Origin of the sequence: Wenjunlia vitaminophila DSM 41686, from assembly GCF_000380165.1 — a bacterium.
Lineage (GTDB): Bacteria > Actinomycetota > Actinomycetes > Streptomycetales > Streptomycetaceae > Wenjunlia > Wenjunlia vitaminophila.
The window spans coordinates 57114-220030 of record NZ_KB904713.1; the positions used below are offsets into that span (position 1 = coordinate 57114).

Below are 162917 nucleotides of genomic sequence, written 5' to 3' on the forward strand. Positions count from 1 at the left end.
CGGGCCGCCCTCGGTGCGTCCGGGGCCGGCAGCCGGCTGCCCCGCGGTACCGCGGGAGTGCTGAAGGACCTCCAGGACCGGCAGAAGCGACGGGCCACCCGCACCCAGCGGGACACCCTGGACCGGGCCCTGATCGACCTGGCCGGCTTCTACCGGGACGTGCTCGCGGTCCAGGTCGGCGCGGCCACCGAGCTGTGCAACGCGGAGCTGCGGCCGACGATCGACCGCTTCGCCGCCTCCTCCACACCGGAGCACACGTTGCGCCGGATCGAGGCGGTGCTCGACTGCCGCCGCGCCCTGGACCGCAACGTCGCCCCGTTGTTGGCCCTGGAGGCGATGACCGTGTCCCTGCGCGCCGCCTGATTCCGGCCCCCGTGCCCCCCGTCCCCCCGTCCCCGTCCCCGCCTTCGTCCCCCGTCCCGTCCCCAGGTGGCAGACCCGAACACCGGCGCTGCCGCGGCCCCGCCCGGCGGACCCGGACGGCGCGGCGAACGCGAGGTCCCCGGCGAGCGCCCCGGCTGCGACTACCCTCCGTCATGACGCCGAACGTGAGGAGCACGATCCCATGCCCACCGTCCACGCGCTCCGCTCCCTCGCGACCTGGACCTCGGCAGCGATCGTGGTGCTGTCCGCCTGCTCGCTCACCTCCGCGGAAGAGGCGGCCAGCCCCGCCCGGGACGCCGGCTCCCCGAGCGCCAGCGGCCTGCCCGACTCCGCCAAGTCCCCCCGGTCACCGAAGCCCGGGACGTCCGCCACGCTGGCCCCGTTGCCCTCCACGACCGACCCGGAGCTACGCCCCTACTACCAGCAGGAGCTGAACTGGCGGGCCTGCGGGGCCTCCGGGTTCGAGTGCACCACCATGCGGGTGCCGCTGGACTACGACAACCCCCGCCGCGGGGACGACGTCAAGCTCGCCGTCGCCCGCAAACGCGCCGAGAGCACCGCCGACCGCATCGGTTCCCTGCTGGTCAACCCGGGCGGCCCCGGAGGGTCGGCCATCGACTACCTCCAGCAGCAGGCCGCGTTGGGCTACCCGGCGCCGGTCAGGGCCCGCTACGACATGGTGGCGTTCGACCCCCGGGGGGTGAAACGCAGCCAACCGGTGACCTGCCTGTCCGACCTCCGGATGGACGCGTTCACCAGGGTGGACATCACACCCGACGACCAGGGCGAGATCGACAAGCTGGTGGACGCCAACAAGGCGTTCGCCCGGGGCTGCGCCCAGAACTCCGGCAAGCTCCTGCCGCACATGGGGACCATCGAGGCGGCCCGGGACATGGACGTGCTCAGGGCCCTCGTCGGCGACGACAAGCTGCACTACGACGGCCTGTCCTACGGCACGATGCTCGGCGCCACCTACGCGGGGCTGTTCCCCGACCGCGTGGGCCGGCTGGTCCTGGACGGGGCCATGGACCCGTCGATCAGCGCACTGGAGTCCTCCCGCGCCCAGGCCGGCGGCTTCGAGACCGCGTTCACCGCCTTCGCCAGCGACTGCGTCAAGCGCGAGGACTGCCCGCTGGGCACCTCGTCGGTCAACGCCGCGGGCCGGAACCTCGACGAGTTCTTCAAGGACCTGGACCGCAAGCCGCTGCCCACCCAGGACGGCTCCCGCACCCTCGACGAGCCCCTGGCCACCACCGGCGTGCTGCTCGCCATGTACGACGAGGGCTACTGGCCCGTGCTGCGCCAGGCCCTGGCCGCCGCCAAGAAGGGCGACGGCACCCGGCTGCTGCGGATGTCGGACGTCTACTACGAGCGCGAGGGCGGCGTCTACAGCAACATCATGTACGCCAACGCCGCCGTCAACTGCCTGGACCTGCCCCCGGCGGCCCGAACCCCCGACGACGTCAAGCGCGCCCTGCCCTCGTTCACCGACACCTCGCCCCGCTTCGGCACCAGCATGGCCTGGGCCTCCCTGATTTGCGGAAGCTGGCCGGTCAAGCCCCAGGGCACCCCGCACCGCATCGAGGCCAAGGGCGCCGACCCCATCCTCGTCGTCGGCACCACCCGGGACCCGGCCACCCCCTACACCTGGGCCCAGTCCCTCGCCGGCCAACTCGACTCCGCGACCCTGCTGACCTACGAGGGCGACGGCCACACCGCCTACGGCCGCGGGAGCGCCTGCGTGGACTCCGTCGTCAACGACTACCTCCTCAACGGCCGCGTCCCCGCCACCGACAAGCGCTGCACCTGACGGCGACGGCGCCCCGCCACGGAGCCCGCACCCATGCCCGGCAAGGGGACGCCGGCCCGTTCGGGGCACCCCCCGAAACTGTGTAGACTCTCCCCGGTGTCGCTGGCACCCTCGTGGTACGCGCACGGGAGTCCAGCACCCCGCCGCCTTAGCTCAGTCGGCCAGAGCGACGCACTCGTAATGCGTAGGTCAAGGGTTCGATTCCCTTAGGCGGCTCAGAGAAACCCCAGGTCAGGGATCCGCTGACCTGGGGTTTTGTGTTGCTCGGGGCATGAGGCGCCACACTGCCACGACGCTGTGGAAGGGCTTGCGTGGGCGATGCGTGAGCGACACCGTCACCAAGGCATCCCGGCGCCCGCCGGCCCGATTCCTTGCTAGTTTCGCTCCGTTGCCAAGGAGGTCCAGTGTCGTCTTCCCTGTCCACCAGAGCCCCAGTGGATCTGCGGATTGAACCCGTTGACCGTGTGCTGGACGAGGTCGAGCGTGCCCTTCAAACGCAGTTGGACAGAGGGACGCTGGTGCGGAAGCGGCGGTCGCTGGGGGCGCGTACAGACCGTGGTACGTGGGTACGGGTTGAGCGGCGCCGCTTCGACAAGATCGGTGGCCAGGGCTGGAACGGCACCGAATGCGCTGCCCTCCTAGAGGGAGTGGCCAGGCCGCAGTGGCACCGAGGCGCCGCTTGGAGACAGCCTGGGGACACTGTGATGTGGCGGGCCGACGAGACGGATCTCCTGCCCGGAGCGCCGATCGGCAGCAGTGTCCTGGCTACCGAACCCGTGCTGTCGGACCAGTGGTGGCAGGCGTTCAATGCGTCGCTGGATGCCCTGGCCGAGCAGCATACGAGCCGCGTCGCCACCCCGGACACTGTGATGATCACGCAGAGCGGTGTCGCCGAGGCGATCCACCGCTTTCTCCGCAACGGTGTCGACACGACGGTGGAACAGTGGCTGCCGGCACACGCGGATCTCAATTGGGCGAACATGACCGGGCCGGAGTTCTGCCTGTTCGACTGGGAGGACTGGGGCGTGGCCCCTCAAGGGCTGGATGCCGCGTCGCTGTGGGGCAGTTCCCTCGCCGTCCCGGCCCTGGCAGAGCGAGTCCGCCACGAGCGGCGCCGCGATCTGGAGAGCCGGGACGGCAAGCTGATGACCTTGTTCGTCTGCGCGAAGATCCTGGCCCCGGACGCCCATCCCGAGGACCCTCGCCTTGAACCCGCACGCGTCATGGCCGAGGAAGTCGCGGAGGATCTTCAGAGCGACTGACGATCTCGCTGTTCACGGAGAAGGCGACGGTAGGTACTGAGATTGTCTGCATCGGCTTCGTATCGCAGGGCGTCGACGAGTTCCCCGAGGTGCGAGGGGGTGTCCGTACCGACGGCGATCCTTCCCACCCTCGGCAGCCAGTAGGCCACACGGAATGTGGCCTGCACGGCCGATAGGCCGTCGTGTGGTTCCTGGATGAACACCCGTGGGTCCAACTCGTCCCACAGCGACTGCGCAGTACTGCCCCCGAAAGGGCTCATGCCCCAGAGCTGGTCCGGGACGAGGTCCCAGCGGGCCGCCAACGCTTCGGAGGCTTTCAGGACATCGATTCCGGCGAGGAGTCCCGCACGGACCATGACAGCATCGGGTCTGGGCAGGGTGGCATCCACGAGACCGGGCAATGGGCGGGGGTCCCATGAGGAAATGCCCCAGCCTCCGCACAGTCCCTTGGCCGCCGCCTTCTCCACGGCAGCGCATGCCGTACCGAGCCTGTCCCGGGCGGCTTCCGAGGAGCCGGTCAGCGACCGCTCCGGATTGTGGAGGAACACCAGATCCGGGGCGCGCCCCAAGTCGCGATTGCTCTGCTCCACGGCTTCCCGGAGACGATCGGGATCGAGAGAGTGCTCGACCCGGCCAACGGCCGGGAAGAAGCCGACCTTGGTGGAGAGCTTGAAGCGGGGGAGGATGTCGCGTCCAGCGCCCGCCAAGGCGGTGTGAGCGGAGAAGCTGTGGTAGTTGAAGCTGGTGTCGATCGCGTCGACACCGAGTTCCAGGGCGCTGGTCAGGATCCGGCGCTCGTAGCGAGACCGGTGTAACCCGAGAACAATTCGGGGGTCAGACCCGCGCACAGCTCCTCCTCCACCAGGATCTTCGCCAGTGCCTCCACCTCGGCGCCCACCAGTCGAGCAGCCTCATCCAGCCGCACGGGGTGGCCGCTCAGGAGCAAGCGGAGCCCCGGCAGAGCCTTGGCCACGAAGGTGAGCTTCTTGCCCGCAGCCACCACGACGACTGCCTCTCCGTCCTGCGTGATCAAGGGCGGGAACTCGCTGACGCACGCCACGGCTTCAAGCGGGCCGAAGATGTCGAGGAACGGGACGTGGCGTCCAGGAGGAGCTTCCTGCTCACGGAGCCGAAGGAACTGTGCCGGGTCGCGGGCGTCGATGAGCTGGGAGGCCGCGGCGGTCAGCGATAGCCGCTGGGCCTGCTGTTCCTCGGGGCTGCCCCAGCGATCGAGGTCGTGGCGGAACACCTCGTCCTGCCGGGACCAGTCGGCGAGCCAGGTGAGCCAGCTCACGGCGGTGCGCTTCGCGAAGCCGAACGTCACGTGGGTGCTGTGACCGCGGCCGTGGCCCACGCGGGTGGCCGCATGCCAGTAGCCACGGGGGATATGCATCACGTCTCCGGCCCTCATGGTGCCGATCCACACGATCTCTTCGCTGGGGGTGTTGTTCCGCTCAGCGTCTCGGAACATCGGTACGGGACGGGAGGCACCGCGTACCTCCCATTGTTTCTCGCCGGCGAGCTGCACGATGAGGACGTCGTGGTCGTCCCAGTGCAAGTCGAAGCCGGACGCGTCATTCGTGGTCAGGTAGACGTTCGCCTGCACGTGCTCCCGGGACCACCACTGCATGGCCCGGCACGCCACTTCCATCGTGGGATCGAAGACGTTCGACTGGTCCAGGACCAGCGTCGCTCCCTCGCGCAGCAGGCTGCCCACACGGCGCATGTCCGCTATCGGTATCGCCTGCCCCCGCGGCGTGACTTGCCGGTTCAGATAGGCGTCGGGGTGCAGCTCCTTACCACCCTTGAAGAGCCGGAACTGCGGGTTGGCCAAGCTCCGGCGCATGACCATGTCCAGCATCCGCGAAGGCGTGAGCAGCCTCTCCAGGACTTCGCGGTCGCTGACGCTTCCGCGGGCGAACTCCCTCCCGAGCAGGGCGGCGCCGTCCCACCCAAGTGCCTCTTCGACAGCGCGGACCAAACGGTGCTCCACGATTCGCTTCTCCCTCCTTGCGTCAGACACGGGACCTGGGAGGCGGAGGGGCCGGTACGCTGCCCCTCCGCCAGAGAACTGGCGGCTACGCCGCGTGGTTCAGCCCGTCTCCGCCAGGCCAGGGGCCGTCACCGGACGAGCCCTGCCCAGGGTCGGAGGCGTTGCTGTCGTGCCGGTCATGGACGCTCGTGAGGACTTCCACGGCGACCAGGAGGCCTGCCTCGACGGAGGGCTTCTTGTCTTCCACTTCGTGCTCCTTCCCCTACCGGTCTCCCGCCGGTTCCGGCGGGACGTTTGCGGCGTGCGGAGGTGCTCGTGATGCGGGTGGGGACGTGCCCGTGGGCGCGAGGGGGCGTGGCAGGGAACGATGTCGAGGGCCGGGTGCCGTAGCGCAGCCAGCGCTCAGTGCCGGCGCAGGAATCCGCCGCGCGCTCGGTGCCCACCTCCGCGGTGGCCGCCCGACGGCTCTGCTTCAGGTGCAACTTCGACTTGCGCGGACCTGGCCGACCCATCGCTGAGAAGGATGCACTGCCAGACCTGGTCCTGAAGTATCCGGATGCACGGCCCGCAGGCGTACATCGGCGCCCGGGTGCCACCCACGCTCATGTTCCAGAACACGAGGCGACCCCCGAGATCATTTGGAAAGGGCAGCCACGGCGCTCTGGTCCACAGCATGCCGGAGCCGTGTGCCGTGGGATCAGTTCCAGTACCCGACTTTGCAGCAGTGTGGCAGCTCTACGCACAACATCCGGATCTTGCGTACAGAGGTGTCTTGCCCGATCACGAATGAGCCCCCTTGGCCATTTCTCTGGTTGGAAACCTGATGGTGGCTGAGTAGACGGGGACCGCATCACCCCGCACACGGACGCCTTCAAAGACGTCCTGGGACCTTTCAGCGTGCCGCGAAGCGCTCCAGAATCCGCAGTAGCTGCGCCGTATCCGACAGATCTGGTAGGACTACATCGGCGCCGGCAGCAGCCAGTTCTTCTGGGCTGTGAACCCCTGAGGCAACTGCCACGATTCCGGAGTCCGTGGCAAGAGCGGCCTCGACGTCCCGGGGTGTGTCTCCCACCAGCACCACGTGTACGTCAACCCGCACTCCGCGGAGGCGTTGAGCCCGCTTCCGGGCGACACTGACCAGATCAGGGCGCTGCTCCGCATCAGCCCCGTAGGCCCCGACAGGCAAGTCCAGCAAGGGAGCAAGGTGAAAGGCCGACAGCTTCAAGCGTGCGTTGGCCGCGATGTTGCCCGTCAGAACCGAGGATATCCAGCCGTCATGCTCCGACGCCGCCTTGAGCGCCTCGCTCACTCTCGGCAGCACGGTTCCGCGCTCACCGGGAATCTTAAGGCGCTCTTCACCGGCAAGGGCAAGGGCGGCCTCAACGACGGCCCAGTCCGGCTCGGACAGGCCATGGCGCACGAATAATTCCCGCATGATCAGGCGATCCGTTCGCCCCTCTGTCCGCGCAGGCCCGGTGGGTGGGTCTCCCGCCAAGGCTGAGAACGCTGCGGCGTAGATCTCCTTGCTCACCCCCGAGTTCTCGATGAGCGTGTGATCGATGTCCCACAGGACGATGAGCTCCATGCCGCCAGAGTAGGGATCGGTCAAAGCCTCGGCTCCTGAAGACGTCCCAAATCGTCCTTGCCGGATCACGGCCGCCTCAACTTCCATGACATCCGTGAACGAGCGACTGCACTCCGTACTCGCCCAGCGTGGCGTCTCACCAGAGTCGCTCGCCGAGGCCTGCGAGGTGGACCCCAAGACCGTCAGCCGCTGGCTCGGCGGGCGCGTGCCGCACCGGCGCCACCGCTTCCGTGCCGCCCAACACCTGTGCGTAGAGGAGACGTTCCTCTGGCCCATCCCACGCCCCCAGGGCAGCCGACCTGACGCAGGCTTGGGCACCGAACTCGTAGGCACCTACCAGAACCGGGCCAGTGTCCCCCGAGACATATGGCTCCAACTCCTGGCAGAGGCGCGGGAGGAGATCGGCGTACTCGTCTTCTCCGGGACCTTCTTCGTCCAGTCCAATCCCCGCGTCGCCAAGATGCTTTCCGAGCGCGCGACTGCCGGCGTGCGGGTGCGGCTGTGCTTCGGCGACCCGAGTGGTCAGGCGGTCGTCGTCCGGGGCCGCGAGGAGGGCATCGGCGACACCCTCGCCGCCAAGATCCGCGCCTCCCTCACCTACTACCGCCCCCTACTTCCCGAGCCGGGCTGCGACGTGCGACTGCACGACACCACGCTGTATGCCTCGTTGTTCCGCTACGACGATGACCTGCTGGTCAATCCGCACGTGTGGGGACAGCCAGCCAGCGCCAACCCGGTTCTTCATCTCAAGAGGGCTGACGCCACAGGGTGGTTTGACAGCTACGCTCAGAGCTTCGAAACAATCTGGGCCGGCGCACGGCCCTGGACCCCCGACGAGGAGGGCACCGCCGCACATGGGCAGGACTGAGTACTACAACGATCCCACCGCCCCGAAGGCGAACACCCTCATCCCCGCCAGCAATCTGCTCGTTGTCGACGACGAGGGCGCGATCCTGCTTCAGCGCCGTCGCGACACCGGTCAGTGGGCCCTGCCTGGCGGTGCCCAGGACATCGGAGAGACAGCGGCACAGTGCGCGGTGCGCGAATGCCTGGAGGAGACCGGCATTGTCGCCGAGATCACCGGCTTCCTCGGGGTCTACACCAACCCCCACCACATCGTCGCCTACACCGACGGCGAGATCCGCCAGCAGTACGAGAACACCTACATCGGCCGCCCGATCGGCGGCGAGCCCACCGTCAACGATGAGGCCAACGGTGTCCGCTTCGTCCAGCCCGCCGACCTCGACCAGTACGACATCCACCCCAGCATGCGCCAGCAGATCGGCGACTACCTCGCCGGCACCTACCCCTACCTCGGCTGAGCCGCCAGCGCCGCCTCCACCCTCCCCACCGCGGCGAAGATCTCCGGCGCCGCCCGACGGATGAACCGCCCGACGATGCTGTCGGCCCCGTAGCGGCCCACGATCTCCGCCACTCGCTCCTGGGCCGTCGTTGGTTCCCCGAAGGGCGTTGTCGTCATGTCGCAGTAGACCAGCGCGTCCACCAGGAGCGGCTCCTCCAACAACGGGAACTCCGCCTCCAACTCCTCGCGCAGCCTGCGCTCCTCGGCCTCCAACGACGCGAACGAGTGGTTCGCCACCAACCGCACCAGCCGCTCGTCGGCACCATGCTCGTCACGGAGGAACCGGGCACCGTCGAGCGGATGAAATCCCGTCGCCGCTAGGCGCGGCGCGTAGCCCACATCGTGAAGCGTTGCGGCAGCTAGCAGCAGACCAGTGTCCTCCCTGAGGATTTGTCCAAGATTGGCCGCTCGACGCGCGACCCCTCGTGAGTGCGCCCACCGCCGAGGAAGCACAGCACTCAGCTCCGCTTCTGCTACTTGCATCGCCCAGTCCACTAACGATCCATCCACGGTTTGGTTCATGCCCAAGTACTGCTGTGGGCAGTCGACAGAACTGCCCACAGGGCAGGGCCGTTCCCCCCGTCCCGGTCTTGCACCCCCTCGTAACGCGTAGGTCAAGTGTTCGATTCCCATGGGTAGCTCGGTAGAAGGCCAGGCCAGGTAGTCCCTGACCTGGCCTTTTCGACGTCAACTGGTCCGGCGGGGGAAGGTCACGAGGCAGGCGGGAACGCCCTCGCGCGTGTGCGGGGCCGTAGCCGGTTCCCGTGTCCCGGAGCGGCTCGCCCGCCCCTTCGGGATGGGGCATCCTGGGCACATGAGCAGGTACGCGGAGTCGCGGCCGTATGTGCTGCCGGAGTCCCTGGCCGAGCTGAACGGGCCGACGGAGGGCGTGGTGTGGTTGCCCAGGCACCTGGACTGGGGACCGGCGTACGGCTACGACCTGGGGGACGCCGCGGACCTCGCCGTGATGTACGAACGGGTGATCCGAGAGGCCCGGTCGCGGGAGGACCTCCGGGCGTACCTCGAGGGTGGCACGGTGCGGCGACTGTGGAGCCGGCTCGTCCTCCCGTCTCCGGTGCGGGCGCTGTGGGAACGGCGGTTCCCTGAGCTCGTGGTCCCGCCCTCGGCAGCCGCGTAGTGGACGACCTGCACCTGCGGTTGATCCGTCTCGGCCTGGAGACGCTGAGCGACGACTTCGGGTTCGCCCTGGCCGGGGGGTATGCGGTCCGGGCACACGGCGTCCTCGAGCGGTCGAGTGACGACGTGGACCTGTTCATGCCCATCGAGCGCCGCGACGAGATGCCGGCGGCCACCGAGCGGCTCGTGACGGTCCTGCGCGATCACGGATACGGGGTCGAGGTCGTCCAGCGGGTCGAGGCGTACGTGCGGCTGGTGGTGACCGACCCGGTCAGTGGGCGGGACACCAAGGTGGAGCTGGTGGCCGAGTTCCTCCAGCACCCTCCGGTGCCATCGCGGTGGGGGCCGGTGCTGCACCGGGACGACGTGGCAGCGGGCAAGGTCCAGGCGTTGTTCTCCCGCGCGGAGGCCCGGGACTTCCTCGACGTCCACGCGCTCCTGCGGGCCGGCTACACCCGGCAGCGGCTGGTCGAGCTCGCGGCCGCGCGCGACGCCGGATTCGACCGCTCGGTGCTGGCTGACATGCTCGCCGGGGTGGGTCGGTTCAGCGACAGGCAGTTCCTCGTCTACGGGGTGGATCAGCCCAGGATCGATGCCGTACGCGCGGAGTTCGCCGACTGGCGGGCCGAACTCCTGAGCCGGGCGTAGCCATCGGCGGTTTGCCCGTGGCTCCCGCCCCGCCGTGGCACGGAGGCGCTCGGCGACGCTGTGTTGGGAGTTCCCCGCTGTTGGTCACACCGTGGTGACTTCGATCGTGTCTCCGCAGAGCAAGCCGATGTCCTCGGGGTCGGAGGTGAGGACGGTGACGGGGCCGTGTGCGGTTCGTGCGACGGCGGCGAGGACAGCGTCGATCGCGTACTTGTGGCCGCGGAGGTGGTGGTTGCGCAGCAGGGCTGCTGCCTCGTCTGCCACGCTCTTCGTGACGTCATGGATATCGATCCGGGAGAGGACCCACCGGATGCGGGCGGGGTGGACACGCTCGTAGTCCGCCTCAAGGGTGGTCATCGCGGTCGTGGCCACCCGGGTGCCCTCTTCCAGGGCCGCTTGCACGAGGATCATCACGGCACGGTCCTTGAGGTACAGCTTGGAGAGGCCCTCGCTGTCCAGCAGAAGCGTCCCCGGCATCAGGCTGCGGCACCGCCCGTGCTGCGGTGGTCATGCCGCAGCAGTGCGCGGGCCGCTTCGACCTCGTCCCGGGAGAGCGGGTTGTTGTCGGTCTCGAAGTCGGCGACGATTTCGCGCAGCTTGTCCATGGCCACCCGCTGCTCCAGGGCTTCGGCCACATAAGCCGAGAAGCCACCGGGGCCGACATGAGCTCGCACGCTTTCTGCGAGGTCCTCGGGGAGGCTGATCGAGTACTTCCTGCTACCGGCCATGTCGCCAATCCTACCACTGGTAGTAAGAATCTGTTCGGTGCCTGGGAAGTCACCCGCCGGCGCGGAGTTCGAGCAGTTCGGGGGCGAGGACGTGGACGGTGCCGCGCTGGACGGTGATCAGGCCGTCCTGGCTCAGCCGGGCGAGGGCCCGGTTGACCGTGACTCGGGTGACGCCGAGGAGGTCGGCCAGGTGCTGCTGGCCGCCCGGCAGCGGGATGCGGCTGGTGCCGGTCGCCGCCCGGCGCAACAGCCAGGCCGCGAGGCGGGCCTCGGTGGGGAGCGTGGTGGTGGCCGCCCACCGTTCCTGCTGGGTGCGGGCGTGGTCGGCGAGGACGCGCAGGACGTGCCGCCGCACCGGGGCCACGTCCTCGACCAGCGCCAGGAAGCGCTGCCGCGGCAGGCTCAGGACCTGGGCGGGCGCCTCGACGGTGAGCGTGGCGGTGTGGCCACCGCCGTCGATCACGGCGACCTTGTCCAGCGCGCAGGGAGCGGACCACTCCCCGAAGCGGACGACACGACCTGCGGGCGTCGTCGCGCTGGCCGACACCCGGCCGTCCAGCAGGAGCAACAGGTGCGTCGCCGGGTCACCGACGGCGCGCAGTACGTGCCCCGCCTCGTGACGGCGGCCCACGGAACCGTCCCGGACGGCACGCAGCGCCTCCTCCGCCAGCCCCGCGAGCAGTGGCACAGCCCTCAGGGCGCGTGTATCGGCCGATACAGATCCCGTCACGGCCCCGACCGTACGGTCGCCACATGCTGATCGTCGAACTCGCCTTCACCGGCGCCCCCGAACGCCTCGCCGCCCGCCCCGCACACCGCGCGCATCTGAACCGTCTCCACCAGGAGGGCCACCTCCTGGCCGCCGGCCCCTGGGCTGACGAGTCCGGCGCCCTCCTGGTCTTCACCGTTGATCGCCCGGAGCTGGACGCCATCCTCGAGGCCGACCCCTACTACCGCACGCCCGGGGTGGAGGTTGCCAGCGTCCGGGAGTGGAAGCCGGTCGTCACGCCCTGACCCACGCACGGGAGTTCCGTCGCCGCGGGCGGGGCCTACTCTCCCACTCCGAGGTCGTTGCGCATGGCGACGCGTAGTTCGTCGAGGAGCGCGATGAACGCCTCGTGGGTGTGGACCCAGGTGCCGTCGGTGTGCACGTCTCCGGCTTCGAGCCGGTCAACCAGGTCCCGCAGCGTGTGCAGGGTGCGGACGGACAGGGCGCTGACGGGCTCCGGCGCGATGAGGACCATCTGGTGGCGGAGTTCGTAGGCGCCGCCGGAACGGAAGGCCCTCCCGGCCTCACGGCCTCGTTCGTCAGCCGGGGTCGTATGGGAGCGGGCCAGCGCGCGCAGCTCGTTGCGGGTGCGGGACAGGGCGGCGAGGTACTCGCCGTAGAGCTGGCGCTTCTCGGCTCGTTCGCGAGCCGAGGTCTCCCGCTTCCAGCGGGAGCGTTCCGCCAGCATGGTCGCGCTGATGCCGACGGAGGCACCGAGCGCGGTTCCTATGAGGGTGCCCCAGTCCACATGATGATCGTAGGAGATCGGGGGAAGCCGTCACCGGGCCTCCAGGGGGCGGTGCGCTCGGGCGGGTGGAGTCGCACGGGGGCGGCAGGTGCCGTCAGGGGCGGAGTTCACCGGCCCTGACGGCCGCGACGAAGGATGACCAGGCCGCGACGGAGAAGACGAGCGCGGGGCCGTGTGGGTCCTTGGAGTCGCGTACGGGGACGCCGGCGGGGTGGTCGTCGAGGACTTCGAGGCAGCTACCGCCCTCGTCGTTGCTCCGCGACGACTTGCGCCAGCCGTTGAGCGCGGAAGCGTCCGGAACTACGAGGTCACTCATGGCGTCCGTACTCCCTTGCGGTCGCCCGCAGTAGTGCCAGTGATTCCTTCGTGGGCAGGGCCTCGCTCAGCCCGAGAGCGTACCGGCCCTGGAGGCGGCGGACCACGGCCGGGGAGTCGTGGACCTTGCCGATGGTTAGGCCCTCGCTGTAGGCGACCGGCGGTTGGTCCTCGAACCACATGAGGGTCAACGCGCCAGCCATCAGTTGGTGGTAGCCGACGCTGAAGGGCAGGACATGGGCTCTGATGCGCCCGCTCTCCGCCAGGCGGACGATGTGTGAGATCTGTTCGGCCATGACATCAGGGCCACCGACCGCGCGCCGGAGCGACGCCTCGTCCAGTAGCACCCACATGTCCGGTGTCATGGGGTCGGCGAGGATCTTCCCGCGCCCCAGTCGTGTGGCGACGTGCCGGTCACGCTCCTCCTCGCCCAGTGCGGGATAGGCCGCCCCGATGACGAACCGTGCGTACGCCTCCGTCTGGAGGATGCCCGGCACGAACGTCAACGCGAACTCGCGGATCTCCGTGGCCTGCTGTTCCAGGTGCCGTGCCGGCTCGAAGTAGTCGGCGACGGTGTCGTCCCGCTGGGGGAGGAAGTTGCTCAGCACGTCGCCCGTACCCAGCGCCTGGTCCAGACGCCGGGCGTCCTCCTTGGAGGGGATGCGGCGGCCGGCCTCGAGGTGGGCGATGTGGGTGCGCGTCATGATCGCGGCTTCGGCCAGTTGTTCCTGGGTGAGACCGGCCGCCTGGCGCTGGGTCTTCAGCCAGTCGCCGTAGGCATTGGGCTCGCCGTAGGCATTGGGCATCGTCAAGACTCCCGTGTCGGACGTCGTCCCCCGAGTCTGCGACGAGGCTAGCGCCGTTCGTGTCGTTGTGTGCGTGGATTGCTACACCGCGTGCGGGGCGGCGGCCGGGAAGGCCACGGTGATGTCCAGGCCGCCCTCCGGGCCCGGCAGGGCGGTGACGTCGGCGTCGTGTGCGGTGGCGACGGCGGCCACGATGGACAGGCCGAGGCCGTGGCCGTCGGGGCTGCCGGTACGGGAATCGCTGCGCTGGAAGGGCTGGAAGAGTGCGTCGATGCGGTCGTGGGGGATGTGGGGGCCGCTGTTGGCCACGCGCAGGAGGGCCCCGCCGTCCGCGACGCGGGTGGTGACACGGACCCAGCCGTCAGGCGCGTTGTGCCGCAGGGCGTTGTCGAGGAGGTTGCTGACCAGTCGCTCGACGAGGCGGGGGTCTCCGACGGTCCAGGCGGGCGCCAGGTCGTGTTCGACGCGGACGGGGCCGGTGTGCCGGTCGTGCAGGGTTGCGCGGACGACGGGGGCGAGGTCGGTCGGCTCGCGGCGCTCGAGACCGCGGTGGCTGCGGGTGAGCGTGAGCAGTCCGTCGATGAGGTGTTCCTGGTGTTCCCCGGCGGCCAGGACCCGTTCGCAGACGGCGCGCAGGGACTCCGTGCTGGCGGTCGGGTTGGCCAGGGCCACCTCGATCATCGCGCGTTGCAGGGTGAGCGGGGTCCGCAGCTCGTGGGAGGCGTTGGCGGCGAAGCGGCGTTGGGCGTCGAAGGCGGCGTCGAGGCGGCCGAGGAGCTCGTCGAAGGTGTCACCGAGTTCTTTGAACTCGTCGTTGGGCCCGGTGACGTCGAGGCGTTCGTGGAGGTTGCGGTCGGAGATGCTGCGGGCCCGGTCCGCCATGGTGCGCACCGGCCGCAGGACGCGTCCGGCGACCAGCCAGCCCGTGGCCACGGAGGTGGCGGACATCAGGGCGAGAGCGGTGGCCGACTGGGTGAGGAGCTGGCGCATGGACTCGTCGTACTGGTCCTGCGCGTTCTTGGCTTGTTGCAGCAGGTCGGGTTCGGCTGCTCGCAGTTCGTTGCCCGGCACGATCGCCTTGACGACGATCTTCGGCTCGCCGCGGGTGGCGACCAGCAGGTAGGTGATGGTCAGCAGCGCCGCGCCGGAGAGCAGGAAGAGGCCGCCGTACAGGATGGTCAGGCGAAGCCGGGCGGACCAGCGCAGGCGGCGTGGCCCGCGGGCCACGGCGGGGCGGTCAGATGCGGTAGCCGGCATGGGGCACCGTTTCGATGACGGGCGGTTCGCCCAGCTTGCGGCGGAGGCGGCTGACGGTGACCTTCACGGTGTTGGTGAAGGGGTCGGCCGCCTGGTCCCAGGCGCGTTCCAGGAGTTGCTCGGCGGAGACGACCCCACCGCGGGCGGCCAGCAGCAGTTCCAGGACGGCGAGTTCCTTGGGGGTGAGGTTGAGGCGGCGACCGGCACGGGTGGCGACCCGCTGGGTGGAGTCCAGGGTGAGGTCACGATGGGTCAGCACCGGCGGCACCGCGGGCTGGGACCGTCGGGCGAGGGCCCTGACCCGGGCGATCAGCTCGGCGAAGGCGAACGGTTTGGCGAGGTAGTCGTCGGCGCCCAGGCCGAGGCCCTCCACGCGGTCCTCCAGGGTGGTGGAGGCGGTGAGCATCAGCAGCCGGGCGCGGCCACCGTCGTTGACCAGGGCCCGGCACACCTCGTCGCCGTGGACGACGGGCAGGTCGCGGTCGAGCACGATGACGTCGTAGTCATGGACCGTCGCCATGTCGAGGGCCTCCCGGCCGTCGAGGGCGAGATCGACGGCCATGCCGTCCTGCCGCAGCCCGGTGGCCACGGTCTCCGCGAGTTCCCGGTGGTCTTCGACGATCAGTACGCGCATGGGGCCAGCATGCAGCAGCCGGGGTTACACGGGGATCACAGGATCTGTTCCCGCGGTGTAACCCGCGGGTCGGTACTCCTTGACGCATGACACGTACCCGCAAACACGTACGAACCTGGGTGATCGTCCCACTGCTCCTGAGCGGGGCGCTGCTCGCCGGCTGCTCCGACGACGCCTCCTCGTCCGGCAAGGACTCCGGTAGCGCCTCGTCCGGCGAGGACGCCGGCGGCGGGACCACACCCACTGACCCGCGGGACCGTGCGCTGGCCTACGCCCAGTGCATGAGGGAGAACGGGGTGCCCAAGTTCCCGGACCCGAGCGACGGCGGCGCACTCAAGATCACTCCGGAGACGGGCGTCGATCCCGGGTCTCCCGAGTTCGCCGAGGCCCAGGAGGCGTGCCAGGACCTGTCGCCCCAGGCACAGTCCCAGAACAGCGGCCCGCTGGACTCGGCGAAGGTGGCCGAGTGGGCCCAGTGCATCCGTGACCACGGGGTGCCGGCGTTCCCGGACCCGCAGATCAACGGCGGAGCGATGGAGATCGATCTCGGCAAGGCGGGCATCGGCCGGGACGACTCCGCGTTCCAGGAGGCCATGCAGGCATGTCAGTCCGCGTGGCCCGGCGGCGGCGTCATGATCCGGGGCGGCGGGCCGAAGTGACGCAGTCGCAGGAGAACAGTGGTGTGCGGACGCCGGCGGACCCCCCTCCGGCCCAAGGGGTCGGCCGGCCAGCGGACCCCGCGGTCGCCGGCCACGAGGGCGGCGACGGGTCCGCGCCGCGTCGCCGCCGCCCGGTGCGCACCTCCCTGGTGGCGCTGGCCGTGGTCGTGGTCGCGGCGGCCAGCGGCCTCGCGGCGACCGGCGCGCTGGGCAGCGACGGCGGGGGTTCCGCCGCTGCCGCCCCGTCCGGGCCGGCGAGGACGGCCAAGGTGGAGAAGGCCACACTGACCCGCACCGAGACGGTGGACGGCACCCTCGGCTACGGGGAGGCCACCGCGGTGCGGGCCCCCGGTTCTGGCACCCCGGCGGAGGACGGCGGGCAGGGCGGCGCGCCCGCGGGACGGGCCACGGCCGGGGACGGCAGTGGCGTCCTCACCCAACTGCCCGGGGAGGGCCAGGTGATCAGGCGCGGGGACCCCGTGTACAGCGTGGACGAGCGGAGGGTTCCCCTGCTGTACGGCTCCACGCCGCTGTACCGCACGCTCGACGTCGGCGCCGAGGGCGGGGACGTCCAGGTGCTGGAGCGGAATCTCGCCGCGCTCGGCCACACCGGGTTCACCGTGGACCGGGAGTACACCTCCGGCACCGCCGAGGCGGTGCGGGCCTGGCAGGAGGACCTGGGCCGGGAGGAGACCGGAACGGTGGCGCCCGGGGACGCGGTGGTGGCCCCCGGTGCCAGGCGGGTCGCCGAGGTCAAGGCGTCGATCGCCACCGTGCCCAGCGGGGACGTCCTCACCTGGACCGGTACCACGCGCCTGGTCAGCGTGGACCTCGATGTCCGGTACGAGGACCTGGTGGACGAGGGCACCGAGGCCACCGTGGCGCTGCCCGACGGCACCAGGGTCAACGCGGTGGTGGCCGACGTCGGCAACGCCGCCACGGCCAGGCCGGCACAGGAGGACGGCGGCTCCGACGGCGCCACCCTGCCGGTCGAACTCACCGTGCGGGACCAGGAGCAGCTCGGCCGCTACCAGGCCGCCCCGGTGGACGTGACCCTCGCCGCCGAGACCCGGCGGGACGTGCTCGCGGTGCCGGTCAACGCGCTGGTCGCCCGGCAGGGCGGCGGCTACGCCGTGCAGGTCGTCACCGACGGCGGCGTGGAGTACCGACCGGTGCGGCTCGGCATGTTCGCCGACGGCAGGGTCGAGGTTTCCGGCGCCGGTGTCACCGAGGGCCTGGACGTGGGAGTGCCCGGATGACCCCGCCCGTCGTCGAGCTCTCCGGTGTCTCCAAGACCTACGGCGGCGTGACCGCGCTCGCGGGCGTCGATCTGGTCGTCCGGCGCGGTGAACTCCTCGCCGTGGTGGGTCCTTCGGGTTCGGGCAAGTCCACCCTGCTCAACCTCATGGGCACCCTCTCCCGGCCGTCCTGCGGGACCGTGCGCATCGACGGCCACGCCGTGCAGGAGCTGTCGGACCGTGAGTTGTCCGCGCTGCGCGCGTCCACCATCGGTTTCGTCTTCCAGTCGTTCCACCTGGCCCCCGGGGTGCCGGCGATCGACGCGGTGGCGGACGGCCTGCTGTACGGCGGACGGCCCCGGGGCGAACGCCGCCGGCTCGCCGAGCGCGCGTTGCGCCGGATGGGGCTGGGCCACCGTCTCCACAACGCGCCGCACCAGCTCTCCGGGGGTGAGAAGCAGCGTGTGGCCATCGCCCGGGCGGTGTTGGGCGACCCGCCGCTGCTGCTGGCCGACGAGCCGACCGGGGCGTTGGACTCGCGCTCCGGCGCGGCGGTGATGGACCTGCTCCACGAACTGCACCGCGCCGGCACCACCGTCGTGGTGATCACCCACGACCGGGACATCGCCGCGTCGCTGCCCCGGGAAGTGCGGATCAGGGACGGTCGCGTCGAACGCGACTCCGGTGTCCCCGTGGGTGGGGCGGTGGGCGGGTGAGCACCGCGGCACCGTCCCGGCAGCGGGTGGCCCGCCCCAGGCCGGCACGGCTGAGCGCCGTGGACGTCATCCGCGTCGGTGGCTCCGGGTTGCGTTCCCGGCCCGTGCGGGTGTTCCTCTCCGCCTTGGGCATCGCGATCGGCATCGCCGCGATGATCGGCGTGGTCGGCATCTCCACCTCCAGCCAGGAGGAACTGGATCGGAAGTTGGACGCGCTGGGCACCAACCTGCTCACCGCAGGACCCGGACAGTCCTTCGGCGGGGACCAGGCCCACCTGCCCGACGAGGCCGTCGGCATGGTCGCCGCCGCCGACGCGGTGGAGTCCGTCTCGGCGGTCGGCAGGGTGAGCGCCGAGGTCTACCGCAACGACCACGTCCCCGAGGAGCAGACCGGTGGCATCGGCGTCTACGCCGCCCGCACCGACCTGCCCCGGACGGTGGGGGCGCAGGTCGTGGACGGTCGGTGGCTCGACGCCGCCAACGCGAGGTACCCCTGCGTGGTCCTGGGCGCCAGGGCCGCCGCGCACCTCGGCGTCCACCGGGCGGACCCCGGGACCCGGGTGTGGCTGGGCGACCGCTGGTTCACCGTGGTCGGCGTCCTCGCCCCCAACGAACTGGTCCCCGAGCTGGATTCGGCCGCTCTGGTCGGCTGGCCGGTGGCGCGGCAGGAGCTCGGCTTCGACGGGTACGCGACCACCGTCTACACCCGCGCCGAGGAGTCCGCCGTGGGCGACCTGCAGGGGGTCCTGGGGGCCACCGTCAACCCGGAGCACCCCAACGAGGTGCAGGTCTCCCGCCCCTCCGACGCGCTGGCCGCCAAGCAGGCCACCGACGACGCGCTCTCCGGCCTGCTGCTCGGCCTGGGCGCGGTGGCGCTGCTGGTCGGCGGCGTGGGGGTGGCCAACACCATGGTCATCTCGGTGCTGGAGCGCCGTGCGGAGATCGGTCTGCGCCGCTCGCTGGGCGCCACCCACGGGCAGATCCGGACCCAGTTCCTGTGCGAGTCGTTGCTGCTGTCCGCCCTCGGCGGCCTCGGCGGCGTCGTCCTGGGCATCGCGGTGACCGCGGGCTACGCCGGCTACCAGGGCTGGCCGACGCTGGTACCGCTGTGGGCGACGGTGGGCGGCGTGGCAGCCACCCTGGTCATCGGTGGCCTGGCCGGTTTCTACCCGGCCGTCCGTGCCTCCCGCCTGCCCCCGACCGAGGCCCTCGCCGCCGGATAGTCTCCCGCCGGCCCGGTGCCCCCGCCGTGGACCTCCCCGGAGGGCGGCGGGGGCACCGCCACGTCCAACGGACCTTCCCGGGAACCCCGACCGGGTTGCGGACAGGGAGGAGGGAGCGGTCACCGCGACCGAGCGGTGCCCCTTCACACGGGAGGTGTCCGAGTTGCGCACGTGGGGAAGAGCCCGGGCCACGGCGGTGGCCCTGACGAGCGTGCTGGCGGTGGCGGTGGCGGGCGGTGCCCACGGGGCGCCGTCGGCGCGGAACGGGCCGGGGGCCGAGCCCGGTCAGGGGGTGTCCTGGCGGGCGGGTGGGGCAGCGGAGGGTCCGGGGGCCCGCACCGTGACCCTGCTCACCGGTGACCGGGTGACGGTTGACGCCCGGGGACAGGTGATCGAGGTGACGGCGCGTCCCGGCCGGGAGAAAGCGCTGGTGGACATCCAGGAGCTGGACGGCCACACCTACGCGGTGCCGTCCGACGCCCGGCGCCTACTGGCGCGGGGCGTGCTCGACCGGCGGCTCTTCGACGTGACCGGGCTGCTGGAGGCGGGGTACGGCGACGACGCCCGCAAGACGCTGCCGTTGATCGTGACCTACCGCGGGCAGCGCGCCGACCAGGTGAGGTCCACGCTCCGCGACGCCGGGGTGGAGGTACGGCGTGCGCTGCCGGTGGTCCACGGCGACGCGGTCACCGTGCCCAAGGCCACGCCCGCGGCGTGGGACGCCCTCACCCGGCGCTCGGGGGCCCATGCGGAGGAACTCACCAGCGGTGTCGCGGCGGTGTGGCTGGACGGGGTCCGCCGGGCGAGCCTCGACCGCAGCGTGCCGCAGATCGGGGCGCCCACGGCCTGGGACGCCGGGTTCACCGGGGAGGGGGTCAAGGTCGCGGTGTTGGACACCGGAGTGGACCAGGGCCACCCGGACCTCGCCGGGGTGGAGGTCGCCGAGAAGAACTTCTCCGAGTCCCCGGACACCGTGGACCGGAACGGACACGGCACCCATGTGGCGTCCACGGTGGCGGGTTCCGGTGCGCGGTCGTCCGGCCAGTACCGGGGCGTGGCACCAGGTGCCCGCATCCTGGATGCCAAGGTACTGGCCGACGACGGCTGGGGTGCCGACTCCGCGGTCATCGCCGGGATGGGGTGGGCCGTCGAGCAGGGCGCGAAGGTCGTGAACCTCAGCCTCGGCTCGCCGGACCGCCCGGGCACCGATCCGCTGGAGGAGGCGGTCGATCGTCTCTCCCGCGACCACGGGGTGCTGTTCGTCATCGCCGCGGGCAACGACGGCACGCGGGGGGTGGACTCGCCGGGCAGTGCCGAACAGGCACTGACCGTGGGGGCGGTGGACCGCGAGGACCGGCTGGCCCCGTTCTCCGGCGTCGGGCCCACCGCCGCCGCGACGCTCAAGCCGGACCTCACCGCGCCCGGGGTGGGCATCGTCGCGGCCAGGTCCACCCAGGTGCCGCAGGGGCAGGAAGACTCCGCCCCGGAGGGCTACCAGGCGGCGTCCGGCACCTCCATGGCCACACCACACGTCGCGGGTGCCGCGGCACTGCTGGCCCAGCAGCACCCCGACTGGACCGGGCAGCAGCTCAAGCGGGCACTGACGAGCTCGGCCGAGCCGACCGCTGGCCTGACCGCGGACCAGCAGGGCACCGGGCGGACCGCGGTGGGCCGTGCGGTGAACGCGACAGTGGTCAGTGAGTCCCCCGCGTTGGACTTCGGCGTCCAGCGGTGGCCGCACCAGGACGACGAGCCGGTGGCCCGGACCGTCACCTACCGCAACCACGGCAGCGCCTCCGTCACCCTGTCGCTGTCGGTGGGGGTCGCGGGGCCCGACGGCCAGCCGAGTGCGGACGGCATGATCACCCTGTCCACGCAGCGGCTCACCGTTCCGGCCGGAGGCACCGCCGGCGTTGAGGTGACCGCGGACACCAGGGTCGCCGCGGCGGACGGCCGCCACAGCGGTGCGCTGGTGGCCACGGCCGACGACCAGGCGGTCCGCACCGCGCTCGCGGTGACCCGCGAGGCCGAGTCGTACGACGTGACGCTGGACGTGACCGGTGACGACGGGAAGCCCACCAGTGACTTCTTCGCCGAGCTGTGGAACCTCGACGAGGAGGAGTACACCGAGGTGAGGGCGGACCTCGGGGAGTCCCGCACCGTCCGGCTGCCCAGGGGCACGTACACCGTCAGTGTGTCCACCCTGGTGGACCCGGTCATGATGATCTGGCCGAAGCTGACCGTGGACCGGGACACCACGACGACCTTCGACATCCGCCGGGCGAAGCACATCCGGGTCACGGCGCCCGATCCACAGGTGGCGATCGCTCCCCGGTACGTCAGCTTCCGAGTCACCGGGGAGCGCGCGACCTTGCAGAGGGGCATGTTCGGCATCCCCGACCTGTCCTGGCTGCGGATCGGTCACGCGGGCCCCGAGGTCCCGGACGGTGAGTTCAAGGCGTACGTCGCCGCGTCGAACGAGGGTGGTGGCACCGGCTACAGCTTCGTCCACAGCCGCGAGGGACGTTTCTTCGACGGCTTCGAGCACCAGGTCACCATGGACGAACTGGCCCGGATCGACGTGACCTCCGCGGTGGCTGCCCCCGGCAAGTCCGGGAGGGTCAGTGCCTGGTGGTCGGACGGCCACCAGCAGGGTACTGGCGGGCCGGCACTGGTGGACCGGCTCCCCGGCTCCGGGCGGCACTACGTCACCACCCCGCCGGGTGTGGAGTGGGGCTTCCACGTCCGACAGCTCGACGCCAACGGAGACACGGAGGTGGCCCAGTACGACGGGCCGCTGCACAGCTACCAGGCCGGGCAGGGCTACCGGGCCCGGGCCAACCCAGGGGTCTACGGGCCGGCCGTCGGCCTGCACGCCGACTCCCCCGTGGCCTACCGCGAGAAGAACTCGATCGACCTCTGCCCGTCGATGTTCGGTGACGGTCAGGGCCGCCTCGGGGAGTCCGTGGTGACGTCGGCCAGGGCCGAGCTCACCATCGACGACCGCACCGTGCTCGAGCTCGACGAGGTGCCCTGCGGCACGCTCAGCGGCGCACCCGAGGAGTTGGCGGGGTACCGACTGGACGTCAGCGCATCCCGCGACACCGCCGTGTCGGAGCTGACCACCCGCTCCGAGGCCACCTGGACGTTCTCCTCCGAGCACACCGACACCAGGACGTCGCTGCCGCTGTCCAGCGTGCGGTTCTCGCCGGAGCTGTCGCTGACGGGCACGGCCGAGGCCGGGGAGACGCTACGGGTGCCGGTGACCGTTGACGGCGCGGCGCGGAGCGTGGGGACGCGGTCGCTGAGCGTCGAGGTCTCCTACGACGGCGGTGGCACCTGGCGGGCCGTTCCGGTCGGCGAGGACGACGGCAAGCTCCACGTCGAACTGGAGCACCCGAACGACGGCGGGAGCGTCTCGCTGCGTGCGGACCTCACGGACCAGCAGGGCAACTCCGTCTCCCAGTCCATCATCGACGCCTATCGCCTCGTCAGGTGAGGCGCGGGGCCACGGGCCGGTGGCCGTGACGTGACCTCGGGCCCGCCGGCGCGTCCGGCGGGCCCGAGGTCGCTGAGCCGGGTGGGGAAGAGCTGGTTCTCGCAGCTCGGGGCAACCCCTTGGCGGGGCACCGCCCGCCCCGCCCGTCCGGCAGCCGTGGGACTCAACATCGTTGGTAGTGGGCGAGGACAGGGGTCCGGTGCGGGGACCACGGTCCGTCGGCGGGGGCCAGTTTGTCCGCCAGCCGCTGGGACCACTGCTGCCCCGGGGACGTTCCGAGGGCGAACTCGGCGAGGCGGTGGAGTTGGACGTCGCCGGTTCCCGCCGGGGCCCAGATGTGCTGGACGTCGCGGTTGAGGCGCTCGACGGGGAGGTTCGTGCGCAGGCCCGCCGCGGCGTGGATCTCCATGGCCGCGCCGGCCGACGTCCGGGCCGACTCGTAGTTCAGGTACTTGGCGTTCAACAGGTGGGGGTCGCAGGGCTGGCCGGCGTCCAACAGTTGGGATGCGTGGTAGGTGGTCAGGCGGGCGGTCATCAATCGGGCGTGCATCTCACCGATCTTGTGGCCCACGGGGGACAGGAGGGAGAGCGGTTTGCCGTAGCGACGGCGGGTGGAGGCGAAGCCGACCGTCTGCTCGAGGACGGCCTGGTGCAGTCCGAGTGCGACGGCGGCCAGGTTGAGCCGGCCGTACAGCACGCTGGAGGAGTAGGCGACGCTGAGGCCGTCGCCTATGTCGCCGATCATGTTGGAGGCCGGGACACGGCAGTTGGTGAAGGTGATGTCGCCGAAGGAGAACCCGCGCAGTCCCATGGTGGGCTGGTAGGGCTCGAGTTGGACCCCCGGCCGGTCGGACTCGACGAGGAAGGCGGTGAGACCTCGTGAACCGGGGCCGGTGCGGACGACGACGCCGTGCAGGTGGCCGATGTGGGAGTTGCCGACGAAGGCCTTCCGGCCGTTGAGTATGTAGTCGTTCCCGGAGCGGTGAGCGGTTGACTGCATGCCCAGGACGTGACTTCCGCTTTCGGGCTCGGTCACCGCGATGGTGGGGAGGCACGTGCCGTCAGCGACCTGCGGAAGCCAGGTGCGTTTCTGTTCCTCGGTGCCGTAGTGGACGATTTTCGCAACGCCGAGTTGGGAGGCCTGCACCATGGCCCCCATGGCCCCGCTCACCCGCGAGAGTTCCTCGATGATGATGGTCTTCGCGAGGTGCCCGGCGCTCATGCCGCCGTACGCGGAGTCGACGGTGGCGGCGATCCAGCCCTGTCGGGCGATGAGCGCGGCGAGCTCGTGGTCGAAGGAGGTGGGGGAATCCTCCATCGCCGCCACGCGGGGAGCGATCTCTGTTTCAGCGAAGGCGCGCACCTGGTCGCGCAAGGCCTTGTGGGCCTCCGTCAGTAACGCGTCGGACATCCTGATCCTCTCCCTGAGACGCCTGTCAGGGCGTCGGGTAAGTGGTGCGCTGGTTGATGATCTCCATGAGGGTGTCGCGGTATTTCTTGATCAGGGCCAGTGTGGGCTGCCCGGTGGACCACGGGCGCTGGGTCGGCCCTATCACGCACACGGTGCCGAGGAGGGTGTCCGTGGGACCGTGGATGAGCGGGGCGCCGGCGTAGGTGCGGACCCCGAGTTGGTCCACGACGGGGTTGCCGGCGAACCGGGGGTTCATCATCACGTCCGGCAGCACCAGGGGCTTGCGCCGGTCTAAGACGTCGGGGCAGAAGCCGTGCGTGCGGGGCATGGTGCGCCCGACGTCGGCGCCGGGAGGCGCGTGCAGGCCAGCGAAGTGCTGCTCCTCCACGATGAAGTTGACCATCGCGTAGGGGGTGCCGGCGGCGCGGGCGAGTTCGGCCGCGAACTGGTCGAACTCCTCGTCGGGATCGCCGAGGCCGAGTTCCTCGAGCAGCTTCTTGCGCTGTTCGAGGGCGGTGTCCTCCGCTTGGACGTACAAACCGGAGTTGCTGTCGTACTTCATGGGCGGACTCCAGGAGAGGCGAGTGAGGACCGGGCACGGGTGAGGGCGTGCTGGACCAGCGTGATCAGGACGTTGATCGCGGACGGTGTTCTACGGGCGTCACACAGCCGGACGGGAACCTGCTCCGGCAGGTCGAGGGCCTGCCGGATCTCGTCGGGGCTGTAGCGGTGGGGGGCGTCGTCGAACTCGTTGACCGCGACCACGAAGGGCAGGCCGAGCTGCTCGAAGTAGCCCACCGCGGGGAAGCAGTCCTGTAGGCGACGGGTGTCGGCGAGGACGATCGCGCCGATGGCGCCGCTGGACAGGTCGTCCCACGTGAACCAGAACCGCTCCTGTCCCGGCGTGCCGAAGAGGAGCAACCGCATGGGTTGTGGCTCGGTGAAGGTGCAGCGGCCGAAGTCGATCGCGACCGTGGTGGTCGTCTTGGCCTCGACCCCGTTGAGGGAGTCCACGCTGGCGCTGGCGGAGGTCAGGTACTCCTCCGTGGTCAGTGGCTCGATCTCGCTGACCGCACTGACCAGTGTGGTCTTCCCCGCTCCGAACCCCCCCGCTACGACGATCTTGAGCAGGAGAGGAGCCGGTTCCACCGGCCCGCCGTCAGGCCGCATCGGGGAACTTCTTGCGTAGCCCGACAAGGAGCGCCTCCAGAGCATTCACGTCGCGGCTTGGTGAGGTTTCGGAGATCTGGATCGAGAGCACATCGGCGTCGAGAAGGTCCGATAAAATCACCTTTGTGACCTGTACCGGCAGTCCGAGGTGCCCGGCGAGCTCGGCCACGGACCGTGGTTCGTCACGGCACAGGGCCACGGCCTGCTCGGCTTCGGGAGGGAGCGGGTCAGCGGGGGGAGAGGAACCGGGCGCGAGCAGGGAGACGAGCCGCATCGTGTGACGTGGTCGGGTCCGCCCCCCCGTGACCATGTACGGACGCACGTCCTGCTGATCCACCTGACTCCACGCCCGGTTGCCATCGGTCTCCATGTCACCGACTCTCGTCGGCGATGTGGCGCGCGTCGGTCACCAGGTGCTCGGCCACACTCCTGATCATCGTGGTCATCTGGTGACCGATGGCGCGAACGTCCGCGTCGGGGGCGGCGAGCACGCCCAGGATGCTGCTGACCTTGCTGGCGTCGGCCCCGACCTGCACGCGCACCCCGTGCGGCAGTCCGTCGCCGGCCACCATCAGGAACAGCGTCGTGGTGTTCAGCTCCGTGACCACCTGGAGCACCTGTGCGTGTCCGTGCGGCTGGGGCGTGAGCTGGTTGACGCCGCGGGCCAGTGAGTACATGGACGCGACGAGCGCGGCGGCTGCCTCCGCCTGGTTGTGGGGCAGGTTGGCCTGAGCGAGCAGGATGCCGTCACTGGAGGCCAGGAACGCGCTCTGGGTTCCTGGCTCGCGTTCAACGAAGCGTTCCAACAGCCAACTCAGGTGGGACATCGTCTGGCTCTGGAACGTGTGGGCGTCGATCGTCATGGACATCTCCCGATGTGAAGGGGGCGCGGAAGTCAGTCGGTGGCGTTGTCGTCCAGTGCGCCGGCCACGGGCTCACGTGTTCTTGCCTCCTGCTGCCCCCCGGTGAACGCGGCCCACAGGCCCGCGCTGGGCTCGACGTCGGCCGGTGGTGGGGCGGAGGGGGAAGGGTCGGCGGGAAGGGGCTGCCGACGCGTGCGCTGAGGGAGCTTCGGACGGTCGGTTTTCTCCGCGGCGTTTTCCGCACGGGGCGTCTGCGGGAGGGGCTGGGCCTGCGTTCCCCCGCGGTTCGCCGCCCCGGGGCCCGACGACGCGCTGGGCTGGACGGGATCGGCGGGCGGGCACGGCGTCGGGGCCGGCTTCGGGTCGGCCGGGGGTGCCGTGGAAGCGGGGGGTGCCGGAGGCGCCGGGGACGCCGGGGACGCCACCGCGGTGGCCTGTGCCTCTTCCGGGGTGAGGAGCAGGGCGTGCGGGAGGACCACGATCGCCTGCGTACCGCCGAGGAGGTTGCGGCGCAGCTCGATGCCGATGCCGTGCTGGATCGCGAGTCGAGCGGCGACCAGCAGGCCGATCTGCCCGGCGGCGAGCTGTTCGCGCACATCGACGCTCTCCGGGGCCGCCAGCAACTGGTTCATCCGGCTGAGCTTCCCGTCCGGCATGGACAGGCCGCGGTCCTCGACCTCGACGACGAGGCCGGCGGGCACCTCCTGGACCCGCACGATCACCTGCGTCTCCGGCGGGGAGAACTCCGCGGCGTTCTCGATCAGCTCGGCGAGCAGGTGGATCACGTCAGGGCCCGCGTGGCCCGGCAGCCGCAACTCCGTGGTGGGCGTGACCACCCTCACGCGCCGGTACTGCTCGATCTCGGCGACCGCCTGCCGCAGCACCGTGGACAGCATCAGCGGATCGCGCACCTGGCGGGCCTGCTCCCCGCCGAGCACCGCGAGGCTCTCCGCCGCACGGCGGATCAGCGTGACCTGGTGGTCCAGGGTGAACAGGTCAAGGAGGAGGTCCGGGTCCTCCACCTCACGTTCGAGGTCGGACAGCTTCTGGAGTGCCCGGCGGACCAGCGCGTGCAGGCGCCGCGCCACGTTGAGGTAGACCTCCATCTGGTCGCGGTGCGCACGGTGCGAGGCGGCCTCGCTCGCCACATCGGCGATCGCTGCCAGCGTTTGGTGGCGGATCGTCTCGAGCGCCGCGGCCAGGTCCCCGAACGGATCGCCCGTCCGCTCGGACGGCTCTCCGGGCTCCGTGGTCGGGGCCTCGCCACGGCCGACCTGCTCCGCCGCCAGGGTGACGTCCTTGTCGATCTGCTCGATCAGCGCGTCGTAGTGCCTCAGCCAGCCGCTGATCCGCTCGTTGAGGTCAACGCGCTCGCGCAGGAGTCCCTTCGCCACGGCGGCGGTGTGCCGCACGCCCACCATCACCGTCACCGCGCTGCCGACCCCGGCGCCGGCCACGGCCCACACCGCCGGCACGCCGGCCAGGGCGTGCGTCGCCCAGGCGGAACCCACGACGGCCGCGGACAGGAACGTGGGCACCGCGCCCTGTCTCCGCAGTCGCGCCCGCAGCGCCCGCTCGGCGCGGCGGGTGGAGCCACCGGCTTCGCCCAGTGTGGCGCCCTGAGGCGGACGGGACTGTGGGCGTGAGAAGAGGCGGTGTGTCGGCATCGGCATCCTCGGGGATTGGCTCGGTCGGCCATGAACGCGTATGGGCCAGCTCCACTTTCAGTACCGGGCGGTGCTGGCATGACCGCAGCACACAGCACCGTCGCGGCGCACCGGGCCGAAGCCGGTGCGCCGGTGACGGGCGGCGGTGGGCAGCCCCGACGTCCCCGCGACCGGGTACCAGCGACCGTTCCGGCGGAACAGCGGGCGGCACTGAGCCGCACCAAGCTCGAACTGCCTTTCGGCCTTCTGGTGGCTGCGGGAACTAAGAGGGGCATGTGGCCCTGAGCGTAGTGGAAACCGCGGGCGTGAGGAGGCCACTGCCGGGGAGTCGGCACCCCCCGAGCCGGACGACTGCAGGATGTGCACCATGGCGTCCTGGATGGTCACTGAACGGATCTCCATTGCCTGCTGGCGGTGGTTCCACGGCCGGCGGCCCGAACTGTCGGGACCGTGGGCGCGGACTGTCTGCCGGGCACGGGCCGAAGCCGGATCGACCACCCCGTCGCGCCACCGTTCCCGTGTCGCGAGGGGCAGTTCCCGGGCACCCGAGGGTCGTGCGGTCACCCGCACGCGTCTCCCCGCGAGGCCGGCCCGGACGAGGCCGCAGTGCGAGTGCACTGCGGTCGGGCGCCACGTGAGGTGGTTGTCTCCCAGGACTCGTCCAAGATCAGACCCATGGTTGGGGGTATATCAGGAACCGACTGCTCCATGTGAGTGGCTTCACAAACCCCGCCGGAGATTTCTGGATAACCGTTTCCAGTTGACCGGCCGGACCGGACCGGACCGGATCGAGGCGGCGGCGCCGCGGCGCGGTCAGCGGGTGTCGGACGGGTGGAGCAGTTCGGTGATGCCCCGTGCCGCGAGGTGGTCGGGGTCGTGGGCGCGGCCGGCGAGGACCACGGCGGGGCGCAGCCCCCGGGAGGCGAGGCGCATCCAGGCGTCGAAGTACTCCCCGCCTGGGGCGCAGACCGAGCGCCGGGGCGCGGTGTCCTCGTCACCCGCGTCCAACACCAGCGCGGTGGAGCGGTGGACCGGCCGGGGCGGCTCCTGCCGCAGCCGGGCGACGACGTCGGCGACGGCCCGCCCGGCCGGCTTGACCTCGCGATCGGCGGTGAGCAGGCCGAGCCCGTACTCCAGCTCCGGGAAGTCGGCGAGGGAACGGGACACGTCGTGCGAGCACCACCAGGTGATGCCGTACAGGTCGGCACAGGTCAGGGCGTTGGCGATGGTGGCCTCGGTGAACGCGGCGGCGTGCTCGGCCGGGACCAGCGGGGCCGGGGCGCCGACCTCCTGCAACCACACCGGCCGGCGCGGGTCCAGCGCCCACGCCTTGGACAGTTCCAGCAGGTACTCGGCGAGGTGGACCGTCCCGGTGCCGTCGTGGCCGTGGCGTTGGGCGGCACCGTTGAACACCCACGAGTGCACGGTGGTCATCCGGCCGACCCTGGAGGCGTGTGCGGGGGTGAAGGGGTGCCCGTCCTGGAACCAGACGGCGTCGTACTCGGAGTGGGTGTGGTTCCGTCCGGGGGCGGCGCGCTCGCAAGCGGCCAGCAGTTGGTCGAGCCACGCCCCGGCCTCGGTGTGGGTGCACGGGTCGGGGTCGGGGTGCGGCCGGTCGGAGAACTGGTTCACCTCGTTGCCGAGGGTGAGCCCGAGGAAGTTCGGCCGGTCCGCGAGGGACACGGCCAGCGTCTCCAGGTAGTGGACCTCGCCCTGGACCGCCTCCGGATCGGTGAACATGTTGCGGCGGTGCCAGGTGCGCAGCCAGGACGGCACGAAGTCGAAGCTGGACAGGTGGCCCTGGAGCGCGTCGACGGCCACGTCGAGGCCGCACTCGGCAGCCGCGTCCACCATCTGCCCCAGTTGTTCGACGGCGCGGGGCCGAACGAGGGCGCGGTTGGGCTGGAAGACCGGCCAGAGGGCGAACACCCGGACGTGGTCGAGGCCGAGCGCGGCCAGGGAGTCCAGGTCCCGGCGGACCTCGTCGAGGTCGAAGTCGAGCCAGTGGTGGAACCACCCCCTGGTCGGGGTGTAGTTGGCGCCGAGGCGGACGGGCTGGGCGGGGGTGTGGGGCACGGTGTGGCTGCTTTCCTGCGGGGGCGGGTGGGAACGGGCGCTGACTGCCCCGGCCATCGTCGTCCCGATGGTCGTCCCGGTCGAGAAGTAGGAGTGCGGCGAGGGGAATTGACGGCCCCTAATGGTAAGTTGATACTTACGGTTCGTGGGGACTTACCAAGAGGGGTTGGGTGCGCTGGGTGACCCGACCCGCCGAGCGATCTTCGAACGTCTGGGTCGAGGGCCGTGTGCGGTGGGCGAGTTGGCGGCGGAGCTGCCGGTGAGCAGGCCGGCGGTGTCACAGCACCTCAAGGTTCTCGTCCGGGTGGGGCTGGTCACCTGTGAGGCGGTCGGGACGCGGCGCGTGTACCGGCTCGATCCTCAGGGCGTGGACGCCCTACGGACGTACTTCGAACATTTCTGGACACAGGCGCTCACCGGCTTCTCTCAGGCTGTCGAAGCGCCGCCACGGGAGGACAACGACACGTGAACGAGTACGTGCAGGGGAAGGACGTCCGGGTCCAGGTCACCGTCGGCGCCCCGGTGGAACGCGCGTTCCAGGTGTTCACCGAGCAGGCCCACCGTTGGTGGCCCGCCCCCTACAGGATCGGTGCGGGTGGGGAGCGGACCGACCTGGTGATCGAGCCGAAGCCCGGTGGACGCTGGTACGAGGTCACCGACGACGGCGCGGAATGCGCCTGGGGCACCGTCCTGGAATGGGACGCCCCGCACCACCTGGCACTGTCGTGGGCGATCACCCCCGCCTTCCGTCCCGAGACGGACGGGGCGAAGGCCAGCCGGGTGGACGTCGCCTTCACCGCCGACGGGCCCAACCGCACGGTGGTCACGCTGGTCCACTCCGGGCTGGAGCGGCACGGGTCGGGCTGGGAGCAGGCCCGCGACGCCCTGGCGGCCGACGGAGCCTGGCCCGGTGTGTTGGGCTCCTACGCCGCGGTCACCGATGCCGTCTGAGAGCGAATCGCGCCGTCGAGCCGCGTCGGGGTGAACCGGCGCGGCTCGACGGCGCTCGGCGCCTTCCTCCGGGAGCGGGAGGCCCCCGTGGTCGGCAACGGGGAGCCGCCGCCGTTACTCGGTGCGCAGGCCGTCCGGGCGGGTCATCCGCAACAGGGGCGGGATGCTGAGGGCGGTCACCGCCAGGACCACGCCCGCGCCCACGGCCGTCATGGTCAGCACGCCGGACCAGTCCACGGTGACCGGCACGGCCACCATCCGCAGCAGGACCCCGCCCAGGACCAGGCCCACCGCGGACGCCAGGAGGAGACCGAGAGCGACGGGGACGGCGGTCTGCCACAGCACCGAGAGCCCCAGGGTGCGCCGTCGGGTGCCGAACGCCACCAGCGTGGACAGCAGTTTCCTGCGTTCGCGGAGCTGCTCGAGCTGAGTGACCAGCAGGCTGGCGCCGATGAGCGCCAGGACGCAGGCCGCGCCGACGAAGAGGCCGGTCCTGATGGACGCGAACTCCTCCACCTCGGTGGATTCGGTGAGGGTGATGGTGGTGGTCAGGGGGTCGAGCCTTGCCGCCGAGTTGCGCACCAGGTCCACCGCGTCGGGCACCGAGGTGTCGAGCTGCACCCAGGCCTGGGCCCGGGCGTCGGCGACGACCTCACGTGGGAGCGCGCTCGGGGTGGCCAGGATCCCACCGTTCTCCCAACCGGTCGGGTCGGGACGTGGCCCGGCCTTCTTCGCGGTGAGCGGCAGCCGCCAGGGAACCGCAGCGCTGTCGTCCTCGCCGTACCCGGGGTCGGCGTAGAACATCCGGCCGGGGCGGGCGATGCGGGGGGTGTCCGCATAGTTCTCGGCCCCGTGGACGACGAACACGTCGCCGTCCGAACAGGAGGGCAGCCGGGCCACCTCCCGCAGCGCGGAGCAGCCCCCGATGGTCAGGTCCACCACGTCCTCGGAGTTACCACGCCGGCCCCCGAGGGAGGAGACGGACACCACCGTGGCCCGGCGCACGCCTTCGCTCCGGGCCACCTGACGGTCCACCTGGTCGACAGAGACTCCCTGCCGCACGTAGATCTGTACCTGGGCGCGCGTCAGGTCGCTGTCCGACTCGACGGTGTAGTCGCCCTCGACGCCGGTGAACAGCATCTGGAGGGCGATGGCGCTGGCCACCGCGACCGCGACGCCGTTGACCATGCGGGCCGCCGTACCGCTGTTCAACTGGAGCCTGCGGACGGCGAGCTGCCAGGACACGCCGCCCGAGCCGAGACGGGTCACCACCGCCTCGACGATCCAGGGCAACAGCGCCGTGACGCCGACCAGCAGCAGCACGGTGCCGCCGATCACCAACTCCTCGTTGAACTCGCCGTTGTCGTGGCCCTGTCCGACCATCGGGTACAGCAGGGCGAGGCCACCGAGCGGGAGGAGCAGCCGCCACCACAACCGGCGCCGCGTCGGTCTGGTGGAGCGGACGACCCCGAGCGGTTCGACCACCACGCCCCGCAGGGCCATCAGGGTCACCGCGACCGAGGCTGCGGGCACGGCGAGCGCCACCAGGGCGGCCAGGGTCCAACTGGGGTCGAGGTCGTGAGGGAAGATGCTCTGCCCGTACACCTCGACGCGGCCCGCGAGCGTGCGGCCCCAGGCGAAGAACAGGGCGCCGGCGAACAGGCCGAGCACGGCGCCGACCAGGGCCTCGCCGGCGGCGATCCGCCGCGTCATGGACCGGTCCGCGCCGACCAGGCGCAGCGCGGCGAGCCGGCGGTCCCGGCGCTCCCCGCCGAACCGCACGGCCGTGGCGACGAAGACCCCCACCGGTGTCAGCAGCGCCACGACGACGACCACCACCAGCAGGAGCAGCACCGGGTCGAGCCCGTCGCCGTGGTACGGGCCGTACGGGTGGAAGGCGGTGATGCGCTGCACCCCGTTCTGGCCCGCCTCGATCTCGTCGCTTCCCGCGTAGTAGGCGAGCTCGTTGGGGCTGGTCAGGCCGGCGTCGCCGACGGTCCCAGAGATCCGGTACGGCAACCGGTCCCGCAGCAGTTCGCCCTCGTCGGACTCCAGCAGCCCCTTCAGGGACGGGGAGACGACCATCTCGCCCGGCGCGGGGAAGTCGCTGACGCCGGGCGGCAGCGGGGGGCGGGGCCCGTCGGACCGCAGCAACCTGCCACGGATGTCGTGGTCGCGGTAGGTGGTGCTGATCTCGGCGATGAGCAGGGCGCGCGTCGCCGCGTCCCCGTGTGTCTCGGTGGCCTGGGTGTAACCCAGATCGCCGCGTGCCCGTTCCCGGTCGTCCCGCGCCGACAGGGCGTTCGGTATCGCGGTGGTGAGTAGCAACAGCGCCACCCCGAGGCCCACGCCGACTCCGGTCAGCAGCAGGCGCACCCAGCTCTCACGTCCGCCGGTGACGGCCAGCCGGGCGCCGAGTGTCAGGTCCCGCGCCCAGCTCCTCGCGTTGGTCCTCGCCGGTGTCATGCCACCCGCTCCAGGTCACGGGACCTGCCGTCGCGCACCACGACCTCGCGGTCGGAGTAGGCCGCGACCCGGGCCTCGTGGGTGACCAGGACCACCGCGGCGCCGGTCGAGCGGGAAGCCTCGGTCAGCAGGTGCATGACGCGTTCGCCGTTGAGGGAGTCCAGGGCGCCGGTGGGCTCGTCGGCGAAGACCACACGCGGCTCGGTCGCCAGGGCACGGGCCACGGCGACGCGTTGGCCCTGGCCGCCCGAGATCTCGCCGGGGCGCTTGTTCCGCACGTCATCGACCTCGAGCTGTTCCAGCCGGGCCAGGGCGGCGCGCTCGGCCGCCCTGCGGCCGGTGCCGTTGAGGCGCAGCGGCAGTGCGACGTTCTCCAGGCAGGTCAGTTCGGGCACGAGCTGGCCGAACTGGAAGACGAACCCGAACTCGCCGCGCCGCAGGGCGCTGCGCCGCGAGTCGCTCATGGCCGACAGTTCGCGACCGTCGTAGACGATGGTTCCCGCGTCGGGCGTCACGATGCCGGCGAGGCAGTGCAGCAGCGTGGACTTGCCCGAACCGGACGGGCCCATGACGGCGACCACCTCGCCGGGCCGGATGGAGAAGTCGGCGCCGTCGAGCGCCGGCGTCGGCCCGTACGTCTTGCGTAGGCCCGTGGCGACGAGCAGGGGGCCGGTGGGCTTCATCGGCGCACCTCCGTGGCGAGCCTGTCGAGCCGCGCGGCGGTCAGCTCCAGCCAACGCAGGTCGGCTTCGAGGTGGAACAGGGCGTGGTCGCAGATGAGTTGGTCGGCGAGGTCGCCCTGTTGCTTGCGCCTGGTGAGGACGCGCATCGCGCTCAGGTGCTCGGCCCGCTGGGTGTCGAGGACGTCGCTGGCGTCCCGACCGGTGAGCAGGGCGAGGACGACCTTGGTGTAGAGCGTGGAGTGCAGGTACTGGTCCGGCTTCTCCGGGGTGGCGAGCCACTGTTGGACGTCTGAGACACCGGCGTCGGTGATCGCGTACCGCTTGCGTTCCGGGCCGCCTCCGGGCTCGATGGCCTCCACCTCGACGAGGCCGTTCTTCAGCAGGCGGGACATGGTCGAGTAGACCTGCCCGTAGTGCAGTGGGCGGTCGTGCCCGAACCTCTGGTCGAAGGAGCGCTTGAGGTCGTACCCGTGCCGGGGGCCGGACTCCAGGAGCCCGAGGAGCGTGTGACTGATGGACATGCGAGACGACTATACATGCGGTGTATACGTGGCGTGTATACATGCCGCGCATACCCGCTCCGGGACCTGTCGGGGGCGTCTGGCCCCGGCTGCTGGAACCCTTGTCCCTCGGTGGCGCGGACCGGCGCCACCGAGGGAACCGTCGATCGTCGCCGGAGGAACCGTGGACATCCGTTCCGCGCAGCAGCTCGCCTGGGAGAACAAGCTCGACAAGGGGTTCAACGTCACCGACGTCGCCGTCGAGTTCGGCCTGCTCACCGCGGAGGTGGGGGAGGCGTTCACGGCCTGGCGCAAGGGACTGCCCGACTTCGGCGAGGAGTTGGCGGACGTCTTCCTCTACCTCGTCGCGGTGGCGCAGATGAACGGCATCGACCTCCAGGGCGAGGTCGAACGCAAGATCGCCAAGAACCGGGACCGGGTGTACGTGCGGGACGCGCGGGGGGTGCTGCACCGGGTGGAGGGTCCGCCCGCGGGGGCCGGCCCGGGGGAAGGGGCCCCGGGCGGCGACGGCCCCCAGCCCGCCGGCCGCGGTGGGCGGCGGGGCGAGGGGTGACCCCCGGCGTCAGGCCGCGCCGTCCCTCGGGCCGTCCGCCGGTGCCGACGTCCCGGGACGGCCCCCCGAGCGCCGCCGCCTCCTTCGCGGGCCCGAGCGGTTGACCGCTGGCGCCCCCCGGGCGGCCAGCGGCCCGAGCGCGTCGTTGAGGCGCACGCCGTCCTCGGTCAGCGGGTGCTCGACGCGGGGCGGCACCTCATCGTGGGAGACGCGGCGCACGGCCGGCCGGTGACGGTGTAGGCGTGCACGGACCTAGGGGGAGGTTCAGTCAGCCAGCGAGCCGGTGAAGATCTGCCACGCCAGGAGTGACTTCGCCGCGAGGCTGAGGACCAGGTAGGACTTCTCGCCGTATGCGTAGTCGGACCACCGGCCGACTCCGCGGTACTGGAGCCACTGGTTGACACCGAAGCTGAAGAAGAGAACGGCCTGGACGAGAACGATTCCGTACACGAAGCCGGGGACGGTCCTGGCCGCGACGATGTTGTACGCGATGGAGACCCACGGCGTGACGCCGACCAGCGTCCCGAACCAGAACGGCAGCATCCTGGTCCTCGCCCGCCCCGGCGGGTTCATCACCTCCTCGACCCAGCCGAAGAGAATCATCCCGACGTTGGCGCCGACGACGGCGATGACGGCATTGAGGCTGGTGACGCCCGCGTAGAAGCCGATGAGGAGCACCATCAGGGTCGCGCTCAGCGCGTACTCCAGCCACCGGAAACGGTTGATGCCACGTCTGAGGTCGCGCTCGTAGACGCGGCGGCACACCGTCGCCGTCAGCAGGTGGTCCACTGCGGCGAGGACGAGGAACACGGCGACGGCCCAGCCGATCGGCACGTCGAACAACGCCTCCGGGGCGGGCGCTGTCGTTCCCGGTGGCCCCTCGGGGACGGATGAGGTGATGGTGATCGAGAAGCTTCCGGCGAGCAGGACGACGGCCACGGCCTGGAGCAGGTGCAGCAGCGTGAGCCCCAGGTTCCACCTGCGGAGCCCAGCGAGGCGCTCGGCGGTGACACCGGTGGCCACCGATGTGCCGCCCTCTCGCTTCACAGTTCCTCCCCGGTGGCCGGCGCCGCGGTACGTCAGCATGGTGGTACCCGTCCGGCCGGGAGCCACGGCAGTCACGCCACCGCCCCGCCGGAAAGTCGCCCGAGTGGCGCCCGGGAATCCGCCGGGCCGGTCGCGTTCGTAGCGGCGTGTGACCAGGCCGGTGGCCCGGTCCAGGTGGGTGGGGCGGGCCAGGCGACCCGCCGGGCGCCGGGCCGCACGCCCCTGGCCGGGGGCGCCCGAACGGCGTAGTCCGATGACCCGGACGCCACACGGAGTCGTTTCCTTTCGGGGGGTTCTCCCGTGGTGCGCCGTCGCGGTCACGGAGCGGACGGCGGGGGGGTTGCAGCATGGGCTGCCGTCTACACCCCCCCCGTGACGCCTTCGTGAAAGGAACCCCCCATGGCTTCTCCCCTGCGGCGCGCGGTGACGTCCGCCGGACTGGCCCTCGCCACGGTCCTCGTGACCGCGCCGCTCGCCCAAGCCGGCGCCCAGCAGCCCTGGGCGCCGTTGGCCCTGAGCACGGTCCAGGACACGCGGGCCGCGATGCGCGGCGAGGCGTTCGCCCACGCGTCGTACACGCTCTTCGCGGTCCAGGCCCGCCACGAGGACCAGGACGCCGCGGCCACGCTGTTCCGCTCCACGGCCGCGACGGAGCTGAACGAGCACTTCACCGAGGAGGGCGAACTCATCGACTTCGTCGGCAGCGACGAGTCCAACATCCGGCAGGCCATCGAGGGGGAGCGCCACGAGGCCGCCACCATGTACCCGAGCTTCGCCGAGGAGGCACGGGAGGACGGTGACACCAAGGCCGCCGAACTGTTCACCGAGCTCGCCGCGGACGAGGACCAGCACCGCAAGCTGCTGACGACGGCGTTGAAGGCGTTGACCACGGGAACGGTGGACGTCCCGGCGCCGCCGACGGTGGACCCGGTAAAGGTCCGCGCGGGGCTCCCGAAGGTCTCGTCCGCGCGCACCCGGCACAACCTGGACGAGGCCATGCACGGGGAGGCGCTGGCGAACGCCGCCTACACCCTGTACGCCCGGCACGCCGAGCTGAAGGGCCAGCACAAGCTGGCCGAGCTGTTCCGCGGGCTGGCCAAGGTGGAGCTGCGCGAACACTTCGCGGGTGAGGCCAAGCTGGCCGGACTCGTCTCGCGCACGGCGAACAACCTGCGCGCCAGCATCGCCGGGGAACGCTACGAGGCGAAGGTGATGTACCCGGCCTTCGCCGCCCGGGCCCGTGCCGCCGGTGACGTCAAGGCGGCCGACCTGTTCGCCGAGATCGCCGGTGACGAGGCCAGGCACGCCGCGGCCTTCAAGGAGGCCCTGGAGGACCTCTGACGCCACGGGGCGCCGGTTCCGGTCCGGTCGGTTGGCCGGGCCGGTTCCCCGGCCCCCGGTCAGGGGGCGAGGGAGAAGTAGCTCTCCTCCTCCTGGGTGAAGTGCAGGCGCAGCACGGCGTGCAGGCCGTACAGGCAGGCCCGCAGGTCGTCGAGCTGTTCGGGGCGGGGCGCGGCTTCCTGGCCGGGCCCCGCCCGTTCGTCGGCCAGGGCGAGGTGGGTGCTGATCCGCTGGGCGAGCCGTTCGATCTCGCTGTGCGTCCGGCTCATGGTGGCGGTGGCCTCGGTCCCGCCGAGTGCCGCGGCGAGCGCCGGGTACAGTTCCCTCTCCTCCGCGCGCTCGTGCGGCAGCAGGCGTTCCGTGAGCAACGTCTGGGCGTCGTGCACCGCGGCCAGGGCCGCCGGCCCGGGGTCGGCGGAGAGCAGGTCGGCGGCCTTCCGCACCGCCTCGAGGACTTCCCGCAGCTCGGCGTGTTCGGCGGCGAAGCGGCGCAGCAGATCCTCGGTGTCGGGGGCCACCACGGTCCGGGTCCCCCGGTCCGGGCGCAGGGCCCGCAGGGCGTTGAGGATGACGGTGACGTCGATGCCCTCCTGGAGCAGGGCGCCGGGCGCGGGGGGCAGCAGGCCCAGTGCGGCGGCGGCCATCGCGGCGGTGGACATCAGCATGCCGCCCAGGGCGCTCTGCACGGCGATGCGCCGGGCCCGGGCGGCGATGGTCACCGCCTCGGCGAGCCGATCGACCCGGTCGGTGGTCAGCACCACGTCGGCGGCCTCGGACGAGGCGCTGGAGCCGTGTGCGCCCATGGCCACGCCGATGTCGGCGACGGCCAGCGCCGGGGCGTCGTTCACGCCGTCACCCGTCATGATCGTCACCGCGCGTTCCCGTTCGGCCCGCACCGCCGCCACCTTCTGGGCGGGGGTCTGCTCGGCGTACACGCCGTCGAGGCCGAGGACCGCGGCCACCTCGCGGGCCGGCTCGGCCCGGTCCCCGGTGAGCATCAGCAGTCGCTCGATGCCGGCGGCGCGCAGCCGGCGCAGGGTCCGTGGCGCGTCGGCGCGCAACGGGTCGCGCAGCAGCACGGCGCCGGTGAGGGTTCCGTCGAGAGTCAGCCAGACCACGGCGGCGTTGTCCAGCCTCGCCCGGTTCTCCGCGGCGCGCGCCCAGGTGGGCAGGGCCTCCTCGGCGTCCCGCTTGCCGACCGTGACCCGGTGCCCGTCCACCGTGCCGGTGGCCCCGCGGCCCGGCTCCTCGGTCACGTCCACCGGCCGCGTCAGCTCCATCCCCCTGTGGTGCGCCTCGTCCACCAGGGCGCGGGCCAGGACGTGCGGGGAGTACTGGTCCAGGGAGGCGGCGAACCGCAGGACGTCGGGTACCGGGCGCCCAGGCGCGGCGACGACGTCGGTCACCCGCGGCCGGCCCGTGGTGAGCGTGCCCGTCTTGTCCAGCACGACGGTGCGGGCGTGCCCGAGGCGTTCCAGGGCGCCTCCGTCCCGCACCACGACGCCCTGCCGGGAGGCCCTGGCCAGCCCCGAGACGATGGCCACCGGTGCGGCCAGGAGCAGCGGGCAGGGCGTCGCGACCACCAGCACGGCGACCCCGCGGACCGGGGAGCTGCTGGCGAGCCAGGCCGCCGCCGCCACGGCGAGGGTGAGCGGGACGAACCAGGCCGCGTACCGGTCGGCGAGGCGGACGACGGGGGCGCTGGTGGCGCTGGCCTGCTGCGCCAGGCGCACGATCTCGGCGTAGGTGCTGTCCCGTTCCGTGGCGGTGGCCAGGAGCTCGAACGCGCCGCCCGCGTTGAGCACCCCGCTGCGCACCCGTTCGTCCCGCGGCAGCTCGGTCTGCCGCGGCTCGCCGGTGAGCGCCGACTCGTCCAGCACGGCGGTGGCGCTGGCCACCCGTCCGTCCACGGGCACCACCTCCCCGGGGCCGATCACCAGCAGGTCCCCGGGGGCCACCTGGTCCAGGGGAACGACCCGCACCTGCTCGCCTTCCCGGCGGCGGGCCGAGCGCGGCACCCGTTCCAGCAGGGCGCGCAGGTCACGTGACGCCCGGCGTTCGGCAGCCGACTCCAGCCACCTCCCGGTGGCCAGCATCAACCCCACCAGCGCCCCGGCCAGGTACTCCCGCACGGCCAGGGTGCCGGCGAGCGCCAGCACCGCGATCAGGTCCACCCCGGTGTGGCCGTGGACCAGTTCCCTGACCACCCACCACAGGGCGGGCCCGAGGGCGGCCACGGTGCCGACGGCCCAGAACACGTCGGCGAGCAGGGTGGCCCCGGTCAGCCAGGCGATCCCACCGGCGACCAGGGCACCGCCGGTCACCAGGGTCAGGGCCGGTGCCGCGCCGTGTCGAAGCAGGGCGGTGAGCGCGTGACGGTACCGCATCCGTGACGCGTCGGGCTCCTGGGGCCGGACCATGTCGTTCCCTCCGGTCGGTGGTCGGCGGCCGGGAACTCCCGGTCCGGCCGGTCCACTCCCGGTACCCGGTGACGGGCCGTGGCCGACGCCCGACTCACCCGGACGGGTGTCGGTGGGGCGGGACAACGAGCGGGGGCGGTGTTCCCGGTGGCAGTGACAGAACCATAGTTGAGTGAGTTAGACTCAACTAGACTGCGCGTGAGGACAGGAGGTTCCGAGTCACGTGGACGCCGAGCTGACCAACAAGAGCCGTGAGGCCATCAACCTCGCCACGTCGCGGGCTGTCTCCGCCGGGCACCCGGACCTCAGCCCCGCCCATCTGCTGCTCGCCCTGCTCGAACAGGGCGACAACGAGAACATCCAGGACCTGCTGGTGGACGTCGGTGCCGACCCCGCGGAGGTGCGCGCCGGCACCGAGCACGTCCTCGCCGGGCTCCCCAGGGCCCAGGGGGCGACCGTCGGACCGCCGCAGCCCTCCCGGGACCTGCTCGCCGTGCTCACCGAGGCCGGCAGGCGCGCCAAGGACCTGGGCGACCAGTACCTGTCCACCGAGCACCTGCTGATCGCGCTCGCCGCCAAGGGCGGCCCGGTGGCCGACCTGCTCGCCCGGCACGGCGCCCGGCCCAAGCGGTTGGACTCCTCGTTCCGGGCGCGGCGCGGGGAGTCCCGGATCACCAGCCCGGACCCGGAGACCACCTACAAGGCGCTGGAGAAGTACGGCACCGACTTCACCGCCGCCGCCCGCACTGGCAGGCTCGACCCGGTGATCGGCCGCGACCAGGAGATCCGCCGGGTGGTGCAGGTGCTCTCCCGGCGCACCAAGAACAACCCCGTGCTCATCGGGGAGCCGGGCGTCGGCAAGACCGCCGTGGTGGAGGGGCTCGCCCAGCGCATCGTCAAGGGCGACGTCCCCGAGTCCCTGCGGAACAAGCGCCTGGTCGCCCTCGACCTCGGGGCGATGGTGGCCGGCGCCAAGTACCGCGGCGAGTTCGAGGAGCGGCTCAAGGCGGTGCTCAACGAGATCAAGGCCAGCGAGGGCCGGATCATCACCTTCATCGACGAGCTGCACACCGTGGTGGGCGCGGGCGCCGGCGGTGACTCGGCGATGGACGCCGGCAACATGCTCAAGCCCATGCTCGCCCGCGGCGAGCTGCGCATGGTCGGCGCCACCACCCTCGACGAGTACCGCGAACGCATCGAGAAGGACCCGGCGCTCGAGCGGCGGTTCCAGCAGGTGCTGGTCGCCGAGCCCAATGTGCCGGACACCATCGCGATCCTGCGCGGCCTCAAGGGCCGTTACGAGGCGCACCACAAGGTGCAGATCGCCGACTCGGCGCTGGTGGCCGCCGCCACCATGTCCCACCGTTACATCACCTCCAGGTTCCTCCCGGACAAGGCCATCGACCTGGTGGACGAGGCCGCCTCACGGCTCCGGATGGAGATCGACTCCTCCCCGGTGGAGATCGACGAGCTGCAGCGCGCCGTGGACCGGCTGCGGATGGAGGAGATGGCGATCGCCAACGACTCCGACCCGTTCGCCAAGGAGCGCCTGGAGCGGCTGCGCAAGGACCTCGCCAACCGGGAGGAGGAGCTGCGCAGCCTCACCGCCCGCTGGGAGCAGGAGAAGAGCAACCTCAACCGGGTGGGCGCGGTCAAGGAGCGCCTCGACGAACTCACCGTGCAGCTCGAGCTCGCCGAGGACGCCGGGAACCTGGAGGAGGCGTCGAGGCTGCGTTACGCGGAGATCCCCGCGGCCGAACGCGAGCTGGCGGAGGCGGCCAGGGTCGAGGCCGACGCCGAGGGGCGGCCCACCATGGTCAAGGAGGAGGTCGGCCCCGACGACATCGCCGACGTGGTGGCCTCGTGGACCGGCATCCCGGCAGGCCGGCTCCTCCAGGGGGAGACGGCGAAGCTGCTGCGGATGGAGGACGAGCTCGGTCGCCGGCTGATCGGACAGCGCGAGGCGGTCCGGGCGGTCTCCGACGCGGTGCGCCGCTCCCGCGCGGGGATCGCCGACCCGGACCGGCCCACCGGCTCGTTCCTGTTCCTCGGCCCCACCGGGGTGGGCAAGACGGAGCTGGCCAAGGCGCTCGCCGACTTCCTCTTCGACGACGAGCGGGCCATGGTCAGGATCGACATGAGCGAGTACGGGGAGAAGCACAGCGTCGCCCGTCTCGTCGGTGCCCCGCCCGGGTACGTCGGTTACGAGGAGGGCGGGCAGCTCACCGAGGCGGTGCGCCGCCGGCCCTACAGCGTGGTCCTCCTCGACGAGGTGGAGAAGGCGCACCCGGAGGTCTTCGACGTCCTCCTGCAGGTCCTCGACGACGGCCGGCTGACCGACGGGCAGGGCCGCACCGTGGACTTCCGCAACACGCTGCTCATCCTCACCTCCAACCTCGGTTCCCAGCACCTGATCGACCTGACCCTGAGCGAGGAGGAGAAGCGGGAAGAGGTCCTCGAGGTGGTCCGCAGCTCGTTCAAACCCGAGTTCCTGAACCGGCTGGACGAGGTCGTGGTGTTCTCCGCGCTGAACAAGGAGCAGCTCGCCCGGATCGCCGAGTTGCAACTGGCCCGGCTCACCCGGCGCCTCGCCGACCGCAGGTTGGAGCTGGAGGTAACCCCGGCCGCGCTGGAGTGGCTGGCGGACGAGGGCAACGACCCGGCGTACGGCGCCCGGCCGCTGCGCCGCCTGGTGCAGACCGCGATCGGGGACCGGTTGGCCAGGTCGCTGTTGTCCGGGGAGATCAGGGACGGCGACACGGTGCTGGTGGACCGGTCGGGCGACGGGCTCACGGTCTCCTCGACGGGCGAACGGCCGGGGCTTGCACGTTCCGGGCAGTGATGAGGGAGGATGGCCGGGTCCACAGAAGGGAAAACCCACAGTGAGCATCGACCCGTCCGCGATTCCCAACTTCGGTGGCCAGCAGCGGCCGACCCCGCAATCGGCGCCCGGCGGCTCGCCGGTGGTCAATCCCGACCAGGACCTGGTCAAACAGTTGCTTGACCAGATGGAGCTGAAGTACCTCGTCGATGACGAGGGTGACCTGGCGGCGCCCTGGGAGAACTTCCGCGTCTACTTCATGTTCCGTGGGGAGAACAAGGAGCTGTACGCGGTGCGGACCTTCTACGACCGCGCCTACCCGCTGGACGACAAGCCCCGTCTGCTCGAGGTCATCGACGAGTGGAACAGGGACACCCTGTGGCCGAAGGTCTACACCCACACCCATGACGACGGGGTGGTGCGGCTGATCGGCGAGGCGCAGATGGTCCTGGCCGGCGGGGTGAACCTGGAGCACTTCGTCTCCAGCACCGCGAGCTGGGTCCAGGCCGCGATCGGCTTCGACCAGTGGCTGACCGAGCGCCTCGGCCCCGCCGAGGGCAAGGCCGCGGAGGCGGCCGAGGAGGCCCAGGCCGAGGCCGGGGACCAGGAGGGCGAGCAGGCCGGCGGCGAGCGGACCGACGAGGGCTGAGGCCCGGGGCACCGAACGCACGAGCACCGGCGGGGCCGGTCCTGGAGGGAACTCCCGGACCGGCCCCGCCGGCGTGTGGGGGGCCGGTCGGCCACCAGCCGCCGGGCCCCCGCCGGACGAGCGGCGTTTGTCCGTCACGCCCCGGGTTACCCAACTGCCCGACGGCCCGCGACCGGCCCACACCGGGGCCGGTGGCGCGCGACCGCACAGGGAGTAGGAGCGATGACGCAGCTAGAACCGACGTTCGTGGTCGTGGGAGCGAGCCTGGCCGGGGCCAAGGCGGCGGAGGAGCTGCGGGAACGCGGTTTCGACGGTCCCGTGGTGCTCATCGGGGACGAGGACGAGCCCCCGTACGAGCGACCACCGCTGTCCAAGGGCTACCTGCGGGACAGGCAGCGGCGCGACGAGGCGTTCGTCCACGACCTGCAGTGGTACGCCGACCACGGGATCGAGCTGCGCCTGGGAGCCGCGGTCACGGCCATCGACCGGGACCGGCGCGAGGTCGTCGTCCAGGACGGGGAACGGATCGGCTACACCAGGCTGCTGCTGACCACCGGGGCCTCCCCGCGACGGCTGCCGGTCCCCGGAGCCGACCTCGACGGCGTGCTGTACCTGCGGCGCCTCGGCGACTGCGAGGCCATCAAGGAGGTCTTCCGGACCTGCTCCCGCGTCGCCCTGGTCGGCGGGGGCTGGATCGGCCTGGAGGTGGCCGCCGCCGCCCGCGAGGCGGGCCTGGAGGTGGCGGTGCTCGAGGCCGGGGAACTCCCGCTGCTGAACGTCCTGGGCCCCCGGGTGGCCCGGGTCTTCGCCGACCTGCACCGCGAGCACGGCGTGGACCTGAGGCCGGGGGTGCGGGTCACCGGGATCGCGGCGGAGGGCGGGCGGGCCGTCGGGGTGGAGCTGGCCGACGGCTCCCGTGTCGCCGCGGACGCCGTGGTGGTCGGCGTCGGCGCCGTTCCCAACACGGCCCTGGCCCTCGACGCGGGACTCCAGGTGGACAACGGCATCGTGGTGGACGCCGCGCTGCGCACCTCCGACCCCGACATCCACGCGGCGGGGGACGTGGCCAACGCCTTCCACCCCGCGCTGGGCAGGGCCGTCCGGGTGGAGCACTGGGCCAACGCCGTCCACCAGCCCGTGGTCGCCGCCCGGTCGATGCTCGGCGAGTCCGCGTCCTACGAACGGGTGCCGTACTTCTTCACCGACCAGTACGACCTGGGCATGGAGTACGCCGGCCACGTCGAGCCCGGGCACCTGGACGACCTGGTGGTCCGCGGGGACCTCGCCGCCCGGGAGTTCGTCGCCTTCTGGATGGCGCAGGACCGGGTACTCGCCGGCATGAACGTGAACGTGTGGGACGTCAACGACTCGATCCAGCGGCTCGTGCGTTCGGGGGCGCGGGTGGACCGTGACCGGCTCGCCGACCCGCACACCCCCCTGGAGCAGGTCACCGCCCGGTGACGTCGCCCCCGTCCGTCCCTCCCGGCAGCCCGGCGACGGCGGCACCGCGCCGCAGGACCTCGCGCAGCATGGCGGGGGTGAGCCGGCCGGTGAAGGTGTTGCGCTGGCTCGGGTGGTAGCAGCCGAGCAGGTGGACCTGCCGGTTGCCGGTGTCGGAAAGCAGCGCGTGCGCGCCGTGCCCGAAGGCCGGGCGCGGACGCGGGAGCTGCCACCCGGCGTCGTGCAGCACGGGCAGCAGCGCCTGCCAGGCGAACCCGCCGAGCACGACGATCGCCCGCAGGGTGGGGCGCAGCAGCTCCAGCTCCCGGGCGAGCCACGGCCGGCAGGTGTCCCGCTCCCCGGTGGTGGGCCGGTTGGCCGGGGGAGCGCAGTGCACCGGGACGGTGATCCGCACACCGCGCAGCGCCATCCCGTCGTCGCGTCGGGTGGCGGTGGGCTGGGAGGCCAGCCCCACGGCGTGCAGGGCGGGGTAGAGGACGTCACCGGAGGGGTCCCCGGTGAAGATGCGCCCCGTGCGGTTGCCGCCGTGCGCGGCCGGGGCCAGCCCCACGACCGCGAGGGCGGCGTCCGACGGCCCGAAACCGGACACCGGCCTGGCCCAGTAGGTCCAGTCCTGGTAGGCCTTGCGCTTGCTGTGGCCGACCTCCTCCCGCCAGGCCACGAGGCGCGGACAGGCACGGCAGGTGGTGACCGCCTCGTCCAGCGCGGGCACCGTCCTCGTCCGGGACGCGGTCACCGCGGGGAAGCGCTGCTCCCCCGGCGTGGCGGACGTCGGAGGGCGGCGCCGGCCGTCACCGGATGGGTCGCCGCGCATCCCGGTCCTCCTCCACCAGTGGCCGCGGGAGTGTGAGTGTGGTACCCGCCCGACCGTCAAAAAAGGACATGAGCGTCCAGTCTTCCTAAAATGGCGGTACCGAAACAGTCATTCCAACATGGACACAACGGTCGGTGGTCGACAGACCCCGACCAGCCATGGGGAAGGGGTGTCATGGCCAAGCAGGTCACCTGCCACCGAGTCTATGAGGAGACCTCCCCCAGGGACGGCAAGCGCGTGCTCGTCGATCGGGTCTGGCCCCGCGGCATGCGCAAGGAGGACGCCCACCTCGACGAATGGCTGCGGGACGTCGCCCCCTCCACGGAGCTGCGTCGTTGGTACGCCCACGAACCCTCCCGCTTCGCCGAGTTCCGCCGCCGTTACCTCGCCGAGCTGCGCGACCCCGCGCACCGGGAGGCGGCCGGGCACCTGCGCGACCTCGCCGCCCACACCAGGCTCACCCTCCTGACCGCCACCAGGGACGTCCAGCACAGCCAGGCCGCCGTCCTGGCGGAGTGGCTCAACGGCGACGGGGCCGGCCGGGCCCGGCGCTGACTGTCCGCTCGGGCGATTTCCGGGGGTGCCCCTCCCGGGCCGGGCGTGTCCGGTCCCCTCCTCGTCGGGCCCGGGCGATGCTGGTGGGGTGACCACCGCCAACCCCACCAGGAGCGGCCCCCGCGCGCGGGCCGCCCGCTCCACGGTGGCGTTGAAGGCGGTCATGGCCGTGACCGGCCTGATCATGGTGCTGTTCCTGCTGGCACACATGTACGGCAACCTCAAGCTCTTCGAGGGCTGGACCGCCTTCGACGACTACGCGCACCACCTGCGCACCATGGGCGAGCCCTACCTGCCCTACGGCGGTGGGCTGTGGATCATCCGGGTGGTGCTCCTGGCCAGCGTCGGCGCCCACATCTGGGCGGCGGCGGTCCTGTGGGCGCGGTCCCGCCGGGCCACCGGGGGCCGGGGCGGGGGGCGCTACGAGAGCCCCCGGGCGCGTCGCGGCGTCCAGCGCAGCTACGCGTCGTTCACCATGCGCTGGGGCGGGGTGACGGTGGCGCTCTTCGTCGCGTACCACCTGCTCCACCTGACCAGCAACACGATCCACCCGGGCGGTGCCTCGTCGAGCCCCTACGAGCGGACCGTGAACGGCTTCGAGATCTGGTGGGTCGTGGTGAGCTACACGGCGGCCATGCTCGCGATCGGCCTCCACCTGCGGCACGGGTTCTGGAGTTCGTTCGCGACGCTGGGAGCTAACACCTCCCTGCGTCGGCGGCAGCAGCTCAACGCCTGGGCGGTGGTGGTGGCGCTCGTGATCACCATCGGGTTCCTGGTGCCGCCGTACGCGGTGCTCCTCGGATGGGTGGGCTGACGTGCACCCGCCCGCAGCCGCCCGGTTCCCGGACCTGTTCTCCGTGGGGGAGCCCATCGCCGACACCAGGGCGCCGTCCGGCCCGATCAGCGAACGGTGGGACGACCGCAGGTTCGGCGCGAGGCTGGTGAACCCGGCCAACCGCCGCAGGCTGTCCGTGATCGTCGTCGGCACGGGTCTCGCCGGGAGCTCCGCGGCGGCCACGCTGGGGGAGGCCGGGTACCGGGTCGAGGTCTTCTGCTACCAGGACAGCCCCCGCCGCGCGCACAGCATCGCGGCTCAGGGCGGGATCAACGCGGCGAAGAACTACCGCAACGACGGGGACAGCGTGCACCGGCTGTTCTACGACACGGTCAAGGGCGGCGACTTCCGCGCCCGGGAGTCGAACGTCCACCGGCTCGCACAGGTGAGCGTGGACATCATCGACCAGTGCGTGGCCCAGGGGGTGCCGTTCGCCCGCGAGTACGGCGGGCTGCTGGACAACCGCTCGTTCGGTGGCGTGCAGGTCTCGCGCACCTTCTACGCCCGGGGGCAGACCGGCCAGCAGCTCCTGCTCGGCGCCTACCAGGCGCTGGAACGTCAGGTCGCCGCGGGCACCGTGCTGGTGCACCCGCGGCACGAGATGCTCGACCTCGTCGTCGCCGAGGGCCGCGCCCGCGGTGTGGTCGTCCGCGACCTGGTCAGCGGGGCCGTCACGGCGCGCTTCGCCGACGCCGTCGTGCTCGCCTCGGGCGGCTACGGCAACGCCTACTTCCTGTCCACCAACGCGGTGGGCTGCAACGCCACCGCGATCTGGCGGGCCCACCGCAGGGGTGCGCTGTTCGCCAACCCGTCGTTCACGCAGATCCACCCGACGTGCATCCCGGTCAGCGGTGAGCACCAGTCCAAGCTGACCCTGATGAGCGAGTCGCTGCGCAACGACGGCCGGATCTGGGTACCCACGCACGCCGGCGACCACCGCGCCCCCCGCCAGGTCCCCGAGGCCGAGCGCGACTACTACCTGGAGCGCCGGTACCCGGCGTTCGGGAACCTGGTCCCCCGCGACGTCGCCTCGCGCGCCGCGAAGAACGTCTGCGACCAGGGGCGCGGCGTCGGCCCGGGCGGCCTCGGCGTCTACCTGGACTTCGCCGACGCGATCGAACGGTGGGGCCGCCCCGTCATCGAGGAGCGGTACGGCAACTTGTTCGACATGTACCGCCAGATCACCGACGAGGACCCGTACGCGGTACCGATGCGCATCTACCCGGCCGTCCACTACACGATGGGCGGCCTGTGGGTGGACTACGACCTGCAGAGCACGGTCCCGGGCCTCTTCGTCATCGGCGAGGCCAACTTCTCCGACCACGGCGCCAACCGGCTCGGCGCGAGCGCGCTGATGCAGGGCCTGGCAGACGGCTACTTCGTCCTGCCGAACACCCTCGCCGACTACCTCGCCGTGGGACCGTTCGAGGAGGTGGACCAGACCCACCCGGCGGCCAGGGAGGCGTTGGGGGACGTCCACGACCGGCTGCGCAGGTTGCTGTCGGCCCGGGGGCGGCGCACCGTGGACTCCTTCCACAAGGAGCTCGGCAGCCTCCTGTGGGACCACTGCGGTATGGAACGCTCCGGGCAGAACCTGATCGGCACGCTGGGGGCGGTCCGGGAGCTGCGGGCCGCCTACTGGAACGACGTCAGGGTCCCCGGCGCCGACCAGGAGCTGAACCTCTCGCTGGAGCGGGCCGGCCGGGTCGCCGACTTCTTCGAACTCGCCGAGCTGATGTGCGTCGACGCGCTGCACCGGGAGGAGTCCTGCGGCTGCCACTTCCGGGTCGAGCACCAGACCGAGGACGGTGAGGCGCTGCGGGACGACGAACGGTTCGCCTACGTCGCCGCCTGGGAGCACCGGGGCGAGGGCCAGCCCCCCGTGCTCCACCGGGAGGAGCTCGTCTTCGAGTACGTCCGGCCGGTGCGAAGGAGCTACCGGTGAACGTCACGCTCCGCGTCTGGCGGCAGGAGAACGGGGACCACGCGGGGAGGATGGTCACCTACCCGGTGGACGGTGTCTCCCCCGACATGTCGTTCCTCGAGGTGCTCGACGTGCTCAACGAGCGGCTCACCCTGGCGGGCGAGGACCCGGTCGCGTTCGACAGCGACTGCCGCGAGGGCATCTGCGGCAGCTGCGGGCTGGTGATCAACGGCGTCGCGCACGGACCGAAGGAGCTCGTCACCGCCTGCCAACTCCCCATGCGCACCTTCGCCGACGGCGAGGTGATCGAGGTCGAGCCGTGGCGGGCGGGCCCCTTCCCGGTGATCAAGGACCTCGTCGTTGACCGCGGTGCCCTCGACCGGATCATCCAGGCCGGCGGCTACATCAGCAGCCCCACCGGGACGGCCCCCGAGGCCCACAGCGTGCTGGTGCCCAAACGGGACGCCGACGCCGCGTTCGACGCCGCCACCTGCATCGGCTGCGGCGCCTGCGTCGCGGCGTGCCCGAACGGCTCGGCAGCGCTCTTCCTCGGCGCCAAGATCACCCATCTGGGTCTGCTCCCGCAGGGCCAGCCGGAGCGACGCAGCCGCGCCCTGGGCATGATCGGGCAGCACGACGCCGAGGGGTTCGGCGGCTGCACCCAGATCGGTGAGTGCACCGCGGTGTGTCCCAAGGGCATCCAGATGCATGTGATCTCCCGCTACCACCGGGACGTCCTCGGCGCGCTCCGGCACCGCGACACCTAGGCACGGGGTCCGCCCAGCCACGGGGTCCGCCCAGGCACGTGATCCGCGGGCTTCGGGTCGCCTCACCCGACTGCTTCCCAGAGACATAGCGCGGACGCAATAGCCAGCGCTTGCAATAATAAGTACCTGCAATTATTTTTGTACGTGGCAAAGCGCACCTGCAAGCAACTCGTCCGTGTCGCCAGTCCCGCCCAGCGCCAGACGACGCTGGCCCTCCCACCAGGAGTCCGACGTGAGCACCACCCTCTTCACCCCGTACGCCGTCAGGTCACTGACCATCCCCAACCGCATCTGGATGGCGGCGATGTGCCAGTACAGCGCCGCGCCGGACGGCGACGCGGCCGGCGTGGCAACGGACTGGCACTTCGCCCACCTCGCGGCACGCGCCACCGGCGGCGCGGGGTTGATCATCACGGAGGCCACAGCCGTCAGCCCCGAGGGCCGCATCAGCCCCTATGACCTCGGCATCTGGAACGACACCCAGGTGGCGGCCCTCCAGCGCATCACCTCATTCCTGGAGGCGCAGGGCGTCGTTCCCGGCATCCAGCTCGCCCACGCCGGCCGCAAGGCGTCCACCGAGCGCACCTGGATCGACCGCGGACGCCGGATCGCCCCGGAGGAACCCCACGGCTGGAGGCCGGTCGCCCCCAGCGCCATCCCCTTCGACCCGGCGTCGACCACACCGGACGAACTCACCGGGGAGCAGATAGGCGAGATCGTCCAGCAGTTCGCCGACGCCGCCCGACGCGCGATCGAAGCCGGCTTCCGGGTCGTCGAGATCCACGGCGCCCACGGCTACCTGATCCACGAGTTCCTCTCCCCCCACAGCAACCACCGCACCGACGCCTACGGCGGCTCCTTCGAGGGCCGCACCCGCTTCGCCCTGGAGGTCGTGGACGCCGTCCGCGCGGTGTGGCCCGAGGGACTGCCCGTCTTCTTCCGCGTCTCCGCGACCGACTGGCTCACGGAGAACCCGGAGGACGACCGCGAGGGCTGGACGTCACGGGACACCGTTCGGCTGGCCAAGGAACTCCACGCCCACGGCGTGGACCTGTTGGACGTCTCCACCGGTGGCGTCGCCCCCGACGCCAAGATCCAGACCGGTCCCGGCTACCAGGTGCCCTTCGCCGAGTCCGTGCGCAACGAGACCGACATGCCCGTGGCGACCGTCGGCCTGATCACCGACGCCGTCCAGGCCCAGGACATCCTGGCCTCCGGCAAGGCGGACGCCGTCCTCCTGGGCCGCGAACTGCTGCGCAACCCGTACTGGCCGCGCCACGCAGCCGCCGTGCTCGGCGGCCAGGTCCCCACCCCCGTCCAGTACCACCTGGCCTGAGGCCCGTCTGCCGAATCCCGCCCGCGTCGCCACGCCGAGCACGGCCCGCGTCGCCACGCCGAGCGCGGCCCGGGACGCCGGCCGTGCGCCGTCCCCGTCCCGTGCGACCCAGGGCCGGCCCGGCGGTGGCAGACTCGGGCCATGCGAATTTCCCTCGACGACCGGGTGCGCGACCAGGTGGAGCGGGCGAAGGAGTCCCCGTCTGGCAGGAGCGCCGAAAGCGTGTACGGCGGCCACGACAACGTGCTGCGGCAGACCCTCGTCGCGTTGCGCGCCGGCGCCTCCCTGGCCGAGCACGAGAGCCCCGGCGAGGCGACGCTGCTGGTGCTGCGCGGACGGGTGCGGCTGAACAGCGGCGACACCTCGTCGGAGGGGACGACCGGGGACCTCCTCGTGGTGCCCTCGGCCCGGCACAGCCTGGACGCGGTGAGGACGCCGCCGTCCTGCTGACGGTGGCCAAGGCCCGGTGACCCGAAGGCCGTTGCCGCCCGGGCCGCGGCGCTCGGCGACCTGCGCGTCACACTCCGGGACGCGCCCGACACGACGCTGACCAGCGCCGCGTACGCGGAGCGCACCGAGGAGAACGCGAGAACCGTGGCGCGCCCCTTCCCCGCGCCGACGAAGCACGGCGAGGGAGTCCTGGTCGCTGCTGCCGACCCCGCCCGAGGTCTTTGCGTGGGTGCGGCACCTGGACCCGGAGGAGGCGCGCGCGTTCACCGTGGAGCTGCTCGACGCGTTGTCAGACGCGGCCGAACTCGGCGGTGGGAAAGCCGTACACCGAGCTCTGGTGTCCTGGAGGGCGACGGCCCGCATCAACGCAGACCCAGAGCAGCTCAAGGCGGTGTCGCGTCCCCTGGACGGTGAGGACCCGGGCCCTGTCGAGGGGACGCAACGCCCGTCGAGGCGGGCGAGCGAGCCCGAAGCAGGGGCGACCGGGTCGATGTCCCGCCCCTGAGCGGGTGGACCCCTGGGGCCAGGGGGCCGCGACGGGCTGGGAGGGGCCGTGCCGAGGCGCGTCAGCGAACGCCCGCCGTCGCCCGAGGCGCTGCCCACCGCCCCACCCTCCCGTGACCACGGGAACCGTCAGCACCATTCGGGGGAGCCGCGCGACGCAGGACACCGAACGGGCATTCGGACGAGCAGGTGACCCCAACCCCACTGTCACACCTTCGGACAACCCGCCCCAGAGTCGGGAAAATCGGCGGGCTGTGCGTGGTAGGTTCTGTGACCATCCCACTTCAAAGAGTGACCCCGGCAGCGTGCAACCGCCCCGGGGCCTGGCACAAGGACCACTTCTTCCTCATGCACATTCATCGTAGCGCGCACAGCAGCGGCTTCACCGTACTGCCCAACACTCTGCTCCAGGACCGACGCCTTTCCTACACCGCCCGGGGCCTGCTCGTGGATCTCCTGTCCCGGCCCGACGGCTGGTCAGAGGACGGCCGGCACATGGCCGACACCAGCCCGCAGGGCCGTCTCACGGTCGCCAAGGCCCTGCGCGAGCTGAGGGACCTCGGTTATTACCGGGTTGACAAGGTCCGTCGCGGCGACGGCACCTTCCTCAGCGAGGCCCACGCCTACGACGTTCCGCAGGCGGCACCGGATCTCACCCGTCCGGGTCCCGGTGCGCCGATCCCTGATGACCCTGGCGCCAAACCCGTAAAGAACCGTGAGAAAGAACCCTCCCTCCCCGGCCAGCGCACCAGCCTTCCCGAGCCGCGCGGGCTCGCGGCGTGGACGGGCGGGGGGAAGGAGCCCCCCACGGCCAAGACGCTCCCGGCTCACCCCAGCCGTCCGACCGACGGCGTTCCCCAGGAGGCCGTCGCCACCCTGTTCCGGGTGCTTCGCCCAGAGCCGCGCCTACGGCTCGGCACGGTCGAGGCCCTCGCCCTCGCGCCGCTGGTCCGCCCGTGGCTGGAGCGCGGCTACGGCCAACGTGACCTTGCCGAAGCCCTGCTCGGTGGGCTGCCCGAGCGCGTCCACTGCGCCCCGGCGTTGCTGCGTGACCGCCTGACACGCAAGCTCCCCCCGGCCCGGCTGCCCTCCGCGCCGGCCAAGCCGCGCTGGCACGAGTGCGGCAGATGCGCACGACCGATCCCGCACGAGGGCATCTGCCGTGCCTGCGCGGGCCTGGGCGACCGGCCCGACGACGGCGCGGACAGAGCCCGGGTGGCCGCACGGGGCCGGGCCAAGGTCCGTGCCGCCCTGCTGGCGGACCGTTCCGGGCTCCGAACCGCCAGCAGAGCCTGACCCCGCCCAACGGCCCACCAGCTCCGCCTCGGGCCACCCCCAACCAGCCCAACGGGACGCGGAACGCGTTAGCTGTCCAGGTCGAACTGCGCGAACACCCCCGGTCCACACGCACATGGAGGTCCGCGGAACGTGAGCGGTCCCGTGTCCCTGGGGCACAACTCGCCTGATCCCATGCCGTCCTGGGCCTCACCGGCACCCTTCCCGGACCTCAGACGAGCACCACCCCCGCCACGGTCGTCGCCGCGAGCGCGACGATCACCAGGACGTTGAACACCACGTCCTGGTTCTGCGAGCGGTGTTCGGCCGCGCGGTCCAGCGTGAAGTCGGCCGGATCGGCGGGCGCGTAGTGGACCGTGACGTCACGGCCGTACGCGCCGGCCGGGTCCGGGAGGTTCGACGTGCAGTGGGCCGTGACGGCCACGCCCCCGCGCGTCGTGAACGACACCACCGGGGTGATCGTGGTCCAGGTGCCGCCGTCGTCCTCGTCGACGCGCACGTCCTGCAGGACCGCGACGACCCGTCCCCGCACGCTCTCCATCGCGGCCAGCCTCGCGACGCGGCCGTTCTTGGCACGTACCGTCTCGGGCAGGTACGCGGCGGCGTAGACCGCCCACGGCCCGCCGAAGCCGATCAGCGCCCACGGCCACCCCCACTCGAGCGCGGCGAGGACCACCAGCCCGACGTAGACCAGGAAGACCGCGAAACTCGGCCAGCCCAGCCCACGACTTGGCTCCTCGGGGACGTTGGAGAACTGGTAGGCGTGCGGCCTGCCCCGCGGGTGGCTGACCCCGATCTCCCGGCCCTCCCACGCCGCGGTGATCATCTCGCCGCGCTCACCGTCGTTCGTCACGGTGACCTCCTGCCCGGAGGCCGGGTCGTGGTAGGAGACGACCACCGATATCCCGCCGCTGCGGGACCCGCCGTGCCGGGGCTCCCGCACCCGCACGATCCGCCCCGTGAGCCGGACCGTCCGCTGCGCCCTGGTCACCCCGGCCAGCGCCATGCCATACCCGGCCAGCGCCACCACACCCCACACCGCGCACCACAGCACCACTGCCTCGTCCCACCCCATGCGCCCTCCTCCTGCCGACCCGGTCAACCGCCGCTGCGGCGGAGCACACTGCCGTGCCTGTCCGCCTCCAGCGTCGCCGTGCTGCCCCCGTCGCCGGTCACCTGGACCCTGAGACCGAGCCGGTGACGCCGTCAGCAGTGAGCTGCCAGCTCCGTGGGGACTCGACGCCGAGGGTGGTCCTGGCCTCCTCGACCAGCGCGGGCACGCGGTCGTAGGGCAGGGAATCGAACCCGGCGCCCTTCACACCAGCGGGGGAGAAGACGACGGTCAGCAGGCGGTCCTGTACGACGACGGTGAGCGCCTGGGGCTTGGCACCGTCCCGCGTCAACGACGCGACCGACTCGCGCGGTTCGCCCTCGTCGAGCGTCGACTGGCCCGGACCGAGGGTGACCGTGCCGGTCGCCGGCGTCAGGGTGGTCGTGGACGACGAGGAGGAGGACGGCCCTGGCGGGGCTCCGCCCTCGTCGGAGCCGAACAGATCGGCGCGGAACGGCACGAGCACGGCGACCGCGCCGAGCAACAGACCGAAGAGCGTGAGGAGACCGCCGGCACAGCCCCCCGCGGGGTCGCTCCGCAGGGCCGGACCGGGCACCGAGTCCAGGCGTGCCCCGGCCGCCCGCTCCTCCCACTCCGGCGTCGGCCGCTTCACTATGCGCAGCTTCCACGGCCGGTCCGGCGGATACTCGACCACCACGACCCCGCGCGGCCGGTAGTCGGGGAGCTCGACGACGTTGACGTCCTGCCGGATCTCGACGCGGAACGCGGGCGCCTCGTCCGGCGCGACGGACAGCTCGAACCGAACCGGGACGTCACTGGCCTCACCCTCGACCGCCTCCAGACCCTCGATCATCGCGAGTGCCGTGCGCGGTACGACCGCCGCCTCACGGGTGCGGCGCGGCAGCGTGGCGAGGAAGAAGACCAGACCGTACGTCGCGGGCAGGACAAGACCCGTGACGATCAGCGACACCTTCCCGACGACGCACCCGCTGATGAAGGCGGTCAGCGCCGCCCCGATCACACCGCCCGTCAGGAACCCCAGCGCGAGGTCGGCAGGCGTGTTGCGCGTGGGTGGCGCGCCAGGGGTGATCGTCATGTGACCGATTGTGCATGTCATGGGTAACGGCCACTAGGTCCTGTGGATAACCTTCGCGGTCCCGGCGGGATCGCCGCGAGCGGGTGAGCCCGAAGAAGGGCGATCGGGTCAGCGTTCCGCCCTTGAGCGGATGGAACGTGGTGTTCGGGACGACCGAGGCAGTGACCGGCTGGGAAGAGCTGTGCCGAGCCGCACTGCCGAACGCCCATCGGTGCCTGGAGGCGCAGCGCACCGACCCACTGTCGCGTGACAACTGGAATCGTCAGCATCAGCTTCGGGGAAGGCACGCGACCAAGGAGTGGGAGGGTTCCGCCGACCAGGCATCCTGAGGACACCGAGTAGTTCGCAGCCCGGCAAACGGCCCGGCTTCCCTCAGCGAGCGGATGCCGGGCCCTTCGTTCGCAGTAGCCGTCCGGCTCGCCCTCAGGGAGCGAGTCGCTTGAGGCGGGCTACTGCCTCATCCAAGACGGCCTTCCGCTTGCAGAAGGCGAAGCGGACCTGGCTGCGACCGGCCTCCGGGTCGTCGTAGAAGACGGAGTTGGGGATGGCGACGACACCGCAGCGTTCGGGCAGGGCACGGCAGAAGGCGTAGGCGTCCTTCTCACCGAAGGGGGCGATGTCGGTGGTGATGAAGTACGTGCCCTGGGGCTGGTGGACCTCGAACCCCGCGGCGCGCAGGCCGTCGCCGAGCAGGTCGCGCTTGCCGCGGAGGTCGGCGCGGAAGGTGTCGAAGTACTCGTCCGGCAGCCGCAGCGCCTCGGCGATCGCGTACTGGAACGGGCCCGAGCTGACGTAGGTCAGGAACTGCTTGGCGGTGCGGACGGCAGTGACCAGCGGGCTGGCCGCCGTCACCCAACCGACCTTCCACCCCGTGAAGGAGAAGGTCTTGCCGGCCGAGGAGATGGAGACGGTTCGTTCCCGCATGCCGGGCCGGGCCGCGACGGGGTGGTGGGCGCCCTCGTACACCAGGTGCTCGTAGACCTCGTCGGTGACCACGAGCAGGTCGTGTTCGACGGCGATGGCGGCGATGGCGTCGCACTCCTCGGTGGTGAGCACCATGCCGGTCGGGTTGTGCGGGGAGTTGAGGAGCAGGAGGCGGGTCCGCGGGGTGATCAGGGACCGCAGCCGGTCCAGGTCAGGGCGGAAGGCCGGTGCGCGCAGGGTGAGCGGCACCCGCGTGGCGCCGGCCATCGCGATGCAGGCGGCGTAGGAGTCGTAGAAGGGCTCGAAGGCGATCACCTCGTCGCCGGGTTCCAGGAGGGCGAGCATGGTCGCGGCGATCGCCTCGGTCGCCCCCGCGGTGACCAGGACCTCCGTGTCGGGGTCGAAGTCGAGGCCGTAGAAGCGGCGCTGGTGGTCGCTGATGGCCGCCCGCAGCTCGGGGACGCCCGGTCCCGGCGGGTACTGGTTGCCGCGCCCGTCCCGCAGCGCCCGCACGGCCGCCTCACGGATCTCTTCGGGCCCGTCGGTGTCGGGGAATCCCTGACCCAGGTTGACCGAGCCGGTCCGCACCGCCAGCGCGGACATCTCCGCGAAGATCGTCGTGCCGAACCCGGCGAGGCGGCGATTGAGCGGCGGCCGGTCCATGGAGTCTCCCTCGGTCGGGGCCACCTGGGTGGCGGCCGACTGCCCATGGTGCGCCCGACCTCAGAACTTCCTCAACTCCAGTGCCTGTGGCGAAGGCCACCCCCATCCTGGGGGTCCGTGCTCGACGGACAAGGAAGGCGGATCAGATGACTCTGGTGCCCCTGCTGGTGCTGCTCGTCCTGTTCTGCGGTCTTCTCGCGCTGGTCGTGAAGATGAAGTCGCCCGGAGCGCGTGGGCGTGCTTCCGGGGGGAGTGACATATTGGGTTCGGACGACAGTTCGGGTAATCACTCCGCATATGTTTCGCCGTACCGCGGCTGGGACGGCAAATTCTGACAGTCGTGGAAGGAGCTGGTGGGGCCGATCGCCTGGCGATCGGCCCCTGGTCGTGACCGGATATTTCCGTATCGCTGACTGAAGAAACATCACTGCAAACGCGCACATATTTTCGGCACGTATGAATACCGGAAGATGCTGAGAATGTTTGCTCGAAGCACGGCACACTTGTTGCCCATGCACGTGGTGGAGGGCCGACGCCGTCCCTGCGCACGCGGCGGCGTTGGCGGCCCCCGCCTCCCCCGCGGCCCGCTCCGGGCGGGCCGGATGACCCCCGTCAACTGTGTGCACTCGTGCTTGCGGAGCCCTTTCATGCTCACCACACTCCATACCCCCTATGCCGACACCCGGGCCGGAGACCTGGCCTGGTGTCTGGGGCAGGAGCCGCTTCCCGCACTGGCCGCCGTCGATCTCGGCGTGGACGGGGGTGAGGTCCAGATGCGTCTGCTGGGAGCCTCGCACCAGGTCTTGCTGGAGTCGGAACGAGGCCGGTGCTCGGAAACGGTCGCCTGTCTGCCCGGTCGCAGCGTTCCGTTGCCGGTCGGGGTGGCCGAGCGCGTGGACGACTGGGAGTACGAATTCGCCGCGCGGACGGAATCGCTGCCCGCCGCCTCCTTCGCCGGGCGGGCACAGGAACTGCTCGACCTGGTGGCCGAACACCCCCACGGACTAGCGGGAACGTTTCCCGGGGACCCGAACGCCTTCACCGCGATGCTGGTGCAGACGACCGACCGGGGTGTGTGCTGGCGCACCTGGCACGCCTATCCGCAGGAACACAGGCTGGTGGTGACCAGGTCCCGGCTGGTCCTGGCGACGGAACGCGGCCGGGGGCGCCCCGTCCGGCGAAGGCCCCGGCGGGAACACTCGATGGCGCCCCGTCCGTCCGTCCGGACATTACACCCATGTGAGTGACCGTATCGTGGCTCTGAGTGACGTAGCGTGCACTCATGATTGACCAGTCCGAACGAATGACGGCAGACCCGCGGTCCGGGGCGCGGGTGGGAGTGCGGTCCGGGGCGCAGCCGGGGCCGCGGTCCGGGGCCCCGTTCGGGCCCCGGTTCGAGCCCCCGCAGTCCCCGCCCGAGCCGGTTCCCGAGCCCCCGCCCGAGCCGGTTCCCGAGCACCAGTCGGGCCCACGGCCCGGGGGGGAGTTACGGCCGCAGCCGGCGCCGCGGCTCCCGGTCTCCGTCCGCCGTGCTCGCCAGCTCGTGTTGCTGGGCGTCTTCACCTGCGCCGCGTGCGGGTTGGTCTACGAGCTGGCCCTGGTCGCGCTCGCCTCATACCTGGTGGGCGATTCGGTCACCCAGGCGTCCGTGGTGCTCTCGGTCATGGTCTTCGCCATGGGGGTCGGCTCGCTCCTGGCCAAGCGGTGGTGCGGCAGGGCAGCGGCGGCGTTCGGCGTGGTCGAGGCGCTGCTGGCGCTCGTCGGGGGGCTGTCGACGTTCGCCCTGTACGGGTGCTTCGCCTGGTGCGGCCAGGCCAGGGTGGCGTTGGTCGGCTTCTCGTTCGCCATCGGGGTGCTGGTCGGGGGAGAGATACCGCTGCTGATGGTCCTCATCTCCCGGATCAGACGGCAGGCCCCCGGCGCCGACGTCGCCGACCTGTTCGCCGCCGACTACGTCGGTGCCCTGGTCGGTGGGCTGGCCTTCCCGTTCCTGCTGCTGCCGCTGCTGGGCCAGCTCGAGGCGGTGCTGTTGGCCGGGATGGTCAACGCGGTGTCCGGGTGCGTCATGGTGCTGTGGCTCTTCCGGGCGGACCTCACGCGACGGCAGCGGTCGTGGCTCTACGCGGCGAACGCCGCGGCGTTGTCCGTGCTGGCCGTGGTGGTGGTGTGCGCCGGATCGTTCGAGCAGGCCGCCCGGGAGGCCATCTACGGCCAGGAGATCCGGCGTTCGGTGCACACCGGGGTCCGGGAGATCGTGCTCGCCGGTGACCGCCCCCAGTCGTTGCGGCTGTTCGTGGACGGGCGGCTGCGGTTGTCCGGGGCGGACGGGCGCCGCTACCACGAGGGGCTGGTGCACCCCGCGATGGCCGGACCGCACCGGCGAGTGCTGGTGCTGGGCGGTGGGGACGGGCTGGCGCTGCGGGAGGTGCTGCGCTACCCGGGGGTGCGCGAGGTCACCGTGGTGGACGTGGACCCCGCGCTGATCGAGTTGGCCGACGGTGATCCCGTGCTGTCCGCGCTCAACGAGCACGCCTTCGACGACCCCCGGGTGCGCGCTGACTCCTCCGACGTCTTCCAGTGGTTGCGCGGTGAGTCCGGCACGTCCCGGTACGACGTGGTCCTGTCCGACCTGCCTGACCCCGGGGAGTCACGGAGCAGCAAGCTGTACTCCCAGGAGTTCTACGGCCTGCTCGGGCGTGCGCTGGCGCCCGGGGGACGGCTGGCGGTGCACGCGGGCTCGTCCGTGGAGCACCCGCGGACTTTCTGGACGGTGGCCTCCACCGTGCGCTCCGCGAACCTGCGCACCGCGGAGTACCGAGTGGGCGCGGGGGCCGGCCAGGACTGGGGGTTCGTCCTGGCGTCGCGCCACCGGCCGGAGCTGAGGCTCTGGCCGGTGGGCGGGCTGCGGGATTCCCGCTCACTGCGTGCGGGGAGCCTGTCCCGGGACCGCCCCCGGCACCTGCCGCCGCCCTCCACGCTGATGCACCCGCGGTACTTGGACGCAACCACGCCTTAGTTCGCCGGTCGGTGGGTAGGCTCCCCGACCATGGAGCACCAGGTGAAGGTTCCGTATCCGGTAGAGGACGTGCGTCGGGCCCTCGCGGACGCCGAACGGGTGCGTCGCTGTGTGCCAGGAGCGCAGAGCGACGCGGGCGGTGACGGTCTGTCGGGGCGGCTTCGGCTGCGCATCGCCGGCTCGACCATCACCTACCGCGGGGAGCTTCGGGTGGAGCCGCGAACCCATGGGGTGCGGCTGGAGGCGCAGGGGCGCGAGGCACGCGGCAACGGCGGTGCCGAGGCCGTGGTGGACATCGTTGCCGAGCCGGACCCCAGTGGAGGAACGGTCCTGCACGTGACCGGGAGCGTCACTGCCCAGGGCCGTCTGGCCGAGGTGGACGCCCAGACAGCCGGTGCGGCGGGCAGGCGACTGCTGGACAGGTTCCTCAACGACCTGCTGCCGCGGGAGCGGCCCGCGGGGCCGTCGGCCCGGGACACCGACGCCGCGGTGGCGGCCGGTGAAGCCCCGGCTGACGTCTCCCCACAGGCCGACGTGCCGCAGGCAGAGGTTCCGACCGAAGTGCCGGAAGCCGTGACCGAAGTGCCAGGAGCAGAGGTCCCGGAAGCTGAGGTCTCGGAAGCCGAGGCGTTGCAGGCACGCGCGCTGCAGGCCGAGGCCGACGCCCTGGACGCGGAGGCGGACGCCCTGGACGCCGAGGACGAGGCGGACGCGCTGCGGGCCGAGGGCCTGGACGTCGAGGGCCTGGACATCGAGGGAATCGATCCGGAGGCGTCGCAGGCCGAGGAACTAGAGGCCGAGGAACTAGAGGCCGAGGACCTGGAGGCCGAGGCGCTCGAAGCGGAGGTGGAAGCGCTCGAGGCCGAGGCGCTGGAGGCAGAGGCCGAGATCATCGAGGCCGAGGTGATCGAGGCAGAGGCCGAAAGGGCCGCGGCCGAGGGCGCCGGCGCGCCGGCGCCAGCGGAGATGGCACCGGTCGAGGAGCCCCTCGGTGGCAACGGCCGGCGCACCATGATCGGCCGATCCGCCGAAGAGGTGGACCACGCCCCGCCCCAGGGCCGGTACGCCCCCGTCGCCAACCCGACGGCACGCGCCGCCGTGTCGCTGCGCTGGGCCGGTCCCGCGGCGGCGGCCCTGGTGGCCTCGGCGGTGGTGGTGGGAAGGGCCCTGCGGCGCCGCCGCTAATCTTGGAACGGGCCGGTCCGCCAGCCCTCGGTCGTCGCACAGCGAGGAGTGCCGCTTGTCCAGCCCACGCCAGCCCGGTCCTGCTCAGGCGTCTCCCTCCGCCACTGGTCTCGCCCCCGCCGCCCCGGTCCTGCTGTCCGCCGGCGGTGCCGAGGTCAGCGTGCTGCCGGGAGAGGGGTGCCGGATCGGGTCGTTGCGGATCGACGGCACCGAGCTGCTGCGCACCGAGTCCCCGGCCCAGTACGGCTACGGCAGCTTCCCGATGGTGCCGTGGGCGGGGCGGGTGGACCACGGCCGGTTCCGCAACGGGCAGGTGAGCCACCAGCTTCCGGTGGACCCCGGGGCCGCCCCGCACGCCATCCACGGCACCGGGGTCTCGGCCGTCTGGCGCCCGGTGCGGGAGGCGACCAGCGCCACCTCGGCCGCCTTCTACACGGACCTCGCCGACCCCTGGCCCTACCCCGGCCGGGTCACCCAGACCTTCGACCTCAGGCCGGACAGCCTGACCGTCACCCTGGCCGTGGAGACCGCGGCGGAGTCGTTCCCGGCCCAGGTCGGTTGGCACCCGTGGTTCCTGCGCCGGCTCGGCGGACACGGGCAGCCGGCACGCCTGGACTTCTCCCCGGCGTGGCAGGAGGAACGCGGGGACGACCACCTGCCCACCGGCCGGCGCACCGAGCCCCGCCCCGGCCCGTGGGACGACTGCTTCGGGATGCCGGACGGCGTCGATGTCACCCTCACCTGGCCGGGCGCGCTGGAACTCAGGGTGACCAGTGGGGCCCGGTGGGTGGTGATCTACGACGAGCCGGAGGACGCCCTGTGCGTGGAGCCGCAGTCCGGCCCGCCCAACGGCCTGAACACCGCCCCCCGCCTGGTCACCCTCATCGACCCTCTGGAGGAATCGACCACGTGGCACTGGCGTAGGCTCCAGGAATCATGAGCGTGAACGACCGGGACAACCTGCTGGCACAGATCAAGGAAAAGGCCGTGGTGCACGGCCGGGTCACTCTTTCCTCGGGGAAGGAGGCCGACTACTACGTGGACCTGCGCCGCATCACCCTGGACGGGGAGGCCGCCCCCCTGGTGGGCCGGGTGATGCTCGACCTGACCGACGATCTGGACTACGACGCCGTGGGTGGGCTGACCCTGGGCGCCGACCCGGTCGCCACCGCGATGCTGCACGCGGCCCCCGCCGGCCGCCGCCTTGACGCGTTCGTGGTGCGCAAGGCGGGCAAGGCCCACGGCCTCCAGCGGCGGATCGAGGGGCCCGACGTGGCCGGCCGCCGGGTGCTGGCGGTGGAGGACACCTCCACCACCGGCGGGTCCGTCCTCACCGCCGTCGAGGCGCTGACCGAGGCCGGGGCGCAGGTGGTCGGGGTCGCTGTGATCGTTGAGCGGGGAGCGGAGCCCGCGGTGCGCGAGGCGGGTCTGCCGTACCGCTACGTGTTCTCCGCTGAGGACCTCGGGCTGGGCTGACCCCCGGCCCACCGGTTGAGGACGGTCGCCCCGGGCCGTGCCCCAGGACCGTCGCCCCAGGACCGTCGCCCCCGGGCCGTGCCCCATGGCTGTGGCCGCCCCGCGCGGGCCGCTGCCGCACCGCAGGTGTCCGCCGGTCGCGCGGGAGCCGCCCGCACGGTCCGCGGCCCCGCTGTTTCACGTGAAACGCCAGGTGGGGGAGGCCCGTTGCGCGCCCGGACCCCCGGGCGGCGACGCCGTCGGGGGACGTGGGGGACCGGTGCTGCGGCCCCGCCGGACCCGGCGGGATTCCGGTGGTGAAAGCGCGGTGGTCGATCTGGGAAGATATGGGGGGCGCGCCCGGACCGCGGACAGTGAGGTCGGCCGGTGCCGCGGCGCCTTAGCCGCACACCATCCACACGCAGGACGCCTCAGAACAAGGACGCCTCGAAGGAGCGAACCAGATGCCCATCGCCACCCCTGAGCTCTACAACGAGATGTTGGACCGCGCCAAGGCCGGGAAGTTCGCGTACCCCGCCATCAACGTCACGTCCTCGCAGACGCTGCACGCCGCGCTGCGCGGATTCGCCGAGGCGGAGAGCGACGGCATCGTCCAGATCTCCACGGGCGGCGCGGAGTTCCTCGGCGGCCAGTACAAGAAGGACATGGTCACCGGCGCGGTGGCGCTCGCCGAGTTCGCGCACATCGTGGCGGCCAAGTACCCGGTCAACGTCGCCCTGCACACCGACCACTGCCCCAAGGGGAAGCTGGACGGCTACGTCCGGCCGCTGCTGAAGATCTCCCAGGAGCGGGTGGCCGGGGGCCGGGAGCCGCTGTTCCAGTCCCACATGTGGGACGGCTCCGCGGAGACGCTCTCCGACAACCTGGAGATCGCCAAGGAACTGCTGGCTGAGGCGGTCAAGGCACGGATCATCCTCGAGATGGAGATCACGCCCACCGGTGGCGAGGAGGACGGCGTCTCGCACGAGATCAACGACGAGCTGTACACCACCGTCGAGGACGCCATCCGCACCGCCGAGGCCGTCGGCCTCGGGGAGAAGGGCCGCTACCTGCTGGCCGCGTCGTTCGGCAACGTGCACGGGGTGTACAAGCCGGGCAACGTCGTGCTCCGCCCCGAGCTGCTCAAGGAGCTCCAGGAGGCGGTGGGCGCCAAGTACGGCCGGCAGAGCCCGTTCGACTTCGTCTTCCACGGCGGCTCCGGCTCCACCAAGGAGGAGATCGCCACCGCGCTGGACAACGGCGTGGTCAAGATGAACCTGGACACCGACACCCAGTACGCCTTCACCCGACCGGTCGCTGACCACATGTTCAAGAACTACGACGGCGTGCTCAAGGTCGATGGCGAGGTCGGCTCCAAGAAGACCTACGACCCGCGGGCCTGGGGCAAGTCCGCCGAGGCGGGCATGGCCGCCCGGGTCACCCAGGCCTGCCAGGACCTGCGTTCGGCCGGCACCACCCTGAAGTAGCGGCAGCAGGACCCACCGACTGGCCCGGCACGCGGTTCCCGTGCCGGGCCAGTGCGCGCTCGCGGCAGACTGGGCACATGAGCATTCACCAGAACCTGCTCGGCGGACCGCCGGAAACGCTGCTGCCCGACGAGCCCGAGCCCCGCGAGATGCTGGCCTCCGGCGTCGCCCCGGCCGATGTCGCGGCCAAGCACCCCAGTTCCTCCCTCGTCTGGGCCCGACTCGCCGACGACGCCTTCGAGGCCGGCCGGGTCGTGGAGTCCTACGCGTACGCACGCACCGGCTACCACCGGGGCCTGGACGCGCTGCGCCGCAACGGCTGGAAGGGGCACGGCCCGGTCCCCTTCGAGCACGAGCCGAACCGTGGTTTCCTGCGCGCCCTGCACGCCCTGGCCAGGGCCGCCGCCGCCATCGGGGAGCAGGACGAGGCGGAGCGCTGCGCCACCTTCCTGCGGGAGAGCTCGCAGACGGCGGCGGACACCCTCTCCTGAACCGGGGCACCACCCGGCTCCACCGAACCGGGGTGCCGCCGGCCGGCGGCCCGCCCGACGCCCGCGGCGCGGGTCGCCCGGCGGTGTGCCCCCGGTGCCGCCCCACCACGACGGCCGCCGGCCGGGGTCCCCGACCCCGGCCGGCCCTCCCCTCCTCGGTCCGTGGCTCTCCTCGGTCCGTGGCTCTCCTCGGTCCGTGGCTCTCCTCGGTCCGTGGCTCTCCCCGGTCCGTGACCCTCGCGGGTGCGACCGCTGGCCGTGCCGCGCGGCAAGACCCCGTACCAGTGACATCCTGGGAGTCGGAACACTTTCGTCCTCCGAGGCGGCCAACGGCGGTCGCCGGCACTTGCGGTCGGTGCCCGCCCGCGCGGATGATCTGCGCGTGGCCCGCGATCTCGGGCACTGATGAGGAGGCGGCCATGTCCCACCCGGACGAGGCGAACAAAGCCGGACCCACACCCACGGGGCCGGCCGCACACCCGACGACACCCGAGTCCGTGACACCGCAGACCGCGGCCCAGCAGGCCGCCACGGAGGCGGACCTGGAGCCGAACTTCGAGTTCAAGGGCACCACGCCGTACGAGGACTACGTCCGGGCGTCGGTCATCACCAGCCTTCAGCACCCACTGAGCGACGAGCCCGGTGAGATGGTGTTCCTGGTGACCTCGCAGGTCATGGAGCTGTGGTTCACCGTGCTCGTCCACGAGTGGACCGTCGCGGCGCGGGCGCTGCGGGACGACGACCTGCCCAGGGCGATGGCCGCGCTCAAGCGCAGCACCTGGGAACTCAAGGCGCTCAACGCCTCCTGGAAGCCGATCGACCACCTCACCCCGGCCCAGTTCAACGCCTACCGGACCGCGCTGGGCGAGGGCTCCGGCTTCCAGTCGGCGATGTACCGGCGGCTGGAGTTCCTGCTCGGCGAGAAGTCCGCGACCATGCTGGTGCCGCACCGCGGAGTGCCCGGCCAGTACGCGGAGCTGGAGAAGGCGCTGCACGAGCCGAGCCTCTACGACGAGGTGCTGCGCCTGCTGCACCGTCGTGGGTACCCGGTGCCGCAGCACGTGCTGGAACGCGACCCCACCCAGCGGTACCAGCCCGACCCGCAGGTCGAACGGGTCTGGGAACAGGTGTACGCCGGCCCCCAGGAGGACGAGTTGGTGCGGCTGGGCGAGGCGTTGACCGACGTCGCCGAGCTGGTGCTGCGCTGGCGCAACGACCACCTGCTGGCCACCCGGCGGGCGATGGGGGCGAAGGTCGGCACCGGGGGATCGGCGGGCGTCGCCTGGTTGGAGAAGCGCACACGGAAGAACGTTTTCCCCGAACTTTGGACGGCGCGTAGTCATGTCTGATGAAGAACGGCACGACACCTCCGGTGACCCGGAGCTGACCGGTCTGGCCAAGGAGCTGGACGCCGCGGACCCGCTGGCGTTCGCCCGGGACCGGTTCGTGGTCGAGGACGACGTCATCTACCTGGACGGGAACTCCCTCGGGGCGCTGCCCAAGGCCGTTCCCGACCGGATCGCCCAGGTCATCGAGCACGAGTGGGGCCGGCTGCGCATCCGGTCCTGGTTCGAAAGCGGCTGGTGGACCGCCCCCGAACGGGTCGGGGACCGCATAGCCCCACTGCTCGGCGCGGCCCCGGGACAGGTGGTGGTGGGTGACTCCACCAGCGTCAACCTGTTCAAGGCCGTGGTGGCCGCGGCACGGATCGCCCAGCGACGGGACCCGGCGCGGGACGAGCTGCTGGTGGACGACTCCACGTTCCCCACCGACGGCTACATCGCCGAGTCCGCCGCCCGGATGACCGGCTGCCGGCTGCGCCGGGTCGAGCCCGGGGACGTTCCGGCCGAGCTCGGCGAGCGCACCGCGCTGGTCCTGGTCAACCACGCCGACTACCGCACCGGCCGGCTGCACGACCTCCCCGGGATCACCCGGGCGGCACACCAGGCGGGTGCCCTGGCCGTCTGGGACCTGTGCCACAGCGCCGGCGCCCTGCCGGTGGAGCTCGACCGGCACGGAGTGGACCTCGCCGTCGGCTGCACCTACAAGTACCTCAACGGCGGACCCGGTTCCCCGGCGTTCCTCTACGTCAGGGCCGAGCACCAGCCGCAGTTCGACTCACCGCTTCCGGGCTGGCACTCGCACGTCGAGCCGTTCGCCATGAAGCCCGAGTACGAGGCCGCGGACGGCGCGGTGCGGGGCCGGGTGGGCACACCCGGAATCCTGTCGCTGCTGGCGCTCGAGGCGGCCCTCGACGCCTGGGACGGGGTCACCGTCGAGCAGGTCAGGACCAAGAGCCTGGCGCTGACGGACTTCTTCCTGCGGTGCGTGACCACCCTGCTCCCGGACGGGGTCGTCGAGTCGGTCACCCCGGCACGGCACGAGGAGCGGGGCAGCCAGGTCTCGTTGCGCTGCGCAGGTGCCCGGAAGGTGATGGACGAGCTGATCAGCCGGGGAGTGGTCGGCGACTTCCGCGAACCCGACGTGCTGCGCTTCGGGTTCACCCCGCTGTACACGCGCTACGCGGACGCCCTGCGGGCGGCGCGCATCCTGGCGGAGATCCTGGCGTGACCGGGGAGCGGGCGACCACGGAGGAGGACCGGGTGCTCGGCCTGCCGGAGCGGGCCGCGGACCACACCGAGCCCTACGGCCCGCACCCCGACCAGGTGATCGACTTCTGGTTCCCCCGCGGCACCCCGGACGACGAGCCGGACCCCGGGGCCGGGATGCCGCTGGTGACCCTGGTGCACGGAGGGTTCTGGCGGGAACGCTACGACCGGCGCCACCTGTCGCCGCTCGCCGCGCACCTCGCCGGGCGGGGCTTCCCGGTGGCCTCGGTGGAGTACCGCAGGGTGGGCGGCGCCGGCGGCTGGCCGGCGACGTTCCAGGACGTGGCCAGCGCGGTGGCCCTCGCACCCGCGGTCGTGGCCCGGCACCTGCCGGCCCCGGCCCCGCAGGTGCTGGTCGGCCACTCCGCCGGCGGCCACCTGGCGCTGTGGGCCGCGGCCCGGGCCGCGGCCGACGTCACCGCCGTGGTGGCCCTGGCCCCGGTCGCCGACCTCGGCCACGCCCTCGCCCTCGGGCTTGGGGCCGGCGCCGTGGCGGACCTGCTGGACGGTGACCCGGGGCGGCTGGCCGACACCGACCCGGTGGCGCTGCTGCCCACGGGGGTGCCGACGACGCTGGTCCACGGCCGGGACGACGACACGGTGCCGCTGCTGCTCTCCGAGCGCTTCGTGGCCGCGGCGAGGGCGGCCGGCGACGAGCCCCGCCTGGTGGCCCTGGACGCCACCGGCCACTTCCCCCTGATCGCCCCCGGCTCGCCGGCCTGCGGGGTGCTCGAGGACGAACTGCGGCGCTGGTCCGGCACGCCGACCTCCGGCACGCCCCACGCGTGACACGCCCGTGGCCCGCCCCCGGTCAGGGCGGGCCAGGGACGTCCACCGAGCCGGTCAGCCGGTGAGCTCGCCGCGCCTGATCGCTGAGACGAAGGCCTTCCAGCCGGTGGGTGTGAAGGTGAGGGTGGGGCCGGTGGGGTTCTTGGAGTCGCGGACGGGGACGACGCCGTGGGTGGTGGCGACCTCGGGTGCCCACTCCACGCACTGCCCGCCATTGCCGCCGCTGTGACTGGACTTGACCCACCTGGCCCGGGAGAGATCCGGAATGCTGCCCATGGGTGTGTCTCCCTGCGTTGCGGATGTGGAGCCGTCAGGTGGTGAACTCGCCGCGGGTGACTGCGTAGACGAAGGCCTTCCAGCCGGTGGGTGTGAAGGTGAGGGTGGGGCCGGTGGGGTTCTTGGAGTCGCGGACGGGGACGGTGCCGTGGGTGGCGGCGACGTCGGGTGCCCACTCCACGCACTGCCCGCCGTTGCCGCCGCTGTGGCTGGACTTGACCCACCTGGCCCGGGAGAGATCCGGAGCGCTGCTCATGGCGTGTATGCCTCCAATGCCTCACGAATGAAGGCCAGTGAGTCCTCAGGGGACAGGGCCGTGGCCCGCAGCCGGTCGTACGCGGCTTGGGCGTCCACCACCGATGTCGCCGAGTCGGTCACATGACCTGTCACCAACGTCTCCGAGTACGCGACGGTCGCACCGTCGTCCTGCCGGAGCAGAGTAAACGGAACATGCGACGCCGGTGCACCCGCGCGGAACGGAAAGACCTGAATCGTCACGTGGGGCGACTCGGTTTCGGCCACCAGCCGGCGGAGCTGGTCGCGCATCACCTCCGGCCCACCCACCACCGTCCGCAGCGTCGCCTCGTGCAGCACCACCCACAGCAGGGGCGGGGTGGGACGGTCGAGGATGTCGTGCCGGTGCATCCGCGCGTCCACCCGGGCCCTGATCTGCTCCGCGTCCTCCCTCGGATGGGTCGCCCGGAAGACGGCCTCCGCGTAGGCCGGGGTCTGCACGATGCCCATCACGAACGCGTTGGAGTAGTCGCAGATGGCCGCGGCCTCCTGCTCCAGCCGCAGGTAGGGGACGAACCACTCCGGATGCCCCTGCTCGCTCACCCGCCCCCGCAGCCGGGCGAAGTAGCCGGAGGTCTGGAAGGCCCGGTCGCAGGCCGCCGCGAACCGTTCCGAGGCCAGGCGGCTGCCACCCTCCACCCTGCTGACGTAGGTGCGGTCGTAGCAGGTCTCGTCCGCGAGTTCCTGCTGGGTCAGGCCGGCCCGTTCCCGGGCGTACCTGACCTCCTGCCCCAGGAACGCCGCTCCGTCCAGCGGAGTGCTGCGCTCCGGCGCGCTGATGTCCATGTGTGTGCCCCCAGGTGTTCCGGTGACGGATTCGCCCCGCTGTGGTCGGCGACCGTAACGCCGGGAACGGCATGCTGTCGGCCAAAGCCACCAAAGGCACCCGAAGTGGCGAATGTCACGTCCGGGACCCGACACCGGTGAACACGCTGGGGGTTCCGCTCCGCGGCGAGAGGGCCAGCCGCCGCGTTGGTGCGTCCCGGACCTCAGGCACGGGCCTGGCGCAGGGCACCGATCTGTAGCAGGGCGAACCCACCGACGGTGGCTGCCTGGAGGGGAATCCAGACCGCGCCCGCGGTGTGGAGGTCGTCGAACCAGGACAGCGGGGCGACGATGCTCAGGACGGTCCACACCACGTTGGCCCCGACCACCGCGTACACGCCGGGCGCCGGCGGTCGTGACCGCCCGGCCAGGCAGCCCACCGCCACCGCGTACAGCGTCAGGAAGACGCCGAGCCCGAGCAGCAGATCCCCGTCCACCCCCAGCCTCCGCCCCACTGGTCCGGAGGCCGCGGCGTACACGAGCCCGTTGGCGCCGGTGACAACGGCGTCGAGGGCGAGGACGCGGCGTAGCCAGAGGTGCTGGTTCGGGGGAGCCAGGGGTGAGGCACTCCGTTGGATCGTGGCCATGGCGTGGGACTCCTTGGGTGCTGGAGGACGGGACGTCCGTGGCTGTTCGGCACGTCTCACGATGTCGCCCGGCTCCCGGGGCGTCGATTACCTCGCGGGTAAGGGACCGGGCACCGTCTTGTTCCGGGGGCGGTCCCCCGGGGGTTCGGCCGGAGAGCCGCGGGCCCAGGGACCGCTCGGGCCACCCGGACCGCCCCGTTCAACGAGTCAACGAGTCAACGAGTCAACGAGGGCGGGGGTCCGCCGGCAGGTCCCAGGTGTGTTCCGTGCCGTCGGGGGTCCGGTAGCCGATCCACTGCCGCCGCCCGGTGACGTGGATCTCGAACCACTCGCGGCGCGGCCGGTGCAGGGCGAGCCAGCGGGTGTGGGCGCGTTCCACCACGGCCCACAGGTCGCGTTGACCGGTGACGGTGACCGTGCGGTCGGTGACCCGGGCCCGGGAGCCGTCCCGGGCCACCACGGTCGGGGGGTGTGCGGTCAGTGCGGCACCGCCCAGGTGGAGCTGGGCGAAGAAAGCGAACGCCGGGTCCCCGAGCACCCCGCCGGGGACCTCGGTCCGCCGGACCATCGCGGGCCAGCCGTCGCTCCCGGTGCCGGCCGGGGGAGTGGGAACGGGAGGGTCCTGCGGCGACGGGGAACCGGATAACGAGCCCACCGACTCCGCGGGTGAGGGCAGCAGCCGTCCGGCGGCGGTGCCGTCCGCCGTGACCTGGAGCACGGCCAGCGCCCCGGCCACCGGGGCGGCGAGCAGGGCGCCGGGGAGGCACTGGGTGAGCCAGGCGCGGGGCAGCCGCGGCACCGGGTGGTGCGCCAACACCCGGTGGTAGGGGCCCCGTTCCGGGTGGCCCTCGGTGGGTGCGGCCCGGGTGAGCAGCGGCCGGTAGCCGATCCCGGCGAGCCGTTCCCTGGCCCGGGCCAGCCGCTGGGCGCAGACGTCGGTTCCGGTGACGGAGGCGGGGCGGGTGAGCCAGGCGAGCAGGGCGGTGGTGTAGCCGGAGCCGGTGCCGACGTGCAGCACCCGGTGGCCCGGCCGGACGTCGAGGGCGTCGAGCAGGTCGGCCTCGGCGAGCGGCGGATCGACCCGGGCGGCTGCCTCCGGCCAGGCCGCGCCGCCCGCCCCCGACCGGGCCGCCCCCGCCCCGGGCAGGAAGGGGTGGCGCGGCACGTACAGCAGGGCTGCGGCAACCCGGGGGGAGAGCAACGGCCGGGCGGAGACGAGTCGTTGGTGCGTGGCGATCCGGGCCTCGGCCAGCCGTGCCGCGTCCGCGATCGCGCTGTGCATCCGTCGTCCCTTCTGTACCCGCCGTGCCGCGGAGGACCCCAACCGACCCGGACCGACCCAACCGACCCGGACCGACCCGGACCGACCCAACCAACCCGGACCGACCCAACCGACCCAACCAACCCGGACCGACCCGGCCGACACCAACCGACCTCAACCGTCAGCGGATTCCGGCGCCCGGGCCGGAGCGGGCACGGTCAGCCGCCAGGCGCGGGGGTGGACCGTCCAGGTGCGGGTGCGGACGGGCCCGGTGAGCACGGCGTCGGCGGCGTAACTGAAGCCGCGCCCGGTGATCGTCACCGCCCGTGCGCACATCCGCACCGGGGCCTGCGCCGACGGCTGCCGCACCACGACCTCGACCAGCCCGTCGTCGGGATCGCCGGACCCGCCGTCGGCCGGCGGCGCGGCCTCGTTCCCCACCTGGGGCGGGCAGGCGTTGGAGACGGAGATGAGCTGGACCGGCCGGTCCAGGTCGGCCAGCAGGATGCCGTCGGCCTCCACCCGCAGCCGGGGCAGGTGCCCGCCGTGCAGCGTCACCCGCAGGCTACGGACGAACGACCGGGCGCCGCGTCCCACCGAGGCCCACCGCGCCGTGCCCGTCGCGGAGTTCCCGCCCTCGGCCGTGGCACCCCGCCCCGCCCCGCTGTGGATCTCCACGCCACCGAGCACCACCCCGCCGCGGTCGTCCACCAGCAGGTCGAGCCGGCGTTCCGCGCCCGCGAGCACCGCCCGGGCTGCCGGCGCCGCGGCCGTCGGCAGCCCCAGGGCCCTGGCCACCGGCAGCGCGGCGGGCACCCCCACCGGGACGTGCGCCACCGCGGCGTCGGGCAGTTCCCGCCGCTGGTGCAGCATCTGCACCACCCGGTGCAGCGCCCGGTCGTCGCCGACCACCACCGGCTGCCGCCTGCCCCGGTGCTCCAGCGCCCGGTTGAGTTCCTCGGGCGACTTCGGGATCACCATCTTCACCTGGGCCCCGGCGGACAGCACGTCCCTGGCGACGCGGACGGATTCGCCGTCGGTCAGGCGGGCGGCAGGGTCGATGACCAGCAGCAGGGCATTCCCGGACGGTGGCTGAGCCGACACGTCGGTCCTTCCTCAGGTAATCTCTCGGTGCAAGAGCCCCTTGCGCTGTTGCGCCAGGGGCTTCGTCTATCCGGGGCCGGGTTCGACGGCTCTCTGCCGTTGGACATGCCCCGCCCGGAAGGGGTGTACGCCTGTGCCCGCACTTGTGCTGCTCGGTGCTCAGTGGGGTGACGAGGGCAAGGGAAAGGCCACCGACCTGCTCGGTGGTTCCGTCGACTACGTGGTGCGCTACCAGGGCGGCAACAACGCCGGACACACGGTGGTGGTCGGCGACCAGAAGTACGCCCTGCACCTGCTCCCCTCCGGAATCCTCAGCCCCAACTGCGTCCCGGTCATCGGCAACGGCGTGGTGGTGGACCCGGCCGTGCTCCTCACCGAGCTGCGGGGGCTCCAGGAGCGCGGGGTGGACACCTCGCGGCTGCTCATCTCCGGCAACGCCCACCTGATCACCCCCTACCACCAGACCCTGGACAAGGTCACCGAACGCTTCCTCGGCAAGCGCCGCATCGGCACCACGGGGCGCGGTATCGGACCGTCCTACGCGGACAAGATCAACCGGGTGGGCATCCGCGTGCAGGACCTCTTCGACGAGTCGATCCTCCGGCAGAAGGTCGAGGCCGCCCTGCATGACAAGAACCAGATCCTGGTCAAGCTGTTCAACCGTCGCGCGATCGGCGTGGACGAGGTGGTCGGGGAGTACCTGGGGTACGCCGACCGCATCCGGGAGTACGTGGCGGACACCACACTGATCCTGAACGACGCGCTCGACCAGGGCAAGGTGGTGCTCCTCGAGGGTGGGCAGGGCACGCTGCTCGACGTGGACCACGGCACCTACCCCTTCGTCACCTCGTCCAACCCGACCGCGGGTGGCGCGTGCACCGGGTCCGGGATCGGCCCGACCAAGATCAGCCGGGTGATCGGCATCCTCAAGGCATACACGACGCGGGTCGGCGCGGGGCCCTTCCCCACCGAACTCCTGGACGCGGACGGCGACGCGCTGCGGACCATCGGCGGCGAACGCGGAGTGACCACCGGACGGGACCGAAGGTGCGGCTGGTTCGACGCGGTGATCGCCCGCTACGCGACCCGGGTCAACGGCCTCACCGACTTCTTCCTCACCAAGCTGGACGTCCTCACCGGTTGGGAGCAGATCCCGGTCTGCGTGGCGTACGACGTCGACGGCCAGCGGGTGGAGGAACTCCCCCACAACCAGAGCGACTTCCACCACGCCAAGCCGATCTACGAGACGCTGCCCGGGTGGAACGAGGACATCACCGGCGCCAAGTCGTTCTCCGACCTGCCGAAGAACGCCCAGGCGTACGTGCGGGCGCTGGAGGAGATGTCCGGGGCGCCGATCTCGGCCATCGGGGTCGGCCCGGGCCGTACCGAGACGATTGAGATCAACTCGTTCCTGTGATGCGTACCGTGCCGGTCCAGCGCAGCAGCCTGCGCCAGCAGGTCGCCGACGCGCTGCGCGAGGAGATGCTGACCGGTCGGCTGCCCGCGGGCGGGCGGTTCACCGTGAAGGAGATCGCCGAGCTGTACGAGGTGTCGGCGACGCCGGTCAGGGAGGCGCTGGTGGACCTCGCGGCGCAGGGCCTGCTCGAGGTGGAGCACCACCGGGGGTTCCAGGTCCGCAGGTTCACCCTCGCCGAGTACGAGGAGATGGTCGCCGCCCGCGCCCTGGTGGTGCAGGGCGTGTTCCGCAGGGCGCGGGACGGCAGGGAAGAGGGGGTGCCCCCGCCGGTGCTCTCCTCGGTGCGCCGCCGCGCCGAGGCCGCGACCCGGGCGGCGTCGGCCGGCGAGCTCGATGTGCTCATCGGGTGCGACCTGCGCTTCTGGCGAGAGCTCGGCACGTTGATCCGGAACCCGCCGATCAACGACTTCCTGGACCGGCTGCGCGTCCAGGGCTGGATGTTCACCGTGCCGCTGCTGCGCGGGCAGCCGGACCCCGCCGGGCTGTGCTGGGACCAGCACCTCCCGCTGGTGGACGCCATCGACTCCGGTGACCTGCCGTCAGCCCGGCGGATCGTCGGTGAGTACCACTCGGGGTCGCTGGAGCTGATGCGCCGGCTGTCCGGCGAGTGAGGTCCGCCGTGGGCCGGACCACGCACGGGGGTGACCACGCACGGGGGTGACCCGGCGCGGTGGCCGGGACGTCGGCGCCGCGCGGCCAGTACGCTGGCCCGACCGCCCCTCCCGCAACCGCCGTCCGCATCAGGAGCGCACGTGGCCTGTGACCTCTGGCTCGTCCCGCTGGTTGACGTCCTCTGCCACAGCCCCGACAACCCGTTCCACGACGACCTCGCCGCCTACAACCGGGCGCTGGCCGGTGCCGGACTGCCGCCGGTGCCGGTGTACAGCTACATGCCGGGCCTCTCCGGGGACGTGGCCCCGGTGGCCGGGTTCGACTACGACGCCCTGCACTTCCTGCGCCGCGCCTACCTGCTCAGGCTCGCCGGTCTCGACGTGACCCCGGTGGACGCGCTCGGCGGGGACTACACCCAGCTCCTGGAGATGTTCGAGCAGTCCGCGGCCGGCTCCCACCTGGTGTGGCACTACGACCACGCGGGCGCCTACGTCCCGGTGGACTTCCCGGTGCCGCTCGCCGACGACGACCTGCTGGCCTCGGGGGGACCGTTGGGTTCCTCGCACGGGCTGCTCCGGGAGCTGGAGGTGGTCGCGCCGGCCATCGGCATCGACCCGCAGCATCCGCCGGTGGCCCCGCCGGCTCCGGCTCCCACCGCCCTGGACGAGCCGGCCGCGCCGGTGCACGACGACGGCCCGTTCGCCAGGGAACGGCACGTGTGGCTGGGGTTGCACGCCGCGGCGACGCGGAGCCTCAGCCAGGGCTCGATGATCGTCTTTTCCTGACGGCGGTCGGACCGCCGGTCCTGGTGCCCCGGCCCCGGTGATCGGGCCGGGGCGCGGGTGGCCGTCAGCGCGGCGGCTCCGGAGGGCGCTGGCGGGGCATGCTCGGGCGGTGGTTGACCGGGGGTAGCTGGGTGCGTGCCGTGGCGTAGCCGAACTGCGGGCGGGGCTCCACCGTGCTCGGGGCATGGGTCTGCACCTGCACCAGCGAGGAACGGAACTCCAGTATCCAGTCCGACGTCTCCGCCCGGACCAGCTCGGAGAGGTCCTCACAGAACCGCCGGAGCACCCCGAGGCACCGCTCGGCGGCCTCGCTGGCCGTGCCCTCGGTGGGCCCGAGCACCTCGCGCACGCTCTCCGACGCCCACTCGAACTGGAACGCCTCGAGCCGGCGCTGCACCGCCTGCGCGGTGTGCACGTCCCGCATCCACCCCGAGGTCAGCCCGAAGTAGCGGTCGGCGCCGACCGACGCGGCCGCGGCCAGCAGGGCGACGTAGCCCCACGCCCCGTACCCGTCGAGGTCGGCCGCCAGGGACAGCAGCGGCACCGCGGCGCCCACCACCGCGAACACCACCGCGGCCAGCCGCAGCAGCCGGGCCGTCCGCCGTTTCCACACCCGGTCCCGCAGGTACCACCGCGCGGTGCTCAGCGCCCGGTCCTCCGCCCAGCGGTAGAGGCCGTCCAGCCGCTGCGCCGGCTCCTGCCAGTCGCCCGGGGGGAACGGCCCCGGCAGCAGGTCGCCGGGGTTCCGCCGCCGGTCCTGGCCGCCCCGTTCGGCCCGTCCCGGGTCCCCGGCACCCCTGTTCCCGTGGTCCTGGGTCCCGTGGTCCTGGTTGCCCGGGGCACGGTCCCTGCGGAACCTCCGGGCCCACGAGTCCCGTCGGTCCCGCCAGCCCCGTCGGTCCCGCGGTGTCCCGGGGGCCGGTTCGTCCCGGCGTGGACCCGTGGGTCGAGGAGCCTCCTCGGGCTGCATCTCCGGCTGGCTCACCCTGCACTCCCTGTGACTCGGCCAGTTTCCCCGGGAGACCGATCGACTCCCGTCGGTGGGGCTGCTCCCGCTGCGGTGGGGTTGCAAAGTCACCTTCTTACCGCCGAACGGCTGAGCAGGATGAACTGTTTTCCCAACCTCCCCCCGACACACCCCCTCATTTCGGTGCGGAGCCCCAGGTACTGTCACCTGAACGAGCGATCCGTGACCTTACCGGGCGAGGCACTACGCTGGGCGGCGTGAACGTCCTAGTCATCGGTGGCGGCGCCCGCGAACACGCCCTGTGCCGCTCCCTGTCCCTCGATCCGAGCGTCACCGCCGTGCACTGCGCCCCCGGGAACGCCGGCATCGCCGAGACGGCCACCGTGCACCCGGTGGACGCGATGGACGGTGCCGCGGTGGCCGCGCTGGCCGAGCGGCTCGGGGCCGACCTGGTCGTGGTCGGCCCGGAGGCCCCGCTGGTGGCGGGGGTCGCCGACGCGGTGCGGGAGCGCGGCATCGCCTGCTTCGGCCCGAGCCGGGAGGCGGCCAGGATCGAGGGCTCCAAGGCGTTCGCCAAGGACGTGATGGCCGCCGCGGGGGTGCCGACCGCGCGTGCCCACGTGTGCGTCACCGCCGAGGAGGTGGACCACGCGCTCGACGCCTTCGGCCCGCCGTACGTGGTCAAGGACGACGGCCTCGCCGCGGGCAAGGGCGTGGTGGTCACCGAGGACGTCGCGGTGGCCAGGGCACACGCCGCCGCCTGCGACCGGGTGGTCATCGAGGAGTACCTCGACGGCCCCGAGGTCTCGCTGTTCGCCATCACCGACGGCACCACCGTGCTGCCGCTGCGGCCGGCGCAGGACTTCAAGCGCGCCGCGGACGGCGACGCCGGGCCGAACACCGGAGGCATGGGCGCCTACTCCCCGTTGCCCTGGGCCGACCCCAAGCTGGTGGACGAGGTGCTCCACACGGTGCTCCAGCCGACCGTGGACGAGATGCGGCGCCGCGGCACCCCGTTCGCCGGGGTGCTGTACGCCGGCCTCGCCCTCACCTCCCGCGGGGTCCGGGTGATCGAGTTCAACGCCCGCTTCGGCGACCCGGAGACCCAGGTCGTGCTGGCCAGGCTGCGCTCCTCGCTGGCGGGCCTGCTGCACCACGCGGCCACCGGACGCCTGGACGAGTACCCGGAGCTGCGCTGGAGCCAGGACGCCGCGGTGACCGTGGTGCTCGCGGCGAAGAACTACCCGGCGAGCCCGCGCACGGGCGATCCCATCGACGGGCTCGAGGAGGTCGCGGAGCTGGACGAGCACGCCTACGTGCTGCACGCGGGCACCCGCAGGGACGAGACGGGCCGGGTGGTCAGCGCGGGCGGGCGGGTCCTGTCCGTCACCGCCACCGGGAAGGACGTCGCCCAGGCGAGGGAGCGCGCCTACCGGGCGCTGTCCCGGATTCGGCTTGACGGCTCGCACCACCGCACCGACATCGCCGCCGCCGCCACGCTGGAGGCCGCGACGCCGGTGTGACCCCACGGGAACGGGAGCGCCAGCAACTGCCGCGCCGAACAACCCCATCGGGTGAAGCGCTGGGCAACGGGGTGACGCCGTCACGGGGTCGCAACTATGGTGCCCGAAACCGCGTACCAGACGTGGTTATCGGACCGGGAACGATCTCGCGGGCGTCCTGACCGCCACCGAGCCACCACGCACTGTCAGTGCCCGGAGGCACGGTGGAGTGGACGGCGCGGTCGGTGTCGCGTAGCAATGGAACGGCGAACGCACGGTGCACGACGGCGCGCCCGAGGGCTCGCGGACGTGCTCTTCGCCGGCCGGGTGCGACGCGTGACACCGCGCACCCGCCGGGCCCGCTCCATCGTCCGTTGGGGGTGACCAGGGTCATGGCCGGTGTGCAGGTGGCACGCGCTCACGCTCTGGCCGTGCTGCGCATCCGCGGCACGGCACTGGGGATCGCCCTGCTGCCGGCCGCGTTCGCGGTGGTGCTGCTGGTCGGCGGCGCCACCGGGTGGATCGGCGGCTCCGACCAGGGCGGCTGGACGGCGTTCCGCTGGGCCGTGGTCGGTTCCGCACTGGTGGTCCTGGTGCTCGCCGGCAGCGTGGCCGCGGTCCTGGTGCGGGCGCGCCCCGCGCAGAGTCCCACCGTGCCGGTGGACGAGCGGGCCGCCCCGGAGCTCTACCGCATGGTCCGTGAGCTGGCGGAGCGCCTCGACGTCCCGGCTCCCTCGGTGGTCGCGCTCACCCCGGACTGCGACAGCTGGCTGGAGGTCCGCCCGGACCGCCGGCGCCCGCCAGGGCGGCCGCCGCACCGCGGCGCGGAGCCGGCGACCCTGGTCCTGGTGATCGGCTCGCCCTTCCTGTGGTGGATGCGGGTGGCCGAGCTGCGGGCGCTGCTGGCCCCGGTGGTCGCCGGCACCGGCCCGTCCGCGGACCCGGACGTCGCCGCGGCCCGGAGGTTCGTCCGCGGCCTGGACGCCGCCGTCGCCATCAGCGCGTCCCCACCGCCCGGGGCGGTACCCGGCGCGGTCTGGGCCGCGCCGTTGCGGCGTCCCGCGTTCGCCCTGCTCGGCGCCGTCGCCAGGGTGCTGCTGCGGTCCTGTCGGGACCGTGCGTCGGAGATGGAACGGGCGGTCGCCTCATGGGCGTCGGAGCGGGCCCAACAGGTGGACTACGGGCTGCGGATCGTCGCCCAGGAACAGGTCGGCCTCGCCTACGCCGGCTGGGACCGGCTGCTCACCCGGGTGGCGCTGCCCGCCTGGCGCAGCGGGCGCTGGCCGTCCAGGCTCAACGCTGGAGTGGTCGCCGCCCTCACCGAGCTGTCCAGGCGGGACCGGCTCGCGGAGGGGTACGAGAGCCGGCTCGGTGAGCGCCCCGCCTGCGACCTGCTGGAAGACCCCGGGACGGTCGACCAGGAGGTGTCCCTGCTCGCGGCCAGGCTCTTCCACGGCGGCCCGCCGAGCCCCGGGCCGCACTGGTCGCCCGTGGGCTGGGACGAGTACCCCCAGCAGGTGGTGGACCGGATCTGGCGGGGCGGCGCCGCCCGGCTGCACCGGGTCCTTGACGAACTGGGCCCGGCCCCACGGGACGACGCCGGGGCCACGGTCGCCCGGGTCCTCGACCGTCTCGCCCAGGGCGGTGGGGAGCCGCTGGCGGCTCGGCTGGTGGCCGCCCTGTCCCGCGAGGACTGCGACCACGGCCCCGACGCCCCCCAGGCTCAGCTCGCCCCGACCCCCGGCGACGGCCAGGGGGTGTACCTGCCCGTCTACCAGCTCCAGCCGGCCCGCACCGCGCGGGACCTGCTGATCGAGCACGTGACCGCCATGGTCTGCTGCGCCGCGGTGGACACCGCCGGGGCCCGGCCGGGCCTCGACTGGCTGGACGGGCCGGCGCTGCTCGTCGGCGGAGCGCGCAGGGCCGACTTCGCCTCGCCGGTGATCCGGTTGGTCGAGGGCGGCGACCCGGCCCCGCTGCGCACCTGGCTGGCCAACGCCGGCGTGCGCCTGGAGAAGCCGGTGCACCTCGGCTGAGCCGCGCGTGCGCCGGCTCGTCCGTTCCCACCCCTGTGAGCTAACACGCTCAGTTACTCGCGTGCTGCGTATTGTGATGTGCTGTGGCTCGACGTGGACGTGGACGTGACCGGCAACGGGCCGGTGGATCGGCGAGCCGGAAGGGGCGGGTTCGTGGGTGACGGGCAGACTCCGGGGCGACGGACGGACCCCTGGACGGCGCAGGCGGGGGCCGGGGGACGGATCGAGGGCTTCGCGTCGGACGGTGCGGTGGCCCCGGGGGAGGCGGTGGACTTCCGGATCACCGTGGACCCACCGCGCGAGTTCCGGGTGGACGTGTACCGGGTGGGCCACTATGGCGGGGCCGGCGCCCACCGGCTCACTGCCAGCCCCACGCTGCCCGGCATGGTGCAACCGGAGCCGCTGGTGGCCGGGCGCACCGTGTCCTGTCACCACTGGTGGCGGTCCTGGAGACTGCCCGTTCCCCCGTCCTGGCGGTGCGGCGCCTACGTCGCCCAGCTCACCACCGTGGACGGCGCCCGCGGTCACGTCCCGTTCACCGTGCGCTCCCTGCCCCCGGCGGGCGAGCCGGGCCCGGAGGAGCCCACCGCGGCCACGTCGCCACCGGTGGCGGACCTGCTGGTGGTGCTGCCCGACATCACCTGGCAGGCCTACAACTCCTACCCCGAGCAGGAGCTCCCCCCCGGCGTCCGGGACGCCCCGATGACCGTCTCGTTCGACCGGCCCTACGCCGGGACGGGCGTCCCCCCGTTCGCGGGGCACGCCCACGGGTTCATCCGGTGGGCCGAGCGCTACGGCTACGACCTCGCCTACGCCGAGGCCAGGGACCTGCACGCGGGCCGTGTCGCCGCGTCCCACTACCGCGGCCTGGTCTTCCCCGGCCACGACGAGTACTGGACCGCGCCCATGCGGGCGGCGGTGCGGGAGGCCCGGGACCAGGGCACCTCGCTGGTCTTCCTGTCCGCCGGCTCCCTGGCCGGGCACGCCGACCTCGACCCGTCCCCGTCCGGTGAGCCGCACCGCCTGCTGACCTGCCGCGGGCGCCGGCGGCACCGCGGCGGCTCGGGTCGCGAGGCCGGTGACCCGGAGCAGGCGCTGCTCGGCATCCAGCACGCCGGCCCGGTTCCCGAGCCGGCGCCGCTGGTGGTGCGGAACGCCGGCCACTGGCTGTGGGAGGCCACCGGGGCCGAGGAGGGCGACCTGCTGCCCGGGCTGGTCGCCGGCTGCGCCGACCGCTACTTCCCGCGCACCAGCCTGCCCGAGTACCGGGAGCGGATCTTGTTGACCCACTCGCCGTACCGGGACGCCCGGGGTGCGCGCCGCCACCAGGAGACCTCGCTGTACCGGGCGCCCAGCGGCGCGCTGGTGTTCGCCTCGGGGACGTCCGCCTGGTCGCCGGCGCTCGACCGGTCGGGACGGGCCGAGTCCACGGTGCAGCGGGCCACAGCCAACCTGCTGGATCGGATCTGCAAGGGAGACTGAGCGCTACGCTGCATGCAGGACCAGCCATTGACCGTCCAGGGCCGAGGAACCCCCGGAGCCCGGGACGCGTCGGAACTGAAGGACCCACCGGATTCGTACCCACCCGGGCAGGTCGGTGACCCCCGCGCGGAGCGCCGGGGCCCGCCGGTAGTGACCAGCCCGGTAGTGACTAGCGAGGAGAACGCCGCCCCATGGCCCGTCAGGTTTCCTCCAGGGTCGTCGTGACAGGTCTCGTCGTCTCCGCCCTGGCCGCAGTCTCCGCTCTGGCGATCCAGGCGAACGGCGCCACGTCGGGTGACCACACGGCGGGGCACAAGCCGTCGTCGGACAGCTCGTCCACCGCGCCGGGCAAGCCCCGCGCGCCCAAGGCCCCTTCGCTACCCCCGCATTCGGGCACCGGCAAGCGAATAGTCTATTCCCTGAAACTGGACCGGGTGTGGATCGTGAACGCCAGGGGCAAGCCGCTCAGCACGTTCGCGGTGTGGCCCGGCACCCTCGATCCTCCGATCGGTCTGCACCGGGTGACGTATCTGCTGCCCAACACCACCGGCTCCGATAACCTCCAGGTGGAACACGTGATCTATTTCAGTACGGTGGAGAACACCTGGATCGCGTTTTCCGCCGCATTGGACGGATCTTCCCCCAAACCGGTGCCGGGAAAGAAGACCGGCGGGGTGCGGATGCGCCGCAGTGACAGTGCGAAACTGTGGGATTTCGCAGCCATCGGGACGCCGGTCATCGTCACCCCCTGAGCCGTCCGGCGGCTCCACCCCCCCCGGCTGCCGTCCTCCCTCGCCGGTCCGCCCCCGGTCAGGGGCCCCGCCAGGGACCCGCGCGGGGAGCCGGACCGGGGGGCGCTGACGCCGGTCACCTGGGAAACCTTTCGGCCGAAGAACCGCGCCGCCCCGCCCCGGGGCGGCCCATTCTCGGAAGGTAGTGGAGAATCAATAGCGGCCGAGACGAGCGGGGAGGACTGATGTCCGGATTTGTCGAGAAGCCCGAACCTGTGCAGGTTCCCGGCCTGGTGCACCTGCACACCGGCAAAGTGCGCGATCTCTACCAGAACGAGGCCGGCGACCTGGTGATGGTGGCGACCGACCGCATCTCCGCGTACGACTGGGTGCTCCCCACGGAGATCCCCGACAAGGGGCGGATCCTCACCCAGCTCTCCCTGTGGTGGTTCGACCAGCTCGCCGACCTGGTCCCCAACCACGTCCTGGCCGCCGAGCCACCTCAGGGCGCGCCCGCCGAGTGGGCCGGCCGCACCATGGTCTGCCGGGCGCTGCAGATGCTTCCCGTCGAGTGCGTGGCCCGCGGCTACCTCACCGGCTCCGGGCTCGTCGAGTACCAGGAGCACCGCACGGTGTGCGGGTTGGCCCTGCCCGAGGGCCTGGTCAACGGTTCCGAGCTGCCCGCGCCGATCTTCACTCCGGCGACCAAGGCCGAGGTGGGCGAGCACGACGAGAACGTCTCCTACGAGGAGGTCGCCCGTCGGGTCGGCGCGGAGAGGGCCGCGCAACTGCGGCAGTGCACCCTCGCGGTGTACGGCCGCGGCAGGGACATGGCCCGGGACCGGGGCATCATCCTGGCGGACACCAAGTTCGAGTTCGGCCTGGACTCGCAGTCCCAGGAGCTGGTGCTCGCCGACGAGGTGCTGACCCCGGACTCCTCCCGCTTCTGGGCGCTGGACCAGTGGGAGCCGGGCCGGCAGCAGCCCTCGTTCGACAAGCAGTACGTCCGCGACTGGCTGACGTCGCCCGAGTCCGGCTGGGACCGGGCCTCCGAGCAGCCGCCGCCCGCCCTGCCCGACCACGTCGTGGAACACACCCGGGCCAGCTATGTCGAGGCCTACGAGCGGCTGACCGGGAGCTCCTGGAGCTAGCCCTGGCTGGTGCCCCCGCCCTCCGGGCGGACGGCGCCACACACCGGGGCCGGTCCGGTCGGAACGGGGCGGTCAACGCGGGGCGCGGACGGAACCACGGGGCGCGCGGCACCTGGTGACCGAGTGGCGGGCGGGCACACGGCCAGCCCGCCACGGCGGGGGCGCACGGGTACGGACAGCACGGCACTGACTGGACGACAAGACGACCGCACCACAACGGCACGACAAGACGGCGGCACGACAAGATGGCGGCACGACAAAGGCCCTGTCATCGACAGGGCCTTTTCTTGTTGCTCTCACATTGGAGCGGACGACGGGATTCGAACCCGCGACCCTCACCTTGGCAAGGTGATGCTCTACCAACTGAGCCACGTCCGCACGAACACTGGAGGTAACCAGCGTAGCGCCATGCTCGACTGCTCTTTCGAGCAGTCCGGCACACGGACCACTGTACCCGATGTCGGGAGGTCGTCCAGGGGCCGGTCTGTTCCGATGGAGCAATCAGAGCGGGTGACAGGGATCGCACACTGCGCCTCCCCCTTGGAAAGGGGGCGCTCTACTACTGAGCTACACCCGCGGGACTCCGGTTCTTCCGGGCTTCTGCCCGTTTCCCCGGCGCGTATGAGAACCATAGCGGATCACCGGGGGGAGCTGTCCAATCGGCCTCCGACAGCCAAGTCCGGCCCCGAACGCGCTGGTTGGGGCCGCACCTGGCCGCGCGGCTCAGCCCGCCTTGGCGAACGCCTCGTACACCTTCTTGGGGATGCGGCCCCGCGGGGGCACCTCCATCCCGTGGGACCGGGCCCAGGCGCGCACCGCGGCCGGGTCGGGCGCCACCGAGGTGGTGCGGTAGGTCTTGCCTGACCTGCTGCGTCGCCGTCCCGCATCGACAAAGGGGGCGAGTGCGTCGCGCAGCTTGTCCGCGTTCGCCGCCGACAGGTCGATCTCGTAGGTCTTCCCGTCGAGGCCGAAGGAGACGGTCTCGGCCGCTTCGCCGCCGTCGATGTCGTCGAAGAGGCTGACCACCACGCGCTGCACCATAGATCCAGGTCCTTTTCTGCCAAGTCAATGCCGAAACAACCCGAAACTACATCGGCACTCACCGTGAGGTGCGGCCTTCGGCTTGGTCGGCTGGTCGGGGCTCCTAGGCTTTCTTTTGTCCGGGCGAAGATGTGCCGTTCGCATTTCGCCGGACTGGCGCCCCATGCATAAAGATACTTTTCCTCGCTGATTTTCTACAGAGCTGGCACCCGGTGGTGCCCCGGTGATGCCCAACCGTGATCAAATGTGTGATCAAGAACGTCACATAGTGCAAGATCACGATCGCGATCAGAAGCGGAACCGTCCCGGTCACCGACATCCACCGGGAGCCCGTCGCGGGCGGCGCTGATCAGCACCCGGGACAGCGCCGGAGGGTTCGCCGAGGAGGCCCGCTACCCTGGGAGGACCTCCTTTACGCACCACACCACCGGGAGTGCCAGTGGCACGCGTCGTCGTCGACGTCATGCTCAAGCCGGAGATTCTCGATCCCCAGGGCCAGGCGGTGCAGCGAGCACTACCGCGCCTGGGCTTCTCCGGAATCACCGACGTCCGTCAGGGGAAGCGTTTCGAGCTCGAGGTGGAGGGGCCGGTTGACGCCGCTGCCCTCGCCCGCATCCGCGAGATGGCCGAGACGTTCCTCGCCAACACCGTCATCGAGGACTTCGACGTCAGGGTCCAGTCGTGACCGCTCGGATCGGTGTGGTCACCTTTCCCGGCTCACTCGACGACCGGGACGCGCGGCGCGCGGTCCAGCTCGCCGGCGCGGAGCCGGTGGCCCTCTGGCACCGCGACAAGGACCTGCGTCAGGTGGACGCCGTGGTCCTGCCCGGCGGCTTCTCCTACGGGGACTACCTGCGCGCCGGTGCCATCGCTCGTTTCTCCCCGGTCATGGAGACAGTGATCGCCGGAGCCCGGGACGGGCTGCCGGTGCTCGGGATCTGCAACGGGTTTCAGGTGCTATGCGAGTCCCACCTGCTGCCTGGGGCGCTGACCCGCAACGACCACCTGCACTTCGTCTGCCGGGACCAGCGCCTGCGGATCGAGAACGCCACCACCGCCTGGACCAGCTCCTACCGACCCGACCAGGAGATCGTCATCCCGTTGAAGAACGGTGAGGGCGGTTACGTAGCCGACGAGCGCACCCTGGACATGCTGGAGGCCGAGGGCCGGGTGGTCGCCCGTTACCTGGAGCTCAACCCCAACGGTTCCCGGCGGGACATCGCCGGCGTCACCAACGAGGCCGGGAACGTGGTGGGCCTCATGCCGCACCCCGAGCACGCCGTGGAGTCGCTGACCGGCCCCGGCCTCGACGGCCTCGGCTTCTTCACCTCGGTCCTGAAGCGGCTGGTGAACGCATGACCACCGATGCAGGAACGGCGAGTGAGCGAGTGAGCACGACCATCGATACCGTCAAGCGTGCCGTGGACACCCCCGGCCTGGCCCAGCCCTGGGCCGAGCTGGGGCTGAAGCGGGACGAGTACGACCGCATCCGGGAGATCCTGGGCCGCCGGCCCACCGGTGCCGAGCTGGCCATGTACTCGGTGATGTGGTCCGAGCACTGCTCCTACAAGTCCAGCAAGGTCCACCTTCGGCAGTTCGGCGAGAAGGCACCGCCGAGCGACGCCCTGCTGGTCGGGATCGGCGAGAACGCGGGCGTGGTGGACGTCGGCCAGGGCTACGCGGTCACGTTCAAGGTGGAGTCGCACAACCACCCCTCCTACGTTGAGCCCTACCAGGGCGCGGCCACCGGGGTCGGCGGGATCGTCCGGGACATCCTGGCGATGGGAGCCCGGCCGGTGGCGGTGATGGACCCGCTCCGGTTCGGCGCCGCCGACCACCCGGACACCCGGCGGGTACTGCCAGGAGTGGTCGCCGGTGTCGGGGGCTACGGCAACTGCCTCGGCCTCCCGAACATCGGGGGCGAGGTCGTCTTCGACCCCTGCTACCAGGGGAACCCGCTGGTCAACGCCCTGTGCGTGGGCGTGATGCGGCACGAGGACATCCATCTGGCCAAGGCTTCCGGCGTCGGCAACAAGGTCATCCTGTACGGCGCGAGGACCGGCGGGGACGGCATCGGTGGGGTCTCGGTGCTCGCCTCGGAGACCTTCGCGGACCCCAGCGCGGCCGGCACCCGACCGGCGAAGCGCCCCGCGGTGCAGGTCGGCGACCCGTTCCAGGAGAAGCTGCTCATCGAGTGCACCCTGGAGGTCTTCCGGGAGAAGCTGGTCGTCGGCATCCAGGACCTCGGCGGCGCCGGCCTGTCCTGCGCCACCAGCGAACTGGCCTCCGCGGGGAGCGGCGGCATGCGGGTCGAGCTGGACTCCGTCCCGCTGCGCGACGCGACGCTCTCCCCGGAGGAGATCCTGATGAGCGAGTCGCAGGAGCGCATGTGCGCGGTGGTGGAGCCGGACAAGGTCGAGCGTTTCCTGGAGATCTGCGAGAAGTGGGACGTCCTGGCGACCGTCATCGGTGAGGTGACCGACGGCGACCGGCTGGAGATCCACTGGCGCGGTGAGCAGATCGTGGACGTGCCGCCGCGCACCGTCGCCCACGAGGGGCCGGTCTACCAGCGGCCCTACGCCCGGCCGGTGTGGCAGGACGCGCTCCAGGCGGACGACCCGGCGAAGCTGTCCCGCCCCGGCACCCCGGAGGAGCTGCGAGAGGCGGTGCTGAGCCTGGTCGCGTCGCCGAACCAGGCCTCGAAGTCCTGGATCACCTCCCAGTACGACCGCTACGTCCTGGGCAACACGGTGCTGGCCCAGCCCGAGGACTCCGGGATGATCCGCGTCGACGAGGAGACCAACCTCGGGGTGGCCCTGGCCACGGACGGCAACGGCCGGTACGCCAAGCTCGACCCGTACACCGGCGCTCAGCTCGCGCTCGCCGAGGCCTACCGGAACGTCGCCGCCTCCGGCGCCACCCCGCTGGCCGTGACCAACTGCCTGAACTTCGGATCGCCCGAGGACCCGGCCGCCATGTGGCAGTTCGCCGAGGCGTGCCGGGGCCTGGCCGACGCCTGCCTGGCCCTGGGCACCCCGGTGACCGGCGGCAACGTCTCGTTCTACAACCAGACCGGCGAGGTGGCCATCCACCCCACTCCGGTGGTGGGGGTCCTCGGGGTGATCGACGACGTCACCCGGCGCACCCCGATGGGCTTCACCGGGGAGGGCGACCTGCTCTTCCTGCTCGGTGACACCCGTGAGGAGCTCGGCGGCTCGGCGTGGTCCGAGGTCGCCCACGGCCACCTCGGTGGTCTGCCGCCGGCCGTGGACCTGGACCGTGAGCGGCTGCTGGCCGAGGTGCTGGTGGCCGGGTCGAGGGACGGCATGCTCGACGCCGCCCACGACCTCTCGGACGGCGGCCTGGTTCAGGCCCTGGTGGAGAGCTGTCTGCGCGGGGGCCTGGGAGCCAGGATCGTGCTGCCGGAGGGGACGGACCCGTTCGTCGCCCTGTTCAGCGAGTCCACCGGACGCGCGGTGGTGGCGGTGCCCCGCAGCGAGGAGCTGCGGTTCACCGACATGTGCCGCGCCAGGGGGCTGCCGGCCACCCGGATCGGCGTGGTGGACGGGGACAGCCTGGACGTTCAGGGGCAGTTCAGCATCGGCCTCGGGGAGCTCCGCGAGGCCAGCGAGAGCACCATCCCCGCGCTGCTCGGCTGACCCGGTGCCCGGCCCCGGAGTGGGCCGGGCACCCGGTATAGGGTCGCCCGCATGCCGCCTCGCGTCCGCACCCACAACCCGGACCGGATTCGCAACGCGCTGGTTGCGCAGGCGTGGAGCCTGCGCGGCGCCGTCGGGTCGCTCGACCCCGCGGACCTGGCCCGCCCCACCCGGCTCGACGGGTGGACCGTGGGGGACCTCGTGGTGCACCTGGCCCTGCAGCTCGAGGCGCTGCCGCGGGTACTGGCCGAGCCGGCGCCCGAAGGGGCCGCGGCCGAGCTGACCCTGTCGCGGTGGGCGGTGTCCACCGCGTCGGTCGCCGAGCGCCTAGACGCCGACACCCGGGCCGCGGTCGCCGGGTGCCCGGACCCGGTGGTCCGCCTTGACTCGGCGGTGAACGCACTCCAGGACGCCGTGTCCGCCCCGCTGCCCGACCGCGCGGTCCGCATCCGACTGGGCACCATGACCGCCCTGGACTTCGCGGTGACCCGGCTGGTGGAGATGGTGGTGCACGCCGACGACCTGGCCGCCGCCACCGGTGCGGACGTCCCCCTGGACCGGCACGCCCTGGCCACCGTGGTGCGGCTGCTCGCCGACGCTCTGGCCGCCGAGGCGCCAGGGGGCTCGGTGGAGCTGCGGGTCCCCCCGTTCGCCGTGGTGCAGTGCGTGGCCGGTCCCCGACACACCCGGGGCACCCCGCCCAACGTGGTGGAAACCGACCCGCTCACCTGGATCCGCCTCGCTGCCGGCCGCCTCACCTGGGCGGACGCCGTGGCCGACGCGGCTCTCACGGCCAGCGGCGAGCGCTCCGACCTGTCCGGTTTGCTCCCGGTTCTCGGGTGACCAGGACCACACCGTTCCGGCCCGCCCCGAGTGTGACCTAACTATCACCCGAGTGGTGTTCGACCCGTGTTCTCCCGGTTCTGCCGGGGGATCGGCGGCTCCGACGGCCGTGGAAAGGCGCTGGGGGCCACCTCCCCCGTTCGGCCCTCGCCGAGGACCTGTCCTAGACTCGAACTCGTGCCACGTGGTGACGGATCCCTCAACCACGATCTCCTTCCCGGTGAGAAGGGCCCCAAGGACGCCTGCGGCGTCTTCGGTGTCTGGGCCCCCGGTGAAGAGGTCGCCAAACTCACCTACTTCGGGCTGTACGCACTGCAACACCGTGGACAGGAGTCCGCGGGGATAGCAGTCAGCAACGGCTCCCAGATCCTGGTCTTCAAGGACATGGGCCTGGTCTCCCAGGTCTTCGACGAGACCGCGCTGAGCTCACTGAGTGGGCACCTGGCCATCGGCCACACCCGTTACTCCACCACCGGTGCCTCGGTGTGGGAGAACGCCCAGCCCACCTTCCGTGCCAGCGACAACGGCTCCATCGCGCTGGGCCACAACGGCAACCTGGTGAACACCGCCGAGCTCGCCGAACTGGTCGCCGCGCTGCCCCGGCGGCAGGGCCGGCCGTCGCAGGCAGCCGCCACCAACGACACCGACCTGATCACCGCGCTGCTCGCCGGCCAGTACGACCAGGACGGGGCACCGCTGTCCCTCGAGGAGGCCGCGGCCCGGGTGCTGCCCCAGGTCAAGGGCGCCTTCTCGTTGGTGTTCATGGACGAGCACACCCTCTACGCGGCCCGCGACCCGCAGGGCATCCGCCCGCTGGTCCTCGGCCGCCTGGAGCGCGGCTGGGTGGTCGCCTCCGAGACCGCCGCCCTGGACATCGTCGGCGCCTCCTTCATCCGGGAGATCGAGCCGGGCGAGCTGGTGGCGGTGGACGCCAACGGCCTGCGGGCCACCAGGTTCGCCGAGGCCCGGCCCAAGGGCTGCGTCTTCGAGTACGTCTACCTGGCCCGCCCCGACACCGACATCGCCGGCCGCAACGTGCACCTGTCACGGGTCGAGATGGGCCGTCGCCTCGCCAAGGAGGCTCCGGTCGAGGCCGACCTGGTGATACCCACCCCGGAGTCGGGCACCCCGGCCGCCGTCGGCTACGCGGAGGCCAGCGGCATCCCCTACGGCGCAGGCCTGGTCAAGAACTCCTACGTCGGCCGCACCTTCATCCAGCCCAGCCAGACCATCCGCCAGCTCGGCATACGGTTGAAGCTGAACCCGCTGAAGGAGGTCATCCGGGGCAAGCGCCTGGTGGTGGTGGACGACTCGATCGTCCGCGGCAACACCCAGCGGGCCCTGGTCCGCATGCTGCGTGAGGCCGGCGCCGCCGAGGTGCACATCCGGATCTCCTCGCCGCCGATCAAGTGGCCGTGCTTCTTCGGCATCGACTTCGCCACCCGCGCCGAACTGATCGCCAACGGCCTGACCGTCGAGGAGATCGGCACCTCGCTCGGCGCCGACTCGTTGGCCTACATCTCCATCGACAGCATGATCGAGGCCACCACCATCGCCAAGCCCAACCTCTGCCGGGCCTGCTTCGACGGTGAGTACCCGATGGAGCTGCCCGACCCCCGACTGCTCGGCAAGCACCTGCGGGAGGACGAGGCGGCGGCCCCGGCCCGCACCGACGTCGCGGACGCGGTCCCCTCGCTGCTCAGCGGGCCCGGCGGCGCGGACGCCCTGCGCCGCCCGTAGCCACCCCGACGGCGCACCAGTAATCCCAGCGGAAAGAGCTCCTCACCGTGTCCGAGACCAACCGATCCCACCCCAAGGACGCCCCCGCCCCCGCGGCCAGCTACGCCGCCGCGGGCGTGGACATCGAGGCCGGTGACCGCGCCGTCGAACTGATGCGGACCTGGGTCGCCAAGGCCACCCGGCCCGAGGTCGTGGGCGGCCTCGGTGGCTTCGCCGGCCTGTTCGACGTCTCCTCGCTCAAGGGCTACACCCGTCCGCTGCTGGCCACCTCCACCGACGGCGTCGGCACCAAGGTGGCCGTCGCCCAGCGCATGGACCGGCACGACACCATCGGCCACGACCTGGTCGGCATGGTGGTGGACGACCTGGTGGTGTGCGGGGCCGAGCCGCTGTTCATGACGGACTACATCGCCACGGGCAAGGTGCACCCGGAGCGGATCGCCGCGGTGGTCAAGGGCATCGCCGAGGGGTGCGCCCTCGCTGGCTGCGCCCTGGTCGGCGGGGAGACCGCCGAGCACCCCGGGCTGCTCGGCCCGGACGAGTACGACGTGGCGGGAGCCGGCACCGGGGTGGTGGAGGCGGACCGGGTGCTGGGCCCCGAGCGGGTCCGCGCCGGGGACGTGGTGATCGCGATGGCCGCGTCCGGGCTCCACTCCAACGGGTACTCACTGGTGCGCCACGTGTTCTTCGAGCGGGCCGGTTGGACCCTGGACCGGCAGGTTCCGGAGTTCGGCCGCACCCTCGGCGAGGAGCTGCTGGAGCCGACCCGGATCTACGCGCTCGACTGCCTCGCGCTGGCCCGGGCCACCGAGGTACACGCGTTCGCCCACGTCACCGGGGGTGGGCTGGCCGCCAACCTGGCCCGGGTGATCCCCGAGGGTCTCGCCGCCCGGCTGGACCGCGGCACCTGGACGCCGCCTCCGGTGTTCACCCTGGTCGGGGCCCTCGGTGGCGTCCACCAGGAGGAACTCGAGCGGACCCTGAACATGGGCGTGGGCATGGTCGCGGTGGTGCCCCCGCACGCCGTGGACCCGACGCTGGCGCTGCTCGCCGAGCGCGGGGTGGACGCCTGGGCGCTCGGTGACGTGGTGCCGCGGGACGATGACTCGCTGGCCGCCGCGCTGCGCGGGGAGCACCGCTGAGGTCGGCTCCGGCCGCCGGCCGTCCGGTACCCGGGGGCCGTCGGGGGCGACACCCCCGGCGGCCCGCCACCCTGGGCCCGGTGGCCGCGGGAGGGGCCGGCTTAGCGGCGCGCGGGCGGACCCCGGCGTCCCGGCGGTGTGCGGGAAACCGTCGGACGGCCCCCGGGCGGCTGGGCACGACGAAACCCGGTCCTGGGCTTCACACCCTGGACCGGGTCCCTACGCGGGCGAACCCGCGCGGCTCAGGCGCCGCGACGGGCAGGGCCGGACTTGCCGCCCTCGTCCTCGTCGTCCTCGTAATAGGCGGCGTACGCCGCATACGGGTCGTCCTCCAGCTCGTCATCGTCATGCAGCGGCTCGTTGTCCCGGTTGACCGGCTGCGATGTCGATGCGCCCAGCTCTTCGGCCAGGCGGGAAAGGTCTGTCCCGCCGCTGTTGTACTTCAACTGGCGGGCGACCTTCGTCTGCTTGGCCTTGGCCCGGCCGCGCCCCATGGCTCGACCCCCTCAACGACGGGGCTCGACGGCCCCGAGTCTTGACACGCGTTCATGATCTGGAACGGTCCCTCATAGGAAAGACCGCCCGTAGGCCACCAACGGTACCTGCTTCCGAGGCCGTACGGTACGCCGCCCGCGCGACGTGCCGAACACCGGGCACCGTTCGTCGCCTCGTCCCCGCTGGTCAGCATCAATTTTACGGTGTCCGCCCCCGGCGCGCGGCCGGGCTCGGGCACCGTCAGTCCAATGGGCTCATCGGCGGACCCGACGCCGGCGGGTCACGCCTGGTGCCGGGTCCGCGACGGAGGGCGGAACGGGCTCACCGGCGCGTCGCCGTCCGTGCCTCGAGGGCCTCCGCCATCCGGGCCTCGGCCAGCCGGTCGGCGGCGACCGCGGGCGGCACCCCGTCGGCCTCCGCGCGGGCGAAGATGTTCAGGGTGGTGTCGAAGATCTTGGCCGCCTTGCCCTTGGCCCGCTCGAAGTCGAAGCCGTGGATCTCGTCCGCGACCTGGATCACCCCGCCGGAGTTCACCACGTAGTCGGGTGCGTACAGGACGTGCCGGTCGGCGAGGTCCTTCTCCACCCCCGGGTGGGCGAGCTGGTTGTTCGCCGCGCCACAGACGATGGAGGCGGTCAGGACCGGGACGGTGGCGTCGTTGAGCGCGCCGCCGAGCGCGCACGGGGCGTAGACGTCCAGGTTTGATGTGATCAATGTCTCAGTGTCCGCCACCGCGGTCACCTGCGGGTACCGAGCCCTGACTCGCTCCACCGCGTCCGCCCGGACGTCGGTGACCAGCACCTCGGCGCCGTCGGCGAGCAGGTGCTCGACCAGGATGTGGCCGACCTTTCCGACCCCGGCCACGCCCACCCGCCGGCCGCGCAGGGTGGGCTCGCCCCAGCGGGCCTGGGCGCTGGCGCGCATGCCCTGGAACACGCCGAACGCCGTCAGGACCGAGGAGTCGCCGGCGCCGCCCTGCTCCGGGGAGCGACCAGTGGTCCACTGGCACTCCCGGGCCACCACGTCCATGTCGGCCACGTAGGTGCCGACGTCGCAGGCCGTGTAGTAGCGCCCGCCGAGGGAGGCCACGAAGCGACCGTAGGCGAGCAGCAGGCGCTCGCTCTTGAGGGTGTCCGGGTCACCGATGATCACGGCCTTGCCGCCGCCGTGGTCGAGCCCGGCGAGGGCGTTCTTGTAGGACATGCCGCGAGCGAGGTTCAAGGCGTCCTCGACTGCTTCGTCCTCGGTGGCGTAGGCGTGGAACCGGGTACCGCCCAGGGCGGGGCCCAGCGCGGTGGAGTGCAGGGCGATGACGGCCCTGAGGCCGCTGGCACGGTCCTGACAGAGCACGACCTGCTCGTGGCCGCCGAGCTCGGATGCGAAAAGCCGGGCGACGACACTGTCGGCCTGACGTACGTCGGTCACTGTGGTGACTCCCGTGGTGGAGAGGTTGGCCCGCCGAGGTGTCAGGCGGGACTGATGGGCACACAGCGTAGATCCTCCACGGGGGCCGGCCGCTCGAAGTGGCCCGGAACACCCTCACCGGTCCCCGGCCGCGTGCGACGATGCTGACGGCCAGCACGGAGCCGCTAGGGGAGTGAGCGCGTGGCGCAGTCGTCGGTCGAGGTGCCCTACAACGCCTACCTGCGGGTCTACGAGCCGCTCGCGGCCTTCCCGGAGCCGGAGCGCTCGCACTGGTCGGAGTACGCGGCCAGGGCCGCTGAGGACCGGCCGACGGAGCAGGACGAGGTGCGGCAGGCGCTGGTGGACCTGGTGCCCGTCCCCCCGGTGCCCGTTCCGGTGCACGAGAGCCGGGACGCCTTCGTGGCGGTCGTGGACGGGGTCACCCTGGTCTGCCCCTGGCGTACCCGGCTGCGGTCCTGGTTGGCTCTCGAGGAACTGCGGCACCAGTTCCCGCGTCCGGTGCTGGACGCGGTGCTGCCGCCGGTGGTGCGCGTCCAGGCGGAGGCCGACTACGAGCACTGGCGTGAGCGCAACCCCGACGTGCGGCCGTGGATCAGGTCGAGCACCTGGCACGTACCCGTCCGGTGGTTCGTGCTGTTCAGCGATGACGAGCGTGAGTTCGAGGCGGGCCGCATCGAGGAGCGCTCCGACGGGCCGGACAAGCGGCGCTCCAGCCCGCTGCTGCGGTACCGCACACCCATGGTGCAGGCTAGGCGCCGGGTGGCCCGGGGGCTGAAGGTCCTGCGGGACACCATGGGGGAGGGACCGTTGATCGAGGGGCTGATCGAGGTGGGCCGCTGGATCGAGGACTTCCATCCCCGCTCGCTCGTGGAGCTGGACTACGGCGGGCTGGTCCACGCGATCGACGAGGACAGCCTGGCCGAGGACCGTTCCGCGGCGGACGTGGCCGAGGGGCTCGCGGCCCTGAAGGCGGAGGACGGGGCACGCGCCGGACAGGCGTACGAGCGCCTCACCGAGCGGTGGCGCGGGGTTCGCGAACTGGAGTTCGCGAGCTGAAACCGGGCGAGTCGCCGCGAGAATCGCGTTCGCCGTGATTCGGAAATAACGGCCCTAACGTGATGTATCGCACGTTAGGCACCTCTGGTGCAGCCAGCCTAGATGTGTCAAAGTAGGACAAGCAACCGCATGGTTGAGGCTTCTATGTCCTTTCGGGTGGATGGGCTCCGGTTCGGTGGCTCGATGGGGGATGGCGGGCCTCTGGGTAAGCTGTGACTGATCGTTACTCTCGAGTGACTGTCCGCTATAGGCCGGTCCATCGGCATCCGCCAAGGTTGAGCACCTGAGGGGTCAATTCCATCGGTTTGGCCGACGGGGCTGGACAGATGGTGTAGTTGTAGTGCCGAGGACAAGCCGTTCGTCCTATTACCGACTCGGCCCGCGTGCGCCATTTCGGGCATCGCGGGTCAAGGTGCAGAATTTGAAGGAAAGAACCGTGTTGGTTCGGTTCTCCCGAGGAGGCCGCTCATGACCGCTCGCACCCCTGATGCCGAGCCGCTGCTGACCCCGGCTGAGGTCGCCACCATGTTCCGCGTCGATCCCAAGACGGTCACGCGCTGGGCAAAGGCAGGCAAGCTCACGTCGATCCGCACGCTCGGCGGTCACCGCCGCTACCGCGAGGCGGAGGTTCGCGCCCTGCTGGCGGGCATCCCCCAGCAGCGCAGCGAGCCCTGACCACCAGCCAGAACGCGGCCCTGGGGTCCCCCAACCCCGCATGGTGTCCGTGTTCTCGGCTCCAGTGCCAACTGCGCTGACTCATCAGGGTTTTGACGAAGGGTCGTATCGGATTCCGCCGGATCCGGTGCGGCCCTTCTGGCATCCCCGGAGCCCTCTCTGGGGCGCCCCGGGCCAGGGGAAGCAGCCCTTCCGGGGACCGGAACCGGCCAGGCGACACATGTCGGCAGGCCCCGCGGGGGTACCCCGCTCCTGGTCCCTCCCAGCTCCTCACTGGGCGGTGAAATTTCACATATAAAATTGATGCCTTCTGAGGGGCGGATGGCTTCCCTTCTTTTCCAAACTCATTTCGTGATGCGCGTCACACTTCGCTGCGGGCCGTGTCGAGGTTCCGACCCCGAGTGGCGGGCCGCGAGGGGGAGTTCGGGCCGGACGCCGAAGGCCCGGCGATCAGTCGCGGACCCGACGGCGGTAACCGCATGGCCTGATCCAGCAGGTGCCGACAGGCGCGGCAGCGCTCCGTGCGGTGGCCGGCGCGGGCGGCCGCGGACAGGTGCGCACGCAGCAGGGCGTGCGTCTGTTGTCTGGCAGACCTCATCCCGGTCCTCCGTTACCCCACCAGCCGGTCGCTGTCGGTGACCGACTCATCGCCCTTGGTCGAACAGGTAGCCATGTCGCGGCGCAGGAGTCAAGGGCCTGGGGCACAACCCAAGGGACACAGACGACAAACGGCCCGAATCCAAGGGATTCGGGCCGCTGCTCTGCGGTCCTGACGGGATTTGAACCCGCGGCCTCCACCTTGACAGGGTGGCGAGCACTCCAAACTGCTCCACAGGACCAAGTCGATGTGACCAGGCGATGCTCCGGACGAGCCCGCCCCGAGGTCGCTGACACACGATGTCGCGTCCGGTGACACAACGAAACCGAGACCTGCTTTCGACCCGGAACGCAGTGAACCCACCGAAGTGACGTGGTGACTTGGTGGCCAGGGCCGGGGTCGAACCGGCGACCTTCCGCTTTTCAGGCGGACGCTCGTACCAACTGAGCTACCTGGCCAGGCCCGGAACGCCGGGCGCTGACACAGAGCTTACCCCATGGGGTCAGATGGTTCCGCACGCGTTTCCCGCGGTGCGGCGCCCGACCGCACCACCACTCCCGACGGGTGCTCCCGCCGCCCAGGTGCCCTCCCGCCCGTGCTGCCCCGCTCCGGGCCACTCCGGCTCGTCCCCGCCCCCCAGCCCCGCCCAACTCCTTCAAGGGCGGTTTACTGAGGGGCCATGACAGCCGTGCGCACCGTGCCCCCCACCCACAGGGACCGGACGGCCGCCGACACCGACGCCCCCGCCGGCAACCCGCCGGGCCGTCCTGCCCGCCGCGTCCCCCTCCGTCCGCGCCTCCCGGACTGGACGGGCACCCTCTACGCGAGGTTCGCCCTCACCATCGCCGTCTGCTGCCTGGTGGCGACCGTGCTCAGCCTGCTGGCCCACCGCGCGGTCACCGAGGAGCCGCTGGACTACGCCCGGCAGAAGGCCCTGAGCCGGCTGGACTCCGCCGAGCGGGAGTACGTCGAAGGAGGCGAGCTGGGGCCGGACGCCGCCGTGGACCCGCCGGAGCTGCCCCCCGCCCTGCGGGCGGGCGCGCTGCGCGGCGAACGGGGCACCACGCTCGCCGATCACCGGGGACGGGCCACGGTGTGGGCCGCGTCATCGAGGGACGGGCGCGTGCTGGCGGTGCGCGTGGACTACTCCGCGGCGGAACGGTCACTGGAACGCGTCGACTGGGCCATCGCGGGTTCGGCCGCGTTCGTCGTCGGCGTCACCGTCCTGGCCGGCCTGGCGATGACCGCCCGGATCAGCCGCCGGCTGCGCCGCACCGCCCAGGTCGCCCGCAGGATCAGTGCCGGGGACCTGGACGCCAGGGTCGGCTCCGAGGACCGCTCCGACCGCCGAGGTGACGAGGTGGCCGCCGTGGCCGCGGCGCTGGACTCCATGGCCTCCGCCCTGCAGAGCCGGATCAGGAACGAACAGCGGTTCACCGCCGACGTCGCGCACGAGCTGCGCACCCCGCTGACGGGCCTGCACGCCGCCGCTGAGCTGCTGCCCCCTGGCCGGCCGACCGAACTGGTCCGGGACCGGGTACAGGCGCTGCGCCGCCTCACCGAGGACCTGCTGGAGATCTCCCGGCTCGACGCGCAGGTGGAGCGGGCGAACCCGGGCGTGCACCAGTTGGGCCCGCTGGTCGAGGCCGCGGTCGCCGCCACCGGGTTGGCTGCGGAGGTCACGGTGGTCGACGACGTGGTGGTGGAGACCGACCGGCGGCGCCTCGACCGCGTCATCGGCAACCTGGTCGCCAACGCCCACCAGCACGGCTGCCCTCCCGTGGTGCTCACCGTGGACGGCCCGACGATCACTGTCCGGGACCACGGTGACGGGTATCCGGACGAACTCCTCGACTACGGCCCGCGGCGGTTCCGCACCGAGTCCACCAGTTCGGGGAAGAAGGGCCATGGCCTGGGGCTGACCATCGCGGTGGGGCAGGCGCGGGTGCTCGAGGCGGACCTGCGGTTCGCCAACGCCCCCGACGGCGGGGCCCTGACCACCCTCACCCTGCCCGAGCGGCGCGCCGTCACGTGACCCGTCCCATGCGGACCGCGGCTCGGATGGAGGCGCCGGGTCGCAGCCGGGGGTGCGCACCCCGTGCCGCCACCGCCCGGCCCTCCCGAGCGTTCCCGAGCGTTCCCCGAACACGAGAAAATCCCCCCGGCCCACGGCCTGGGGGGAACGCAACGTTCACGAAGAGGCGGTCCTGACGGGATTTGAACCCGCGGCCTCCACCTTGACAGGGTGGCGAGCACTCCAAACTGCTCCACAGGACCTCGTGCGACGAGCCCGACCGTGATCCCGATGGCCGGACGAGAGGGACTCGGATGAGTGCCACCCGGCGAGCCGGTTTCGCGGTTGTTGTCGCTGGATCAGCGTAGCAGACCGCGGACCCCGCGCGGACCAACCGCCCGGCGGGGCCGGGGTGCCCGGCCGGGCGGTTGGGTGCTGCTCAGCGCCTACGGCGCCGGTCGGGAACCACCCGGACCGGTAGGTGCGCCCAGCCGCGGAGGACGTTGTTGAGAGCCCGGGTGGGCTCGCCGGCGAGCTCCAGACGGGTGCAGTGGGTGGCCAGGGCGTCCAGTACGGCGCCCGCCTGGAGGGCCGCGAGGTGGTTCCCCGCGCAGGCGTGCGGGCCCGCGCCCAGCGCCAGGTGCTCCGCCGCGTCCGGGCGCAGCACGTCGAACTGGTCGGCGCTCGCCCCCCACCTGCGGTGGTCGCGGCCGGCGGAGCCGTACAGCACCCACACCTGGTCGCCGGCGGGGATCTCGGTGCCGTCGATGGCGGTGTCCGAACCGACCCGCCGCCCGAAGCCCTGCACCGGCGCGTCGTACCGGATGGCCTCGTGGAACGCCTCCCTGCCGGTGGCCCGCCGGCCCCGCAGGTGGCCCCACTGCCGGGGGTGGGTGGCCAGGAGGTGGACGGCGTTGGTGATGCCGTTGATGGTGGTGTCCATCCCGGCGACCGTGTACGCGGACATCAGGGGGACCACCTCGGACTCGTCGAGCCGCCCGGCGTCCACCGCGTCATAGACCGAGGCCATCCACGAGTCGGGCCGCACCGACGTCCTGGTGACCCGCTGGCTCAGGAAGTCGATCATCGCCGCGGCAGCCGGGGCCGCCACCTGGTAGCGCTGGTTGGCCGGGCCGAACATCTCGAAGGTCGCCGCGGCGTTGTCGATCAACTCGTCCCTGGTGTCCAGGGGCAGGCCCATCAGTTCCATCACCACGTCCGCGACGAACCCGCGGGCGAGGTCCCCGGCCGCGTCGAAGCTGCCCCTGGTGACCAGGCCGGCCACCAGCCGGTCCGCGCGCCGGTGGACCTCCGTGGTCAGGGCCCGGATCGAGGCCGGCCTGAGCTGCTCCGCCAGCACCCGGCGCAGCCTGCGGTGGTCCTCGCCGTCCGAGCCGAGCACGGTCCCGTCGAGGATGACCTGGTTGGCCATGTCGGTGAGGGCGACGCCGTCCTTCGAGCGGAAGGTGTCGGTGTCCCGCAACACCGCCTGGACGTCGGCGTGCCGGGGGACCGCCCAGACGTCGTGCCCGGGCAACCGGACCGCTGGGCCGAGGTCGCGCAGGGTGCGGTACCAGGGGTAGGGGTCGGCGAGGACGTCGTCGGTGAACAGGTCCAACGAGGCGAGGGTGCCAGGGTCGCGGGTGGTGGACGTCATCGGGCGGCTCCGGAGTCAGGCGTGGACGGGGCGGGCGCGATCGATCAGGTGGTCCATCAGGGCGATCAGTGCGTCGCGGCTGGAGGTGCGGCTGCGGGCGTCGAGCTCGATGATCGGGGTCTGCGGGTCGGACATCCGCAGCGCGCCACGGATCTGCTCGGCGGAGTACGGCTGGTGCCCGTCGAAGGCGTTGACCCCCACGACGAAGGGCAGCCTGCGGTTCTCGAAGAAGTCCACGGCGGGGAAGGACCGACCCAGGTGTCTGGTGTCCACCAGGACGATGGCCCCGGCGGCGCCTTCGAGCAGGGCGTCCCAGACGAACCAGAAGCGGTCCTGGCCCGGGGTGCCGAACAGGTAGACCACCACGCCGGCCTCGGGCAGCGTGATCCGTCCGAAGTCCATGGCGACGGTGGTGTCCGTCTTGTCCTCGATGCCGTCCAGGTCGTCCACCCCGATGCCGGCGGTGGTGAGGCGTTCCTCCGTGGTCAGCGGCCGGATCTCGGAGACGGACCCGACCAGGGTCGTCTTACCGACGCCGAACCCGCCGGCCACGATGATTTTGAACGCCGCCTGGGCCGGCGCGTCGTCAGAGTTGTTTGGCAAGGCACTCCCTGATCCTGGTGAGAAGTACGACGTTGCAGGTCTCGGCTGGGCTCAGCGGGAGCCGGTGGTGGATCAGTCCGCGTTCGAGCAGCACCCCCAACAGGCGGGTCATCGGGGTGAGCCGCCAGCCCATCCGGGCGGCCAGCTCGGCGACGGCCAGGGCCCGGGGTGGCCGGCACAGGTCGAGCACCGCCCGCCACTCACTGGGCAGCCCCTGGTCGTCGCCCGCCGCGGTGATGAGGGTGTCCATGGTCAGCACACTGGTACGGGCGGTGGAGGACCGGCCTCCGGTGGCGGCGTACAGCCGCGGCCTGCGCCCGCGCCCCCGCGACGTCACGGCCGGGTCGCGCCCTGCCGCTCCGGGGTGCCCAGCCACGGGCCGAGGGCCTGTGCGGTCCTGACCGTCTCGCCACCGAGCTCGCCGACCTTGGCGCCACGGGCGACCACGATCAGGGTGCTGCCCTCGCCGCACGCGGTGACGCACGCCTTCAGTCCCGGGGTGATCTCGGCGAGGTGGCGGGTCACCTCGCCCCCGCCGAACTCCTGGGCCACCGCCGCCATCGACGACGCGATGCCGGAGACCGCGGCGGCGACCCGCTCGGCGCTGTCCCTGGGCAACTGGTAACTGGTGCGCACCAGGCCGTCCTTGCTGAGCAGCACCGCTCCGCTGACGCCGGCGATCCGGGTGAGGTTCTGCTCCAGGATCGCGTGTAGCTGGGCGCTGTCGGCCTGGTCGTGCTCGGTGGTCATCGGGGTTGCTCCTGTCCGACTCGGTGGAAGGTGTGGGCTGGTGGTGCTTGTGTCTCCGCCGCGCTGGTGGCGAGTTCGTACTCCGCGTAGGCGTCGGCGACCTGCTCGGGGGTGGCGCCGTCGTCCCGGACCACCGGGCCGCGGCGCTGGAGGAGCTGGGGGGCGAGGTGGGTGCCCGGCTGCCGTTCGGGCAACGCGGGCAGCCCGGCCGCGGGCGGCCCCGAGGGGGACGGGTCCGACGTCGGCGCGGGCGCCGGCTTTGGCGTTGACACGGCTTCCGGCCGCGGGTGCGGACGGGGCCCTGGCTCTGCGCCCGGGTCGGGCTGGTGGTCGGGCTCGGGCTGGTGGTCGGGCTCGGGCTGGTTGTCGGGCCGGTGCGCCACCGGGGTGACCGCCCCCGCCTCGTTCTCGACCGCCGGTGTCCTTGCCGGAGGTGCCGGGGGCCTGACCAGGAGGCTCCCCGGCAGCAGCACCACCGCCGAGGTGCCGCCGAGGGCGCCGCGCCGCAGGGTGACCTCGGCCCCGAGCTGTTGGGCGAGGTGCCCGACGGTGAACAGGCCGAGCCGGTGGGCGTCGCGGGCCAGGTCGGCGTACGGCAGGGCGGTGCGCAGGCGTTCGTTCATCTGCTCGTAGAGGGCGGGCGCGACACCGGGCCCCCGGTCCTCCACCTCGATCACCAGACGGTCGTTGATCGCCTCGGCGGTCATGGTGACCCGGGAGGCGGAGTAACGGGTGGCGTTGTCCAACAGCTCGGCCAGCAGGTGGATCACCCAGCTCACCGCCTGGGCGTCCAGGCTGACCTCGCTCAGTGCGTGTTGGTCGACGCGCTCGAAGTCCTCCACCTCGGAGGCGGCGGTGTTGAGCACGTCGGCCAGCCGCATCGGCTCCTGGTACGGGTCGGGGATCTCGCCGCCGGCGAGCAGCACCACGTTCTCGGTCTGCCGCCGCACCCCCACCACCAGGGCGTCCACCGCCATCAGCCCGTCCAACAACTCCGGGTTGTCGCCGTAGGTGTCCTGGAGGTCGTCGATGCGGTCCAGGATGCGACCGACGAGGTTGCCGGTGCGCGAGGCCATGCCGGCGGAGAACGCGCCGAACCCGGCACGCTCCCGGGCGAGCTGCTCGTGGCCGCTCACCGACACCTCGACCACCCGGGCGAACGCGTCGTGCACCCGGCCGATCTCGTCGCGGTCCCCGCTCACCACGGGCAGGCCGGCCAGGTCGGGGGCCGCCCCGTGCTGCAACTGCTGGACGATCTCGGGAAGCCGCACCTCGGCGACGTCCGTCGCCTCGTCGCGCAGCCGACCGGTGCGTCGGATGACCTTGTGGCTGATCATGATGATCAGCACGGCGATCAGCACCACCGCCGCCAGACTCCCCCCGACCTGCCACAGCACCTGGGTGCGCAGCTCGTCGGCGCGCTGCAGGCCGTGCGCCAGCAGCCCCTGGGTGCGGCTGAGGTTGAGCGCGGCGATCTCCTGGGCCACCTTCGCGTGGGCGTCCTCCCACCGGGCGACCTCGCGGGGCAGCTCCTCGACGTGACCGTCCGCCGAGGTGGTCGGGGCGTTGATGATCGCCCGCTCGACCCGGGACTTGGTCGCCCACGCCTCGCTCGCGGTGATCCGGTCGTAGGTCGCCCGGTCGTGGGCGGGGAGGTAGGGCGTGATCCACCGGTCGTACATCACCCGTTGGGTGCCGTACGCCTCGGCGAACTGCTGGCGGTGGGACGCGGTCATCCGGCCGGCGGCCCGCGCCTCGGCGATCAGCGTGTCCTCCAGGGCCAGCCCGTCACTGGCCCAGAAGAGACCGACCAGCGCCCGTGTCTCCACGGTGAGTTCAGGATCGTCCATGGCGGACAGCGCCTGGTAGAACTCGATCAACTTGGTGACGAGGCCCGTGTAGTACGCGGTGGCGAGGTCCTGCTGGATGTCCCGGTTGTCGATCCTGCGGCGGACGTCGTCGAGTTCGTCCAACTCGTCGTAGATCCGCTCGACGTGCTGCCACTCGTGCCGCTGCTCCACTTCCAGCTCGGAGCCGGACAGGTGGCGGAAGCTGACCACCCCCCGGTCGGTGCGCTGGCGCTGCTCGTCCAGCGCCCGGCGCGCGGCCGGGGTGGGGTCGGCGAGGTAGGCGGCGCTGAGCCGGCGTTCCGCCTGTGTGCCGACGAACAGCGGCAGGCTCGCCTCGCCGCCCAGCGTTCCGGTACTGACGTCGTTGCGGAGGTTCTCCTGCCGCTCCCACAGTTGGGCCGCGTTGACGGCGACCAGGCCGAGCAGCGCCAGGATGGAGACCACCGCGATCAGGGCCAGTTGTATCCGTACGGTCAGGCCGCGGCGGCCCCGTCCCCGGTTGTTCCGGCGCCGGTCCTTCGGTGTTCTCGTGGTCATGGATCCTCGGCGGTCGTCGAGCACGGACGGGTGGCCGGGCTGGTGACGACGCCGTGCTGGACGACTGCGACGGGTGGGCCCGGACCGGCGGTGAGGCAGCGCAGTGCCGCGGGAACCCGCTAGGGGGAGCTCCGCGGCGCGTGTTCCTGCGGGGATTCCCCCGGCGCGTCATATCGCTGGTGGGACGGGGAGACAACGCGCCTGGCGGGCCGGACCGGGAAAGCCGCAATGGGTAAACCCGGGTGCCGGGTCCCGGCTCGTGGAGAGCCGTCACCGCCTTCCGGCAACCTCATCCGCGATACCGTCGGGCGGCCCTGCTTCCCGTCGGGTTCCCCGGTGTGGCCGGCGGCGCCGCCGCGGTTGACCAGACACCCGTCGACCGGCCGTCGTCCCTGGTGGAAGCCTTGTTGAGGACGGAACCGCGCACCGTGAGACGCCATGTTGCCGTTCCCCACTCCCTGTCCGCCTGCCGCTCCGTCGGCAACCGACGTGCCCGGGCCACCACCGTGAGCACCTACCGTGCTCTCCGTGACATGACAATCACATAGTAGGGCGGCGTCTGTGGGGAAGGTTCCAGGCCTGCCATGATCTGATCACATATTCAGCGTGATTTGTTGCCTTGTGCGGAAATGTGTTCGAGTCGATCGACAGAAGTGAAAAGGGGAAACGGGGAATCCCGCTGTCCGTCGTACCGGCCATGCCCGGCGGTGTGGTGGGGTCGTCCGGCCACCCGGAACCGGGACTGCCGGGGCGGTGCCCCCCGGCGTGCGGACCAACCGCGGGCACAAAGAAACCCGCCCCCGGCGAGGGGACGGGCACACACACTTCGATGGTGCCCCCAACGGGATTCGAACCCGTGCTACCGCCTTGAAAGGGCGGCGTCCTGGGCCACTAGACGATGAGGGCTGGTGGGCCGCCTGGCATTGTGCTTCCGCCGGGGACGTCAGCAGCATAGGTGATGTCGCTGGGCAAAGCCAAAACGGTTTCTCCGGGCATCAGCGAGCCGCGCGGGGAACGCCCGGAAGGCCCCGCCGGCCCCCGGCCGCACCCGCCAGCCGTCACCGGGGGGGCCGCACCGGGGCCGGCGTCGAGGACCGGTCCTCGCCCGGCAGATGCCGAGTGATCTTCGCGGTGGTCTCCCCCAGACCGCCCAGCGTGATGTCGTCCCACGCCTCGAGCCGGTGGCTCTCCCGGTCCAGGTAGAGCACGGACAACTCCACCGGCTGGGGCCTGGTGCCCTCCACCGCCCGCAACCCCGCACCGCCGGTGGTGCCCTGGATGAACAGCCGGGTCCCCCCGTCCAGCACCCGGGTGCTGCGCCGGTGGGTGTGCCCGGCCAGGACCAACGGGGCCGCACCAGCCGCCTCCTCGGCCGCCTGCGGGTTGTGGGTGATGGCGATGTCCACGGCGTTCCGCTGCGCCCGGACCGCGTCGGCGAGCTGACGGCCCGCCGCCCGCTCCGCCGGGTCCCCCGCCGGGACCACCGAGCGGTCCGGGGTGAACTGCGGGTCCCCGATGCCCGCGATGCGCAGCCCGGCCACGCTCCTCACCTCGCCGTTGTCCACCACGTACACGTTCTTCCGCTTCTCCATTGCTTCCTGGGTGGCCATGGAGTCGTGGTTGCCGCGCACCCAGACGTACGGCGCGCCGAGGTCGGAGACCACCTCGGTGAACCGGTTCTCGGCGGCCGTGCCGTGGTCCATGGTGTCGCCGGTGTCCACGATCACGTCCACGCCGTAGTCCTCGACGGTCGCGTTGATCAGGCTCCACGCCGCGGGGTTCAGGTGGACGTCGGAGACGTGCAGCAGGCGCAGCGTCGACGGGGCCGGACTGTACGCCGGCAGGGTGGTGGTCGCGTCGTACAACCTGGTGACGTTGGTGACGAGACGGGCCAGCTCCTCCTGGTAGACGTCGAAGTCGCTGACGACACTGCGGGCGTCCCCGATCACCGAGGGCGCCCCGCGCAGCAGCCCCGAGTACCCCGGCTCCACGACCGACCTGGGATTGAACGTGGCCGCGGCGAGCACCCCGCTGGCCACGAACACGGCAAGGGCGAGGCCGCCCGCCGCCATGGCCCGCCGCGGCCTGCGGTACACCACGAGACCGGCGGCGGTGGCCCCGGCCACCACCGCGAGCGCCGAACGCCAGACGACCTGGACGGTGCTGGCGAGCACGTCGCTGCCCACCTCGTCCTCCAGGCCCCGCAACCGCTCCGGATGGTTGACGATGGCCTGGGCGCGCACCGGGTCCAGCCGGCGGACGTCCACGTCGAGGCGGAGCGGGGCGTCGTGGGTGTCCAGCTCGAGGGCGCCCAACGGTGGGATGTTGATGTTGGTGCCCCCGGTCCACGAGGGGTGCAGGGACATCCGGGTGGACACCGGTCCCACGGGCGCCTGCACCGCGCCGACCACGACCAGCCCGAGCCAGGCCCCGAACAGCACCACCACGGACATCAGCGCGGCCCGGTGCCACCGGGGCGGCTCGGGAACCCCGAGACCGAGCCCCCGCGCACCCGGTTCCGGTCCGGAACGCCCCGGGCGGGACGACCCGAACACGCCGGGGCGCGCCCGCGGGGGACCGCCGCGGGCCTTGCGCAGTGTCGCGCGGGCGCGGCGCAGCCTGGCACGGACCCGCCCGAGGAGTTCGCCGGCCATTGAGTCCCTATGCCCATTGTCACGACATGTATGCGGAGCGTGTCCGCTCCCGGGGGTGCGCCACCCCAATGGCCCGTTCCGTCCTCCACCCCGGGGGGCCGTGACCGGGAGCGCCCGGTGGGGAGTGCGGGCGGGGGCTGTGGGGATGCCGTGGGGTCGCGGACAATGGCCGTGTGCTGGAGATGACGCGTGAGGAGTTCGAGGAACTGGTCGGGGAGGCACTCGACCGCATTCCTCCGGAATTGACCAGGCTCATGGACAATGTCGCGATCTTCGTCGAGGACGAGCCGGATCCCAGCGACCCGGACCTGCTCGGTCTCTACGAGGGCACGCCGCTCACCGAGCGGGGGGAGTGGTACGCCGGAGTCCTCCCGGACCGCATCAGCATCTACCGCAACCCCACACTGCGCATGTGCGACACCCGCGAGGACGTCATCGCCGAAGTAGAGGTGACCGTGGTCCACGAGGTGGCCCACCACTTCGGCATCGACGACGCGCGGCTGCACGCCCTGGGCTACGCCTGACCCGCCCCGGGGCCGACAGGCCGTCCCCCCACCCTCACAGCGCCCCGCCCAACGCCCAGCCAGCGGTCACCGCGGCGAGCCCCGCCGCCAGGTTGGCGCCGACGTTGAGCAGCGCCCGGCCGGCGCGCCCGGTCTCGAACAGCAGCAACGTCTGGTGGCCGAAGCTGCTGAAGGTGGTGAGGCCCCCGCACAGCCCCGTGCCGAGCAGCAGGCGGAGGTCGGGCGGGGCGGCGCGCAGCACCACGCCGAGGGCGAGTGATCCGCTGACGTTCACCGCCAGCGTGCCCCAGGGGAAGGCGTTGCCGTACCGGGCCGACAGCCAACGGTCCGTCAGGTAGCGCAGTGGCCCGCCCACCGCTGCGCCGAGCGCGACGAGCAGCACGGTCAAGGCCGCACCGGCGCCTTCGTGCCCAGCCATACCGCGAGCAGCCCCGCGGCGACGCTGCCGAGGCAGTAGCCGACCGCGGTGCCGTACGCCTGGTGTGCCACCAGGGACCTGGTGTCGGCCGCGTAGGTGGAGAACGTGGTGAACCCACCGAGCACGCCGATCCCCCAGAACGGCCGGGCCAGCGGGTGCCGCACCCGCCCAGCGGCGATCGTGGCCATCAGCGCGCCGATGCCCAGGCAACCGGCGACGTTGACGCCGAACACGGCCCACGGGAACGTGCCAGGACCGGCCGGAACCGCCTCGGTGACCCCGTACCGGGCGAGCGCGCCGAACGTCGCGCCGAGGGACACGGCCGCGAGGGCGGCCCCGGTGCGCTCGCTGAGTCGAATCCGTCGGCGCATGGAGCACTTCCTAGCACGCCCACCGGGCCGGTGCCGTGTCCTGCGCCGCTGCGCCGACGTTGGGCAGTGCATGCGTTGCTCAGCGGTGGCCCGGCACGGTGCGTTCCTCCTCGTCCCGGCCGCCGCGCTGCTGGCGACCGGATGCGTGGACGTGGGCGGCCGGCCGCCGCACCCGCGGCCGCAGGGCTCCTCCGCGGTCCGGGTGTTGGACGAGGAGGCGCCGCGACCGGCGCCGGGCGTCCCCAGCGGCATACCGGAGCCTGGGGCGCCCATACCACGGTCGTCGCCGGCCGAGGTCCGGCCGGCGCGGCCCGAGGCCGGGCCGCCGGAGCCCCGGCCGGCCCACAGCCCGGTGCTCCCGTCCTCCTCCCGGCGGCCCGGCGCGCCCCCGCGACCCCCGGCCCGCCCGCAGCCCGCCCACCCGCCGCCAGCGGCGCCCCCGTCCGTCAGTGAGCCGCCGAAGACCGAGCCGCCCCCGGCCACCAAACCGTCCCCGAGTGTCGGTGAGTCCTCCGCACCGCCTGTCCCACCTGCGTGAACGCCGTGGTCGAGGGCGCGGCGTGCTACCCTCGAACAGAACGGTCATGCCGTGGCTGGTGCCGGCGGACGGGAAGGTTTGTTCCTCTCCGAGAACAGGGCGTATGCTGGTAGATCGTTTGATCCCTCGTGTTTGATTCCTGTGTTTGACCCCCATTTGCCTGGCGCTGAAAGAACGCGCCCCTGGCGCGTTCCGATCATTCCGTGGCTGGCCGCATCGAGGCGGTCTGTGAGAACTACGGAGCTGGCGCGTGCCACTCTCCGGAAGGTTCTGCTCTCGCATGTCTGTAACCGCCGCTGACAGCTTTGCCATGCCCGTGGCCGAGCCGGTCGAGGTCGTGGAAGCCCCCCAGGCCCCCGAGGCCGCCCAGGCCCCTGACGCCCCCGCCGCGGACGCCCCCCAGTCGCCCGACGCGGCCGAACCGCGGGTCGCCACCTTCGGCGACCTCGGCCTCGCCGACGACATCGTGCGTGCCCTGGACAAGCGTGGGGTGACCACCCCGTTCCCGATCCAGGCCGCCACCATCCCGGACGCCCTGGCCGGCCGGGACATCCTCGGCCGTGGCCGCACCGGCTCCGGCAAGACCCTCAGCTTCGGACTGCCCCTGCTGACCCGCCTCGCCGACGGCGGCCGGACCCGGGCCAAGCGCCCCCGGGGGCTGATCCTCACCCCGACCCGCGAGCTGGCCATGCAGGTCTCCGACGCGCTCGAGCCCTACGGCGCCGTGCTCGGCCTGGAGCTCAAGGTGGTCTGTGGCGGGACCTCGATGCCCCGTCAGATCTACGCCCTCGAACGCGGTGTGGACATCCTCGTCGCCACCCCGGGCCGGCTGCGTGACCTGATCGACCGCGGCGCCTGCACGCTGGACCAGGTCGAGGTCGCGGTCCTCGACGAGGCCGACCAGATGGCCGACATGGGCTTCCTGCCGGAGGTCACCGAGATCCTCGACCTGGTGCCGCCCGGCGGTCAGCGGATGCTGTTCTCCGCCACGCTGGAGAACGAGGTGGACACCCTCGTCAAGCGGTACCTGTCCGAGCCGGTCACCCACGAGGTGGACCCCTCGGCGGGCGCGGTCACCACCATGAGCCACCACCTGCTCGTGGTGAAGCCCAAGGACAAGGCGCCGGTGACGGCCGCCATCGCCGCCCGCAAGGGCCGCACCATCATCTTCGTGCGCACCCAGATGGGTGCCGACCGGGTCGCCGAGCAGTTGGTCGAGGCAGGGGTGCGCGCCGACGCGCTGCACGGCGGCATGACCCAGGGCGCCCGCACCCGCACCCTCGGGGACTTCAAGGACGGGTACGTCAGTGTCCTGGTCGCCACCGACGTCGCCGCCCGCGGCATCCACGTGGACGACATCGACCTGGTGCTGAACGTTGACCCCGCCGCCGACCACAAGGACTACCTGCACCGTTCCGGCCGTACCGCTCGCGCTGGCCGCAGCGGCACCGTGGTCACCCTGGTCCTGCCCCACCAGCGCCGCTCCACGTTCCGGCTGCTCGAGGACGCGGGGGTGGAGGCGTCCCGGCACGTGGTCGGCGGCGCCTTCGACAACGAACTGGCCCAGATCACCGGCGCCCGGTCGCTGACCGAGGTCCAGGCCGAGTCCGCGGCGAACGCGGCGAGGCAGGCCGAGCGCGAGGTCGAGGAACTGACCCGCAGGCTGGAGAAGGTGCAGCGGCGCGCCGACGAACTGCGGGGGGACGCCGACCGTCTGGCGGCCCGCGCCGCCAGGGAGCGCGGCGAGCAGCCGCCGGCCCCCGCGTCGGACGCCACCGCGCGGCCGGAGTCGGACGAGTCCCCCTCCGCGGTCGAGGAACCCCAGCGGAACGACCAGGCGGAACAGCCGCTCGGTGAGGGCCGTGAGGACTGGGCCCAGCGCCAGGGGGCCGGGGAGCGCGCCCCCCGGGACACCAGGGACGGCCGTGACTTCCGTGACCGTGACTCCCGCGCCCCGCGCACCGACGAACCGCGTCGCGACCGCTTCCAGAGCCGTGACCGTTACGCCGACCGCGACCGTTACGCCGACCGGGACCGGTACCAGGGTCGTGGTGGGCACGACCGCGGTGGCCACCCGCGTCGGGAGGACTCCCGCGGTGACGACCGGCGTCCGTACAACCGGCGCGAGGACCGCGGCGACCGCTCGTTCGACCGGCGTGACGACCGCCGGGGCTACGACCGGGACCGTTCGCCCCGTCCGTTCGAGCGGCGTGACGACCGCGGTGGCCGCCCCTACGACCGGGCACCCGGCCGGGAGCGTTCGCCCCGTCCGTTCGACCGCCGGGACGACCGCCGGGACCGGCCCCACGGCCGGGACGGTGGCGGCCGCCAGTTCGGCCACGACCGGCGTGACGACCGCCGTCCCACGGACCGCACGTCCGGCCGTGACGACCGCGGTGGCCGGGCGGGCTTCGGCGACCGCAAACCCCGCTGGAAGCGCGACGGCTGACCGTGCGCCGGGCCGGGGGCGGGTCCCCCGGCCCGGCGGCGCGGCACGCGGGGCCGTCGGAGACGCCGGCCCGCCGTCCGCCCCGGAATGCCATGGACGAGGCCGGGGGCAGGACCGGTACCCTTGCCAGTCGGGGCCGCTAGCTCAATTGGCAGAGCTGCGGACTTTTAATCCGTAGGTTCAGGGTTCGAGCCCCTGGCGGCCCACCGAGTGACACCCCGTTGACCAGCACTGGAGTGCCCCGACTGGTTCCCACCAGTCGGGGCACTCCGTCGTTCCGGCCCTCGTGCGTGAGCACGGGGCCTCGCGCGGAGGCGTCACCGAACGCCCCCGCGTCGGCACGGGGCGCGGTCGCCTCCCGGGTGTGGTTCGGCCGTCGCGGGGAACGGTCGGGACCGCGCGGAACGGAGGCATCCGACCAGGCGTGGCGGGTACCCGTCCACGCGGTGGGTCGGCGGAACCCGACCGGAACCCGACCGGAACCCCGACAAGACCGACCGGCGCCCGGCGCCCGGCCGGACCGTCCGCGCGGGGCAGGAACTGCTGGGCCGCGGCGGACGACGAAGGGCAGGTGGTTGAGATGGCGCACACCAACGTCCACGACGTCCTCGGCGCGCTGAAGGAAGTGGACTTCCCCGCGGACAAGGACGCCCTGCTGACGGCGGCACGCCGCGCGGGGGCCTCGGACGAGGTGCTGAAGGCACTGCGCGGCATCCCGCCCGAGGAGTACGGCAACCGCCAGGACGTGGCGCGTTCCGTCCGGGTGGACGCCGACTCTGACCTGCGCCACAGCCGCGCGCAGCGGGCGGAGCAGGCCCGGGGCCACGGCAGGCAGGGCCTGTCCCAGCACCTGCGCGACGTTCCCAAGCCTCCGGTGGAGGACGAACTGGACCGGTGACGGCCAACGCCTCCCCCCCCCGAGCATCGTGACGAGCACCGTGAGGAGTCACACCATGGGCAACCAGGAAGAACCCGAACCGCGCCACGAGGGCCGGCGGCCGCAGCTCCGCACCGGTGGCGACCAGCCGATCGACCCGGAGGACCTGGTGATGGCGTCCGGGCGGGAGGTCACGCCGGAGAGGGTCGAGGAGGCCAGGCGGCTCATCGAGGAGAAGGGGGCGGCGGCCATCGAGGAGTACCTGCCCTGAGCGGCGCCCGCGGGGGCGGAGCCGCGGGTGCCGCGGCGGGGTCGCGGTGGTGTGCGGTCAGGTGGCCGTCGCTGCCAGGTACCCGCCAGGTGTGGTGGGTACCTGGCGGACTCGTGGGCTGTGCGTTGGCCACGGGCCACGCTACGGTGAGGTTTGGGAAAGATGCCCTAGACGTTGTCGATACTCGCATTACTTGGGTTTTCGCTTTGTTCGTTCTTCTTGGGGCTTCGTATGTCAGATGATCCGTGGACCATTGAGCGCGTCTGCGAGGCCCTCCGCGACGGCGTTCTGGTGCGGGAGTTCCTCGATGAGATCAACAAAGCGCCCGCACACCAGTTGCTCCATGTGTTCACACGGTGGCAGGTTGTCGCCGGCGATATCGACGCGGCCGTGCGGCGTGGGCGCGAACTCGCCACCTACGAAGATCGGGGCGAGGATCTGCCGGGCCAGTGGGTTGACGTCACCGACCGCGTCCGGGAGGAGGCAGCGACGGCCCGCACGTAGGGAGCCGCCTGATCAGAACGTTCGTCCCCCCGGCACCCTCGACCAGCCCCGGTCAGGCGGTCGCCGCGGCCAGCCGTACCGAGTTCTCCAGCAGCACGGCGTGGACGAAGGCCTGGGGGAGGTTGCCGCGTAGCTGTCGTTGGGCGACGTCGTACTCCTCGGCGAACAGGCCGGAGGGGCCGCAGGCGGCTCGGGTGCGTTCGAACCAGCGGGCGGCCTGCGTCGTGCGTCCCTCGGTGAGGCAGGCTGAGCACAGCAGGAAGCCGCACAGCAGGAAGGCCCCCTCGTCCTGGCCCAGTGGGTGGTCCCGGTAACGGAACCGGTAGACGTAGCCGTCGGAGGTCAGGTGGCGTTCCACGGCCTGCCGGGTGGCCGAGAGGCCGGACGTGGCGGGGTCCTGGCAGCCACGGGCCAGGGGGCGGAGCAGGGCCGCGTCGGGGCCCTCGTCCTCGGAGGAACGTTTCCACGCGCCACCGGGGTGGCGGCAGCAGCGTTCCGTCTCGCGCCAGATGGCGTCGGCGAGTCCGCGCCAGTGGGTGCTGTCCGCGCCGGGGATCTCCGCCGCGGCGGCGCGCAGACCGGTGACGGCGATGAGCCTGGAGTGGGTCCACCAGGCGGGTTCGAGTTCCCACAGGCCCGCGTCGGGGGCCTGCCAGTGCTCCTCGATGGCCCGCGCCGCGACGCCTGCCGCGCGCACCGCCTCGTCGTCGATCCCGCTGCGGCGGGCGACCGTCGCGAACAGGTCGAGCACCTCCCCGAAGACGTCGAGTTGGAACTCGCCGCCCGCCCGGTTGCCGACGCGGCGACCACCCCCGGGGTACCCGCGCACGGTGAGCTGCCGCTCTTCCGGCAGGGGGTGGCCGTCCACGGTGTAGACGGGCCGGAGCCGTGGCCCGTCGGCGAGGACGCGTTCGGTGACGAAGCGGACGGCGGTGTCGGCGAGGGGGTGGGCGGTGTGGGTGGCGACGGCGATGCCGGCGTAGCACTGGTCGCGTATCCAGGCGTAGCGGTAGTCGTAGTTGCGGTTGCTGGTGGCGCGTTCCGGCAGCGACGTGGTGGCCGCCGCCACCATGCCACCTGACGTGCTGGTGAGGCCGCGCAGCACGGCGTAGGCCTGGCGCGTGTCCCGGGGAGCGGCCGTGGTGGCGCAGTCGGGGACGGCGTCGGCCCAGGCCCGTTCGGTGGTGTCCCACAGGTGGGCGGGGATCAGGGGGCGGCCGTCCGGGGCGTCGGAGACCTCCAGGACGACGTCGTGCTGCTGTCCCTCGGGGACGTCGATGTGGGTGATCAGGGAACCGTCGGTGTGGGGCACCGCGTCCGGGGCGCCGAGCAGCCGGACGTGCAGGGCGCCGGAGCGGGCGTGCCACAGGTCCGTGTGGTGGCGCAGGTCGTGCATGGCGTGCCCGCCGAACCCCGCCCGGACGTCGAGGCGGAGCCGCACCCGCGCGTCGCCCCGCAGGGCGCGGACCCGGCGCAGCAGGACGGCGCGGCCGGTCTCGGCGGGCATCGCCAGGGCTTGGCGGCACTCGGTCACGCCGTCGCCGTGGATCCACCGGTTGACGTAGATCAGGGTCCCGTCCTCGTAGAAGCCGCCCCAGACGTTCCAGGGGTCGTCCGGGCTGACGCTGAAGGCTCCGGGGCCGCCGATGAGCTCCGCGAACACCGCCTCGTCGTGCCATCGCGGGGCGCACATCCACACCACGTTCCCCCGGGGGCCGATGAGCGCGCCGCGTTCGCCGTCGGCCAGCAGGGCGTAGTCCCGCAGCACCCAGGGGCTGTCGGGTCCGCTCACCCGCGGCCCGTGAAGTGCTCGGCGAGCTTCTGCCTGACCCCCCGGGTGGCGATGCCGACGCGCTCGGGGTCGGACACGGCGGCCTTGGCGGCCTTCTTGCCCTGCTCCAGCATGATGTGCGGGGGGATGGGGGCGATCTCGGCGTCCACCTTGAACTCCAGGACGACCGGGCGGTCGCAGGCGAGCGCCTCGTCCCAGGCCTCGCCGACCTTCTTGGGCGAGTCGCACATGATGCCCTTCAGCCCGAGCAGGTCGGCGTACGCGGCGTAGGGGACGTCGGGGATCTGCTGCGAGCCGGGGAACTTCGGGTCGCCGCCCATGGCCCGCTGCTCCCAGGTGACCTGGTTGAGGTCCTGGTTGTTCAGCACGCAGAAGACGAACGGTGGGCCGGCCGCCAGCTCCCGCAGGTACCGCTTTACGGTGATCATCTCGTTCATGCCGTTCATCTGGAACGCGCCGTCGCCGACGAACGCGATCACCGGGCGGTCGGGGTGGGCGAAGCGTGCCGCGATCGCGTACGGAACGGCGGGTCCCATGGTGGCCAGCGTCCCGGACAGCGAGGCACGCATGCCGTCGTTGAGCCGCAGGTGCCGCGCCCACCAGTTGGTCCCGGAGCCGGAGTCGGCGGTGACGATGGCGTCGTGGGGCAGCCGGGGGGACAGCTCGCTGGCGACGGCCTGCGGGTTGATCTTCCCGCCGAAGTGCTGGCCGGCGCGCTTGTCGCAGATGGCGTTCCACTCGCGGACGTTCTTCTCGATCTCCTGGCGCCAGTCCCGCGCGTCCTTGCGCCTCAGCAGGGGGATGAGCTCCCTGAGCGTCTCCCTGGCGTCGCCCACGAGGTGGGCCTCCATCGGGTAGCGGATGCCGATCATCCGCCCGTCGATGTCGATCTCGACGCCCCGGGCCTGTCCCTCGTCGGGCAGCCACTCGCCGTAGGGGAAACTGGTGCCGATCATGAACAGTGTGTCGCAGTGGCGCATCATCTCGTCGCTGGCCTTGCTGCCGAGCAGCCCGATCGGCCCGGTGACGTAGGGCAGGTCGTCGGGGAGGACCTCGCGGCCGAGCAGGGCCTTGGCGACGCCGGCACCCAGGAGTTCGGCTGCCTGGGTGACCTCGTCGGCGGCGCCGGCCGCGCCCTGGCCGATGAGCATGGCGACCCGCTGGCCCTCGTTCAGCACCTGGGCGGCGAGCTGGAGTTCCTCCTCGTTGGGCAGGACCCGGGGCCGGCTCCAGCCGACGCTGGAGTACACCGCCCCGTGGGTCTTCGGCGGTGAGGGCTGGGCACTGGCCTCCTGGATGTCCTCGGGCACGATGATCGTGGCCACGCCGCGGCGGGTCAGTGCCGTCTTGAAGGCGCGGTCGATGACGTGCCGGGCCTGAGCCGGGTGCACGATCATCTGGCAGAACTCGGAGACGTCCGCGAACAGGCACTCCAGCGCGATCTCCTGCTGGTAGTGGGAGCCGAGGCACAGGGTCTTCTGCTGACCGACGACGGCGACCACCGGCTGGTGGTCGAGCTTGGCGTCGTACAGGCCGTTGAGCAGGTGGATGGCACCGGGACCCGATGTGGCGAAGCAGCAGCCGACCTCGCCGGTGAACTTGGCGTGGCCGCAGGCCATGAACGCGGCCATCTCCTCGTGCCGGGTCTGGATGAACGCCGGGTTCCCCCGCGCCCGGTCGAACGCGCCGAGGAATCCGTTGATCCCGTCCCCCGGATAGCCGTAGACCCGACGCACCCCCCACTGCTGGAGTCGGTCCAGGACGTAGTCGGCGACCTGAGTCATGGGCGCGCACCTCTGGTTCCCTGGTAGTCAGCAACGCCCCTGCCCGCCAGTGCGGCCGCGTCAGGGGCGCGGACCGGACGAAGTACCCGTTGTCCGGCTTTCCTAACCCGCGGCCCGCGTGCGCCCGGCCGCCCGCCCCGGGGCCGGCGGTCGGGCGCCGCCCGACCGGCCCAACGGCGCGTTTGGGGCCGGTGGCTCGGCGGGGACCCTGACCGGCGGAACAGCCGGCCGGGACGGTCAGCGTGGCGGCCCACACACCACGCCCCGCCCGGCCCGGCGCCGAAGCGCCGTCGGCGAGTGCGTCGCCGGTGGAGGAGGCAGGGAGTCGGCGTCGGACAAGCGCGGGCGGCGGTCCCGGCCGGGACGGGGCGAACGGGCGGTGACCGTGCTCGACCGGCGCTTCCCGGTGATGTCCCTCGGCAGGCAGTTCCTGCGCAAGGCCTTCTGTCCATTCCCGTGGTGGGCACCTACCTGGCCCTGTTCGCCTTCGGCGGGGAGTTCCCCGGACACGAGGTCCTGCCCAGGCTGTACGCGGCGCACATCCTGCCGGTCCCCGGTCTGCTGGCCGCCCTGGTGACCGCGCACCTGTTCCTCGTGGTCTACCTGAAGCACACCCAGTGGGCCGTACCGGGCAGGACCAACCACAACGTCATCGGCAAACCGTTCTTCCCCGAGTACGCCGCGAAGTCCGCCGCCCTGTTCTTCGGCGCGTTCGGGGTGCTCGCCGTGCTCGGCGCGACCGTCCAGATCAACCCCGTCTGGGAGTACGGCCCCTACCGGGCCGACGTCGTCTCCACCGACTCCCAACCTGACTGGTACGTGGGGTTCCTCGAGGGGGCGCTGAGCCTGATGCCGGGGGCGGAGACGGAGCTGTGGGGGCACACCGTGGCGTGGAACCCGCTGCTGCCCAGGGTGGTGTTGCCGACGGCGCTGTTCGCGGTCCTCTACGCCTACCCGGTGTTCGAACGGTGGATCACGGGGGACACCGGGGAGCACCACCTGTGCGACCGTCCCCGCAACCAGCCCACCAGGACGGCACTGGGGGTGGCGGCGGCGTCCGGCTACGCGGTGCTGCTGTTCGCCGGCGCCCAGGACGTGCTGGCGTACGTCCTGCGGTGGCGCGTGGAGACGTTCACCCACGTCTTCCGGGCGGCGCTGTTCGTCGTCCCGGTGGTCGCGTACCTGGCCACCAAACGGGCGGTGCCTGGGGTTGCAGGCCGGCGACTGGCGGCTGCTGCTGCGCGGGGACGGCACGGGACGCGCGCGACGCACGGACGGCGGCGGCTACCGGGAGGAACACGTCCCGCTGGGCGACGGGAGCCGTTACCGGCTCGCGGTGCGCGAAGAGCCGCGACCGCTCACCGCCGGCACCGAGGGCTGGCGCTTCTTCCGCAGGCACCGCGTGCGCAACCGGCTGAGCGCCTGGTTCCTGCGGGACCGCGTGGAACTGCCGCTGACCGAGGAACAGCGACGCCTGATCGCCGCCCGGGTCACCGCCGACCCCGAACAGGTCCTGCGGGAACGGGACGGCGCCGGCACCTGACCCCGCACGGGCGGCACGGCGACCGGCGCGGACGCGGCCGGACCGGGCGGTCCGTTTCACGGGGGACGTGCGGGGAACCGTGAGAGGTCCCCACGAGCGGGCGGCCGAGAGGAAGACCCATGAAGCGGCAGGCGACGCGGACGGTACCGATCAGGGCTGGCGCCCCCTCCACCGGTGACGGCGGGGTCGAACAGGTGAACGTCATGGGGCTGGAGGAGCGCCTGCGGCGGCACGTCCGGGGCGAGGTGCGGTTCGACGCCGGGAGCAGGGCGCTGTACGCCACGGACGCCTCCAACTTCCGGCAGGAACCCATCGGCGTGGTGATCCCCCGCACCCTCGCCGACGTGGAGGCGACGGTCGCAGCCTGCCGCGCGTACGGGGCGCCGCTGCTCCCCCGGGGCTGCGGCACCAGCCTGTCCGGGGAGACGGTGAACTTCGCCGTCGTCGTGGACTTCTCCAAGTACCTGCACGACGTCGAGTGGGTGGACCCGCGCCGCCGCCTGGCGCGCTGCCTTCCCGGGGTGGTGTGCGACGACCTGAAGGCCGCCGCGTCCCGGCACGGGCTGACCTGGGGCCCCGACCCGTCCACGCACCAGTACTGCACCATCGGCGGGATGCTCGGCAACAACTCCTGCGGCACCCACTCGGTGATGGCCGAGTTCTACGGTTCGGGCCCCAGGACCTCGGACAACGTCGAGGAACTGGAGGTCATGACCTATGACGGGCTCCGCCTGACCGTGGGTCCCACCAGCGAGGAGGAGCTGGACCGGATCATCGGCGAGGGAGGCAGGCGCGGGGAGATCTACCGGGGACTGCGGGACCTGCGCGACCGCTACGCCGACCTGATCCGCGAGCGCATGCCGGACATCCCGCGCCGGGTGTCCGGCTACAACCTCGACGAGCTGCTGCCGGAGAAGGGCTGCAACGTGGCCCGGGCCCTGGTCGGCACCGAGGGCACCTGCGTCGTCGTCCTCGGCGCCACCCTGCGGCTGCTCCCCGAGCCGGCCGCGCGCGCCACCGTGGTCCTCGGCTACGACGACATCGTCACCGCCGCGGAACAGTGCCGGAAGGTGATGGCGCACCGCCCGCTGGCCTGCGAGGCCATGGACGACACGCTGATCGAGGACCTGCGCATCGAACAGCAGCACCTGGACGAGCTCCAGTTGCTGCCCGGCGGGTCTGCGTGGCTGCTGGTGGAGTTCGGCGGTGACGACCAGTCCGAGGCCGACGAGCGGGTGCACGCGCTCCTGGACGACCTGCGCCGCAGCGACCACCGGCCACCCACCGACGTGCGCACCTACGACGACCCGGCACGGGCCGCCGCGGTCTGGCACGTGCGCGAGGGCGGGCTCGGGGCCACCGCCTTCCCGCCCGACGGCCGCGACCACTGGCCCGGCTGGGAGGACTCCGCGGTGTCGCCGGAACGGATCGGGCCCTACCTGCGGGACCTGCGGAAGCTGTACGCCCGGCACGGGCTGCGCGGCGCCCTCTACGGCCACTTCGGCCAGGGCTGTGTGCACTCCCGGATCAGCTTCGACCTGCGCAGCGCCGAGGGGATCGCCACCTACCGCGGCTTCCTGGAGGACGCCGCCGACCTCGTGGCCTCCCACGGCGGCACCCTCTCCGGGGAGCACGGCGACGGGCAGCAGCGCGCCGAGCTGCTGCCCCGCGTGTACGGCGACGAGCTGGTCGAGGCGTTCCGCGAGTTCAAGGCCGTCTGGGACCCCGGCGGCCGGATGAACCCCGGCAAGGTCGTCGATCCCTACCGGCTCGACGAACACCTGCGGCTGGGCACGGACTACCACCCGCCGCAACCCGCCACCCACTTCTCCTACCCCGACGACGGCGGCAGCCTCGCCCACGCGGCACTGCGCTGCGTCGGGGTCGGCAAGTGCCGGCAGCCGCACGACGAGGGCACCATGTGCCCCAGCTTCCAGGTGCTGCGCGAGGAGAAGCACACCACCCGGGGCCGGGCCAGGCTCTTCCACGAGATGCTCGCCGGCGACATCACCACCGGCGGGTGGCGGGACCACGAGCTGTACGAGGCGCTCGAGCTCTGCCTCTCCTGCAAGGGCTGCACCCACGAGTGCCCGGTCCACGTGGACATCCCCACGCTCAAGGCGGAGTTCCTGGCCCACTACTACTCCCGGCGGCTGCGTCCACGGTCCGCCTATGCCATGGGCTGGATCATGCACACCGCCCGGGTCGCCTCGCTCGCCCCGTCGGTGGCCAACCTCGCCGGGCAGGCCCCGCTGCTGTCCCGGCTCGTCAAGCTCGCCGGTGGAGTCGCCCCGGAACGCCAGGTGCCGGCCTTCGCCGCCACCCCGTTCCGCCGCTGGTTCGCCCGGCACCGACCGGCGCACCCTGCCGGACCACCGGTCATGCTCTGGCCGGACACGTTCAACGACCACTTCACCCCGCAGACCTCGATCGCCGCCGTGCGGGTCCTGGAGGACGCCGGTTTCCGGGTGCTGCTGCCCGACCGCTGGGTCTGCTGCGGACGGCCCCTGTACGACTACGGCTTCCTCGGCATGGCCACCCGGCTGCTCCGCCACGACCTCCAGGTGCTGCGCCCCGCGCTCCAGCAGGGCATCCCCGTGGTGGGCCTGGAACCGAGCTGTCTGGCCGTGTTCCGTGACGAGCTCCCCAAGCTGCTGCCGAACGACGAGGACGGGCAACGGCTCACCGGTCTCGCGGTGCAGTTCAGCGAGGTGTTCGCGCGGCACGCCCCGAACTGGCGGCCACCCCGGGTTCCCGGCGCCGCGCTGGTGCACGGTCACTGCCACCACAAGAACGGCCTGGGCGGCATGGAGGCGGAGCTGCGGCTGCTGGACCGCACCGGTCTCGACTACACGGTGCCGGACACCGGTTGCTGCGGCATGGCCGGCTCCTTCGGCTTCGAACAGGGCGAGCGCCACCGGGTCTCGGTGGACTGCGGGGAACGGGTCCTGCTGCCGGCGGTGCGCGACGCCGCCCCCGACACGTTCGTCGTCACCAACGGCTTCAGTTGCCGGGAACAGATCCGGCAGGAGACCGAGCGCCGCGCCCTGCACCTCGCCGACGTCCTCGCCCTGGCCCTGGACCGCCCGGACGAGGACCTGGGTCCGCTCCCGGAACGCCTCCTCCCCGACCCGGCGGCCTCCCCGTGGCGCGGAGCCGCCGTCGTGGCGGCGGCGGCGACGGCCCTCACGGCGGGGGGCGCGCTGCGCCGGCTCCGGCCCTAGTCCACCCGGTGGTCAGGTGGTCCTCCTGCGGGCGGCGAACGCCCCCAGGGCCACCACCGCCGCGGCCCCACCGGCGAGGGCCAGGGTGCCGTGGTGGTGGGACGCCCAGAGCTGACGGCTGTGCGGGTGGGCCTGCTCGTCGAAGACGCCGTGGGCGCCGTGGTCCCTGCCGTCCCCACCGTCCACCGGCTCCCACAGGTTGACCGGCTGGTCCGGGTCCCGGGGCCGGTCGTTCTGCTGCGACTGGTAACCGGTCCTGGCCAGGTACCGGTCGAGCAGGCCCGCCGCGACGGCGTTCGCCACCAGGGTGGCGGCGGTCGAGCCGCCCACCCAGTACTCGCGGCGCCCGGGGTGGTCGGCGGCGTACAGCACCGCCCTCGCCGCCACCTCCGGCTGGTAGATGGGCGGCACCGGCTGGGGGTGCTTCGGCAGCCGGGACAGCACCCAACTGAACTGGGGGGTGTTGACGGCCGGCAACTGGACCATCGTCACCCTGACCCCGCTCCGGTCGTGCAGCAGTTCGCAGCGGAGGGACTCGGTGAAGCCCTGGATGGCGTGCTTGGCGCCGCAGTAGGCGGCCTGGAGCGGGATGCCGCGGTACGCCAGGGCGGACCCGACCTGCACGATCACCCCCCGGTCCCGGGGCAGCATGCGGCGCAGCGCCGCGCCGGTCCCGTACACGTACCCCAGGTAGCTCACCTGGGTGACGCGCCGGAACTCCTCCGGGGCGATCTGACTCACGGGGGCGAACACCGTGGCGAACGCGGCGTTGACCCAGACGTCGATCGGCCCGAGGCGTTCCTCGACCTCGGCCGCGGCCCCCTCCACGGCGTCGGCGTCGGAGACGTCCACCTGGAGGGGCAGCGGCTCGCCGCCGGCCTCCCGCACCTCGTCGGCGGCTCCCCGCAGTCCCCTCTCCCCGCGGGCGAGGAGGGCGACCCGGGCCCCCCGGGCGGCGAAGGCGCGGGCCGCCGCGCGCCCGACGCCGGCACTCGCCCCGGTCACCACCACGACCTGCCCGTTCACGGCACTGGGTTTCACGGTGCACCTCGCATCGGAAGCGGATCGAACGGGCTGCCCGTGGGCTGCCCTCGGCCCGGCGCCCCTCGCTGGAGTCACCGGCACCGCCGGGGGTTACCGGGCCCGGTCCCCGTCAAACCGGTCGGAACGGGGGTTTTCCCCGGGCCGGGACGGGCAGGGCCGCGCGCCGGTTCGGCCCCGTCCTGCTGACGAGCGGCGTCTCGGTCCCGCCGGTGGGGTGCCGTGGCTGCTCCGACCCGCGCGCCGGGCGACCGCCGCACCGAGGGGGGCCGGTGAAACTGCGGCGCGAGTTCGACCGGGTGTTCGTCGTCGAGGTGGCCATCGCGGCGTTCGTCTTCTTCCTGGTGCTCGGGGCGCTGGCCGTCGCCGTGGCCCGTCGGCGCGCGGAACGGGGCGGCGGTGCCGCGCGGCGCACCGAGTGGCCGAGGCTGGAGCTGTGCTACGTGGGGGTGCTGGCCGCGGTGGCCGTGTTCCTGGTGGTCTTCACGGCCTCGGCGAACCACCGGCAGCGGCACGCCGCCGGCGAGCCGGCCGTGCGGGTGAAGGTCACCGGCTTCCAGTGGTGCTGGCAGTTCGGCTACCCCCGGGCGCCCGGGAGGACCGTGACCGTGACCGCCGACTGCCGCGGCGACGAACTGCCCACCCTGGTGGTGCCCACCGGCCGGACCATCAGGTTCGAGCTGACTGTACGCCAGCGCCTTCCCGTTCTGGCTCGCGGTGCTGGGACCTGCCCGGCGGCTCAGCGACCCGGGGCGCTGCGTCTACCTGTTCTCCGCGGCACCGGCGCTCGACCTGCCCGCCCTCGGCCTCGTCGCCGCGGGACACGACGCGGGCGGGCTCACGATGATCGTGAGCATGTTGCCGGTCGGGGGCGCCGCCCTGGCCGTGACCTGGCGGTGGATCACCGCCGAGGAGCGCCGGGAACGCGCACTCGCGAGGAACCCCGCGGTCGGCGCCGGCCACTGAGCGACGGGGTGTGGGACACCGTGCGCCGCGACGTCCCGTCGCGCCCGTGGAAGAGGGCTGAGTGCCCGCGGCCAAGGAGCAGGGGCCGGCCCGCCGCTCGGACCGCATGCGGGGATCGAGCGCTCGCGCGACCGTCGTACTGGCGTGCGCACGGGCGACGAGGGGCACACATTCTCCACCCCCCGGGGCCGGGCGAACGCCTGTGGAGCCGCCCCGGAGTGCAGTACGTTCTCTCCGCGTGTCCGGGTTTGAGGCAACGATCCGACCGAGGTGAGGCGCAGGTGCTCCCTGGAGAGTTAGTCGGCGGGCGGTACCGTCTCGAGGACGGCCCCATGCGCGGGGGGCGGGGCGAGGTCTGGCTGGCGTACGACACCGAACTGCCCCGCGCCGTCGCGCTCAAGCGGGCCCGCATCCGCGACGACACCATGGCGGCCTTCCACCAGATGCGCAGGGAGGCCAGTGCCCTCGCCGAGCTCAACCACCCGCACGTGGTCACCCTCTTCGACGCGGTGCGGGTGCCCACCGCGGACCGGGCCGCCGGTGCCGCCGACGGTGGACCGGCCGAGGGCGAGACCTGGCTGGTGATGGAGTACGTGTCCGGTGGCGACCTGGCCGACCAGCCGACGACCTCGCCGCGGGAGGCGGCCCGTGTCGGGGCGCAGATCGCCGGCGCGCTCCGGGCCCTGCACGACAAGGGGATCGCCCACTGCGACGTCAAACCGGCGAACATCCTGCTCACTCAGGACGGAACCCCGAAGCTCACCGACCTCGACGCCGCGTTCCGGGTCGAGTGCAGTGAGACGATCACTCCCCACCGACTGGCGTTCACCCCCGACTACGCCGCTCCCGAGGTCGTCCGGGGGAGCCCCACCTACGCCTCGGACGTGTTCTCGCTCGGAGCCACCCTCCACGCGCTCGTGACGGGCGGGCCGCCGCGCAGGCGCCGGGATGTGGGCGCGGACACCGGTGAGGTGGTGCGGACCGAGTCGTTCCTGGCCCCCCGCGGGACGGTGCACCTCGACGGCGACCTCGGGGTGCTGACCCGGCCGCTCACCCGGATGCTCCAGCCGGACCCGCAGGACCGTCCGGACGCGACCGAGGCCCGGCGCATGCTCGAGGAGGCGGCGGGGCTGCGCAAGCCGCTCCGCCGCCCGGACCGCCGGTACCTGGCGGCCGGTGCCGGGGTGGTGCTGCTGGCGCTCGCGGTTGCCGGAGGAGTGCGGTGGTGGCCGGGCGGCGGCTCCATCCTGCCGGGGGAGGACCACACGGCCCGGTCGGGCCGTGTGGCATCCATCGGTGACCAGCGGACCGCCGACCCCTGCGCCCTGACCGACCCGACGGCGTTGGACCGCTTCGGCCGGGCCGAACTGGACCGCGCCTACGGCAACTTCGACCGCTGCGACGTCCTGCTCTCCTCCGGCGGCGACGAGTTCGTCGACGTCAAGGTGGACCTCAACAACGGGCCGGCGTCCGAGCTGGACGCGCCGAGCCGGACGGTGGGCTCCGTGCAGGTGGTGGAGGAGGGCCCGGAGAGCGAGGAGTGCAACCGCACCCTGGTGCTGGACGGCGAGAAGGACGCCCACGTGACGGTCACCGCCAAGCTGGTCGACGAGCGGGCCGCCCCGCTGTGCGACATCGCCGACGTCGCCACGGGAAGCGCGGTGGAGGTGCTCAACCGGGGAGAGCTGCCCCGGCGCGCCGGGACCCCGGTCGAGGCGTCGCTCGCGCACCGGGACGCGTGCACCGTGCTCGACGGGAAGGCGCTCGCCGTGGTCCCGGGGATCGACGCCGAGCCGGAGGACGTGGGGTTCGGGAACTGGGACTGCCAGTGGCGCAGCTCCACCCGGGACATCGTGGTGGACCTGCGGTTCGACCGGAGTCCGCCGCTGAACGCGCAGGAGGACGGCCGGGTCACCCGGGTCGGCGGCCACGACGTGTTCCTCCAGGCGGAGGGGGAGGGGGACCAGACGTGTTTGGCGCAGGTGGTGCACCGCGAGTACCCGGCGGGGGACGGGACCGCCGTGGAGACGGTCCGGCTCACCGTCGGCGGCCCCCAGCCGATGGACCGCCTCTGCGACCTGACCACCGCGCTTGCCGGTTCGGTCGCGGCCTCGGCCGAGTTGTCGTCCCGCTGAACGGCCACCACCCCGACCCGCCAGCGCCGGCGTTGACCGACGCCGGGAGCGACGCGGTGGGTCGGCCGGGTCGGGGAGGGGTCCCGGGCCGGACCGGGCACAGTGGTGGCCCAGGAGCCGGTCCGGCCCCCAGGACGCAGGTGAGGTCCCGTCAGTACAGGAGCCCGCGATGAACGGTCACGACAGCCTGGCCCGCGGCGTCACCCCTTCGCCGCCCGGCACCCTGCACATGCGGTCGGTCTCCGGTGGCCTTCGGGTGGCGCCCCGACCCGGGATGACCATCTGCTTCGGCCGGCAGCGGCCGGCTGTGGACCTGTGCGTCGGTGAGGACGACCAGTGGGTGAGCCGCCGGCACGGCGAACTGACCTACCGGCAACACCACTGGTGGCTGAGGAACACCGGTCAGCAACTGATCCGGCTGCCCAAGGGCCACCTGATGCACCTCAGCACCGAGCCCGTGCCGCTGTGCCCCGGGTACACCCCGCTGTTCGTGCGGGGGTCGGCCCGCCGGGAGCACCTGGTGGAGCTGTACGTGGTGGACCACGACGAGGCCCGCTCGGGCCCCCGGCACAGCGCCGAGACGGTGCCGCCCAAGCGGTGGCAGCTCGACGACGACGAGCGGCTGGTCCTTGTGGTGCTGGGCCAGCAGTACCTCCTCTTCCAGGAGGACCCGCGGCCCCTGGCCTACCGGCAGGCGGTGGAGCAGCTCCGCTGTCTGCGCGGTGACGAGCACTGGACCCAGAGCAAGGTCGCCCACCGGGTGGAGGCGGTCCGCCGCAGGCTGTCCCGCAGCGGTGACTTCCCCTACGAGGTGATGCGGGACACCGAGGCCGGCGGGCCGTGCGACAGCAACCTGATGCACAACCTGTTCCGGGGCCTGGTGGAGTCCACCACGCTGGTGCCGCCGGACCTGGGCCTGGTGGACGAGGACCCGGCCGCCCCGTGAGCCGGCGCCGCCCGGGCGGGGAGCGGGCGGCGCCGGCTCACGTCGTCAGACGGCCGTCGCCGCTTCGATCGCCGGCACCCGCAGTCCCCGCCGGGTGGTGCCCAGGCTGGCGGCGAGGGTGAGCACGGCGGCGACGGTGACGATGCCGAGGTAGATCCAGACCGTGGCGTCCGGCACCACCTGGTCCCGCCTGGCGATGCTGTACGGGATCACGGTGAACAGCGAGGCGACCGAGCCGAACAGCACGCCGGTGACCGCGAGCACCGCGCTCTCCAACGCGACCATGCGCTGGACCTGGCCCGGTGTGGCCCCGACCAGCCGCTGCTGGCCGAACTCCCGGCGACGGTGGGTGGTCGCCGCCACCAGGGTGTTGACGAGCATGATCGCGGCGAACAGCAGGATCATCCCGATGACCACGAAGTTCAGCGTCTCGATGTTCCTCTGCTCGTTGGTCTTGGCCAGCCCGGAGGCGGCCATCTCGGCGTTCTCGATGCTCTGCATGTACAGCGTTCCGGTGGCGATGCCGGTGAACAGGATGATCGGCATCAGGGCGCTGGCCATCGTGTGGCTCCGCTGCCGGACGTTGTGGGCGGTCAGGTAGCCGCTGACGCCGCCGAGGCGGGCCAGCGGGACGGCCACGGCGGAGGCCACCGTGCGGACCAGGCCGGGGGAGAGCAGCGCCAGGCCGATGGCGAACCAGATGCAGGACTGACCCGAGGTCATCATGGCGTCCGACCCCTCGTCGCCCATCGCGGTCGCGGTGACGAGGGCCAGGACGGTGCCCAGGGCCATGAAGGCAGCCGCGGGGACGATCCGCTTCTTGCCCATCCGGCGATCCTCTGTGGCGGCGGCCAGCAGTGACTCGGTCACCCGCATCCCGGCGGCGCGCCGGGCGGTCAGCGTCGCGGCGATGGTGGAGGCGGCGAAGGTGATGCCGAGCCCCATGCCCAGCGCGGTGGAGCCGAACCGGTAGTCCACGCCCGGGGCCACCTGGTCGGTCTCGACCAGCAGCTCGAGCAGGGCCCGGCCGGCGAGCGCCGCGAGGGGGACGGCGAGGGCGGCGGCGAGCAGGGCGAGCACCGCGGTCTCGCCGACGATCATCCGGCCGACCTGCGCGGGGGTGGCCCCCACGCTCTTCAGCAGGGCCATCTCCCGGCCGCGCTGCCGCACCGAGAGGGTGAGCGTGGAGGTGACCGCGAAGACCACGAGCAGCAGGCCCCAGCCGCCCACCACCGTGCCCATGGTCTCCAGCGTCTCCTTGCTCTGGTCCGGCACCCCCTGGGCCGAGCCGGTGTCGAGCATGGAGGCGAACGCCATCAGGATGACCGCGCCGAGGAACACGGCGAGGAAGCTGGCCAGGAAGGAACCGGTGCGGAAGCGCAGGGTGCGCAGTGCGAGTCCGAACATGGTCAGGCACCCGCCAGCACACGACGTCGCTCGACCTCGTCGGCCAGGTGGGTCATCCGCTCGGCGACCGCCTCCGCGGTCGGGTTCCGCAGCTCGCCCACGAGCTGGCCGTCGGCAAGGAACAGCACCGAGCCGGCGTAGGAGGCGGCGACCGGGTCGTGGGTGACCATCACCACCGTCTGGCCGAAGGTGTGCACGGCCTCCCGGAGCAGGACCAGCACGTCCCGGGCGCTGCGGGTGTCCAGGGCGCCGGTCGGCTCGTCGGCGAAGATCACGCTGGGGCTGGTGACCAGGGTCCGGGCGATGGCCACCCGCTGCTGCTGGCCGCCGGAGAGCTCGGCCGGGCGGTGGTCGAGCCGCTGCCCGAGACCGACCCGTTCGAGTACCGCGCGGCAGTGCCTGCGGTCCACCTTCCGCCCCGCCAGTCGCAGCGGGAGGGTCACGTTCTGGTAGACGGTCAGCATCGGCAGCAGGTTGAACTGCTGGAAGACGAAGCCGATCCGCTGCCGGCGGAACTTGGTCAGCTCGGTCTCGGTGCCCGCGGTCAGCTCCGCCCCGTCCACGTGGACCGTGCCGGCGGTCGGCCGGTCGAGGCCGGCCGCACACTGCAACAGGGTGCTCTTGCCGGAACCGGAGGGGCCCATCACCGCGGTGAACGTGCCGGAGGCCAGGGTGAGCGAGACCCCGTCGAGCGCGTTGACCGGCTGCTCCGCGGTGCCGTGGACCTTGCGGACCCCCACCAGCCGCAGCGCCTCGGCGTTCCGCGGGGTCGCCTTGCCTTGGGTGAACATGTCGCCGTCTCCTTGGGTGTGTGGTCCGGGTGGGTGTCGCGCGCTGGTGACGACGCTACGGAGCGGGGACGGGACCCACGAGGGGCGCAGAACCCGGAACGGGGGTGTACCTACCCCCCCTGTCCGAGCTGGGGCGCGTCCCAGGTCGCGGCACGGGTGGGCCGGTCGGTCCATCAGCGGTCCACCGGGAGGCGTTTTCCTGGGCCGGGAGGGAACGGTGAACGAGGAGCAGCGCGGGCCGGGCGGCGTGGGGTGACCCCCGGGGGTCACGGAGAGGACGGGGACGTGGCACCGACGACGATGGCACGCAGACGGGAAGCGGTGGTGCGCGGGGCGGTCAGCGCCGGGCTGGTCGGGCCGCGGGCCCCCCTCGCCGGGTTCCTGGACGCGGACGGCATCCGGCGTTCCGTCGCGGACCTACAGGCCGCGTTCGCCGACGTGCCGGAGGTGCTGCACACCTTCGCGGTGAAGGCCGGGTCGCTGGTTCCGGTGCTGCGGCTGCTCGCGGAACGGGGGATGGGGTGCGAGGTCGCGAGCCCGGGGGAGTTGGCGCAGGCGCTGGCGGCCGGGGTGCCGCCCGGGCGCATCGTGCTGGACTCCCCGGCCAAGACCTGGAACGAGCTGGCGCACGCCCTGGACCTCGGTGTCGCGGTCAACGCGGACAGCCTCGAGGAACTGCACCGGATCGATGTGCTGCTCGACGGCGCCACCCCCCGCTCGACCCTCGGCCTCCGGGTCAACCCGCAGGTGGGGGCGGGGGCCATCGGCGCGATGAGCACCGCAACCGCGCACGCGAAGTTCGGCGTCGCCCTCCATGACCCGGGAGCGGTCGAGCAGGTCGTGCGGGCGTTCGCCACGCGTCCCTGGCTGACCCGGCTGCACGCCCACGTCGGCTCGCAGGGCTGCCCGCTCGAGCTGATCGCGGCGGGCCTGAAGGAGACGTACGACCTGGCCGAACGGATCAACGCGGAACTGGGGCGGCGCCAGGTCACCAGCCTGGACATCGGCGGCGGGCTCCCCGTCAACTTCGCCGACGACGAGGTCACCCCCACCTTCGCCGAGTACGTCCAGCACCTGCGGCGGGCCGTCCCGGGACTGTTCACCGGCGCGTACGCGCTGGTCACCGAGTTCGGCCGGGCCCTGCTCGCCAAGAACGGCTTCCTGGTGTCGGTCGTGGAGTACACCAAGGAGTCGGGCGGGCGGCGCATCGCGGTGACCCACGCCGGGGCACAGGTCGCCACCCGCACGGTGTTCATGCCCGAGGCGTGGCCGCTGCGGATCGGGGCGTTCGACCCCAGGGGCCGGGAGAAGACCGCCCCCGACGTGGTCCAGGACGTCGCCGGGCCCTGCTGTTTCGCCGGTGACCTGGTGGCCAGGGGACGCGAACTGCCGGAGCTCGAACCGGGGGACCTGGTGGTGCTCCTGGACACCGGCGCGTACTACATGTCCACGCCGTTCACCTACAACAGCCTGGCCAGACCGCCGGTGTACGGCTTCACCACGGCCGGCGGGGGGACGGCGGACCAGGTGCGGTTCGGCACCGTGCGGGAGGGCCAGACGCTGCGGAGCGTGGTCGTCGAGAGCGGGCTCGACCAGGTCGAGGCCCTGGTGTCGCTGGTGCCGGGCCCGGAGGGCGGCCCCGGCACCGACTGATCAGCCGCGGTCACCGGTCCCTGGGCCGTCGGCCGCGGGTCGGGTCTGACGCCAGAACTGCGGGCTGCCCTTGGCCCGGACCACGATGCCCAGCCTGGCCAGCTCGCCGCGCAACTGCTCGGCGTCGTCCTCGTCCCCCCGTTCCAACGCCCGGTCCCGGGCCCGGAACAGGGCGTCCAGCGTCCCGGAGAGCTCGGGGAGGCCCTCCACCCACCGCCGGTACCGCTCCCGGTGCGGGTCGTCGTCGGTCCAGGGGAGGTCGTGGGCGAGGAAGGCGCTGCGCAGGGGGTCGGCGTGAAGGTGGGTGGACTGCCTGACCAGCTCACCGGTGTCCCGGTCGAGCAGGACCAGGTAACTGTCGTCCAGGAAGGCGCCGCTGACCGCGTCCCGTTCGAACCGCCGGGTCTTCCCGCCCCGCCGCAGGGCCACGCCCTTGTCGGAGACGGTGACCGTGAGGTGTTCGTGAGCTCCCCCCGCAGCGATGACCAGGCCCACCAGCAGACCGACCGCCAGGGAGACCAGGGTGGCGGCCGGCTCGTGGTCGGAGAGGGAGTCGATGAACCGCAGCGGACCCCTGAACGGCACGAAGGGGATCGACGCCACCCAGCCGGCCACGGCCTGGAGCAACCACCCCGCCCCCGCTCCCAGCAACGGGAAACCGATCCACATGAGCAGCAGACCGGGCTCGGCGACCACCGTCTCACCAGTGGACGGCGTGGAGTTCATCGAGGAGGCTCCCTGGGCCTGACGGGTTCCCAACATGACCACGACGGTACGGGTGCGTCCCGGTGCAGGCGTCCCCCGAAGGTATGCGGGGGTGCGACTTTGGTCGGACAACTCTGGTTGGACAACGGTTCGGCCCGGTGGTGCCCGGGCCGAACCGTTGTGCCGACGGGGGGTCAGCCGGTGGCCGACGGCCGTCCGTCCGGCACCGCCGCGGTGTCCGGCGGCTCCGCACCGCCCTGGCCTCCGGCCGTCGCGCCGCCGGCGGCACCGGGGTCCATGTTGCTCAGGAGCTGCCTGGCCAGGCCGAGACCGGCGCCGCCCATGGTGAGCGCCTTGGCGAACATCTCCGCCATGCCGTCACCGCCGTTGAGCATCACCATCTGGTCCACGTTGCCGAACGCCTGGGCGCCGGCCGCGGCGATCTCCGGCCAGCGTTCGGCGAGCTGCTGGGCGATGACCGCCTCCTGGTTCTCGGCCAGCGCTGCGGCCCTGGCCTTGATCGTTTCCGCCTCGGCGAGCCCCTTGGCCCGCACCGCCTCCGCCGCCGCCAGGCCCCGCGCCTTGATCGCGTCCGCCTCTGCCTCGCCGGTGGCCCTGGTGGACATCGCCTCGGCCGTGGCCCAGAGTTCCTTCTCCCGGGCCCTGGCCTGGGCCGCGGCGATCTGGACGTCGCGTTCGGCTTCGCCCAGGGTGCGCTTCTTGTAGGCCGCCGCGTCCGCCGGCTTGCGGACGTCCGCCTGGAGCTGCTGTTCCCGGCGCTGCGCCTCGAGTTCGGCGACCCGGGTCTTCTGGACCACCACTTCCTGTCGGGCCTGCGCCTGGGCCAGCGGGCCCGACTGCTCGGCCTGGGCCCTGGCCCGGTCCCGTTCGGCCTGGAAGCCGGCCTGGAGGATCACGCTGTCCCTGGTCGCCTCGGCCTTGCGGGCGGCGGCCTTCTGCTCGGCCTCGGTCGCCAGCCGGTCCGCCTCGGCCTGGGCGATGCGGGCGTCCCGCTGCACCACGGCGGTGTGGGGGGCGGCGAGGTTCTTGATGTAACCCGTGGGGTCGTCGATCTCCTGGATCTGCAGCGAGTCGATGATCAGACCGAGTTTCTCCATCTCGGTGCCGGAGGCGACCCGGGTCTGCCCGGTCAGCTTCTCCCGGTCCCTGATCATGTCCTCCACGGTCAGTCCGCCGACGATGGAGCGCAGGTGCCCGGAGAACACGTTGTGCACCCGCTCGGCCATGTGCTTCTGCTGGCCGAGGAAGCGCCGGGCGGCGTTGGCGATGGAGACGTAGTCGTCGCCCACCTTGAAGATGACCACGCCGCGGACCTTCACCGGGATGCCCTGGTAGGTGACGCAGTCCACGGACAGGGACGCTTCGTTGAGGTCCAGCGAGAGCTTGCGCACGGTGCGGGCGAAGGGAAGCACCAGGGTGCCCCGGCCGGTGACGATGCGGAAGTTCATCCCTTCCTTGAGGCCATCGGTACCGCGCCGCGCCCCGGAGATGATCAGGGCCTCGTTGGGCTCGGCGACCCGCCACATCACCTTGAACAGAAGCAGTAAGAACAGCAGGGCGGCGAGGCCGCCCCCCAGCACAGCGATGACCACGTAAGGCTCCCCCCTCGGGCGCGCCGTGCGCTGCGGGCACGGCCGCGCGGTCTTTGCTGGGGAGTCTCCGCCCGCGGGGGCCGGATCGGCCGGGGTGCGGAGATCCTGTGACGGACCTGCTACAGCCCTATCGCCGAACCCTTACCGCGCCGGGGGTTTGCGTCCGTGGCACCCGCCTCAACGGGATCAACTGCCCAGGGCCCGCGCCACGTAGACGGTGCGCGGCGGCTGGTACTCCACCACCACGATCACCGTGCCCACCTCGATGGTCTCCTCCGGGGACACCGGGTGGGCCAGGAACGCCTCCGCACCCCCGCGCACCGAGACCATGACCTCTCCCACCAGGCCGGGCCCCACCGTTCCGGTGACCCGCCCCTCACGTCCGACCATGTGCGGAGACTAACGGACGGTCCCCGTCACCGGCGACGCCGTGGCACCGGCCCCCTGGCTGCCCCCGACCCGTCCTCGACCGTTCCACCGTGCCGTGGGGCCGTGCCGGTGACCGCCCACCGGCGCGGCCCCGGGGCGTCCCTCACCCGGAGAGGGTCTCCGGCGAACCCGCCGTGGTCCCGGTCCCGGTGCCGGCCACGTCGCCGAGGCCCGGTTCCACGCCGCCCTCGCCGCCCATGCCCAGCGCCACCTTGGTCCAGCCGGTCTCCCTGCGGTCGAAGGAGCCGTAGGCGTCGATCGCGTCCTCGGTGAACGACCAGTGGGTGACCAACGGGCTCGGGTCCAGCGCGCCGGACGCCACCAGCGAGACCAGGTGCGGCAGGTAGTGGCGGTGGTGGCAGTTGCCCATCTTCAGGGTGAGGTTCTTCATGAACGCCGCGCCGAAGGGATAGTGCTGCACCTGCGGCGGATACAGCCCGATGACCCCGATGGTGCCCGCCTTGGCGGCCATCTCCACCGCCCAGCGCGCGGCCAGCGACGGGGCGTCCCCTGGCGTCCAGGTGCCGAAGCTGTCCGGGTGGTGCACCGGAGCGACCTCCTCGGCCTCGTGCGCGAACTCGCCCTCCTGGCTGGCGAGGGCGTCCCGGGCAGGCCCCCTGGCCGGGCGTTGGGCGTCCACGCCCACGGCGTCGATCACCCGGTCCGCCCCGATGCCGCCGGTCAGCTCCAGGACCGCCTCCACCGGGTCCTCGGCGTTGAAGTCGATGGGCTCCGCGTGCTGGCGGCGGGCGAGCTCCAGCCGGTCGTGGACGCCGTCCACCACGATGATCCGGCCGGCGCCGTGCAGCCGCAGGCAGCCGATGGCTGCCTGACCGACCGGCCCCGCGCCCAGCACCACCACCGTGTCCCCGGTGCTGACCTCGGCGAGCTTCGTCCCGAACCAGGCCGTGGGGTAGATGTCGGACAGCATGATCGCCTGGGCGTCGTCCACCGACTCGGGCAGGGGCACCAGGCCGGCGTGGGCGAACGGCACCCGGGCGTACTCGGCCTGGAGCCCGTCCAGGCCGCCGGCTGACTCGGGACCGCCGAAGTAGGTGGTGCCGGCGAGCCGGCCGTTGGGGTTGGCGTTGTCGCACTGCGCGTGGTAGCCGGCCCGGCAGTAGCTGCACACCCCACACGCGACGGTGGAGGGCACCACCACGCGGTCCCCCGGCTGGAGGTTGCGCACGGACCCCGCGACCTCCTCGACGACGCCCACGGCCTCGTGCCCGAGGATGCGGCCCGGCTGCATCCCGGTCATGGTGCCCCGGACGAAGTGCAGGTCCGTTCCGCAGATCGCCGACGTGGTGACCCGCACGATGGCGTCGTACCGGTCCTGGATCTTCGGTTGGGGCACGTCATCGAGGCGGATGTCCCCTATGGCGTGCCAGACGACGGCCTTCATGTGCTCGCCTCCTGACTCGGACGTCCATGCGGACGATCGAGTGCCCGTTCGGCAGGGAGGGAAACAGCGGTGGGCGCGTGGGCCCCAGCGGTGACCGGTCGGTCACTCGCCGGGGCGGGTCGGCTTGAGCGGGTCGTGCCCCAGGTCCATCAACTGGTGCCGCCACTCGGCGTCGCCGGCCTTGGGTTCGGCCTCCAGGTTGGCCTGCCGGTGCACACTGTCGATCACGTGTTGCATCGTCCGTGCGTCGCGCGGGGTCAGGTCGCGCCGCCGTTTGCCGAGGATCTCCACCACCTGCTGCCCGGTGGGGGGCTCGATCTGGTCCGGAAGCTCCTCGGTGTCCTCGCCCGCTGACCGGGTGCGGAGCCAGTCCTCCAGTTCGCGCGAGGTCATGTTGACGATGGTGTGGAACTCCTGCCACAGCTCGTCGGGCACCTGTGCAGTCATGGCGTTGCTCCTGGCCGTTCCTCGGGTGCGTCGTTCCTCGGTGTGTCGGTACCCCCTCCCCAGGATGGGTCGGCTGGCCGGGCTCCGCGACCCGGTCCGCTCCGTGCACGGTCCGTGTCCACCGGATCGGCGCCGTCCTGCGAGCTCACCGGCGGTCCCGGTGACGCCCGGTCCCCCCGTCGTCCCACCCGCCGTCGTCCCACCCGCCGTCGTCGTCCGGAGCCGTCGTCCTCGCACCCTGCGGGTACGCCGCCGTGGAGTCGGCGGCCTGCTCGTCGTCGCCACTGGTGTCAGCGGAGCGCTCGGGGTACTGCACCTCGTCCCGGTCGCCGGTCCTGTCCCTGGTGGAGGAGCCGGGGCGCGGCAGCTCCGAGGTGTCGGGGCTCCCCCCCGTCCGGTTCTCGTCCTGGTTCTCGTCCTGGTCCTCGTGGTCACGGGAGCCCCCCTCCTGGTGGGTGGGGTCCTGGGTCGCGGCCTCCCGGGGAGGCGGCTGCGGGACGTCGGTGGCTCCGGTCCCGCCGCCCTCCGGGCCGCCGTCCTCGACGGCGGCTTCCTCCCGGGCCCGGCGCTCGCCGTCGGAGGACGACGGCGAGCCGGTCGCGGAGCCCGGGGGTGGCTCCCCCGAGCGCCTGGTGTCGGAGGGCGGGTCCGTGGGGGAGGGCGGGGGTGCCGGAGTGGACCGCACCGACCCGGGTTGCTGCGGGGGGTGCTCCTGGTCGGGCGGCAACAGGGGGACGCCCACGCCGGCCAGGGCGATGCCGCTGCCGAGGACCACGCTCGCCACCACGGCCACGGCGGTGGACGGGGCCGCACCCAGACGCCGCACCCACCAGCGCAGGGGTGGCACGGGCCGGGCGCGACGCCGACGTGTAGCGCCCTTCACCCGCGCGGCGTGGAACATCGCGACCGCCTGCTCCTCCCCCTCGGGATCGGCCCCGCACGGACCGGCCGCGGCGGCCAGCACCTGTGCCAGCTCGCCGGCGGTCCGGTCGCTCATCCGGTCAGCCGGGTCGTCCCCGGCGAGCCGTCGCAGGGCCGCGCCGTCGAAGTTCTCGGCGTCCATCTTGTCTCTCACTCCTGAACGTCCCGACCGGTCCCGCCAGGTCGTTGACGCTGCTCCAGCGTCCGTGCCAGTTGTCGGAGCCCGCGGGACACCGCCATCCGCACCGCGCCCTGCCGCCGCCCCAGCACCGCGCTGGTGTCGGCGGTGTCCATCCCCAGCACGATCCGCAGCATCACGGCCTCGGCCTGGGCCGGGGGCAGCGTCGCGATGAAGGCGATGGCCCGCTCGGTGGACAACGCCTCCAGCACCTCTTCCGCCGCGTCCACGCCGCCACCCGACCGGGGCTCGGGGAACTGCTCGGCCGGGACCGCCACCTCCTTCACCCTGGCCCCCTTGCGGCGCAGCAGGTCCCTGGCCCGGTTGCGCGCGACCACCAGGGCGAAGGTCCGGAAGCGCCCTGCGTCGCCGCGGAACCGTGGCAGGTCCCGGGCGAGTTGCAGCCAGGTCTCGGACACCACGTCCTCGGCGTCGTCCCCCACAACGACCCGGGCATATCGGGTGAGTTCTGGGGTGAGCGCACGGTACAGGACCCGGAACGATTCCTCGTCACCCCGTACCGCGTCCCTCAAGGCGGTGCTCAGGTCCCGCGGCCCGGCTGCCTCCTGCCCCGGCTGGACGGCCGCCTCCTCCTGCTGCATGCCAGGCATCCTGGCATGGTTGCGGTTTCAACATCAGATGTCCCGTGGATCTGCCACGACCACGGCCACGTAGAGCAGTTGTACCGAATCGTCGATGCCGTTCTCGAAACACCGGACCGCCCGTCCCAGCGGGTTCCACGCCCGCCCGTCCGGTGTCCGCACCCCGAACGGGTGGCCGAACCACTCCCGTTGGGTCTCGTCGAAGTCCACCCAACTGGCGTCCGCGTGGCGGACCAGCACCTCCCCGGCGTAGGCGCCGAAGCCGAGCAGGGTCTCGGTGACCGCCTCGACCGGCGGCGCCTCGCTGCGGATGCCCTGGATGAGCCGGTCCACGACGGCGAGGCTCCGCACCGAGTAGTCCAGGCGTATCCGGGCCCCCTCGCGCACCACGGAGACGATGTCGGCGGCGAACCTCGGACCGTTCGCCGCCACCAGCGGGTACTTCAGTGACGTCAACGAAGACTGCACCGGATCTGCTCCCTTCCGGGGCTGCCCTTGGCCCCGTGCCCCACAGAGCGCACGGGGGCCGAGAAGCGTCACACCCGTCGGGTACGGCCCCCACGCCCGCCACCCTCCGTCCGGAGCCGCGCGGGGACCGGGGCGGCGGGCGAGGACGGTCTCCGTAGGGTGGTCGCACCAGAGGCAAGACGGAACGCAGCCGGAGGGGAGCCCGTGGTGGCTGATCACGACGTCCTGGACGAGTACGACGTCCTGGTGGTGGGCGGTGCCGGAGTGGACACCATCGTGCGGGTCGACGCGCTGCGGGTCCCGGAGGGGGACTCGGTGGGCGTTCCCCCGGTCCACGACTACCTGGGACACACCGGGAGCGGGGTGGCGCTGAGCTGCCACGCCCTGGGGCTGCGCGTGAAGTTCCTGGACTTCCTCGGGGACGACGCGCAGGGGCGCCTGGTCCTGGACGAGTTCGCCCGGGCCGGCCTGGACTTCTCCCACCTGGTCTCGCCCGCGGGCACGCCGCGCGGAGTGAACCTGGTGGACCCGCAGGGCCGCCGGTTCTCGTTCTACGACGGGCGGCACCCGGCCGAGCTGCGGCTGCCGCGGTCGTTCTACCTGCCGTACCTGGAGCGCGCCCGGCACGTCCACCTGTCGATCGTCAACCACAACCGGGACCTCTACCCGGACATCGAGAGCCTGGGGCGGCCCAGCTCCACCGACCTGCACGACTGGGACGGCCACAACCCGTACCACCGCTTCTACGCCCTCGCCTCCGACCTGGTGTTCCTCAGCGACGCGGCCGTCAGGGAGCGTCGGGAGGAGGTGATGCGGGGCATCCTCAGCGAGGGGCGCGCCGAGGTGGTGGTGGTGATGGCAGGTGCCGACGGGTGCTACCTGCTCACCCGGGACGAGCACCGGGCGGCCGGGCGGGGCGGCGGGGTGCGGCACTTCCCCGCGGTGCGCCCGCCGCGTCCGGTGGTGGACAGCAACGGGGCCGGCGACGCCTTCGTCTCGGGGTTCCTGCACGCCCGTCTCGCCGGCCGGCGGGTCGAGGAGTGCGTACGGGCGGGGCTGGCCGCAGGCGCGCACGCCTGCACGGGGGTGGGCACCCACACCGCGTTCATCACCGCGGGAGAGCTGGCGGAGCGCTGTGGGTGGGAGAGTCGGGAGAATGGTCACTTTGTCGGCCAATAGGAGCTAAATACTACTTCTTTGGCGGGAAGGTCTGGCATGGCGCGCGGATCTCGCGGCGTGGATCGGGGAGTGTGAGGCGCGCAGACGTGGGTTCGGGCCCCGTCGCGTTCACCCCCTTAGCCCACTTCAGGGAGTCGGTTGCAGATGTCCGCAGTCAGAACCTTCAAGACCTCCGCCGCTGTCAGCCTCGGCGCGCTCGCCCTGGGTGCGCTTGCCGTCACCCCCTCGACGGCGGCTGCCCAGCCGGAGACCCAACCCGCGTCCGTTTCGTCCCAGGCCACGACCCCGGCCGGGGACCACCACCACCACCACTTCGCGCTGGGGAAGGTCGTCTCCCGCATCGGCGTGAACGTGCGCAGCGAACCCAACACCCACTCCGAGATCCTCGACGTGATCCCCTCCGGGGCCATCGTCAAGCTGAAGTGCAAGGTGATCGGCGAGAACGTGGACGGCAACAACCGTTGGTACAAGCTGGCCCACAAGCACCACCGTCACCACCACCACCACCACGGGTGGGTCTCCGCCCGCTGGGTGAAGAACCTCGACCACGTGCCGTGGTGCCACTTCCGCTGAACAGGACACCTCGGACGGCCGGTGGTGCGCTCACCCGTACCACCGGCCGTCCGGCCTGACCGGCGTGCCCGCCCCGGAGCGCGGTGCCCGAAGGGGGCACCGCGGCGACGACGGGGTCAGCCCACCTGACCGGAGACGTTGACCGCCTGCGCGGTGATCCCCGAGGCGAGGTCGGAGGCGAGGTAGGCGACCATCCCCGCCACCTCCTCGGGGGTGCTGTAACGGCCTTCCGTGCCTCGGCTGGAACGGTGTTCCGGCAGGTCGTCGGGGTGGAACGACCAGGCCCGAGGGTGGCCGGAGGCGGCGGGCCGCGGCGGTGGCGGGGGGAGGTAACCGGGACAGACGGCGTTCACCGTGATCCCGCTCGCGCCCAGCTCGCTCGCGAGCGCCCTGGTGAGGCCGACCACGCCGTGCCGGGTGACCGAGTAGGGGGTGCCGGGCGGCACGCCCCGTTCGTCGGCGGTCGAGGTGACGTTGATGATCCGGCCGTTGGCCCGGTCGCGCATCCCTCCCGTGGTCAACACCTCCTGGGACATCAGGAACACACTGGTGAGGTTGGTCTCCACCACCTCCCGCCACTGCTCGAGGGACAGCTCCACGGTGGTGCCCCCACCGACCCGCGCCGCGGTGGTCACCAGGATGTCCACCGGTCCGTAGCGGCGCACCGCGGCCCGGACGAGGGCCCTGACCTCCCCCGGATCGCGGACGTCACAGGGCGTGCCGTCCACGTCCAGACCATCCGCGCGTAACCGGCGGACGGTCGCGTGGAGCGCCTCGGAGACCGGGGCGCAGACGAACACCCGGTTCCCCAGTTCGGCGAGGCGCCTGGTCACGGCGAGGCCGACCCCGGTGGTGGCTCCGGTGACGAGGGCTATCCGTGGGCCCGGTGGGGACATCTGCGCTTCCTTTGGACACCTGCGTCCGTGACGGCTGGGTGCAGAAACCTTTCAGACGGTGCTGGAGCACGGCCGGACACGCAGGTGAGCAGGGGTCGCCAAGGCGCGGTGGCGGCGGTGACATGCCGCGGGCGGGGAGACCTCAGCCCCGGTAGGGCCGGGCGGCGCGGCCCTCCCGGAGCGTACGGCCCCACCAGACGAGCTGGTCCAGCATGACCTTGGCCGCGGCGTTGAGCTGCTCGGGGTTGACGGGGGCGCCGTCGGCGTCGAACTGGCGCCACGCCCCGGCGATGCTGACGCTGTCCCGGACGGTGACCACGTGCAGCTCGGCGAAGACCTGGCGGAGCTGTTCCACCGAGCGCAGCCCCCCGGAGACGCCCCCGTAGGAGACGAAGCCCAGCGCCTTGGCCCTCCACTGCTGACCGACCGAGTCGATGGCGTGCTTCAGCGACGCCGGGTACCCGTGGTTGTACTCCGGAGTGATCACCACGAAGACGTCCGCCGCGTCGATCCGCTCGGTGAGCTCACCGAGCGCGGGGGACACCCACTCGCCGTCCACCACGGGGTTGGCGAGCAACGAGGCCGGCAGGGCGAGCTCCGCCAGGTCGAGGACGTCGAGGTCGAAGCCGTCGTGCTGCTCGGCCCGCGCCGTGAACCAGTCGGCGACGGTCGGCGCGAAGCGGTTCTCCCGGGTGCTCCCCACGATCACGGCGAGGCGCAGGGGTGCGGGTGATGTCTCGATGGGCATGGGTGACCTCCCAGTTGGCCCTTGCGGGCGGGCTCGGCAGTGCCACCAGCATGTGACCTCAAGTTTGCTTGAGGTCAAGCTCCGGGGGAGGAGGGAACCCGCCGGCATGCCCCCGGTGCGCACGGACCCCGATCACGGCGACATCCAGCGCCCCTCCACGTAGTTGTACTCGTGGGTCGGCCGGCCGGCGATCCCACTGGTGCGGAACGGCTTCCCGCGGTCGTCGATCCGCACCGTCCCCGAGCGGCCCCCGCTGCTCCAGTCCAGCTCCAGGTACCAGGAACAGTCACAGTTGACCGTGCGCCCGGACACGAGGAGCACCTCCGGGTCCCGGTCCGACACCCGGTAGGGGAGCGACACCGCGGGCAGTTCCCTCTCGCCGTCGTAACCCGCCACGGAGTGGGCGACGGGACGGGGCATGTCCAGGTCCACGTCGAACACGCGCGGGGTCAGCGCGCCGCCACAGCCGGAGCTCATCAGGTACACGTCGGACCTCACCGGCTCCCGCCGCTCCACCACCCGCACCCGCAGGGCCTCCAACACCACCGCGGTCCCCGAGGTGCCCTGGACGGAGATCTCGACCCAGGTGTCACGTCCGTGCACCGCGCCCAGGGCGTCCGCCCACCCCTGGGCGTCCTGCTCGACCGGCGGCGGCGGGACCTGCTCGGCGGGCCGGTCCACCAGGTATGCGTGGTCGCAGGCGTTCTGCCACCGGTGCGACCGGACCGTCCAGGTGATCGGTGTCGCGGGGGCCTTGGGGGTCTCCACCCGCGGCGGGTTGCCCCGCGTGGTGGTCGGGGTGCGCACCGGCTCCTCGACCTTGCCGTTCGCCTCCCTGTGCCGCTCGCTGGTCCTTGACGCGGGGGAGCGGCTGGCGCTGGGCCGGGGGGGCTTCCTGGCGGACGGGGCGGCCGACGCGCTCTGCTCGGGGACGACGGTCCGGCTCGAACGGGGGACGTCGGTGTCACGGGGAGCGGCGTCCAGGGCGACCAGGGTGGTCAGCGCGACAGCCGCGGTGGCCGCCGCCCCCAGCAGCATCCGGCCGCGGCGGGACCGCCAGGACGGCCGGCGACGGGCCGGGGGAGCGGAGGCGGCGCGTTCCCCCGGCACCGGGCCCAACAGAACCCGTTCCTCCGGGCGTTCGCCCGCCGGCTCCGGCTCCGGCTCCCGCTCCGGGTCTGTTTCCGGGGCCCGGGAACCCCGAGGCAGCCCACCCGGTCCCGCCGGCGCCTGCTCCCCGGCCCGTTGCCCCTCGGCCCGCGGTTCCTCCTGCTCCTCCGGTTCCTGCTCCTCTGGTTCCTGCTCCCTCGGCTCCTGTTCGTGCGGCTCCTGCTCCCTCGGCTCCGGAGCGCCAGCGCCGCGGCCGTTCGTCCCGGGGACCGTGGCGGTGGTCGTGGACGTCGGGGAGACCCGCTGGTTCCGGGCGGCGTCGGCCGCGTTCCACAGCCGGTGCAGGGCGACCAGTTCCTCCGGCTTCGCGCCGCAGAGCCGGGCGAACCGTTCCAGCGGTGCGAACTCCACCGGCACCGTCGCCCCCGAGCAGTAGCGGTGCAGGGTGGACTGGCCCATTCCGAGCCGGCGTGCCAGCGCCCCGTAGCTGCGCCCGGACTGCTCCTTCAGCCCCTGCAGCCTCGCGGCGAGCTCCAGCACCTCGGTTTCTCTCGCGGCACCCATGTACGTTCCGTGCTCCCTGTGTCGTCCCGGTCGTCCGGTGTCCCGCCCCAGAGCCGTCCGGTCGTGTACCACCCTCGGACTCGTCCCGTTCCAGCATTCCAGACCTCTACGTTCGTGCACGTCAGAAGGGGTGGAACGGTTCCATGGGTGGACCGGGCCCGGTTGACGTTGTGACAGGTGGGATGCGCCCTCCAAGCTGGTCCTGTCGCGCCGCCGCTCGGTGTTTGGGGGAACGGAGGCGGCGCGGCGCCAACCGCGGTCGCTCGGCGACCGCGCACCCATTTCCGATAGGCCACCCACAGGGGGGAACACCTATGAGCCTGCCCACCAGCCGTGCCGCCCGCGCAGCGGGGCTGGCCGCGGCGGTCGCCGGCCTGACCATGGCGGTCGGCACGATCACCCCGGCCACCGCCGCTCCGGCCTCGACCACCGCGTCCGTCAGCACCACGACCACCACCGCGCCGCGGTTCCTGTCGCCGACCCAGATGCCGCCGCACCCGGCCTCCGCCTGGTACGCCAGCTCGGTGGCCAGGGGTCTGCCCGACCCGCCGCCGTTCTGCGTGGCCAAGACGCTCCCGTCATCGACGCTGTACCGCAACTACTGGACCGAGTTCGACACCACGGGCGGCCAGTACACGGTGACCGCGTCCAGCGAGGCCAAGGCGAAGGAGCTCGCCGCCAAGCTTCGCCTGGCGGTGCGGGTCTGCGCGGCCAACTACGCCAAGGAGACCGGTGGCACGGCCACCCTGAGGTACTACGGGACGCTGGACGTCGAGGAGGGTGCCAACGTCTACGGCATCCACACCTCGCACCCCTCCGGCCCGTCGGACATCAACATGTTCGGCGTGGGCCGTGACGGTCGGGACGTGACCGTGGTGAGGTGGGGGCAGATGGGCAACTTCCAGCACGCCCAGGTCGCTGACTTCAAGAAGACGACCACGATCGCGGTGAACAAGCTCCGCTGAGCGGGCATCGAGTCGCCATTCCGACCGGACGGAGCCGCAACCCGCCCCGCGGCTCCGTCCTTGGCGTTCCGGCGGGCGCGGACCCCGGTTCGGCCCCCCGTCAGGCCGGGCCCGCCAAGGGGCCAGTGCCAGGGGCCGTGCTCCCCCGACGGAGCCGACGCCCCGTGGGGCCTCGCCGATGCTCACCCCGCCCTCGTCCCCGGCAGGGTGCTCACGGTGGGTTATGGACTGCCCCCGGTTCCGTACTCATTCGAGTAGCCATCCGGCGGCTTTCGCAACGGGTTTGGCTCTCATCCTCGAAGGATCATCCCTCAAAGCCCGATTGTTCCCAATGTTCCTTGGGTCAATCCGTCGATCCACTTGGAAACTGAGTGGCCGTTCTATTAACGTCTGATAACGCAGCGCGGTCGGTAATGCCGTTGCCAACGGCACCGTGCGCCATCGCTTAATTCCGGAGCACCCCGCCGGGTGCCCGGGAGCCGGGGAACCACCACCCCGCGTTCTACGCGGGGACCTGGGGTGCATCGGGCCGTCAGGCCCGTAGGAGACCTTCCTGCTCCGAACCCGTCAGCTAACCCGGTCGGCGAGAGGGAAGGAAAGGAGTGCGCCGGTCGTGGCGTCGAACCAGCCTGCCCCGAGTTCCACCGTGCCCGCCTGGAACCCGACCGAGGAGGACCTGGCTCCGATCCGGGGACGGCACCGGCTCCCCAAGCAGCGCATGATCTCCCGGGGTTCGACGGTGCTCGGGGTGGCGACCGTGGCCGCGATGGGCGTCGGTGGGGTGGCCACGGCCCAGGGCAAGAACCCGGTGCCGATCTCCGTCCCGCAGGACCTCCCCTCCTCCGTCGCCGCCGACCTCCCGGACGCGGTCACCGACGCCATCGAGGACGACGCCGCTTCCGACGTGGACGACTCGGCGGTCAGCGACACCGTGGTCTCCGCCCAGGCCACGGACCCGGGCGAGCAGCTCCGGGCCCGGATACTGGCGCAGGCCGAGCAGCAGCAGGCCTCAGCCGTGGACGCGGACCGGGCCGCGGCCGAGAAGACCGCCGCCGAGGCCGCCGCCAAGGAAGCGGCGGCGCGCAAGGTGCGGGAGGCCGCGGCCGAGAAGGCAGCAGCGGAGAAGGCCGCGGCGGAAAAGGCAGCCGCGGAGAAGGCCGCGGCGGAGAAGGCCGAACAGGAGCGGGAGGCCGCCGAGGCGGCGGCCCGCGCCGCGGCCCAGCCGGACTACGTGACGCCCACCACGAACTACACCATCAGCGCCACCTACGGGCAGGCCGGCGACTACTGGTCGGCCGACCACACCGGCCTCGACTTCGCCGCCCCCTCCGGCACCGCGGTCCGCGCGGTGGCCGACGGAGAGATCACCTCCGCGGGCTGGGCCGGCTCCTACGGCTACCGGATCGTCATCACCCACGCCGACGGCACCGAGACCTGGTACTGCCACCTCTCGTCCATCACGGTGACCTCGGGCACGGTGAACGTCGGTGACACCATCGGCCGGGTGGGCGCCACCGGTAACGTCACCGGTCCCCACCTCCACTTCGAGGTCCGCATCGGGGGCTCCCCGGTCGATCCCGCCGCCTGGCTGAACGAAAAGGGCGTCACCTACTGATCCCCAGACCCCGGCGGTCCTGGTGACTCCCCCCCGACATCAGGGCCGCCGGTCCCCCCACCCGACCCCGCGCGTCACCAGCGCGGGATCACCGGCCAGGACGGTCTCCCACCGCCCGGCGGAACCCCCGGGCCGCTCGACGCCGCGGCGGTCGACGCCGGCGGCCGTCCCGTAGCCGGCCAGCCGGGTGTGGCCCGCCCGGGGTGCGCCACCCACCCCGGGCGGGCGGCCCAGCCCGGTGGCACCCGGACGGGCCGTTGGGTGAGCAGCGCCGCCTGGGCCAACGTCGGTTGGGCGATCGCTCGGCACCGCCAGAGCCGACGCAGCAGCTCCCCTTCCCGGACGGTGAAGTCCGGAGCCGCACCGCGGTGTTCCGCCCCGGCCCGCAGCAGGGCCAGTGCCGTGGCGACCTCCTGGTACTCCCGCGCGTCCCGGACAGCGGCTTCGCCGCCCGCAGCCCTGGCCAGGTCGATGGCCACCCGCCGGGTGGCCATCGAGGACAGCGCGCTCGGCACGGCCGGGGCCATCCAGCCCGTCACCGCGTACGCCGGTAGCTGCCGGGCGACCGTCCGCAACTGGTCCCCGCGGGCGCGCACCGCGAGCCAGACCATCAACCCGAAGACCGGCACCATGAACGCCACGTAGACCAGCAGGAAGCCGAGCGGACCCAACATGGAGGCGCCGTTCCACGCCCCGTGCAGGGTCATCGCCGTCAGCAGACCGCCGGCCGGGGCCAGCACCCGCCGCGACCGCCGCCGACCCGTACACGCCAGTGCGAACCCGAGTCCGGCCATCGCGGTGAACAGCGGGTGGGCGAACGGGGACACCACCGCCCGCATGAGGAAGGTGGCTGCGGTGGCGCCGTCCAGCGCCTCGCTGCCTTCCGCCCGGTCCTCCCCGAACGCCTTCCCGAGGTAGAGGATGTTCTCGGTGAACGCGAAACCCGTCGCGGTCAGCCCGGCGATCACCACCCCGTCAACGACGCCCCTGACCCCGGACCGGCGGAACGCGAACACCAGCAGCACCGCGAGCCCCTTGGTGGTCTCCTCCACCACCGGCGCCACCACCGTGAGGGTCAGGCGTTCCGAGTCGCCGGGGTCCACCGACGTCAGCCAGTCGCCCACCCGTTCGTTGGTGAGGACAGCGATCAGGGTGGCCGCGCAGGAACCCCAGCCGAAGGCGAACAGCAGGTTCCGGCGCGGTTGCGGGTGTACCCGGCCCACCCACCAGAAGGCCGCCACCAGCAGCGGCACAGGCAGCGCCGACAACGCCACGCCGACGAGGAAACCCTCGGTGCCCACCGTCCGCCGCAGCAGCTCGAGCACGGTCAGGCCGCAGGACACCAGCAGCACGGTGATCCCGCCGACCCGCACGGCCGGGCTCGGCGGCGGCAACCGGCGGGGGCGGCGAAACATCACGGTGTCGACGGGGCGGCCCGGTCAGCGCCGTTCGAAGACCAGGTCGCGCACCACGTGGCCCCGGTTGAGGCCCTGCCGCTCGAACTTGGTCAACGGACGCGACGCCGGACGGGGCGCGAAGCCGTCGTACCGGTTCTCCAGCTCTGGTTCGGCGTCGAGCACCTGCAGCATCTGCTCGGCGTAGGGCTCCCAGTCGGTGGCGCAGTGCACCACGGCACCCGGAGCCAGCCGGGAGACGGCGAGCCGCAGGAACTCCGGTTGGATCAACCGGCGCTTGTGGTGCCGCTTCTTCGGCCACGGGTCGGGGAAGAAGACCCGCAGCCCGGCGAGGCGGCCGGGCGGCAGCATGTCGCGCAGCAGCACCACCGCGTCGCCGTCGGCTATCCGGACGTTCTCCAGACCCGCCCGTTCCACGAGGCGGAGCAGGTTCCCCTGGCCGGGGGTGTGCACGTCACAGCCGAGCACGCCGGTGCCGGGGTCGGCCTCGGCCATCGCCGCCGTCGCCTCACCCATCCCGAAGCCGATCTCCAGGACCACCGGTCGCTCCGGGTACCCGAAAAGCTCCCCGAGGTCGAGGGGCCGCCCGTCCACCTTCAGGCCGTACCGGGGCCACAGGCGTTGGTGGGCGTCGGCCTGGGACGCGGTGATCCGGCCCCGGCGCGGGTGGAAGCTGCGGACGCGCTGCTCGGGCAGGGCGGCAGCGGGTGGCGGTGAGGTGTGGGACACGGTGGACACGATGCCCCGAGTCTACGTGGTCACCGCAGGGCCGCCAGGACGCGTCGGGCCACCTCCTCACCGATCGGCAGGGACGCGGTCGCCGCTGGGGAGGGGGCGTTGAGCACGTGCACCACCGGCCCGCTGCCGGCGAACCGGAAGTCGTCCACCAGCGTCCCGTCCGGCAGCACCCCCTGCGCCCGTACCCCGGCGGGGGCCGGGCGCAGGTCCCCGGGCCCGAGCTCGGGCAGCAGCCGGCGCGCCGCGGCGACGAACGCGCGGCGGGACAACGACCGGTACAGCTCACCCGCCTCCCGGCGCCAGTGCCTGCGGGCGATCCGCCAGGTGCCGGGGAACGCCACCAGGTCGGCGAGGTCCCTGGGGCTGGCCCGAAGCCAGGTGTACCCCTCGCGGGCCAGCGCCGGCACCGCGTTGGGACCGACGTGCACCCCGCCGTGCACGTCACGGGTCAGGTGCACGCCGAGGAAGGGGAACGCCGGGTCGGGCACCGGGTACACCAGGCCGCGGACCAGGTGCCGGCGGGGCGCGGCCAGCGCGTAGTACTCCCCGCGGAACGGCACCACCCGCATCCCCGGGTCGTCCCCGGCCATCCGCGCCACCCGGTCGCAGTGCAGGCCCGCGCAGTTCACCAGGGCCCGGCCGCGCACCTCACCGGTCGTGGTGCGGACCACCACCTCACCGCTCCGCCGGACGATCCCCCGCACCTCGGTGCTGGTGCGCAACACCGCCCCGCCCTCCACCGCCAGGCGCGCCAGGGTGTCGGCCACCGCGCCGAAGTCGCACACGCCGGTGGACTCCACCCAGAGCGCGGCGACCCCCCGCACGTGCGGTTCCCGCTCGGTGATCTGGGCCGGGCCGAGCTCCCGCACCCGGAGCCCGTTCTCCCGGCCGCGCTGGGCCAGGGCGTGCAACCTGGGCAGCTCGGACCGCTCGGTGGCCACGATCAGCTTGCCGGTGACCGCGTGCGGGATGCCGTGTTCGGCGCAGAACTCCACCATCTGGGCGGCGCCCCGGACCGCCATCCGCGCCTTGAGTGATCCGGGGCGGTAGTACACCCCGCTGTGGATCACCCCGCTGTTGCGGCCGGTCTGGTGCCGGCCGCACGAGGACTCCTTCTCCAACACGGCCACCCTGGTGCCGGGGGCGGCCCGGGTCAGCGCGTGGGCGGTGGACAGGCCGACGATGCCCCCTCCGACCACCAGCACGTCATAGCCGTTGCCCACCGGCACTCCTCTCCTTCGCCCACCACGGGGTCGCGGCCACGCCTACCATCGTGGCCCGCGGCACTGACAGCGGGCCGGCGACGGCACCCGGACGACCGGCGGTGAGCGTCGGTGGTGAGCGTGCCTACGCGGGGGCCGCGGCCAACAGCGGCCTGGCCCGTTCGCGCAGCTCCCGCACCCGGGGCTCGTCGCGGTAGGGCTCCATCCGGTGGAGCAGGTCCCTGACGTACTCCTGGGTCCGCACCGAGCTGATCCGACCCGCGACCTCCAGCGCCCGGGTGCCCTGGGCGCACGCCGCGTCGAGGTTCCCCGACTCCAGCTCGGCGACCGCGGAGACCACCAGGCGTAACCCGTGGGAACGCACGAACTCCTCCCGGGGACCGGTCAACGCCTTCTCGGTGAACCACCGCACCTGTGTCGGGGAGCCGAGGTCCCGGTAGCACTCGGCGGCGTCCGCGGCCAGCCGGTCGTAGGAGTAGAACCCCAGCCACGGCGGGTCCTGGTCGCCGGCGCGGGCCCGCTCCAGGTGCGTCTCGGCGCGGGCGAGGGCCGCCCCGCAGGCCGCCGAGTCACCGGCCTTGGCCTGCGCCCTCGCCTCGACCAGGTGGAAGAAGCTCATGGTGCGGGCGGTGGCCAGGCCGCGGTTCCGCTCCACCGCGGCCTGCGCGAGATCGACGCCCTCGTCGGCGAACCCGCGGTAGGTCGCCTGGAGGCTCATCGACGCCAGCACGTAGCCGCCCAGCGGCACGTCGGCGGCGGCCCTGGCGAGCCGCAGCGCCTGGATGTAGTAGCGCTGGGCCGCCTCCTGCTGGCCGGTGTCGAAGGCCATCCAGCCGGCCAGGCGGGTCAGCTCGGCGGTCGCCCCGAACAGCGACCGTCCCACCTCGTCGCTGTACGAGCCCTGGAGCAGGGGCGCGGCCTCCACCCGCAGGCACTCCGGGACCATCCCGGAACGCCAGTCGCCGCCGCCGTACTTGCTGTCCCAACGGCGCGCGTCGTCAGCGGCCTCCCGCAGCTTGCGCACGTCGCTGTGCCCCACCCGCTGGCCCCGGGCGTCCGTTCCGGGGCGGGCCACGGAACCGTCGGCCGGGCTGATCAGCCAGCGCGACGTGGGGACCGCGTAGGCGGTGACCGCGAAGGAGCCGGCGAGGAAGTCCCGTCGTCCGGCGAGGTCGAGCCGCCACAGGTCGGTGGCGCTGCGCACCGCGTCGTTCACCCCGCGCGGGAAGGCCAGCCCCACCTCGGGCGCCGGGTCGGCGTCCGCCAGGCCGATCTCGTGCAGCGCCACCGGGCGCCCCAGCTTGCCGCCGATGGCGGCGGCGATCAGGTGCGGGGCGGCACCCTGGGGGACCATGCCCTTGGTCACCCAGCGGGCCACCGAGGTCTTGTCGTAACGGAGGGTCAGTCCTCTCTGTGCGCCGAGGTCATTGACCCTGCGGGCGAGCCCGGCATTGCTGATTCCGGCCAGGGCGAGCAGGGTGCCGAGTTTCTCGTTCGGCCCACGCGCTCCTTTGCTCATGCGGACTCCTCGAAACGCATCCGGCGCTCCAGGCCGAGAGCGCACGCGTTCGAGCCACAACCGTGGAACGCCGTTCCACCGTGCTCCCCCATCGCCCTGCCACCCCCTCGGCACCCGTGCGGCCACCCCGGCCGGCCCCGGCCCCGGAGACCCCAGGGCACCGGCCGCGGGCGGACGTCGCGGGGGTGTTGGGGAACGCGGGCCCTGGGTGCCGCGATGTGCCGTGCTCGGGTTCCACCCAGCGTAGTTCGCCGTGTCGCGACCGTTAAGAGCCACTGTTCCGTATGGCGAGATATTGTGCCTCGGTGCTTGTCCGGCGGCATGCGCGTGCTCCCGTCATGTGCTCGTGCGCCTGTGTGTGCGCTCTGGTGGTGTGGTGTGGGGAGCGCTTACCTGTAGGTGTGGGTCGGCCTGCCGTCGGGTCCACACACAGCGGCACCCCGGCGGGCCGGGGGATACCGCCGCCACATTCCCCGCGGGCGGTGGGAAGGGTCCGGGGGGCGTGCGGACGCCCCTCGGACCGCGTGGTCCGACTGCGCTCCTCGCCGAACCCGCCCATCGGCGGGCTTGGCCGGCAGACCGAACCACACGCCCCGTCCACCACACGCCCCGTCCACCAGACCGCCGACCCATCAGACCGCCGACCGACCCGAGCCCCGACCGTCCGGTTCGCCGGACCGCCGGAGCCTGTCCCGCCACGGATTCCGCAAGGCCTGGTCAGACAGGCCGGACGAGGACTCCGGCTGACCGGACCGCTGGATGGTGACCCCCACCTGGTGTCGCACTGCTGCCAGCAGACACCTGACAACATTTCACCTGGTCGGAACCGTCTTGACAACGGTCCCCGGCGTAAAAGTGGCGCGCGGCGCGCCCAGTCAGGCGCCGTTCACCACCTTCGCGCCGGGGTGACGGTACGTCACCGACGTACCGGGGCCCCGTGACCGGGCCCGGAAGATCCGGTCACCCTCGGGCCGCCCCCCTGGGGCCGGGCCCCGGTTCGGCCTGCGCGCCGTCAGCCCAACTCCCGCCTCATGGCCACCTCCTCTGGCACCATGTTCTGTGACGTCACTGGCAGTACGCCCAGCACGTCCGGCGAATACAGCCAGTTGTCCACAGCCTGTGGAGGCGGCATGCGGTGGTTGGTGGGGTGGAGCGGAGGCCCGCTGAGCCTCGGACCGATCCCCGGGCGTTCGGTGCACCCGGTCGGCGCTCATCTCCTGTGGGAACCTCCCGACCCCCTGTGGACGGTCGGTGACTGGCGGCCGGACGAGGTCCGGGTGATCGAGTCGGAGCCCCGCAAGACCGCGCACTCCGGCGCGCGCAACGGCAGCCGAATCACCCCCGTACGCCTGGCGGTTCTCGGCCGCTGCCGGGCCACCGACGCCGAACTGCGCCTCGCCCTGAACACCGCGCGGGGCGGCGCGCTGCGCCATCTCACCACGTGGGCGGGGAGTTACACCGTCGTCGTCCAGGTCGGCCGTCGGATCACCGTCCTCGGCGACCTCGCCGGCGTGCGCCCCGTCTTCCACACCCCCTGGGCGAACGGGACGGCGTACGCCACGGCGGCCCTCCCGCTCGCGGACCTCATCGAGGCCGGTCTCGACGTCACCCACCTCGCGGCGCTACTGGCCTGTCCCGACTCGCCGGAGGCACTGGACGACGGGACGCCCTACGTGGGCGTGCGCCGGGTGCCGCCGGGGCACGCGCTGGTGCTGCGCGAGGGCCAACCCCAGGTGACCCCGTACGAACCGGCCGCCTCACTGGCCGGCGGCACCACCCCGTGCACCGCCGAGGAGGCCGTCGGCGCGATCCGTGACGCCCTGGTGGACGCCGTCCGGGCCCGGCTGAGCGCCCCCCGGGTCGTGCCGGGACAGGACCTCGGGCCCACTCCGGGGGTCGGCGCCGACCTGTCCGGCGGCAGCGCGTCGGCAACCCTGGCCCTGCTCGCCGCCGGCCTGCCAGGCGCCCCCGGCATCCCGGGGCCGCTCGCCGCGGCGGGCGAACGCCTGCTCGCAGTGACGTTCAACGACATGTCCACCGGCGCGGTGGAGGGCCGCGAGGCGGAGCTGGAGCGGGCCCGGCGGATGGCGTCCGACCCCCGGCTGCGCCACATAGTGGTCCCCGGTGGTGCCGAGGCCCTGCCCTACGTGGACCTCGACCACGGGCCGCTCACCGACGAGCCGGGCCCGGCCCTGGTGACGACCGGGCGCAGCCGCCGCCGCCTCGCCGCCGGTGGCACCGACCACCTCGTCGGCCACGGCGCCCGACAGGTCCTCGACGGACACCCGGCCCGCCTCGCGGACCTCCTGCTCGACCGCCGCCGGCGGCACCTGCTGCGTCCGGCGACCGCCCTGGCGCGCGCGGACGGGGCCGCCGCCCGGACCGCCCTGGTCCCGTTCTCCGTCTACCGGGCCGCCCGGCGGCTGGCCCGCACCCCCTACCAGAAGGGGGTGCGGGACGTGGCCGCCAGGCTCCTGGAGCGCAGCTTCGTGCCGCCCGCCCGACACGGCCCCGCCCTCGAGGCGTCGCTGGACGCGTTGAGCTGGTGCCGGCCGGGGCCGGCCGCGCGCTGGCTCACCGGGGAGGCCCTGGCCGAGGTCTCGCTGCGGCTCAACGACGCCGCCAGCAGACCCGGCCCGGTGGAGCGCCCCGGGGCCCGTCGGGCCCGTGCCGCCCTGCACCGGCAGGCCGCCGACCACCGGGTGTTCGAACAGGCCTCCGAAGTGCAGGGGCAGCGGCTGCACGCCCCCTTCCTGGACAACCAGGTGGTGCGGGCCTGCGACAGCCTGCCCGAATCCCTGCGGGTCCAGCCCGGCGCCCGTGCCACCGTGCTCCGCGCGGTGTTGGCCGGCTCCGGCATCCGGAACCTCCCCGACGGCTGGGGTGCCACCACCCACGCCCCCACCGCCACCGCTCAGCGCGCCGGGCTGCGCACCGCTGTCGAGCACCTGTTCCAGATCTTCGAGACGCCGCTGCTCGCGGACGCCGGGCTGATCGAGGCCCGCGTGGTCAGGGACGCCCTCACCCAGGCGGCGAACGGCGCGCCGCTGCCCCTCGACGGCCTCGCCCAGCTCGTCTCCACGGAGATCTGGCTGAACCGGCTGCTGTCCCGGAGGGGTTCCTGCTGGACCGGCAGTGACGCACCGCGCCAAAGGGCGGTGGCCGGGGTGCCCCGCCCGTCGCTGTGACCGCACTCCTCGGTCCGCCGTGCTCCCGGCCGTAACCCCGCCCCGGGCCGGCCGCCCGCAGCCGGGCGTCAGGACGGGCGACCCCACCGCACCGGGGGACGCCCACCTGCCAGCGCTTACGCACCGACCGCCCAAGCAGCCCTGGCCCACCCCGTGCACGACCCACCGACCTGCAACTTCCGCACGGAACAGCACAATGGTGCGGTGCGGTATCTGATCCTGGGCACGACACGGGCGCGGGACTCCCACGGCGACGCGGTGCCCCTCGGCGGGGCACGGCTGCGTGCGCTGCTGGCGGCGCTCGCCCTGCGACCCGGCCGCGCGGTCCCGGTGGAGGTGCTGGTGGACGTGGTCTGGGGCACCCGCCCCCCGCAGGACGCGGGGAACGCGCTACAGGCCCTGGTCTCCCGGCTGCGCCGGGCCCTCGGCCGGGAGGCCATCTCCTCCGGGCCCGGCAGCTACCGCCTGTGCGCCGGGCCCGAGGACGTCGATCTGCACGTCTTCGAACAGCTCACCGGACGTGCCGGCGCCGAGCTGTCCGCCGGTCACCCCGGCGAGGCGCTGCGCCTGCTGGACGACGCGCTGGCGCTGTGGCGCGGTCCTGCGCTGGCCGACCTGCCGGGACGGGACGCCGCCGCCGCCCGTCCTGAGGCGCTGCGGCTGATCGCGCTGGAACGCAGGGCCGAAGCGGCCCTGGCCCTCGGCCGCCACCTGGAGGTCATCCCCGAGCTGCGGGAACTGACCGCCGAGCACCCCCTGCACGAACCCTTCCGGGTGGCGCTCATCCGGGCGCTCCGTGCCGCCGGCCGGGACGCCGACGCGCTGACCACCTACGAGGACACCCGCCGCGAGCTCGCCGACCGGCTCGGCGCCGACCCGGGACCGGCGCTGCGGGCGCTGCACCGGGAACTGCTGACCGGCTCAGCGCCGTCCCCGCCCCCACCCGCGACCGGCGGCCCGACGAACCCCACGGGTCCGCCGGCGCCGGCGTTCCCCGTGGCCCCACAGCCGGCCGCCCCGACGCCCGCCCGCCGAGGCAACCTGCGGGACCGACTGACCAGCTTCGTCGGCCGGGAGGAGGAACTCGCCCAACTCCCCGACGAACTCCTGCGCGCCCGTCTGGTCACCCTCACCGGGCCGGGTGGCTCGGGCAAGACCCGGCTCTCCGAGGAACTGGCCCGCGCCCTGCACCCCCACTACCCGGACGGCACCTGGGTCGCCGAACTCGCCCCGCTCGACCACGCCACCGCGGTGCCGGACGCAGTGCTCAACGCCCTGGGCGCCCGGTCCACCGCGGTGTACTCCACCACCCGCCCCGACCGCAGGTCCCAGGACGCCTCCGACCCCACAGCCCGGCTCGTCGAGCACTGCGCCCACCAACGCCTGCTGCTCGTCATGGACAACTGCGAGCACCTGGTCAGCGCGGTGGCCAGGCTCAGCGAGGCCCTGCTCGCCGCCTGTCCCGGGGTCACCGTCCTGGCCACGAGCCGCGAGCCGCTCGGCGTCCCGGGAGAACTGGTCCGCCCCGTCGAGCCGTTGCCCCAGCCCACCGCGGAACGCCTGCTGACCGAGCGGGCCACCGCCGTGTGCCCCGGCTTCGACCCGGGGCAGGACCCCGCCGCGGTCGCCGAGATATGCCGCCGCCTGGACGGCCTCCCCCTGGCCATCGAACTCGCCGCCGCCCGGCTGCGACTGCTGACCCCGCGCCAGATCGCCGACCGGCTGGACGACCGGTTCCGGTTGCTGACCGTGGGCAGTCGCACCGCCCTGCCCCGCCAACAGACCCTGCGTGCCGTGGTGGACTGGAGCTGGGAGCTGCTCACTCCGGCCGAGCGCACCCTGCTGCGCCGCCTGTCGGTCTTCGCCGGCGGCTGGACCCTCGGCGGCGCCGAGGCGGTGTGTGCGGGCGGGGAGATACCCCGGGACCGGGTGCTGCACCTGCTGGGCGCCCTGGTGGACAGGTCGCTGCTGGTGGCGGAGCAGCCCCGGGAGGTCACCGAGGACGGGGTCCGCTACCGGATGCTCGAGACCATCAGCGAGTACGCCTCGGACCGGGCGGCCGAGCACCCCGACGAGCGGGCGGCGACCGTCCGCCGTCACACCACCCACTTCGCCTGGCTGGCCCGTACCGCAGACCCACAGTTGCGGGGCGCCGGACAGATGCGCTGGATGGCCCGCCTGGAGGCCGAGCACGACAACGTCCGGGCGGCGCTGCGCCGGTGCCTGCGGGCCCGGGACGAGGACACGGCACTGCGGATCAGCGCGTCCATGATGTGGTTCTGGACGCTGCGGAACTACCACGACGAGTGCGCCGACTGGCTCCTCCAGGCGGCGTCGCTCGCCGAACCGGCCGGGAGCCCTCTTTCGGACCCGGGCACCGTCGGGGAGGGGGAGCCCGCGGACGACCGGGCCTCCCCTGGCCCGACGGCGACCCGCGAACCCCTGTCCTGTCCGGCGCTTGACCCCCTGGCGCTGGGCCCGGTTCGCGGCGACCCCGACGACCCGCGGTTCCTGCCCCGTCTCGGCAGCCGGCTCTACCTGCTGTACGTGATGGCGGACTCCTGGCCCGAGCACCGGTGGCGCGGACCGCGCACCGAAGCGCTGGTCCGACAGGTCATCGACGTCTACGACCAGCAGGGGCCGCACTCCGCCGCGTTGCCGGGGATCATCTGGCCGTTCGTCGGCTTCCTGTTGCCCGAGCGTCCCGACATCTCCGGCTTCGCCGAGCGTTGCGTGCGCAACTGCCGGCAGTACGGCGGGCGGTGGGAGCTGGCCATGGCGTTGATGACGCACGCCCTGATCCTCACCGACGAGCACGCCGGGCTCGCCGGCGCGGAAAGGGCGCTCGCGGAGGCCGGGACGCTGATCGAGGCCACAGGGGACCGTTGGGCACAGACCCATCTCGCCGCGGCCCAGGCCGACATCCACGCGGCGCGTGGCGACTACCCCGCGGCCCGCGCCTGTCTCCACCGGGCCCTGCGGCTCAGCGGCGAGCTGGGCGCGCTGCACCGGGAGCACCCCTTCCTGACGACCCGGCTCGCCGAGGTGCACTACCGCGCCGGGGACCTGGCCGCGGCGGAGGCGTTGGCCCGGCGGGCCGACCGCGAGGGGGAGGAGTCCCGGGTGTGGGACGCCCGGCTGTACGCCCGCTGCCTGCTCGCCGTCATCCTGCTGCACCGCGACGACGTGGCCGGGGCGCGGGACTGCTTCGACCTGGCCCGGCGGGACGCCGGGAAGGGAAGCCCGCCGCCGATGTTCCAGGCGATGGTGCACGGTCTGTCCGCACGGATCCTGGTTGCCGAGGGGCAGCCGCGTCGGGCCCTGGCCGACTCCCTGGTGGCTGTCAGGACCGCCGTCGTGCAGGAGTGCGACGAACGCCTGGTGGCCTCACTGCTCGAGTGGGCGGCGCTGGCCTGCGTGGAGCTCGGCCGCGCGGGCACCGCGGCCCGGTTGCTCGGATCGGCCACCACCCTGCGGGGACGTCTGCCGCGTTCCGTGCCGGAGGCGACGGACACCGGGACGGTGCACCGGGCCGCCGTCGCCGTGCTCGGCGAACAAGGGTACGCGGAGGCGTTCGCCGAGGGCTCGCGTCTCGACCGGCAGGGCGCGACGGCCCTGCTCGCGCACGTCGGCGACACACCGTCCCCGACGTGCGGCGCAGCGACGACGGCCGCCGAGGACTCCTCCCGCTGAGAGGCCGCCACCGCCACGGTCTGACCCCGGGCTCGCCGCTGGGCGCGGCGGTGCCGCCCGGCGCAGACCGAGGCGCCCGCGTCCGGGACCGGGCCTGGGCCCTGTCGGGCCGCACGGACCGGAGGGTCTCCGGAGCGGTCACCTCCCGGTAGGCCGAAGCGGCGTGGCCGCCCGGGCGAGGGGGGGATCACGTCCCGACCGCCGCCCGTTAGCTGGCCGGGCCCGTCACTCGAAGCGGGTCGGTTCCGCGGAGCCCACGGGCGGGGGCAGCAGTGGCCCGGACACCGGCTGGTCGAGCCGCGACCGCAACCCGTCCAGCAGGATCTCCAGGACCCGCGCCGAGGCTTCGGCCTGCTGCTGCGGATCGGGCAGCGAGGGCGCCGCCGTCGCGATCACCAGCAGCACGTCGGCCACGCTCACGTCCGGCCGCAACTGGCCCAGTGATCGGGCCCGTTCGACCATCTCCCCGACCGCGGACAGCAGTTCCGCGGCACTGTCCCCCTCCTCCAGCGGCCCGGTGGACGAGGAGAGTTCCACGCTGGGCGGCTCCTGCCGCTGCTGCGGCATCAGACCGGCCGCGCCGGCCTGCGCCCCGCCCCGTGGGGCCGCGCTGACCCGCAGCACCTGCGGCGGCAGCAACCGGCCGGCTCCGGAGCCCACCGCGCACCGCAGGAACCTGGTCAACGCGGCCCAGGGGTCCTCCTCCTGCACGAGCGCGGTGCGGGCCTGCTCGGTCAGCCGCGCGGTCTCCTCCTCCGCTATTCGCCGGACCAGGACGTCCTTGCTGGGGAAACGGCGGTACACCGTGCCCACGCCGACCCTTGCTCTTCGCGCCACATCCTCCATCGGCGCGCCGTAACCGAGCTCGCCGAAGACCTCTCGCGCGGCACGCAGAACGTGCTCCAGATTGCGTTGTGCGTCCACCCGGAGCGGCGTCGATCGCCCGCCCCCCTGCGCACCACCCGCGACCGAAGCAGCTGCCACCACTGCTGTCTGCCATTGAGGGTCCGAAATACGCATACTGCCCCCGAAAATGCAGTCTCCCCCCGGAGACTCCCCACCCCGATTGCCGGCGCGTGCCCGGGCGCGCGCCGATCGGGGTACGAACATAGTTCAGGACCGGACGGGAAAGAAGAGGGCGAGTCATATGCGTAGGGGAGGGACGGGCCCGGTGAGGAGCCGTTCCCGGGCGTGTCACTGGTCGTCCCCCGAGGTGCGCGTGCCCCTCGGCGAACGGGACGCCGTGGGCACCGGCCTGGCGCAGCACGGGTGTTGACCTGCTCAGCCGTGGCGTCGTGACGGGCCGCGGGGGGTGGGTCGCGGGGCACGGCCATCCACAGTTCCGCGCGACCTGTAGACAAACTTCCGCCCGGCAGGGCGTTATGGAACAGTGAATGCCCCTGCCCGCATCCTCATCGTCGGCGGCGGCTGCGTCGGCATGTTCACCGCGCTGCGTCTCCAGCGCAAGCTGAGGCGTGGCGAGGCGGACGTGGTGGTGGTCGAGCCGCAGCCGTACATGACCTACCAGCCGTTCCTGCCCGAGGCAGCGGCCGGCGTGCTCTCCCCGCGGCACGTGGTGGTGCCGTTGCGGCGGGTGCTGTCCCGGTGCGAGCTGATCATCGGTGAGGTGCGGAGCATCGACCCGACCAAACGGTTGGCCACCGTCTCCACCCTGGCCGGCGCGGAGGACGGCGTCGGGCCCGTCGAGCTGGCGTACGACGCGCTGGTGCTCGCCCCCGGCTCGGTCTCCCGCACCCTTCCCGTCCCCGGGCTCGCCGAGCACGGCATCGGCTTCACCACGGTCGAGGAGGCGATAGGACTGCGGAACCACGTGCTCGAACAGATGGACATCGCCTCCTCCACCCGGGACGCCGAGGTCCGCGCCGCCGCCCTGACCTTCGTCTTCGTCGGCGGGGGCTTCGCCGGGGTGGAGGCACTCGCGGAACTCGAGGACATGGCGCGTCACGCCTCGCGGTACTACCACAACGTCGACCGCGACGACATGCGCTGGGTGCTGGTCGAGGCCAGCGACCGGCTGCTGCCCGAGGTGGACCCCGAGCTCAGCCGGTACGCCGTGCGCGAGCTGCGGCGGCGGGGCGTCGACGTCCGCCTGGGAACCCGCCTGGAGTCGTGCCTGGACCGCACCGTGGCCCTCGACGACGGCGCACGCCTCGCCAGCCGCACCCTGGTGTGGACCGCCGGGGTCAGGCCCCACCCGGTGCTCGCCGACACCGGGCTGCCCCTGGACGAGCGGGGCCGGCTGTGCTCCAGCCCGACCCTGAAGGTCCAGGGCACCGAGCGGGTCTGGGCAGCGGGCGACGCCGCCGCGGTGCCCGACCTCACCCGCCCGGGCCAGGACTGCGCCCCCAACGCCCAGCACGCCGTGCGCCAGGCCAGGGTGCTCGCCGACAACATCGTCGCCGAGCTGCGGGGCGCCCCGCCGAAGGAGTACCGGCACGCGCACGTCGGGTCCGTCGCGTCGCTGGGGCTGCACAAGGGCGTCGCGCACGTCCACGGCCGCACCTTCACCGGATGGCCGGCCTGGTTCACCCACCGGACGTACCACCTGAGCCGGGTGCCGACGGTCAACCGCAAGGCCCGCATCATGGCCGAATGGACGCTCGCCGGCCTGTTCAAACGCGAGATCGTGTCGCTGGGCTCGCTCGAACACCCCAGGGCGGGGTTCGAGGCGGCCGCGGGCGTCCTCCCCCCGGGCAGCACCCCGAGACCCGGAAACGCGTCACCCCGAGGAGACCAACCACCCATGGGAAGAACCGAACCGTGATCCCCGCCCCGACGCCCCGCCGGGGACCCCCAGTGGCGCTCCGGGTCGGGTTGATCGGCCACACTGAGTACGTGACCATGCGCGAACCCGTACCTGCAAAGAGTGACAATCGCGAGGAATCGGACGTTTGAACCTCACGCGTTGGAGCGCCCGGCTCCCTGGAACACAGCGGCGCAGCACCTCGACGTCCCGCACCGACCAGCGGGCAGCGACAGCGGCGCCGCCCGGTGGCGTACCCACGGCCCGGAGCGAGCGCGCGGCGACACGGCAGGCCAGTGACGGGGTCTCGGTCCAGGACGTGCTGGGCCAGGTTCCGGCCCTGATCGCGGTCACCTCCGGCCCGGACCACCGCGTCGGCTACGTCAACGGGGCCTACGCCGAGGTCTTCGGTCCCCGCGGCCACGGCGCCCCGGCCCGTGACGCCCTGCCGGAACTCGACGAGCTCGGCCTGCTGCCCCTGATGGACCAGGTCTACCGCAGCGGCCGGCCCCGCACCGTCAAGGCCCGGCGGGTCACCTACGCGGAGCCGCGCCCCGCCGACCCCCACGACCGGCCGGCCCGCAACAGGGACCCCAAGGACCGCGGCACCACCCGCCGCCACGGCTACTTCAGTTTCGTCTGCACCCCGATCCGCCCGGGCCAGCACCCCGCGGAGGCCGTCCCCGAGGACGTCTCCCTTCGGCTGACCGCCCTCGACCGCGACGCACTGGCCGACCTGCCGGGCGGGACCGCCCGCCCGAGCCGGCGCTTCCGCCGCCGGTCCGCCACCGCCCCCTCCGACGTCCGGGGGGTGCTGGTCTTCGGCGCCGACGTCACCGACCAGGTGCAGGCCGCCGAACGGCTGCGGGACAGCGAGCGCCAGCACCGGGAGGCCGCGGTCACCCTCCAACGGAGCCTGTTGCCCCAGGAGCTGGAACAGCCCGACGACCTGCGCGTGGCCGCCACCTACCAACCCGGCGGGGCGGACGCCGCGGTCGGTGGTGACTGGTACGACGTGATCACCCTGGGAGCCGGCCGCACCGCCCTGGTCATCGGGGACGTCATGGGACGCGGCGTCCGCGCCGCCGCCGTGATGGGCCAGCTCCGCACCGCGGTCCGCGCCTACGCCCGGCTGGACCTGCCGCCGCACGAGGTCCTCCAGCTCCTCGACGGCCTGGCCGCCGAGATCGACGCCAACCAGATCGCCACCTGCGTCTACGCCGTCCACGACCCGAACGAGTCGCGGCTCGTCTACGCCTCCGCCGGACACCTGCCGATCCTCATCAGGGACGCGGACGGCACCGTCCGCCGCAGCCAGGAGGACTCCGGGCCGCCCCTGGGCGCCGGAGGCTGGCAACACAGCTCGGGGTCGATCGCCCTGGGCCCGGGCGCCACCGCGGTCCTCTACACCGACGGCCTGGTCGAGCGCCGCGGCCAGGACATCGACGACGGCCTGACCGCCCTGACCGACGCACTCGCCGGAGCCACCGGCCCCCCGCAGGTCGTCTGCGGCCGGCTGCTGCGCGCGTTGGGCATCACCTCGGACCACGACGACGACGTCGCCGTGCTGGTCCTACAGCTCCCCGAGCACGAGGGCGCCGACGCCGAGGTCTTCCGCAACGCGTCGCTCGACCTGCTCGGCGGAGTGGAGGCGGCGCCACGCGCCCGTGCCTTCGCCTCCGGCGTGCTCGCGAGCTGGCGGTTCGCCGACGACCTGCGCGAGCTCGGCGTGCTGGCGGCAAGTGAACTGGTCGCCAACTCCCTCCAGCACGGCGTCCCGCCGATGCGCCTGCGCCTGCGCCGCACCGACCGGCGACTGATCATCGAGGTCACCGATGGTGACGAGCACCTGCCAAGACGGGTCCGCGCCGACCCGGGCGACGAGAAGGGCCGCGGCATCTCGATCGTCGCGACCATCGCCTCCAACTGGGGTTCCCGCCGCACCCCGGACGGCGGCAAGGCCGTGTGGTGCGAGTTCGCCCTGCCGCCCCGCTGACCGCGGCGCCCCGCCACCGCACCCGGTGGCGGGGCGCCCCCTCACGCGGGCACGGTCGCTGACGGCACCTGCTCGTGCCCCAGGCCCGTGGCCACCGGTTGCCGCGCGGGCACCGCGTTGTCCTGCCGGGGCGTGAGCCGGTGGCCGAGCCGCAGCGCCAGCACCGTGATCAGCACGGAGCACCCGGCGAGACCCACGATGTAGGGCCCGAACAGCCCCGCTCCCGCCAGTATCCCGCCGACCGCCGGCCCCACGGCCAGCGCCACCTGCTTCACCAGCGAGAAGGCCGCGTTGTACCGACCCAGCATGGATGCCGGCGCGAGCTCGGCGACCAGGGGCCCCATCGTCGGCGAGAGCAGCGCCTCACCCAGGCCGAACAACGCATAGGTGCCGATCAGCGCCGTCGTCGCCACCGCGTGGTGCCCGTGCGCGAGGCCCGAAGCACCGGCGACCAGCCAGGCCACCGCCCAGATCACCCCGACCACGGCGATCACCCGGCTGCGCCGCGCGCGTTCCACCGGACGCAGCACCAGGAACTGGGCCAGCACGATGACGGCCGTGTTCGCGGCCAGCGCCAGGCCCAACGTGGCTGGGGAGATCCGGGTGACCTCGGTGGCGAACGCGGCAAGACCCGACTCGAACTGCCCGTAGCAGGTGAAGAACAGGACGGCGCCCAGCACCGCCACCCGCACCATGGCCCGGTCCCGCAGCAGCGTCCGCCACCCGCCGTCGTCGGCTCCCGTCGGCGGGGGAGCGGCCAACCGCGGGCCCCTCGGCAGCCGCCCGGTGCCGGCGACCGCGCCGAGCACGAGGAACATCGCCGCGTCGATGCCGAACAACACGGTGAAGGTCACGGGGCGGGAGGTGTCCACGATCAACCCCCCCAGCAGGCCGCCGACGCCCATGCCCAGGTTGTTGAGGAAGAACTGGGTGGCGAACGCCCGCGAACGCGTGGTGCTGGTGGAGCACCACACGATGAGCGTGGCGAGCGCCGGCTGGATCACTGCCATACCGGCCCCGATCAGCACCGCCGCGGCCATCACCAGCCAGACGGTGGTCGCCACACCGAAGGCCGCCGCGCCGAGCGCCGCGGCCACCGAGCCGCAGATCAGCACCGGCCGGGGTCCCCGGCGGTCGATCACCCGCCCGACGAAGGGCAGCACCCCCAGGGCGGACACGGCGAAGGCCGAGAACACCGCCCCGGCCACCCCAGCCCCAATGCCCCGGACCTGGGCCACGTAGACGAACAGGAAGGGGACGGTGAACCCGTTCCCGAACGCCCCCAACGCGTTGCCGAGCTGCACTCGACGCAGCGCCCCCCGCATGCCGGTCACCGACCCGTCCTTCCACTCAAATGATCAAGCTAAACAGTTAGACCCTAAAGTTCGATGCTAAACACTACATGACCAAAGACTTAAGGGCGAACGCGTTCCATGGCATACTCGCGCCATGACCTCAACCTCCGGGGACGCGGCAGGTCCGGCCCTGCCGGCGGAACCAGCCATCGACGAACAGGTCGCCATCTACCAGCGCGAGTTTCCGGAGGTGGATCCCCAGGTCGAGACGATCGTGTCGGCGCTGTCCCGCCTGAACCGCCGGATGCACGTGGCCTACAGCCGCCAGCTCGCCGCGCTGGGCATCACCAACGCCGAGTGGGAGGTGCTCAAGGCCCTGGTCCTGGCCGGCAAGCCGTACCGCCTCGGCCCCGGAGACCTCGCCAAGAGGCTGGGCCTGACCCCCGCGGCGATGACCCACCGGGTTGACCGCATGGTGGGCGACGGCCTGGTCACCCGGGCCCGGGACGAGACCAACCGCGTCCGGGTCAACATCGAGCTGACCGGCGAGGGCCGCACCAAGTGGCTCGACGCGATGCGCATGGCGGCCACCTTCGAGGCCGATGTCCTCCAGGACCTCGGAGGAGACGAGCGCGGCACCCTGGCAGGCATCCTCACCCGGATGCTCGTCCGGGTGGAGAGCGACCAGCCCGACGCGGGGGGCCGGCTCGTCGACCTCGACCAGGACGACCAGTCCGAGGGGACGACCTCCGGCTAGGAGCCTGTCGCAACCCGCCCCGCGCCGCCCGCGCGGGTCCGACGCGTCCGACGGTCACCAGCCCCATGGAAGCTACGCAGAACGGCCCAGCCGTTCCTTGACATCGCCGAACCCGATGCGTACTGTTCACCGAGTTGCCTCGGCGTGAGCAACGGACGCGGTGTTCACCGCGGACGGTCCCCGGGCAGCGATTCCGAAACTCACTGTGAGAAGTCAGCAGATGACTGACGTGTCATTCGACGCGCCTGTTCGTCTGCTGCATCTTCTTGCGCCATGAATTCGGAATGCCGCGGTGAATCCCGATCGATTAGACCGAGCGACGAGGATCCGCTAAAGTCTCACACGTCGGAACGAGCGGGAAACCACTCGGGAAGGCAAGAGCAAAACGAGAAGGACTCAGGTCGGGAAATCTTCTGATAGAGTCTGGATCACCGAACGGAAAGCGCCCGGAGAGACCGGTGAAAGGGTCTTGAAGGAAGCGTTCGTTCCTTGAGAACTCAACAGCGTACCAAAAATCAACGCCAGATTAGTTGATACCCCCGGATGGGTGGGTTCTGGCCCGCGTTGTGTGGGCTGGGGCTGCCTGTCGGGTGGTTCCTTTGAAACAACATATGCAGGGACGCTGGTGGTGGTCGCCGATTTTTCCCGGTGACGGACCGCCGCTCTGCCGCGTATGTGACCTCCGAGGCCTGGCCTGCCGCCGATG

144 protein-coding genes, 8 tRNA genes, 1 pseudogene and 1 riboswitch (1 of these 154 only partly in view) are annotated in these 162917 nt (G+C 72.5%); of the genes and pseudogenes, 77 read left to right on the forward strand and 76 right to left on the reverse strand.

All coding sequences use genetic code 11. From position 1 onward, the window contains the following. The 4 genes from A3IG_RS0124195 to A3IG_RS0124210 all read left to right on the forward strand — a co-directional run. A protein-coding gene (locus tag A3IG_RS0124195; protein ID WP_018386180.1) for a DNA polymerase III subunit delta' crosses the window boundary here: on the forward strand, positions 1–363 show its 3' end. Its footprint begins 843 nt before the window's first position; the window shows 363 of its 1206 coding nt (coding positions 844–1206); its start codon lies off the left edge, out of view; it ends in the stop codon at positions 361–363. Between the two features lie 202 nt (positions 364–565). After that, positions 566–2194: an alpha/beta hydrolase gene (locus tag A3IG_RS0124200; RefSeq protein ID WP_018386181.1), complete on the forward strand. Its 1629-nt coding sequence runs from the start codon at positions 566–568 to the stop codon at positions 2192–2194. A gap of 142 nt (positions 2195–2336) precedes the next feature. Next, positions 2337–2410: transfer RNA gene (locus A3IG_RS0124205), tRNA-Thr, on the forward strand. A 188-nt stretch (positions 2411–2598) separates the two neighbouring features. Further along, positions 2599–3456: a hypothetical protein gene (locus A3IG_RS0124210; RefSeq protein ID WP_026220611.1), complete on the forward strand. Its 858-nt coding sequence runs from the start codon at positions 2599–2601 to the stop codon at positions 3454–3456. On the opposite strand, the gene A3IG_RS0124215 is transcribed toward A3IG_RS0124210, so the two are convergent. The 4 genes from A3IG_RS0124215 to A3IG_RS0124230 form a co-directional block, all read right to left on the reverse strand. Continuing rightward, a complete protein-coding gene (locus A3IG_RS0124215; protein ID WP_018386183.1) occupies positions 3444–4304 on the reverse strand; it encodes an aldo/keto reductase in 861 nt (286 codons plus the stop codon). The genes A3IG_RS0124210 and A3IG_RS0124215 overlap by 13 nt on opposite strands. Further along, positions 4238–5449, reverse strand: coding sequence for a JmjC domain-containing protein (locus A3IG_RS0124220; RefSeq protein WP_018386184.1), 1212 nt, complete (start codon positions 5447–5449; stop codon positions 4238–4240). Before A3IG_RS0124220 ends, A3IG_RS0124215 begins: the two co-directional genes overlap by 67 nt. 85 nt (positions 5450–5534) lie before the next feature. Next, on the reverse strand, positions 5535–5696 hold the full coding sequence (locus A3IG_RS34665; protein ID WP_018386185.1) for a hypothetical protein: 162 nt from the start codon (positions 5694–5696) through the stop codon (positions 5535–5537). Between the two features lie 645 nt (positions 5697–6341). Further along, positions 6342–7034, reverse strand: a complete 693-nt coding sequence (locus A3IG_RS0124230; RefSeq protein WP_018386186.1) for an HAD family hydrolase — start codon at positions 7032–7034, stop codon at positions 6342–6344. Positions 7035–7128: 94 nt separating this feature from the next. Here A3IG_RS0124230 and A3IG_RS0124235 point away from each other — a divergent pair, with 94 nt between their 5' ends. Together A3IG_RS0124235 and A3IG_RS0124240 are read left to right on the forward strand one after the other, a co-directional pair. Beyond that, the gene (locus tag A3IG_RS0124235; RefSeq protein WP_020557896.1) at positions 7129–7902 is read left to right on the forward strand and encodes a helix-turn-helix domain-containing protein; all 774 of its coding nucleotides are present in this window, start codon (positions 7129–7131) and stop codon (positions 7900–7902) included. Further along, complete coding sequence (locus A3IG_RS0124240; protein WP_018386188.1) at positions 7889–8356, forward strand: NUDIX hydrolase; 468 nt, start codon at positions 7889–7891, stop codon at positions 8354–8356. The genes A3IG_RS0124235 and A3IG_RS0124240 overlap by 14 nt, the downstream gene beginning before the upstream one ends. Here A3IG_RS0124240 and A3IG_RS0124245 read toward each other — a convergent pair. After that, entirely contained in the window at positions 8344–8919 is a 576-nt protein-coding gene (locus A3IG_RS0124245; protein ID WP_040912241.1) for an HD domain-containing protein, read from the reverse strand. The genes A3IG_RS0124240 and A3IG_RS0124245 overlap by 13 nt on opposite strands. 292 nt (positions 8920–9211) lie before the next feature. On the opposite strand from A3IG_RS0124245, the gene A3IG_RS31125 reads away from it, so the two are divergent. Then, positions 9212–9535 carry a hypothetical protein gene (locus A3IG_RS31125; RefSeq protein WP_040912227.1) on the forward strand — a complete coding sequence of 108 codons (324 nt, stop codon included), beginning with the start codon at positions 9212–9214 and terminating at the stop codon, positions 9533–9535. Further along, positions 9535–10182: a nucleotidyl transferase AbiEii/AbiGii toxin family protein gene (locus A3IG_RS0124255; RefSeq protein WP_018386191.1), complete on the forward strand. Its 648-nt coding sequence runs from the start codon at positions 9535–9537 to the stop codon at positions 10180–10182. Before A3IG_RS31125 ends, A3IG_RS0124255 begins: the two co-directional genes overlap by 1 nt. Before the next feature lie 84 nt (positions 10183–10266). Here the strand turns inward: A3IG_RS0124255 and A3IG_RS0124260 are convergent, their stop codons facing one another. Genes A3IG_RS0124260 through A3IG_RS0124270 form a run of 3 tightly spaced genes read right to left on the reverse strand, consistent with a single transcriptional unit; the run spans position 10267 to position 11640 of the window. Further along, the gene (locus tag A3IG_RS0124260; RefSeq protein ID WP_018386192.1) at positions 10267–10659 is read right to left on the reverse strand and encodes a PIN domain-containing protein; all 393 of its coding nucleotides are present in this window, start codon (positions 10657–10659) and stop codon (positions 10267–10269) included. Further along, the gene (locus tag A3IG_RS0124265) at positions 10659–10910 is read right to left on the reverse strand and encodes a hypothetical protein (RefSeq protein ID WP_026220613.1); all 252 of its coding nucleotides are present in this window, start codon (positions 10908–10910) and stop codon (positions 10659–10661) included. Before A3IG_RS0124265 ends, A3IG_RS0124260 begins: the two co-directional genes overlap by 1 nt. Before the next feature lie 49 nt (positions 10911–10959). After that, positions 10960–11640, reverse strand: coding sequence for a Crp/Fnr family transcriptional regulator (locus A3IG_RS0124270; protein ID WP_244885055.1), 681 nt, complete (start codon positions 11638–11640; stop codon positions 10960–10962). 23 nt (positions 11641–11663) lie between these two features. Between A3IG_RS0124270 and A3IG_RS0124275 the strand changes: the two genes are divergently transcribed. Then, entirely contained in the window at positions 11664–11924 is a 261-nt protein-coding gene (locus A3IG_RS0124275) for a YciI family protein (protein WP_018386195.1), read from the forward strand. A 35-nt stretch (positions 11925–11959) separates the two neighbouring features. Here A3IG_RS0124275 and A3IG_RS0124280 read toward each other — a convergent pair whose 3' ends face one another. The 5 genes from A3IG_RS0124280 to A3IG_RS0124300 form a co-directional block, all read right to left on the reverse strand. Then, positions 11960–12427: a hypothetical protein gene (locus A3IG_RS0124280; protein ID WP_018386196.1), complete on the reverse strand. Its 468-nt coding sequence runs from the start codon at positions 12425–12427 to the stop codon at positions 11960–11962. A 94-nt stretch (positions 12428–12521) separates the two neighbouring features. Continuing rightward, positions 12522–12743, reverse strand: a complete 222-nt coding sequence (locus tag A3IG_RS0124285; RefSeq protein WP_018386197.1) for a DUF397 domain-containing protein — start codon at positions 12741–12743, stop codon at positions 12522–12524. Beyond that, complete coding sequence (locus tag A3IG_RS0124290; RefSeq protein WP_018386198.1) at positions 12736–13548, reverse strand: helix-turn-helix domain-containing protein; 813 nt, start codon at positions 13546–13548, stop codon at positions 12736–12738. Before A3IG_RS0124290 ends, A3IG_RS0124285 begins: the two co-directional genes overlap by 8 nt. 81 nt (positions 13549–13629) lie before the next feature. Beyond that, on the reverse strand, positions 13630–14805 hold the full coding sequence (locus A3IG_RS0124295; RefSeq protein WP_040912229.1) for a HAMP domain-containing sensor histidine kinase: 1176 nt from the start codon (positions 14803–14805) through the stop codon (positions 13630–13632). Then, a complete protein-coding gene (locus A3IG_RS0124300) occupies positions 14786–15439 on the reverse strand; it encodes a response regulator transcription factor (protein ID WP_018386200.1) in 654 nt (217 codons plus the stop codon). The genes A3IG_RS0124295 and A3IG_RS0124300 overlap by 20 nt, the downstream gene beginning before the upstream one ends. An 86-nt stretch (positions 15440–15525) precedes the next feature. Here A3IG_RS0124300 and A3IG_RS0124305 point away from each other — a divergent pair, with 86 nt between their 5' ends. The 5 genes from A3IG_RS0124305 (at position 15526) to A3IG_RS0124325 (ending at position 22774) form a co-directional block, all read left to right on the forward strand. Continuing rightward, positions 15526–16098 carry a hypothetical protein gene (locus A3IG_RS0124305; RefSeq protein WP_026220614.1) on the forward strand — a complete coding sequence of 191 codons (573 nt, stop codon included), beginning with the start codon at positions 15526–15528 and terminating at the stop codon, positions 16096–16098. 23 nt (positions 16099–16121) lie between these two features. Further along, positions 16122–17357: a peptidoglycan-binding protein gene (locus tag A3IG_RS0124310; protein ID WP_018386202.1), complete on the forward strand. Its 1236-nt coding sequence runs from the start codon at positions 16122–16124 to the stop codon at positions 17355–17357. Further along, positions 17354–18052 carry an ABC transporter ATP-binding protein gene (locus A3IG_RS0124315; protein WP_018386203.1) on the forward strand — a complete coding sequence of 233 codons (699 nt, stop codon included), beginning with the start codon at positions 17354–17356 and terminating at the stop codon, positions 18050–18052. The genes A3IG_RS0124310 and A3IG_RS0124315 overlap by 4 nt, the downstream gene beginning before the upstream one ends. Beyond that, positions 18049–19275, forward strand: coding sequence for an ABC transporter permease (locus A3IG_RS0124320; protein ID WP_018386204.1), 1227 nt, complete (start codon positions 18049–18051; stop codon positions 19273–19275). Before A3IG_RS0124315 ends, A3IG_RS0124320 begins: the two co-directional genes overlap by 4 nt. Before the next feature lie 154 nt (positions 19276–19429). Further along, positions 19430–22774: a S8 family serine peptidase gene (locus tag A3IG_RS0124325; protein ID WP_211219470.1), complete on the forward strand. Its 3345-nt coding sequence runs from the start codon at positions 19430–19432 to the stop codon at positions 22772–22774. Between the two features lie 163 nt (positions 22775–22937). Here the strand turns inward: A3IG_RS0124325 and A3IG_RS0124330 are convergent, their stop codons facing one another. The 7 genes from A3IG_RS0124330 to A3IG_RS0124360 all read right to left on the reverse strand — a co-directional run bounded on the left by A3IG_RS0124330 (position 22938) and on the right by A3IG_RS0124360 (position 30018). Further along, positions 22938–24185 (reverse strand): acyl-CoA dehydrogenase family protein, encoded by a 1248-nt coding sequence (locus A3IG_RS0124330; protein WP_018386206.1) that lies wholly within the window; start codon positions 24183–24185, stop codon positions 22938–22940. A gap of 25 nt (positions 24186–24210) precedes the next feature. Further along, on the reverse strand, positions 24211–24747 hold the full coding sequence (locus tag A3IG_RS0124335; RefSeq protein ID WP_018386207.1) for a GAF domain-containing protein: 537 nt from the start codon (positions 24745–24747) through the stop codon (positions 24211–24213). Continuing rightward, entirely contained in the window at positions 24744–25355 is a 612-nt protein-coding gene (locus A3IG_RS0124340) for a GTP-binding protein (RefSeq protein WP_018386208.1), read from the reverse strand. Before A3IG_RS0124340 ends, A3IG_RS0124335 begins: the two co-directional genes overlap by 4 nt. Further along, a complete protein-coding gene (locus A3IG_RS0124345) occupies positions 25345–25725 on the reverse strand; it encodes a DUF742 domain-containing protein (protein WP_018386209.1) in 381 nt (126 codons plus the stop codon). Before A3IG_RS0124345 ends, A3IG_RS0124340 begins: the two co-directional genes overlap by 11 nt. A 1-nt stretch (position 25726) precedes the next feature. Beyond that, entirely contained in the window at positions 25727–26218 is a 492-nt protein-coding gene (locus tag A3IG_RS0124350; protein WP_018386210.1) for a roadblock/LC7 domain-containing protein, read from the reverse strand. 32 nt (positions 26219–26250) lie between these two features. Next, positions 26251–27885 carry a sensor histidine kinase gene (locus A3IG_RS32110; RefSeq protein ID WP_157862335.1) on the reverse strand — a complete coding sequence of 545 codons (1635 nt, stop codon included), beginning with the start codon at positions 27883–27885 and terminating at the stop codon, positions 26251–26253. A gap of 813 nt (positions 27886–28698) precedes the next feature. Beyond that, positions 28699–30018 carry a glycoside hydrolase 5 family protein gene (locus tag A3IG_RS0124360; RefSeq protein WP_244885056.1) on the reverse strand — a complete coding sequence of 440 codons (1320 nt, stop codon included), beginning with the start codon at positions 30016–30018 and terminating at the stop codon, positions 28699–28701. Between the two features lie 88 nt (positions 30019–30106). On the opposite strand from A3IG_RS0124360, the gene A3IG_RS0124370 reads away from it, so the two are divergent. Continuing rightward, positions 30107–30430: an ArsR/SmtB family transcription factor gene (locus A3IG_RS0124370; protein WP_026220618.1), complete on the forward strand. Its 324-nt coding sequence runs from the start codon at positions 30107–30109 to the stop codon at positions 30428–30430. Next, positions 30427–30912, forward strand: a complete 486-nt coding sequence (locus A3IG_RS0124375) for an SRPBCC family protein (protein ID WP_018386215.1) — start codon at positions 30427–30429, stop codon at positions 30910–30912. The genes A3IG_RS0124370 and A3IG_RS0124375 overlap by 4 nt, the downstream gene beginning before the upstream one ends. Positions 30913–31026: 114 nt before the next feature. Here A3IG_RS0124375 and A3IG_RS0124380 read toward each other — a convergent pair whose 3' ends face one another. From A3IG_RS0124380 to A3IG_RS0124390, 3 genes are read right to left on the reverse strand one after another with little or no spacing between them, the layout of a single operon-like run. Continuing rightward, positions 31027–33378, reverse strand: coding sequence for an ABC transporter permease (locus A3IG_RS0124380; protein WP_018386216.1), 2352 nt, complete (start codon positions 33376–33378; stop codon positions 31027–31029). After that, positions 33375–34061 carry an ABC transporter ATP-binding protein gene (locus A3IG_RS0124385; RefSeq protein WP_018386217.1) on the reverse strand — a complete coding sequence of 229 codons (687 nt, stop codon included), beginning with the start codon at positions 34059–34061 and terminating at the stop codon, positions 33375–33377. The genes A3IG_RS0124380 and A3IG_RS0124385 overlap by 4 nt, the downstream gene beginning before the upstream one ends. Beyond that, a complete protein-coding gene (locus tag A3IG_RS0124390) occupies positions 34058–34582 on the reverse strand; it encodes a PadR family transcriptional regulator (protein ID WP_018386218.1) in 525 nt (174 codons plus the stop codon). Before A3IG_RS0124390 ends, A3IG_RS0124385 begins: the two co-directional genes overlap by 4 nt. 163 nt (positions 34583–34745) lie before the next feature. Here A3IG_RS0124390 and A3IG_RS0124395 point away from each other — a divergent pair, with 163 nt between their 5' ends. Next, positions 34746–35135: a MazG nucleotide pyrophosphohydrolase domain-containing protein gene (locus tag A3IG_RS0124395; RefSeq protein WP_018386219.1), complete on the forward strand. Its 390-nt coding sequence runs from the start codon at positions 34746–34748 to the stop codon at positions 35133–35135. 264 nt (positions 35136–35399) lie between these two features. On the opposite strand, the gene heR is transcribed toward A3IG_RS0124395, so the two are convergent. Continuing rightward, entirely contained in the window at positions 35400–36182 is a 783-nt protein-coding gene (gene heR, locus A3IG_RS0124400; RefSeq protein WP_201787528.1) for a heliorhodopsin HeR, read from the reverse strand. Between the two features lie 399 nt (positions 36183–36581). Here heR and A3IG_RS0124405 point away from each other — a divergent pair, with 399 nt between their 5' ends. After that, a complete protein-coding gene (locus A3IG_RS0124405) occupies positions 36582–37523 on the forward strand; it encodes a ferritin family protein (RefSeq protein ID WP_201787529.1) in 942 nt (313 codons plus the stop codon). Positions 37524–37582: 59 nt separating this feature from the next. Here the strand turns inward: A3IG_RS0124405 and A3IG_RS0124410 are convergent, their stop codons facing one another. Continuing rightward, a complete protein-coding gene (locus tag A3IG_RS0124410) occupies positions 37583–39943 on the reverse strand; it encodes a heavy metal translocating P-type ATPase (protein WP_018386222.1) in 2361 nt (786 codons plus the stop codon). Positions 39944–40166: 223 nt separating this feature from the next. Here A3IG_RS0124410 and clpB point away from each other — a divergent pair, with 223 nt between their 5' ends. The 3 genes from clpB (at position 40167) to A3IG_RS0124425 (ending at position 44874) form a co-directional block, all read left to right on the forward strand. After that, the gene (clpB, locus tag A3IG_RS0124415) at positions 40167–42785 is read left to right on the forward strand and encodes an ATP-dependent chaperone ClpB (RefSeq protein ID WP_018386223.1); all 2619 of its coding nucleotides are present in this window, start codon (positions 40167–40169) and stop codon (positions 42783–42785) included. Between the two features lie 40 nt (positions 42786–42825). Then, positions 42826–43413 (forward strand): type III secretion system chaperone family protein, encoded by a 588-nt coding sequence (locus tag A3IG_RS0124420; RefSeq protein ID WP_018386224.1) that lies wholly within the window; start codon positions 42826–42828, stop codon positions 43411–43413. Positions 43414–43635: 222 nt separating this feature from the next. Continuing rightward, entirely contained in the window at positions 43636–44874 is a 1239-nt protein-coding gene (locus A3IG_RS0124425; RefSeq protein ID WP_018386225.1) for an NAD(P)/FAD-dependent oxidoreductase, read from the forward strand. Here the strand turns inward: A3IG_RS0124425 and A3IG_RS0124430 are convergent. After that, the gene (locus A3IG_RS0124430; protein WP_018386226.1) at positions 44861–45688 is read right to left on the reverse strand and encodes a uracil-DNA glycosylase; all 828 of its coding nucleotides are present in this window, start codon (positions 45686–45688) and stop codon (positions 44861–44863) included. The genes A3IG_RS0124425 and A3IG_RS0124430 overlap by 14 nt on opposite strands. A gap of 174 nt (positions 45689–45862) precedes the next feature. Here A3IG_RS0124430 and A3IG_RS0124435 point away from each other — a divergent pair, with 174 nt between their 5' ends. The 7 genes and pseudogenes from A3IG_RS0124435 to A3IG_RS0124470 all read left to right on the forward strand — a co-directional run bounded on the left by A3IG_RS0124435 (position 45863) and on the right by A3IG_RS0124470 (position 53355). Next, positions 45863–46243 carry a DUF488 domain-containing protein gene (locus A3IG_RS0124435; protein WP_018386227.1) on the forward strand — a complete coding sequence of 127 codons (381 nt, stop codon included), beginning with the start codon at positions 45863–45865 and terminating at the stop codon, positions 46241–46243. An 88-nt stretch (positions 46244–46331) separates the two neighbouring features. Further along, positions 46332–47057 carry a succinate dehydrogenase cytochrome b subunit gene (locus A3IG_RS0124440; protein ID WP_018386228.1) on the forward strand — a complete coding sequence of 242 codons (726 nt, stop codon included), beginning with the start codon at positions 46332–46334 and terminating at the stop codon, positions 47055–47057. Position 47058: 1 nt separating this feature from the next. Continuing rightward, a complete protein-coding gene (locus tag A3IG_RS0124445) occupies positions 47059–49023 on the forward strand; it encodes a fumarate reductase/succinate dehydrogenase flavoprotein subunit (protein WP_018386229.1) in 1965 nt (654 codons plus the stop codon). Beyond that, complete coding sequence (locus tag A3IG_RS0124450; RefSeq protein WP_018386230.1) at positions 49020–49769, forward strand: succinate dehydrogenase/fumarate reductase iron-sulfur subunit; 750 nt, start codon at positions 49020–49022, stop codon at positions 49767–49769. The genes A3IG_RS0124445 and A3IG_RS0124450 overlap by 4 nt, the downstream gene beginning before the upstream one ends. A gap of 232 nt (positions 49770–50001) precedes the next feature. Then, positions 50002–51105 carry an NADH:flavin oxidoreductase/NADH oxidase gene (locus A3IG_RS0124455; RefSeq protein WP_018386231.1) on the forward strand — a complete coding sequence of 368 codons (1104 nt, stop codon included), beginning with the start codon at positions 50002–50004 and terminating at the stop codon, positions 51103–51105. A 141-nt stretch (positions 51106–51246) separates the two neighbouring features. Next, positions 51247–51575: pseudogene (locus tag A3IG_RS31135) on the forward strand (cupin domain-containing protein). An 832-nt stretch (positions 51576–52407) separates the two neighbouring features. Further along, positions 52408–53355: a hypothetical protein gene (locus A3IG_RS0124470; protein WP_018386233.1), complete on the forward strand. Its 948-nt coding sequence runs from the start codon at positions 52408–52410 to the stop codon at positions 53353–53355. Between the two features lie 211 nt (positions 53356–53566). On the opposite strand, the gene A3IG_RS0124475 is transcribed toward A3IG_RS0124470, so the two are convergent. The 3 genes from A3IG_RS0124475 to A3IG_RS0124485 all read right to left on the reverse strand — a co-directional run bounded on the left by A3IG_RS0124475 (position 53567) and on the right by A3IG_RS0124485 (position 57110). Next, positions 53567–54430, reverse strand: a complete 864-nt coding sequence (locus A3IG_RS0124475) for a DUF3592 domain-containing protein (RefSeq protein ID WP_018386234.1) — start codon at positions 54428–54430, stop codon at positions 53567–53569. 97 nt (positions 54431–54527) lie between these two features. Then, positions 54528–55523 carry a hypothetical protein gene (locus tag A3IG_RS31145; RefSeq protein WP_018386235.1) on the reverse strand — a complete coding sequence of 332 codons (996 nt, stop codon included), beginning with the start codon at positions 55521–55523 and terminating at the stop codon, positions 54528–54530. Positions 55524–55946: 423 nt separating this feature from the next. Then, on the reverse strand, positions 55947–57110 hold the full coding sequence (locus tag A3IG_RS0124485) for a pyridoxal phosphate-dependent aminotransferase (RefSeq protein WP_018386236.1): 1164 nt from the start codon (positions 57108–57110) through the stop codon (positions 55947–55949). Positions 57111–57256: 146 nt separating this feature from the next. On the opposite strand from A3IG_RS0124485, the gene A3IG_RS0124490 reads away from it, so the two are divergent. The 11 genes from A3IG_RS0124490 (at position 57257) to A3IG_RS31150 (ending at position 68142) form a co-directional block, all read left to right on the forward strand. Beyond that, entirely contained in the window at positions 57257–57445 is a 189-nt protein-coding gene (locus A3IG_RS0124490) for a hypothetical protein (protein WP_018386237.1), read from the forward strand. 312 nt (positions 57446–57757) lie between these two features. Continuing rightward, a complete protein-coding gene (locus tag A3IG_RS0124495; protein ID WP_018386238.1) occupies positions 57758–58357 on the forward strand; it encodes a DUF2617 family protein in 600 nt (199 codons plus the stop codon). Positions 58358–58392: 35 nt separating this feature from the next. Beyond that, complete coding sequence (locus A3IG_RS0124500; protein WP_236719218.1) at positions 58393–60126, forward strand: polyamine aminopropyltransferase; 1734 nt, start codon at positions 58393–58395, stop codon at positions 60124–60126. Between the two features lie 30 nt (positions 60127–60156). Further along, positions 60157–61311, forward strand: coding sequence for an SRPBCC domain-containing protein (locus A3IG_RS35775; RefSeq protein ID WP_026220621.1), 1155 nt, complete (start codon positions 60157–60159; stop codon positions 61309–61311). A 55-nt stretch (positions 61312–61366) separates the two neighbouring features. Next, entirely contained in the window at positions 61367–62251 is an 885-nt protein-coding gene (locus tag A3IG_RS0124510; protein ID WP_018386241.1) for an aldose epimerase family protein, read from the forward strand. Then, on the forward strand, positions 62248–62787 hold the full coding sequence (gene pyrE / locus A3IG_RS0124515) for an orotate phosphoribosyltransferase (protein WP_018386242.1): 540 nt from the start codon (positions 62248–62250) through the stop codon (positions 62785–62787). The genes A3IG_RS0124510 and pyrE overlap by 4 nt, the downstream gene beginning before the upstream one ends. A gap of 443 nt (positions 62788–63230) precedes the next feature. Next, the gene (fbaA, locus tag A3IG_RS0124520; RefSeq protein ID WP_018386243.1) at positions 63231–64253 is read left to right on the forward strand and encodes a class II fructose-bisphosphate aldolase; all 1023 of its coding nucleotides are present in this window, start codon (positions 63231–63233) and stop codon (positions 64251–64253) included. Positions 64254–64330: 77 nt separating this feature from the next. Further along, complete coding sequence (locus A3IG_RS0124525) at positions 64331–64744, forward strand: DUF3151 domain-containing protein (protein ID WP_018386244.1); 414 nt, start codon at positions 64331–64333, stop codon at positions 64742–64744. 419 nt (positions 64745–65163) lie between these two features. Continuing rightward, positions 65164–66093 (forward strand): tryptophan 2,3-dioxygenase family protein, encoded by a 930-nt coding sequence (locus tag A3IG_RS0124530; RefSeq protein WP_018386245.1) that lies wholly within the window; start codon positions 65164–65166, stop codon positions 66091–66093. Then, a complete protein-coding gene (kynU, locus tag A3IG_RS0124535) occupies positions 66086–67315 on the forward strand; it encodes a kynureninase (protein WP_018386246.1) in 1230 nt (409 codons plus the stop codon). Before A3IG_RS0124530 ends, kynU begins: the two co-directional genes overlap by 8 nt. Beyond that, a complete protein-coding gene (locus A3IG_RS31150; protein ID WP_018386247.1) occupies positions 67312–68142 on the forward strand; it encodes an alpha/beta hydrolase in 831 nt (276 codons plus the stop codon). The genes kynU and A3IG_RS31150 overlap by 4 nt, the downstream gene beginning before the upstream one ends. 54 nt (positions 68143–68196) lie before the next feature. Here A3IG_RS31150 and A3IG_RS0124545 read toward each other — a convergent pair whose 3' ends face one another. From A3IG_RS0124545 to A3IG_RS0124570, 6 genes are all read right to left on the reverse strand, one after another. Further along, the gene (locus A3IG_RS0124545; RefSeq protein WP_018386248.1) at positions 68197–68418 is read right to left on the reverse strand and encodes a DUF397 domain-containing protein; all 222 of its coding nucleotides are present in this window, start codon (positions 68416–68418) and stop codon (positions 68197–68199) included. A 34-nt stretch (positions 68419–68452) separates the two neighbouring features. Further along, positions 68453–68674 carry a DUF397 domain-containing protein gene (locus A3IG_RS0124550; RefSeq protein ID WP_018386249.1) on the reverse strand — a complete coding sequence of 74 codons (222 nt, stop codon included), beginning with the start codon at positions 68672–68674 and terminating at the stop codon, positions 68453–68455. Beyond that, positions 68671–69498, reverse strand: a complete 828-nt coding sequence (locus tag A3IG_RS0124555) for a helix-turn-helix domain-containing protein (RefSeq protein WP_018386250.1) — start codon at positions 69496–69498, stop codon at positions 68671–68673. Before A3IG_RS0124555 ends, A3IG_RS0124550 begins: the two co-directional genes overlap by 4 nt. A gap of 203 nt (positions 69499–69701) precedes the next feature. Further along, the gene (locus tag A3IG_RS0124560) at positions 69702–70124 is read right to left on the reverse strand and encodes a hypothetical protein (RefSeq protein ID WP_018386251.1); all 423 of its coding nucleotides are present in this window, start codon (positions 70122–70124) and stop codon (positions 69702–69704) included. Positions 70125–70347: 223 nt separating this feature from the next. Next, entirely contained in the window at positions 70348–71406 is a 1059-nt protein-coding gene (locus tag A3IG_RS32115) for a methyltransferase domain-containing protein (protein WP_018386252.1), read from the reverse strand. 153 nt (positions 71407–71559) lie between these two features. Then, complete coding sequence (locus A3IG_RS0124570; RefSeq protein ID WP_018386253.1) at positions 71560–72489, reverse strand: diacylglycerol kinase family protein; 930 nt, start codon at positions 72487–72489, stop codon at positions 71560–71562. A gap of 133 nt (positions 72490–72622) precedes the next feature. Here A3IG_RS0124570 and A3IG_RS0124575 point away from each other — a divergent pair, with 133 nt between their 5' ends. From A3IG_RS0124575 to A3IG_RS0124585, 3 genes are all read left to right on the forward strand, one after another. Then, positions 72623–73906 carry an adenylosuccinate synthase gene (locus tag A3IG_RS0124575; protein ID WP_026220625.1) on the forward strand — a complete coding sequence of 428 codons (1284 nt, stop codon included), beginning with the start codon at positions 72623–72625 and terminating at the stop codon, positions 73904–73906. After that, the gene (locus A3IG_RS0124580; RefSeq protein WP_018386255.1) at positions 73906–74577 is read left to right on the forward strand and encodes a GntR family transcriptional regulator; all 672 of its coding nucleotides are present in this window, start codon (positions 73906–73908) and stop codon (positions 74575–74577) included. The genes A3IG_RS0124575 and A3IG_RS0124580 overlap by 1 nt, the downstream gene beginning before the upstream one ends. Before the next feature lie 141 nt (positions 74578–74718). Further along, the gene (locus A3IG_RS0124585; protein ID WP_018386256.1) at positions 74719–75363 is read left to right on the forward strand and encodes a hypothetical protein; all 645 of its coding nucleotides are present in this window, start codon (positions 74719–74721) and stop codon (positions 75361–75363) included. Positions 75364–75427: 64 nt separating this feature from the next. Here A3IG_RS0124585 and A3IG_RS0124590 read toward each other — a convergent pair whose 3' ends face one another. Then, a complete protein-coding gene (locus A3IG_RS0124590; RefSeq protein ID WP_018386257.1) occupies positions 75428–76348 on the reverse strand; it encodes an SLATT domain-containing protein in 921 nt (306 codons plus the stop codon). Positions 76349–76587: 239 nt separating this feature from the next. Between A3IG_RS0124590 and purD the strand changes: the two genes are divergently transcribed. From purD to A3IG_RS0124615, 5 genes are all read left to right on the forward strand, one after another. Then, entirely contained in the window at positions 76588–77853 is a 1266-nt protein-coding gene (gene purD, locus A3IG_RS0124595; RefSeq protein ID WP_018386258.1) for a phosphoribosylamine--glycine ligase, read from the forward strand. Between the two features lie 371 nt (positions 77854–78224). Then, positions 78225–79868: a hypothetical protein gene (locus tag A3IG_RS0124600; protein ID WP_018386259.1), complete on the forward strand. Its 1644-nt coding sequence runs from the start codon at positions 78225–78227 to the stop codon at positions 79866–79868. A gap of 78 nt (positions 79869–79946) precedes the next feature. Then, positions 79947–81350 carry a N,N-dimethylformamidase beta subunit family domain-containing protein gene (locus A3IG_RS0124605; RefSeq protein WP_018386260.1) on the forward strand — a complete coding sequence of 468 codons (1404 nt, stop codon included), beginning with the start codon at positions 79947–79949 and terminating at the stop codon, positions 81348–81350. Positions 81351–81541: 191 nt separating this feature from the next. Then, a complete protein-coding gene (locus A3IG_RS0124610; protein WP_026220627.1) occupies positions 81542–82102 on the forward strand; it encodes a L,D-transpeptidase in 561 nt (186 codons plus the stop codon). Positions 82103–82326: 224 nt separating this feature from the next. Next, on the forward strand, positions 82327–83232 hold the full coding sequence (locus A3IG_RS0124615; RefSeq protein ID WP_026220628.1) for a phosphoribosylaminoimidazolesuccinocarboxamide synthase: 906 nt from the start codon (positions 82327–82329) through the stop codon (positions 83230–83232). 302 nt (positions 83233–83534) lie between these two features. Here A3IG_RS0124615 and A3IG_RS0124620 read toward each other — a convergent pair. The 3 genes from A3IG_RS0124620 to A3IG_RS0124630 all read right to left on the reverse strand — a co-directional run bounded on the left by A3IG_RS0124620 (position 83535) and on the right by A3IG_RS0124630 (position 84273). Continuing rightward, positions 83535–83610: transfer RNA gene (locus tag A3IG_RS0124620), tRNA-Gly, on the reverse strand. Positions 83611–83737: 127 nt separating this feature from the next. Further along, positions 83738–83809 (reverse strand) — tRNA-Gly (locus A3IG_RS0124625). 146 nt (positions 83810–83955) lie between these two features. Next, complete coding sequence (locus tag A3IG_RS0124630; protein WP_018386264.1) at positions 83956–84273, reverse strand: histone-like nucleoid-structuring protein Lsr2; 318 nt, start codon at positions 84271–84273, stop codon at positions 83956–83958. A gap of 439 nt (positions 84274–84712) precedes the next feature. On the opposite strand from A3IG_RS0124630, the gene purS reads away from it, so the two are divergent. From purS to purM, 6 genes are all read left to right on the forward strand, one after another. Then, positions 84713–84958 carry a phosphoribosylformylglycinamidine synthase subunit PurS gene (purS, locus tag A3IG_RS0124635; RefSeq protein WP_018386265.1) on the forward strand — a complete coding sequence of 82 codons (246 nt, stop codon included), beginning with the start codon at positions 84713–84715 and terminating at the stop codon, positions 84956–84958. Next, the gene (gene purQ / locus A3IG_RS0124640) at positions 84955–85632 is read left to right on the forward strand and encodes a phosphoribosylformylglycinamidine synthase subunit PurQ (RefSeq protein WP_018386266.1); all 678 of its coding nucleotides are present in this window, start codon (positions 84955–84957) and stop codon (positions 85630–85632) included. Before purS ends, purQ begins: the two co-directional genes overlap by 4 nt. Next, the gene (purL, locus tag A3IG_RS0124645) at positions 85629–87932 is read left to right on the forward strand and encodes a phosphoribosylformylglycinamidine synthase subunit PurL (RefSeq protein ID WP_051087617.1); all 2304 of its coding nucleotides are present in this window, start codon (positions 85629–85631) and stop codon (positions 87930–87932) included. Before purQ ends, purL begins: the two co-directional genes overlap by 4 nt. A 51-nt stretch (positions 87933–87983) precedes the next feature. After that, positions 87984–88775: a maleylpyruvate isomerase family mycothiol-dependent enzyme gene (locus tag A3IG_RS0124650; protein ID WP_018386268.1), complete on the forward strand. Its 792-nt coding sequence runs from the start codon at positions 87984–87986 to the stop codon at positions 88773–88775. A 177-nt stretch (positions 88776–88952) separates the two neighbouring features. Further along, positions 88953–90515 (forward strand): amidophosphoribosyltransferase, encoded by a 1563-nt coding sequence (purF, locus tag A3IG_RS0124655; RefSeq protein WP_018386269.1) that lies wholly within the window; start codon positions 88953–88955, stop codon positions 90513–90515. Positions 90516–90562: 47 nt separating this feature from the next. Next, positions 90563–91657, forward strand: a complete 1095-nt coding sequence (gene purM / locus A3IG_RS0124660; RefSeq protein ID WP_018386270.1) for a phosphoribosylformylglycinamidine cyclo-ligase — start codon at positions 90563–90565, stop codon at positions 91655–91657. 242 nt (positions 91658–91899) lie between these two features. Here purM and A3IG_RS0124665 read toward each other — a convergent pair whose 3' ends face one another. Together A3IG_RS0124665 and A3IG_RS0124670 are read right to left on the reverse strand one after the other, a co-directional pair. Continuing rightward, positions 91900–92151 (reverse strand): DUF3073 domain-containing protein, encoded by a 252-nt coding sequence (locus A3IG_RS0124665; protein WP_018386271.1) that lies wholly within the window; start codon positions 92149–92151, stop codon positions 91900–91902. A 322-nt stretch (positions 92152–92473) separates the two neighbouring features. After that, positions 92474–93577, reverse strand: coding sequence for a Leu/Phe/Val dehydrogenase (locus A3IG_RS0124670; RefSeq protein WP_018386272.1), 1104 nt, complete (start codon positions 93575–93577; stop codon positions 92474–92476). A gap of 180 nt (positions 93578–93757) precedes the next feature. Here A3IG_RS0124670 and A3IG_RS0124675 point away from each other — a divergent pair, with 180 nt between their 5' ends. After that, a complete protein-coding gene (locus A3IG_RS0124675) occupies positions 93758–94633 on the forward strand; it encodes a hypothetical protein (RefSeq protein WP_018386273.1) in 876 nt (291 codons plus the stop codon). Between the two features lie 468 nt (positions 94634–95101). Beyond that, positions 95102–95308: a developmental transcriptional regulator BldC gene (gene bldC, locus A3IG_RS0124680; RefSeq protein WP_016471853.1), complete on the forward strand. Its 207-nt coding sequence runs from the start codon at positions 95102–95104 to the stop codon at positions 95306–95308. A gap of 361 nt (positions 95309–95669) precedes the next feature. Here the strand turns inward: bldC and A3IG_RS35490 are convergent, their stop codons facing one another. The 3 genes from A3IG_RS35490 to A3IG_RS0124690 form a co-directional block, all read right to left on the reverse strand. Then, positions 95670–95906, reverse strand: coding sequence for a DUF6274 family protein (locus A3IG_RS35490; RefSeq protein ID WP_236719193.1), 237 nt, complete (start codon positions 95904–95906; stop codon positions 95670–95672). 166 nt (positions 95907–96072) lie between these two features. After that, a tRNA-Asp gene (locus tag A3IG_RS0124685) sits at positions 96073–96147 on the reverse strand. A gap of 140 nt (positions 96148–96287) precedes the next feature. Beyond that, positions 96288–96364: transfer RNA gene (locus A3IG_RS0124690), tRNA-Phe, on the reverse strand. Between the two features lie 221 nt (positions 96365–96585). Here A3IG_RS0124690 and A3IG_RS0124695 point away from each other — a divergent pair. Continuing rightward, positions 96586–97941, forward strand: a complete 1356-nt coding sequence (locus A3IG_RS0124695) for a sensor histidine kinase (RefSeq protein WP_018386274.1) — start codon at positions 96586–96588, stop codon at positions 97939–97941. 167 nt (positions 97942–98108) lie between these two features. Here the strand turns inward: A3IG_RS0124695 and A3IG_RS0124700 are convergent. The 8 genes from A3IG_RS0124700 to A3IG_RS0124735 all read right to left on the reverse strand — a co-directional run bounded on the left by A3IG_RS0124700 (position 98109) and on the right by A3IG_RS0124735 (position 105971). After that, positions 98109–98183, reverse strand: a tRNA-Asp gene (locus A3IG_RS0124700). 176 nt (positions 98184–98359) lie between these two features. Further along, positions 98360–99577, reverse strand: a complete 1218-nt coding sequence (locus A3IG_RS0124705) for a cytochrome P450 (RefSeq protein ID WP_018386275.1) — start codon at positions 99575–99577, stop codon at positions 98360–98362. 15 nt (positions 99578–99592) lie between these two features. Continuing rightward, complete coding sequence (locus tag A3IG_RS0124710; protein ID WP_051087618.1) at positions 99593–100180, reverse strand: GTP-binding protein; 588 nt, start codon at positions 100178–100180, stop codon at positions 99593–99595. Beyond that, a complete protein-coding gene (locus tag A3IG_RS0124715; protein WP_322888004.1) occupies positions 100164–100556 on the reverse strand; it encodes a DUF742 domain-containing protein in 393 nt (130 codons plus the stop codon). The genes A3IG_RS0124710 and A3IG_RS0124715 overlap by 17 nt, the downstream gene beginning before the upstream one ends. Then, positions 100514–100930: a roadblock/LC7 domain-containing protein gene (locus tag A3IG_RS0124720; RefSeq protein ID WP_018386278.1), complete on the reverse strand. Its 417-nt coding sequence runs from the start codon at positions 100928–100930 to the stop codon at positions 100514–100516. The genes A3IG_RS0124715 and A3IG_RS0124720 overlap by 43 nt, the downstream gene beginning before the upstream one ends. After that, a complete protein-coding gene (locus A3IG_RS31160; RefSeq protein ID WP_018386279.1) occupies positions 100927–103317 on the reverse strand; it encodes a nitrate- and nitrite sensing domain-containing protein in 2391 nt (796 codons plus the stop codon). The genes A3IG_RS0124720 and A3IG_RS31160 overlap by 4 nt, the downstream gene beginning before the upstream one ends. Positions 103318–104147: 830 nt before the next feature. Next, positions 104148–104223, reverse strand: a tRNA-Glu gene (locus A3IG_RS0124730). Positions 104224–104375: 152 nt separating this feature from the next. Next, entirely contained in the window at positions 104376–105971 is a 1596-nt protein-coding gene (locus A3IG_RS0124735; protein WP_018386280.1) for a metallophosphoesterase family protein, read from the reverse strand. Between the two features lie 173 nt (positions 105972–106144). On the opposite strand from A3IG_RS0124735, the gene A3IG_RS0124740 reads away from it, so the two are divergent. Continuing rightward, positions 106145–106495, forward strand: a complete 351-nt coding sequence (locus tag A3IG_RS0124740) for a metallopeptidase family protein (RefSeq protein ID WP_018386281.1) — start codon at positions 106145–106147, stop codon at positions 106493–106495. Positions 106496–106529: 34 nt separating this feature from the next. Here A3IG_RS0124740 and crcB (A3IG_RS0124745) read toward each other — a convergent pair whose 3' ends face one another. After that, positions 106530–106883, reverse strand: coding sequence for a fluoride efflux transporter CrcB (crcB, locus tag A3IG_RS0124745; protein ID WP_018386282.1), 354 nt, complete (start codon positions 106881–106883; stop codon positions 106530–106532). Continuing rightward, positions 106880–107284 (reverse strand): fluoride efflux transporter CrcB, encoded by a 405-nt coding sequence (gene crcB / locus A3IG_RS34410; protein ID WP_018386283.1) that lies wholly within the window; start codon positions 107282–107284, stop codon positions 106880–106882. The genes crcB (A3IG_RS0124745) and crcB (A3IG_RS34410) overlap by 4 nt, the downstream gene beginning before the upstream one ends. An 818-nt stretch (positions 107285–108102) precedes the next feature. Here crcB (A3IG_RS34410) and A3IG_RS0124760 point away from each other — a divergent pair. The 5 genes from A3IG_RS0124760 (at position 108103) to A3IG_RS0124780 (ending at position 111923) form a co-directional block, all read left to right on the forward strand. Beyond that, positions 108103–110271, forward strand: coding sequence for a DEAD/DEAH box helicase (locus tag A3IG_RS0124760; RefSeq protein WP_104530846.1), 2169 nt, complete (start codon positions 108103–108105; stop codon positions 110269–110271). A gap of 133 nt (positions 110272–110404) precedes the next feature. After that, positions 110405–110477, forward strand: a tRNA-Lys gene (locus A3IG_RS0124765). 374 nt (positions 110478–110851) lie between these two features. Further along, positions 110852–111169, forward strand: coding sequence for a DUF2795 domain-containing protein (locus A3IG_RS0124770; protein WP_018386286.1), 318 nt, complete (start codon positions 110852–110854; stop codon positions 111167–111169). A gap of 55 nt (positions 111170–111224) precedes the next feature. Next, positions 111225–111419 (forward strand): hypothetical protein, encoded by a 195-nt coding sequence (locus A3IG_RS0124775; protein WP_018386287.1) that lies wholly within the window; start codon positions 111225–111227, stop codon positions 111417–111419. A 231-nt stretch (positions 111420–111650) separates the two neighbouring features. Beyond that, positions 111651–111923 (forward strand): hypothetical protein, encoded by a 273-nt coding sequence (locus tag A3IG_RS0124780; protein ID WP_026220629.1) that lies wholly within the window; start codon positions 111651–111653, stop codon positions 111921–111923. A 52-nt stretch (positions 111924–111975) separates the two neighbouring features. Here A3IG_RS0124780 and A3IG_RS0124785 read toward each other — a convergent pair whose 3' ends face one another. After that, complete coding sequence (locus A3IG_RS0124785) at positions 111976–113715, reverse strand: glycoside hydrolase family 15 protein (protein ID WP_018386289.1); 1740 nt, start codon at positions 113713–113715, stop codon at positions 111976–111978. Continuing rightward, positions 113712–115499, reverse strand: a complete 1788-nt coding sequence (locus A3IG_RS0124790; RefSeq protein WP_018386290.1) for a thiamine pyrophosphate-requiring protein — start codon at positions 115497–115499, stop codon at positions 113712–113714. The genes A3IG_RS0124785 and A3IG_RS0124790 overlap by 4 nt, the downstream gene beginning before the upstream one ends. A 459-nt stretch (positions 115500–115958) precedes the next feature. Here A3IG_RS0124790 and A3IG_RS31170 point away from each other — a divergent pair, with 459 nt between their 5' ends. Both A3IG_RS31170 and A3IG_RS0124800 read left to right on the forward strand, forming a co-directional pair. Then, positions 115959–117125: a cytochrome b gene (locus A3IG_RS31170; RefSeq protein WP_236719192.1), complete on the forward strand. Its 1167-nt coding sequence runs from the start codon at positions 115959–115961 to the stop codon at positions 117123–117125. A gap of 36 nt (positions 117126–117161) precedes the next feature. Then, positions 117162–120266: an FAD-binding and (Fe-S)-binding domain-containing protein gene (locus A3IG_RS0124800; RefSeq protein ID WP_018386291.1), complete on the forward strand. Its 3105-nt coding sequence runs from the start codon at positions 117162–117164 to the stop codon at positions 120264–120266. 12 nt (positions 120267–120278) lie between these two features. Here A3IG_RS0124800 and A3IG_RS0124805 read toward each other — a convergent pair whose 3' ends face one another. After that, positions 120279–121307 (reverse strand): SDR family oxidoreductase, encoded by a 1029-nt coding sequence (locus A3IG_RS0124805; RefSeq protein ID WP_018386292.1) that lies wholly within the window; start codon positions 121305–121307, stop codon positions 120279–120281. A gap of 717 nt (positions 121308–122024) precedes the next feature. Here A3IG_RS0124805 and A3IG_RS31175 point away from each other — a divergent pair. The 3 genes from A3IG_RS31175 (at position 122025) to A3IG_RS0124830 (ending at position 125354) form a co-directional block, all read left to right on the forward strand. Further along, the gene (locus A3IG_RS31175) at positions 122025–122273 is read left to right on the forward strand and encodes a hypothetical protein (RefSeq protein WP_018386295.1); all 249 of its coding nucleotides are present in this window, start codon (positions 122025–122027) and stop codon (positions 122271–122273) included. A gap of 332 nt (positions 122274–122605) precedes the next feature. Continuing rightward, positions 122606–124408, forward strand: a complete 1803-nt coding sequence (locus tag A3IG_RS0124825; RefSeq protein ID WP_018386296.1) for a serine/threonine-protein kinase — start codon at positions 122606–122608, stop codon at positions 124406–124408. 169 nt (positions 124409–124577) lie between these two features. After that, positions 124578–125354: an FHA domain-containing protein gene (locus tag A3IG_RS0124830; RefSeq protein WP_018386297.1), complete on the forward strand. Its 777-nt coding sequence runs from the start codon at positions 124578–124580 to the stop codon at positions 125352–125354. Positions 125355–125399: 45 nt separating this feature from the next. Here the strand turns inward: A3IG_RS0124830 and A3IG_RS0124835 are convergent, their stop codons facing one another. Then, positions 125400–126761: an ABC transporter permease gene (locus A3IG_RS0124835; RefSeq protein ID WP_018386298.1), complete on the reverse strand. Its 1362-nt coding sequence runs from the start codon at positions 126759–126761 to the stop codon at positions 125400–125402. A 2-nt stretch (positions 126762–126763) separates the two neighbouring features. Further along, on the reverse strand, positions 126764–127552 hold the full coding sequence (locus tag A3IG_RS0124840; RefSeq protein ID WP_018386299.1) for an ABC transporter ATP-binding protein: 789 nt from the start codon (positions 127550–127552) through the stop codon (positions 126764–126766). Between the two features lie 300 nt (positions 127553–127852). Between A3IG_RS0124840 and A3IG_RS31180 the strand changes: the two genes are divergently transcribed. Next, positions 127853–129205, forward strand: a complete 1353-nt coding sequence (locus A3IG_RS31180) for a type III PLP-dependent enzyme domain-containing protein (RefSeq protein ID WP_051087628.1) — start codon at positions 127853–127855, stop codon at positions 129203–129205. On the opposite strand, the gene A3IG_RS0124850 is transcribed toward A3IG_RS31180, so the two are convergent. The 8 genes from A3IG_RS0124850 to A3IG_RS0124885 form a co-directional block, all read right to left on the reverse strand. Next, positions 129206–129967, reverse strand: coding sequence for a YqeB family protein (locus tag A3IG_RS0124850; protein WP_201787508.1), 762 nt, complete (start codon positions 129965–129967; stop codon positions 129206–129208). 137 nt (positions 129968–130104) lie between these two features. Continuing rightward, positions 130105–131523, reverse strand: coding sequence for a flotillin family protein (locus A3IG_RS0124855; RefSeq protein WP_018386302.1), 1419 nt, complete (start codon positions 131521–131523; stop codon positions 130105–130107). A gap of 186 nt (positions 131524–131709) precedes the next feature. Next, positions 131710–131913 carry a hypothetical protein gene (locus tag A3IG_RS0124860; RefSeq protein ID WP_018386303.1) on the reverse strand — a complete coding sequence of 68 codons (204 nt, stop codon included), beginning with the start codon at positions 131911–131913 and terminating at the stop codon, positions 131710–131712. Between the two features lie 142 nt (positions 131914–132055). Further along, entirely contained in the window at positions 132056–133357 is a 1302-nt protein-coding gene (locus tag A3IG_RS0124865) for an alcohol dehydrogenase catalytic domain-containing protein (RefSeq protein ID WP_018386304.1), read from the reverse strand. Between the two features lie 102 nt (positions 133358–133459). After that, the gene (locus A3IG_RS0124870) at positions 133460–133804 is read right to left on the reverse strand and encodes a DUF3140 domain-containing protein (protein ID WP_018386305.1); all 345 of its coding nucleotides are present in this window, start codon (positions 133802–133804) and stop codon (positions 133460–133462) included. A 145-nt stretch (positions 133805–133949) separates the two neighbouring features. Continuing rightward, positions 133950–134867, reverse strand: coding sequence for a hypothetical protein (locus A3IG_RS35780; protein WP_020557897.1), 918 nt, complete (start codon positions 134865–134867; stop codon positions 133950–133952). Between the two features lie 8 nt (positions 134868–134875). After that, positions 134876–135514, reverse strand: a complete 639-nt coding sequence (locus A3IG_RS31185) for an RNA polymerase sigma factor (RefSeq protein WP_104530848.1) — start codon at positions 135512–135514, stop codon at positions 134876–134878. Positions 135515–135538: 24 nt separating this feature from the next. Next, entirely contained in the window at positions 135539–135973 is a 435-nt protein-coding gene (locus A3IG_RS0124885) for a hypothetical protein (RefSeq protein WP_079032606.1), read from the reverse strand. 204 nt (positions 135974–136177) lie between these two features. Between A3IG_RS0124885 and A3IG_RS0124890 the strand changes: the two genes are divergently transcribed. Together A3IG_RS0124890 and A3IG_RS0124895 are read left to right on the forward strand one after the other, a co-directional pair. Further along, on the forward strand, positions 136178–137152 hold the full coding sequence (locus tag A3IG_RS0124890; protein WP_018386308.1) for a carbohydrate kinase family protein: 975 nt from the start codon (positions 136178–136180) through the stop codon (positions 137150–137152). A 144-nt stretch (positions 137153–137296) separates the two neighbouring features. After that, complete coding sequence (locus A3IG_RS0124895) at positions 137297–137725, forward strand: SH3 domain-containing protein (protein WP_018386309.1); 429 nt, start codon at positions 137297–137299, stop codon at positions 137723–137725. A gap of 116 nt (positions 137726–137841) precedes the next feature. Here A3IG_RS0124895 and A3IG_RS0124900 read toward each other — a convergent pair whose 3' ends face one another. The 3 genes from A3IG_RS0124900 to A3IG_RS35785 form a co-directional block, all read right to left on the reverse strand. Then, the gene (locus tag A3IG_RS0124900; protein ID WP_018386310.1) at positions 137842–138621 is read right to left on the reverse strand and encodes an SDR family NAD(P)-dependent oxidoreductase; all 780 of its coding nucleotides are present in this window, start codon (positions 138619–138621) and stop codon (positions 137842–137844) included. Between the two features lie 142 nt (positions 138622–138763). Further along, the gene (locus A3IG_RS0124905; RefSeq protein WP_018386311.1) at positions 138764–139369 is read right to left on the reverse strand and encodes an NADPH-dependent FMN reductase; all 606 of its coding nucleotides are present in this window, start codon (positions 139367–139369) and stop codon (positions 138764–138766) included. A 132-nt stretch (positions 139370–139501) separates the two neighbouring features. Next, the gene (locus A3IG_RS35785; RefSeq protein WP_018386312.1) at positions 139502–141043 is read right to left on the reverse strand and encodes a helix-turn-helix domain-containing protein; all 1542 of its coding nucleotides are present in this window, start codon (positions 141041–141043) and stop codon (positions 139502–139504) included. Positions 141044–141357: 314 nt separating this feature from the next. On the opposite strand from A3IG_RS35785, the gene A3IG_RS0124915 reads away from it, so the two are divergent. Continuing rightward, positions 141358–142008 carry a hypothetical protein gene (locus A3IG_RS0124915; protein WP_018386313.1) on the forward strand — a complete coding sequence of 217 codons (651 nt, stop codon included), beginning with the start codon at positions 141358–141360 and terminating at the stop codon, positions 142006–142008. A 432-nt stretch (positions 142009–142440) separates the two neighbouring features. Further along, a riboswitch (cyclic di-AMP (ydaO/yuaA leader) is annotated at positions 142441–142609 on the forward strand. 12 nt (positions 142610–142621) lie between these two features. Next, positions 142622–143623, forward strand: coding sequence for a M23 family metallopeptidase (locus A3IG_RS35910; protein ID WP_018386314.1), 1002 nt, complete (start codon positions 142622–142624; stop codon positions 143621–143623). Between the two features lie 74 nt (positions 143624–143697). Here the strand turns inward: A3IG_RS35910 and A3IG_RS0124925 are convergent, their stop codons facing one another. From A3IG_RS0124925 to A3IG_RS0124940, 4 genes are all read right to left on the reverse strand, one after another. Further along, a complete protein-coding gene (locus A3IG_RS0124925; RefSeq protein ID WP_104530849.1) occupies positions 143698–145038 on the reverse strand; it encodes a PrsW family intramembrane metalloprotease in 1341 nt (446 codons plus the stop codon). 24 nt (positions 145039–145062) lie between these two features. Beyond that, on the reverse strand, positions 145063–145776 hold the full coding sequence (trmB, locus tag A3IG_RS0124930) for a tRNA (guanosine(46)-N7)-methyltransferase TrmB (protein ID WP_018386316.1): 714 nt from the start codon (positions 145774–145776) through the stop codon (positions 145063–145065). A 20-nt stretch (positions 145777–145796) separates the two neighbouring features. Next, a complete protein-coding gene (gene lhgO / locus A3IG_RS0124935; RefSeq protein WP_018386317.1) occupies positions 145797–147005 on the reverse strand; it encodes an L-2-hydroxyglutarate oxidase in 1209 nt (402 codons plus the stop codon). 118 nt (positions 147006–147123) lie between these two features. Further along, complete coding sequence (locus tag A3IG_RS0124940) at positions 147124–148518, reverse strand: hypothetical protein (RefSeq protein ID WP_018386318.1); 1395 nt, start codon at positions 148516–148518, stop codon at positions 147124–147126. A gap of 1130 nt (positions 148519–149648) precedes the next feature. On the opposite strand from A3IG_RS0124940, the gene A3IG_RS0124945 reads away from it, so the two are divergent. After that, on the forward strand, positions 149649–151706 hold the full coding sequence (locus A3IG_RS0124945) for an asparagine synthase-related protein (protein ID WP_018386319.1): 2058 nt from the start codon (positions 149649–149651) through the stop codon (positions 151704–151706). Positions 151707–151910: 204 nt separating this feature from the next. After that, entirely contained in the window at positions 151911–155399 is a 3489-nt protein-coding gene (locus A3IG_RS34840) for an ATP-binding protein (protein ID WP_018386320.1), read from the forward strand. A gap of 225 nt (positions 155400–155624) precedes the next feature. On the opposite strand, the gene A3IG_RS31195 is transcribed toward A3IG_RS34840, so the two are convergent. Next, the gene (locus A3IG_RS31195; RefSeq protein WP_078500914.1) at positions 155625–156419 is read right to left on the reverse strand and encodes a TetR/AcrR family transcriptional regulator; all 795 of its coding nucleotides are present in this window, start codon (positions 156417–156419) and stop codon (positions 155625–155627) included. Between the two features lie 370 nt (positions 156420–156789). Here A3IG_RS31195 and A3IG_RS31200 point away from each other — a divergent pair, with 370 nt between their 5' ends. Beyond that, positions 156790–158184: an NAD(P)/FAD-dependent oxidoreductase gene (locus tag A3IG_RS31200; protein ID WP_018386322.1), complete on the forward strand. Its 1395-nt coding sequence runs from the start codon at positions 156790–156792 to the stop codon at positions 158182–158184. 127 nt (positions 158185–158311) lie between these two features. Further along, positions 158312–160159, forward strand: a complete 1848-nt coding sequence (locus A3IG_RS0124965) for an ATP-binding SpoIIE family protein phosphatase (RefSeq protein WP_026220633.1) — start codon at positions 158312–158314, stop codon at positions 160157–160159. 41 nt (positions 160160–160200) lie between these two features. Here A3IG_RS0124965 and A3IG_RS0124970 read toward each other — a convergent pair whose 3' ends face one another. Beyond that, entirely contained in the window at positions 160201–161484 is a 1284-nt protein-coding gene (locus A3IG_RS0124970) for an MFS transporter (RefSeq protein WP_040912281.1), read from the reverse strand. A 124-nt stretch (positions 161485–161608) separates the two neighbouring features. Here A3IG_RS0124970 and A3IG_RS0124975 point away from each other — a divergent pair, with 124 nt between their 5' ends. Then, entirely contained in the window at positions 161609–162211 is a 603-nt protein-coding gene (locus A3IG_RS0124975) for a MarR family winged helix-turn-helix transcriptional regulator (RefSeq protein WP_018386325.1), read from the forward strand. Positions 162212–162917 lie beyond the last annotated feature (706 nt).

Coding starts and splice junctions, on each gene's coding strand:
- A3IG_RS0124200 (WP_018386181.1), top strand. CDS start 566: ATGCCCACCGTCCACGCGCTCCGCTCCCTCGCGACCTGGACCTCGGCA.
- A3IG_RS0124230 (WP_018386186.1), bottom strand. CDS start 7,034: ATGGAGCTCATCGTCCTGTGGGACATCGATCACACGCTCATCGAGAAC.
- A3IG_RS0124240 (WP_018386188.1), top strand. CDS start 7,889: ATGGGCAGGACTGAGTACTACAACGATCCCACCGCCCCGAAGGCGAAC.
- A3IG_RS0124245 (WP_040912241.1), bottom strand. CDS start 8,919: ATGAACCAAACCGTGGATGGATCGTTAGTGGACTGGGCGATGCAAGTA.
- A3IG_RS31125 (WP_040912227.1), top strand. CDS start 9,212: ATGAGCAGGTACGCGGAGTCGCGGCCGTATGTGCTGCCGGAGTCCCTG.
- A3IG_RS0124260 (WP_018386192.1), bottom strand. CDS start 10,659: ATGCCGGGGACGCTTCTGCTGGACAGCGAGGGCCTCTCCAAGCTGTAC.
- A3IG_RS0124265 (WP_026220613.1), bottom strand. CDS start 10,910: ATGGCCGGTAGCAGGAAGTACTCGATCAGCCTCCCCGAGGACCTCGCA.
- A3IG_RS0124275 (WP_018386195.1), top strand. CDS start 11,664: ATGCTGATCGTCGAACTCGCCTTCACCGGCGCCCCCGAACGCCTCGCC.
- A3IG_RS0124285 (WP_018386197.1), bottom strand. CDS start 12,743: ATGAGTGACCTCGTAGTTCCGGACGCTTCCGCGCTCAACGGCTGGCGC.
- A3IG_RS0124290 (WP_018386198.1), bottom strand. CDS start 13,548: ATGCCCAATGCCTACGGCGAGCCCAATGCCTACGGCGACTGGCTGAAG.
- A3IG_RS0124295 (WP_040912229.1), bottom strand. CDS start 14,805: ATGCCGGCTACCGCATCTGACCGCCCCGCCGTGGCCCGCGGGCCACGC.
- A3IG_RS0124300 (WP_018386200.1), bottom strand. CDS start 15,439: ATGCGCGTACTGATCGTCGAAGACCACCGGGAACTCGCGGAGACCGTG.
- A3IG_RS0124305 (WP_026220614.1), top strand. CDS start 15,526: ATGACACGTACCCGCAAACACGTACGAACCTGGGTGATCGTCCCACTG.
- A3IG_RS0124315 (WP_018386203.1), top strand. CDS start 17,354: ATGACCCCGCCCGTCGTCGAGCTCTCCGGTGTCTCCAAGACCTACGGC.
- A3IG_RS0124330 (WP_018386206.1), bottom strand. CDS start 24,185: ATGTCCGACGCGTTACTGACGGAGGCCCACAAGGCCTTGCGCGACCAG.
- A3IG_RS0124335 (WP_018386207.1), bottom strand. CDS start 24,747: ATGAAGTACGACAGCAACTCCGGTTTGTACGTCCAAGCGGAGGACACC.
- A3IG_RS0124340 (WP_018386208.1), bottom strand. CDS start 25,355: ATGCGGCCTGACGGCGGGCCGGTGGAACCGGCTCCTCTCCTGCTCAAG.
- A3IG_RS0124345 (WP_018386209.1), bottom strand. CDS start 25,725: ATGGAGACCGATGGCAACCGGGCGTGGAGTCAGGTGGATCAGCAGGAC.
- A3IG_RS0124350 (WP_018386210.1), bottom strand. CDS start 26,218: ATGACGATCGACGCCCACACGTTCCAGAGCCAGACGATGTCCCACCTG.
- A3IG_RS32110 (WP_157862335.1), bottom strand. CDS start 27,885: ATGCCGACACACCGCCTCTTCTCACGCCCACAGTCCCGTCCGCCTCAG.
- A3IG_RS0124360 (WP_244885056.1), bottom strand. CDS start 30,018: ATGGCCGGGGCAGTCAGCGCCCGTTCCCACCCGCCCCCGCAGGAAAGC.
- A3IG_RS0124380 (WP_018386216.1), bottom strand. CDS start 33,378: ATGACACCGGCGAGGACCAACGCGAGGAGCTGGGCGCGGGACCTGACA.
- A3IG_RS0124385 (WP_018386217.1), bottom strand. CDS start 34,061: ATGAAGCCCACCGGCCCCCTGCTCGTCGCCACGGGCCTACGCAAGACG.
- A3IG_RS0124390 (WP_018386218.1), bottom strand. CDS start 34,582: ATGTCCATCAGTCACACGCTCCTCGGGCTCCTGGAGTCCGGCCCCCGG.
- A3IG_RS0124405 (WP_201787529.1), top strand. CDS start 36,582: ATGGCTTCTCCCCTGCGGCGCGCGGTGACGTCCGCCGGACTGGCCCTC.
- A3IG_RS0124410 (WP_018386222.1), bottom strand. CDS start 39,943: ATGGTCCGGCCCCAGGAGCCCGACGCGTCACGGATGCGGTACCGTCAC.
- A3IG_RS0124425 (WP_018386225.1), top strand. CDS start 43,636: ATGACGCAGCTAGAACCGACGTTCGTGGTCGTGGGAGCGAGCCTGGCC.
- A3IG_RS0124430 (WP_018386226.1), bottom strand. CDS start 45,688: ATGCGCGGCGACCCATCCGGTGACGGCCGGCGCCGCCCTCCGACGTCC.
- A3IG_RS0124435 (WP_018386227.1), top strand. CDS start 45,863: ATGGCCAAGCAGGTCACCTGCCACCGAGTCTATGAGGAGACCTCCCCC.
- A3IG_RS0124470 (WP_018386233.1), top strand. CDS start 52,408: ATGCACATTCATCGTAGCGCGCACAGCAGCGGCTTCACCGTACTGCCC.
- A3IG_RS0124475 (WP_018386234.1), bottom strand. CDS start 54,430: ATGGGGTGGGACGAGGCAGTGGTGCTGTGGTGCGCGGTGTGGGGTGTG.
- A3IG_RS31145 (WP_018386235.1), bottom strand. CDS start 55,523: ATGACGATCACCCCTGGCGCGCCACCCACGCGCAACACGCCTGCCGAC.
- A3IG_RS0124485 (WP_018386236.1), bottom strand. CDS start 57,110: ATGGACCGGCCGCCGCTCAATCGCCGCCTCGCCGGGTTCGGCACGACG.
- A3IG_RS0124490 (WP_018386237.1), top strand. CDS start 57,257: ATGACTCTGGTGCCCCTGCTGGTGCTGCTCGTCCTGTTCTGCGGTCTT.
- A3IG_RS0124495 (WP_018386238.1), top strand. CDS start 57,758: ATGCTCACCACACTCCATACCCCCTATGCCGACACCCGGGCCGGAGAC.
- A3IG_RS0124500 (WP_236719218.1), top strand. CDS start 58,393: ATGATTGACCAGTCCGAACGAATGACGGCAGACCCGCGGTCCGGGGCG.
- A3IG_RS35775 (WP_026220621.1), top strand. CDS start 60,157: ATGGAGCACCAGGTGAAGGTTCCGTATCCGGTAGAGGACGTGCGTCGG.
- pyrE (WP_018386242.1), top strand. CDS start 62,248: ATGAGCGTGAACGACCGGGACAACCTGCTGGCACAGATCAAGGAAAAG.
- fbaA (WP_018386243.1), top strand. CDS start 63,231: ATGCCCATCGCCACCCCTGAGCTCTACAACGAGATGTTGGACCGCGCC.
- A3IG_RS0124525 (WP_018386244.1), top strand. CDS start 64,331: ATGAGCATTCACCAGAACCTGCTCGGCGGACCGCCGGAAACGCTGCTG.
- A3IG_RS0124530 (WP_018386245.1), top strand. CDS start 65,164: ATGTCCCACCCGGACGAGGCGAACAAAGCCGGACCCACACCCACGGGG.
- kynU (WP_018386246.1), top strand. CDS start 66,086: ATGTCTGATGAAGAACGGCACGACACCTCCGGTGACCCGGAGCTGACC.
- A3IG_RS0124545 (WP_018386248.1), bottom strand. CDS start 68,418: ATGGGCAGCATTCCGGATCTCTCCCGGGCCAGGTGGGTCAAGTCCAGT.
- A3IG_RS0124550 (WP_018386249.1), bottom strand. CDS start 68,674: ATGAGCAGCGCTCCGGATCTCTCCCGGGCCAGGTGGGTCAAGTCCAGC.
- A3IG_RS0124555 (WP_018386250.1), bottom strand. CDS start 69,498: ATGGACATCAGCGCGCCGGAGCGCAGCACTCCGCTGGACGGAGCGGCG.
- A3IG_RS0124560 (WP_018386251.1), bottom strand. CDS start 70,124: ATGGCCACGATCCAACGGAGTGCCTCACCCCTGGCTCCCCCGAACCAG.
- A3IG_RS32115 (WP_018386252.1), bottom strand. CDS start 71,406: ATGCACAGCGCGATCGCGGACGCGGCACGGCTGGCCGAGGCCCGGATC.
- A3IG_RS0124580 (WP_018386255.1), top strand. CDS start 73,906: ATGCGTACCGTGCCGGTCCAGCGCAGCAGCCTGCGCCAGCAGGTCGCC.
- A3IG_RS0124600 (WP_018386259.1), top strand. CDS start 78,225: ATGGCCGGTGTGCAGGTGGCACGCGCTCACGCTCTGGCCGTGCTGCGC.
- A3IG_RS0124610 (WP_026220627.1), top strand. CDS start 81,542: ATGGCCCGTCAGGTTTCCTCCAGGGTCGTCGTGACAGGTCTCGTCGTC.
- A3IG_RS0124615 (WP_026220628.1), top strand. CDS start 82,327: ATGTCCGGATTTGTCGAGAAGCCCGAACCTGTGCAGGTTCCCGGCCTG.
- A3IG_RS0124630 (WP_018386264.1), bottom strand. CDS start 84,273: ATGGTGCAGCGCGTGGTGGTCAGCCTCTTCGACGACATCGACGGCGGC.
- purL (WP_051087617.1), top strand. CDS start 85,629: ATGACCACCGATGCAGGAACGGCGAGTGAGCGAGTGAGCACGACCATC.
- A3IG_RS0124650 (WP_018386268.1), top strand. CDS start 87,984: ATGCCGCCTCGCGTCCGCACCCACAACCCGGACCGGATTCGCAACGCG.
- A3IG_RS0124665 (WP_018386271.1), bottom strand. CDS start 92,151: ATGGGGCGCGGCCGGGCCAAGGCCAAGCAGACGAAGGTCGCCCGCCAG.
- bldC (WP_016471853.1), top strand. CDS start 95,102: ATGACCGCTCGCACCCCTGATGCCGAGCCGCTGCTGACCCCGGCTGAG.
- A3IG_RS35490 (WP_236719193.1), bottom strand. CDS start 95,906: ATGAGGTCTGCCAGACAACAGACGCACGCCCTGCTGCGTGCGCACCTG.
- A3IG_RS0124695 (WP_018386274.1), top strand. CDS start 96,586: ATGACAGCCGTGCGCACCGTGCCCCCCACCCACAGGGACCGGACGGCC.
- A3IG_RS0124705 (WP_018386275.1), bottom strand. CDS start 99,577: ATGACGTCCACCACCCGCGACCCTGGCACCCTCGCCTCGTTGGACCTG.
- A3IG_RS0124720 (WP_018386278.1), bottom strand. CDS start 100,930: ATGACCACCGAGCACGACCAGGCCGACAGCGCCCAGCTACACGCGATC.
- A3IG_RS31160 (WP_018386279.1), bottom strand. CDS start 103,317: ATGACCACGAGAACACCGAAGGACCGGCGCCGGAACAACCGGGGACGG.
- A3IG_RS0124735 (WP_018386280.1), bottom strand. CDS start 105,971: ATGGCCGGCGAACTCCTCGGGCGGGTCCGTGCCAGGCTGCGCCGCGCC.
- crcB (WP_018386283.1), bottom strand. CDS start 107,284: ATGCGCCGACGGATTCGACTCAGCGAGCGCACCGGGGCCGCCCTCGCG.
- A3IG_RS0124760 (WP_104530846.1), top strand. CDS start 108,103: ATGTCTGTAACCGCCGCTGACAGCTTTGCCATGCCCGTGGCCGAGCCG.
- A3IG_RS0124770 (WP_018386286.1), top strand. CDS start 110,852: ATGGCGCACACCAACGTCCACGACGTCCTCGGCGCGCTGAAGGAAGTG.
- A3IG_RS0124775 (WP_018386287.1), top strand. CDS start 111,225: ATGGGCAACCAGGAAGAACCCGAACCGCGCCACGAGGGCCGGCGGCCG.
- A3IG_RS0124780 (WP_026220629.1), top strand. CDS start 111,651: ATGTCAGATGATCCGTGGACCATTGAGCGCGTCTGCGAGGCCCTCCGC.
- A3IG_RS0124790 (WP_018386290.1), bottom strand. CDS start 115,499: ATGACTCAGGTCGCCGACTACGTCCTGGACCGACTCCAGCAGTGGGGG.
- A3IG_RS0124800 (WP_018386291.1), top strand. CDS start 117,162: ATGAAGCGGCAGGCGACGCGGACGGTACCGATCAGGGCTGGCGCCCCC.
- A3IG_RS0124825 (WP_018386296.1), top strand. CDS start 122,606: ATGCGCGGGGGGCGGGGCGAGGTCTGGCTGGCGTACGACACCGAACTG.
- A3IG_RS0124830 (WP_018386297.1), top strand. CDS start 124,578: ATGAACGGTCACGACAGCCTGGCCCGCGGCGTCACCCCTTCGCCGCCC.
- A3IG_RS0124835 (WP_018386298.1), bottom strand. CDS start 126,761: ATGTTCGGACTCGCACTGCGCACCCTGCGCTTCCGCACCGGTTCCTTC.
- A3IG_RS0124840 (WP_018386299.1), bottom strand. CDS start 127,552: ATGTTCACCCAAGGCAAGGCGACCCCGCGGAACGCCGAGGCGCTGCGG.
- A3IG_RS31180 (WP_051087628.1), top strand. CDS start 127,853: ATGGCACGCAGACGGGAAGCGGTGGTGCGCGGGGCGGTCAGCGCCGGG.
- A3IG_RS0124850 (WP_201787508.1), bottom strand. CDS start 129,967: ATGTTGGGAACCCGTCAGGCCCAGGGAGCCTCCTCGATGAACTCCACG.
- A3IG_RS0124860 (WP_018386303.1), bottom strand. CDS start 131,913: ATGGTCGGACGTGAGGGGCGGGTCACCGGAACGGTGGGGCCCGGCCTG.
- A3IG_RS0124865 (WP_018386304.1), bottom strand. CDS start 133,357: ATGAAGGCCGTCGTCTGGCACGCCATAGGGGACATCCGCCTCGATGAC.
- A3IG_RS0124870 (WP_018386305.1), bottom strand. CDS start 133,804: ATGACTGCACAGGTGCCCGACGAGCTGTGGCAGGAGTTCCACACCATC.
- A3IG_RS35780 (WP_020557897.1), bottom strand. CDS start 134,867: ATGGACGCCGAGAACTTCGACGGCGCGGCCCTGCGACGGCTCGCCGGG.
- A3IG_RS31185 (WP_104530848.1), bottom strand. CDS start 135,514: ATGCCTGGCATGCAGCAGGAGGAGGCGGCCGTCCAGCCGGGGCAGGAG.
- A3IG_RS0124895 (WP_018386309.1), top strand. CDS start 137,297: ATGTCCGCAGTCAGAACCTTCAAGACCTCCGCCGCTGTCAGCCTCGGC.
- A3IG_RS0124900 (WP_018386310.1), bottom strand. CDS start 138,621: ATGTCCCCACCGGGCCCACGGATAGCCCTCGTCACCGGAGCCACCACC.
- A3IG_RS0124905 (WP_018386311.1), bottom strand. CDS start 139,369: ATGCCCATCGAGACATCACCCGCACCCCTGCGCCTCGCCGTGATCGTG.
- A3IG_RS35785 (WP_018386312.1), bottom strand. CDS start 141,043: ATGGGTGCCGCGAGAGAAACCGAGGTGCTGGAGCTCGCCGCGAGGCTG.
- A3IG_RS0124915 (WP_018386313.1), top strand. CDS start 141,358: ATGAGCCTGCCCACCAGCCGTGCCGCCCGCGCAGCGGGGCTGGCCGCG.
- A3IG_RS0124925 (WP_104530849.1), bottom strand. CDS start 145,038: ATGTTTCGCCGCCCCCGCCGGTTGCCGCCGCCGAGCCCGGCCGTGCGG.
- A3IG_RS0124940 (WP_018386318.1), bottom strand. CDS start 148,518: ATGAGCAAAGGAGCGCGTGGGCCGAACGAGAAACTCGGCACCCTGCTC.
- A3IG_RS0124945 (WP_018386319.1), top strand. CDS start 149,649: ATGCGGTGGTTGGTGGGGTGGAGCGGAGGCCCGCTGAGCCTCGGACCG.
- A3IG_RS31195 (WP_078500914.1), bottom strand. CDS start 156,419: ATGCGTATTTCGGACCCTCAATGGCAGACAGCAGTGGTGGCAGCTGCT.
- A3IG_RS0124970 (WP_040912281.1), bottom strand. CDS start 161,484: ATGCGGGGGGCGCTGCGTCGAGTGCAGCTCGGCAACGCGTTGGGGGCG.
- A3IG_RS0124975 (WP_018386325.1), top strand. CDS start 161,609: ATGACCTCAACCTCCGGGGACGCGGCAGGTCCGGCCCTGCCGGCGGAA.